Origin of the sequence: Arthrobacter sp. Alg241-R88 (assembly GCF_900537115.1) — a bacterium.
Classification (GTDB): Bacteria; Actinomycetota; Actinomycetes; order Actinomycetales; family Micrococcaceae; genus Arthrobacter.
This window is the reverse complement of the sequence record NZ_UNRG01000005.1, coordinates 57672-288357: the sequence shown is the minus strand read 5'-3', so window position 1 is coordinate 288357 and position 230686 is coordinate 57672. Positions and strand designations below refer to the sequence as shown.

The window sequence follows — 230686 nt, the reverse complement described above, 5'->3', positions numbered from 1 at the left end:
GCCGCTTTTTACCCCGACTTCCGTCTCGCCGCGGCCGGGGTCCTTGCAGTGGGCAGGGCACGGGTGCAGCCCGCCATCATGGAATTGCTCGACGGCGGTACGCTGGCCCAGCTGGATGAGATCCACGGATCGGACCTTACGGCACGCGGCAAGTCCCTGCTCCTGGTCCAGACGGACGGCTTCGGTGCTGCCGCCGAAGCGGAAGTGGTCCGGGAGGTCCTGAAGGCCGGCGGGGCAACTGTCACCACGGAAGCCAGCGCAGAGGCAGAACGCCTGGTGGAGCTCAGGCGGCACAGCAGGGGCGTGGAAGTGGATGATGAGTACCGGGTGGGAGAGGACGTCGCGGTGCCCCGCTCCCGGCTTGTTGATTACGTCGCTGCCCTGGAGGCCATGGCCGCCAGCCACGGCGTGCACCTGAAGGTAGTGGCCCACGCGGGCGACGGCAACCTGCACCCCACCTTCTGGATAGACCGGAAGGACAGCGTGGTGGATACCGCCGCCATGGCGAGGCTCCAGCAGGTCCTTGATGAATCCATCACCGCAGCCCTGCACATGGGTGGAACCATTACCGGCGAACACGGCGTGGGGCAGTACAAACTGCGGTGGCTGGGCCAGGAGCAGCCGGAACCGGTCCGGGAGTTCCAGCGCAGGATCAAGGAATTGTTTGATCCTGCCGGCATCCTGAATCCCGGCAAGGCAATCTAGCCCTAGTCGTCCGAATCCGGGTATTCGTCAATCGACTCGTCTTCGCCGTAACGGGACTCCTCAGTTTCCACCTCGAGGATCTTCAGCAGCCCGGTGTCCGGGTTGAGCATGATCGCGGCCTCGTCCCGGCGGTGCCGGAGGATGGAGTCGATGTAGGACTGGACGGCCTCGGCCAGGGGGATGTGCCGCTCCTGCTTTTCGGACATGTACCAGCGGTGCTCCAGGACCTCGTGCACCACTTCGGCGGGCTCCAGCTTCCCGGAAAGGTCCCGCGGGATGGACCTGACGATCGGCTCGAAGATCTGGCTCACCCAGAGGTGGGCGCTGTATTCCTCGTCCATGTCCGGGTTGTTGTCCGCCCGGAAAGAGTCCATGTCATTAAGGAGCCGCCGGGCCTGGTTCTCCTGCGCGTCGATACCCGTAAGCCGCAGGAGCCGCCGCTGGTGGTGTCCGGCGTCCACCACTTTGGGCTGCAGCTGGATAGTGGACCCGTTCTGGGTGGTCTTGATGGCGTATTCCTCGACGTCGAAGCCGAGTTCATTGAGCCGTCGTATTCTGGCGCTCACGCGCCACCGCTCACCGAGTTCGAAGGACTCCTTCTCCGTGAGCTCTGCCCACAGGCGGCGGTAGCTGTCCATGATCAGTTCGCTGGTGGCCACGGGGTCCACCTTTTCCTCGATCAGCCCACCGTCCAGCAAGTCCATCAGCTCGCCGGCAATGTTCACCCGCGCGATTTCCAGGTCGTACTCGCGCTGGCCGGTGGACAGGTCCGGATACAGCTCACCGGTTTCGGCGTCCACCAGGTAGGCGGCGAAGGCGCCGGCGTCGCGGCGGAACAGGGTGTTGGACAGGGAAACGTCGCCCCAGTAAAAGCCGATCAGGTGCAGCCGCACCATCAGCAGCGCCTGCGCATCGATGAGTCGGGTGAGTGTGTCCTTGCGGAGCATCTGGGAGAACAGGGCGCGGTACGGCATTGAGAACTTCAGGTGCCGGGTGACCAGCACCGGGTTCAGCGGCCTGCCGTCCAAGGTGGTGCGGCCGGTGATAACGGCGACGGGCTCCACGCAGGGCACGTCCAGCCGGGCCAGTTTGCGGAGCATGTGGTATTCATGCCGCGCGACGTGCTCGGAGGTTTCCTTGATGGCGATCACCGAGCCGCCGAGGTGGGCGAAGCGGACGATGTGCCGGGAAATGCCGCGGGGGAGGGCGGCCAGGTTCTCCGCCGGCCAGTCCTCCAGCGCGATGTGCCACGGCAGGTCAAGCAGCTCAGGATCAGCCGCTGCCGCCGTAATGTTCAGTGAACTGGAGACCGAAGCGAGCTTGCCGTCGTCCGCGCTCGCCGCCACGAACCGGGGCAGCTTCCCCACCTGCGCATAGTCGGTGGGTTCGTCGTGCCACTGGGCGCTGTATTCCTCGGTCATGGGTCAATTCTTCCGTACATAGGCGTGGCCAGCTAATTCTTCTGCCGGCACGGTTAAGGCCGACGGCGGCCGTCCAGTAAAGGAGGGCCGCCGTCAGTTTCATGCGGTGCTTACCTTGGGCCCACGCCGGCAGGGTTCCCTGGCCGAAGCGGAGCGAGGCTAGGGTGCCGGTGGATGGGCCCACGCCGGCAGGGTTCCCTGGCCGAAGCGGAGCGAGGCTAGGGTGCCGGTGGGGATTAGTCGCCCAGGCGCAGGCCGGTCTTGGTGTCGAACAGGTGCACGTGGCCCGACTGCGGACGGACGTAGATGGACTCGCCCTTCATCGGGGGGCGGCGGCCGTCGACGCGTGCCACGATGTCGTGGTCCTTGCCGTCAAGGGTGGTGTGGCCGTAGACGTAGGCGTCGGCACCCAGTTCCTCGACGACGTCGACCTCTACCTTCAGGCCTTCGCCGTGCGGAGCGGTCTCAAGGTCCTCCGGGCGGGAGCCCAGCGTCACGGTGGAGCCGTGTGCCTCCTGGAGGACGTCGCGCGGTACCGGGTAAACCGTGCCGCCGAACTGCACGCCGCCGTCGACGACCGGCAGTTCGAGCAGGTTCATGGCGGGGGAGCCGATGAAGCCGGCCACGAAAACGTTCTTGGGCTTGTCGTACAGGTTGCGCGGGGTGTCCACCTGCATCAGCAGGCCGTCCTTCAGCACAGCAACGCGGTCGCCCATGGTCATTGCCTCGACCTGGTCGTGCGTCACGTAGACAGTGGTGACGCCCAGGCGGCGGGTCAGGGATGCGATCTGGGTGCGGGTCTGCACACGGAGCTTGGCGTCCAGGTTGGAAAGCGGCTCATCCATGAGGAAGACCTGCGGGTTACGGACGATGGCGCGGCCCATGGCAACACGCTGGCGCTGGCCGCCGGAGAGTGCCTTGGGCTTGCGGTCCAGGTAGGGCTCGAGGTCAAGGAGCTTGGCGGCTTCACGGACGCGCTCGGCGCGCTCTTCCTTGGAGACGCCGGCGATCTTCAGGGCGAAGCCCATGTTGTCGGCCACAGTCATGTGCGGGTACAGCGCGTAGTTCTGGAAAACCATCGCGATGTCGCGGTCCTTCGGCGGAACGTCGGTGACGTCGCGGTCGCCGATGAGGATACGGCCTGCGTTGACGTCCTCAAGGCCTGCGAGCATACGCAGGGAGGTGGACTTGCCGCAACCGGAGGGTCCAACGAGGACGAGGAATTCGCCATCGGCGATGTCGATGTTGAGCTTATCGACGGCGGGCTTTTCTGTGCCCGGGTACAGACGCGTAGCGTTATCAAAAGTAACTGTAGCCACAGTTATCAATCCCTTCACCGGCAGGTACGTGCCGGACGATCCGTTGTGAATGGTTCATGTTTGTTCAGTTTTGTGCTGCAGACGTTCCTCAACCAAGGTCGGAGAGCGTCGAGTGACGCCGCACGGTGCTTGTGCGCCACATCACAAGCAAGAGTATGTCAGATGTTGTGCTTTTAGTCGCAAATGTTACGGACGTCACATATGACCTTGGTCAACTTCTGCCGTGAAAACCTTGCTGGTCTTCCTCGGCAACAGCAAGGCTCCGCTCCTGAAGCAGCACTTCCAGCATCTCCGCCACGTGCACCGGCGCCTCCACGCGGTACTGGGCCTGGGTGAAGTCCAGGCCCACCTTCACGCCCACGTCCCCGGGCTCCAGCCGGGCCAGCGCATCCTCGTCCGTCGTGTCGTCGCCGGCAAACAGGACGGCCGTGGCCCCGGTGACCTGGCGAAGGAAGGTAACGCCCTCGCCCTTGGAGGCGTTCACCACGGAGGTTTCAAGGACGCGTTTGCCGTCTTTGAGGAAGACCCCCTTGCGGTCCTGCAGCACCGAGCGTGCGGCGGATACCGCGTCCTGCGCCACGTCGTCGTCCGCCAGGCGCGTGTGCAAGACCACCCCGGCGGGCTTGTCCTCCAGCATGGTGCCCGGTGCCTCCTCGACGATTTCCGCAAGGATGCTGCGGACCTCGGCAAGCAGGGCCTTTTGCTCCTCATCGAGCGTCAGTCCTGTCGATCCCGGCCCCAGCCATGCCTCTGCCCCATGGCTGCCAATCAGGAGGGTGTCCACCGGCGGCGACGCGACGCTTCGCAGGCTGGCGAGGGCGCGCCCGGAGATGAGCGCCGTCGTCGTCCTGGGCAGCACGGCGAGGCCGGCAAACGCCGTGGCGGCGCGGGGGAGGGGGCGGGCGTCGTCGGCGTGGCCAACGATGGGAGCCATGGTGCCGTCGAAGTCCATGGCCACCAGCAAGTGATCCGTCGCAGCGACGCGCCGAAGGGCCTCGCGAAGCTCCGGCGTCAGTGCCAACTTGCCGTTGCCGGCGCGGCCGTCAGGAGTCATCACGGACCGCCTTCTCCTCAAGGGCCCGGAGGAACTCGGCGGACCAGTAGTCCACATCGTGCTCAAGGATCTGCTTGCGCATGGCCCGCATCCGCCGGGAGGCGTCCCGGGGCGGCAGTTCCACAGCCCGCATAATCGCGCTCTTCAAGCCATCGATGTCGTGCGGGTTCATCAGCAGCGCCTGCTTGAGCTGGTCGGCCGCGCCGGCAAACTCGCTGAGCACCAGGGCGCCATCATTGTTGGTGCGGGCCGTGACATACTCCTTGGCCACGAGGTTCATGCCGTCCCGCAGGGCGGTTACCAGCATGACGTCCGCGGCCAGGTACAGGGCCACCATCTCCTCCACGGGGTAGCTGTGGTGCAGGTAGCGGACCGCGGTGTTCTCGAGGGTGTCGTAAGTGCCGTTGATGTGGCCTACCGTGCCCTCAACCTCCTCACGCAGGAGCCGGTACTGTTCAACGCGTTCGCGGCTGGGGCTGGCAACCTGGATCAACGTGGCATCACCAACGGACAGCTTGCCGTCCGCCAGGAGTTCCTCGAACGCCTTCAGCCGGTGCCTGATGCCTTTGGTGTAGTCGAGGCGGTCCACGCCAAGCAGGATGGTTTTCGGGTTGCCGAGGTCCTGGCGGATCTGGCGCGCGCGCTCAATGATCTCGGGCTTTTGGGCCAACTCGGTGATTTGCTGGACGTCGATGGAGATGGGGAACGCCTGGGCGCGGGCGATGTGGGTGATTTCCCCGTCCTGGCCCTTAACGTGCACCTGCTGCTGCTTGACGCTGGCGCCCAGGAAGCGCCGGGCGGAGCGCATGAAGTTTCCGGCGTCACTGGGCCGCTGGAAGCCCACCAGGTCCGCGCCGAGGAGGCCGTCGATGATGGCCTGGCGCCAGGGCAGCTGGGCGAAGATCTCCGGCGGGGGGAACGGGATGTGGTTGAAGAAGCCGATCCGGAGGTCCGGCCGCGCCTCCCGGAGCATCCGGGGCACCAGCTGCAGCTGGTAGTCCTGGATCCACACTGTGGCGCCATCGTCAGCATGGCGTACGACGGCGTCGGCGAACCTTCTGTTGACCGTGCGGTAGGCGTCCCACCACGTCCGGTGGAATTCCGGCGGGGCGATGACGTCATGGTAGAGCGGCCACAGCGTCGCGTTGGAGAAACCCTCGTAGTAGAGCTCTACGTCGTCAGCGCTCAGCTGGACCGGAACCAGGTCCATGCCGCCGTGGCTGAACGGTTCCACCGTCTCATCCGGGGCGCCGTGCCAGCCCACCCACGCGCCGTCGGTCTTGGTCATCATCGGCGCCAGTGCGGTCACCAGGCCGCCGGGGGACCGGCGCCACCCGGAGCCGTCGTCACCGCTGTCGCCCGGGGCGCAGCGGTCAACAGGCAGCCTGTTCGAGACCACCATAAAGTCGTACTTCGTTTTCCCGCCGGAGCCGGCGGCGCCGGACCCGGCTGCGGTGGCAGGTTTTTCCTGGACGGGTGTTTGCATTGCGGCCCCCTGGGGTTGCTTGTGCCTCTCAGCCCACCCTAACGGGACGGAATCTTCCATGCTATTCGTCCGTTGGTCAATCCGGCAGAATACTTGAAAAGGCAAGCTCTCAGCTTTCTCCCCTAAAATAATGGGGTTGCCACGAATTGGTCCCCCTCGTCAATCGACCCAAGGAACACATGAGCCCCGCAAACGAAGTACGTAAGTCCAAAGCTGAGCGAACCGCGGAGGCCCGCGAGAAAGCGCGGCTGATCCGTGAAGCCCAGCTGAAAAAGGACAAGCGCAACAAGCTGCTGATCGGGTGGGGAATTGTGGTGGCCGTTGTGGCCATCCTGGCGGTGATCGCGCTGGTGGTGACGACGGGCATCCGGCAGAACACCCCCATCGCAGACCAGGGCCCGGTGCCTGCCAGCGCCAACGTTAACGGTGGTGTGACCCTCCTGGCCAACACCGAGGTCAAGAAGACAGACGCGGCGACCGTGGACATGGCCAACCTGCCGGCGAAGCCTGATGCGCAGCCCAGCCCGGTGGTGGCACCGGGTGCCGAGGCCGAAGCCGGCCAGCCCGTCAAGGTGATTGCCTACATCGACTTCATCTGCCCGGTCTGCCTGCGGTTTGAAAACACCTACAACGAAGCCCTCACCACGCTCCGTAATGAAGGCAAGATCAGCATGGAGTACCGCCCGCTGGGCTTCCTGGACCGCCAGTCCAGCACCAACTACTCCTCACGCGCCGCGAATGCTGCGGCCTGCGTAGCCGACAAGGCACCGGAAAAGTACGCCGAATACGTGGACGTTCTTTTTGCCAACCAGCCTGCCGAAGGCGGAGCGGGACTCTCTGACGACAAGCTGAAGTCCCTTGCCAGCGACATTGGTGCGGACATCAACAGCTGCGTGGACGAGAAGACCTTCCGCCCCTACGTGAAGTACTCCACGGAGCTGGCAGCGAACACAGGCATCACCGGTACGCCTACCGTCTTCATTGACGGCAAGCAGTGGGACGGCGCAACCGACCTGAACGCCGAGATCCAGGCAGCCATCGACGCCAAGGCCTAACGGTCTCTTCCGAACATCAGGGCCCGCCTCCGGAACGTTTCCGGAGGCGGGCTTTTCCTTTGCCTGCTTCTTCCGTGCCCGAACCGAGGCGGCGTTTTTACCACCGGGAGGACTTGGGCTAACCTTATCTAGCGCCGTCCAGGCGCCCGCCCGCAAGGGCGCGCCTCCTTAGCTCAGTTGGCCAGAGCACCGCTCTTGTAAAGCGGGGGTCGTCGGTTCGAATCCGACAGGGGGCTCCGATTGGCTCTCCGTCCCGAGGGACGTTTCACGCCTGCGTCGGCGGGATGTTGTGGTTCAGGCGCAGGAGATTCTGCGGATCATAGCGGTCCTTGAGTGCCACGAGGCGCCGGTACTTATCCTGGCCGTAGGCGCTCCGGGCGGCGTCCGCCTCCTTAATCCCCAACTCCGCCCCGAGGAAGTTGACGTATTCCCCCTGCTCCGCGAAGGGCTGCATCAGGGCGTAGGCCTTGCGGGCGAAGGCGGTGAGCCGTTCGTCCTCGGCGGGGTCACGCCAGAAGCCGTAAACATTCAGCCAATAACGCGCAGACCGGTTCGGAAACGCTGTTGCCTCCTCCGGGACCCGCCCGAACGCGCCCTCCAGGTGATGGATGTCAATACCGGTTCCCTGCCACGCCAGCTCGGAGGCGAAACCCACCACGACGTCGGCCACCTCCTCGTCCAGCCGCGAAAACGAAACGTTCTTCCAGTAGCCGCGTGAGCCCTTGGGGAACACGGCGTCCATGGCGCTCTGCCAGTCCAGCCACGACGCCGGCCCCACTTCCTCCTCGTCAGGCGGCGCATCGGCCCGGAGCTGGTCAACGAGGTTGAGGCCGGCCTGGTGGTCCTCGCCGGCCCAGGCGAATCCAAGAATCATCCAGGGCTCGTCGCCCATGCCGAAATCGGGCGGGAAGACCAGGAAGGAGATGATCGGGTTCATCTCATCAGGCAGGTCCCGGGTCCAGGCATCGAAGGCCAGCAGGGCGTGCTTCCAGTGCTGTTGCCGGTAGAAGAGGTTGCCGCCCAAGGGGGCCGCCGGCAGGGGATGGGCGCGGAAAGTGAAAGAGGATACGACGCCGAAGTTTCCGCCACCGCCGCGCAGCCCCCAGAACAGTTCCGCGTTTTCGTCCGCGCTGGCGTGCAGGTGTTCGCCTGCGGCGGTGACGATGTCCGCGGCTTCGAGGTTGTCCAGGCTCAGGCCTCCGGTTCGGGTCAGCCAGCCCACCCCGCCGCCAAGGGTGAGTCCTGCCACCCCTGTTCCGCTGATGACCCCCAGCGGAACAGCCAGCCCCTGTGAAGCCGTTGCCCGGTCCACATCAGCCAGGGTAGCTCCCGGCTCAACGGTGACGAGCCGCCGTTCAACGTCCACCTGAACAGCCCGGAGTGATCCCAGGTCCAGCACCAGGCCGCCCTCAACGGTTCCGTGGCCGGCAATGTTGTGCCCTCCGCCGCGGACCGCCAGCGCCAGCCCGCTGCGCCGCGCAGTATCCAGAACAACGTCAATGTCCGAGACTGCCCCAGCCTTTGCTATAGCTCGTGGGCGGAGATCGACCATGCCGTTCCATACGGCCCGGGCTTCCTCGTACAGCGGATCCTGTGGCTCGATCAAGGGCCCCTGCAGCCGGCCACGCAACTCCTGCAGTGCCTGCTGGACGTCTCGTTCCGGATCGTGGTGATGAACTGTGGCCATCGCTGATGCTTCCGGGTCAAAGGGCGAAAACTATTCACAGGGGATCCCGATGCCCGGAGTTTAGGAGCAGTTCCGCGGGCCGGTCAATAGCTTCTTCTTTCGGCCGCTGCTGGCCCGAATTCACGGCGGCATCCGCTTTCAACAGGAACGGGATTAATGTCCGCGAGACAGGGACGAAACGCGGCCACAACATTGGCTGCGTACGGTCGGGGGCATGACAGCTCACTTTCCGGCCCGTCTCCGGGCCTGGTTCGCGGACACCTTTTACTGCGACACCCCCGGCCAGGCTGCAGATGCCATGGCAGATGCGACGCGGTGGGGGTGGCTTCCGGCCCTCAGCGGCGTAGCTGTCGGAGCAGACCAGGCGCGGGAAAAGCACCTGGATTCCGCGGCGGAACCAGGCGGAATGTCTGGTTGAACACACTATTGCGCGGGTGAGTGCATAATGACCTAAACTGCTTCACTGAGGTGCCTGAAATGGCGCTGTGCAGCAACGAAAGTGAACATGCAATGGCTACCGATTACGATGCTCCACGCAAGCAAGAAGAAGAGTCACCCGCGGATTCCCTGGAGGCACTGCAGGCCTCGCGTGGCGGCAACGCACAGACCGCAGTGATCGACCTCGACGAAAACGACACGGCCGAGGGTATCGACTTGCCCGGCGCCGACCTTTCCAACGAGGAACTGACAGTCATCGTTGTTCCGGAGCAGTCAGATGAGTTCACCTGCTCCTCCTGCTTCCTGGTCCGCCACCGGTCCCAGGTAGCCCGCGAGAAGAACGGCATGAAGTACTGCCGCGACTGCGAAGGCTGAAACACCGTACGAAAAACAGCGCCGGGCACCCCATTGGGTGTCCGGCGCTGTTTCGTCTTTCCGGCACCGTTATCCGGCATAACGGGCGGGTCCAGAAACGGCACCGGAACGGTTAAGGACGGCGGCAAAAAGGCCCCGGATTTACTGCGGCGTGATGCGCTTCCTGGCTTCCTCACGGTTGCGCGCCGAAGCGGCCACAACCCTCGTTTCGGCGGTGCTGCGCTCCTACGCTTGAGCTATCCAACCGCTCCACCAAACATGGATGGCACCACAATGAAAAAGCTCCTCATCTGGCTCACGGCGCTCTTAATGGCTGTGGGGCTGGGAATTCTGGTTCCGGGGCCCGCCTCGGCAACCACATCGTATTGCGGTCTTCAATGGGGTTCGAAGGCGAAAGCCGTTGAAACCATGAGCGCCGCCGCCGTCACCAACATCAGGACCGGGCAGCACTACTGCTTCGACCGGATGGTGATTGACCTTAAAGGTGATGTTGCCGGCTACAAAGCCCGCTACGTCCACACGGTGGCACAGGACGGTTCCGGAAATCCCGTTCCTCTCCGGGGGCAGGCTTTCCTCCAGGTCACCGTGACCGCCCCGTCCTACGACGACAACGGCAAAGCCACGTACAGCCCGGCCAACCAGGCCGAACTGTCCAACGTCAACGGCTACCAGACCTTCCGTCAACTCGCCTGGGCGGGCAGCTTTGAAGGTTACACAACCATCGGTCTGGGCGTCCGCGCCCGGCTGCCCTACCGTGTGTTCACGCTCGATGGCCCGGGATCCGGCTCACGGCTGATTGTGGACGTGGCGCACTTCTGGTGACACAACCCAAAAGGTGCCGCACCCCCAACGATCGGGGGTGCGGCACCTTTTGTGTGCGCTGCTGTGAGGGGCTACTCCGGGACAACCAGGGCCGGAGTATCCCGCTTGAGGGTTTCGCCGCGGAAGAAGCCTGGGTGCAACCGGGCCATGATGAGCATGAACACCGCACCCAGGGCCAGGATGCCTACCCCAAGGACAAAGACCAGCCCCACGCCGAAGACCTCAGAGCCGCTGCCGAACTCAGGCGCCCAGCTGTCCACAGCCGTCTGCACGAACACCACGAAGAGGCCCACCCCGCCCAGTACCGGGCACAGGAGCCGCAGGACAAAGTTGCGGGCGCTCGTGAACACGCTGTGCCGGAAGTACCAGGCGCAAGCCAGGGCGGTCAGGCCGTAGTAGAAGCAGATCATCAGGCCCAGGGCCAGGATGGTGTCATTGAGGACGTTTTCACTGACCACGTGCATCACGGCGTAGAACCCCGCGGACATAACGCCCGCCGCGACGGTGGCGAAGCCCGGTGTCGCAAACTTCGTGCTGATCCGGCTGAACGGCTTCGGCAGGGCACCGTAGTGGCCCATGGCCAGCAGGCTGCGCGAGGGCGACATAAACGTGGACTGCAGGGAGGCAGCGGAACTTGAGAGCACTGCAAGGGACATCAGGATGGCGAACGGGCCCATGATGGGGGAGGCCAGGGCCGTGAAGATGTTCTCGTGGATTTCCGTGTTGTTCAGCCCGTTGCCGGTGTCTCCGACGCCGGCGAACATCATGGTGGCGATGCTGACCAGCAGGTAGATGGCCAGGACGATGACGGCGGTGAGGGTGCCGGCCAGGCCGGAGGTCTTCTTGCCGTTCGCCGTTTCCTCGTTCACGGTGAGGCAGACGTCCCAGCCCCAGTACACGAAGATGGAGAGCGAGATGCCGGCGGCGATCTGGCCGAAGGTTTCAATTTTGGTGACATCGAACCACTCCCAGCTGAAGGGGATGGCCGTTTCGGAGCTGGACCAGTTGGCGAACGCCATGGCCACGAACAGGCCAAGGACCAGCAGCTGGAACCCCACCAGGCCGTACTGCACCAGCTTGGTGGTGTGCATCCCGCGGTAGCTGACCCAGACCGCCAGGGCCACGAACACAAAGCAGGTCAGCACGTTCAAGGCTTTATTGGCCGCCAGGTCAGCCAGCTCCGGTTGGCCTGTGAGCTGCGAGAGGAACAGGTAGAAGAAGTCGACGGCGACGCCGGCCAGGTTGGACAGCACGATGATATTTGCTGCGAGGAGCCCCCAGCCGCCCATCCAACCGACCCAGGGGCCAAAAGCCTTGGTCACCCACGTGAAGGTGGTGCCGCTGTCCGGGGAGTCGGCGTTGAGCTCCCGGTAGGCGAGCGAGACCAGGATCATGGGGATGAACCCAATGAGGAAGATGACCGGCAGCTGGAGCCCGGCCTCATTGACGGTGGGGCCCAGTGCGCTGGTCAACGTATAGGCCGGTGCGATGGTGGAAATGCCAAGGACGACGACGGCGAGGAGTCCCAGCTGCCCGCCCTTCAGGCCCTTCGGGGTAATCCCGTGGGCAGTACCCGGAGCATGTTGTCCTGCCCCGCCTGCGGCGGTGGTGCCGGTGCGGATGGTTTCTGTCATGACACCACTTTCTGGGAGGCAGCAGGCTGCTGTTGGGTGATGCAGTGGATACCCCCGCCGCGTGCAAACAGCTCGCGTGCGTCAATGGCGACGATACGCCGTCCGGGGTAGGCCTCGGCAAGGATCTGCAGGGCCTTGTCGTCCTGGGGGTCGTTGAAGCTGCAGGCGATCACGCCGCCGTTGACCACCACGTGGTTGATGTAGCTGTAGTCCACGAAGCCTTCCTCGTCCCGGAGCGTTTCGGGGGCGGGGACTTCGATGATGTTCCACTGTCGGCCGGCGGCGTCCGTGGTTCCGCGCAGGAAGTCGATGACTTCCCGGCAGACCTCGAAGTCCGGATGTTCGGGATTCCCCTGGGAGTGGACCAGCAGCGTGCCGGGTGAGGGGATGGCCGCCACGATGTCCACGTGGCCGCGGGTGCCGAAGCGCTCGGAATCCCGGGTCAGGCCGCGGGGAAGCCACACCACATGGGTGGCGCCGATGGTGCGGGCCAGTTCCGCCTCGACGTCGGCCCGGCTGAGGCCGGGATTGCGCCCCGGATCCAGCTGCACTGTTTCCGTAACGAGGACCGTTCCCTGTCCGTCCACCTGGATGCCGCCGCCCTCGTTGACGAGCGACGACACGATGTGGTGTGCGCCCGACCGACCGGCCACCTCGCCGGCGACCAGGGCATCCTTGTCCCACTGCGCCCAGTCCTGTCCGCCCCAGCCGTTGAACACCCAGTCCACGGCGCCAAGGTTCCCCTCCCTGTCCAGGACAAACGTGGGGCCAATGTCGCGCATCCATGCATCGTTCAGCGGGGCTGCAAGTACCTCAACCTCAGGGTGGAGGTAGGCGGCGGCCGTTTCGACGTCGTCGGGATCCACCACCATGGTGACGGGCTGGAATTCGACGGCGGCGTTCGCCACGGCAGCCCAGGTGGACCTGGCTGCGTGGGCAGCTTCAGCGGACTCGCCAAGGGTGTAGCCGCCGGCGGGAAACGCCATCCAGAGCCGTTCCTGCGGGGCTGTTTCGGCGGGCATCCGCCACTCGGCCTGCACCAGGGCAGCCGCGTCCTGCTGCGCGGCGGGGGCGGTCACGAGCACACCTCCGCGAACCCGCGCTCGCCGCCGATGGATTCATTCGGGCGGACGGGCTCGGTGAGGCGGCCGTAGGTGTCCGGACGGCGCGTTGCCAGGAAGGGGAACAGGGTCAGCCAATCCTTCCTCTGGTCCAGGTCCAGGTCGGCCACCAGGACGGCGGATGCGTCGCGGGGCGCCTGGGCGAGGATGCGGCCGTAGGGGTCGGAGATGAAGGACGAACCGTAGAAGTCCAGGGTGCCTTCGCTGCCCCAGCGGTTGGGTGCGATCATAAACAGCCCGTTGGCGATGCCGTTTCCTACAATCACCTGCTGCCAGAGCGGCTGGGTGTCAAAATCGGGGTGGTCCGGTTCGGAGCCGATGGCCGTGGGGTAGACCAGGATTTCGGCACCGCCCAGTGAGTACAGCCGGGCCACTTCGGGAAACCATTCGTCCCAGCAGGTGGGCATGCCCAGCCGGGCGCCGCCGAGTTCGGCAGGGGCATGCACTTCGTAGGCGTCAGCCGCTGCCGGGCCCTGGCGGAAGAACTTGTCCTCGTAGTAGCCGGCGGTGACGGGGATGTGGAGCTTGTGGGTCCGTGCCAGGAGTTCGCCCTCCGGCGAGACCAGGATGGCCGTGTTCAGGCCCAGCCCGTCGTCCTGCCCGTCCGGGTCTTCGGCCCGCTGGTACAGGGACGCGTGGACGGATACCCCGTGACGGCGGGCAGCGTCTGCGGCGAAGCGGAAGGTGGGCCCCGTCATCAGGTCTTCGGCGATGTCCGAGGGCCGGGAACGGGTTGTGCCCTCTGCCGGATCGTTGTGCGGCCGCGTGTCGGCTGGGTAGCGCGACAGGGTCAGCTCCGGCAGGAAAACCACCGAGGCTCCCAATGCGGCGGCCCGGCTGATGCCCTCGTTGAGTTCGGCCTCCACAGCGGCGCTGTCAGCTTGCCATCGGTGCTGGACAACGCCAACGCGCAGGGCCTTCCGGCTGGACGGCGATGTCCGGGCCAGGGAAGCGGGTGCATCGAGGCAGGAAATTTCAATCATGTGTGCTACTCCAGTGAGACGACGGTCACTAAATGAATGACGTTCATTTAGTATGCGGTTCCATCGCCCCGGATGCAAGGGGAAATATGAATCGCGTTCGTTTATGTCGGGAAAAAGGAATTAGTAAGCTCACTGAGAAATTTCCCGGAGGTACCGTCCTCTGCCCGGTGCCGGGCTGGTAGCGTCGGGATTACTGGACCAATCGAGGAGGACGCATGAAAGCTTCACCGACACTGACCAACAACCTGCAGGCCGTGCTGACGGACCTGATCGAGCTGCACCTCCAGGGCAAGCAGGCTCACTGGAACATCGTGGGTACGAACTTCCGCGACCTGCACCTGCAGCTGGACGAAATCATTGACGCCGCCCGCCAGTTTGCCGACGATACCGCCGAGCGGATGCGCGCGCTGCATGCCCTCCCGGACGGACGCAGCTCCACCGTGGCGGAATCCACCAACCTCGCTCCGTTTCCTGAGGGCCTCATCAGCACCAAGGATGCCATCGAGCGGATTGTCGCAGCCCTGGAAGCTGCCGTAGGCACCATGCGGAAGGTCCATGATGAAGTAGACGAGGAAGACCCCACGTCGGCTGACCTGCTCCACGAGTTCATCGCCAAGTTCGAGCAGTTCGCCTGGATGGTGAACGCCGAAACCATGAAGCCGACGGCGAGCGTCACGGCGCCTGACGCTTAGCCGGCAGGGCACCACGCACGGCCTTTCAGCGCCCGGCCCGGACACGAAGTCCGGAGCCGGGCGCTGTTTTTATGCCTGCCTGAGCGAGCCTCTTATGCAGCCTGCGCCCCTACTGCGCCTTGGGCACCTTCCGGAGCACGACGGCGGCCAGGACTGCCGCCGTCGCCATCAGCACCAGCCCGATCGCCGCGGTGACGTGCACGCCGGAGTCGAAAGCAGAGCCGGCGGCATGCCTGACGGCGTCCGCCAAGGGCGCCGGCAACCCGGCTGCAAGTTCCAGGGCTCCGGCCAGGGTTTCACGGGCATGCGCAGTGCCCTGGCCGGCGGCGGCCTCGACCGCCCCGGCGGGAAGCTGCAGGTTCTGCTGGTAAGAGGCGGTGAGGATGGAGCCCAGGACGGCAGTTCCCAGCAGGGCGCCCACCTCATAGCCGGTCTCCGAGATGGCCGAGGCTGCCCCCGATTTTTCCGCCGGGACGCTGCCGAGGATGAGGTCATTGGAGATGGTTTCGGCCGTTCCCACGCCCAGGGCCAGGACCAGCAGGGCAGCGAGCAGCAGTGCCGGCCCGTCGGCATGGCTGCCGAACGTCACCATGCTGTAGCCTGCGGCGCTCATGGCCAGGCCGGTGCCCACCACGAAACCCGGCCGGACCTTCCGCACTACCGGCACCACCGCAAGGCCCGCCACAACGGTTGCCACCAGCGCCGGAATCATTGCCATTCCCGCAGCGGAAGGGGACATGCCCTCAAGGAGCTGTAGGTGCTGGGCCAGGAAGAGGATGAAGCCGTTGAAGGAGAACAGGGCCAGGACGTTTGCCGTGATGGCCATGCTGAACACCCGGTTGCGGAACAGGGACATGTCCAGCAGCGGGCTCTTCAGCCGCTGTTGCCGCCGGACAAAAGCGGCACCCATTGCCAGGCCGAAGGCCAGGCTGCCCAGGGCAAGCGGTCCGGCACCTTCGGTGGCGAATTCCTTGATGCCGTAGACCACCGGAACCATGGTGAGCAGCGAGAGCAGGATGCTCGGCGCATCCACCCGGCCGGGTGTTGGGTCCTTGGACTCCGGAATGAATGCGGGTCCGAAGGCCAGCAGGGGCAGCATGATGGGCACGGCCACCAGGAGTACGGCTCCCCACCAGAACTGCTCAACGAGCCACCCGCCAAAAATCGGGCCCAGGGCGGCGCCGCCGGAAAAGCCTGCTGCCCAAATGGCAATGGCCAGCCGCCGGCGGTTTGGATCAACAAATATGTTGCGGATCAGGGACAGCGTGGAGGGCATCAGCATGGCGCCGAAGAAACCCAGGGCCGCGCGGCCGGCAATCAGCCAGGCGGCGCTGGGAGCGAAGGCTGTTACTGCTGATACGGCTGCAAAGCCAATGCTGCCGATGATCAGGAGCCGGCGGCGTCCAATCCGGTCGCCCAGGCTCCCCATAGCCACCAGCAATCCAGCCAGCACCAGCGGATAGGCATCCACAATCCACAGCAGCTCCACTCCCGAGGTGCCCAACGCGCCCGCGATAGCCGGCAGCGCGAAGGTCAGGGCGGTATTGTCCACGGCCACGAGGAGGACCGGGAACATCAGCAGCCCGAGCGCAAGCCAGTCGCGCCACGTGCCCTTTGCGGGATCCGGGGTGTTCAGGGCAGTGCGGGTGAGGGCTTGCTGGGAGGCGGTGGACGGTGTCATGAAATAACTATACCGTCCAGACGGTGTAGTTAAGAAATCCGCGGCCTGCGATGCATGATGGGAAGCATGCCCCGAAAACCCGTAGCACGAGATGCAGTCCTCGATGCCTTTGAAGAACTCCTGATCGATGTGGGGGAGAGGGCCGCCACGCTGGATGCGGTGGCAAAACGGGCCGGCGTCTCCAAGGGCGGCCTGCTGTACCACTTCCCCAACAAGGAAGCGCTGATCACTGCCACCCTGGAGCGGTTGGACCGTTTGGCAGGAGAAGACCTCGCCGCCATGGCGGCTGCACCGGAGGGGGCCGCGGCTTACTTCATCCGGTCATCCCTCTGGTCCGATACCCCCATGGACCGTTCTTTTGTCGCCGTGACGCGACTCGCCGAGGTGGCCCACGAGGATGCCCGCCGCCGCTTCGCAGTCATCCAGCAGCAATGGCTGGACCTGATCGGCAAGGACGTGGGTGCGGCGATGGCAAAGGCCGTCCTGTACATGGGGGACGGGTTGTACTTCAACGCCATGTGGGAAAGCGGGCCGTCCGGAAACGCCGGCGACAGGCAGGCTGAGGTCGACGAACTCCTGGCCGCCGTCGAGAGGCTCAGGGGCTAGCCGGTATTTGCCCCTGAGCCCGCGGCATAGGAGAATTAGTGCATGTGTGGGCCGTCACCGGCCACCAGGAAAACCCAAATGAATAGCCTTTGATCTGCGGCGGGAGAGTTCTGCCAGAAGGTACAAGCAGGCGCCGTAGGAGCAATACCTCCCCAGGAATCTCACAGGCCCATGTACCGCCGCGGCGAGGCAACTCTGGAAAGTAGCAGGCTGTCCGCCTGGCATCCGGTTCCCCGGATACCTGGACTGTTGTGCTCACCGACGGTGCAAGCGGGGCCAGCGGATGCAGGCAACGCGGAAACTCTCAGGTCCAATACAGAGCGGGGAGGAACCCGATTCGATGCGGCGTACCCTGATGCCGCCTTAGCTATGGAGTTCCCCGTGACTGTATCTCCGGCCCCCGCCTCTCCGGTTGTTGCCGCCCCGGCTGCTGCCACCTTCGTTGACCGGCACATCGGCGCCCGCCGGCAGGCCGACGTCGACACCATGCTCAAGGCCGTGGGGTACGACACCGTGGACGCAATGGTGGATACCGCCGTCCCCAAGGACATCCGCCAGGACTCCGCGCTGGAACTGGCGGGCGCACTGAGCGAGGTGGAGGCGCTCGCCGAACTGCGCAGCCTGGCGGCCAAAAACAAGACCGCCGTGCAGATGATCGGCCAGGGCTACTACGACACCGTCACGCCGCCGGTGATCCGCCGCAACATCCTCGAAGGCCCGGCGTGGTACACCGCGTACACCCCGTACCAGCCGGAGATTTCCCAGGGCCGGCTCGAAGCGCTGCTGAACTTCCAGACCATGGTCCAGGACCTGGTGGGCCTGCCCATCGCCAATGCTTCCCTGCTGGACGAAGCCACGGCAGTGGCCGAGGCCGTGCTGATGATGCGCCGTGCGAATAAAAACAAAGAGGTGCGCGACGGCAAGACTGTGCTGGACGCCGACTGCCTGCCGCAGACCATCGCCATCGTAAAGGGCCGCGCCGAGGCGCTCGGCTTCGAGGTTGAGGTGGCGGACCTCTCCACGGGACTGCCCGACGGCGCCATCAACGGCGTGGTCCTCCAGCAGCCCGGGGCTTCCGGCCGGGTGTTTGACCACACCGCGGTGATCGCCGATGCCAAGGAACGCGGCGCCCTGGTAACCGTTGCGGCCGACCTGCTCGCGCTGACCCTCATTACGCCTCCCGGTGAGCAGGGTGCGGACATCGCCGTCGGCTCGGCACAGCGCTTCGGTGTCCCGCTGTTCTACGGCGGCCCGCACGCCGCCTACATGGCAGTCCAGAAAGGCCTTGAACGCTCCATGCCCGGACGACTGGTGGGCGTCTCGAAGGACTCCGCGGGAACTCCTGCCTACCGCCTGGCCCTGCAGACCCGCGAGCAGCACATCCGCCGCGAGAAGGCCACGTCGAACATCTGCACCGCGCAGGCCCTGTTGGCCATCGTCGCCTCGATGTACGCCGTCTACCACGGACCCGAGGGGCTGAAGGCGATTGCGCAGTCCGCCCACGCCCACGCCAGGACCCTTGCCGCTTCGCTCAAGGCCGCCGGCCTCGAGGTACTGCACACCAGCTTCTTCGACACCGTCACGGTCTCCGTGCCGGGCAAGGCCGCGGACGTCATCGCCGCAGCAGAGGCCAGGGGAATCAACCTGCGCAGCATCGACGCGGACACCGTGGGCGTCTCCACCGATGAAACGACAACCCCGGACATTGTCGACGGCGTCCTGGCCGCCTTTGGTGCCGGGCTGGCTGAGGTGGCGGACGGGTTCGGCCTGAATGCTGCCGTCGAGCGCTCCTCCGACTTCCTGCAGCACCCGGTGTTCAACACCTACCGTTCAGAGACTCAACTGCTGCGCTACATCCGCAAGCTCAGCGACCGGGACCTGGCGCTGGACCGCACCATGATCCCGCTGGGCTCCTGCACCATGAAGCTGAACGCCACGGCCGAGATGGAAGCCATCTCCTGGCCCGAGTTCGCTTCCATCCACCCGTTCGCTCCGGATTCACAGACTGAAGGCTGGCGCGAACTGATCGCGGACCTGGAAGCGCAGCTCACCGAGATCACGGGGTACGACCAGGTGTCCATCCAGCCCAACGCCGGTTCCCAGGGCGAGCTCGCCGGCCTGCTGGCGATCCGCGGCTACCACCACTCGCGCGGCGACCAGCAGCGCAACGTGTGCCTGATCCCGGCGTCGGCGCACGGTACCAACGCCGCTTCGGCCGTTCTTGCGGGCATGAAGGTGGTGGTGGTGGCCACCGCTGCCGACGGCACCATCGACCACGCCGACCTGTACGCCAAGATCGAGGCGAATAAGGACGAGCTGTCCTGCATCATGATCACCTACCCGTCCACGCACGGCGTGTATGACGCCGACGTGCGCGAAGTCTGCGATGCCATCCACGCCGCCGGCGGCCAGGTCTACATTGACGGCGCCAACCTCAACGCCCTCGTCGGTTTGGCACAGCCAGGCCAGTTCGGCGGCGACGTTTCGCACCTGAACCTGCACAAGACCTTCTGCATCCCGCACGGCGGCGGCGGACCGGGCGTCGGGCCTGTTGCTGCCAAGGCGCACCTGGCACCCTTTATGCCCGGCAACGCGGCCACCTGGACTGAAGGCAACGATGTCCCCATCTCCGCTTCCAAGTACGGTTCCGCGGGCGTGCTGCCGATTTCCTGGGCGTACGTGAAGCTCATGGGCGGGCAGGGCCTCACCGAGGCCACCAAGTCCGCCTTGCTCGCTGCGAACTACATCGCGGCCCGCCTGAACGACTTCTTCCCGGTCCTGTACACCGGAGAAGGCGGGCTGGTAGCGCACGAGTGCATCCTTGACCTGCGCGAGCTCACGGCCAAGACCGGAGTCACCGCTGAGGATGTGGCCAAGCGCCTCATCGACTACGGCTTCCACGCCCCCACCCTGGCGTTCCCCGTTGCGGGCACCCTGATGGTGGAGCCCACGGAATCCGAGGACCTCGGCGAGATCGACCGCTTCATCGAGGCCATGATCTCCATCCGCGCCGAAATCGACCAGGTGGCCCAGGGGGACTTCACCGTTACTGACAGCCCGCTCCGCAACGCTCCCCACACCGCCGCGGCTGCCATCAGCAGTGACTGGGACCGCGCCTACCCGCGCGAGCAGGCCGTGTTCCCGGTGAAGTCATTGAAGCAGGACAAGTACTTCCCGCCGGTGGGCCGCATCGACGGCGCAGCCGGCGACCGGAACCTAATCTGCTCCTGCCCGCCGCTTTCCGAGTTTGAGAACTAAGGGGCCGCGCCATGACTGAGAAATACACCGCCCTCTACGACGAGCACAAGAAACTGGGCGCGTCCTTCACCGACTTCGGCGGCTGGCAGATGCCCCTGAAGTACAGCTCCGAGCTGGCCGAGCACCACGCCGTGCGCCAGAGCGCAGGCTTGTTCGACCTTTCCCACATGGGCGAGGTCTGGGTTACCGGCCCGGACGCCGCAGCCTTCCTGGACTACGCCCTGGTGGGAAAGATTTCCGCCATGCCCGTGGGCAAGGCAAAGTACTCGCTGATCTGTGGCGAGGACGGCGGCATCATTGACGACCTCATCACCTACCGCCGCCCTGCACGTGAGGGCGCCTCAGAAGGCGGCAGCGACGCTTTCCTGGTGGTCCCCAACGCAGGCAACGCCTCGGTGGTTGCTGCCGCCCTTGCCGAGCGGGCCGCCGGATTCGACGTCAACGTCGAAGACGCTTCCGCCAGTACCTCGCTGATCGCCGTCCAAGGCCCCAAGGCGCAGGAGCTGCTGCTGCGCCTGGTCCCGGCCGCGCAGCACGACCTGGTGACGGAGCTGAAGTACTACGCCGCCGTGGTGGTACCGATCCTGGTGGGCGGCGCCGGACTGGACCTCCTGCTCGCCCGCACGGGCTACACCGGCGAGGACGGGTTTGAAATCTTTGTGTCCAACGACGACGCCGCTGGCCTTTGGCAAGCATTCGTTGCCATCGCGGACGACGGGGAGCTGACTCCCGCCGGCCTCGCCTCCCGCGATTCGCTCCGCCTTGAAGCAGGCATGCCGCTGTACGGCAACGAGCTGTCCCTGCAGGGCGACCCCTTCGCCGCAGGCCTGGGAGCCGTCGTCGCGCTCTCCAAGGAAGGCGACTTCGTGGGCAAGGCCGCGCTGGCCGCCAAAAAGGAAGCCGGCGCGGGCAGCTCGTCCGGCCGCAGGCTCGTTGGGCTCAAGGGCCTCGGACGCCGCGCCGGCCGCGCCCACTACCCGGTCCTCAAGGACGGCAATATCGTTGGCGAAGTCACCTCCGGGCAGCCCAGCCCCACCCTTGGCTACCCGATCGCCATGGCCTACGTCGACGTCGAATTCATCGAAGTCGGCACTGCCCTGGAGGTTGATTTGCGCGGCAAGGCAGAGCCGTTCGAAGTAGTTGATCTCCCGTTCTACAAGCGCGCCAAGTAGGGCTTTCGTGGTCACCTCTTGCCCGTCGGGTCCGGCTTAAGTCCGGGCGCGCCGGACCGGACTCTTCACGCGTGCCCTGGGCCCACGCCGTCAGGGTTCCCTGGCCGAGCTTCCGAGGTTAGGGAGACGGTGGGGAGCACGCTTTCGAAAAGCCCGGCTCCGCCGGGCCCTTGCGGTCAGCACACCTGCGTGCCCTGGGCCCACGCCGTCAGGGTTCCCTGGCCGAGCTTGCGAGGTTAGGGAGACGGTGGGGAGCACGCTGCCGGAGGCCGCACCCGAAGGGGCCGGACCGGTCACCGACTGCCGGTGCTTGGGCCTGTGGAAGCCGCTCGGCACTTTGGTGAGTGGTTGTGTTTCGCGGAACTGTTGGCCTCCAAACTGAAGGCTGGCGCGGGAGGGGCCGCGGTATCCGGCAGCATGCGTCAGAGCGACGAAGGAGCAGCATGCAGAGGATGCCGGGGTCCCTCCACCCAACCCAGCCAGGGCCTACGTAGCACCACAAATTTCAAGAGCAAGGAAAGACAGATGGAATCGACGAAGTCTGTCCCGGTTGTGTGCTCGCTCGTGACGAGTGAGGTGGTGGAGATCAATACTGGAGTTATGGATGATCCTGCCCTTCTGTCCGCCCGGGAATACGCATCCAAAAACGGCGGGGTCCTGTAGGACTACCACTGCTTCCGGCGGGTCTACCTGCCGGACCAATAAGTTTTAGTGAGGAAACGGCCATGGCTGTTGGTGTCTTTGACCTTTTTTCCATCGGAATCGGGCCTTCGAGTTCGCATACTGTGGGGCCGATGCGGGCTGCCGCCGTGTTCGCGGAGGAGCTGAAATCCTCCGGCGCCCTGGACCGTGTGGCGTCGCTGCGGGTTGACCTGTATGGGTCGCTCGCTGCGACGGGTCACGGCCACGGGACCATGACGGCGATCCTGCTGGGGTTGGAGGGGTTTCATCCGGAGTTGATCCTGCCGGACGAGGTGGAGGAACGCCTGGCCGCCATTGCCGACACCGGGACGCTGCAGCTGGCCGGTGCCGTGCCGCTGCCGTATGGGGTGAAGGACATGGTGCTGCGGCCGCTGACCATCCTGCCCCGGCACACCAACGGCATGACCTTCACCGTCTTTGATGCGGAGGACGAGATCCTGCACACCGCCACGTTCTTCTCCGTCGGCGGCGGGTTCATTGTCCGGGAGGGTGAGGAGGACGCGGCGCAGCAGGAGCTGGAGGAATCCAAGAAGGAACTGCCGCTGCCGTTCCGGACGGCCGCGGAACTGCTGGAGCACTGCCGGGAAACCGGGCTGGGCATCAGCGAGGTGATGCGGGTCAACGAGGAAGAGAGCCGCACGCCGGAGGAAATCCGTAAAGGCCTGCTGCACATTTACTCCGTGATGGAGGGCTGCGTGGCCACGTCCCTGAAGCGTGAAGGCGTGCTGCCGGGCGGGCTGAAGGTCCGGCGCCGTGCCCCTGACTGGTACGAGCGGCTCAAGAAGGAAAGTTCCCGCCCTGACGGTGATGGCCAGGACGGGGACTTCCACGACCCGAAGTATTGGCAGGAGTGGGTTAACTTGATCGCCCTTGCCGTGAACGAGGAGAACGCCTCCGGCGGCCGGGTCGTCACCGCCCCGACCAACGGGGCTGCCGGGATCATCCCGGCGGTGCTGTACTACGCGCTGCATTTCGCGCCGGGGATGGAGAACGCCGGCCAGGAGGACCGGGACGACGTGGTGGTGAAGTTCCTGCTCGCCGCCGCTGCCGTCGGGGTGCTGTACAAGGAGCAGGCGTCGATCTCGGGCGCCGAGGTGGGCTGCCAGGGCGAGGTGGGCTCGGCGTCGTCGATGGCCGCGGCCGGGCTGGCCGAGGTGATGGGCGGAACCCCTGCCCAGGTGGAAAACGCCGCGGAGATCGCGATGGAGCACAACCTGGGCCTGACCTGCGACCCGATCGGCGGGCTGGTGCAGGTGCCCTGCATCGAACGCAACGCGATCGCCGCTGCGAAGGCTATCAACGCGGCGAAGATGGCGCTCTGGGGCGACGGCTCGCACCGGGTCTCCCTGGACGAGGTCATCGTGACCATGCGCGAGACCGGCAAGGACATGAGCTCCAAATACAAGGAAACGGCCATGGGCGGCCTCGCCGTCAACGTCGTCGAATGCTGACGGTGGCTGCCATGCAGGCGTGACGCCTGACGTCAGTTATGGATGGCAGCCCACACGTTCAGTGTGGCTGCGAACACCAGCCAGGTGATGTACGGCAGCAGGAGCAGCCCGGCGGCCCGGCTGATGGGGCCAAAGGACAGGACCGTCACCGAGACGGCGGCGATGAGGGCGAGAATGATCACCAGCGCCAACCACAGGGCAGCCGTCCCGATGGCGGGATAAAGTCCGAAAAATACGGGGGTCCAGGCCAGGTTCAGCGCCAGCTGGACCGCGTAGGTCGTCATGGCGCGCCTGGTACCTGGCGCCTGCTTCCGCCACACCAGCCAGGCCGCAACCGCCATCGCCGTGTAGAGGATGGTCCAGACCGGCCCGAAAACGATGTTGGGCGGCGACCAGGGGGCCTTGTCCGCAGTGGTGTACCACCCGTCCACGTTGCCCGCCGTGGCAAGGGCACCCAGCCCGGCAACGAGGAAGGACGCGGCAAGGAACACAGCCAAGGCCACGACCTGCCTGCCAAGCCCCGGCCGCTCAACACTTTGATCCTGCTGGTGCCTCAAAGGTCCGGGATACGGCTGCATGCTTCAACCCTTGCCAGAGCGCTTTCCCGAGTCAAGGCTGAGGGGCTTTGGCATCTCCGGCGGGGTCGGCAGCATGGCTTCGGCCCGCCACGCTGGAAAGCCCCCGCCCCGCCAGGCTTTAGACTTGAGGCTGCATGTCCGCACGCAGCCACGAGTACAGAACCGCGCACAACCCCTGATTGGACACGGCCCCCTTGCGAGAATTCACCGCACGTTTTGCCACAGCCGAGGAAATTGAAAACTGGGACAAGCACGTCACGGCCAACCCGAACGGCGGCAACATGCTGCAGTCTGCGGCATACGCGTCGGTAAAGAACGGCACTGGCTGGAAGGTCCGGTTCCTGGTGTTGGAAAGCTCCGGCACCGCCAGCTACAACCTGGTACTTGAAAAGAAGTTCCCGGTGCTGGGCCGGCTCTGGTACCTCATCAAGGGCCCTGACCTCGCCGATGCCGGAGACCTGAAGCCAGCACTTCAAGCCTGCGCGGACTTCGCCCGTGCCAGGAAGCTCCACGTCTTCACCATCAAGATTGAACCGGACATCGTGGACTCGGCTGAAGCCCAGGCGCACCTGGCTACAGCCGGTTTGGTCAAGGCCCCCAATATCCAGTCCAACGACTCCACCGCCCTGTTGGACATCTCCGGCCCGGAGGAAGCGGTCTTCAAAGCCATCTCCTCCCGCGCACGCAATGCCATCCGCCGCGCAGAGCGGGAAGGCTGCGAAGTGCTCCGGAAGGAACACGGCCCGGAAACCTACCGGGCACTCTACGACCTGATGGCGGACACCGTCAGCGCCAAGGGTTCCATGCCCCTGCGCAGCTATGAGTACTACGCCGCGTTTTGGGACGAGTTCTGCAACCGCGGCCAGGGCAATTTCTTCTTCGTCTATGAGGACGGCAAACCCAGCGTGGGTGCCTTCGTCATCAACTACGGGGCCAAAGCCACCTACAAGGACGGCGGTTCCACCCAAAACCGCAAGCAGTACGGCGACTCACACCTGGTCCAGTGGGCTGCCATCCGGCGCATGCAGGAACTGGGGTGTACCGAGTACGACTTCTGCGGCACGCCGCCCTCCGCCCGGATCAAGGACAAAACCCACAACCTGTACGGCATGGGCATGTTCAAGACCAGCTTCACCAAAACGGTCACCGATTTCGTAGGGTGCCACGACTACGTCCTTGCTCCCCTGAAGCACCGCTTGTGGGTCAAAGGCGCCGAAAGGGTCTTCCGCCGGATCGAAACCGCCCGGACCGGCCAACAGTTCTACTGACCTGTTACGCCCGGACCAGCCGCCCGCGCCGGTTGGCCGGCCCCCTGCCCGTCATTGCCCTGCGCCTGCCACTGCCAGGCCGCACAACAGCGAATGAGGAACTCCCTTGAATCCAGTCACCACCGGCACCGATCTTGAATTTGCCCTCCTCACCGACGCGGACTTCGAGGCCTATGCCCTGAAGCACCCGCAAAACAGCTTTCTCCAGTCCGTTGACTTCGCAGCATTCCAGCGCGCTCGCGGCCAGCAGGTGGAGCTATTCGGCGTACGCCGCAACGGCGAACTCGTGGCTGCGGGGAAACTGAACTACACCACCACCCGCCTGGGCTACACGGTGTGTGAATGCGCCAAGGGACCCCTGATGGACTACACGGACGCTGACCTGGTGCGCGCCGTCGTCGGACTCCTCCGCCAACGCGCCGCGGAACGCAAAGCGGCCGAGCTGCGGATTTCGCCCAACCTCAAGTACATCGCCCGCGACGCCGACGGCGCCGAACACCCCGAAGTTGAGGACAACCGGGAGCTGGTGGCCCGGCTTTCGGGGCTGGGATTCCAGCACCAGGGACTGGACATGAACTTCGTCAACGTGAACTGGATGTTCATCAAGAGCCTTGCCGGCGTGAGCGATGCCGAAGAGCTCATCATGGGCACCAGCTACAGGACCCGCAAGGCCATCCGCAAAGCGGAGAAAAACGGCGTCTTCCTGGAACAGGCCACGCTGGAAACCCTTGACGATTTCTACGGTGCCCTGAGCAAGGCCGGGGACGAAAAGGGCTTCGTCTACCGCGAACGTGCCTACTACGAGCACCTGCTCCGGACCACCTCGCCAGAGTTCACGAAACTCATGATGGCCAAGATCGACATCCCGGCCTACCGGAAATCCATCACCGAGCGGCTGGAGGCGGAATCCGCGACGGCCGCGGAGCTGCGCCGCGAGGTGGAAGAGACCGGGAGCAAGAAAAAGGCGAACCGGCTCAAGGTGGTCCAGGACCTTGTGGACAGCTATGAACGGAGCCTGAAGGACATAGAGCGGTTCCCCGACTCGGTGGGAGTCGCCACCGTGGCCGCGATCCACTTTGTCTGCTACGGGGACGAGGTGGTCTGCGTCATCGGCGGAACCGTGCAGGACTACATCTACTTCAACGGCGCAACCTCCCTGTACTGGGGCATGATGCTCCACGCACTGGAGAAGGGGTACCCGCGGTACAACTTCTACGGAACTTTCGGCATCTCCGGCCAGGACGAGGAAGGCCACGGCGGGTATGCGTTCAAAAAGGGCTTCGGGGGAGAGGTGGTCCAGCTGGTGGGTGACTTCGTGATGCCGGTCCGCCCCGCCGTCTTCCACGCCAACAGGCTGGCCCGCGCGGCAGCCGCCGCTGCCCGCACCCTGCTCGGCAAGCTGCCCCTGAAGCGTTCCGCCTGAAATACCAACCAGAGCACCGCACCGGGAGGAGGCAACCATGACTGACCGGCCCGAACGTCCCGGGCGCCGGCCGCACACTGACGGCCTGCCCAAAACAGAGCCGCTGACGCCCGCCCAGGTCCGGCAGAACGCCGCAGCCAAAAGAATGCTGCGGCGCCTGGTCCAGGGCGAAAACCCGCCCACCGCGCCGATGAGCATCGTGGACCGTTTGACGGGGAGTCCCTACGCCAACCCCATGATCCAGGTGGGCGGCGTTGACACCTCTGCCCGCAAAACCCTCGACTTCGCCCTGCACCTGGCCGAAACCATGTTCCGGTACGGAGCCGGGGCGCTCGAGGTGGAAACAAGCATCATCGCCGTCACCGCGGCGCTGGGCCTGAAGAACATCGAAGTGGACATCACCAACCAGTCCGTCGGCATCAACTACGCGCCCAAGGACCAGACGCCCATTTCGCTGCTGCGGGTGGTGCGTTCCTGGACCAACAACTACGCCGGCCTGGCAAAGGTTCACCAGCTGGTGACGGACATTGTGGCCGGGGGAGTAGGCCGGGACGAGGCGATCCGCCGGCTTGATGAGGCCATCACCAGCCCCAAGCCCTTTCCGCGCTGGATGGTCACCGTGGCCTTCGGTACGTTCGCGGCCGTCTTCGTGGGAGTCCTGGGCGGCGGACCGGTGTCCTCCGCCATCGCCTTCGTGGCCAACATCGGCATTAGCCTGCTGGCCCGCCAGCTGGGCCGCTGGCGCGTCCCGGACTTCTTCATCACCGCCAGTTGCTCCTTTGTGGTGACACAGCTGGCCCTGGTGCTATGGCAGTTCGGGCTGACAACATCCCCGGCCATTGTGGTGGTGGGCGGCATCCTGCTGCTCCTGCCGACAGGACGCCTCGTCTCGTCGGTGCAGGACGCCATCAACGGCTTCCCCGTGACGGCAGCAGGACGTTTCCTGTCCACTCTGCTGACCTTCGGCGCCATCGTTGCCGGTATCGCCGTCGCCTTCGTCGTGGGTGAGCTGACCGGCATGCAGCGCATCGACGTCACCGAAACCTTCCCGCCGGCCTATGACCTGTGGGTCCTGGTGATCTTTGTGGCGGTGGCCGTGATGGCGATTGGCATCACCGAACAGACCAGCTGGCAGCTCCTCCTGCCCACAGCCGCCGTGGGAGTGGCCGGCTACCTCGTCCTGCTCGCGGCCGGCCAGCTCGGCGTGGGTGACCGCTTTTCCCCGGCGCTGGCCGCCGTGGTCATCGGGCTGCTGGGGCGTGTGGTCGCTCTTCGTATGGGCGCCCCGCAACTGGTGGTTGCCGTGCCCGCAGCCTTGATCCTGCTGCCCGGCCTCACCATCTTCCGGTCCATGTACGTGCTTACCATCGAGGAGGCCGAGATCCTGCTCGGCGCCGGCGGGATGCTCAACGCCGGTGCCATCGTGCTGGGTACAGCGGGCGGAATTGTCCTCGGTGACACCCTTGCCCGGCCGCTGACGCGCAGCCTGGCGAGCAATGAGCGGCGGCGCGCCCGCCGCCGCTGAGACCGAGATAAGGCGCTGGGGTGGACCAACGCCGCCACGTCTGCCCTGGCTGGAGCTGCCCTGGCTGGACCTGCCCTGCCCGGGTCTGTCCTGGCTAGATCTGTCCCACCGGCAGCTTTTTCTCGGCCTGGAACACATCCTCCACGCGGCCCTTGGCCCAGTAGCCCGAGAGGGAGACCTGGCTGCGGTCCAGGCCCCGCTGGTCGAAAAAGACTCCGCGCAGTGCCTTCATGTAGCCCCGCTCGCCGTGGGCGAAAACATCCACCCGGCCCGCGGGCCATTCGGCCTGCGCGACGGCCTGCACCAGGAGGCCGCTCTCGCCGGCCGGGACACCATTGCGGGTGAGCCAGTGGATTTTCACTCCGGCGGGGGCCGCAATGGACTGGATCTCGGCGTCGGAATCCACCTCCACAAAGGCCAACCCTTCCGCTTCCGGCGGCAGGGACTCCAGGCATGCCGCAATCGCAGGCAGCGCAGCCTCGTCGCCGGCGTAGAGGTACCAGTCTGCGTCCGGCGCCGGGTTGTAGGCGCCCCCGGGGCCGGTAAAGGTCAGCACGTCGCCGGGCTGGGCCTTCGCAGCCCAGGGGCCCGCCAGACCTTCGTCACCGTGGACCACAAAATCGATGGCGAGCTCACGGGCCGCAGTGTCCACCCAGCGAAGGGTGTAGGTCCGGGTGAAGGGCCACTGTTCCCGGGGCATGGTCTCCCGGATGCTCCACAGGTCCAGCGGGGAGGGATACTCCACGCCGGGCTGGGGGAAAACGATCTTGACGTAGCGGTCGACGTAACCGTTGTTCACGAAGTCCGCGAAGCCGTCCCCGCCGGCCACAATCCGAACCATGTGCGGGGAAAGTTCTTCCCTGCGCAGCACGGAGAGGTTGATCTGCGGACGGCTTTTCTTGGTGGCGCTGGTAGCGGCGGGAAGGGTGCTCATAAGGCAAGCCTAAGCTAGGGTGCTGCAGGGAGTTCCCAGGTTACGCCCAGGGCACCCTGCCCAATCAGGAGTTCGTTGACCCGGCTGAAGGGCCGGGACCCAAAAAAGCCGCGGGATGCGGACAGCGGGCTGGGGTGGGCGCTGGCCACGGCAGGAGCCCCGTCCAGGAGGGGGCGGACGCTTTCGGCGTCCTTTCCCCACAGCACGGCAACCAGCGGCATCCGGGACCCGCTCCCATCCCGGCGTTGGGCGACCGCCGAGACCGCCGCCGTCGTGATCTTCTCCCAGCCCCTGCCGCGGTGCGAGCCTGCGGAGCCCGCCCGCACCGTCATCACGCGGTTCAGGAGCAGCACGCCCTGGTCAGCCCAGGCGGAAAGGTCGCCATGGACCCTGGCCGGCAACCCGAGATCAGACTCCAGCTCCCGGTAGATGTTCGCCAGGCTCCGGGGGATGGGCCGGGTGCGCGGATCCACGGAAAAGGACAATCCCACCGCGTGCCCCGGCGTCGGGTAGGGATCCTGGCCTACGATCAGGACCTTCACTTGGGCGAGGGGCTGCCGGAAGGCCCGCAGGACGGTCGACGGCGCCGGCAGCACCTGGTGCCCGGCTGCCACCTCGTCGGCAAGGAAGGTGAGCACCTTCCGAAGATCGCTTTCGACGCCCGCCAGGGCAGCGGCCCAGTCGGGAGCCATGAGCTCGTCCAACGGGAGCTGCGCCAACTCGCCGAAGCCGGCACCCTGGGCCGGCTCCCGCTCGAGTTCGAACAAGGCATCTGATTCAAACACGGTCCCATTCTTGCAGGGCAGCCCCTCCGGGCGCAGCCGCGCCTTTCGTAGCCCAAATGACAATGCTGTTATTCGTCCGTAGCATAGGGGTCAGACATTTTTCGTAACCAGCTAAGGAGTACGCCGTGGCGGAACCAGCCCGGGAGCACCTGCCGGAGCAGGAACCCCGGCCGTCCCTCCTGGCCGACTTCAAACTCCGGGAGTCGCCGCTCAGCGAGCGGGACCAGCAGATGCTTGCCCTGGAGCGGCAGTGGTGGAAGTACGCCGGCGCCAAGGAACAGGCCATCCGGGAGCTTTTCGACCTCTCCGCAACCCACTACTACCAGCTGCTCAACGCACTGATCGACACCGAGGATGCGCTGGCCCACGACCCCATGTTGGTCAAGCGGTTGCGTAGACTACGTACGTCGCGTCACCGTGCACGTACCGCACGGCGCCTGGGGTCCGACGCGTAAGACGCTCACGCTGAGCCTTCAGCAGCAATCAACAAGGATGTCGTTCCATCATGACCAAATACGCCCGCGATGAATTCGACAAGGTCCCTGAGGCCGCGTCGCGACAAGGTGTCCACCGCACGGCTTCCGCCCCGTCACGGGTACGGCTTTGGCCCATTCTTGCGGTGGGCGTGGCCGCACTGGCCATTGGACTGGTGTCCTTCCTGATCCTTCCAAAGCTCGGCTTCAGTGCGCCGGGCAGCCAGGCCGCTTCGAGCAGCCAGGAGGCATCCCCGCTGGCCGGCACCGGTTCCACACCTTCCGCCACTCCGGACGTTTCTCCGGAACCCTCTGCAGAGGCGTTGCCTTCTGCATCCGGTGAGCCCGAAACCAGCGCGGAAGCCGAACCGGAACCAAGCGCTTCAGACCCTGCTCCCGTGTTTATCGACAAGACGCAAAGCGTCGCCATCTACAACGCCGCCGGGACGGCAGGGCTGGCCAGCCGGGTTGGCGGGACGGTCCAGGCGGACGGCTGGACGCTGGGGCAGGTGGGTAACTGGGCAGGTTCCCCGCAGCAGGCCTCCGTCATCTTCTACCAGGGGGCAGACCAGTTGCCTAGCGCCCAGGCCCTTGCGGCCCTTCTGGGTATTCCCACCGTCGTCAACAGCACGGATTTCCAGGTACCGCTCGTTGTGGTCTTGGGGCCCGGCTACCGCTAAGCGGTGCGCCGCTTAGCGCTGTCCAACTGCAGCGGTTACGCCTCAATAACTATTGAGGACCGGCCAAAGCCATCCCGGCGCCACCGGCACTGGATTGACTAGAGTGAGTTTTCAGGGTCCGTTCATGCCGGCCGGCACACAGCGGCGGGGGCGTCCGGAAACAACGGAAAGAGTGGTCAGCATGGCACTGGGAACCGTCAAGTGGTTCAACGCTGAAAAGGGCTACGGCTTCATCACCGTCGACGGCTCGGGCGATGACATTTTTGTCCATTGGTCCGCCATCCAGGGTGAAGGTTACCGGGCCCTCGACGAGGGCCAGCGCGTGGAGCTTGAAGTCGGCGAAGGCGAGAAGGGCCCGCAGGCGGAAAGCGTCCGGCCGGCCGAGTGAACCATCTGATCCTCCGTCCCGGTATCCTCCGCCGGACGCTCGTCACGGCGGCCGCCTGCTCAACCCTGGTACTGACCGCCTGTTCCGGCGTCACCGGTAATGCGCGGGTGGAAGCCGCAGAGGCTTCCGGCGACGGTACCCTGCGCGTAGGCCTGATCCTGGACAACACCGGCCAAAACGGCTTCCTCAACGCCCCGCAACTGGCCGCCGCCAAGCTCGCCGTGCAGGAGATCAATGCCGCCGGCGGACACAAAGGCAGGCCGGTGGAGCTCCTGCCCACCGACACAGGGCAGGATGCGGCATTGCAGGCCCAGGCGCTGGTTGCCGCAAAAGCGGACGTCGTCATCGGCCCCACCGATTCGAGCCATACCGCAGCGGCCATCGACGTCCTCTCCCGCGCCCGGACTCCGCTTATCTCACCCGCCAACACGGCCGCCGGGCTGAGCAATATCAGTAGCGGTGGCTATTACTTTCGGACCGCATCGGCCGATGTCGCAGAGGGCCCGGTACTGGTGAAGATGGCGAAGGACGCCGGCGCCACCTCAGTTGCGGTGATGTACCAGGAGGGCTCCTACGGCAAGGACCTTTCCGACGCCGTCGCCGCGTCTGCCGAGCAGGCTGGCGTGGAAGTGCTGTCCACTGCCGCCTTTACGCCGGGCGACGCCGGCAGCGCGGCCGATGCTGCCGCCAACGCGCGCCCGGGCGCCGTCATTGTCATCGCCCGTGATGGAGCGCAGGGCGCGCTGGCAGAACTGGCAAATTCACGTGTTGACGGGAAACTGCTCATCCTCAGTGACGGTGCCTTCGGCCGTTACGGATCAGGAGTGGCAACCGGCTACTTGGAGGGCGCCCGCGCGGTGGTTCCCGGACAGCTTCCCGATGCCGACTTCCAGGCAAGGCTCCTGACAGTGGACCCGGGCCTGAAGGACGTGTCCTTCGCCGCCGAAGCCTATGACGCCGTGACCGTTGCTGCCTTGGCTGCTGCGAGGGCGCAGGACGACGCCGGCCGGTCTATTGCCGCCAACCTGATCGCTGTTTCGGGAGGCATGGCTGAAGGATCAGCGGGCGGCGCTGCCGCCGAGGCGTGCCAGTCCTACAAGGATTGCCTGGCACGTTTGAAGTCCGGGCCGGATGCCAATTACGACGGCGAGTCCGGGCCGGTTGCGTTCGACGCCAACGGGGACGTCACGGCAGCCACCTTCACCGTCTTCACCTATGGGGCCGACAACAACCCCGTCATTAGCGGCCTTGAGAGGGCGGGACGGGCTTCGAACTGAACCCTGCCGCCGCTGGCGGAAGGTACTGTTTTCCGTCCCTTTCGCTTGCACTCTCACGTGGGGAGTGCTAATTATTGAGTTAGCACTCTGACGTACCGACTGCTAAAGCAATGCTGGTTCCGGCCTGCGGCGCGCGGCACCGGTCGAGGAGCGAAGAAACACCTAACTGGAGTGAGATCCGCAGCCGGAGGCATACAGAGGCCAACGGCAAAGGATCGTCCGTCGCGGGCACTGCAGCGAAGGTTCATTCTTAACGACTGTCCCGAAAGGACTATTGCCGTTATGGCCAAGATCATTGCATTTGATGAAGAGGCACGCCGCGGCCTTGAGCGGGGCCTGAACATCCTCGCCGACGCCGTTAAGGTCACCCTCGGCCCGCGTGGACGCAACGTCGTCCTCGAAAAGAAGTGGGGCGCCCCCACGATCACCAACGATGGTGTTTCCATCGCCAAGGAGATCGAGCTGGACGATCCCTACGAGAAGATCGGCGCCGAGCTGGTCAAGGAAGTTGCCAAGAAGACGGACGACGTCGCTGGCGACGGCACCACCACGGCTACCGTGCTGGCACAGGCACTGGTGAAGGAAGGCCTGCGCAACGTTGCGGCCGGCGCCGACCCGCTGTCCCTCAAGCGCGGCATCGAGAAGGCAGTTGAGGCCGTCACGGCCGAACTGCTGAACTCCGCCAAGGAAATCGAAACCAAGGAAGAGATCGCCGCTACGGCGTCCATCTCCGCCGGCGACGAGGAAATCGGCGCCCTCATTGCCGAAGCCCTGGACAAGGTGGGCAAGGAAGGCGTCATCACGGTCGAGGAGTCCAACACCTTCGGCCTGGAGCTTGAGCTCACCGAAGGCATGCGCTTCGACAAGGGCTACATCTCCGCCTACTTCGTCACCGACACGGAGCGCCAGGAAACGGTCCTCGAGGATCCGTACATCCTGATCGTCAACTCCAAGATCTCCAACGTCAAGGAACTGGTTGCTGTCCTCGAAAAGGTCATGCAGTCCAACAAGCCGCTGCTGATCATCGCCGAGGACATCGAGGGCGAGGCGCTTGCCACCCTGATCGTCAACAAGATCCGCGGCACCTTCAAGTCCGTCGCCGTCAAGGCTCCCGGCTTCGGTGACCGCCGCAAGGCGCAGCTTGCCGACATCGCCGTCCTCACCGGTGGCCAGGTCATCGCCGAGGAAGTTGGCCTCAAGCTGGAGAACGCCGGCCTGGAACTCCTGGGCAAGGCACGCAAGGTTGTTGTCACCAAGGACGAAACCACCATCGTCGAGGGTGCAGGCGACGCCGACCAGATCGCCGGCCGCGTATCCCAGATCCGCGCCGAGATCGAGAACTCCGATTCGGACTACGACCGCGAGAAGCTGCAGGAACGCCTGGCCAAGCTGGCCGGCGGCGTGGCAGTCATCAAGGCCGGTGCCGCAACCGAGGTTGAACTCAAGGAGCGCAAGCACCGCATCGAAGACGCAGTGCGCAACGCAAAGGCTGCTGTTGAGGAAGGCATCGTTGCCGGTGGCGGCGTGGCCCTCATCCAGGCCGGTGCCAAGGCATTCGCCAACCTGCAGCTGTCCGGCGACGAAGCAACCGGCGCGAACATCGTCCGCGTTGCCATCGACGCACCGCTGAAGCAGATCGCCTTCAACGCCGGCCTGGAGCCGGGCGTTGTGGTGGACAAGGTCCGCGGCCTGCCCGCCGGCCACGGCCTGAACGCTGCAACCGGCGAATACGTCGACTTGCTGGCCGCCGGTGTGAACGACCCCGTCAAGGTAACCCGCTCTGCCCTGCAGAACGCGGCTTCCATTGCCGGCCTGTTCCTCACCACCGAGGCAGTTGTGGCCGACAAGCCGGAGAAGAATGCTGCTCCGGTTGGCGGCGGCGACGACATGGGCGGCATGGGCGGCTTCTAGCCTTCCCGCCGGGCCTGTCCCGCACGTAAACACGCAAAAGCGGCCCCCTCGTTTGAGGGGGCCGCTTTTGCGTGGGTCGGGGTTTCTGCGGACAGTGCTACTTCCGGGCGCCGGCCAGCATTCCTTCAACTTCCTTCTTGAATGCTTCGGCAGCCGCCTCCGGCGTGAGGCGGTCGTAGAGGACCTCGTCGGTGTACCGCTTGATGACGTTCTGCACGCTGCCGGCGCCTACCGGGGGAACGGGCGGCGCTTCCTCCATGTCGGGGGCGATGTCCTTCAGGAAGCCCACCACTGTGGTGTCGGCAGACTTCAGGGAGGGCGTAATGCCCTCTACGATCTCCGTGTTGGTGGGCACGCCCCGGTCGGTCATCAGGATGGCTCCGGCATCCGGGCTGTTGGCCAGATAGTTGATGAAGGTGGCCGCGGCTTCAGGGTGCTTGGACCGCGAAGAAGCGGACCAGAACATGGTGGGCTTGTAGTACATGCCGTTATCTGCAGCGGAGCCGTCCTTGCTGGGCGCCCGGAGCATCTTGATGCTGCTGCCGGTGGTGGCTTCCAATGAGCCGAGCTGGTTTGTCCACCACCACGCCATGCCCACCCTGTTGGTGCCGAAGAGGCTCTCCTCAAGGCCGGCACCGGAGTCCTCCGTGGCGACTGTCGCCGGCGGGCTCGCCTTGGAATCGCGCTGTTCCTTCAGGCGCTCCCAGAAGGAGGCGGCCGTTTTGGTGTCGAAGTCCAGCTTGCCGTCCTCGGAATAAAGGTTCTCACCGTGCTGGCGCAGCCAGATGATCAGGTCCGCCTCGTTGCTGCCGTAGGCCGCGCCGTAGTTCTTGCCGTCTCCTGCGGCGCTGATCTTGGATGCGGTCTCGATGAATTCATCCCAGGTCCACTTGGTATCATCCGGCAGGGGCACGTTGGCGGCTTCGAAGACCTTGGTATTGGCCATGATGACATAGGCGTTCTGGCCCGTGCTCAGCCCATACTGGGCGTCCTCGTACTGGCCCGAGGCCAGAGCTTCCTTGTCCAGCTTGGAGGTATCGATGCCCTCTTGCTTGGACAGGTCCAGCAGGGCTCCGCGGCCGCCGTACTCAGCAATGTATTTCTGGTCCATCTGGATGACATCAGGGGCATCGTTGGCTGCAGTCTTGGTGGCAAGCTTGTCCCAGTAGCTGGCCCACTCGCCGGGTTCAGACTCGATCTTGATGTTCGGGTGCTCTGCTTCGAAAGCGTCGATGACCTTTTCGGTTTGCGCATTGAGGTACTCGTTGCCCCACCAAGCAAATCTGAGGGTCACTTCCTCGTTGCTGCTGGGGCTGGTGGACGCACCACAGCCGGTTGCGAGGAGGGAGAGCGCCAGGGCTGCCGCGCCGAGCTGGAATTTCCTCCGGCTAACGGTTGGAATCGTCATTGATGTGCCTTCCTTGTTCTGATGAAACGCGCTTCCCCCCGGGCTTCCCGTCCGGCATCTGCCCCTTGGATAGATAATGAGAAAGCGCTTTCTCGTATAACGTCCGATTGTGCCGTTGCTTTGATCCCCGCGTCAAGAGGTTGGGGCAAACGCTTTCCTCCTGCTTTCTCAAACGCCTTTTGGCGCGGCGGCAGCTGTGATGACGCTGCTGCCCTCCGGGGGACGCTCTTACCGGCATCACCGGATTGCCACCGACTTCTGGCAGGATGGACCGGTGACAATTACTGCAGCGGCCGACGGTTCGGCTTTAGGAAACCCCGGCCCGGCCGGTTGGGCCTGGTACGTGAATGACGATTGCTGGCGAGCCGGCGGTTGGCCACACGGCACCAACAACCAGGGCGAGCTGATGGCTGTCCTGGATTTGCTCCGGGCCACGGCGCACCTCCGCCACGAGGACCTGCACATCCTCTGCGACAGCCAGTACGTCATCAACTCGATTACCAAGTGGATGCCGGGGTGGAAGCGCAAAGGCTGGCGGAAGGCGGACGGCAAACCGGTGCTGAACGTCGATCTGTTGAAAGAGTTGGACCGGGAGCTCGCGGGACGGAAGTACAGGTTTGAATGGGTCAAGGGGCACGCCGGCCATGACCTGAACGAAGCCGCCGATGAGCGGGCGCGGGCCGCTGCGACTGCCTACCAGCAAGGGGTGGCGGCCAGATCGGGACCAGGGTTTCCCGGCGCCCACCATGCACCCGCTTCCGTTACGCAGGGAGCCGGCAGAGCCCCTGCCGCCGGTGAACGCCCGGAAGCCGCCTCCGGCGTACCTGACCTCTTCAGCCAGCAGGACCTCACCCAACCGGCGACCGCCCAACCGGAGAGCACACGGCGCAGAGTTACGCGGCAGGACACCACCCGGAAGGAACCCGCCCTGGAGAAATCGGCCGCAGGGGAAGCTGCCCAGTTGGACTTTACCCAGCTGGACTTTGCCCAGCTGGACGGCGCTTTTGACCTGGCGGGGGTTGCAGGCCAGGCGGAAACAGCCCCGCCAGAAGCGCTTGTGGAAGAGCTGGAGCGTGAACTGCTCGGCCCCCTGGTGCGCGGCGACATCGGCAGGACAGCTGTCCTGCTGCACCCGGACTTTCTGGAAATTGGCAGCTCGGGCAGGGTCTGGACGCGGGACGCCATGATGATGGCACTCGAAGAAGACCCGGGCGAGCGGACCGACATCGAGATCCTCGGCGCGGACCGCATTGGCACCAGCGCTGTCCTGCTGACGTACCGGAGCTACGCACGCTCCGGCACCACGCTCAGGAGCTCGCTGTGGGTGCTGGATGGCGGCCGCTGGCGGCTGCGGTTCCATCAAGGCACCCCGGAAGCCTAGGACTGCAAACAGGGCAAGATCAGCTGAATCTTTGAGTGTTTCCCTGCTCCGCCTGCGCATACGTGGCGGCAGCCGAAGCGAGGGCCATGTTGATTGAGGCCAGAGACGCCTCCACCCTTCCCTGGGTAATGGTCCACTCCGTGATGAGTGCTTGGAAGTTGGTGGCAGCGGAGCCCCGCCAGGAGCCCTGAAGCTCGTCAAGCCCGCGCTTCATGGCTTGGACATCGGCGCTGATCCGGTCCACGGTTGCCTGGACGTTGGCGGACTTGAGCTGGAGGAGTTCGGTGTCGACTGAAATGATGCTCATGGCAGGGCCTTTCGCTGGAACGGGCAACTTCTGCTCCCGCGCCCGGGCTGTCCGGGCTACTGCCTCGAGCCTAGGAAAGCGGAGGGGCCGCTGCCATCACCGGGAACCTATATGTGGATAACCCTGCCGTCGCTGCCCCGGGCGCTGCCGGCGGGCCTGGGAAACGAGCCCAGGCTTTCTGCTTCCTCGCCGTCCGCTGCTTCCGTCTCCGGTGCGTCATCGCGGTGCGGGAGGGTGGCCACCAGTGTTGCGCCCCCGCCGTCGGTAGGTTCCACCCGGACCGAACCGCCGTGGGAGCCCACGATCGCGGCGACGATGGCCAGTCCCAGCCCACTGCCTCCCGTCTCCCTTGTACGGGAGGTATCTGCCCGGTAGAAGCGTTCGAAAACCTTGGAGGCGTCCTCCTCCGAGATCCCGGGCCCGTGGTCGCGGACTTCGATGACTGACCTGAGCTGCCCGCCCTCTGTGGCGCGGACGCCTACAGCCAGCTCGATGGAGCTGTCCTCGGGGGTGTAGCGCAGGGCATTTCCTACGAGGTTGCCCACCACCTGGCGAAGTTTGGCTTCGTCGCCCAGCACGGGTGCGGGCGCTGCCGGGCCGCCGTCGAGCCCGGTGAGCGATATCACCCGTGAGCGGGCGCTGGCCTGGGTGTCCACCACCGCGTCGTGGGCGATCAGCTGGAGGTCCACGGGCTTTTGCTGCAACGGCCGTTGCTCATCCAGGCGGGCCAGCAGCAGCAGGTCCTCCACCATGGAGCCCATGCGCTTGGCTTCGCTCTCGATCCTGCCCATGGCAGTGGCCACGTCCTCGTCCGTGGCCAGGGCGCCGTGCCGGTACAGCTCGGAGAAACCACGGATGGTCACCAGCGGAGTCCTCAGTTCATGGGATGCATCGGCTGCGAACCGGCGCATCCTCGCCTCAGACGCCGTGCGTGCGGAAAAGGCCGTCTCGATGTGGGCGAGCATCGCGTTCAGGGAGCTGCTGAGCCGGCCCAGCTCGGTACCGGGATTTTCCACGTCCACGCGGCGGGAAAGGTCGCCGGCAGCAATGGCGGCGGCCGTCTTTTCCACCCGTGCCAGCGGCCGGAAGGAGCGCGAGACAGTCCAGCTTGCGATCATGGACGCCAGCAGGAGCGTCAGCAGGCCCACCCCGGTAACCACCAGGCTGGCATGTTTCAGCACATCATCCACGCTCTGCAGCGGCAGCCCGATGACCACTACTGCTTCGGATTCCTCCGTCTGCACAGGGACCGCTACTACCCGCCAGTTCTGGCCGTCATCGCCGCGGACCTGGTAGGGAACCGCGCCGCGGTCCCGGGCCTGCTGCACGGTGATGGCAGGGATCTCCGGGCCGCCGTCGTCAGGGTCGCCGCCGAACGGATACGGCTTTTGTCCCGGAACAAAGAGAATCAGCGAATAGTCGGTGGGGACCATGGGGTTGCGTGCCTGCAGCGGCGTAAACGACTGTTGCTCCTTCGCGAGGTCCACCGCTGCGTACAGCTTGTCGTCCACCTGGGCCTGAAGGTAGCTGCGGAGCAAGGCAAGCGTGCCTGCACCGGTGACTGTCAGGGCAACAATGAGCAGCGCCATGATCATGGCCACCAGTTGCGTCCTGAGCGAGGACGACTTCCACCGCTGCAGCAAGGTCAGCGCTTTTCTGCCGTCCGGAGCACGTACCCCACGCCCCGCTTGGTCTGGATCAGGGCAGGAGCTGCAGGGTCAATGTCGACTTTCCGGCGCAGGTAGGAGATGTAAGACTCCACGATGGAGGCATCACCGTTGAAGTTGTACTCCCACACATGGTCCAGGATCTGTGACTTGGACAGCACCCGGTTGGGGTTGAGCATGAGGTAGCGGAGCAGCTTGAACTCCGTGGGGGACAGTTCGATGACGGTGCCGCCGCGCCGCACTTCGTGGGCGTCGTCGTCGAGCTCCAGGTCATCGACGCGGATCACGGCGTCGTCGTCGAGCAGGGGCTGCGTTCGGCGCAGGACGGCACGGATCCGGGCAACTACTTCATCGAGGCTGAATGGTTTGGTCACGTAGTCGTCCCCGCCGACAGTGAGGCCTGTCACCTTGTCCTCTGTATCGTCCTTTGCTGTCAGGAACAGAACGGGGAAGTGCTTCCCTGAAGCCCTGAGGCGGCGGGTGACGGTGAACCCGTCCATATCAGGGAGCATAACGTCCAGAACGGCAAGGTCCGGTGCGTGCAGGTCGGCAGCGGCAAGGGCGTCGCGTCCATTTGCTGCGGAGACGACGTCGAACCCGGCGAACCGAAGGGACGTCGAGAGCAACTCCCGGATGTTGGGTTCGTCATCCACTACCAGGAGCTTTGCCTCAGGGCCGTTCTTGTTCATGCTTCCATGATGCTCCCGAAATCTGGGAGTTGTCTGGATGGTTGTTGTGAGCGGGGTGCGCCGGTGTTTCACCACCCCAGCGTTCCGGGTTCACCCTTGAAGGGGCCGACTATCCGCTTGGTGATCCAGCCACCGTAGTAGCCGCCGGCCTGGGGGAGCACACGCTCACCGTCCACCTCGCAGTAGTCCATCCTGCCGGGATAGACCGCAACGCGGTCCAATAGAGCAGCGTAAGCGGCAACGGGCTCCGGGTAGAACCACGCCGCCCCCTCCGCGAGCTTCCCGCCGCCGCGGACATCAAGGTACCGCGCCGAGCCCTTGAACTCACAGAAGCTGCTTCCCGGTGCAGGCTTCAGTGCATTCGGGTGGAAGTCTGACCGGAGCAGGTAGTAGGCCGGAGGGTGGCTCGTCTCCAGAACACGGAGCGAATCTGTGGTTTCCAGGATGAGTTCGCCGCCCAGAAAGATCCGGATCCGTTCCTGGCTCTGCTCTACGCGCGGCGGGCGGGGATAGTCCCACACTGATTCCTGTCCTGGCAGGGGAATGACGGGCCTTCTCTCGGAACGCATGCCTCCAGTGTGCGCCTCGCCCGTACGGTTCGCACTGGACGGGCGCCCAGTGCCCGATGGACGGGCGCCCAGTTCAGATGCACGGGCGACCGGTTCCCACTGGAAGGGACCGGCCCTGCGGGAGGCCCGGCTATTCGGCCGTTTCCACGTCCTTGGCGTCCATGATGCGGTAGGCGTAACCCTGCTCGGCAAGGAACCGCTGGCGCTTGGCGGCGAAGTCCTGGTCCAGGGTGTCCCGGGCCACGAGCGAGTAGAACCGCGCCGCCCGGCCGTCCTTCTTGGGCCGCAGCAGCCTGCCCAACCGTTGTGCTTCTTCCTGCCGCGACCCGAAGGAACCGGAAACCTGGATCGCCACCGAGGCCTCGGGAAGGTCGATGGAAAAGTTGGCAACCTTCGAGACCACGAGCGCCTGGATCTCGCCGGCACGGAAGGCATCAAAAAGCCTTTGGCGTACCTTCACGGACGTGTCGCCCTTGATGACCGGCGCCCCGAGGCGCTCGCCGAGGTCGTCCAGCTGGTCGATGTACTGGCCGATGACCAGCAGTTGCTCCCCGCTGTGCCGGGCCACGAGCTGTTCCACCACCTGCGTTTTGGACTCGGAGGTTGCACAAAGCCGGTACTTGTCAGCGTCGTCCGCCATCGCGTAGGCAACCCGCTCGTCCCGCGGCAGGTCCACCCGGACCTCCACGCAGTCTGCCGGGGCGATGTAGCCCTGGGACTCGATGTCCTTCCATGGCGCGTCGTAGCGCTTGGGTCCAATCAGGCTGAATACCTCGCCCTCGCGGCCGTCTTCCCGCACCAGGGTTGCTGTCAGGCCAAGGCGGCGCCTGGCCTGCAGGTCCGCGGTCATCCGGAAGATCGGCGCAGGCAGCAGATGGACTTCGTCGTAGATGATCAGGCCCCAGTCATGCCCATCCACCAGTTCAAGGTGCGGATACAGGCCGCCGCGCTTGGTGGTGAGGACCTGGTAAGTGGCAATGGTCACCGGCCGTACTTCCTTCACAGCCCCCGAGTACTCGCCAATCTCGTCCTCGGTGAGGGACGTGCGCTTGAGCAACTCGTCCTTCCATTGCCGGGCAGCCACCGTGTTGGTCACCAGGATCAGCGTGGTGGTGGAACCGGTGGCCATGGCTGCGGCACCCACCAGGGTTTTACCCGCCCCGCAGGGCAGCACCACAACCCCGCTGCCTCCTGCCCAGAAGTTGTCACTGGCCATCTGCTGGTACGGCCGCAGTTTCCAGCCGTCCTCATTCAGCGCGATCAGGTGCGGGGTGCCGTCCACGTAGCCGGCCAGGTCCTCTGCCGGCCACCCAATCTTGAGCAGAAGCTGCTTAAGCTGTCCACGCTGGGAGGCGTGCACCACCACGGTTTCACCGTCGATGCGCGGTCCCAGCAGCGGCTGGATCTTTTTGGACCGAATTACTTCCTCAATGACCGGGTAATCGTCAGTCCGCATGACCAGCCCGTGCTGCGGGTCCTTTTCCAGACGCAGCCGGCCGTACCTGGACATGGTTTCCTCGACGTCGATCAGCAGCGAATGCGGCACGGGGAACCGGGAATACTTCAGGAGGGTGTCGAGGACCTTCTCGGCGTCCAGACCGGCCGCACGGGCATTCCACAAGCCCAAGGGAGTCAACCTGTAGCTGTGAACGTGCTCAGGGGCGCGTTCCAGCTCGGCGAACGGTGCGATGGCATGCCGGGCTTCGGTGGCGAGCTCATGATCAACCTCGAGCAGGATGGTCTTATCGCTCTGGACTATCAAGGGGCCGTCGTTCACGCGGGGGAGTCCTTCACTGGCGCAGTTCCTCTGCTGCCTCAATGTCAATGATGCGATGGATGGACAGCACCCGTTCGGTGTCCTTCGCGGGGTCGAAGACCCGCACCCTTCCGCCGCTTACTGACAGGGGAACAACAACTTCCAGGTTGGCATTCCCCAGGCCGTCCACTACGTTCATGCTGATGCGCTGCTTGAGCCGGATGGCCCGCTGCAGCGCCTCCAGGCCAAGCTGCGTGGCTGCCTCACCGGTGTGGTCTGCGTCCGCGCCGTGATGAATCCCGACGGCGGCAGGACGGTGGCGCAGCACATCCAGTTGTGCTTGCACTTCCTCCGCCGGCGGAGCTGTCCGCGGCGCAGTGTAGATGGGGCGGGACGGGGCATGGGGTGCCGGAACGCGCCGGAGCCGGAGCACCGGCGGCTCCGAATCGTCAAAGGACGGGGACAGGCCCAGGCTCCGGAGAACCTGCGCTGTTTCCCGCGGCGGCGCCGAAGAGATAAGCACCGTGGGCGCAATCCGTACCAGCCCCAGCCCCTCCGTCTTAGGTCCGGCCAACAGCTCCAGCAGGGCAGCCTCATCCTCGCTCTGGACGAAACTGGCCGCCGCACCCACCCGCAGCCGGCCATGCCGGGCAGCCGTATCCTCCACGAGGTATTGCAGCGGCTGGGGTACAGCAGTGGCCGAGTGTTCCTTCAGGAACTCCAGCACCGTGGAGGCGTCGTGGCCGGCATCAAGTGCACGCCGGATGGAGTCGGGCGAGAAACGGTAGATGGTGGCCGGCCCTTGGCCTTCGGCATCGGCCATCAGCAGCAGTTTCTCGGTCAGTGCCGGGGCGAGGTAGCCGGGGGCAACGGCGGTGAGGTCCGCCTGGAGCAGCACGTGGTTCAGTTCCGCGGGCAGGTGCTCGCCCAGAATGGAGAGGGCGGCCTCGGGATCGTCGTCCGCGATGGCGCTTCCCAGTTGACTCAAGGCCCCGGAGCCCAGCAGTCCGAGTATTTCGGCTTCGGCCAGGACTCCGCGGATCAGGGAGCTGAACCGCCGGGCCATTCGCGGCTGGGCCCATTCTGCACGCTGGAGTACCGCTGGCGCGTCCAGGACCGGCGCAGTTCCGTCAGGGGCTGCTGCTTCATGGGTGAGTTCGTTCAGGATCTCCAGGATCCGTTTGCGTACCACGGGGGCGTCGGGCCGTTGCGCTTCGGCTGACAACGCGATGATGGTGCTCCCGGAAGCAGCCCGGTGCGCTGCCGCTCCCGGGGTTCCGTTGATCGGCTGCCCCACCATGGACGGTACGCGCTCGCTGCCCAGCCAGGCGTTGACGAGCCACAGCCACTGTTCCTGCCTGGGCAGGATAAGCCACTCCAGCTCCGGCGGCTGGACCCAGGATGATGAGTCGACATCCAGGCGGATCAGCCCTGCAAGCCCGCAGAGCTCCAGGAGCAGCCCGGCCCGGGGCTGGTCGATGCGTAGCATCTCGGCCAGCCGTCTCATCTCACGGACACCCACGCCGCCGCTGCGAAGTGTGGCCAGGGGCTGTTCGCGCACAGCATGGAGTACTTCACCCACCAACCGGAGCGTCTCGCCAATGGCGCCCAGGGCAGCATTGCGCCGCAACGCGGCACTGGTCCGGCCGAGTTCCGGCACCGGCGGTGACAGCCTGAAGTCGTCGATGATGGCGCCGCCCCGCAGCGAGAGCCCTACGCTGTGGGGCAGCTCCACATGGGCGGCGTCCAGCGGCACCAGCAGGCCCCGTGCCAGGAGCCAATCGATGGGCCCGACGTCGGATCCCTCGGTGGTGATGGACGCCTTTCGTTGCGCCTGGGGAACAGCCCCCATGGCCCAGTTCCTGAACCGGGCGAGCAGGGCCGCCGTCCGTTCCGGAGCCGTGGCCAAAAGGTCCTGCAGGGCATCCGGGGAGGACGTCCAGTGCTGCAGGGCCAGCGCCGCCTCCATGGGCGTTGTGGCTCCGTGGATGGCTGCGCCGCTGCGGTGAAGTTCGGAAACGAGCTGGACCGCCCGCTGCGCGAACGCCGGCTGGAGGCGCACCAGCTCCGTATAGCTGCGGCCAAGCCCCGCGGGATAGATTCCCACCACGTCCTTGAGGCTGCCAACGGGAAGGTAGAAGCGCTGCCTGTTGTTGCCGATGGCGGGCGTTCCGTGCGGAGGTTCGGCGCGGTGTACCAGCGCGAGTTCCTGCAGGGACGCCAGGATACGTTCCACAGCGGCAACCGTGGAACCCGAAATGAGTTTGCGCAACCCAGCGGCGGAAGCGCTGTGCTCGGTATCCGTGTTGGTGCACAGGTGAAGGGTTTCCAGGACCTGCATCTGTGGCCGGTTGAGGCGCTCCAGGGCGCGCTGGACGCTCACGCGCCCGCTGGCCCTGGCCGCGAGGGCGGCGAAGTCGGGTACGGCGGGTGAGATAAGGTCTGGCCGCGCGTCGAACAGCGCCCGCAACGAGTCGTCGCTGCGGGCCTCCAGGTCCTTGCTGAGCGCGCGAATAAGGGACATCAGTCCAACGTTACCGCCCGCCCGGTTTTCCTGCCCGGCGGCGCCCGGCCACACTGTCCAGAACAAGGAACAGCATCAGAAGGAACGCCAGCGGCAGGCCGTACAGGGCGGTGTAAGTGACCCAGGCAGGAGCAACTGAACCGGCGAAGGCGAATGCCATAACGGCAGCCACCGCCACCAGCGAAAGCACGGCAATAACTGCGGCGAAGATCGTCAGGGGACGCCGGTAACGCGAGGGTGTCATGGACGTAACGCTAACAGCCCGGTCTGACAGTCCCGGAATGAGTGCAGGGTGGCGCTGGGGAGAGGCATCGAAAGCAGGATTACGGCACCGGGCAGGATAACCTTGAGGGATACAGACCAACACGGTCTTTAGCCGTCATACCCTGGACCCGCACAACAATGTGGATGCGGTGACGGCTGGCCGTGTCTCAAGACGCAGAACGAAGAAGGTTGATTACGTGCCTACCGGCAAGGTCAAGTGGTATGACAAGGAAAAAGGCTTCGGATTCCTCGCGGGCGAAGATGGCCAGGAAGTCTTCCTGCCCAAATCGTCGCTGCCTGAGGGCGTAACCGAGCTGAAGGCCGGCACCCGCGTCGAGTTTGGTGTGGCTGACGGCCGCAAGGGTGCCCAGGCCCTGGGCCTGCGTGTGCTGGACAAGACGCCGTCCATCGCCAAGGCCAAACGGCCCAGTGCGAAGGACCTTGCGCCGCTGGTCCAGGACCTGGTGACTGTTTTGGACAACCTGTCCGGAACCCTTTCCAAAGGCAAGTACCCGGAAGGCAATAAGGGCAAGGCCATCGCCGCCGCCCTGCGTAAGGTTGCCGACGAGCTGGACGTTTAGGCCCTGATGAACCGGGAAGCTGATCAGCAGGACCTGGAGTCACTCCATCCGGAGTCAATGCCCTTGGGGAAGGGTCTGGAGTCACCGGACGAATCGATGGACCCGGTGTCGTTGGAGTCGGCGCAGCCGCAGGCAGGTGCCGCAGCCGGCGGGGCCGCCGGTGGTACCGCGGCCACTGCCGGCCTTGTGCCTGCCGGCCAGGCGCCTGGGGCGGCAAAAGCAGCCAAGCGCCGCGCCGGTGTGCCCGTGTGGCGGACCGGCAAACCGGACGCTTTCCTTGCTGCTGCCGTGGACACGGCACGGACCGCCATTGAGGGCATCACCGCGGCATCGGACGTTGGGCAGCACCTGGCAGCCAAGAGCGAAGGCGACCGCCTGGTAACCCACCTCTTTGAATGCAGGCTGCCCGGCTACGCCGGGTGGCAGTGGTTCGCCGTGCTGACCCGGAATTCGCGGTCCAAGGTGGTCACCGTCAACGAGCTCGGCCTTTTGCCGTCCGAGGAGTCCATCCTGGCACCCGAATGGGTTCCGTGGGCGGAACGGGTGCGCCCTGAGGATGAGCAGGAACAGGAATCGGAGCCCGGCGAAGATCGGGCGCACGCGCCGGAAGCAGGCATGTCCGATGCCGGTGCACAGCAGGCCGGTGTACGCGCGGACGAGGCCGAGGTACCGGAAACTGTCGCTATCGAGCCCACTACCACTGAGCCCGCCACCACGGAGCCCGCCACCGCACGGCCTGCTGACGGGGATGCTGGCGCCCTGGACAATGAAGCCCTGGACGCTCTAGCCCTGGACGTCGTCTCCCGGGATGACCAAGCCCTGCTTATAGAAGCCGCGCACGAGCCGGAAGAACCCTCAGGCCACGACGCCGGGACGGACTAAGGTACGGAATACCGCGCCCAGGCACGGAAACTGAGCTAAGACGGGCAAACGGCGCCGACCGGGCAGAACCCGGGCGGCGCCGTCGTACGTTAAGGCTGGAGCGTTATGTCAGCCGGATGGCCTGCGCGGTTCCGGTCACTTGCGCAGTTCGCCCACCACGTAATCGATGCTGGCCAGCAGGGCGGAAACATCTGCCGGCTCAATGGCCACGAACGTTGCAATGCGCAGCTGGTTGCGGCCGAGCTTGCGGTACGGCTCCGTATCCACGATTCCGTTGGCGCGCAGGACTTTGGCGACCACTGCGGCATCCACGGACTCATCGAAGTCGATGGTTGCAATAACGTTTGAGCGCTCCTCCGGGTTCGTCACGAAGGGGGTCGCGAACTCCGAGGCCTCTGCCCAGCTGTAAATGCGGCCGGCGGAGTCTGCCGTGCGCGAAGAAGCGAAGTCCAGGCCCCCATTGGAGTTCAGCCACTGCACCTGGGCGTCCAGCGTTACCAGCGTGGACAGTGACGGAGTGTTGTAGGTCTGGTTCAGGCGCGAGTTGTCGATGGCCGTCTGCAGGTCCAGGAAATCCGGTATCCAGCGGCCGCCCGCCTTGATCCGCCCTGCACGTTCCAGTGCAGCGGGGGAGAACAATCCCAGCCAGAGGCCGCCGTCGGACGCAAAGTTCTTTTGCGGCGCAAAGTAGTAAACGTCACTTTCCGCTACATCCACGTCCAGCCCGCCCGCGGCAGAGGTGGCATCCACCAGGACCAGGGCCCCTTCGTCTGCTCCGGCAACACGCTTGACCGGGGCAGAAACCCCCGTGCTGGTCTCGTTTTGCGGCCACGCGTAGATGTCCACCCCGGCTTCGGCCTTGGCTGAAGGGCGTGTGCCCGGCTCGGACTTGATGATGGACGAGGAGTCCAGGAAGGGCGCCTTGTTGGTGGCTGCGGCAAATTTGGAGCCGAACTCGCCGAAGGAAAGGTGCTGGGCCTTGTTTTCAACCAGGCCGAAGCTTGCCACGTCCCAGAAAGCCGTGGAGCCGCCCACGCCCAGGACCACTTCGTAGCCCTCAGGGGCGCGGAAGAACTGGCTGAGACCCTCGCGGACGGAGCCAACCAGGTTCTTGACCGGTGCCTGGCGGTGGGAGGTGCCAAGGATGTTCTTCGAGGCGGCGGACAGCGCATCAATCTGCTCCTGCCTGACCTTGGAAGGCCCGGCGCCGAACCGTCCGTCCTTGGGCAGGAGGTCGGCAGGAATAGTGATGCTGGTTTCGCTCACGGGTGCTCCAATTTCGGGCTGGACATGGCTTTAATCCGGACGGGTGTTGGTGGCCGGCAGCCGGTGACGGCTGCAACCAGGGCCTCCCTTATTCTGCCTGAACCGCACTATGGGCGGGAACCGGAACCGTCATAGTCCAGCCAATGAGACGCCCCGCCCGCGTCCCGGTGAACTATTCGGACAAAGTCAAAATAGGCTAAGCTTTTCCACGGACTACGTCGCAGTGAAGGCGATACGGTGGGACAACGCTAGGTACTGTGCTCGAGGAGCTGAGCTGGATGACGGATCTGATCGATACTACGGAGATGTACCTTCGGACCATTCTGGAGCTCGAGGAAGAGAACATCATTGCCCTCCGCGCCCGGATCGCCGAGCGGCTGCGCCACTCCGGGCCTACCGTCTCCCAAACCATCGGGCGCATGGAGCGGGACGGCCTGGTGGTTGTCTCCGGCGACCGCCACCTTGAGCTGACCGAGACGGGCCGGAAGCGTGCCACCGAAGTAATGCGCAAGCACCGCCTGGCTGAACGCCTTCTCGCCGATGTGATCGGTTTGGACTGGGCATACGTCCACGACGAAGCCTGCCGCTGGGAGCACGTTATGAGCGAGCGGGTGGAACGGCGCATTTATGAACTGCTGAACCATCCCACTGAGTCCCCCTACGGGAATCCGATCCCGGGTCTTGCTGCCCTGGGCGGCGTGCCGTCAATAGGTTTTGCGGACGGCGCCATTAGCCTTTTGGAGGCGATGAAGTCGTACGGTCCTGCCTCGGTGGTGACCATCAGCCGGCTCGCCGAGCCCATCCAGGTAGAGCCTGAACTGCTCTCCCAGCTTGATGAAGGCGGCATCCGGCCGGGTGCGGCTGTGTCACTGGAGCGGGTGGGCGACTATATCTCGGTCCGGGTTCCGGGGATCGAGGGTGCGCTGGAGCTGCCCCCGGAGGTTGCCGCGCACGTGTTCGTGGCGATCCGCTAGAAGAGGCAGAGCGGATGCCATACCCCGTGTGAAGTGCGTTACGCAAAGATAACGGAATTGTTACTTTCGGGCTTAAGCATCTATAGTTGAACCAAGCGTTGATATTAAAGCGTTACCTGATCTGGAGCCGAGCTCTGCCAGCGGATCAGGAGCACGAGTCGTAACTGGCAGAGGCGGGGGAACCACAAGCGGCAGCGGGGGACTGCCTTGGGGTGAAGTCCGTCAGCAGCAAGCCTCTTCCAGTGAAGGATTCCTCCGGGGATATCTCTGTGCCGAAGCTTGCTTACGGCGGACCGGGTCTTTGAACTCTCTGACCCGAATCCGACAGCTAACTTCGCAGGCTTTCCAGAGAGGAACCCTTCTTGACCATGCAGAATTCCAGGGGACGCCGCCGCGCGGCGGTCCCTGCTTCGACACCGCGCGTTGTCGAAGTCATCACCTCGGAACGCCCCCGCGATCCGCACCGTGATGCGCGCCGCCGTCGGGGTCCCTTCCGCCAAATCACTGAGTTCGCTGCTGCCAGCGGCATCGGCCAAAAGGCCGGTATCGCCCTGGCCGCCACCGGACTTGTGCTCACCGTGACCGTGCCGGCCACCAGTCCAGTAATGGCCACGGATGCCTCCGGATCCACTCCTGTCGCGGCGTCCGCTGTTGTGCCCCAGCCGCAGGTTTCCGCGGAAGCGGGCGCCCAGATAGACTTCAGCCGCTCTGCTGTGGTTACCCAGGCAGACCCTGACGGCAAGCTGAAACAGCTGCTCAGTGCCCAGTCCGCCGGCGCCATCACCCGCGCCGCCTCCGCCGGAAGCCTTGGTGCGCCGCTCGCCGCTTTGAGCACTGCTTCACCGTTCGGCTACCGGGTCAGCCCGATCACCGGAGGATCCGGTGACTTCCACCGCGGACAGGACTATGTGGCCCAGTGCGGCACTTCCGTTCTGGCCGCGGCCACCGGAACCGTCACCTTCGCTGGGTGGCACCAGTACGGTGGCGGCAACCGCGTCGTAGTGGATCACGGCAACGGCCTGGAAACCACCTACAACCACCTGTCGTCCTTCAGTGTGAAGGAGGGGCAGACAGTGTCCCGCGGGGACGTTGTGGCCCTCAGCGGGACCACAGGGGCCTCCACCGGCTGCCACCTCCACTTTGAGGTCCAGGTCAACGGCGAAGTTGTTGACCCCACTGGCTGGCTGTAGTCAAGTGACGGTGAGCTATCGAATGAACTTGACCTGCCGTGACCTGAATGTGACATTCACGCAAAACTGCTGTACCGTCTAACTCGCGTCAACTTTTCCGAAGTTGACGCTCTTGTGCGGATTGCCTAACTCTGCCACCGCTCAAGGTCCGTTCGCATTTCATCGTCTGGCAGGGGCGGGGGAACCAATTTTGGTCTTCAGCTTTTTGAAGGCCTTGGGGTTAAGTCGCAAAAGCTTCCCAGGAAGCCGCGCGGCCGGGTGACTCCCATCCGAATCCGACAGCTCACCTCGTAGGCATTGGGAGAGGCTACCTTCGTGTCTTCACGCCATAATTCTGCGCGCCACCGTGCGCAACCGGTTCGTACCAACCCCCTGGACTCCATGTCCAAGGCTGTTAGTGCCAATGCCGGGACAGTAGGTCGCCAGGCTGCAGTCATCGCAGCTGCCTCGGGCCTCATCCTGACCATGGGCCTGCCGGCCAATGCAGCGGACACCACCGCTGGCGTCTCCGCTTCCACGGAATCCGGATCGGCACAAAGCGCCCTCGCTGTCACCGCGGCGCCCACGGCTACCGTCTCCTTCGAGCGTCCCGTGGTCAAGACCACTCCGGCACCTGTTGTTGAGCGGGTAGTTGCGCAGTCCACGGACTCAGACGATGAACAGGGCGTGACCACTGCTTCCACCGCATCGGCCGGCTCCGTTGCGGACAAGGCCGTGGAGACAGTTGCCTCGGCGTCCACTTCCGGAATTGCGGGCCTCGCCTACACCGGCATCGGCCGTCCGTACGTTTGGGGCGGCACCACCCCCAACGGCTGGGACTGCTCAGGCTTCACCCAGTGGGTCTACGCCCAGGCCGGCATCAGCATCCCCCGCGTCAACGCGTGGACTGCAATGAAGCCCACCTCCACGCCGCAGCCGGGTGACCTGGTCATGCAGAACGGCGGAGCGCACGTTGGCATCTACGTCGGCAACGGCATGATGATCAGCGCCCTGAACCCCTCCCAGGGAACGCTGCTGCACTCGGTAGCTGCTACCGGCTCCTCAGCCTTCTTCACTATGAACTAGTTCTTCGACCCCACGGTCCAAGGGCTTTTTCTTTGCCCAAACACGCTCTTCGCTAAATCACCACACATCCCCGTTCGGGGCGTGCCGGCGTACCCCCAAGATGCCGGCGCGTCCAAACACCTTTGGCCGCCCACATGCGGCTTTGAAGGAATCGAAAGAGAGAACTGATGACTACTCGTGCAACCGCACGGCACCGCGCCGAGGCCACCAAGACCAACTCGCTCGCCATCATTGCAAAGGCTGTGGGCGACAACGCCGGCGGCGTAGGACGCCAGGCAGCTGTTATCGCAGCCGCTTCCGGCCTGGTCCTGACCAGCGGCCTCGCCGCGAACGCTGCTGACGCCAACGTCCAGCGTGACTCCGCTCCCGCCTCCACATTGGAAGTTGAATCAACGGTTGAGGCTCCGATCTCCGCTGCTTCCACCATTGCCATCTCCTTCGAGAAGCCTGCTGTAACCACCACGCCGGCCCCCGTTGTGGAAGCTCCGGAGCCCGAGGTGGAGGTCCAGGAAGCCGCTCCGGCGCCTGCTCCGGCCGCAAGGACCGCCGCTGTTGCGAAGGTGACCGCTACGGCTGCGGCTGCAGCAGCCCCCGCCGCTCCTGCCTCGGCAAGTGGAAAGGGTGCAGCCATCCTGTCCGCAGCCTACGCCCAGCTTGGTGTTATGCAGGACTGCACCATGCTGGTGACCAACTCCCTGGCTGCCGTGGGCATCAACTTCCACGACTGGCCCGCAGGCTACCTCTCCTTGGGCCGCACCGTGAGCGCTGCTGAAGCCCAGCCGGGCGACCTGATTTACTACGCCGATGGCGGCGCCGGCATGGCCCACGTGGCTGTCTACGCCGGTAACGGCCAGGCAGTGCACGGCGGCTACAACGGCAACCAAACCGTTGTCTTCAGTGCCAACGTTGGCTCCGGCCCGGTGTTCATCCGCGTGAGCTAATGCTCTCCGGCCTCGGATGCGCGTCTGATCCCTGAACAGGACCCCTGCCCTTGTGGCGGGGGTCCTGTCCGTTAACTCCCGGCATGCTTATAACTCCGTACCACTGCAAGCAGCCATCTGGGCGAGCTGCAGGAGTTCACGAATTCCGCCCGGACACGGCACCGCGTGCTCCAGCATTAGCTGATAGTGCACTTCTTTGTTTACTCTTGTGGTGTCGATCCATAGCCCGGACATGCCGAGGGCAGCCGGCCCTCGTGCCCCTGACGGGTGCGGCCGTGAAGAGGTACGTGCATGCGCACTCTCGTTCTGAATGCTGGATATGAACCGCTGGCGGTTATTACTTTCCGCCGGGCGCTGGTGCTTGTGCTCACGGGCAAGGCGAGCGTTGTGGCCGAAGGGGACGATCCCGTAGTGGGCCCCCAGGAGATCCTGGGCCGCCCGTCCGTGATCCTCCTGAACCGCTACATCCGGCCCAGATATAACCAGTCCACCGCTGTCAGCCGGCGGGGGGTACTTCGACGTGACGGGCACAAGTGTGCTTATTGCGGAAAAGCTGCGCACACCATCGATCATGTTCACCCAAAGTCTCGCGGGGGTGCGGACTCCTGGGAAAACCTGGTGGCTGCCTGCCTGAGGTGCAACAACCTCAAAGGCGACCACACCCCGGCCGAAATGGGCTGGAAGCTGCGGTTTGTCCCTGAGCCGCCGCACGGCACCATGTGGCAGATCAAGGAACTCGAGAAGCCAACACCCGCGTGGGATCCGTTCCTGCTGCCCGAGCGCGCTGCCTGATCCAGCGGATAGGGTGCCCCCGCCGTCCCGGGACTAGGCTGGGGGAGTGGAACAAGACCGGTTGGAGTTCAATGCCCTGATCCTGGCCGGTGGCCGGTCATCCAGGCTGGGCGGCGTACCCAAACAAGGGCTGGTCTTTCACGGTGACACCCTCCTGCAACGGTCGCTGGCTGCCGCGTCAGGGGCGATCTGCACAGTAGTGGTTGGTCCGGACCCAGGCGCGCTCCCCGCAGGGGTGCTCTCCTGCCGCGAGCAGCCGGAGTTTGCAGGGCCGGCCGCCGCGGTGGCTGCCGGTCTGGAGGCACTGGCCCAGGCCGGAAGCGAACGGACCTACACGCTGGTGCTGGCGTGCGACATGCCGAAGGTCTCGGCTGCGGTGGAGGCACTAACGGCAGCACTGGCAGGCGACCCGGGGGCCGATGCAATCATCGCATGCGCCGAAGACGGCAGGGCCCAGCAGCTGGCCGGGTTTTACCGCACGGCCGTGTTAAAAAGGGCCGCCAGGGAACTGGCCTCACGGGGTGCCCTAAACAACAGCTCCATGCGGGCGCTCCTTGCTAGTCTTGACGTGCAGCTTGTTACCGTCCCGGCCGGTTCCACGGCCGATGTGGATACCTGGGATGATGCCGCCGCACTTGGAGTTGACGCCGGAAGCCGGGACGAGGGCCAGGACCGGCGCGGCAGCAATTAAATTGGGAGGCAGTTCGTGAAAAGCCAGGATGAAACGCTGGAGGAATGGTGCAGGTCCCTGCTCCAGGCGTACGAGCTTGAGGACGTCCAGGTGGACGTCAACGCCATCCTCGCCCTCGCGGGTGTAGCCGCCCACTCCGTTGTGCGGCCCGCGGCGCCACTCACCACCTTCATCGCCGGCTACGCCGCCGGTTTAGCCTCAGCGTCCGGACGCAGCACAGATGCCGCGTCGATGGAAGGCGCTTTGGATGTGGCACGTTCCCTGGCTGCGGACTACGATGCTGAAGCCGCCGGGACTCCCGGCGAATGACTGGGGAACCCGGGGAAGAACGGAGTTCAACCGACCTGCCGGAGGCGCCGGAGCACCTGGACCATACGTGGGAAGAAGCCCGGCAGGCAGCTTTTGACGCAGCAACGCCGATCCCTGCCGGGCCGGTTCCCCTGAACCTGGCCCTCGGCCGCACGTTGGAGCAGGACATTGTGGCGTTGCAGGACATGCCCCACTACGCGTCCTCGGCCATGGACGGCTGGGCGGTCAACGGGACCGGGCCATGGATCCTGGCGGAACCAGGCACCCGGCTGGCCCCGCACCAGGCCAGTCCGATCGTCACCGGCGGGCTCATTCCTCCCGGGGCAAAAGCGGTGCTGCGCAGTGAGAGCGCGGTGCTTGGCAAGGACGATGACGGCTTGCCTGTCTTGATGACCGGAGGAAGGGCCAGGCCTGGCGAGCCGCGGAACGGCCAGCACATCCGGAAAGCCGGCGAGGAAGCGCTTGCCGGGGACATCCTGGTCAAGGCAGGAGTGGAACTCAACCCTGCCCATCTGGCAGTGGCTGCCCTTGCCGGCTACGACGAGTTGCAGGTCCAGGGAAAACCCCTGGTCCGGCTCCTGCTGACCGGTGGTGAGGTGATAGGCCAGGGTGTTCCAGATCCCGGCCAGGTGCGGGATACCTTCGGTCCACAATTACCGGCCGTCGTGGGCATGCTGGGAGGAATAGCGGGGGGACAGCAGCGGATTGGGGACTCCTATGGCGAGTGGCTCGCCGCCCTGGAAGACGTGGTGCCGGAGGCGCCGGACGCTCCGGACCTGCCGGCCGACGTCGTTATCACCACTGGCGGGACAGGCCGCTCAGGCACGGACCACCTGCGTCAGGCGGTGGCGGAACTGGGCGGGCGGCTCGTCATCGACGGGATCGCGATGCGGCCAGGCCACCCTGCTGTCCTGGCGGAACTGCCGGACGGCCGCTTTGTACTCGGCCTCCCAGGGAATCCCCTCGCCGCAATGATGGCGCTGTGCACCGTGGGGGCACCGTTGCTCGCCGCGCTTGGTCACGGCAGGCTGCCCGAAATCCACGAAGTGCCCTGCGGAAGCGCCATCGAACCCGATCCGGGGCGCACCCGGCTGATGCCGTTCCGACTCCTCTATGGCATGGCATCTCCGGCGCAGCACACCGGCCCGGGCATGATGCGCGGGTTGGCGTCGGCCGCCGGCGTGATGGTGGTGCCGCCGCACGGGGTCCAGTTCGGCGAGCCGGTGCCGGCGTTTGCGCTGCCCTGGGGGCCACCCATCCCAGCGGTTCCGGAGACTGCGGGCAAAGCCAAGCCGAGGAACCCGGCGCGGCCAGGCAGGACGGCCGGCAAAGCGGCGTCCAGCGGCCCCGTGGACTGGAGCGCGCTTCTTGGCTGACTACGCTCGGTGGCCAGACCGCACTCTGCTGGTATCCCGGTCCGGCAGTTGTCATGATGGACCTATGAAAAGGCAGGGGTGGCTATGGGCCGCGTGACCCAGCGCCGCAAGGTGCACAAGTATGTACTCGACGGTTCTCCGAAGGCCCTGGAGTTCCCGGTAAGGCACCGTGAAGATGTCCTCGCTGTGGAGGAGCCGCTGGAGATCCGATTGGGCCAGCTCTCCTTCTCTGTCACCATGCGGACGCCAGGGGACGACTTTGACCTGGTGGCCGGGTTCCTGGTGTCGGAGGGCATCATTTGGACCTCGGAGCAGCTCGTGTCACTGCGTTTCTGCGCCGGCGAGGATGAAAACGGCGTCCAGACGTTCAATGTGGTTGAGGTCCAGTTGCGGCCCGACGTCACAGTTCCGTCCATTGGCCGCCACATCTACACATCGAGCTCCTGCGGCATTTGCGGGACCGATTCAGTGGAGTCCGTCCAGAAGTCCTCGCACTACAGTCCCGCCGCCGATCCGCTGAGCATCGACGCGGAGCTCCTCGCATCCCTGCCGGGCCTGCTGCGGAAGTCCCAGCGCCTTTTCGAGGATACGGGCGGGGTACATGCGGCCGGGCTGTTCAGGATCCAGGACGACGGCGGCGCAGAGCTTTTGTGCCTCCGCGAGGACGTAGGGCGCCATAACGCCGTGGACAAGGTTGTGGGCTGGGCCTTGCGTGAAGGACTGCTCCCGCTGCGCGGCACCGTCCTCCAGGTATCGGGGCGGGCCTCCTTCGAGCTAGTACAGAAAGCGGCCCTGGCGGGAATTCCCGTGCTGGCTGCCGTCAGCGCTCCCTCCAGCCTCGCTGTTGAACTGGCAGAGGCCAGCGGCTTGACCCTCGCCGGGTTCAGCCGGGGAACAAGCCTCAACATCTACGCGGGGGACCACCGTATTGTCCGGCCCGTCGCCCAGGCTCCCGCGGGCGCGCGGAGCTGACCACCGGATTGCGCCACAGGCCCCACTTTTTTCGGAAACCGCTTTTCCAGGGATGTCATCCGCAGCGATTCGCGAGTAAGCTACCAGCGGGTAGTTTTATCCACCGAATGGACACCATGGTCCACGTTTCCAGCGCTGAAGAGGGCCAACATTGCATGACGACCGCCGGATCACGGAAGTCCGCCTCGAAAGGTTCGTCCGCGAACGCATCAGTCCCGCCGTATACAGCCGGAGCCTTCCCCTGACGCTGAGCAGTTGGGACGTGCCGGACGAACCGGTGCCGGCCCTCGAGGCGATGCGGCAAAAGTTCCAGCCGCAGGAACACGGTGCTCCCTGGGGAAAGCCCTGGGGTACCAAGTGGCTCCGCCTCCAGGGCGAAGTCCCCGAGTTCTGGGGCGCGGGGCCGGACACCACTATCGAAGTGGTGGTTGACCTCGGCTTCACCATCGAAGTGCCCGGCTTCCAGTGCGAGGGAATCGCCTGGCGCGCCGACGGCACCATCATCAAGGCCGTATCACCCCGGAACCAGTACATCCCGCTGAAGCTCCTGGGAGGGGGCATGGCGGTGGACTTCTATGTGGAGGCCGCCGCCAACCCCGATGTCGCCCAAGGCTGGACTTTCGCGCCTACGCCCTATGGGGACAAGTCAACGGCCGGAACAGCACCGCAGTACAGGCTGGGAACCATCTCCATCGCGGAGTTGAACCAGACCGTTTGGGAACTCCAGCAGGACATCTGGACCCTGTCCGGGCTGATGGCCGTACTTCCCTGGGAGCTGCCGCGGCGGCACGAGATCCTCCGGGCACTTGAGCGCATGATGGATGTGATGGACCCTGACGACGTTGCCGGGACCGCCGCAGCCGGACGCGAAGCCCTCGCCGAGGTGCTGGCCAGGCCGGCCTATTCTTCCGCCCACCAGCTCGTTGCCACCGGGCATGCCCACATCGACTCCGCGTGGCTTTGGCCCGTCCGCGAAACCATCCGCAAATGCGCCAGGACGTTCTCCAACGTAGTTGCCCTGATGGATGAATACCCCGATTTCGTTTTCTCCTGCTCATCTGCCCAGCAGTTCGCCTGGATCAAGGAGTTCTACCCTGAACTTTTTGGCCGGATCCGGGAAAAGGTGCGTGCAGGGCAATTCGTGCCGGTTGGCGGCATGTGGGTGGAATCTGACACCAACATGCCCGGCGGCGAGGCCATGGCACGGCAGTTTGTGGAGGGGAAGAGCTTCTTCCTGGCCGAATTCGGCGTCGACTGCCGGGAAGCCTGGCTGCCGGACTCCTTCGGATACTCGGCGGCCCTGCCGCAAATCGTCAAGTCCGCCGGCAGCCGGTGGTTCCTCACCCAAAAAATCTCCTGGAACCAGACCAACAGGATGCCGCACCATACTTTCAACTGGGAGGGAATCGACGGCACCAGGCTCTTCACCCACTTCCCGCCGGTGGACACCTACAATTCCCAGCTCAGCGGACGCGAGCTGGCCCACGCCGAGCGGAACTACCGTGACCATGGCCGCGGCTCGGTGTCGCTGGTGCCCTTCGGCTACGGCGACGGCGGCGGCGGCCCCACGCGGGAAATGCTGGCTGCGGCTGCCAGGACAGCGGACCTTGAAGGCTCGCCGAAGGTAAGGATCGGATCCGCGGAGAGCTTCTTCCGGCAGGCTGAGGACGAATATTCCTCCCTGCCCGTGTGGGTGGGCGAGATGTATCTCGAACTGCACCGCGGCACCTACACCAGCCAGGCCAGGACCAAGAAGGGCAACCGGCGCAGTGAACACCTGCTGCGCGAGGCAGAACTGTGGTGCACCACGGCCGCAGTCCGGACAGAAGGCTCGTTTGCCTATCCCGCTGCCGAGCTCAAGAGGCTGTGGCGGCTGGTGCTGCTGCATCAGTTCCATGACATCCTTCCCGGCAGTTCCATCGCCTGGGTCCACCAGGACGCCGAACGCAATTACCAGGCCATCGAATCCGCCCTCGAAGCTTTGATCGCGCAGGCTGCCAGGGCAGTCCTAGGCACAGGGGAGCGGCAGTTCCTGTTGAACGCCGCGCCGCATGCCCGCGACGGCGTGCCGGCACTGGCAGCGGGCGAGCCGGTGGGGTCACCGCTACCGGCCCGTGCCGCAGCCCGGGACGCCGGCTTCGTTTTGGACAACGGCATCATCCGGGCAGTGCTGGACGCGGACGGTTTGCTCACCTCGCTTCGGGACTACGCGAGCGGCCGTGAGGCGATTGCCCCGGGGGAGCGCGGCAACCTGCTGGAACTGCACCGTGACACCCCCAACGAGTGGGACGCCTGGGACATTGACGAGTTCTACCGCCGCAACGTCACAGCGTTGACCTGCGCGGAGTCGGTGCGCCTCGCGGAGCACGACGGTGAAGCTGCTGTTGTGGTGGAGCGGATGGCCGGATCCTCTGCCATTACCCAGCGCATCAGCCTCGCCGCCGGAAGCCCCTCGCTTTCCATCACCACTTCCGTGGACTGGCAGGAGCGGGAAAAGCTGTTGAAGCTTGGCTTCGCCCTGGACGTACGGGCGGACCGGTCGGCGGCGGAGACGCAGTTCGGGCACGTCTTCCGCCCCACCCACATCAACACGTCCTGGGAAGCGGCCAAGTTTGAAATCTGCGCGCACCGCTGGATCCACGTGGCCGAGCCGGGCTACGGCGTCGCAGTTTCGAACTCGTCCACCTATGGTCATGACGTCACCAGGAGCATCAGGGAGGCCGACGGCGGCACCACCACCACCGTGCGTATGTCGCTTTTGCGCGCCCCGAAGTTCCCGGATCCGGACGCAGACCGCGGACACCACGAGCTGACAGTCACTATCCGGCCGGGTGCTGACATCGCCGACGCCGTCCAGGAAGGTTACCGGACGAACCTCGTACCGCGGCTCGTCACTGGCGCCGCGCCGGTGGAGCCGCTGTTTTCCGTGTCAAACCCTGCCCTGGTCATCGAGGCGGTAAAGCTGGCGGAGGACGGCTCCGGGGATGTGGTTGTCCGGTTGTACGAGTCGTTGGGGCAGCGCTCGGCGGGACGGCTCGCAGCGAACTTCCCGGTTCAGCAGGTCGAAGCCGTCGACTTGCTGGAGCGCCCCGTGCAGGCGTCCGGCGTCGAAGCCGGGCCCGAGGGAACGGAGCTGCTCCTGCGGCCGTTCCAGTTGGTCACGCTGCGGTTTGTGCGCACTCGCGCCTAGCATCCCGGCTTAGCCTCGTGCTTTCTGGAAAAGGGCAGAAAGGGCCCTTAAATGGCTGAGTGGGGGCGGTCCCCAACGGCCGCCACCACTCATCCCCCCAAAGCATGCAAAGGCCCCCGGGAGCCACATCGTTCAAGAAAGTATCCCCGTTCGAAAACGCCCCGGGCTCCCACCTTCACACATTCATGATTGTTTCACACTCTAATGAATTTGTGAAAGCCGAAAAGGTTACGTTTCGGTAGATGTCCTTTTCGGCTTGTTGTTCCTGCTGCTTCTAACCCTGGCTACCCAGATCAGCGCCAGGCCGAGGACGAAACAGAGCACTGCTGTGTAGTTGACGATGAATTTGCCTGCAGACCACTCCACCGGCACCAGGGGGAACAGGAGGGTCAGGGCAATAGCAACTCCACCTACGGCCAAAAGCGCGGCGGCTAGCCGGACCAGAACCGGCAGCCTGCTCTGCGCTGCGCGCACCATCGCTGGAAGCAGCACCAGGGAGACATACGAGGGATAGGCCCGTCCGGCTGCACCGTAGTACTCCACCAGGACACCGTGACGGTGGTCCTTCGCGGAGACGGCCCCCAAACCGGCGGAGGAACCTGCAGTGTCCATCAGGAAGAAGACACCGAGCATCAGCAGGGAAACCACCAGCAGGACGGCCAGGCCAATCCTTCCCGTGATGAGCCGATAACCATGCTCGGCTCCGAACCCGCGCGTGACCCGGATGCCAACAAAATAAATGGCCGCGAAAATGATGAAGCGCAACAGCAGATTGGCGAGGTTGACGCCTCCCAAAGCCGTGTCAATGGCGACGTAGGGAGCCTCGATGCTCAGAAGGATGGCCGCGGTCATCAGGGCGAAGATGTAAAAAAGCGACCTGTTCTCTCCCCGGACGGCGCTGGGCACCCGGGCTGCGGCAATTAGGCCGCAGATGGCCAGCGTTGACCACTGAAGGGTTTCGATCATCCCAGGTTCTCCCAAATCTTTTCCGTCTGCGCTTGGTCCTGCTCCTGGCGCCGCAGCACCTTGCCCAGTGCCTGCAGCCTGTCGCCGGCCAGGACCGCGAGGTCGCCATCGGACAGGCTGTCCAGTGCTGCCTGCCGTGCGCCCGGAAGCCACCCTGCCTCTTCCTCCGTAACCAGGCCCGTGGCCACCAGGCCATCGGTTAGGCCAACACCTGCTGCGACAGCCGTGGCAACCGCCAGCCCGGCTGACAGCCGGTTGGCGGACAACTGCGCGGAATAGTTCTGCGGTGCGATGCCGGTGGCGGCGGAAACACGGTGCCGCAGCTCGCCGTCGTCAATGGCATCAACCCAGTTCCTGACGGACGTGGCGTGCGGCGCCGGCGACAGTACGGGCCCTTCACCGCCCGGTGGCCCGGCCGGGTCCATCCCCGGACGCGCCAGCATAGCGCGCAGGAGGTCGGCAGTTGAGATCTGGCTTACCAGCTCGCAGCGCGTAGGCGGCTGCTGGGGACCGGCCAGTTCCCGGTAGGGCTCGAAGTCAGCCAAAGCCGCAACCGGGTTGATGTTGTAGGCGCGGCTGATGCTGACCACTGTGCTTACCGAGACTTTTCCACGGACAAGCTGCTGGGCCAGGGTGGTCCGCTTGATCCCGGAAATCCTGCAGACGTCTGCCGTGCTGGCGTCCGGCGCAATGCCTTGCAGCCAGCGCTGGAACGCCTTGGCGGGGAGGGTCATAGGGGGCTCTCTGGAGAACGGGTGGTTTGTCGATTTTAGCCTGATGTCACCGACGCCGATTTTACCCGCCTGCATGTTTCGACTATGCTTGATGGTCGAGCCCGTTGGTCCGTACACCCCCCAAGTCCGGACCAGCGGGTTCTTTTATGTCCGGGCTCCGGGCGCCGTCCTCCTGCCGGAATGCGAGAGGCTTTGCGGGCCGGGAAGCGCCAGAACTGCTGCGCGCTCCGGCGAAAGGATGGACACCATGACTGCGACCCTTGTGGCAAAGGATGTTTCCGGCGGCCACGACCACCGGCTGCTCTTTTCCCAACTTTCCCTCACCGTTGCCCCCGGCGATGTTGTAGGTGTGGTGGGTGCCAACGGTGCCGGCAAATCCACCCTGCTCCGCCTCCTCGCAGGCGTCGACCAGCCGCAGGACGGCAATGTCAGCCTTGCTCCGGCCGACGCCTTCGTGGGGTGGCTTCCCCAGGAGCACGAGCGGATCCCCGGTGAATCAGTTGCCGCGTACATTGCCCGCAGGACCGGCTGCGCCGAGGCCACGGCGGAGATGGAATCCACAGCAGAGGCGCTTGGCTCCGGCGCGCCCGGTGCCGATGACGCCTACGCGCGGGCTTTCGACCGCTGGATGGCTTCCGGTGCTGCTGACCTTGACGACCGCATCCCCGCCGTACTGGCCGAATTGGGCCTGGAGACCGGGGCAGACGCTGAAATGACAGGTTTGTCCGGCGGCCAGGCAGCGCGGGTGGCGCTTGCAGCCCTGCTGCTCAGCCGGTTCGACGTGGTCCTCCTGGATGAGCCCACCAACGATCTTGACCTTGCCGGACTCGCGAAGCTCGAGGACTTTGTCCGCGGGTTGCGAGGCGGCGTTGTCCTGGTGAGCCACGACAGGGAGTTCCTGGCGCGCTGCGTCACCACGGTAGTGGAACTGGACCTGGCGCAGAACTCCGTCGCCGTTTACGACGGCGGCTATGACGCCTTCCTCGAAGAACGTGCAGTGGCCCGGCGCCACGCACGCGAGAAGTATGAGGAGTTCGCCGCCACCAAGGCGGACCTGGTGTCACGGGCAAGGACGCAGCGGGAATGGAGCTCGCAGGGCGTCCGGAACGCCATGAAGAAGAACCCGGACAACGACAAGATCCGCCGCGCCGCCAGCTCCGAGTCCTCCGAGAAGCAGGCCCAGAAGGTGCGGCAGATGGAATCCCGGATTGCCCGGCTGGAGGTGGTGGACGAGCCCCGGAAGGAATGGCAGCTCCAGTTCTCCATCGGCAAGGCGCCGCGTTCAAGCGCCGTGGTGGCCACCCTCCGCGACGCGGTGGTCCGGCAGGGCACCTTCACCCTCGGCCCGGTCAACCTCCAGCTCAATGCGGGGGAGCGGATCGGGATTACGGGTCCCAACGGCGCAGGCAAGTCCACCCTGCTGCGCCTTCTTTTGGGCGACCTCGCACCGGAGTCCGGCAGCGCTGCCATGGGCGCTTCGGTGGCCGTCGGCGAGATCGACCAGGCCCGCGGGCTGCTTGCAGGCCATCTTGCCCTGGCGGACGCCGTTGAGGCCGTCCTGGTGGACCTGAACCCGGCAGACGTCCGGACCCTGCTTGCGAAGTTCGGCCTCAAGGCGGACCACACTGCCCGTACAGTCGATTCGCTGTCGCCGGGCGAACGGACCAGGGCTGCCCTGGCACTGCTGCAGGCTCGCGGCGTGAACCTGCTTGTCCTGGATGAGCCGACAAACCACCTTGACCTTCCGGCCATCGAACAGCTCGAGGAGGCGCTGGAAAGCTACGACGGCGCCCTCCTGCTGGTGACGCACGACCGGAGGCTGCTGGAGAACGTGCGGCTGGATGTACGTTGGCATGTTGGGAACGGAATGGTAGAGGAGCAGCAGCAATGAGCATGGAAGGGGTGGCCTGGAACTCCCTGTACAAGATCACCCGGGCCAAGAGCGGTTCGAAGCCGTTCTCCAAGGCAACCCTGAAGCGTGTCCTCGGATTTGCCCGGCCGCACCGCGGCAAACTGCTTGCCTTTGTGGCGTTGTCCATTGTGATGGCAGTCCTCGCTGTGGCCACCCCCGTCCTCGCAGGGCAGGTGGTGGACGCGATCGTGGCCAAGGCCGCCGCGGAGGAGGTGGTCCGCCTTGCCGTGCTCATCGCCGTCGTGGCTGTAGCCGAAGCAGGCCTTGGCCTGGTAAGCCGCTGGCTCTCCTCCACCATCGGTGAGGGCGTGATCGTGGATCTGCGCACCCGGGTCTTCGACCACGTGCAGAAGATGCCCATCGCGTTCTTCACCCGCACCCGCACCGGAGCCCTGGTCAGCCGCCTGAACAACGATGTCATCGGCGCCCAGTCCGCGTTCGCCGGCACCCTCTCCGGCGTGGTCAGCAACGTGGTGGCACTGGTCCTCACGCTCATCGTTATGCTCGGCACGTCCTGGCAGGTGACACTCCTGGCCATGCTCCTGCTGCCGGTCTTCCTCATCCCCGCGCGGCGGATGGGCTCCAAACTCGCCGACCTGCGCCGAGAGGCGGCAGAGCACAATGCAGCCATGGGCACCCAGATGACGGAGCGCTTCTCCGCCCCCGGCGCCACCCTGGTCAAGCTCTTCGGCCGCCCGGACGAGGAATCCCGCGAGTTCGCCGTCCGCGCCGGCCGCGTGCGCGACATCGGCGTCCGGACCGCGATGCTGCAGTTCACCTTCGTGACAGCCCTGACGCTGGTCTCCGCGCTCGCCCTCGCCCTGGTGTACGGGCTGGGTGGTTGGTTCGCCATTACCGGCCAGCTGGCGGCAGGCGACGTTGTGGTGCTGGCCCTGCTTCTCACCCGGCTGTATGCCCCGCTGACGGCCCTGTCCAATGCCCGGGTGGAGATCATGAGTGCCCTGGTGAGCTTCGAGCGGGTCTTTGAAATCCTGGACCTCAAACCCCTGATCCAGGAGAAACCCGGCGCTGTAGCTGTTCCGCCCGGGCCAGTCTCGGTGGAGTTCGACGACGTCCGCTTCGCCTATCCTTCCGCTGACAAGGTTTCACTGGCCTCCCTGGAGGAGGTGTCCACGCTGGACACCCGCGGCGGGGAGGAAGTGCTGCACGGCATCAGCTTCCGCGTCGAACCAGGCCAGACGGTGGCACTGGTGGGATCCTCCGGTGCCGGGAAATCGACTATCGCCCAACTGCTGGCCCGGCTCTACGACGTGGACTTTGGCGCCGTGCGCCTGGGCGGAACCACTGCCGGAACCGGGCTGGACCTGCGCGACGCCACCTTTGACTCGCTGCGGGACACCCTGGGCATGGTGACGCAGGACGGCCACCTCTTCCACGAAACCATCGCCTCCAACCTCCGGCTCGCAAAGCCCGATGCCACGGAAGCGGACATGTGGGAGGCCATCCGGCAGGCGCGGCTTGAAGCCATGATCCGCTCCCTGCCCGATGGACTGGACACGGTGGTGGGTGAACGCGGCTACCGGCTCTCCGGTGGCGAAAGGCAACGGCTCACCATCGCCCGGCTGCTCATCGCCCAGCCCCGCGTGGTCATCCTCGATGAGGCGACGGCCGCGCTGGACTCCACCAACGAGGCCGCCGTGCAGGCTGCCTTGGGCGCCGCACTCGAGGGGCGCACCGCCGTCGTCATCGCACACCGCTTGTCCACTGTCCGTGCCGCTGACGCAATCCTCGTGGTGGAGGACGGCCGGATTGTGGAGCGGGGCACCCACACCGAACTCCTGGCCGCTGACGGCCGCTACGCCGAGCTATACCGGACGCAGTTTGCCGAAGCCACGGCAGTGGCCCAGGAAGCAGTTCCCGAGTTTTAGCCTTCCGTCCACACGGTGTGAGCCCTGGCCGCGAGTTCCGGCAGGATGTGCTCGGTCAGCAGCGGTGCGAGGTCCTGCGGCAGTTCGCCGCCGGGTTCCAGCCAGCGGATCTCCGCTATCTCGGCGGATGGATGGGCGTCCCATGTGCCCGGCGCCAGGAACACGGTGGCTTCGATGTCCGTGGCGGCCTCGTTTGCGGCGTCCGCAATCCAGACGCCCATCAGTTGCAGGTCGGCTGGATCAAGGACAATGCCCACCTCTTCGGCCAGTTCCCGCGCTGCAGCCTGCACGGCCGTTTCCCAAACTTCGGGCTTGCCGCCGGGGTGCATAAACATGGAGGTGCCGCGCTTCCGCACGGTCAGGAGGCGGCCGGCGTTGTCGAAGACGCAGACGGCGGAGACCACGATGCGGTTTTTCATGCGTCCTGCTCCTGCCGCACCAGGCGCGAGCTCAGCAGGAGGTCCTTCCGCGGCCCCTGCACGTCCCAGCTGTAGCTGAAGCTGCGGGGGCCCTCGTAGGAGTACGTTACGCGGTACGTGTCGGGAGCGCACCAGTGCTGGTCCAGGTTGGCCTCCGGCGTGAAGCTCATGGTGTGGAAAGGGCGTCCGTCCGGGAAGAGTACGTCCAGGGCATCGGGCCGGTCCGTGGTCTTCAACAGGTATTCCCGGGAGGCGGGGCCGGTGAAGGTGGGCCAGCGCACGGTGCCTTCCTCCCGGAGGGCCAGGCCGCCGTCGTCCGTGGGGACAAAATGCACGACGCCGGAGAAGGTTCCGCGGGTGCCGTTCGTCCGGTCCAGCAGGTCCCGCTGGACGGTCCACTGCCCGGCGTGCCCATTTGCCGTTCGGCCGAGCAGGTAGGAGCGGAGATTGAACTCCGCAGAAGAAGGAAAGTTCAAGTGCCCTCGATTGGAATCGAACCAACGACACCGGCTTTAGGAGAGCCGTGCTCTATCCACTGAGCTACGAGGGCGGGCATCCGATGGATCGGCAAGGCCGGTCCGGCCGGACACGGATACAAGCATACAAGGTGCGGAGCCGTACTACGCTCAAAGCATGAGTTCAGCGCCGTCCGCCGCCCAATCCGTGGCGTTCATCCCGGACACCACCTCCACCCGGCAGTACATCGGTGCCTGGTCCGTGCTCAGCGTGCTGCAGTATTTTGCGGCGGAGGCGGCGGTGATTGGCGCCTGGGCCGGTCCCCGGCCCTATGACCTGCGCACCGGCTACATCAGCGACCTCGGGGCCATCAACTGCGGCGTCTTTGACGGCCGGGAGGTGTGTTCCCCGCTGAACTGGCTGATGAACGCATCGTTCGTGGTCCAGGGGCTGGGGATGCTGCTGGGGGCGCTGCTCCTGAGCTCGGGGCTGCTGTGTGTGGCTGCCCTGGCCGGCGCCCGGGTCCGGCCGGGCCGTCGGGCACCTTGGCTGGCCGCGGTGGCCGTGCGGGTGCTGACAGGAACGGCGGGAGCCGGAACGGTGATTGTGGGACTGGTGCCGGAGGATGTTGGCTCCGGCTGGCACATGGCCGGCGCAGTCATGTACTTCATTGCCGGGGCGGTCGCCCTGTTGGTCCTGGGTTTCCTCTGGCTGCGGAAGACAGCGATGGCCTGGTTCATCCTGGCCTGCGGCACCGTGTCCGCTGCCGCCCTGGTAACGGGCGGCCTGACCGGCATGCATGTGCCGGAACCAGGCACCCTGGAGCGGCTTATGGGCTACCCGGTGACCGTGGGGATGGCCACCGCCGGTTTGGTTATAGCGCAGCGGGTGCATCGGCACCGGAAGCAGGTCAGGGCTGCTGCCGCAGTTGGCCAGCGGCTTTAGGCTTCGTGGTCTCTGGGCTTCCGCGCCCGCAGAAGCACCGCCGCAGCCCCGGCCAGCAGGCTCAGGACCAGCAGGACCCAGCCGGCGACGGTGAGGCCTGAGGCCAGGGCGACCTGGCCGGCGTCAGGCGTTTCCGTTGCCAGCATGCCGTCGATGGCGGCGTTGCCCCAAAGCCGGGCCACCACAAACAGCAGGGGGAGCGCCCACAAAGCCCAGCGCACGGCTTTCCTGGCCACGCTCGTCCCGATCAGCAGCAGCCAGGTGAACCCGAAGATCAGCGGGAACAGGGTGCCGGCCGTCTTGTGGACGTAGTTGAGCTGGCCGCGGGCTTCCTCATTCATGGCCGGGTGCAGCTGGTTGATGTAGGCCGGGTCGAACCCGCCGACCAGCGAATCCGGCATGGCCAGGCCGCCGGAGAGCTGCCGCAGCTGGTCAAGCGTCAGCAGGTGGAGGTACCAGAACAGGAACAGGCTGGCCACCACGCCGGCGATCAGGATGAGGTTGCCGTTGTTTTCGGCCTTCTGCGGCGTGCGTGCCGTGGTGGGATTGACCACGGGCGGGAGGTGGTGCTGCGGGACAGCCGCCTTGGAGCCGTGCTTCTTGATCCGCTGGGCAGGGGTTTTGGCCATGGCACCATTATCCCGCCCCATAAACTGAAGCCATGACCATTGGCCGGCACAGTGCTGTTGAACTCGACCCCTCCTTGGACGACTACCAGCTGGCTGCAGCCCTGGTCCGCGAAGCCGGGCAGCTGGCGCTGCTCATGCGGATGGCAGGCCTGCAGTCGGAGCAGAAGACGTCCATCTCGGATGTGGTGACCGCTGCGGACCACGCCGCCGAGGCCTACGTGCTGGAACAGCTGCAGCGCTGCCGTCCCGCGGACGGGATCCTCGGGGAGGAAGGCGCCTCGGTGCACGGGACCAGCGGACGCACCTGGGTCATCGACCCTGTGGACGGCACCTACAACTTCCTGCATGGATCCACGTACTGGTGCTCGGCCATCGCGCTGAAGGATTCCTCCGACGTGGTGCTCGGTGCCATTTTCCAGCCGGAGGAAGACAAGCTCTGGCTGGGCGGCAGGGCGCATCCTTCCACCCTGAATGGCGAACCCCTGACGGTGTTCCACGAGGACAGAGGGGCGCGCAACGGCACTGCCGTAGCCGAGCTCGGGGCTGCCACCTACATCCACCCCAGTTGGCTCATGGACCCACTCTGCGCCATGCCCTGGCATGCGGCTGCCACCTCTGCCGCCGCCTTGCGGATGCTCGGTTCGGGCTCCTGCGACCTCGGCCGGGTAGCTGACGGGCAGCTCGGATGTTGGTTCCAGCACAGCTGCCCGGAGTGGGACTGGCTGCCGGGAAAGGCAATCGTCCGTGCGGCCGGCGGTGCGGTGGATACTGTCCGGGTGAACGGCCTGGAATGGTTTATGGCAGGCGGCACGACGGCGGTGCGCCAGTTGCGCGCCGCGCTCGAGTCCGGCTCGGTGGCCTAGAAACCGGCGCCAGCTTGAACACGTAATCCACAGGCTGGAAGGAGGTGTCGGTCCCACCGCCTAGACTTGTAGGCACCATGGATATGTTGTTTGACCCGTACTCTGACGGACCTTTCAAGGCCGCTCCCGCGGCCGCTGCCCGCACCAAGGCCCGCCCGGAAGGTGTCGTAACCTCGGCCGGTCCCGGCGGTGGCCTGCCCTGGGAGAGCCAGCCGGGCCCCGGGTTGCCTGGCAGCCGGCAGGAGGAGGGGGAGCAGGGACAGGTGCGCCGCCACAGCAGCCACCGCCCGGATGCGGCGCAGCTGCTGGAGGGTTTGAACCCGCAGCAGGAGGAGGCGGTCAAACACGCCGGTTCCGCACTGCTGATCGTGGCTGGCGCAGGGTCGGGCAAAACCCGGGTGCTCAGTAACCGGATCGCCTACCTGATCGCCACCGGCCGGGCCCACCACGGTGAAATCCTCGCCATCACCTTCACCAACAAGGCCGCGGCTGAAATGCGGGAACGCATTGAAGTGCTGGTGGGCGGCCGCGCCAAGATCATGTGGATCTCCACGTTCCACTCGTCCTGCGTCCGGATCCTCCGGCAGGAAGCCGCCAACGTCGGGCTGAAATCCAACTTCTCCATCTACGATTCCGCAGACTCGCTCCGGCTGGTCACGCAGGTCTCCAAAGCGCTGGACCTGGATCCCAAGAAGTTTGCGCCCAAGGCCATCCAGCACAAGATTTCCGCGCTGAAGAACGAACTGATCGATGCCGATTCGTACTCCTCCGCCGCGAACTACAACGATCCTTTCGAACAGGCCGTAGCCGAGGTCTTCAAGGGCTATACCCAGCGGCTGCGCCAGGCCAACGCCATGGACTTCGACGACCTCATCGCCGAGACCGTCTACATGTTCCGTGCCTTTCCGGCGCTCGCCGAGTCCTACCGCCGCCGGTTCCGGCACGTCCTGGTAGATGAATACCAAGACACCAACCACGCCCAGTACGCGTTGGTCCGGGAAATCGTGGGGGAAGGCCCGGGAGCGTCCGAGCTTACCGTGGTGGGCGATTCGGACCAGTCCATCTACGCTTTCCGCGGCGCGGATATCCGCAACATCGTGGAGTTCGAAAAGGACTACCCCGAGGCACGGACCATCAAGCTGGAGCAGAACTACCGCTCCACCCAGAACATCCTCACCGCGGCCAACTCGGTCATTTCGCGAAACCCCAACCGCCCCGAGAAGCGGCTGTGGACGGCCGAAGGTGATGGCCACAAAATCATCGGCTACGTGGGCGAGAACGAGCACGACGAGGCCCAGTTCATCGCCAAGGAGATTGACCGGCTCCAGGATGAGGACAACCTCCGCCCGGGGGATGTTGCTATCTTCTACCGCACCAACGCCCAGTCGCGCTCCATCGAAGACGTTCTGGTCCGGGTTGGCCTGCCGTACAAGGTGGTGGGCGGCACGCGCTTCTACGAGCGCAAGGAAATCAAGGACGCCCTCGCCTACCTTCGCGTCCTGGTTAACCCGGACGACGACGTCAACCTCCGCCGGGTGCTCAACGAACCTAAGCGCGGCATCGGAGACCGCGCCGAGGGAGCTGTCGCCGCCCTCGCCCAGCGTGAGCGCATTTCGTTCATGGCAGCAGCCCGCCGTGCCGAGCAGGCGCCGGCGATGGCAACCCGTTCCGTCAACGCGGTCCTCGGCTTTGTGAAGCTGCTGGATGACCTCGCTGAAGTGGCCGCGGGCTCAGGCGCCGCAGCGGCCCTTGAAGCAGTCCTGGAGCAGACCGGTTACCTGGCCGCGCTGCGCGCCAGCACTGATCCCCAGGACGAGTCCAGGGTGGAGAACCTCGCGGAACTCGTGGCCGTTGTGCGTGAGTATGAGCAGGAGAACCCGGAAGGGTCTCTGTCTGCTTTCCTGGAGCAGGTCTCACTGGTGGCGGATGCCGACCAGATCCCCGATGCCCCCGGTGGTGACGCCGAGGACACTGCTGCCGCCGTGGCGGAGGCCAAGCGGCTGGGAGTGGTCACGCTGATGACCCTGCACACCGCCAAGGGGCTCGAATTTCCCGTGGTATTCCTTACCGGCATGGAGCATGGACTGTTCCCGCACCAGCGCTCGGCCACGGACCCGAAGGAACTGGCCGAAGAACGCCGGCTCGCCTATGTGGGCCTTACCCGGGCCCGCAAACGGCTTTATGTCACGCGTTCCGAGGTCCGGAGCATGTGGGGTCAGAGCCAGTACAACCCCGCCAGCCAATTCCTGGAGGAAATCCCCGCCGAACTGGTGGAATGGAAGCGTGAAGGAACCAGCAGGCAGGCCGGCGGCTGGGGCGGCGGATCCATCGGTTCGAACCGGTACAGCGGATCCTTCTGGGGCGCCGGAACAGCCCGAGGGGCAGCGGCTGATTCGTCGGCCGGGTTCAACGCAGATGTCCCGGCCGTCATTGCCCGGAACCGGGTGCAGCCGCAGAAGGAGATCGTTGCGGTCAGCGTGGGGGACAAGGTCAACCACGCGAGCTTCGGTAACGGAACCGTCCTGGCGCTCGAGGGAGCGGGGGACAAGACTGTGGCAAAGGTAAAGTTCGACGTCGGTGAAAAGCGGTTGCTGCTGCGGTACGCGCCGCTCACCAAGCTCGACGCCTAGCAGCGAAAGCGGAACCGCGAAGGCCCCATTGCTCCAGGTGAGCCGGCGCCATACAGCATAATGGGGGCCATGCGACGGACTGTTCTGGGGATCTTCGCCGCCTTGATTTTGACGGCGGCCACGGCCTGCACCATCACCATCGAAGATCCGGGTTACGTCCCGCCTGCACCGCTGCCGCCGCTGGAACAGCTGGAACGGGCGGCGCTGGTGAGCCCCGAAGGATTTTCGATCGGTGACGGGATTATCTCCTTCATCACGGAAGACCGCAGCGTGGCTTGTTCCCTCACGTCGGCCCGGGGTGAGCACGTCAACCTCCCTTACGAGCCCAACAACTTCAGCGATACCGCCAACAACAAGCTCGCAACCGTGCCCGTGGCGCATTGTGAACTCGCCCGGTACCCCAAGCCGGAGCAGGGTGACGCCAAGGACGACTGTGCTGGAACCAACCTGGGCTATTTGGGCGGCGTCGCGGTACTGGCCCCGGACAGCGCACGCTACGGAGAATGCCGTTCCGGCGTCACACAAATGGAAGCAACGTATGGCCCCAACGGCAGCAAGGCCGGTCCCCTGGCCCAGTTGCAGGTGCTGGGGGAGGGGCAGAACCTCGAAGGGAACGGACTTCGCTGTTCGGCCTACAACGGTGGCGTGGCATGCGGAAACGTGTCCGCCGGAGTCGGATTCTTTGTTTCACCGGAGCGTTACGAGTTGATTTCCAGGTCCGCCGAAAGTGCCTCCCCGGCACCGCCGGAGGCCTCAAAAACCCCGTAATTCCGCGGTTTTTCTACGCTCCATAGAATAGTGTCCTTACTCACATAAGCGGTAGTCTTGGACGGGCCGGTCCCTTCAAAGGACTAGAGTTCCCAGTGGAGCATCACGCCGCGTGGCTCGTTTCCAACAGGCCGCCGGTGCGTGCAATTCCGCAGCCCGGTCATCGTCTTCGATGGTGTCCGACTGTACAGAAACTACTTCGACGTAGAAGGACACTAAACCGTGGACCTGTTTGAATACCAGGCGCGCGATATGTTCGAGGCGCACGGTGTACCCGTGCTTGCCGGCATCGTGGCGCACACCCCAGAAGAAGCAAAGGCAGCTGCCGATAAGATCGGCGGCGTAACTGTCGTCAAGGCACAGGTCAAGGTTGGCGGCCGCGGCAAGGCCGGCGGCGTAAAGGTGGCAAAGTCCGCGGACGAGGCACTTGAGCACTCCACCAACATCCTGGGCATGGACATCAAGGGCCACACCGTCAACAAGGTGATGATCGCCCAGGGTGCCGACATTGCCGAGGAATACTACTTCTCCGTCCTTCTGGACCGGGCCAACCGCAACTACCTGGCCATGTGCTCGGTTGAAGGCGGCATGGAAATCGAACAGCTCGCCGTCGAACGCCCCGAGGCGCTCGCCAAGATCGCCATCGACCCCGCCGTGGGCATCGACCAGGCCAAGGCCGACGAAATCGTCGCAGCCGCAGGCTTCGCTGAGGAACTCCGCGGCAAGGTGGCCGCCGTGATCCTCAAGCTCTGGGACGTCTTCAAGAAGGAAGACGCCACCCTCGTTGAGGTCAACCCGCTCGTCAAGACCGGCGCCGGCGAGATCGTCGCGCTGGACGGCAAGGTCACCCTCGACGAAAACGCCGAATTCCGCCACGCCAAGCACGCACTCCTCGAGGACAAGGACGCTGCTGACCCGCTTGAGGCCAAGGCCAAGGCGCAGGACCTGAACTACGTCAAGCTGGACGGCGAAGTGGGCATCATCGGCAACGGCGCCGGCCTGGTCATGTCCACCCTGGACGTTGTTGCCTACGCCGGTGAAAACCACGGCAACGTCAAGCCCGCCAACTTCCTGGACATCGGCGGTGGAGCGTCCGCCGAGGTCATGGCCGCAGGCCTTGACGTCATCCTGGGCGATGAGCAGGTCAAGTCCGTGTTCGTGAACGTCTTCGGCGGCATCACCGCGTGTGACGCCGTCGCCAAGGGCATCGTGGGTGCGCTGGCCGAGCTGGGCCACAACGCGAACAAGCCGCTGGTAGTCCGCCTCGACGGCAACAACGTTGAGGAAGGCCGCCGCATCCTGGCCGAGGCGAACCACCCGCTGGTTACCCTGGCCGCAACCATGGACGAGGGCGCCGACAAGGCCGCCGAGCTCGCCAACGCAGCTAAGTAAAGGGACAGCCACATGTCTATCTATCTGAACAAAGACTCCAAGGTCATCGTCCAGGGCATCACCGGCGGCGAAGGCACCAAGCACACCGCCCTGATGCTGAAGGCCGGCACCAACATCGTCGGCGGCGTGAACGCCCGCAAGGCCGGCACCACGGTCCTGCACGGCGACAAAGAAATCACCGTCTTCGGCACCGTCAAGGAAGCCATGGCAGAAACCGGCGCTGACGTCTCCATCGTCTTCGTGCCGCCGGCATTCACCAAAAGCGCGGTCGTAGAAGCCATCGAGGCAGGCATCGGCCTCGTCGTCGTTATCACCGAAGGCGTGCCGGTCCAGGACTCCGCCGAATTCTGGGCCCTCGCCCAGGCCACGGTGGACGCGGAGGGCAACCAGGTCACCCGCATCATCGGCCCGAACTGCCCCGGCATCATCACTCCGGGCGAAGCCCTGGTGGGAATCACCCCGGCGAACATCACGGGCAAGGGCCCCATCGGCCTGGTTTCCAAGTCTGGAACCCTGACCTACCAGATGATGTACGAGCTGCGCGACCTCGGCTTCTCCACCGCCATCGGCATCGGCGGTGACCCGATCATCGGCACCACCCACATCGACGCCCTGGCCGCGTTCGAGGCCGACCCTGAGACCAAGGCGATCGTGATGATCGGCGAAATCGGCGGCGACGCCGAAGAGCGTGCGGCGGACTTCATCAAGGCCAACGTCACCAAGCCGGTTGTTGGCTACGTCGCCGGCTTCACGGCTCCCGAAGGCAAGACCATGGGCCACGCCGGCGCCATCGTCTCCGGCTCTGCCGGAACCGCCCAAGCCAAGAAGGAAGCCCTTGAGGCTGCAGGCGTCAAGGTCGGCAAGACGCCGTCCGAAACCGCCAAGCTGCTGCGCGAGGTTTTCGCAGCCCTCTAACAGCTCAGTTAGAACAAACGCGGGGTCACTTCCCGCCCTTTCCACACGCGTGGATGGGCACGGAGTGACCCCGCGTTGCTGTTTAAAGTACGACGTCGTCCGGTCACCTTCCCCTGGGAGGTGACCGGACGACGTCGTACTCCTGCCTCCTAGACCTTGGCGCCGGTGAGCAGCTCATCCAGGCGCTCGTAGCCTTCACTCATGCCGCCTTCCATTCCGGACTGCGCCATCCCGTCGCGGGCCTCCTGGGAGGGGTAGACGGAGTGGCCCCGCAGCCGCGTCCGGCCGTTCCCGAGGTCCTCAAACGTCATGAATTCCAGGCTGACCACATCCGGGTACCCGCCGAACTCGAAGGTCTGGATGGCGAACTCGTTCTCGCGCACCGTGTGGAAGATGCCCTTGAACTCATAGGGGACACCCTCCGGTCCGGTATGCAGGTAGCTGTAGCTGCCTCCAGTCCGGAAATCGTAGTGGTCAATATCCATCTTGTAACCCCGCGGACCAAGCCACTGGACGATCAGGTCCGGTTCCTTGTGGGCCCGGAAAACATCCGCGACGGGGAAATCGAACTCGCGCTCGTAGTCGATATAGGGAAGGCCTTCGGGAACCGAGAGCTTCAGTGCGTTGGTCATTGTTTTTCCTTTGCCTTGGCGCCGTCATGCCCGGCGCTGGATTGAAGCACGGCGTCGAGACTGCGGAACTGTTCCTCGCGGACCAACCTGTACTGGTCGATCCAGGCGGTGAGTGCCTCCAGCCGTGCGGGGTTCAGGTGAACGGGCCTGCGCTGGGCCTCCCGGGTGCGGGTGACCAGCTGCGCCTGCTCGAGTACCTGGATGTGCTTCGAAACTGCCTGCTTGGAAATTTCGAATGGTTCCGCCAGTTCATTTACCGTGGCCGGTCCCCGGCAGAGCCGGGCGATGATGCTCCGCCGCACGGGGTCGGCCAGGGCCATAAAGGCCGAGTCCAGCGCTATGCTCTCGGTGTCCATCGCGGCCTTCTTATTCAATCTAATTGTTTATCAACCTTTTGATTGTTTAAGACTACGCCTGTTTGCCATCGACTTCAAGACCCTCGACCCTTGTTTCGCAGAGCCTAACTTTGTTAGTATGTCAGTACAAACTCTCGAGGAGGACCGAAAGTGCCACTTGTACGTATTGATGTGAATGAAGGCCGCAGCGCAGAAGAGTTGCAGCGGCTTAGCCGGGGCGTCCATGACGCAATCCTTGCCGAATATGGCATCCCCGAGCGGGACTACTTCCATATCCTTACCGAACACCCGCAGGGGCAGATCTTCGCCCAGGACGCCGGTCTCGGGTTCGAGCGGACCGGGGGAGTGGTAATGATCCAGATATTTACCCAGGCCGGCCGGACGCAGGAGGCGAAGCAGCGGCTGTTCGCGGCTGTGGCAGAGAAGCTGTCCGGGGTGGGGGTTGCCGGCGAGGATGTCTTCATCGGCTACGTGGAAAACACTGCCGGTGACTGGTCCTTCGGGTTCGGCCGGGCCCAGTATGTGACCGGGGAACTGGCCGTACCGCGGAAGTAGGGGCTGCCCGCCATGTGCCAAAAGTAGCGCGCTCTAAAGTTGTTGTAAGTATGTCAGTACAAACTTTTGACAGGACATGTAATCTACGGCAAAGTAGTGCCTGTGGCCTGCACCACGGCCTGCCAGTCCCGGAGTACCTGCAGTTCAGAGGTCCCGAGTTCCACACCAGAAAGGTCCACGATTATCGTGACCCACGAGCTTCTTACGATCGGGCGCATCAGCGTTGATATCTACCCGAACGACATCGGGGTGGACCTGGAGGACGTCACGTCCTTCGGGAAATACCTCGGGGGTTCCCCTTCGAACGTAGCGGTAGCCGCTGCCCGGCACGGCCGCCGGGCAGGCGTCATCACCCGCACCGGCGATGATGCTTTCGGCAAGTACCTGCACCGGGAACTGCACAAGTTCGGCGTCGACGACGCCTTCGTTTCCCCTGTGAAGGAGTACCCCACGGCGGTCACGTTCTGCGCGATCAAGCCGCCGGAAGACTTCCCGCTGTATTTCTACGGCCGCTTTCCCACCGCTCCGGACCTGCAGATCAAGGCCGAAGAACTTGACCTGGACGCCATCCGCGAGGCGGGGATCTTCTGGTCCACCGTAACCGGCCTGTGCCAGGAGCCCAGCCGTGAGGCCCACATCAGGGCTCACGAGGCACGCCCCCGGACCGGTTTGGCCGATGGTCAGTTCACAATCCTCGACCTGGATTACCGCCCTATGTTCTGGGCCTCCGAGGAAGAGGCCCGGGCTGAGGTGGCCAAGGTCCTGCCGCACGTCACCGTCGCCATCGGCAATGACAAGGAATGTGCCGTAGCCGTAGGCGAGGGCACTCCCGATGAGCAGGCGGACCGGCTGCTGGCCGCCGGCGTTGAGATCGCCGTCGTCAAACTTGGCCCCGAAGGCGTGATGGCCAAGACCCGTAGTGAGCGCGTTGTCTCCGCCCCGGTTCCGGTGGAAACCCTCAACGGCCTGGGAGCAGGCGACTCGTTTGGGGGCGCCTTCTGTCACGGACTGCTGTCCGGCTGGCCGTTGGCCCAAGTCCTGGACTACGCCAACGCCGCCGGCGCCATCGTCGCTTCCCGCCTCTCGTGCGCCGATGCCATGCCGACGCCGGAAGAGGTCACCTCGCTGCTCGCTGAACGCGGCCGCCACATTCCCGGCATCGCTCCGCAGCTTGCCACCGAAGGAGCAGCACTGTGAGCATCAACGTTTCCAACACCAGCCAGAGCAGCCCCAAAACTGCCGCCTTCGCCTTCGAGGTGGATGACGATCCCCGCCGGTATGAGCACTTGAGCAGCATCCGGCTCGAAGACCCGGAAGCTGTAGCCCGCGCAGCGGTATCGCGGCGCCGCCACCCCGGCGTCAAGGCCGGGCAGCAAAATTTCATCGTCGCGGCAGACCACCCGGCCCGCGGTGCACTCGCCGTCGGAAATGATCCGGTGGCCATGGCGGACCGCCGCCAACTCCTGGACCGGCTCCAGATAGCACTGGCGAACCCTGCCGTCGACGGTGTCCTGGCCTCGCCGGACATCATGGACGACCTGCTCCTGCTGGGCGCCCTGGACGGCAAGCTGGTGTTCGGCTCAATGAACCGCGGCGGCCTGTCCGGACTGGTCAACGAATTCGATGACCGCTTCACCGGCCACACCGCTGCGGCGCTGGAAGCACTGGGCGCTGATGGCGGGAAGATGCTGACCCGTATCTGCCTGGGTGATCCGGACACTGTGGTGACCCTGGAGGCCACTGCCAAGGCCATCGATTCCCTGGCGGAGCGCAAGCTGATCGCAATGGTGGAGCCGTTCCTGTCGGTCCGGGAAAACGGCAGGGTCCGCAACGACCTGTCCACCAACGCCGTGATCAAGTCCATCGCGATTGCCGAAGGCCTTGGTTCCACCAGCGCCTATACCTGGATGAAGCTGCCCGTGGTGGCGGAGATGGAACGGGTGATGGCCGCCACCACCATGCCCACAGTCCTGTTGGGCGGGGACCCGGCCGGTACCCAGGACGAGGTTTTCGCCAGCTGGCAGGCCGCCCTGGCCCTGCCCGGCGTCCAGGGCCTCACCGTGGGCCGCACCCTGCTCTATCCGGCTGACGGCGATGTCGCGGGCGCCGTCGCCGCGGCCGCTTCCCTTCTTCACCACACCGCAGAAGTATCGGAGTAGCTTTCCATGGGAACAACAACAGGAACACGCAGGATGACGGTGGCGCAGGCCGTCGTCGAGTACCTTTCGAAGCAGTACACGGTCGATTCCATCGGCGGAACTGAGTACCGTGAGCGTCTCATTCCCGGCACGTTCGGCATCTTCGGCCACGGCAATGTGGCCGGTGTTGGCCAGGCCCTGAAGCAGTACCAGCAGCTGGACCCGGCGATCATGCCGTACTACCAGGGCCGGAACGAACAGGCCCAGGTCCACCAGGCGGTGGGGTATGCCCGGCACACCCGCCGCCGCCAGACCTTCGCGGTCAGCACCTCGATCGGCCCGGGTTCCTCGAACCTGCTCACCGGCGCCGCGCTTGCCACCACCAACCGGCTTCCGGTGCTGCTGCTGCCGTCCGACACGTTCGCCACCCGTGCCGCGGACCCGGTGCTGCAGCAGCTGGAGCAGCCCTACGCCTACGACATCACTGTCAACGACGCCTTCCGGCCGCTGTCCAAGTTCTTTGACCGCGTCACCCGGCCCGAGCAGCTGTTCTCCGCCTTCCACCACGGCCTGCGCGTCCTGACCGACCCGGCTGAGACCGGGGCCGTGACCATCTCACTGCCGCAGGACGTCCAGGCCGAGGCCTTCGACGTTCCCGAGGAGTTCCTGGCTGAGCGGGAGTGGCGGATCCGCCGCCCGGACGCGGACGACGACGACATCCGCCGCGCCGCTGACGCCATCCGTGCCGCAAAGAGGCCGCTGATCATCGCAGGCGGCGGTGTCCTGTACGCCTACGCAAACGAAGAACTCGCCAGATTCGTCGAGGTGACCGGCATTCCGGTGGGGAACACTCAGGCCGGCATGGGGGTCCTGCCGTGGGACCACCAGTTCTCCCTCGGCGCCATTGGCTCCACCGGCACGACGGCGGCGAACGCCATCGCCGCGGAGGCGGACCTGATCATCGGGATCGGCACCCGTTATGAGGACTTCACTACGGCGTCGCGGACGGCGTTCCAGAACCCGGACGTAAAGTTCATCAACATCAACGTCGCACCGATCGACGCGTACAAGCACGGCACCACGCTTCCCATCGTGGCCGATGCCCGCAAGGCACTGGTCAAGCTCAACGCAGCCTTGGGCGGTTACCGTGTGGGCGCCGACCTGGAGCAAAAGGTCGTTGCCGAGAAGCAGCGCTGGGACGCCACCGTGGACGAGGCGTTCGATACCCGCTACACCCCGCTGCCGGCGCAGAACGAAATCATCGGGGCCACCTCCCGGGCCATGGACGCCCAGGACGTGGTGATCTGCGCGGCCGGTTCGCTGCCCGGTGACCTGCACAAGATGTGGCGGGTCAGGGACCCGTTCGGCTACCACGTCGAATACGCGTACTCCTGCATGGGCTACGAAATCCCCGGCGGCCTTGGCGTCAAGCGCGCGGCCCTCGCCGAAGCAGCAAGCACGACGGCGGCAGGCGGCACCGGCGGGACGGGCACCTCAGAGGTGCGGGACGTCGTCGTGATGGTAGGGGACGGCTCCTACCTGATGATGCACACCGAACTGGTCACCGCCGTCGCCGAACGCATCAAGCTGATCGTGGTACTGATCCAGAACCACGGCTACGCCTCCATCGGCTCGCTCTCCGAATCCTTGGGCTCCCAGCGCTTCGGCACCCAGTACCGTGCCCTGAACGAGGAACAGCACAGCTTCGACGAGGGCGAAACCCTCCCCGTGGACCTGGCCCTGAACGCCGAGTCCCTGGGCGTGAAGGTCATCCGGATCGAACCGGGGGAGAAGGTCATTGCCGAGCTCGAACAGGCCATCCGCGACGCCAAAGCAGCACCGGAACGCGGCGGACCAATCCTGATCCACGTCGAATCCGACCCGCTCTTGGACGCCCCCAGCTCCGAGTCCTGGTGGGACGTCCCCGTCTCCCAGGTCTCCGAACTGGACTCCACGAAGCAAGCCTTCCAGACCTACACCGACCAAAAGAACCGCCAGCGCAAACTGCTCGGCTGACCCCGCACCTCTTACTCAAGGAAGAGTCCCCATGACTGCCACCACCACCCAGACCACCGATACACAGACCACCGTCATCAACCACTTCATCAATGGCGCCGAAACCGCCGGCGAAGGCGACCGCACCACGTCCGTGTACAACCCGGCCACAGGGCAGGTCAGTGCGGAGCTGCGCCTGGCCAACCGCGCCGACCTGGACGCCACCGTCGCCGCCGCCCGCAAAGCCGCCGACACCTGGGGCGACATCTCCCTGGCCAAGCGCACCGCCGTCCTGTTCAAGTTCCGCGAACTCGTCGCCGCCCATGTGGACGAGCTCGCCGCCCTGATCACGGCCGAGCATGGCAAGGTCCTCTCCGACGCCAAGGGCGAGATCGGCCGCGGCCTGGAAGTCATCGAATACGCCTGCGGCATCCCCACCCTGCTCAAGGGCGATTACTCGGACCAGGTCTCCACCGGCATCGACGTCTTCTCCTTCCGCGAGCCCCTCGGCGTGGTCGCCGGCATCACCCCCTTTAACTTCCCCGTTATGGTGCCGTTGTGGATGGCGCCGATGGCCATCGCCACCGGCAACGCGTTCATCCTCAAGCCCTCCGAACGCGACCCCTCCGCCTCCATGCTGCTGGCCAAGCTGTGGAAGCAGGCCGGCCTGCCGGACGGTGTGTTCCAGGTCCTGCACGGCGACAAAGAAACCGTCGACGGGCTGCTCACCCACCCGGACGTGGACGGCATCTCCTTCGTCGGCTCCACCCCGATCGCCCAGTACGTCCACGAAACCGCCACCAAGCACGGCAAGCGCGTCCAGGCCCTGGGAGGGGCGAAGAACCACGCCATCGTCATGCCCGACGCCGACCTGGACAACGCCGCGGACCACCTCGCCGCCGCCGCCTTCGGCTCCGCCGGGGAACGCTGCATGGCCATCTCCGTCGCCGTTGCCGTCGGGGACGCCGCGGACCTGATCGTGAAAAAGGTCGAAGGACGCGCCCTTGCCGTGAAGGTCAACAACGGCACCGCCCCCGACGCCGAAATGGGCCCGGTCATCACCCCGGCCTCCAAGGAACGCATCGTCAAGATCGTCACCGAAGCCGAAACCGCAGGCGCGGCGATGGTGGTGGACGGCCGCGACCTGGTGGTCCCCGGCCACGAAGACGGCTTCTGGGTGGGTCCCACCGTCATCGACCACGTCAAGACCGGAATGACCGCCTACACCGAGGAAATCTTCGGCCCCGTCCTCGTTGTGGTCCGCGTCGACACCCTCGAGGACGGCATCAACCTCATCAATGCCAACCCCTACGGCAACGGCACCGCCATCTTCACCTCCTCCGGCGCAGCAGCCCGGAAGTTCCAGCGCTCCGTCTCCGTGGGCATGATCGGCATCAACGTGCCGCTGCCGGTACCGGTGGCCCACCACTCCTTCGGTGGCTGGAAAGCCTCGCTCTTCGGCGACAAGCACATCTACGGCCCCGAAGGCGTATCGTTCTACACCCGCGGCAAGGTCATCACTTCCCGCTGGCCCGAAACCCACCACGCCTCCGGCGCCTCCTACGACTTCCCGTCGAACTGATCCCCAACGCCACCCTTGCCTCGCAAGTCCCCATCGGCTCCCAACCTTCGCAAGCTCAAGCAGGGACCCTCGCCGATGTGGCTCCACAGCCAGGCAAGGGGTCGTGGCCCCTGCCAACGAAGAGAAAGACAACGCTGTCATGACTGAGAACAAACTGATCATCGGCACCGCTCCGGACTCCTGGGGTGTGTGGTTTGCGGACGATCCCAAGCAGACGCCATGGGAACGGTTCCTGGATGAGGTGGCCGAATCGGGCTACAACTGGATAGAGCTGGGACCCTACGGCTACCTTCCCACCGACCCCACCCGGCTGGCGGAGGAACTGAAGCAGCGCGACCTCAAGGTCACCGCCGGCACAGTGTTCACCGCGTTCCACCGCGGCCTGGACCAGTGGGAAGCCGCCTGGGAGCCGGCCCGCAAGGTGGCTGAACTGACGGCAGCCTTGGGCGGCGAGCACATCGTGGTCATCCCGGCCATGTGGCGTGACGACGTCACCGGCGAAGCCGTGGAAAGCGGAACGCTCAGCGACAAGGCCTGGAGCGACCTGTTCGCCGGGCACAACCGCCTGGGCAAGACCCTGCTGGAGGACTTCGGCCTGAAGCAGCAGTTCCACTCCCACGCCGACTCCCACGTGGGAGCCCAGGCGGACATCGAGACGTTGCTAGGCGCCACGGATCCGCAGTACCTGAACCTGTGCCTCGACACCGGCCACGCGGAATACTGCGGCGCCTCAAGCCTGGACCTCATCAAGAATTACCCGGACCGGATCGGCTACCTGCACCTGAAGCAGATCAACCCGGAGATCCTCAAGAAGGTCAATGAGGAAAACATGACCTGGGCCGCCGCCAACCTGGCCGGCGTTATGACCGAGCCGCCGAACGGACTGCCGGACCTCCGCGCCGTCATCGAAGCCGTGGAAGCCCTGGACCGCCCCATCTTCGGAATCGTTGAGCAGGACATGTACCCCGTCGCCTTCGACGTTCCCATGCCCATCGCCAAGCGGACCCGCAACTACCTGCTGTCCTGCGGTTCCCGTACCGCCGTCAGCTAACCTCATCAATTCCAGCCATCGAAGGACAAAACAATGACTGAAACCCTCCGCGTAGCCGTCATCGGTGCCGGACGTATGGGCGCCGACCACATCCAGCGTCTCCACACCCGGATCCACGGAGCCGAAGTTGCCGCCGTCGTGGACGTTGACCTCTCGCGTGCACAGGCCGCTATCGAAGGAATCCCGGGTGCCGTCGCCCTCGCCGACGCCGAGGAAGCCCTCAACAACGGCGATGTCAACGCCGTGCTTATCGCCACCCCCGGCTTCCTGCACGAGGACATCCTGCTGAAGGCGATCGCCAAGGACATCCCGATCCTCTGCGAAAAGCCCCTCACACCGGATGCGGAGTCCTCCTGGAAGATCGTCCAGGCCGAGGTTGACCTGGGCCGCAAGCGCATCCAGGTGGGCTTCATGCGCCGCTTCGACGCAGAGTACGCCTCCCTGGGCAAGATCATCCGTGACCATGAACTGGGCGAGCTGCTCATGCTGCACCACCAGCACCGCAACCCCACCACTCCAGCAGGCTTCACGAACGAGATGCTGATCAATGACTCGGTAGTCCACGAGTTTGACGCCATCCGCTTCTTCACCGGCGAGGAGATTACCAGCGTCCAGGTCCGCCTCGGCAAGGCCACCAAAAACGCACCTTCCGGCCAGCACGATCCCCAGCACGTCCTGCTCGAGACCGAGTCCGGCGTCCTGGCCGACGTCGAGATCTACGTCAATGCAAAATTTGGCTACGAAGTGGCCACCCAGGCCTCCTTCGAAGAAGGTATCGTCAGCATCGGCGGGGACAGGGGTCCCTACACCCGCAGCGCGGGCCGTTGGGGCGGCAACGTCACCCCCGGTTTCGAAGAGCGCTTCGGAGCGGCGTACGACGTCGAAATCCAGTCCTGGGTGGACGCGGCGCTCAAGGGCGAAATCGGCGGTCCCACTGCCTGGGACGGTTACGCTACCGCGGCATGCTGTGAGGCCGGCGTCGAGGCACAGAAGAACGGCGAAAAGGTGGCGGTAAAGCTCGCGCCAAAGCCCGACCTTTACCGCTAAAGCCCTTCCGAGGGAGTTTTTGTCCACGTAAGCCGACTTCCAGGCCTCCCAGCCCTGCATATCTGGACAAAAACTCCCTCGGTAGCCTTACTGATCCACAATGGAGTGTTTTTCGTGAAAATCGCACTTGACCCCACCCCGTTCCACCACACGCACAGCCTGCTTGAGTTCCCCAAAGTGGTCGCGGACCTCGGCTACAAGTACATGCAGATGACTCCGCACGCGGACTTCATCCCGTTCTATAACCACCCCAAAGCGGACGATGAACTGGTGGGCCAGCTGAACAAGGCGTGCCGGGATGCGGGAATCGAAATCGCCTCCGTCCTGCCGGTCCTTCGCTGGTCCGGCCCGGACGAGGACGCCCGCGAAGCGGCAGTTCGCTACTGGAAGCGTGCCATCCAGATTACGGTTGACCTCGGCGTCGGCACCATCAACACCGAGTTCAGCGGCCGGCCGGAAAAGGCCGAGGAATCCGAGCGGGCCTTCTACCGGTCCATGGAGGAACTGCTCCCGATCATCGAGCGCGAGGGCATCGACCTGCTGATCGACCCGCACCCGGACGACTTCGTGGAGGAAGGCCTCGCAGCCATCCGCGTCATCCGCGGGCTCAACTCGAAGAACGTGGGCCTGGTGTACGTGGCGTCGCACAGCTTCCACATGAAGAACCAGCCGCTGGAGATTATGCGGGCTGCCGGGGACAGGCTGCGCCTGGTCCACGTGGCCGACACAATGAACCACCATGCCTCGCACGGCCTCCGCTACATCACCAACCCGCCGGGGAATCCGGTGCGCGTCCACCAGCACCTGAAGATCGGCGACGGCGACGTCAACTGGGACGAGTTTTTCGGCGGCCTGAAGGAGATCGGCTTCCTGGACCGGGATAATACCGTTATGGTGTCCAGCGTCTTTGCGGAGGATGAGCACGCCGAGGACGTCTCCCGGTACCAGCTGGAGACGATGAAGCAGTACGTGCAAAAGGTCAGCGTATGAGTGCCCCTGTTCCTGCGAAAACCGGGGCGAAGCCGGGCAACCATCAAAAGGCACTCCGTACCGTCACCATCATCTCCACCTTCGGCGGCCTTCTCTTCGGTTACGACACCGGCGTGATCAACGGTGCCCTGCCCTACATGCAGGAGGACCTGGGGCTAACGCCGCTGACCGAGGGGCTGGTGACGTCCTCCCTGCTGTTCGGCGCAGCGTTCGGCGCCCTTTTTGGCGGCCGCCTCGCGGACCGTAACGGCCGGCGCAGGATGATCATGGTCCTTGCGGTCATCTTCCTCGTGGGCACGCTCGCCTGCACCTTCGCACCGAACACCGAGGTGATGATCGCCGCCAGGTTCGTGCTGGGCCTGGCTGTTGGTGGCGCTTCCGTGACCGTGCCCGTGTACCTCGCCGAGGTCTCGCCCAGCGCACGCCGCGGACGGATCGTCACCCAGAACGAATTGATGATCGTCACCGGGCAGCTGCTGGCGTTCATCTTCAACGCTTACCTCGGCAATACCTTCGGAGAAGCCGGCGGCATCTGGCGCTGGATGCTGGTGATCGCTACGCTTCCGGCCATCGCCCTGTGGATCGGTATGAACTTTATGCCGGAGAGCCCGCGCTGGCTGGCGTCGATGGGCAGCTTCGGCGAAACGCTCAGCGTGCTGCAGCGCATCCGGTCACACGCCGAGGCGCGGACGGAGTTCGAAGAGGTCAAGGCGATGGCCGTGGAGGACTATAAGTCCAAGATGGGCTCGTGGAAGGACCTGAACATCCCGTGGCTCCGCCGGATCTTTATGGTGGGCCTCGGCCTTGCCGTGATCCAGCAGATCACCGGCGTGAACTCCATCATGTACTACGGCACGCAGATCCTCTCGCAGTCAGGTTTCGGCCGGGAAGCAGCGCTGACGGCCAACATCGCCAACGGCGTGATCTCAGTGCTCGCCACGTTTGTGGGCATCTGGCTGCTGGGCAAAGCAGGGCGCCGGCGGATGCTGATCACGGGGCAGGTGGGAACGACGTCGGCCCTGCTGCTGATCGGCCTGTTCTCGCTGATCCTGCCCGAGGGCGCCGCCCGCGGCTTCGTCATCCTGGCGCTGACGGTCACCTTCCTCGCGTTCCAGCAGGGGGCCATCTCACCAGTGACCTGGCTGATGCTGTCAGAAATCTTCCCGCTGAAGATGCGCGGCCTGGGAATGGGCGCTTCCGCCTTCGTGCTGTGGATCGTGAATTTCCTGGTGGGCTTCGGCTTCCCGCAGCTCCTGGCCGCCATCGGGCTGTCCAACACGTTCTTCGTGTTCGCCGTACTGGGAGTGGGCGCTATTGCCTTCGCCGCAAAGTACGTTCCGGAAACCAAGGACAAGAGCCTTGAGGACTTGGAACACTACTTCAAGAATGTGGCGGGAACGAAGGCCGGCGCAGCCACGGGCCCCATTGTTTAGTCAGTCTCCACCGCAGAACACCTTCGAATGATGCCCCTTTGAGCCTGTCTCAAGGGGGCATCATTTCGTGGCTACGTCCGGGCGTGTAGCTTTGGCAGCGCGTTCACGAGTGTGGCCAGTTCGGGGATGCCCTGGGCCTCGTCCAGGGCACGCTCCAGTGTGGCGTCATGAACGGGCCGCGCTTCCTCCAGGAGGCTGATGCCGCTCGGGGTCAGTTCCGTGTAGATGCCGCGCCGGTCGTCGTCGCAAAGAATGCGGGTCAGGAGCCCCCTGTCCTCCAGCCGGTTGACCAGACGCGTGGTGGCGCTGGGGCTGAGGGCGCTGGCCCGGGCCAGCTGCTGCATCCGCATGTGCCAGCCGTCCTGCCGACTGAGGGCGTCCAGGACTGTGTACTCCACAACTGACAGTTTCGAGCCAGCCTGAAGGGCACGCTCCAGCTGGTTCTCGATCAGGCCGTGAAGGGCCGCCAAGGTCCGCCAGCCCTGCGCGCGGACCTCGACAGCGTCGTCCTTAATGCCCATGACATTACTCCTCAGAGGCGGCCCCACAAGGTACACCTGTTGCATCGATTAGTAGTTGCTTGCGCGGGATATTTGCATGTGCAACAATAAATACCGCGCGTCTGCAACTATTCTAGACGCCTTTCCCTACGGAGTACAGCTCAAAGGAGCACCCCCATGCCTATCGGCCTCATTGCCCTCGCCCTCGGCGGGTTTGGAATTGGATTGACGGAGTTCGTCATTATGGGGCTGCTCCCTGAAGTGGCGGCCGATTTCGGTGTCACTGAAGCATCGGCAGGATGGCTCATTTCCGGTTATGCGCTGGCTGTAGTGGTGGGAGCACTGGGGCTGACGGCAGCGGTAACGCGCCTTGACCGTAAACCCGTGCTGGCCGGCCTGCTGGTCCTCTTCATCGTGGGCAACCTGCTGTCCGCCACAGCCGCAGACTACTGGCCCATGATGCTGGGGCGGGTTATCGCGGCACTCGCCCATGGAGCATTTTTTGGCATTGGTGCAGTCGTGGCCGCGGACATGGTTGCCCCGGCAAAGAAGGCGGGCGCCATCGCCCTGATGTTCACCGGGCTGACGGCGGCAAACGTCCTGGGTGTTCCGTTCGGAACCCTGCTGGGCCAGGCTGCGGGGTGGCGCGCCACGTTCTGGGCCATCACGGTAATCGGTGTGGTGGCGCTCGCCGGGATCCTGGCGCTGGTCCCCGGCAATGCCGGGACAAAGGGCGACGCCGGTGGGCTGCGCCGCGAGCTGCAGGCCTTCCGTTCGGGGCAGGTATGGCTCTCCATCGTGGTGACCATCCTTGGGTTCGGCGGCATGTTCGGCGCCTTCACCTACATTGCCTACACCCTCACCGAAGTCTCCGGTTTCGCCTCCACCACCGTTCCGTGGCTGCTGATCATCTTTGGCCTGGGCCTCTTCGCCGGCAACACCCTGGGCGGCAGGGCAGCTGACCGCAACGTGGACCGGACCCTGCTGGTGGTGCTGGCTGCACTTTCTGCAATCCTTGTGGTTTTCGCGCTCACTGCCGCCAATCAGGCAGTGACCGTAGCATCGCTGGTCCTGATGGGCGGCTTCGGCTTCGCCACTGTTCCCGGCCTGCAGATGCGGGTGATGAAGTACGCCAGCAGCGCACCCACCCTGGCCTCGGGTGCCAACATCGGCGCGTTCAACGTGGGCAATGCCCTGGGTGCCTGGCTGGGCGGTGTCACCATCACAGCAGGGCTCGGCTACACCTCACCCATCTGGGCAGGTGCCGGCATCACACTGGTGGGATTGGTGGTCATGGCATTGGCGGCAGCCAAGGCGCGCCGGTCAGCTGTAGTTGCCGGCGGGTCAGGCAATGCTGCAGATTCCCCCGCCGACCCAGCCCAGCCTGCAGTGCGTGAGGTGCGCGCCGGCCTCTAGAGTGCTGCCTTCAAGATTGCCGCGGCGACCTGGAGGCCCTCAATGCGGCCCAGTTCCATATCTTCATGTTCGATGTTCACGGCCATGCCCGGGTCCACGTCGGCAAGGGCGGCCAGGAAGTCCCGCCAGAACTCGACGTCGTGTCCGCGGCCGACAGCGACGAAGTCCCAGCTCGAGTTCCTGGGCCACTCGTTGACGAAGTAGCGGCCGCCGATGTTGAGGCGCTCCTCGTCGGGGGAGAGGCGCCGGAATCGGTCATCCAGAACCCCGTTAATCTTGCAGGCTTCGTTTATCCGGGTGTCCTTCGCGGCCGCATGGAACACGAGCGGGCCCAAGTGCTTGATGGCGGCGACCGGGTCGATTCCCTGCCAAAAAAGGTGGCTCGGGTCCATCTCAGCGCCAACATGCGTCGCTCCGGTCCGCTCTACGAGGCGGATCATCGTGGCCGGATTGAAGACGAGGTTTTGGGGATGCATTTCAATGGCCACCTTGACGTCATGGCCCGCAGCGCGGGCGTTGACGTCCTTCCAGTAGTCCACGGCGATGTCCCACTGGTAGTCCAGGATGTCCAGGTAGGCGCTGTCCCAGGGGTTTACGGCCCAGTTGGGCGCTGTCGCGCCCGGGTGGCCGCCCGGGAGCCCTGACATGGCTACGATGCGCTTCACGCCGAGGCGGGCAGCGAGTTCTATGGAGCGCTGCAGGTCCGCACTGTGCTTTTCGCGGACTTCCGTGTCCGGGTGGAGTGGGTTGCCGTTGACGTTCAGTCCGGTGAGGGCGATGCCAGCTTCAGCGAACGTCCCGAGGTAGTCGTCGACGGCGGCATCGGACGAGAGGATGTCTTCAACCGGCAGGTGCGGGGTGCCGATGAAGCCGCCGGCATTGATCTCCGCGCCGTCAAGCCCAAGATCCTTGATGGTCTTCAGGGCTTCGGGCAACCCGTACTGGTGCAGGATGGCGGTGTAGACGCCTAGCTTGATGTGGTTTTCAGGCATGGGATGGCTCGGCTTTCTGAAGTGCGGAGGATTATCCCTCAGATTAGAGCGCTCTAATTCCCGTGTCAATGAGTTGGCGGGGTTCCACCGGGCAGTTATTGCTTGGTGCTCCCGGCGGTGGAATTGCGGACCATCAAGGCTGGTTCAAGTTTGCGGGTGATAGCGGGGCCGCCTGGCTGCGCAATTCTGTCCAGCATGACTTCTGCTGCGGAGCGGCCGAGCTCACGGGCGTGCTGGTCGATGGACGTGAGCCCAATCAGGGGCGAGGCTGCCACTTCGATGTTGTCGCAGCCGATAATTGCCACGTCGTCCGGAACCGCCAGGCCGTGGGCGTGCAGGGCTTCCATGACGCCCATTGCGGTGAGGTCATTGTGGGTAAAAATCGCTGTGGGCAAGGGGGTGCCGGTAGCCAGGAAATTCTCCATCACCTCCCGTGAGCCGCGCTCGGTCATGTCGCTGTGGACCAGCATTGGTTCCAAACCGAACTGCTCCATCGCGTGAAGGTAGCCCTCCCTGCGGGCGGTGTAGGGAAGCCAGTCGGAGATGTCTACGTGGGCGATGCGTCGGTGTCCCAGTTCATGGAGGTGCTCCACGGCAAGTACCCCGGACTGGAAGTCGTCAGTGAGGACAGAATCAACGCCGTCGGCATCCAACTCCCGTGTGATGACGACGGCGGGAGTCCCTCGGAGGGCCGATGCCAGATCTCCCTCCGAACCGGTGTAACCGGCAAGGAGGACGCCGTCCGCCCGGAGATCCACGAATGAGCGGACCGCCTCCAGTTCTGTCCTGGGATCTGCCGAGCCCACGGCGACCATCATTTGGTTGCCGCTGCCCTCGATGCCTTCAGCGATGCCGTCGTAGATGTCAGCAAAAACCGGGTTGTGAAGGTCGAGGAAGAGGACGCCCAAAGTTTTGGTGCGGTGGCTGGCCAGGCGGCTCGCCAACCGGTTGGGGGAATAGCCCAAGGCGTCGGCCGTTTCGAGGACGGCGGCACGTTTGCCCGGCGAGACCTTTGGCGAGTCACGCATGACCAACGACACCAGTGCCCGGCTTACGCCTGCTTCACGGGCGACATCCTCCATGGTGACGGGCCGGTTGGCGGCGGGAGTCTGCTTCACAAGACTCCATCATGCCAGTGAAAGCGGGGTACCTAGGATCCGAACGGCAACCGCGGATCAATGTCCTGGGCGTCCCAGCTTTGACGCACCCAGCCGTGGTGCGGGTCGTCGCTGATCAGCCATTCACGGACCGGACCCGGGCCGGCCATCACGTTCAGGTAGTAGAGGTCATAGCCTGGCGCCGCCATGGCCGGGCCGTGCCAGCCGTAGGGGACCAGGACCACATCGCCCGTGCGGACCTCGGCAGAGACGTCGATGGGCCGCTCATCGGACGCGTAGACGCGCTGGTAGCCGATGGCGTCGGCGTCGGCAGGCGCAGCAGACCCGTCGGCAACCCTCGTCTCGAAGTAATAGATTTCCTCGAGGTGGGTTTCGCCGTCCTTTTCCTCGTCGTGCTTATGCGGAGGGTAGGAAGACCAGTTGCCGGCCGGGGTGAGGACCTCGCACACAATGAAACGGTCGGCTTCGAGTGCAGCCGGGGTGCCGAAGTTGTGGACCTGGCGGGAGCAATTGCCGGCCCCGCGCAGTTCCACCGGCGTTTCTGCCGCCGTCACCAACCGTGTGGGGTAGGAGGCGCCCGCCGGGGCGGTGGCAACGGCAACCCGGCCGCCGTCGGCAGAGCTGATGGTGACGTCGCGTCCCGTTCCTGAATAGAGGACGTCGCTGGGTCCGTGGAACACGGACGGGCGGCCGTTCAGCTTGCACTCCATCCCAGCCACGGTAACGGTGAAGGAGCCGCTGAGCGGCACAACGATGCGTTCCTCAGCGGCAGCTGGGAGTACGACGTCGGCCCCTGCCGTAAGGGTGGCGACCTTCAGGCCCGTGTGTGCCCACCCGTCCACGGTGAGAGAAGAGTCGGAGGTTCCGATCGAGACATCCCATGTGCCGTCAGTGGCGGTGCCGAGCGGGTAGACCCAGTTGGTCATGGAGGTGGCTCCTTTGTGTTAGCGCTGTACGAGTGTCATTTCAAAGCTGTAGGAATCCGCCCGGTACACGTGGTGCCCGGTTTCCACGCGGCGGCCGGTATCGTCCACGGCCGTGCGTTCCATGGTGACCAGGGCGGACCCGGCAGCTGTGTCGAGCATGGAGGCCTGGTAATCGTTGGCGATCATGGCGCCGATGCGCTGGTTGGCCAGCCGGAAGTTGACTCCGCCCCTGCGGAGGATTGCATAAAGGCCTTCGGCCGCGAGCATTGCCTCGTCCATGGCGGCAATGTCATCCCGCACCCAGTTCTCCATGAGTGCAAGTGGTTTGCCGCCCACTTTCCGCAGCCGGGTGAAATGGTACACCTTGGATCCGGCAGGAAGCTGCAGGGTAGCGAGGATGGCGTCATCGGCTTCCACATGGGAAAAGCTCAGGACCTCGGTAGTGGGCTTTTTGCCGTTGTTGGTGAGGTCGTCGTAGAGGCTGGAGAGCTCCAGCGGACGGCGCACCTGGCTCGACACCACCTGCGTTCCCACACCCCTTTTGCGCACCAGGAGCCCGGACCTGACCAGCTCATCCATGGCCTTGCGCATAGTAGGACGGGAAAGGTTCAGCTGGGCCGCGAGGTCGATCTCATTGTCCAGGCGGCTGCCCGGTTCCAGGACACCGCTGTAGATCGCTGCTTCTATGCCCTGTACCACCTGGTGGTACAGGGGGACGGGAGAGGATCGGTCGATGCTGAGACCCAGGTTGTTCGCCACGTCTTGTTTCCTGTTCCTGGTTGCGGCCCAGCCCGGCCCCCTAAGGCCGAAGCGGCTGCTTTGCCATCATATGTTCTCTTGATAGGACATACTTTCGCCTTTGATCGTAGCAGGCGCGCGGGGCGGGTCAAGAGGTGGGGCGGGCCCAAGGGCACCCCTAACCCGGAGCAAATTGTTCTGACATTAAGACTTTTCCTTGACGAATGTTATTAGAGCGCTCTAAAGTCAGTGGCACGCATCACATTCCGGATCGGGTCAACCGTCCCTAAGAGAATCTGAGAGGCAACAATGCTGTTGCAGAACCAATCCCCTGGCACCAGGAGCCGCGGCTACCTCGCGCGGCTGACAGTGATTTCCACCCTCGGTGGCCTGCTCTTCGGCTACGACACAGGCGTTATCTCCGGCGCGCTCCTGTACATGAACGACTCGCTGAACATGAACTCCGTTGAAGAAGCAACAGTGGTGAGTGCGCTGCTCTTTCCTGGCGCGGCGGTTGGCGCCCTGGCCGGCGGCCGCATGGCCGATAAACTCGGACGCCGCGGCTCCCTGCTGGTTTGCGCGCTCCTGTTCCTCTTCGGCGCCATCGGCTGCGCCATCGCCCCCACTGTTACCTTCATGATCGCAGCCCGCATCCTGCTGGGCCTCGGCGTGGGCGCTGCAGCCGTCACCTGCCCGTTGTACCTGGCAGAGATGGCACCCGCCCACCTCCGCGGCCGGATGGTGACCATCAATGAGCTGATGATTGTGACCGGCCAGATGCTGGCCTTCGCCATCAACGCCCTCCTGGATGCACTGATCCAGGACACGGAAGTCTGGCGCACCATGCTCGGCATTGCTTCGCTGCCCGCCCTCGCACTGCTGGCAGGCATGCTGCTCCTGCCTGAATCTCCCCGCTGGTACGCCATCCGCGGTCGCTTCGAGGACAGCCGGCGCGTTCTGAATTTGAGCCGTACGCCGGAGGAGGCAGCCGCCGAATTCGAAGAAATCGCCCTGACCGCACAAACTGCGAAGAAGGAACGCGGCCACGTCTGGCGGGACCTTCGGGACAACCCGTGGATGCGCCGGCTGCTGTGGATCGGCATTGGCCTTGCCACAGTCCAGCAAGCCACCGGTATCAATACAGTGAATTACTACGCCCCCACCATTCTTGAAAAGAGCGGCCTGGGTGTGAGCGCGTCCCTCGTTGCTACCATCGGCGTTGGCGTGACGTCGGTCCTGATGACCATCCTTGGAATCTGGCTGCTGGGCTTTATCGGCCGCCGGAAGATGCTGATCATTGGCTTCTCCGGGGTGGTGGGTTCGCAGGCCCTGCTGGCAGTGGTCTTCCTGCTTCCCCAGTCTGACCTGGCCAGTTACACCATTCTCGCCGCGATGATGCTGTTCGTTGCCTTCGTCCAGTGCTTCATTGGTACCTGCGTGTGGCTGCTCCTTTCGGAGATGTTCCCGCTGGCCATCCGCGGCTTTGCGATGGGGGTCGCCGTCTTCGCGCTGTGGACGGTCAACGCCGCTATTTCCTTCCTGTTCCCGATCGTCGTCGAAGCGCTGGGATCCACGGGCACGTTCGGACTCTTCGTCCTGGTCAACGTTGCTTCCCTCGCCTTCGTCACCAAGTTCGTCCCCGAAACCAAGGGCCACTCGCTCGAGGATTTGGAAGCGCACTTCCGGGAAGGCGTGGCACCGGTCCGCGTGTAAGCGGCGCTCCACGCCTTCAGGCAACGCGGGGTCAGATCCAGCCCTCTCCGGAGTTCCGGATAGGCAGGGTCTGACCCCGCGTTGCTTTTGGATGGTGCCCTACGCTGGGTAAATGAGCAGCGTGGGAGGAAGGTACGCATGAATCTCTCCGGAAACCTTGGCCCCAGCCCCCGAAGCCTTGACGTGGACGACCTCGTCACCTTCGACAGCCTGGTCAGGGCAGGCAGTGCGGACCTGGAAGGCTGGCACGCGCAGTCGCTGGACCTCCGCGGGCGCTCGGCTGTCCTGGAGCAGGTGAACGTTGCAGGCGCCATCTTCCTTGGCTGCACCTTTGACGATGGGACGGAGGATGCCCTCCGCCGCCGGGGCGCCCTGATCTTCCCGCGCCTCGAGTCCGTTCCGTTCAACCCCTACCGGGGCAGTTTGTATTCGCCCGTAGAGCTATACGCCGGGCTCACCGATGCGCCGTACGAACAACTGCCGGACGCCCGCATCTACCAGTGGAGCATTCAACCGGGGCAACGGCACCGGCTTGACGCCACCCTCGCGTCAGCGCTGCACGACCACGCCATCGGCGATGCCCTCGAGGAGGCACTCCATTCGGGGCCGTTCGCAGCCCGGTCCGTGGTGGGCGTGATGGGCGGACATGCGGCCCAGCGGGGGACCGCTGACTATACCCAGGCCGCACGGCTCGGCTGGCTGCTTGCCCGAAACGGGCATGTGGTGGCGACCGGTGGGGGACCGGGAGCCATGGAGGCAGCCAACCTGGGCGCTTACCTGAGCAACGCGGACGACGGCGGGCTGCAGGCTGCGCTGGCGGGCCTCGCCTCCGTCCCGGGGTTCCGTCCCTCGGTGTCCGCGTGGGCGCGGGCGGCCGCTGCCGTCGTCGAACGTTTTCCGGGCGGAACGCCGTCGCTTGGCATCCCCACCTGGTTCTATGGACACGAGCCGCCCAACTACTTCGCCACCCACATCGCCAAGTACTTCGCCAACGCCATCCGCGAAGCCATCCTGCTCGAGCTCTGCCAAGGCGGCATCATCTTCCTGCCGGGAGCCGCAGGGACGGTCCAGGAGATTTTCCAGGACGCCTGCGAGAACTACTACGGCGCCCGCGAAAAAATTACGCCCATGGTGCTGGTGGGAAGGAACCATTGGGAACACCAGTATCCGGCGTGGCCCATGCTCCGCAGCCTGGCTGAGGGCAGGCCCATGGCCGAACGGATCTTCCTGGTGGACACTGTGGACGAGGCAGTGGCCGTCCTCCGCGGCTAGCCAGGGAAATCGGCGTGGATAAGGCTGCTCAGAGATCCTTTCGGCACTGGGCCTTGCTGAGTTCGAACAAGCCGTTGAGGTCCCCTGCGGACAGCCCCTCAGGAGTACCGATCTCCGGGTACATCAGCTGGGTGGGGTCTGCCACATGGTCAAGGCCCATCACATGGCTGAGTTCGTGCAGGATCACTGCCGTGGCGTAGAGGTGGCCATCGGGGTTCAGAAGTTCGTCCGCAATCTGCGGTGCGTCCAGGTCCAGGCCGCCGGTAACAAAGGTCTTGGGGCCGTCGCCGTAGCTGTAGTGGGTGCTGCCGCCGGTGCCAATCACTTTGCCCTTCAGCTGCGGTGCCACCTCCGGTGTGGTCCACGCGATGAGCAGCGGTGCCCAGCGCTCGCCGTAGGCATCAGGCTGGTACGGGGGCCGTTGGGGCGACGGCTGTTCGGTGGTGGTGCCATCGTCAACGAAGGCGATGCCGGTGGCGGCGGAAATAGCAGTGATGGCGTCCGCGACCAGCTGCTGCGCCCCCGCCGGGGCGAGGGCGTCGTTAACCACATAGTGCAGTGGCCGGCACGGGGAGTAACCCACTGGGCTGCCGTCGCCGTTGACTGCCAGGAACCGGTACGCGTCACTGCCCACTGCAGGTGGCGTGGGCTGGCCGAGGGGAGCATCCTTTTCCCCAACTCCCACCGGCGGCGCTCCCGTCCGTGCCTCTGCAGGGGGTTGCCCTCCGGCCTCCCCGGCAGTCCCGGCTTGGGGTCCGCCGCCTCCTTGCACGCCGGTGACCTGCCCGCCGGGACCCGGGCCAAGGCGGACATCGAGGAGCTCCTTGAACCGCGGATCGTCAAGCACCAGCGCTGCCCCTACCAATGCTGCGGAGAACAGGGCGCCTGTCAGCACGAACCGAAGGGCCTTGCCGGTACTTCCAGTGCGTGCCCGCCTTCCGGCGTGACGCGGCGGCTGCCCCTCCACTACTGCATGCCCATATTTCTGTCCCCCGCTTATTCACTGCTGCCAGTGAAACCCTACTGCTAGTGGACGACAGTGCCGAAGACCAGCCCCAACAGGTACGTGACGGCGGCGGCGCCCAGGCCAATGGCGAGTTGCCGCAGGCCGCGGGTCAGCGGCGAAGTGCCGGAGAGCAGGCCCACGATGCCGCCGGTCACCAGCAGGGCGAGGCCCACGAGTACGCCGGCCACCACCAGGGCAGCCACTCCGGTCAGTCCGAACAGGAACGGGAGGATGGGGACGATGGCGCCCGAGGCAAAGAAGCAGAAGCTGGACAGCGCTGCGCCCCACGCGGTGCCCACGGCCTCGTGCTGGTCCTCGGCCTCGGGAAGCTCCGGCTGCAGGGACAGGCTGGGATCGCAGTCGCAGGACAGGAGGCCCATGCGCTCGGCAACACGGTGCTGCGCCGCTTCCTGGGACATTCCCCTGGCCAGGTAGACGAGCAGCAGTTCATTGTGCTCAAGGTCCAGCTTTGGCGCCGCGGCCAGGGTAACCTGGGTGGGGCGGGTTGCCGCCAGGAGCTCGCGCTGGGACCGGACCGAGATGAATTCGCCGGCTCCCATGGACATCGCGCCGGCGAGCAGCCCGGCAATGCCGCTGAGCAGCACCACAGTGCTGGCCACGCCAGACGCTGCCATGCCCATCACCAGGGACAGATTGCTGACCAGGCCGTCGTTTGCGCCGAAGACGGCGGCGCGGAAGGTGCCCGCCAGCCGGTTGCGGCCGCGGGTGGCCAGCCCCCGTACTACTTCCTCGTGGATCTGCTCATCGGCAGCCATCGCGTCGGTGGCGTTGGGGTCCTTGGCGTAGGGGGAGCGGCCTTCTGCGCGCTGGGCCAGCGCCAGGACAAAGACGGAGCCGAAGTGGCGCGCCAGGAAACCGAGCAACTGGCTCCGGATTGACGCCGGGCGGGCCTTGCCGGCGTGGTCGCCGAGGAGGCCCAACCAGTGGGCTTCGTGCCGTCCCTCCGCTTCGGCCAGGGCCAGCAGGATGTCGCGTTCTTCGCCCTGCCGGTTCTGCGCCAGGTCCCGGTAGACGGCCGCTTCGGCGCGCTCGTCCGCCAGGTATTGGCGCCAGCGCCGGATGTCCGCGGACGTGGGCGGCGCTGCGGGCCGGCCTGCCGCCTCAGGCTGGGACGGAGCGGGAACCGACGGGACAGGATCTGAGGGGAGGGACCCCGCAGGGGAGTCGCGGTGGTGGTCTGGATTGGCGTGCTGGGACACGGAAACTCCTGGGCTGGATGGGGCATGGTTCGGCCCCATTGCACCGCCAGCTTACAGAGGAAATCCGCGGTTTTTCGGCTGGCTTCCCTCACTCCGGAGTTTCGGTGACCCTTAAATTCAGGGGGCTTCCGGAGGCATTTGGTGCAGGCAGCACACCCTTGACCACGGCTCCCGGCGGTGCTGTGATGAAACTGTGGCGTATGCCAGCGCCCTGTAAGAGCACGTCAGGCGAACAAACGGAGGTTGGATCATGGGCACCACCGGACCGCACGCGGACATGCCGCACCTGGAAGCCGTCGAAGCGGACCCTGCTTACGACTACGCAGAGGATGCACCCGTCAATGAGGACGACTGGGACACCGAGGATGATCTCCTGGACGAAGAGGAGCCGGTGGTACAGCCGGCACCGATAGTCATCGACGCCGAGGACCGCCCGGTCCCGCTGGACCCGGACGAGGTCCGCGAGACGGAATAGGACGAACGACGGCGGCACCTCCCCTTCCATGGAATGCGAAGGGGAGGTGCCGCCGTCGTGAAGGCAGTAGCTGCTGCTACGGGGCGGACACCGGTTCCGCCGGAGCCTCAGGGGCTTCCTGCCCGGCGACCCGGCGCTGCCAGTTGCGCATCACCTGGGGATCGGTGGGCTTGGTCAGCAGGGAGACCGCGACATACACCACGGCGGAGGCGAGCAGGCCGTAGTAAATGGGCTCATTCGCGTAGATGCCGTCCAGCGGCGCTTTGGCGTTGATCTCAAGGATGATCATGGTGCCCAGCGTCACTACCGAGCCCACAGCCATGGAGGCGGCTGCGGCCACACCGGTGCCGCGCTTCCAGACCAGGCCGCCGAGGATGGCCACGAGGAGGCCGCCCACCAGGATGTCGTACGCGATGGTCAGGGCTGCGACCACGTCCTTGGTGATGATCGCGATCAGGATGGCGATGATGCCCAGGGACAGGACCCAAATGCGGTTGGCTTTGACGTCGTGCTCGGGGTTGTCGGTGTCCTCCGTGTTGATGGTCTTGCCGAACCAGCTGGCCACAAACGGCAGGACGTCGGCGCGGGCAACGGTTGCGGCGGCGATGAGGGCGCCTGAAGCGGTGGACATCATGGCAGCAACAGCTGCTGCCAGGACGAGTCCGCCGATGCCGACGGGCAGCAGGGTCTGGGCCACTTCGGCATAGACGTCGTCCTTGGCTGCAATCTCCATGTTTGACAGGGCCACACTGGCGCCCATGCCGATCAGCGCGCCGGCAACGCCGTAAAGGATGCAGTAGATGCCGGCGGTGGCGCCGCCCCACCGGGCCACTTTGGCCGTCTTGGCCGTGAAAACGCGCTGCCAAATGTCCTGGCCGATCAGCAGGCCGAGGGTGTACACCACGAAGTAGGTGATGATGGTCTGCAGGCCGATGCCGTCGATCTGGAAGAAGCTCTCGTCAACCCGACTGCGGATGCCGTCGATGCCGCCCGCGGCGTTGAGGGTGAAGGGGAGCATCAGGAAGAAGATGCCAACAGTCTTGATGATGAACTGCACCTGGTCCGCCAGGGTGATGGACCACATGCCGCCCACCGTGGAGTAGACCAGCACAATGGCGCCGCCGACGGCGATGGCCAGTGCGCGGTCCCAGTCGAAGAGCACCACGAAGATGGTGGCGTAGGCGCCGGTGGACGTGGCGCAGAGCATCAGCGTGTAGGCGAGCATCACGATGCCCGATGCCTCGGTGGCCCTGCTGCCGTAGCGCAGGGTGAGCATCTGGGAGACGGTGTAGATCTTCAGCTTCTGGATGGTCCCCGCGAACAGCAGGCTGAGGAGCAGGACGCCGGCGCCGATGGCGACGACCAGCCACATGCCTGAGATGCCGAACTTGTAGCCGAGTCCTACGCCGCCCACTGTGGAGGCGCCGCCCAGGACGACGGCGGCCATGGTGCCGGTGTAGAGGAAGGGGCCAAGGCGACGGCCGGCGACAAGGAAGTCGCTGTTGTTCTTGGTGCGGGACTTGCCCCACCAGCCGAATGCCAGCATGGCGAGAAGGTACACCACCACGATGGCGATGTTGATGACATTTGCGTCCACGTTGGACTCCTTGGAGCTGTTGGCAGCCGGGGTGGTCTCCGGGAAGTGGTGGGGAAGCCGGAAGCCGCTGCGCGAGGGGTGGGATGAGAGTAAGTTCTCAGATATTGCCTTATAGGCAACAAGTGTTTTCCAAAGAGTAGGCTGTGACCGTGGTAACAGTCAAGGGGGTGCTGCTGCCGGCAGCCACGCGCGCCACGCAGGCGTCATAGACGCGGCTGGCCATTAGTATTGCTCCAGAGTGGGGCCGGGCGGCCGGCCATGAAAGGTACGCAGATGAAGGCACTGCCAGTTGAGCCGAGCAACGTACCTGTTGCCATCGGCTCCAGGATCCGGGCCGCGCGGCAGTCCCAGCGGCTCACTATTGAACAGGTAGCTGACGCCACCGGGTTGACCAAGGGATTCCTTAGCCGCGTGGAGCGCGACCTGACGTCCCCCTCCGTGGCTTCCCTCGTGACGCTTTGCCAGGTTCTCTCGATCTCCATCGGGGAGCTCTTTGCTGCTCCAGAGACCCACCTGACCAAACGCAATGACGGGCCGCGGATCTCGCTGGGCGGCCAGGGCATCGTGGAGCGCCTGCTCACCGCCCGTTCTGAGCGGCGCATCCAGATCATCCAGGCCTGCATCGAACCGCACGGCCGCGGCGAGACCGAGCTCTACGCCGTGGACTGCGACGTGGACGTCCTCCATGTCATTAAGGGCAATATCAGGCTGATCCTCACCAATGAGGAGTACGACCTCAGTGCCGGGGATACCGTGACCTTCCCTGGCCGGGAGCCGCACACCTGGATCAACCCCACCGACAAGCCGGTGGAAGTCCTCTGGGTCCTGGTCCCGGCTGCCAGTCGCTGACCCCAAGCCGACCTTGCCCTAATCCGGCTCCTGCCCGGCTGGCCCGCGCCCTCGAACCGACCTGAAAGTAAACAGCTGGTGCACACAGGGAAACAAGCTGTATGATGGCAGTCACATCAGTCCCTCAACTCCTCGAAGGAGAGGCCTCCATTGGAAGAGCTGCGCATCGAAGCCAACGGCAACCTTGGCCCCATCGATTCATCCCGAATTCCCCGTTACGCCGGGGCTGCCACCTATGCCCGCCTTCCCCGCCTGGACCAGGTGGAAAAGGCTGACGTCACGGTGGTGGGTGTTCCCTTCGACTCCGGCGTCTCCTACCGCCCCGGTGCCCGCTTCGGAGCCAACCACGTCCGGGAAGCCAGCCGGCTGCTGCGCCCGTACAACCCTGCCTGGGACGTCAGCCCCTTCGAAAACATCCAGGTGGCCGACGCCGGCGATATGGCCGTCAACCCCTTCAATATCAACGAGGCCATCGAGACCGTTCAGCAGAACGCGCTCGACCTCACCGCCGGCGGCAGCAAGCTGGTGACGCTGGGCGGTGACCACACCATCGCGCTGCCCCTGCTCCGCGCCGCCGCCGAGCGTGCCGGCGAACCCATCGCGATGCTGCACTTCGACGCGCACCTGGACACCTGGGACACCTACTTCGGCGCCGAGTACACCCACGGCACGCCGTTCCGCCGCGCCGTCGAGGAAGGAATCCTGGACACGGAGGCCATCAGCCACATCGGCACCCGCGGCCCCCTTTACGGCAAAAAGGATCTCGACGACGACCATCGCTTTGGATTCGGCATCGTCACCTCCGCGGACGTTTACTACCAGGGCGTCCTGGAGACCGTGGCCAAGGTCAGGGACCGGATCGGAAACCGCCCGCTGTATATCTCGGTGGACATCGACGTCCTGGATCCGGCCCACGCCCCGGGCACCGGCACACCCGAAGCCGGCGGCATCACCAGCCGCGAGCTGCTGGAAATCATCCGCGGCTTCCGCGGCATGAACCTGGTGGGCGCCGACGTCGTGGAGGTTGCCCCCGCCTACGACCACGCCGAAATCACCGGCGTGGCCGCAAGCCACGTGGCCTTCGAACTCGTCACCCTGATGGCAGACAATGCCGTGGCGGGGGACCGCTTCGGAGCAGCCACGGGCTACGCAGCACAGGCCCTCGGCCAGGAAGTCCGCCGCCCGGCAGGCTTCGCCGCGGCCGGCAAGGAGTAGCAGGATGATCGATTTCGACCCGGGAACGACCGCCGCGCCCGCAGGGGACGGTGCAGGCACGGGTGCCCGCAATGGCGGGGACCTCGTCGTCGAAACGCTGGAAGCCCTGGGCGCGAAAACCGTCTTTGGCATCCCGGGCCAGCATGCCCTGGGGCTCTTTGACGCGATGGGGCGCGGCAACCTGCAGTTCGTGTCATCGCGGGTGGAGAACAATTCCGCGTTCGCTGCTGACGGGTATTCACGGGCAACCGGTGAGGTGGGTGTCCTTTTCCTGTCCACCGGCCCCGGCGCCCTGACGTCCCTGGCCGGGCTGCAGGAAGCGTATGCCACCGGCGTTCCCATGGTGGTGGTGGCGAGCCAGATCCCGCTTGAGGGGCTGGGCGCCCGGCGCAAGGGCATGCTGCACCAGCTGGACGACCAGAAGGCATCGGCCGCCAACGTCACCAAGAGCCAGCGGCTGATCCAGCACGCATCGGGCATTCCGTCAGCCATCCAGGACGCCTGGACCGAAGCCATCTCGTCTCCCCAGGGGCCGGTGTGGATCGAGATCCCGCAAAACGTCCTGCTGGACCCGATCATGGTGCCTCCCGTTGAGGACGCGCTGGCAGAAGCGGCGGACAACCCCCCGCGGGTGGAGCTGGTCCGCGAAGCGGTCAAATGGCTGCAGGCCGCGGAACGTCCGGCCATCATTGCCGGCGGCGGCACCCGCCGGGGCCGGGCAGAGAAGTCCCTGCTCTCCATCGCAGAAAAGCTTCGCGCCCCCGTGATCTGCACCCCGGGAGGCAACGGTGCGTTCCCCTGGAACCATGAGCTGTCGCTGCAGTCCTGGATCGAGGACCGCCACATGACCGATGTACTGGAGGACGCGGACGTCCTGGTGGTGATTGGTTCATCCCTGGGTGAGGTCACCTCCAACTACTTCACCTTTGAGCCGCGCGGCAGGATCATCCAGATCGACGCCGAACCGCGGGTCCTGGAATCCAACCGGCCCGGGCTGGGCATCCGTGCCGACGCCGGCCAGGCGCTGGCCGCCCTGGACGAAGCACTGGTGGTTGAGCATGCCGAAAGCAGGCCGAACTGGCACGGCACGTCGCCGGAGGACCTGGTGAAGGAATCGCTGGCGAAGGTCCGGGAACGCCTGGAATCCCAGGACCTTGGCAAGGAACTGAAGTTCATGGCCGACATCCGCGAAGCCGTCCCCGCGGACATGCAGACCTTCTGGGACATGACGATTTCCGCATATTGGGGCTGGAGCTGCTGGGATGCCCGGGAGGGCCAGTTCCATTCCGCGCAAGGTGCCGGCGGGCTGGGTTACGGCTTCCCGGCAGCAATTGGCGCCGCAGTGGGACTGGAAACGGTGGGCAGGCCCGGCCGGGTACTTGCCGTATCCGGCGACGGCTCATCGATGTACTCCATCTCCGAACTCGCCACCGCCAAGCAGCACAACGTCCCGGTCACCTGGCTGATTGTGGACGACGGCGGCTACGGCATCCTGCGCGAATACATGGTGGGGGCGTTCGGCAAGGCCACCGCCACCGAACTCGCCCGGCCGGATTTCGTCAAGCTCGCCGAAGCGTTCGGCGTGCCTGCCACAAAAGTGGCCCCAGAGGATGTGGGGGAGGCGCTGAAGGCGGGCTTCGCAACCGACGGGCCCAACGTCGTCGTGGTGGAAACGCTCCTGAAGATGTTCGCGCCCACCCACTTGCCCGCATAACTGCTCCGGTCTTGCGCCGGAACAGAAAGCTAAAGGCCCCGCAGCACGAGTCCGTGTTGCGGGGCCTTTTTGGCAACCGCTCCGCCTGATGGGGGACAAGCGGAGTAGCTGAAACCAGAGTAATAGAAAGCATGCTTACGTTTCAAGCTGCGGCCGCGACCGGTTCTGTTCGCGGGGAGTTGCGCCCGATTTCTGCGAGCCTTGGCCAACCCGCACCTGCACTTAGTTTCCCAAAGCAACCAACTTCGGATATAGTTGCTTCAGGCAAACAATTAAGGAGTGCCTGGAGCCATGGCAGTAGCACCGGATACGGCAGCGGATCTCGTGTACCAGATCTTCGATCTCCAGCGCGCAGTGCGGTGCATCGCCACTGCCAGCGTTCGTGGGCAGGACACCGGAGTAGCGCTCCAAGGTGTCCTGCGCTTCGTGGGGGAGGGGGAGTCCCGGGCCACCAGGCTCGCCGAGCGGCTGGGCGTCAGCGCCCCGGTCCTCAGCCGGCACATCGCGGACCTGGAAGAGCATGGCTTGGTGATCCGCAGGCAGGATCCCGACGACGGCCGGGCCCAGTTGGTTGCCCTCACACCCTTGGGAGCGGAGAAACTTCGCTCCATCGAGGAGCAGCGTGCGGCGGCCCTGCAGGACTACCTGCGCGACTGGAGCGAGGAAGACGCCGGCAATACGGCAAGAATCCTGCACAAGCTCACCGACTCACTTAAGCAATCAGCCCGGGCAAAGGCGGCCGGCACCATCACAACCCACACCTCCTAGGAGCTGAACCCAATGGCAACCCACATTGCGGCAAGCCAACCCGCCGCCCCGGCCAAAATATCCACCGCACCGGCGGGGGCACGGCCCGAGATGTCCCACCGCCAGATCATGGAAGCCCTCACCGGACTCCTCGCCGCCTTCTTTACGGCGATCCTCAGCAGCACCATCGTGGCCAACGCGCTGCCCACCATCATGTCCGACCTGCACGGCACCCAGACAGATTTTGCCTGGGTCATCACCGCTGCGCTGCTGGCCAACGCCGCCACCACGCCGATCTGGGGCAAGCTCGCGGACCTCTTCAACAAAAAGGTCCTGGTCCAGCTGAGCATCGTCATCTTCGTGGCCGGCTCCGTGATGGCCGGCCTGTCCGAAACCATCCCCCTGCTCCTTGGGGCCCGGGTGATCCAGGGCGTCGCCATGGGCGGCCTCACCGCCCTTGCCCAAGCCATCATCGGCACCATGATTCCGCCGCGCGACCGCGGAAAATACTCCGGCTACATGGGCGCAGTGATGGCCGTCGGCACCGCCGGCGGCCCCCTGCTGGGCGGCTTCATCGTCGACAGCCCGCTGGGCTGGCGCTGGACCTTCTTCGTCTGCGTGCCGCTCGCCGTCGTCGCACTCATCCTGCTGCAGGTCACGCTCAAAATTAGCCATGTCCGCCGGCCCGCCAGGATCGACTGGCTCGGTTCGATCCTGCTCACGTCCGGCGTGAGCCTGCTCCTGATCTGGGTCTCGTTCGCGGGCAACCCCGCCTACTACGACTGGGTTTCCTGGCAGTCGGCTTTGATGGTGGGTGGCGGTATCGTCCTGCTGGCGCTGCTGGTCCTGGTGGAATCCAAGGTTGAGCAGCCCATCATCCCGCTGAAAATCATCTCTGAGCGCACCACGGCACTGGCCATCATTGCTTCGGTGGCGGTGGGCATCGCAATGTTCGGCTCGTCCACGTTCCTGGGCCAGTACTTCCAAGTGGCCCGCGGCGCGACCCCCACCGAGGCAGGGCTCCTCACGCTGCCAATGATCGCCGGAAACCTGACCGGCTCGGTGGCATCCGGCCTGCTGATCAGCCGGACGGGCAAATGGAAGGGCTACCTGATTGCCGGCTCCATCCTGCTGATCGGCGGACTGGGACTGGCCGGAACCATGGACCACACCACCGAACTGTGGCACGCCGGCGTCTTCACAGCGGTGCTCGGCCTGGGACTGGGCATGCTGATGCAGAACCTCGTCCTGGCCGTGCAGAACACGGTCCGTGCCGCGGACATTGGAACGGCCAGCGCCTCGGTAGCGTTCTTCCGGTCCGTGGGCGGCGCCATCGGCGTCGCCGTGCTGGGCGCCATCCTGGCCAACAGGGTCAGCGAGCTTGCCACCAAGGGCCTCGCAGCGGCCGGCATCCCGGTGCAGGGCGGCGCAGCCGGCTCCAGCATGGACCTGGCCCACATGCCGGAACCGGTGCGGGACATCATGCGCGCCGCCTACGGAGATGCCACCGCGGAAGTCTTCCTGATCTCCGCGGCGGTAACCGTCGTCGCGCTGGTATCGGTGCTGTTCATCAAGGAAAAGCCGTTGCGGCGCACCGTTGACATCCAGCCTGCGCAGGAGCCGGCCCCGCAGAAGGAAAGCGCCGCGGCGGAGCCCGCCTCCGCTGCCCGCTAAGCCATGGGCACTACTCCTCCCGGATGATCTTTCGCCGGGCTGTTTCACCCCCGGAAGGAGTTTCGTAGAGTGGGAAGGCTAAGGATGTCAGCCCCGGCTGGTACTACTTAACCCTCACCACTTCGCGAACTCTTCCTAAGGACCCGTGGGCATGCTCCTCACCCTCATACGGCGGTTTTCCAGGCCGTACATGCCATACATCGTGGCCGTCATCGTCTTCCAGCTGGCGTCAACCATCGCTGCGCTGTACCTCCCCAGCCTGAACGCCCAGATCATCGACGAAGGGGTATCCCGCGGGGACACCGACTTCATCTGGCGCACAGGCGGGGTGATGCTCCTCGTCGCCTTCATCCAGGTGGGAACGGCGATCGCCGGCGTCTACTACGGCTCCAAGACCGCCATGGCGGTGGGGCGCGACCTTCGGCGCGGGGTTTTCCGCAAAGTCACCAGCTTTTCCGCCAAGGACGTCAACACCTTCGGTGCGCCCACCCTGATCACGCGCGGTACCAATGACGTCCAGCAGGTCCAGATGCTGGTGCTGATGGGGCTGAACTTCATGGTGGCCACTCCCATTATGTGCATCGGCGGCATCATCATGGCGCTGCGGGAGGACATCAACCTGTCCTGGCTGGTCTGGGTCTCCGTGCCCGTCCTGGTGGTGGTGGTGGGTTACCTGGTGGTCCGCCTGATGCCGCTCTTCCGCGCCATGCAGAAGAAGATCGACCGCATCAACGGCGTCCTGCGCGAACAGATCATCGGCATCAGGGTGGTGCGGGCCTTTGTCCGCGAACCCTTTGAAACTGAGCGGTTCGGCGAAGCCAACAAGGACCTCACGGACGTATCCCTGAAGATCGGCGCCCTGTTTGTGCTGATGTTCCCGGCCATCGGCATGATCCTGCACCTGTCCACCGCCGCCGTGCTGTGGTTCGGCGGGCAGCGCGTGGATTCGGGCGAGATGCAGGTGGGGGCGCTGACGGCGTTCCTCCAATACCTGCTGCAGATCCTGGTGGCCGTGATGATGGGCACCTTTATGGCCATGATGATTCCGCGCGCTTCGGTATGTGCGGACCGCATCGGCGAGGTGCTCGACGTCGAACCATCCATCCACGATCCCGAACGTCCGGAGACCCCTGCTGCACTGGCCGGCGTGGTGGAGTACCGGAACGTCACGTTCGCCTACCCGGGCGCCGAGTCGCCGGTGCTAAGCAACATCAGCTTCACAGCCAAGCCGGGCCAGACCATCGCGATCATCGGTTCCACGGGTGCAGGGAAGACGTCCTTGTTGTCCCTGCTGCCGCGCCTCTACGACATCGCCGAGGGCGAAGTGCTCCTGGACGGCGTATCCGTCAACAACCTGGACCGCGCGGAGATCACCAGGCGCGTGGCACTGGTCCCGCAGCGGCCTTACCTCTTCTCCGGCACCATCGAACACAACCTGCGGTTTGGAAAGACCGAAGCCACGGACCAGGAGCTCTGGGACGCACTCGAGGTGGCACAGGGCGCCGACTTTGTCCGGGACAAGAAGAACGGGCTGAACTCCCGGATTTCACAGGGCGGGACCAACGTCTCCGGCGGCCAGCGGCAGCGCCTCTGCATCGCCCGCGCACTGGTCACCAAGCCCCGGGTCTACCTCTTTGATGACTCCTTCTCCGCCCTTGACGTCGCCACTGACGCCCGCCTCCGTGCGGCGCTTAAGCGCACCACTGCCGACACCACGGTCATCATCGTGGCCCAGCGCATTTCCACCATCACCGAAGCGGACCAGATCCTGGTCCTGGACAACGGCCGCATCGTGGACCGCGGAACGCATGAGGAACTCCTGGAAACCTCACCCACGTACCAGGAAATTGTTGAATCCCAGCTGAGCGTGGAGGAAATGGCATGAGCCCCCGCAAGAGAGACTCCACCGACATAAAAAAGACAACAGGCGCCCAGGACCAGGCTGACTCGGGCCTGGTGGAGGACGGCGCGGTTGAGGACGAGGAATTCTTCGAAGAGGAATACAAGCCTTCCGAAGCCGACGGCGACATGTTCGGCGGCATGCCGGCGAAGAAGGCCGAACACTTCTGGCCGTCCGCCAAGCGGCTGATGGGACTGCTGAAGCCGGAGGCTGCGGGCATCTACGCCGTGGTTGCGATGGTGGTGGTCGCGGTGGTCCTGAACGTTATTGCCCCCAAGATCCTGGGCCAGGCGATGGACGTGATTTTCGGCGGCGTGGTTGGCAAGCAACTCCCGGCAGGCGCCAGCAAGGAAGAGTTCGTGGCGGGACTGCGCCAGCAGGGGCAGGACAACTTCGCAGACATGATCTCCAAGATGGAACTGGTGCCCGGAAGCGGCATCGACTTCCAGAAGCTGTCCTTCCTTATTGCCGTGGTTCTCCTGATGTACTTCGTTGCCAACATCTTCCTGTGGCTGCAGGGCTACGTCCTGAACCGCATCGTGATGAAGGTTATCCGCAGGCTTCGCGATGACACCGAAAAGAAGCTCAACAGGCTTCCGCTGAACTACTTCGACACCCGGCAGCGCGGCGACGTCCTCTCCCGGGTGACAAACGACGTCGACAACATCCAGCAGGCGCTGCAGCAGGCGTTCGCCCAGCTGATCAACTCGCTGCTGACGGTCATCGGCATTGTGATCATGATGTTCATCGTCTCCTGGCAGCTGGCCCTCATTGCCCTGGTGGCGCTTCCGCTGTCCGGCGTCGCTGCCGGGATCATCGGCTCGCGCAGCCAGAAGCTCTTTGCGGCGCAGTGGAAAAACACCGGTGCTTTGAACGGCCAGATTGAGGAATCGTTCTCCGGCCATGACCTGGTGCGGGTCTTCGGGCGGGACGCAGACATGCTGGAACGGTTCGAGGAACGCAACGAGGCCCTGTACAAGGCCAGCTTCGGGGCACAGTTTGTTTCGGGCATCATCTTCCCGGTGATGCAGTTCGTCTCCTACCTCAGCTACGTGGGCATTGCCGTGGTGGGTGGACTCCGGGTGGCCTCGGGTTCCATGTCCCTGGGCGATGCCACAGCCTTCATCCAGTACTCCCGCGAGTTCACTCAGCCACTGGGCCAGATGGCGGGCATGGCCAACATGCTCCAGTCCGGCGTAGCGTCCTCCGAGCGGGTGTTCGAATTCTTGGATGCCGAAGAACAGGACGTTGAGACGGCCACGGAACACCTTCCGGCCAAGACGGACGGGCACGTCGAGTTCAAGAATGTCACGTTCAGCTACACGGAGGACAAGAAGCTGATCGAAGACCTGTCCTTCACTGCGGAACCGGGAAATACCGTGGCCATTGTTGGGCCCACCGGAGCCGGGAAGACCACCCTGGTCAACCTGGTGATGCGCTTCTACGAACTCAACTCCGGATCCATCACGCTGGACGGAGTGGACATCACCCACCTCAGCCGGTCCGAGCTCCGCTCCAAGGTGGGCATGGTGCTCCAGGACGCCTGGCTGTTCGGCGGCTCCATCTACGACAACATCCGCTACGGCAATCTGGACGCCACCGAGGAGCAGGTCATGGCAGCCGCCAAAGCCACCTTCGTGGACCGCTTTGTCCGCGCCCTGCCAGAGGGATACGACACCGTGATTGATGAGGAAGGCAACAACGTCAGCGCCGGTGAAAAACAGCTCATCACCATCGCCCGCGCCTTCGTGGCAAATCCGTCGCTGCTGATCCTCGATGAAGCCACCAGCTCCGTTGACACCCGTACTGAGCTGCTGGTGCAGAAGGCCATGGCAGCGCTCCGCACGGACCGCACCAGCTTTGTGATCGCCCACCGGCTCTCCACCATCCGCGATGCCGACACCATCCTGGTGATGGAGAACGGCAGGATCGTGGAGCAGGGGAACCACAAGGTCCTCCTTGCTGCGGAAGGCGCCTACTACCGGCTGTACATGTCCCAGTTCGCGGGTGCGGACGCCGGGGAACTGCCGGTGGATGATTCGACGGCGGTGCACAGCTGAGCGCGCAGGAGGCTCCGGTGCAGGAGAACGCCTCATTGCCGGAAGACGGCGGGGCGCAGGAGGACGACACTGCGCAGCAGGACGGCGGGGCGCAGGAAGACGGTACAGCGCAGCAGGACGCGCAGTTGAAGCAGGACGCGCAGTTGAAGCCGCTGAGCGAGGGCGGCCGGCGGATCGAGGTCCTGGTTCCCATGCGGTGGGGCGACATGGACGCGTACGGGCACATCAACAACGTGCAGATCGTCCGGATGCTCGAGGAAGCGCGAATTGCCGCTTTCGGACCGCCGCGGGGAGCAGGGCTGCCCGGCGTCGAGCCGCACGTCTCCCTTTTCAATGACGTCCCGGAGGGAACCATGGCGTTGGTGGTGGACCACAAGATCCGGTACGTCAGGACACTTGAGTACCGGAACGTCCCTGCCGTGGTCCAGGTGTGGATCGGCGCCGTCAAGGGAGCGAGCTTCGATATCCACTACCTGGTCCAGGACCCGGTCACCCGGGAGGACTGCGTCAAGGCCAGCAGTCATTTGGCGTTCGTGCACGAAGCCACGGGGCGGGTGCAGCGCCTCACGCCTGAACAAAAGGAACGGCTGGCACCATTCACTGTTTGAACGGAAGGTGCAGGCGCTCCGGCCGGTGCAGCCCGTTGCGCAGGAGCGGCCTGCACCGGAAACTAGGAACCCCAACCAAGGAGGAATAGGCATGGCCCAGAAAAAGACCTGGAAGGAAATGTCCCCGTCCGCAAAGGCCGGCACCATACTGGTGGCCATCGCACAGGTGTCCCTGTTGGTGGCGGCGCAGCGGGACATTTCAAAGCGCCCGGCAGCGATGATCAACGGTCCCAAGGCTGCCTGGCGGGCGGCATCGTTCATCAACTTCATCGGACCGGTGGGCTACTTTACGTTCGGCCGGAAGAGGCCGGGAGCGGGGACGTAGCGCGCCAGGAGTCACCGGGTGCCCACCAGCTCTGAGCGCCCATCCAGCTTCACCCTGTAAATTTGAATCCATGACCCCCGCCTCCACTGCTGCCATGCCCCGTGCCCTCGGTGTCTCCCGTGCCCTCGGTGTCTCCCGGGAAATTGAGGAGGCGGCGTGGTTCGTGCTTGGCCCTGGGCTCCTCGGGAAGCCGTCTGCGCTGGACGGACGCACCATGACGTGGACGTCGGAGGCGGCGGCGGAGCTCCTGGACAGGCTGGAACGGGGTACCCCGGATCCGAAGGCACCTATGATGACCAACCTTCGGCAGAACCTCGACGGTGCGTCCCGGGAAGCGAAGCAGCTGGCCGTGGAACTGCTGTTCCTGCAGTCGCTGCCCCTGGCCCACGAGGTGAAGTCGCTGAAGGTCAAGCGCGCCCGTGTGGCCGAGGCTGCTTCCTGGCTCGAGCCTCCGCTGGAGCTGCCCGAGGAGCTGTACCAGGGCCTCACGGACCACGGCGTCATCCGCGACCGGACGGCCGAGTTCAACTGGACCATCTGGGACCACCTGGGGTGGCTCTGCCGTTTTGTGCAGCAGGTGGACCAGCAGACCACGGCGGACATTGCCGAAGCCCTGCAGGACCCGCTGAAGTTCCACCGCCTCGCCGCTGCCACTCCAGGGGACCAGCCCGCCATCCGCCGCAGCGTCGAATTCCTCACCTGGCCCAGCTATTTCGAGCCCGTAGTGGCGGACGTGGAGCGCCAGGAAATCCGCGATGCCTTCGCCTCGCTGGTGGGCGGCGCAAAAGGCGACGCGGAAGAGGACATCACCGCAGACATCCACCGCATCCGCCTGCACCTTGATGAGCAGGCCGGGCAACGCATCGACTGGTATGCCCGCCAGCTGGTCAGCCAATGGCGCAAGGTAGGAGACCCCGGCCGCCGGGCTTGGCTGCTGCGCACGCACAGCGACAACACCGAGCTGCTCACCGCCTGGCAGGGCGAGGAAAAGGTGACGCTCGACGTCGAACATCTCCGCCTGCTGGGCCCCGGCGTCACGGCGGGGGTGGTCCAGCATGCCGTGGACGAGGACTACAAGCACCTCGGCTATGTGGAGCGCGAGGACACCAAGACCGCTGTTTTTGCGTTCCTGACCGTGATGAAGCCCGGGGACCTGGCGCTTTACCAGCACGCCGGAAAGGTGCGGCTCGGCGTCGTACTGGGGGAGCCCGAACACAACGAGGACAACCGGCGGCTGCGCCGGAAGGTCCGCTGGTTCGACGAAGGCCACGCCACCACCAGCCTTCCCCGCCACGTGCAGCGGCAGCTGGCCACACCCGGGATCGTTGTTGACCTGACCAGAGTGGTGCAGGCGCTGCAGGGCCTGCTGCCCGCAGAAGCGGAAACAGAGCCCGACGGCGATGCTGAAGCGGCCGCCGTCGTCCCTCTCGTCCAGGAGGGCTTCCGTCCGCTGACGCGCGAGTTCGCGGATTCCCTGCACATGGAGCTGGAGCCGCTCCAGGAGATCGCCGAACTGCTGGAGGAGAACCGGCAGCTGGTGCTGTACGGTCCGCCGGGCACCGGCAAGACCTACCTGGCGAAGCACCTCGCGGCGGAGTTGGCGGACGACACCACGGACGAGCGGGTCAAACTGGTTCAGTTCCACCCTTCGTATGCCTACGAGGACTTTTTCGAAGGCTACCGGCCGGACAAGACAGACGAAGGGCAGGTGTCCTTCAAACTCGTGGCCGGTCCGCTCCGCCGCCTCGCCGAAGAAGCGGCCAAGCCCGGCAACGAGAAGAAGCCGTACTTCCTCATCATCGACGAGATGAACCGCGCCAACCTCGCCAAGGTGTTCGGCGAGCTGTACTTCCTGCTGGAGTACCGCGATGACCGGATCTATCTGCAGTACAGCCCCAATGAGCCGTTCACGCTGCCGGACAACCTCTACATCATCGGCACCATGAACACCGCCGACCGGTCCATCGCCATGATGGATGCCGCCATCCGCCGTCGTTTTGCCTTCATCGAGCTGCACCCGCAGACCGAACCGGTGAAGGGCTCGTTGCTCCGGTTCCTCGAGGCCCGGCAGCTGGACACCACCCCGGCACTGCTGCTGGACGCCCTCAACGCCGCCATCGACGAGTGGGACCGGGACCTCATGATCGGCCCGTCGTACTTTATGAAGCCGGCAGCCCAAACCCCTGCCGGGCTGCGGCGGATCTGGAAGTACGAGCTGATGCCCCTGCTCGAGGAGCACTACCACGGCCAGCTGACCCGGGCCCAGCTCGAGGAACGCTTCGGACTGGACCGGCTGCTGGAACGCCTTGCAGGCCGTTGACCCCGGCGCATCTGTCCGGCACCTGGTGCTGGACGAAATGTCCCGCGGGATGGTGGAACGGCTGGATCCGGCCAGCGCCTCGTTCCTGAACGCCAGTGGCCTCGCCAAGGCGTCGCCCATGGGCCTCGGCCTGTACCGGATCGAGCCCGTGGGCAAGGTGGGCTCGGTGCGGACTCCCACGGTGCAACTGGACGTCCGGCCCAAGGACCGGCTGGGACTCAGCCGGCTCCTGTTCCTGCTCAGCTATGCGGGCGACCAGGGGTTCCGCCCCGACTCCGTCGCTGCCATGGAGGACCGGGAGCTCTGGAGCGCGCTGGCTGAGTCGCTGGCGCAGCTCGCCGAACGGGCTCTGGGACGCGGTGTGCTGCAGGGGTACCGCACCGTGGACGAGGCGCTCCGCACCGTCAAGGGACGCATCCGCATCTCGGACCAGATTTCCCGGCGGCCCGGCATGCTGGTGCCCCTCGAGGTGTCCTACGACGAGTTCAGCGAGGACATCGCCGAAAACCGTATCCTGCGTGCCGCGCTGGAGCGGATGAGCCAGGTGCCGCGGGTCCGTCCCGAGGTGCTGAGCCGGCTGCGCCAGCTTAAGGGAAAGCTCGACGCCGTCACCCGCCTTCCCGCCGGCGCGCCGCTGCCGCCGTGGACGGCCAGCCGGATGAACCTCCGCTACCACTCCGTCCTCCGCCTGGCGGAACTCATTCTCCGGAACGCCTCGGCTGAAGCGGGCCAGGGCAAGCAGCAGACGGCTGCGTTCGTAGTGGACATGGCCCAGGTGTTTGAGGATTTTGTCGGCACGGCATTGCGGGAGGCGATGGCTGCCTACCCGGGAGAGCTCCGGCTTCAGTACAACGCGCTCCTCAGCGAGGCGGTGCGGGACGCGGACCGGTTGTCCGTGCGGCCGGATGCCGTGCACCTGCTGGGCGGACGGCCCGTGGTGGTCTACAACGCCAAGTACAAGGCCGCGTCCGACCTCGGCGCCTCGCTCACAGCCGACCATTACCAAATGCTCGCCCACTGCACCGCTTTGGCGGTGCCCACGGCCTGGCTGGTCTACGCTGGATCCGGTGAGGTCAAGCTGCGCCGCATCCTGAACACAGACATCGACATTGTGGAGTTCCCGCTGGACCTGTCCAGGCCGCCGTCGGAAATCCTCGCCTCGATTGCGGAACTCGCCCGCCAGTCCTGGGGCGAAGTCCCCACCCGCCCCCTAACCTCCCCGGCCGCTCCCTGACCTCGCAAGCTCGGCCGGGGAACCCTGCGGTCGTGGGCCCGGCTCGGCCAGGGAACCCGGCGGGCGTGGGCCCAGGGCAGGCCCGGAACGCGGGCTAACGCTGGGGCTGCCCTGCCGCCGTCGTACGTTGGCCCACGTTAGGCCCGCACCGGCGCCTAACGCTCGGACTGCCTGCCGCCGTCGTACGCGCTGGCCTTGTTACACCGGGACCCGGAACGTGAACGTGGTTCCCTGGCCCAGCGAGCTTGCCACTTCAATGTTCCCGCCATGGGCCTCAACGATGGCCTTGCTGATGGGCAGGCCCAAACCAACGCCAGGGATGGCTGTCCTGCGGACGTTGCTGGTGCGGAAGAACTTGGCAAACACTTCCGAGGCGTCTTCGGCGCTCATGCCCATGCCGGTATCGCTGACCCGGCACGTAAGGTGGCCGTCCTCCTGCGCCAGGGTGACCAGCACGTTGCCGCCGTCGGGGGAGTACTTGATGGCGTTGGACACGAGGTTGTCCAGCACTTGGGAAATGCGCGGGCCGTCCACGTGGGCCTCCAGCCGCTCCGGGGTATCCGCGGCCAGTACCACTCCTGACGCGGCCGCCTTGGGCATGGCCGAGGAAACGCTGCTGCGCACCAGGTCGGCCACGTCGACGGAGTGGGGCGTGACAATCAGCTGTCCGTGGCGGCTGGCAAGCAGGTCGCTGACCAACGTCAATAGCCGCTCCGAGTTCCTGCGGATGATCTCGAGCATGGCCCGCTGCGACTCGGCCGGCTCATCTTCGAGCAGGATTTCCACGTACCCAAGAATTGACGTCAGGGGTGTCCGGAATTCATGCGAGACGCTGGAGACGAAGTCATCCTTTGCCGCCAGGGCGTTGACGAGGTCCGTAACGTCGCTGAAGGCAATCACGGAGCCGGAGAACTTCCCCTCAGCGTCCTTCATGGCCCGGGCGGTGGTCACGAAAGCCCGCTGCTCCTTGCCCGAGCCCAGCCACACAAGGTAATCCGTGAAGGTTTCCCCGAGGACGGCACGGCGGACCGGGCGTTCCTGCACTGGAACCAACGTCTTCCGGTCCGGCCCGAACACGAGCAGTTGGGACTCGTTAGGGTCAGCTATCTCCTTGGGCCGCGCCAGTTCGTGGTTGGTCCGCTGCTTCCGGTTCATCAGCACGTCATGCCCATCCGCGTCCACGGCGAGGACGCCCAGATGGACAGTGTCCAGGACGGTGTTCAACAGCGCTTCCTGGCGCTGGCTGGTGCGCAGGTTGGCCTGCAATTGCGCGTCCTTATCCTCCAGTTCCCGCTGCTGCCGCATCATGCTGAGCGTCAGGACACTTACGGAAACACCGATGCCGAGCATCATGACGGGCAGGAGCAACGACCGCGCAAAATCCTGCGCCGTAAAGCTTCCTTTGATCAGCAGCGGAACCCAGATGATTGCCAGCGGCGCCAGGAAAGACAGCCACAAAGCAGCCCTCGGGTAGTAGCCGGAGGCGCAGAGCCAGATCACCGGGAACACGGCAAGAAGGCTGATACCCGTCAGGCTTTCCTGCCCGCCTTCCCTGCCGAGGGCAATGGAGACGAAATCCAGCAGCGGAAGAATCAGGAAGCTCGTGTAGGGCAACCGCTCCCAGGGAACCAGGTAGCAGAGGGCCATGATTGCGGCCTGCGACACCAGGAACGCGACAAAAAGCGGATTGTTCATGGTGGCCGGGAAGAACGCCCAGATCAGGAAGGCTGTCAGGATCGTCGTCACAAACAGGGGCATCTGGCTGAGCGCCACCCGGTCCGTCAGCCGGTACTCATGGAAAGGACGCCGAAAGAACCTTACCCGGCCAGAGGACCACGCATCAGGGTTAGTCATGGCGCAGAAACTTACGGGACAAGGTGTGCGAGGCCATATCAGCAGGATATCCGCAGCCAGCTATACTTCTGACGTTGGCTGCTGAGGGGGCACTATGAGTGATGCACGTGTCGGACTGGTCATCGAGGATGACCACGACATTCGGGAACTGGTTCGGACTGTGCTGACCCAGGCAGGCTTTGACGTGACCGTGGCAAGCAGCGGCGCCGAAGGTGTCCTTACTGCGAAGACCCTCAATCCGGATGTCATCACCCTGGACCTTGGCTTGCCGGACATCGACGGTTTTGAGGTCTCCCGGCAGATCCGCGAGTTTTCTGACGCCTATATCGTGATGCTGACGGCCCGGACTGAAGAGCTGGATACCCTCATAGGCCTCGAGTCCGGAGCGGACGATTACCTTACAAAGCCGTTCCGCCCGAGGGAGCTGCGCGCCCGCATCGCTGCGATGATGCGCCGCCCCCGTACCGTTCCCGACGCCGCGGAAGCTGCCGGAGTCGAGGCGTCCGCGGATGGCCAGGCGCATCCCGAGCGGGGAAATTACAGCCATAACGGCCTGGAGCTGAGCTATGCCTCCCGCACGGTAACCGTGGACGGCGCCGAGATGAACCTGACCCGCACCGAGTTCGAACTCCTGCACGCCCTGCTGGAGGCAGGCAGGACTGTCCGTACCAAATCGGACCTGGTGCGCCGGCTACGGGACGAGGATTACGACGTCGGGGGTTACATCAGCGAAGCTGACGAGCGGTCAGTCGAGGTCCACATGGGAAACCTGCGCAAGAAACTTGGTGATTCTCCGCAGAAGCCGCGCTGGCTCCAGACGGTTCGCGGCGTAGGTTACAGGCTCGCCCCCGGCGAACAGTGATCCTGCAGCCTGCTCATCGTTTGCCGGCTGCACTGGCTGATCCGCCTCAGGAACGAGGCCGCGAGCCTGGGAAGGACGACGGCGGCGTCAGCGTCCGGCCCTCCGGTCCGGATTTCGCCTTCCAGGGCCATTGCCAGGCTGGCGAGCCGCTGGGCGCCCACCATCTGGCTGGATGTCTTCAGGCTCAGGACGGCGTCCACCGACCCGTCCAGGTCTCCGCTGGTCAGGGCCAACCGCAGGCGCCCGATGCGATGCGGGAGGTAGTCAATGAAGTTCCCCACGAAGACCCTGCAATACCCCTCGTCCTCCTCGAGTTCCTCACGCAGCCGGTCCAGGACGGCCTGGTCCACCAGTGGGCGACCGGCATCATTGGACGGGGTCATCATTGTCCTTTCGGCTGTGGTCTTCCACTCCGGAAACCGGGGGGTAGGCGGGGCATCAACGCCCCTTCAGGTTAGGGCTGCTGCGCATACTCGGGAGTGGTTTCCGAACAGAATTGTGTGTTTCTTGATGAGACTGCAGGTTTTTACGTCCAATACTTGAGCCAGTGCATTTCGTATAAAAAGATCAGCGGCAGCGGGCCGCATGGAGACGCGGAGAATAGTTGTTGTGTTGAGGTCGCTGAGAACTTTTGTTATAGCCTTTGTGGTGGCAGCCGGAATGGCTGTGGCCTTTATCCAACCTGCACATGCTGCCCCGGCTGGCCAGATCGCCTTGAGTCCTTCATCCGGGCCTGCGGGCTCTGCTGTTACCGTTTCCGGCACGGGATTTAAGGCATCAACAACAGGGACGGTAATTGTGGGTTCCACGACCTTTCCTTTCAAAACCACAGCTACGGGCGCATTCAGTACCGGCATCACCATCCCTGCTGAATCCAGCGGCCCCGTCATAGTCACAGCCAAGACGTCGTCCATCAAAGCCTCCGCTCCGTTCGTTGTGGAGGCCGCCCCGGCGCCCCAGCCGCCTACCGTCAGCACGGACTCCTTGCGTTTTGGAGTGGCCACTCCTGGCGGAGCACTGGCTGCCGCGGAACTCGACGAAGTATCTGTATTGGCGGGGGAGAGCCCCTCCATGGTCCTCATTTACAAAGACTTTCTTCAGTCGCCTCCACTGACGGAGCTGAACGCGGTGCGCGCCCGCGGAGCCGTCCCGCTTGTGACGTGGGAGCCGTGGGCTTGGGGCGGTGGCGTTGAGCAGCCTGCGTATGCCCTTGACCGGATCACCGCCGGCGACTTTGATGGCCGCCTTCGGGAGTGGGGCCAGTCCCTTGCTGCCTGGGGCCAGCCGGTGATGCTCCGCTTTGCCCATGAGATGAATGGCAACTGGTATCCGTGGGCGGAATCGGCGAATGGCAATCAGCCGGGCGACTACGTCCAGGCCTGGCAGCACGTCCACGACGTCGTTGCCTCTACCGGAGCCAGCAACGTCCAATGGGTGTGGTCTCCGAATGTTCCCTACTGGGGCTCTACGGATCTGGCGGGGCTTTATCCGGGCGCGGGCTACGTGGATGTTGTGGCCCTCGACGGGTACAACTGGGGCACGTCCACAGCATGGAGCAGCTGGGTTTCGCCCCAGGATCTCTTTGCTCCGGGCATTGCGGCGCTCCGAACCCTCGCGCCGGGTAAACCAATCCTGATTGCCGAGACGGCGTCCAGCGAGGCCGGCGGTTCGAAAGCCGAATGGAACACCAGCCTGGTGTCCTACCTTGCCGCCCAGCCCGATGTTATGGGGTTCGTCTGGTTCCACTTGCAGAAGGAGGCCGACTGGCGCATCAACAGCAGTCCTTCCTCGGCGTCTGCCTTGAATGCGGCGCTCTTGGCGCGGCGCAGTTAGCTGGCGAAAGGGGATGCTGGTGCTCCGGACTCTTTGTGCTGCAGTCCTCCAAACGGGACAATGCAGTCATCCTTCCGGACCCACATCAAGGGTTGCTGTGGGAGAGGCTAAAGATTGCCTCAAGAATGCTGTCTGTTTGGGGCCCCACTGGAAGCGTGGGGTTCTTTTTCCAGAAACTGCACCAGGTGCGCCTCTAGTGCAGATCCATCCTTGAGCTCGCATTCCCACACGGTGAGCACCTCCCAGCCGGCTTCCTCCAGCAAGCGGCGCTGGCCGGCGTCGCGTTCCTTGGTACGTGAGCGCTTTGCCTCCCAAAACTCAGCGTTCGCTTTGGGGGCGTGCTGGCCCACCCGGCAGTCATGGAAATGCCAGAAGCATCCGTTGACGAAAATGACCTTGCGGCGGCCGGCGAAGACGAGATCCGGATTGCCCGGAAGCCGCGTGCCCCCGGTTCTCCCGTGCAGACGGTAGCGGTACCCCTTGGCGTGGAGGAGCCTGCGCACCAGCAGCTCGGGCTTGGTGTCCTTCCCCCGGATCCGTGACATGTTCCAGCTGCGCTGCTCCGGGCTCAGCTTATCCGCCATGCTTTCAGTCTAGATTCCTAGAAACCGCGCTCCGGCTGGTCCCCAAGCTGGAAATGGCGCCCGGTAATGGCAACGGGCTCGATCTCGACGTAGAAGTCCTTGAGCGTTGGTACCCACGACTTCAGGCCCAGTTCCTCCACCTCTGCCAGTTCGGCCGAGTTGCTCAGCACCCGGGCTCTTCCCCGAAGGACCACGGACCACGCCTCGTCCGAGAGGATGCCGTCAGCCTCGAAGAGCACCGCCGAATTGATGGTCAGCTGGGCGAGCTTGTTGCCTGGGGCAGTCCTCAGATACAGCTTGCCGCTCGAGCTGACGTAGTTGACGGGAAAGATATCCGGTTCCCCGGCAACCGAGACCACCAGCCGTCCGTGCTTGGTCCCCTCCAACAGGCGCCAGGACTGCTCGTCACTGAGTTCCAGGACCGGATTTCCATCTGTGTGCTCAAACATCATGCTGCCATTCTTCTACGTTACGTAGAAATGCGCTAGGGGCAGTTTGTTGGTGCGCCCTGCATTCTTGCTTATGCGCGATGCGGGCCGCGCGCTCTTAGTTGCCGGCCTGCTTTATTACTTTCCAATTTTCCGCCTCGGTGATAAGACCAAGGACGGGTTGCCTGTGGATAAGTTTGATCGCTGAAATGTGACCTGGGCTACCCTTAAGTCACTGTCCGGAACATGCCGTCTTGAAACTACTGGGGGATTAGCGGCCCATGACATCGCACAACGTATTCACGTCTCGCCTCATCCGCTCCGGCGGTGTAGCCATCCTCCTTGCTGCTGTGGTGATGTTGGCTGGCTGCGCAGGTGGAGCACCTGCAGATCCAGGAACGGCATCCCCGACAGCTACAGAGTCGACCTCCCCCAGTCCTTCGGCCACCCCTACGCCGACGAACAGCGCGGCCTACAAACCGGCCGACGCATCCGGCCCCGCCCGCAATGTTCCCGTCCCCGTGCTGCCCGACGTGGCGAAGACGGAGACGAAGGAAGGATTGGAAGCTTTCGTGCGGTATTGGTACGCCACGCTAAATTACGCATTTGAGACCGGTAAAACCGAGAAGCTTGTAGAAATAAGCGGACCTAGTTGTGTTTTCTGCCACGGACTACAAGATGGAGTGGCAGAAGCATGGAGCGACGGCCGCTGGGTGTCGGGAGGAAAAATCGAAACTCCCGCCATCTCAGTTAAATTCGAACCAGGAGTAGAACCACACGCCGTCGTTCAGGTGCTACAGGAAACGATTGAAATTAGAAAACCTGATGGGAGTCTTTTCCAGGCTCCTACAGCCGCCACTAATACCGGAAGTCGTGCCGCGGCTACTTTTGGCTCAACGGGTTGGACGATGACTGACCTTGGCCTGATTAGGTAAAGAGGATGAAGTCAAGCCCGCTAAAAGTCATGTGTGTGACCTGGGCGCTGCTGGTTGTCACTCCCACGCTCGCGTTCGCTGACATCTCCTTGGGCTATGAGGAGAAAGGGCTCGGAATCGGTGCAGATCAATGGGTGGTTGACGAAACCACAGGCGACCTAATCCGTGCTCAACCGGGTTCCGTGAATGCCGACCCCAACGAGTACAAGTACGAGCTTCAGTGCCACCTTGGCGGGGGCGACTTCGACACTCCCTGCCTTGCCCGGCAAATCGAATGCAAGGACGGCCCTGACGGTGAAGAGGGCATCCCTGTCACCTGGCTATCAAGGCCCCGGGGAGTTCCCGGTGCGGTCTGGGCCCACCATTCGGGCCCGACCTGCCTCTACGACGCCCGGCCCGAGGACTTGCTGCCCCGCATCGCCGCCGACATTCAGCGGCAGTTCCAAAGCTTGCCGGTGAACGCGGGAACAGTCGTGGCCCAGCCCAGCCCCCACACGCTCCGGGGCGCTGAAACCAACTTCTACGCGGAGGCCGTGGAACAGCAGTTCGATGTCACCATGTTCGGCCAGCAGGTGCACATTGTCGCGACGCCGGTTCAATACACCTGGAACTACGGCGATGGAACTGTTTTCGGTCCCCAGCCGTCGATGGGAGGCCCGCTGCCGCAGGACCGCTGGGGTGAAAAGACGAGGACAAGTCACGCCTACGGAACCACGGGTGACTTCCAGGTCGTGTTGACCACATCCTTCCAAGGAACGTACTCCGTCAATGCCGGGCCACCTCTGCCCATCCCTGGCCAGGGCCAATTCAACGCTCCGCCACAAACCATAAGTGTCTGGCGGTCGCTCACCCGCAACTATGCCGACGACTGCAATGCAAACCCCCAGGGACAGGGCTGCCCGGGAGCTGGGGCAACGCGCTAAGCAGTCGTGATGACAGCACAGGAGAGCACCCGCCGTGCAAGCGTGATGTGATTCGCGCCGCATTCGGAATAGTTGCACGCGCCTCCCAGTTGGGCCAGACAGAACGTTGAAAACTTCGAAAGGACGCGCATGCTGTTTTCCCCTCTGGCCCTTGGCGAACTCGAGCTCCCCAACCGGCTGGTGATGGCACCCCTGACCCGGCTCCGCGCCGGCGAGGAAGGCATCCCCGGCCCGCTCCTTGCTGAGCATTACCGGCAGCGTGCTTCCCTCGGCCTTATCGTCAGCGAAGGAACCTACCCCAGCCCTGCTGGTCGTTCCTACCCCGGCCAGCCCGGCATCGTCACGGAAGAGCAGGTGGCCGGATGGAAGAAGGTCACCGACGCAGTGCACGCCGAAGGCGGCCGCATGTTCGCCCAGATCATGCATGGCGGCAGGGTCTCACACCCGGACATCACGGGCGGCAACACCATCGTCGCACCCAGCGCGGTAGCCATCGAGGGCGAAGTCCGCACCCCGTCCGGCAAGCAGCCGTACCCCGTGCCGCACGCACTGACCACTGACGAACTGCCGCTGGTGATCCAGGAATTCGTCGCCGCCTCGCTGAATGCCATCGAAGCCGGTTTCGACGGCGTCGAACTTCACTCTGCTAACGGCTACCTTCTCCACGAGTTCCTGGCGCCAAACTCCAACGTCCGCACGGACAGCTACGGCGGTTCCCCGGAGAACCGGGCACGTTTCGTGATCGAGACGGTCAACGCGGTAGTGGCAGCGGTCGGAGCCAACCGGGTGGGCATCCGCATCTCCCCGGAGCACAACGTCCAGGGCATTGCCGAGACTGACGCAGCTGATGTTCGGGCCACGTACGAGGTTCTGGTGGACAGCATCGCCCCGCTGAACCTTGCTTACCTCAGCATGCTGCACCACGAACCCGGTGGAGAACTGGTCCAGGATCTTCGCACCCGCTTTGGCGGCACTTTCCTGGTCAATACCGGATTCAGCGTGGTCACCACCCGCGAGGAAGCTGTTGCCCTGGTGGCCGACGGCCATGCTGACGCCGTAGTGGTGGGCCGTCCCGCCATCGCCAATCCGGACCTGGCTCGGCGCTGGAACGAGAGCCTGCCGCTGAACGAAGCGGACCCCTCCACCTTCTACGCCGACGGGGCCGAGGGCTACACGGACTACCCGGCCTACGCCGGCTAAAAGCCCCTTCCAAACAGCAACCACGAAATAGCGACGACGGCGGCACCCGGCTTTGGGTGCCGCCGTCGTCGTTTGCTGCTCGGTGTGCTGTCCCGGCAGCGGGCGCCTCAGGTCATCCGACGGCCTTCGGCTGGTGAAGTTGGCCCACCGGGCTCCTCTGGGGTCCGGCGGTGATCAGATGCTACTCCATCAAATGGAGATTTACTAGAGTCCGTTTCGGCACCTGCCGGGCGGGCTAGAGCAGTGCCTCCCGGCCGGTTCCTTCCGTCATGACCAGCTTGCCGTCCTCGATGGATACGAGCACGCTTTTGGGCTTTCCGCTGACCTTCTTGATCGCTTTCAGGCCCCGGTTGGTAACCTCGACACCCACTTGCGCGCCCTTCGCCGGCAGCTCTACGGATACCTCGGATGCGATGCCGAGGATTGGGTTGGTGGAAACGTCCAGGTCCCGCCGCGCTTGCTTGCCGTTCACCGTCACGGTGATGTTTGCTTCCTCGAACCCCTCCTGAAACACAATAAGCAGTTCCCGCATGATGCCCTCTTCCTCGAGCGTTCGGTGCCTGTGACGGCATTTCAACTACAGCACTTTGCGGGCGGCAGCGGAATACCCTTGCCCAACGTCCTTGACTGCCACGGCAGTGGAGCCGGGCAACCGCTTAGGGCAAGATGTTCTGGTGACTCAACTGCCGCACGCCCCTTCCCCTGCTCCGTCCGCGCCCACGAAAAGGGAGGACGGAATCTACAGCCAGATCGCCACCGAACTGGGCGTCAAAGCCTGGCAGGTGAAGGCAGCAGTGGAGCTGCTCGACGGTGGGTCTACCGTCCCGTTCATCGCCCGGTACCGCAAGGAAGCCACTGGAACGCTGGACGACACTCAGCTCCGCGAGCTCGACGAACGCCTGCGCTACCTCCGTGAACTGGAGGACCGCCGTCGTACGGTTCTCGACGCTGTTGCGGCGCAGGGCCAGCTAACGCCCGAGTTGCAAAAAGCGATCCTCGCTGCTGACACAAAGTCGCGGCTTGAGGATATCTACCTGCCGTTCAAGTCAAAGCGGCGTACCAAAGCGCAGATAGCGCGCGAAGCCGGCCTGGAGCCGCTGGCTGACGCTTTGCTGAAGCGCCCCGAGCTCAGCCCGGAGCGCGAGGCTACGAAGTACCTCAACCCTGAACATGCCGTTGGTGACGCCGCCGCCGCGCTCGCGGGTGCCCGCGCCATTCTCGTTGAGCGCGTCGCCCAGGACCCCGATCTCGCTGCGACCCTGCGCGAGCGCCTCTGGACGCAGGGCCGCATGGTGTCGCGCGTCAAGAAGGGGAAGGAGGCAGAAGGCCAGAAGTTCGCTGACTACTTCGAGTTTGCCCAGGCGCCGGCCGGCATGCCGTCGCACCGCGTGCTCGCTTTGCTGCGGGGGGAGAAGGACGGCGTCCTTGAGCTCGACCTCGCCGAAGCAGACCCCACGGACGACGGCGCCCTTGCGGCCGCGCGCTCACGCTATGAGTCGGCGGTGGCCAGGTGCCTCGGGGTTGCGGACCGTGGGCGTCCCGCCGATGACTGGCTAATGGAAACGGCACAGTTGGCGTGGCGGTCCCGCGTGCTGGCCCGGCTGACGGCCGACCTCCGCGGCAAGATGTTCGCAGCCGCCGAGGATGAGGCGGTCCGTGTTTTCGCTGCGAATCTTCGCGACGTGCTGCTGGCCGCCCCTGCCGGGAACAAGGCCACGCTGGGCCTGGACCCCGGACTTCGAACCGGCGTGAAGGTAGCTGTAGTGGATGGCACCGGCAAGGTGGTGGCCACGGACACGGTGTACCCGCATGCCCCGGCCCGCAAGTGGGACGAAGCGCTGGCCACCCTGGTACGGCTGGCGCGGCAGCACTCCGTCGAGCTCGTGGCCATTGGCAACGGAACAGCATCCCGCGAAACTGACAAGCTCGCCGCCGAGCTGATCAAACGGCTGCCGGACGTGGAACGGAAACCGCAAAAGCTGGTGGTGTCAGAAGCCGGGGCATCCGTCTACTCTGCTTCCGCTCTGGCTGCAGCCGAACTGCCCGGTATGGATGTGTCCCTCCGCGGGGCTGTTTCCATCGCCCGCAGGCTGCAGGACCCGCTTGCGGAGCTAGTGAAGATCGATCCGAAGTCCATCGGTGTGGGCCAGTATCAGCACGATGTGACGGCGTCGAAACTCGACCGCAGCCTGGACGCCGTGGTGGAGGACTGCGTTAACGCCGTGGGTGTGGACGTCAACACTGCTTCGCCCGCGCTGCTCAGCCGGGTGGCCGGCGTCGGGCCTCTGCTCAGCGAAAACATTGTGGCGTACCGCAACGAGCACGGGCCCTTTGCCAAGCGCGCGGACCTCAAGAAGGTGCCGCGGCTCGGTGCCAAGGCGTTCGAACAGTGCGCGGGCTTCCTCCGCATCACCGGGGGAGCGGAACCCCTGGACGCCTCGAGCGTGCACCCGGAATCCTACGCCGTGGCACGCAAGATCCTCGTTGCCGCTGGTTCTGCGCCTGCTTCCTCGCTTGACCCCCGTGACTTTGTGGATGACACCTTCGGGCTGCCCACGGTGCAGGACATCCTGGTGGAGCTGGACAAACCGGGCCGGGACCCACGCCCCGCCTTCGCTGCTGCCACCTTCTCGGAGGGCATCGAGAAGATTTCCGACCTCAAGCCGGGGATGGTCCTCGAGGGGACCGTGACCAACGTCGCGGCGTTCGGCGCATTCGTGGATGTAGGCGTACACCAGGACGGACTGGTCCATGTCTCTGCCCTGGCCAACCGCTTTGTTTCCGATCCGCGCGAGGTGGTGAAGTCAGGGCAGGTAGTCCGGGTGAAGGTCCTGGAGGCGGACCCCGAGCGGAAGCGGATCTCGTTGACGCTGCGGCTCGACGACGAGCCCTCCTCCGGCGGTGCAGGTTCAGGTGCCGCATCGGCAGGGAAATCCGGCGGTCGGCCACAGAACCAAGAGCGGGGCAGGAACCAAGGTGGCGGGCGCGGCGGAAGCCCCAGTACCGGACGAGGTGGCCCCCAAGTTCCGGAGCGTGGCGGGAAGCAGGAACAGGGGCGATCGGGTGGAAAGCCGACGCGCAACGCGCCAACGCCGGGCCGCACCTCTGCTCCTCAGGCCGCCCCGGTGAACACAGCCATGGCGGAGGCGCTGCGGAAGGCGGGCCTGGGTAAGTAGCCCAGTCGGCTGGCTCGATGTCGTAGGTGCGGCTGCGGCGGCGGTATGGCCCACGCCAACGACAGCACAACGCTGGCTGCTACGACGCCGAACCATAGCCACATGGTCATGGCGCAAGTATAGGAGGGGGCCCTTGACGTGGGGATACGTCATGCCCAGACCTTTGGCCACACTTTCGATGGCGATGGGTTTCTGCAAAAGTGGATTCATGACCTATTTCCTGGAGTACACCATCCCTGCCGCCGCCAACGATGCCGAGTTTGAGTTTCCGCATGACGAGATCCATTCCGGTACTACCATCCCGCTGACCCAGACAGATGCCGATGTGGTGCATACCCCCGAACTCCCGGCGCGCACGGGCATCATTGGCGCTACCGTTCCCGAGGCAAAACTGGAAGCGGAGCAGCTGATCACCCACAGCCGTGCCTCTGAAGCGTCCCTGTACTTCGACCCGTCCAACTCCCTCAACGCTGGAGTCGGAACCCTCGTTGCCACTTTCAACGAGGGCAGCGGCTGGCAGGACGCTTAGGACATCGCTTCAGGTCCAGTTAGTGCCCGAGGAAACGGGGCCGGCCAAATTGGGTCCGGACACCGGGGGAGTACAACACGGACTCAGGCGGGCCATCCACTGTGATCCCCGCGGCTCCCACCAATTCATCGTCCAGCGTGAGCAGGTCTGCAGCGTAAAGGGGCCAGGGTTGGTGTGTGTTGGGGATGTAGATTGTTTGGCCCCTGAAGACGCTGTGCAGCCCGAATCGGGCAGTCAGATGCGTTGACAGGGGATCCTCAACCGGCGTGCCATGATCCGCAGCAGCACGAAAGGTGCTGTGGGCGCCCCGCCGGAACCTGCGGACGGAGTAGCTGGTGACCGGGGTCCGGACTGAGGGCGGCTCGTAACCCGTCCGCGACCATACGTAAGGGATGCCAGCCGCCCGGGCGGCCAGGACCACGGGCAGCCGGTTTGAATCCAGGCTCAGAAATACGACACCACGGATTCCGTCAGGTTCCCTGGAGTAAAGGCGGACGTTGACCTCATTGAAGCTGCCCAGGTACGGAATGCCTGGTCCGCGTCCAATCCCTGCCTCCTTCATGCGGAAGCCGATGAGGCCAACCCATGAGCTTCCGTCGAAGGTGTCTGGCAGCACGCCCCGGGGCATAAAGCGGACAGCAACAGATTCCGGAATGCGCCAATGGAGAAAAACGGCGTCCATCCAGCGCTGATCCATGATGACAGGAAGAGGCAGTTCCTCTGGCAGTGGCCACCGTGCCGCCATGTCCTGGTGCTGATTCACCGCCCGCTCCTGCTAATTCAGGGCGCGGGTACCGGCGGGAAGCTCCCCGCCGCCTAGAAGGGTGGCCGCGGCGTCCGCCAGTGCTGTCAGCGCAATCCTTTGCGTCCATGGGCCATAAGAAATTCGTGCGACTCCCAGTTCCTGCAGTCTGGCCGGAGGCAGGGAGCCCGGGACGTTGATGACGGAAACCTTGTTCCAGCCGATTCCGTCCACCAGCGCAACCACCGAGGGTTCATCGAGCAGGCCGGGCACAAAGACGGTGGTGGCACCAACATCCAGGAATGCCCTGCCGCGTTCGATGGCGTCGACCAGAACGTGGGCGGGATCGCGGTCTTTGCCTTTAAGGAAGGCATCCGTCCGGGCGTTCAGCACGAAGTCGATTCCTTCGGACGCTCCAGCCTTAATTACAGCTGACATCTGTTCCACCGCATCTTTCAGCGGGCGCATCTGGTCTTCGACGTTCCCACCGACAATGCCAACGCCGATAGCCTTGCGCGTTGTTTCGCCCGGGTCCCCGTAGCCGGATTCCAGGTCGGCGCTCACCGGTAAGTGTGTAGCCGCGGCGATGCGGCCCACCGCTTCTATCATTTCGTTCACTGGGATGTTCTCGCCGTCCGGGTAGCCCAGCGAGGCTGCAATGGAATGGCTTGCCGTAGCCAGAGCCACGGTGCCCGGGACGTCGGTGATAACTCTCGCTGTGATGGCATCCCAGACATTGATCACCTGGAGGATCTCATCTGATTGGTGAAGTCGGAGAAGCTCAGCGGCCTTGGCATTGATGGTTTCCGTCATGCTGTGAAGCCTAATGGAGCCCGGCGGTAACAGCAGGCCACTGCGCCGAAGGACGGTTGTTGAGGGCAAGTGTTGACCAGCGCCTCTCTAGTGTCCGCCCTTTCTCGTGTTACCCCCATTTCGCCTTAACCCATTTCGCGTTAACCCATTTCGCGTTAACCCATTTCGCGCTTTCATTCCCAGGGTGTTGGTGGGGGTGGTGGTTTGAAGTAGGTGTTTTGTTGGGGTTTTTGGTGTGGGTCGAGGTGTTTTGGGGGTGTGTACCAGGGGGTGTTGTTGATGATGGTGATGGTCCATTGTTCTTTGTGGATCAGGTGGTGGTGGCCKGAGCAGAGGAGCGCGCCGTTGTCSGTGYTGGTGGGGCCGCCGCGGGACCAGTAGGTGATGTGGTGGGCTTCGCACCAGGGGGCGGGGACGGTGCAGTTGGGGAAGGTGCAGCCTTGGTCGCGGGYGTTGAGGGCTTGGCGTTGGGCGGGGGTRAAGAGCCGGGTTTTGCGGCCGAGGTCCAGGATTTCGCCGTGGGTGCCGAGGAGGGCGGGGATGATGTCGGCGTCGCAGGCGATTTTGCGGATTGTGGCGGCGGCGACGGGGCCGGTGAAGGCGAAGTTCCCGGTGCCGGTGGCCGTACCACTGGGGCGTGTGTGGTGGGGGAGGAGGTCCTGGTAGTTGATGGTGGCGATGATCTGGGGGCGGTTGCCACCGGTGGCGGGCAGGGTGTTGGTAGCCAGGGCGGTTTTGACGGCGCCGACGATTCCCTCGAGCTGTTTCTGCGGCCGGGTGCGCCGGTCCAGGTCCACGTCGCCGTCCCGCCAGGGATCAGTACCAGTACCAGCACCAGCGGCACCGGTGCCGGCACCCGTACCAGCGCCAGGGGCGGTGGTGCCTGCACTGGCGGTGCGGGGGTTGGTGGCGGTGTTCATGACGGTGAGGATGTGTTCGTACTGGTCGGTGGTGGCGAAGATTTCGATGTGGTGCAGGCCGTGGCGGGGTTTGCGGATGAAGGCGCCTTGGGTGTGGCGGAGGGCTTCTTCGCTGGGTTCGGTGCCGTCGGCGTCGATGGTGTCGGCCCAGCGGCGGGCGACGCGGGCGAGGAAGTCCGGGTCGGCGGTGGCGGCTGTGGTGGTGAGGTTTTCCTCGATCAGTTCCAGCCGTTCGGGTGTGACGAGGTGGCCGAGCCTGTTCAGGGTCAGGGCGATGATGGTCCCGGCCCGTGAGGAGACCACCGGGCTGGCGGCGCTGCAGGCAGCTGGTGTTTCCTCGCCCCCGTCCCTGGCGGTGTTCTCAGTGTCGGTTGTGTCCTGGAGGTTGCCGGCGGCTGGGGCTGCGGGTGTGGGTGTGAGGGCGGCGGCGAGGTGTTCGCGGGTGGCTGGGATGGTGTCGCCGGTGAGGGTAGTTGCGGGCAGGATGTCCGCTGCGAGGGCGAGCCGGCGGTGGGCTTCGCTCTTGCCGATCCGCAGCCGCTGCCGCAGGAACTCTGCGGTGTTCGCGCACCCGTCATCGGCCGGCGAGGTGACTACCCGGCTGGAACCTGCTGTTTCGTTCAGGGTTTCCACGCCGTTGTCCCAGCCGGTGACCCAGCCCTTGCCTGTCCGGGAGCGGCTGGCCCTGGCGGCGTCCGCCGCGGAAATGGCTTGCGTGCGGGTGCGGTCCACCGTCCCGGCGGCCAGGACCTGCAGGTACTCCACGGACCGGGAGAGGTCCTCGACCTTCCCGGCATAATGGGCGGCCTCGACGTAGTCAGCGGCCGCGAGAATCCTGGGGGCAGCAGCCGCGGCAGCAGCCAGGAGTCTGCCGATCTCGCTCAGGCTCAGGGGCTGATCAGCACTGGACGGGTTGTCCGGCGGGAGGGGTGCCGCAGCAAAGGGCTGAGCAGCACTGGACGGGTTGCCAGGCGGGAGGGGCGCCGTAACAAGCGGCTGATCTGAACTGGAAGGGCTGTCCGACGGGAGGGGCGCCCCAGCAAGCGGCTGATCCGGACTGGAAGGGCTGTCCGGCGGGAGGATCTCCGATGCATGCCCCGCCGCAGGAAGGGGCTCAGCCGCGTCGGCCTCGACCGGGCCGGGAACGGCACGCAGCGGGCCGGCAAAACCCAAGTCCGGGTCGCCGTCGAACGCCTTAGAACCACGGGAGGAGACGCTGCCAGCCCGCGTCAGTACGGCGGTAGAACCACCGTACTCCGCAAGCTGATCCCCACTGGCTTCCATAGGACAACTCTGCCAAAGACCACTGACAGAAGCGCCTCCAGGAGCGGCTATGTGGAAAACCTACATTGAGGCCGCGGTGAAGAAATCAGCGCCCCGGGGCTTCCGCGGAATCCGAGGCGCGTGGCTCCTTTTGCCACGGCCACCGGCCCGTAATTTCCAGCTCCAACGAGAAGCTGAGGAAGGTCCGGATCAGCACGATGATGGCCAGAACCCCGACGCTTTCGAACGTCGGAGTGACAGCCACGGTGCGAATGATGTCGGCGGCGACCAGGAGTTCGAGGCCCAGCAGGATGGACCTGCCTAGCAGCTGTCGGTAGAGGCGGTAAACGCTGAGGTTTTCAGCCCCAGCGGGCAGGTTACGAGGCTGGTGCCCGCGGAGTGCCAGAGGAATGGAAACCAGGGCACCGATGACCATAACAGCCACCCCGGCAAAGTCGACGAACTCTCCGACTGTCTCAATGATGTGCCGAAGATCCAAAGCTGCCTTCCTCACGCGCGTCGGGTCAAAGTTGCTGCCGTCCAGGGGACAGCCTAAGCGCTGGCAGGCCGGGGGAGGGGCTTTGAGCTATGGGTGCCGGACCCCGTTGCCGGCGAGAATGTCCCGATAGCCCTCGCGGAACGACGGAAAGACGAACTCGAAACCAGTGCTGTGAAGGAGAGCGTTGCGGCAGCGCTTGTTGCCCCCGCGGGCCGGGCCCGCAATCCCAACGGGAGGCTCAACCAAACCCATCTCTGCGGCAAGAAAGCGGAGTACGGCGCCGAGATCGGCGGGGTCGTCGTCCACGCCGATGTAAACGGGTTCCGGCGCTGTAGGCAGAGTGGCCAGATGGACGATGGCAGCAGCAGCGTCGTCGCGATGGATGCGGTTTGTGTAGCGGAGGTCTTCCGGGATGATTGCTGAACCGCTGCGGACCTGGTCGATCAACCGAGTCCTGCCGGGGCCGTAGATGCCACCCAGGCGGAGCGCGACCGCCTCGGTTCCTGTCCCAGCAAACCTGGCCTGCAGGAGTTCCTCGGCCTCCAGAAGGACCCGCCCGGAGAAGCCGCCGGGAACCGCCGTCGTGCCCTCATCAACCCAGCCACCGCCCGCGTCGCCATAAACAGCGGTAGAGGAGACGAAGAGCACCCGCTCCGGCGTCACGCCGTCGCGCTCCAACGCATCAAGGACGTTGGCGACGCCCTGCACGTACGCGGACCGGTAGGCCTCCTGCGTTGGTGAGTCGGCAGCTACGGCTATCACGACGGCGGTGGTGTCGGCCGGGACCGGCGGCAGGTCGGCTGCGCTCAGGTCAGCCGCCGCACCTTCGATCGCCGCCGGCAGTTTCTGGGGCGAGCGGCGCCAGCCAACCACACGGTGTCCTTGGGCCGCGAACCGCAGTCCTGCTTCCGTTCCGAGATCGCCGCAGCCGGCCAGGAGGATTGTCATGCTTTACGGTGCCTCCACCGGGAAGAACACGCGCGGGTCCTGCAGGAGTGCCGGATAGGCGAAAGCGGACCGGTCAATGATCTCCGTGACAGTGAAGTTCCGCCCGAACCTACCGTCGTCGAGCGTGATGGGCCGGCCCACCACCTGTCCCACGGCAAACTTGGCACCGTGTTCGAAGGGGACGGCCACGGGCGTCTTCCCGGGCAGCGTGGAGAAGGCCTCCTCCTGCGCCAGGCGCTTGCGGGTGGGCTTCTTCACCAGTTGCTTCGGCGGGGCCTTCCGGGGCTGCTTCGACGGGCGGCGGGATCCGTCCTCGATGTACACCGGGGTGTAATCGTCATCGGAGTCAGCAGCCACGGCAGCGGTAAACCCATGCACGGGCGGCAGGGCCACGGTGTTCAACGTGTGGGGATCGACGTCGGCATGCGGCGAACGGAGGATCCAGAGAATGTCACCCTCGGGTTCATGAGGCAGGAACTCGTGCTTGGGTTCAGGCCAGAGGTAGTCCATGTCCGGTACCGCATCGGTAAAGACGGAGCTGTAGAACTTGGGTTCCTTGCGCACCAGCTTGGAGCGGTGGCTGAGGTGGAAGTCCGGATCTCCAAGCCACGGCGGCATAGGAATCTTCGAGGCGTAGTCCGGGTGGGCGGCCTGCGGGGCGAACTCGATAATGTTCTCGCGGGTCTTGTCGGGGTGCCCGCGCTTGGTCCACTCGTCCACCATCGCCAGCCCGTACATGGTCAGTGCGGGCACGTAGCCCATCCACATCCGGATCGCCGGGTGGGTCTGCCAGCCGTATCCGGGAATCACCAGGGACCGGAGCGTCTGCAGCGCCTCGACGCGCTGCTTGCCGAGCCGGGCAGTGTCCAAGGCGGCGGCGCTCTGCTGGAAATCGGGGTACGGGAGGAAAGTTTGCATCCCTTCAGTCTGACGGCAGCGGGCCAATGTGCCAATTGCAGTGCCCGGCGCCACAGACCCGGCACTAAAGTGTTCACATCGTGGACCTATACATACACCGGATGCACGGAACCACTAAGATCACCGCAACCACCCCAGCCTTTTGGAAGCCTTCTCATGACATCTTCAGTTGAAAAAACCACCGGAAACGCCCACTCCTTCGTGCCCCGCTACGGGCAGATGCTGAGTCCGGAACTAAAGGGCATCCTGGTCCTCGATGAATTTACCCTTGACCCTGAGGCCGCGCGCAAGGAGCAGCACGGCTTCCGCGCCGGCATGGCCGCCGTCGCCACCACCATGCGCCGCATCGCAGCCGCGCGCGTTGTCATCGCGATCGTTGCCATTGCCAATCTGCCGATCTTCCTGCTCTCCAGCGGATGGTGGATTTATGCCGTCTCGCTCACCCTCGTCGTCGGCGTTCACGCCGCAGTCACCTGGCTGAACCGCCACGAGCCCCGGCTCAAGCAGCAGTCGGCGCTGGAGCTGCACCTGCACCGCGAACGCAGCGCAAACTACCGCAAGGTCCGCGACGCCGTGAAGTACATGATCGACACCCCCAGCCGCATGAATGAGCACCTCTACCTGGAGCTCCTGGCCGCCAAGCGCGTCGCCCTCAATCTGGCCCACGGCACCGTTGCCCTCCTGGACACCACCGACGACTCTGCCTGGAAGGTCCGGATCGTCCGCGAACTGCCCGTGGTCAGTTAAGGCTTCCGGCTACACCACTCAAAAAGTACGACGCCGGCCCGCCCCTTGTGGGGGCGTGCCGGCGTCGTTCTTTGGTCAACGGAATTTGTCTATCGCCGACCGATTAGGGAGCCCGGTGCGGGACCCGGGCACTAACGTGCCGTCGCTTACGCGGGAAGCTGGATGACCTGTCCCTCGAAGACGAGGTTCGGGTCAGAGATGGTGTCCAGGTTCGCGTCGGCAAGGTGCTGCCAGCCGCCCTGAATGCCCAGCTTCTGGGCCACAATGCTCAGGGTGTCGCCGGCCTGCAGCGTGTAAGTCTCGCCGCTCAGGGCAACAGCCGTGACGTGCTTGGCAGCGGGTGCCTGGACAGCCGGCGCCGAGGTGACGGGCGCGGCCTGGACGGGAGCTTGGACCGGCGCGCTCTGGACGGGAACGCTCTGCGGCGCAACGCCGGTGGCGCCTCCGCTCAGGCCGAGCTGCGCAGCGCAGGACGGCCAGGCGCCCCAACCCTGCGACGCCTGGACCTGCTCGGCCACGGCGATCTGCTGTTCGCGGCTGGCGTCAGCGGCTGATCCCGTGCCGCCGTATGCTGCCCAGGTACTCGGGCTGAACTGCAGGCCACCGCTGTAGCCGTTGCCTGTGTTGATGGCCCAGTTGCCGCCGCTCTCGCACTGGGCGAGGGCATCCCAGGTTGACGTGCTGGTGGCGGCGTTGGCCCCGGTAGCGGAAAGCGCAATACCTGCAGCCGAAATGGCAGCCACGGTTGCTCCGCGGCGCGCGGCAGTACGGAAAGTGGTGTTTTTCATGATGGTGATGCTCCTGAAGGCCACCTGCGCTGGTTCCGTCCCCGGAGATCATCGCGCCACTGCCCACCCCTGACAAATAGAGGTCAAGTTCGGTGGCTGCCAGCTGGGCAGTTCTGGTGGAGGCAGCACCGGGCATTCATGCGCCCACACTCGTGGGCTTGCACTTCACGCTAGGACATCAACCGGCCGTTATCAAATCGAGATTTTTCTGGACGTTGGCTGGTGCTTTCCTGACCGAGGGCCGCGGCCAGATACGGGGCTGTGCGGCTTTTTTGAGACTGCGCGACGACGGCGGGTGTTCCGGTTGCCATGACCTGCCCGCCTTTGTCCCCGCCCGAAGGCCCCAGATCGATTACCCAGTCCGCACCGGCCACCACTGCCATTTCGTGCTCAACAACCACCACCGAGTTTCCGGCGTCTACGAGTCCGTGGAGCTGAACCATCAGCAATTCCACGTCGGCGGGGTGCAGGCCGGTGGTGGGCTCATCCAGGAGGTACAGGGTGTGCCCCCGCTGCGCCCGCTGAAGTTCAGTGGCCAGTTTGATGCGCTGCGCCTCTCCGCCGGAGAGCTCCGTCGCCGGCTGCCCGAGCCGGAGATAGCCGAGCCCCACGTCCTGCAGGCTCTTCAAACTCCGCGCGGCCGCAGGGACGTGGGCCAGGAACTCCGCGGCGAGGTCCACCGTCATGGCCAGCACGTCCGCCACGTTCTTGCCCCGGTACTCCACCTCGAGCGTTTCCGGGTTGTAGCGGGAACCGGCACATTCGGGGCATGGGCCGTAACTGCCTGGAAGGAAGAGCAGCTCCACTGCGACGAAGCCCTCGCCCTGGCAGGTCTCACAGCGCCCGCCGGCCACGTTGAATGAAAACCTGCCCGCGCTGAAACCGCGGAGCTTAGCCTGTTCGGTGGCAGCAAATTCTTTGCGGACAGCGTCAAAAAGTCCCGTGTAGGTAGCCAGGTTGGAGCGCGGCGTCCGCCCGATGGGTTTCTGGTCCACGGTCACCAGGCGGTCGATGTGGTCGCTTCCCATGACGCCACCCAGCGCCAGGGGCTCCGGGGACTCCTCGAGCTCAACAGACGATTTGACGCCGGCACCAACCACCTCGCCAAGCACCCGGCTGACAAGGGTGGACTTTCCCGAGCCTGAAACTCCGGTCACGGCAGTCAGGACACCGAGGGGAAAACGGGCATTCAGTCCCCGCAGGTTGTGCCGGCTGACGTCCGTCAGCTGAAGCCATCCAGCCGGTTCCCGTGTCTGGTCCTTGCGAACAGTGCCGGGCACTTGCGGCATGGCTTCGCCAAACAAGAATGGCCTGGTGACGGAGGCCTCGATGCTGGCCAGCCCGTCCACAGGCCCGCTGTAGAGCACCTCGCCGCCGCCTTCACCGGCCCGCGGGCCCACGTCCACCAGCCAGTCGGCCCGGCGGACCACGTCCATGTTGTGCTCCACCACGAACACCGAGTTGCCGGATGCCTTCAGTTGCTCCAGGACGTCCAGGAGGGGTTCGGCGTCGGCCGGATGGAGTCCAGCGGATGGTTCATCCAGCACGTAGATGACACCGAAGAGGCCGGAGCGCAATTGGGTGGCGATGCGCAGCCGCTGCATCTCACCCGGTGACAGGGTGGGCGTGGGCCGGCCCAGAGCGAGGTAGCCGAGCCCGAGGTCCAGCAGGACGGTGATGCGCTGGAGCAGGTCCCGGGTAATCGCTACCGCGACCTCGTTCGACTCACCGGAAACGTGCGTGCGTGAGGCCGTGCCGGCGTCGTGCAACTCCGACGTGGGGCGGACGATCTCCGCAAGGTCCGCCATGGGGAGGCGGTTGAGTTCCGCAATTGTCCTGCCGGCAAACGTCACAGCCAAGGCCTCCGGTGTCAGCCCCGTGCCTGAACAGAGCGGGCACGGCCCGGACTCCATAAACGCCAGCACCCGCTCCCGCATGGCGGCGCTCTGCGAATCGGCCAGCGTATGGAGGACGTAGCTCCTGGCACTCCAGAAGCGCCCCTTGTACGGTTTGGCCACGCGGTCGCGCTGGGGAGTCACCTCCACCACGGGCTGTTCCTCGGTGAAAAGGATCCAGTCGCGGTGTTTCTTCGGCAGCTTGCGCCACGGGACGTCGACGTCGTAACCCAGGTGCGCCAGGATGTCCCGCAGGTTCTTTCCCTGCCACGCGCCAGGCCAGGCAGCGATGGCGCCATCACGGATGCTCAATGACGGGTCCGGGACCAGCGAGGATTCAGTGACGGTGTGGGCTATCCCCAGGCCGTGGCATTCCCGGCACGCCCCGGCGGCTGTGTTGGGAGAGAAAGCGTCCGAGTCCAGCTGCGTGCTGCCGGCCGGGTACGTGCCCGCGCGGGAAAAGAGCATCCGCAGGGAGTTGGAGAGCGTCGTGACCGTACCCACCGTGGACCGGCTGCTGGGTGCGCCGCGGCGCTGTTGAAGCGCGACGGCGGGCGGCAGTCCGCTGATCAGCTCCACTTTGGGATTGTGCCCCTGCTGGATGAGGCGGCGGGCGTACGGCGCAACGGACTCGAAGTAGCGGCGCTGGGCCTCTGCGTAAATCGTGCCGAAAGCAAGCGATGACTTCCCGGAGCCGGATACCCCGGTGAACGCCACGATTGCATCGCGGGGAACATCAACGTCCACGTTGCGGAGATTGTTCTCGCGGGCTCCGCGCACCCGGACAAAGCCGTCGGTTGCGTGGGCGGGAGGCGGATACTGCAGGTCATCAGCGTGCTGGGTGTTCTGCATTGATTCGACTCTAGTGGCGAATCCGGTGCAGGGCATTATCCTGACCGGATGGAAAACTTTGCGGCCGGTACAGCCGCGCCTGAAACCGAACCCGTTGCAATTGAGCCTGAGGTCCCTGGCAGGCTCCTTCCGGTGGCGGAACTGCACCTCCACATTGAGGGGACGCTCCAGCCGGAGTTGATCTTCGCGTTGGCGGAGCGGAATGGCATCGTGTTGCCCTACAGCGGGCTGGACGAACTTCGCGAAAAGTACGAGTTCACGGACCTGCAGTCGTTCCTTGACCTGTATTACGCCAACATGGCGGTACTGCAGACGGAGGAAGACTTCGCGGACATGACCTACGCCTACCTTGAGCGGGCCGCTGCTGCCGGCGTGCGGCATGCCGAAATAATGATGGACCCCCAGGCCCACCTCTCCCGCGGTATCCCGTTGAAAACCTGCGTCAACGGCGTCGCATCGGTGCTGGCGACGTCCGAGGAGGACTTCGGAATCTCCACCCTGCTGATCGCCGCCTTCCTGCGGGACCTCCCGGAGGAGTCAGCGCTGGAAGTCTTGGGCGAACTGTTGGCCATGAATGCCCCCATTGGTGCGATCGGGCTGGACTCGGCGGAGGTGGGCAATCCGCCGTCGAAGTTTGAGCGGCTTTACGACAAGGCGCGCGAAGCGGGCCTGCGGCTGACCGCCCACGCGGGCGAGGAGGGACCGGCGTCGTACATTATTGAAGCCCTGGACATCCTCGGAGTGGAGCGGATTGACCACGGCATTCGCTGCATGGACGATCCGGACCTCGTGGAGCGCCTCGTTGACGCCCGGATCCCGCTGACGGTGTGCCCGCTCTCGAACGTGCGGCTGCGCGCCGTGGACACCCTTGCCGACCACCCGCTGCCCGCAATGCTCGCGGCGGGGCTCAATGTGTCGGTCAACTCGGATGATCCCGCCTACTTCGGCGGCTACGTGGACGACAACTTCGCCCAGCTGGAAACGGTGTTCGAGCTCTCTGATTTCGACAAAGCCCGGCTTGCCGCAAACTCCATCCATTCGTCCTTCGCTTCGGAGGAGCGGAAGGCGGAGCTGCTGGAGGAATTGAACGGCGGCGAAGTAATGCACTGACGCCTGCTGTGTCTCACGCAACGTCCCTGCCCTGATACCGCTAAACTTGGTGCCGCAGGCGTATCTGGGACGGTGCGGAGTGGCACTCATGCCAGCGCTCAGGGGTTGTGCAGTCAGCCCTATACCCGATACTCCAGACTCACTTGTTGGAATGTCCGCTTCATAGTCGGTCACGACACGCAGAGTTAACCATTTCAAGTCGCGCGATTTAACGGGCAGTTGGCATGATGCCTAAGACCGATCGCTTTATAAAAGGGGAATCATGGCCAAGTCCACCGCAGAGAACACCTTCCTTCGACTCAAGACCGTGCTGGATGTCCTGACCGAAGGCGTGTGGTCCGGTGAGGCACTGAACGCGGGCCAGGTCCTCGCCGAGGCTACCGCCCGGGTGCCGTTCAACGACCACGAGCGCGAGCTGCTCAGCGGCGGCATTCCCCGCGGCCACAAGACGCTGACGTCAGCCACCGCCAAGCTGGTCAAGGCCGGCTGGCTGGTCAAGGGCCGCTCCGGTTGGACCATCACCGAAGACGGCATGCGCGCCACGGTGGCGTTCCCGGATCCGGTGTCCTTCGCCTCCGCGCTCGACGCCGGCACCCCCGTTCCTGCCGAGACCCCGGTTCCCACGGCTCCCGCAGGATTCGTCCGCCCGACCTTCGCAACCGCCGAAACCACGGCGCCGGTGGCGACCGCCGCCGCGACGGAGCCCAAGAAAACAGCGAAGAAGACTCCTGCCAAGAAGGCCGCTGCAGCCGTGGGCAAGGCAGCCAAGGTGCTCGAGGACGCCGTCGAGCCCGTTGTAAAGGCTGTGCGCAAGGGCAAGGCTCCGGCCAAGACCACTGAGGACGCAGCACCTGCTGCTGTCGGTTCCTTCGAGGACCCGGACGTCGAGACGCACCCGCAGCCCGAAGCGGTAGCCGTCGCCGGCGATTTCAATACCATCCTTGGTGCACCCGAGAACTGGGCTCCGCAGTACGACGAAGCGCAGATGGAGTTCGACTTCCTGGACCAGCTCTGGAAGAAGAGCGCCGAACTGCCGGCCGGCCACTACACCTTCAAGATCGCCCTGAACCGGTCCTGGGACGAGAACTACGGCGCGTTCGGCACGTTCGACGGTCCCAACCACGAGCTGCACCACGACGGCGGCACGGTCACCATCCGTTACGACCACCGCACCCGCGACATCACCATCAACTAAGCGCCGCCGCCCGCCCAACTGGGTAGCGCGATGTGTCGTTATGGAGCGTCAAACCGACACTTAGCGCTACTTGGTTGGGATCGGACGGCGCCAAACAGTTGGTGGGCTAGCTGAGGGAGGCACCATGGCCAGGCACGAAGGTTCCTCTTCCGATCCGTCGGATGCTGAGGCCGTGCGGCTCACTGCCCGCGTTTTCGGCGTCGTTCAGGGGGTTGGCTTCCGCTTCTGGACCATGGGCAAGGCGGAGGAGCTGGGCCTCACCGGTGAGGTGAAGAACCTCGCCGACGGTTCGGTGGCCCTGGTGGCCGAGGGGCCCCAATGGAACATCCACGAGCTCCGTGCGTGGCTGAACTCCGATGCCACGCCCGGCCGGGTGGAGCGCGTAGAGGACTCGCTGTCACCGGCTGAAGGCAGCTTCCGCAGTTTCAGGGCCCGCTGAGCGGCCACCTGCAGGCTTGGCAGTCGCTCGCGGCATTTGCCTCAAACCGCGGCCCCCCTCAACCCGAGGCCCCCTCACTCCCGCGGGCTGAGACCGATGAAGGCACCGAGCTCCTCCAACGCGGCGGGCCGGTGCGGCATGTAGCTGGTGAGTCCGGGGGAGCGGATGATGACAGCCCGCCACTGCCCGCGCGATGCCGCCACGTTGATCCGGTTCCTGTTCAGCAGGAACTCCGCCCCGCGGGGCGCCTCGCTGACGGCCGAACACGCCATCGAAACCAGCACCACCGGTGCCTCCTGGCCCTGGAACTTGTCCACTGTCCCCACCCGGACCCCGGTCAGGCCTTCCTCTTCGAGGAATTTCCGGATCAGGTGGACCTGCGCGTTGTACGCGGCCACCACCAAGAGGTCTTCCTGTCCAAGCGGCCGTGACTCTGCATCCGCACCGGGAGTCCACTTCAGCCCAAGATGCCGCCGCGCCTGGCGCACCACCTCGGCGGCTTCCTCCTTCGACGCGGTGGTGTTGCCAGTGTGGTTGACGAAGACAGTCTCAACCCCTGCAGGCAGTCCCTCAAGTTGGCGCTGCGAAGCCGCAGGGGCGGCGTGGAGTTTCCCGTCGTAGCTCAACCGGGAGACTGCACGGCACAAATCCGGGTGCATCCGCCAGCTGTCGGCCAGGAAATAACCAAGGTTGGCAGGTAGGGTGGCGTGCCCTGCGGCGAGCCAGCCCAAAGCCGATTCGTCCACCGGCTCCGGGTGCGCGCCCTGCGAGACCTGCGGCAGCTGCTGCGGATCGCCGAGCAGGAGGAGCCGTTTGGCCGCGCGGGAGACAGCCAGCGTGTTGGCAAGTGAGAACTGCCCCGCCTCGTCAATGACCAGCAGATCCAGGGAGCCGGCAGGAACTTCCTTGCCCGTCATGGTCCAGGCGGTGCCGCCTACGAGGCAGCCGCCGGGAGAAGCCAACAGCCTGGCGACGTCACCATCTGCGGACGACTTCCATGGAACGTCGTGCGGCGACGCAAGCTTCTTGGCCACCAGAGCCGGATCCACGCCGCCGGTTTTGATGGCGCAGCAGAGCAGGTTTTCGACCACGTTATGCGACTGGCCTACAACCCCGATCTTCCAGCCTTCACTAATGAGCCGGCCGATGACGTGGGCACCGACGTACGTCTTTCCCGTCCCGGGCGGTCCCTGGACGGCAAGGTAGGAACGGTCGAGGTCCCGGACGGAATCGGTGATCGCGGCGGCGTAATCGGCGGAACAGTCCGGCCCGTGCGTGACCTCGACTGGCCGCTGGAGGGTGCGGAAACGAGGGGGCTGTTTCCGCAGGATGTCCAGTCCCGGCTGGGCAGGCAGGTGCGGCACGGAAGCGCCGACGCAGCCGGCGATTTCCGCGATGGCAGCTTCGATGCTGGCGGTGGCCAGGGGTTGGTCCTCCGTGAGGGCAACGGGAAGGTGCGGGTAGGCGGCAACCTTGCCGGACTCACGCTCGGCGATGGTGATGATTGTGTGCTCAGGGTTGTCCGGTGCCGGCCCAACCTCGCTGATCCTGGTCCCGAAGGTGAACGCCCGGGTGCCGGGAGCGGCGTCGGGATCGGCCATGCCGTCCGGCGGCGGTGCATCATAGAGCCGGCACCAGCTGGAGTCCGCTCGAAAATCCGATCCCTCCGTCATGGTGCCATGAAGCCGCAGTATCCGGGTACGCATCCGTTCCCGGGGCTTGGCAAGGGCCCAGTCGGACGTCACTTCCGCCGAAGACACCACAAACACGTTCCGCTGGTCGGACCAGTTCTCGATCGGCGCTTCCACCCGGTCGAAGTGCTGCCACCAGAACTGCTTGCGTTCGCGGCGGTGATATCCAGTAGCGGCGGCCACCATGGCGATGGCGCGTTCGTCGTCCGTCCAGGGGCGGTTGTCCGGCAGCCCGGCGAGATATTCGCGCAGCCTGGACTCCTCGGCAATTTCTTCCGCGGCCGCCGGGCGTTCCGCCGGTGCGGCCTCGGGGCGTCGTCCCACTTCTTCTGCTTCCGGGGCTGCACCCGGAGCCGGCTGCCCGGCAACCTCCAGGAGCCAATCCCGCAGCCGGAGTGTGGAAAGGCAGTCGTACTGGTTGTAGTCCGAGATCGAGGTGAGGATCTTTTCCGCCTCTGCGTCGTTCCCCGCATCCCGGGTTGCACAGTAAGCGGCGTAGGCGACGACGGAGGCCCCGGCGTCCTTGACGTCCCCGGAGCGCAGATTGCTCCCCATGTACAGCGGTTCGAGTTTTTTGATGGAGTACGACGCTTCGGAAATGCGCAGGGACTGCCGGACCGTGGCGTAAAGGTCCACGAGCAGGCCTTCCCGGAGCCAGGCGTCCACAGTGTCCTCGCCGGCCTGGTGGGCAAGGGAGAGGTTCCGGAGCGCCGTCTTTTCGTAGGCGGCGTAGTGGTAGACGTGCATGTCCGGGTAGCGTGCCCGCCGTTCCTCCACGTATTCCAGGAAGTCCAGGAAGGCGCGCCGCTCCTCAGAGCGGGAGTGGGCCCAGAAGGGGCGGAAAACAGGGCTGCCGGGATTGCCCGGAACCGGAGCCTCAATGACTCCGAACAGGTATTCAATGCCCCAAGCTCCGGTGGCAGGGTCCTGCCAGAGGGGGTCGCCCTCGAAGTCGAAAAAGATATCGCCAGGGCTGGGATCGGGAAGGGGCCCGATGGTGTTCTCGGGCAGCACCGTGAACGAGACCGTATGCGGCTGGCCGTCCTTCGTGAAGGTCCGGGATCCGGTCGGGGCGTCCAGGCCCAGCTGCATCCGGGCCTGTGCCCGCAGCCGGACCACCGAATTTCTGGCTTCCTCGGCGGGCATGGCCGCCAATTGGTCGATGGTATGGATGCCTACAGCATTCAGCTTCCTGCGCTGCACCACGGACATCCCGGCCACCATCAGCAGGTCCCGGTGGACCTGCACCTGCTCGGCGCAGTAGTCGCACCGGCCGCAGTGGACGATTCCCCGCTGCTGCCACTGCACGGCGGCATCGGTGGCCCGGTGCCTGCCCGTCAACTCGCGGAACCGGCGTCGCCGTTCCCGGAAAACAGGCAGCAAGTCCGGAAGGGAGTGGCTGCTGCGGAGCCAGTCGTCGCCCACGCGGGTGCCGAGCACCAGGGTGACTGTTGGGGAGGGCTCGAGTCCCATCCCAAGAAGCTGGTCCCCGTACGCCGCCAGCTGCAGCAGGGCGCCCACTTTGGCGTGCCGGGCCAGCTTGGTGTCCCAGACTTCATAACGCCCCGGGCTGCCGGTGCCGGCGGCTTCGTTGACGAGGAAGTCCGCGTACCCGAGGAATTCGCCGTCGAAGAAGGTGGCCTGGAAAACGACGTCGGCCCCGGAGCGGAGGGCGAGCTCCGTTTCGGCGTGCTTTGCCTGCAGGTCCCCGCGTAGGTTCTGCCCTCGCTCCAGGGAGTAAACGCCCGCAGCCCGGCTGGCATCCCATTCTCCGTACTTGGCGATCAGGCTGGCCAGGACGGTTTGCTCGTGCCTGTCACCAAGCTCGCCGGCACGGACCTGCATCTCGTCAGCCGCAAATTCCGCCTTAGGCGTGCGGCCCAGCTTTTCGTCCAGGATCCGGAGCGTGCGGTACTCACATTCGCTGGCCGACACCAGGTCGCTGGCGGAAAACACCAGGTCCGGCGGCGCGCCGGCCTCTGCAGCTTCGAGCAAAAACACGGGGCCTCCCCATCGACAGCCGGGCTGTGATCATAAGCCTAAGGAAGGTTCCCCGGGCTATGACTCCAACCTAGCAAGGGGCCCTGACAATACGGCCGGGTCAGCCCTTTGCGTCCGCGCGCACCTGGGCTTTGTCGTGCTCGATGTGGGCCTTCCGCAGCAGGTCCAGGAACTCGGTCTCATTGCGGATGAGCTTCTTGTACTTCTCGGGAAGGCTGCGGATCTGGTCCTCTTCCCGGCACATCTTTGCGAAGATCTTGTCCCGCTCCACCATGTCCGTCTCGTAGTTGAGGTCCAGGTACTCGTTGGCGTGGCGCTTCGCGCCGGACACAGCGTTCTTGGCCTTGCCCTTGGGGCTGAAGATGGAGGCCAGGACCGTGACCACCAGGACGCCGAGGATCACGCTCAGGGAGACCTGGGTGCTGACTTCCACCACGTTGACGTGTTGGCCGTCGTTGATGAACGGAAGCGTGTTCTCGTGGAGGGCGTGCAGGATGAGCTTCACGCCGATGAAGCCAAGGATTGCTGCCAGGCCATAGGAGAGGAAGATCAGCCGGTCCAGCAGGCCGTCGATCAGGAAGAACAGCTGCCGCAGGCCCATCAGGGAGAAAGCGGTGGCCGTGAAGACGATAAACACGTTCTGGGTCAGGCCGAAGATCGCGGGAATGGAATCAAGGGCAAAAAGAATGTCGGTGCCACCGATGGCCACCATTACCAGCAGCATTGGCGTGAGGACGCGCTTGCCGTTCTCCATGGTGAACAGCTTGTCGCCGTCGTAGTGTTCCGAGGCCGGAAGGAACTTCTTGGCGAGTCGGACCACCAGGCCTTCGGACTCGTCGTCGTGGGCGTTGGGACGGAGCAGGTTGCCGGCGGTGACGAGCAGGATGAGCCCGAAGATGTAGAACACCCAGGCGAAGCTGTTGATCAGCGCGGCGCCCAAAAAGATGAACGCGGTGCGGGCGATCAGCGAGAAGACGATGCCGAACAGCAGTACCTTCTGCTGGTCCGCACGCGGCACCTTGAAGCTGGCCATGATGATGAGGAACACAAACAGGTTGTCGATGGACAGTGCCTTCTCCGTCACGTATCCGGCGAAGTACTCCGTGCCCATGGTGGGCCCGCCGAAAACCAGCACACCCAGCCCGAACAGCAGCGCGATACCCACATAGATGGCGGACCAGGTGGCGGATTCCTTGAGCGACGGCGTGTGGGCCTTCCGCACGTGGAAAAAGAAGTCGAAGGCCAGCAGGCCAACAATTCCGGCAATGGTCAGGGTCCAGACATAAGAAGGTACTTCCACGCGGCGGGCCTTTCGTCGGGGTGTCCTTCCAGCGTACCTAAGCCGGCAGCACCTAAGCGGGCTTCAGGAGTTCGTGCTCCACGACGGCGGTACGGGACAGGGTCTTGTATCCCTCCTGCTCGAAAAGGACGGTGATGACGTCGTCCTCATGCCGCATCACCAGCCCCGGACCCCACTCCTTGTGGACTACAGAGGACTGGAGCGGGAACGGGTCCCCCGCACCTGGTGCCGCCTGTTCCGCGGACTCCGGGCCGCCGTCGTCGTGACTCCCTGTTCCCGAGGCAGGAGCATGGGCAGGAGCATCCGCACGGCTGGCAGCATCCGCGCAGGCGTCGCAGTTGCCGCACGGTTCCGGCAGGTCCTCGCCGAAGTAGCCCAGCAGGAACTGCCGCCGGCAGCTGTCCGTCTCCGCGTAGGCGCGCATCATGGTGAGCCGCGACTGGTCCACCCGCTGTCTGGCCTCGGCAAGCTCGACGGCGCGGTCCACCAGGGAGGGCAGTTTGGCCTTGGAGGTGAGGCGGATGCCGCGCTTGCCGGTGGTGACCGCGCCGGTCTCCTCCAGTTGGTTAACCAGTCCGGTGATGCGCCGGACGGGGAAGCCGGTGAGCTCCGCCAGGGAGGTTTTCGGCGCGGGTCCGCCTGCAGACTTGAGGACTTTCAACACCGCCAGCAGCGAGTCCGGATCGGGGGAGTGGGTGCCGAAGAACTTGCGCAGTCCAAGGTCCTCGGCACGGTAGTGCAGCACCGCGGAAGCGGGGTCACCGTCACGGCCCGCCCTGCCGATCTCCTGGTAGTACGCGTCCAAGGACTCAGGGATGTCCGCGTGGACCACGAACCGCACGTTGGGTTTATCAATGCCCATACCGAAGGCGGTTGTGGCGACCACGACGTCCAGCTGGTCGTCCAGGAACTGCTCATGGATGCGTTCGCGGTCTCCTGCGGATCGGCCCGCGTGGTACGCCTCCGCACGCAGCCCTTCCTTGTCGAGCTTCGCGGCGTACTTCTCTGTGTCCTTGCGGGTGGCGGCGTACAGCAGCCCCTGTCCGTCGCCCCGGGCCAGCGCCGCAACCTGCTCCAGCACGGCCTTGCGCTTGCCCTTGTCCTCCTGGTGGCGGACCACATCGAGGGAGATATTTGGCCGGTCGAAGCCGTGGACCAGGACCAGCGGGTCCTTCATGCCCAGCCGCTCCGCGATCTCGTCCCGCACAGGAGGCGAGGCAGTGGCGGTCAGGGCAGCCACGGGCGGGTTGCCCAGCCGTTCACGGACGTTGCCGAGGTTGAGGTAGTCGGGCCGGAAGTCGTGGCCCCATGAGGAAACACAGTGGGCTTCGTCCACCACGAACATGGAGATGCCCAGTTTGGCGATGCGGTCCACCGTTTCCTGTTTGGCCAGCTGCTCGGGCGCGAGGAACAGGAAAGTGGCTTCGCCCGCCTCAGCCGCCTGCCAGGCGGCCTCCACCTCGCCATCGCTGCGGGCGGAATTGACGGCGACGGCGGCCCCGTCGCCCAGCTCGTCGGCCAGCCCGTCCAGCTGGTCCTCCTGCAGGGCAATGAGCGGGGAAACCACGACGGCGGGGTGTCCCGTTGTGTTGTGAAGGTGCCGGGCGGCCACTTGGTAGATGGCGGATTTCCCGTAGCCGGTGGGCATCACGGCCAGGACATCGCGGCCTTCAACGAGGGCGCGGATTCCGTCCAGCTGGCCGTCGCGCAGGTGGGGCAGGGAAAAGGAGGACGCCGCAAGGGCGCTGAGGGCAAGATCGTCGGACATTTGGGAGCGGCTCCGCACAGTGGGTCCTGCGGCCGCTTGCTTCAGCCGAGGTATCAAGCCTAGCGCGGGCCGGGACCGGCGTCGTCCTGGTCCATCTGCCACGTGGACAAGCCCGCACTCCGGTTCTTTCCCGTTGTCCACATACGGGGCGCCCCATCCTTGACTTCCCAGCCACCCTGAACAACTGTGGAAGGAACTGGTCCGCCGGCAGAAGCTGTGAAGTTTTGGGCCAGGACAAGCAAGGAGTGTGCAGCGTGACGCGCGAAAACCCGAAGGTCGAAGAAGCCGACGAGTCCGAGCTTGAGGTGACCGGACACCCCAAGTCCTGGGCCGCCGGAGTGCCCGGCGTCTACTACTCGATGCAGCCTGCGCTGAAGCACATGGGCGTGGACAGGACGCGGAAAACCCTGCTGGCGCTGAACCAGAAGGACGGCTTCGACTGCATGAGCTGTGCGTGGCCGGACCCGGGCCACCGCAAGACGTTCGAATTCTGTGAGAACGGTGCCAAGGCAGTCACCTGGGAAGCCACCCCGGTGGTGGTCAGCTCGGAGTTCTGGGCGGAGCATCCGGTCAGCGAGCTCAGGGAGCGGTCCGAGTACTGGCTGGGCATGCAGGGCCGGCTCACCGAACCCGTGTACAAAGCCGCGGGCGAGGACCATTACAAGCCCGTCAGCTGGAATGAAGCGTTAAGCATCATTGCGGACAAACTGAAGTCTTTGCCGAGCCCTGACCAGGCAGCGTTTTACACGAGCGGCCGGACCTCCAACGAGGCTGCCTTCCTGTACCAGCTGTTCATCCGCGGGTACGGCACCAACAACCTGCCGGACTGCTCCAATATGTGCCACGAGTCCTCCGGCTGGGCCATGGGCCAGACCATTGGCGTGGGCAAGGCAACGGTTTCCTATAACGACTACGCCAAAGCCGACCTGATCATCATCATGGGCCAGAACCCCGGCACCAACCATCCACGGATGCTCACCGCGCTGGAAGAAGCCAAAGAAGCGGGGGCCAGCATCGTGGCCGTCAATCCGCTGCCCGAGGCGGGGCTGATGCGCTACAAGAACCCGCAGCGGGTGAAGGGAATCATCGGCCGCGGTACCGACCTGGCTGACCAGTTCCTCCAGATCCGGATTGGCGGGGACATGGCGCTGCTGCAGGCCGTATCCAAACGGGTCCTGGATGCCGAGGCCGCTGCGCCGGGGACGGTGCTGGACCACGCCTTCCTCGAGGAACACTGCCTCGGGCTCGAGGAACTTCGGGCGCACCTTGCCACGCTGGATGAAGCAGCCGTCCTTGAGGCCACCGGGCTGCGCTCCGAGGAGATCGACGAACTGGCTGACCGCTACCTGCGGGCGGAAAAGGTGATCATCACCTGGGCCATGGGCATTACCCAGCACAAAAAAGCTGTGGCCACCATCAAAGAGATGATCAACCTGCTGCTGCTCCGCGGGAACATCGGCAAACCCGGTGCCGGCGCCTCACCCATCCGCGGCCACAGCAACGTCCAGGGGGACCGCACCATGGGCATCTGGGAGCAGATGCCGCCGGCGTTCCTGGACGCGCTGGGCAAGGAATTCAGCTTCGAACCGCCGCGGGAACACGGCGCGGACGCGGTGGAAACCATCCGCCAGATGCGCGACGGCGGCATCAAGGTGTTCATCGCCCTGGGCGGTAACTTCGTGGGCGCCATGTCGGACACCCATGCGGCGGAAGCGGCGATGGAAAACACCGAGCTTTCAGTCCAGATCTCCACCAAGCTCAACCACTCCCACGCCGTTACCGGCGCCGCGGCCTTGATCCTGCCAACCCTCGGGCGCACTGAGATCGACCGGCAGGAGTCCGGTCCGCAGTTCGTCTCGGTGGAGGACACAGTGTGCGCCGTTCACGCCTCCCACGGCACGGTGGAGCCGGTGGCGCCGGGGCTGCTCTCCGAGGTGGCCATCGTCTGCCGGCTGGCACAGCGGGTGCTCGGGGACCGGGTTGCGGCCGACTGGGCCGGCTTCGAGAAGAACTACGACCTGATCCGGGAGCACATCTCCCACGTGGTGGTGGGCTGCGAGGACTACAACCGGAAGATCCGGCAGGAGGGCGGCTTCGTCCTGCCCAACGGGCCCCGCGACTCACGCACGTTCAACACCCCCACCGGCAAGGCCATGCTCACGGTGAACGAACTTGAGCACGTGGAACGGCCCGCGGGCACGCTGATCCTGCAGAGCATGCGCTCGCACGACCAGTTCAACACCACCATCTACGGCCACAACGACCGCTACCGGGGCATCAAGAAGGGCCGCGAGGTGGTGTTTGTGAACCCTGCGGACCTGGTGGAGCTGGGGCTTGAGGACGGGCAGCACGTAGACGTCCGCGGTGTATACCCGGACAACGTGGAGCGGGTCCTTCGCAACTACCGGGTGGTGTCCTACCCGTCCGCGCGCGGCTGCGCGGCTGCCTACTACCCTGAGGCGAATGTCCTGGTGCCGCTGGAGAGCGTGGCCGAGGGCAGCCAAACGCCGGTATCCAAGGCCGTGATCGTCCGGCTGGAACCCGTTCCGGTACTTGAAGAGGAGCCGACGGCGGCGGGATAGCTACTGCTCTGTGCCTAGCTACTTCGCGGTGTCTGTCTACTGGGCTGTGTCCGCCTACTGCGCCGTGTCGGCCCAGCCCTTGCTGGCGGGGCCGCCGTCGTGCCCGTCGTCGCAGAGCCCGAAAGCGACGCTGGCAGCCCTGGCCACCGCCGCGCTGGAGGCCTCCCGGGTCCCTGCGCTGCCGGTACCGGCTTCCAGCCCGGCGGCATAGCCCACCAGGAAGGTGGTGACCGGGGCGGCGGGGTGGATTATCGAGTCCGCTGACCGGCGGGCCAGGTCAAGGAGTAACTCGTTGTCCACGTCCAGATCCAGAATTTGCAGCGCCTGGGCAAGCCGGTTGCTCCACTGGTCCAGTACCCGTGCTTCTTCGTCACTGACTGCCATGGTTCGCTCCTGTCGTGAGTATCGGGCCAGCTGCTGAGTGGCTGCTTTCCGGTGCCGACACTACAAGGCTTCGCAACGGAAGTCATGGGGTCCCTAAAACCCCTAATCCCAAACAGGGTAGATCTCCCTCCCGGCTGGCTCTGGAACTGCCATCAAGCCCCGCCTAGACTGGCCGAACCTCAGGCCAGGAGCGTCAGCAGCGATCACTTGGCACCAAAGAAGGCGCCAGATTGATCAGGCCGGGCCCTGCCTGCAGGGGTACTACACCTACCCAAAACTACGGCCGCCCCACCGGGCCGGCCTGACTTCAGGAGAAACAGATGACAGGGAACAGAGCCGTTGCCTACAAAGCGCCAGGCAAGGTTGAACTTATTGACATCGACTATCCCAGCTTTGAATTGAAAGACGGGCCGGGCGTGAATCCGGCGAACGTGGGGCGGGCCGTCAACCATGGCGTGATCCTCAAGACCGTGGCCACAAACATCTGCGGATCCGACCAGCACATGGTGCGCGGACGCACCACCGCACCGCCCAATCTGGTGCTGGGCCACGAGATCACCGGCGAGGTGGTGGAAGTGGGCCGCGACGTCGAGTTCATCAAAGTCGGAGACCTTTGTTCGGTGCCGTTCAACATTGCCTGCGGCAGATGCCGGAACTGCAAGGAACGCAAGACCGGCATCTGCCTGAACGTGAACCCTGACCGCCCGGGCAGCGCCTACGGATACGTGGACATGGGCGGCTGGGTGGGCGGCCAGGCCAACTATGTGTTGGTGCCGTACGCCGACTGGAACCTGCTGAAGTTCCCGGACAAGGACCGGGCGATGGAGAAAATCCTGGACCTCGCCATGCTTTCGGACATTTTTCCCACCGGGTACCACGGCGCGGTCAGCGCCGGGGTGGGTGTCGGTTCCACCGTGTACGTGGCAGGAGCGGGCCCGGTTGGCCTCGCAGCGGCCACCAGCGCGCAGTTGCTGGGCGCCGCCGTCGTGATTGTTGGTGACCTCAACGAGGACCGGCTGGCGCAGGCCCGGAGCTTCGGTTGCGAAACGGTGGACCTCACCAAGGGTGGCCCGGCGGAGCAGATCGAGCAGATCCTCGGCGTACCGGAAGTGGACTGCGGTGTGGACGCCGTCGGCTTCGAGGCCAGGGGACACGGCCACGGAAAGGACGCAGAGGAGGCGCCGGCCACGGTACTGAACTCGCTGATGGACATCACCGCGGCGGGCGGCGCCCTGGGCATCCCAGGCCTCTACGTCACCGGTGACCCGGGCGGGATTGACGAGGCCGCCAAGAAGGGCGCGCTGAGCCTCAGCCTGGGCACCGGCTGGGCCAAGTCGTTGAGCTTCACCACGGGCCAATGCCCGGTGATGAAGTACAACCGGCAACTGATGATGGCCATCCTGCATGACAGGGTGAGCATCGCCAAGAACGTTAACGCCAAGCCCATCACCCTGGATGAGGCGCCCAAGGGCTACGCGGAATTCGACGCCGGCGCAGCCACGAAGTACGTCCTCAACCCGAACGGTTACCTGAGCTAAGGCGTCACGGCGGGCGGTGGTCCAGCCGGGAAAATCAATGCGGAAATAAGGGCTGCCCTGCCCGGGTTAGGCTTTGCAAGGGCAGCAACGTAACCGCATTGAAGGAGTTCCCTTGAGCCAGATCACCGTCCGCCACAACCCCGACCGCCAGCGCTTCGAAATCCTCGACGCCGGCAACGTGATCGGCAAGGCAGCCTACAAGGATTACGACGGCGGCGCCTCACCCCAGCGGATTTTCTACCACACCGTGATCAACGAGGAATACGGCGGCCAGGGCCTCGCAGGCCAGCTCGCCACGGCGGCCCTGGATGAAACCGTGGGCGCCGGGCGGGGCATCGTTCCCGTGTGCCCCTACATCAAAAAGTTCCTGACAAAACACCCGGAGTATGACGGCAATACGGTGCGCACCGCTCCAGCCCACCTCGAGTTCCTGGACACGGCACTCTCGGCACGCGCCCGCTGACGGGTCTCGGACGTTCAGGCAACTCCCAAGCTCGTGTGATTTAATCAGCAGCCTTAGCATCGGTGTGCGCTGGGCACCCGATGTGATTTTATGATCATCCGAGTTGCAGGAGTTCTATGTCGGCGGACCCAGCGCTGCGCCCGGCGGGGCGTCACTTCAGAGCGTCCCGGAAAGGGCGAAGAGTTCTGCTGCTGGCGCTGTTGTTCTCTGCCGTCGCGCTGGTCATTGGGGCCAGTCTTGTCTTCGCAGCCGTCCGGTCCGGGCCGTTGGCGGGCGCAGCCGGTCCAGTCCCCGCCGCTGTTCCGGAAGCCCCCGTGGCTGTGGCCCCCGATGCCCTCGAGGACCGCATCAATTCCGTCCTGGAGGAGAACGACGACTACAGGATCGGGCTGGCTTTGGCGGACGTGTCCGGAGATGCGGCGCTGACCTTCGGCGACCAGGAAGCTTTTACGGCCGCCAGCACCGCGAAGATCATCACGGCGGCGGCGTACTACCACCAGGTTGAAAACGGCGAGGCCGCGTTGGATGAGCCGTTAGGGGACTACGACGCGGCGTTCCAACTCGAAGCCATGGTGAACGAAAGCAACAACGATTCGTGGCTGCTGCTGATGGACGCAGTGGGCTACCCGCAGCTCACTGAATATGCCGCCTCCATCGGCGTCGCCTACGATCCCGAGGAGAATCTGCTGACTCCTGCGGAAATGGCACTGGTCCTCAAGCGGCTCTACGCCGGGGACCTGCTGAACGCGGAGAACACCGCCCAGTTGCTCGGCTACATGCAGGACACCAATAACGAGGAACTGATTCCAGCCGGGTCGCAGGCCGGCGTCGAGGTGTTTCATAAGTACGGGGAATTTGGCGGCGAACTTCACGACGCGGCGGTCCTGACGTACCGCGGCTCCTCGTTTGTGCTGGTGGTCTACACCGAGAATCCCGGGGGCAGTCGAGAGCCGGGGCAGGCTGACGTCATCCGCGAGCTCACGGGCCTGGTTGAAGAGTCGCTGTTCCCGCCCGTGCAGCCCGGCGGCCAGGCGCGTTAGGTCATCAAAGTCGCGCATGCCGGTTCGGGTGCACCAGACTGTTTCCGTGAGCAACAAACCCCGGACTGCCCTGGCCGTCGCCGGCCTCAGCCTGGGCACGGCACTGAACCCCCTCAACTCCTCGATGATCGCTGTGGCCCTGGTGGTGCTCCGCGCAGACTTCGGGCTCGACGTCGCCGCCGTCACCTGGGTGGTCACCTCGTTCTACCTCGCCTCGGCGGCCGGGCAGCCGGTAATGGGCCGGCTGGCCGACAGGTTCGGACCGCGCCGGATGTTCATGCTGGGTATGGCACTGGTTGCCGTCACCTGCGCGCTGGCGCCGCTCGCACCGAACTTCGCCCTGCTCTGCGTGGCGCGGGCCGTGATGGCTCTGGGCACGGCCACCGCTTATCCCAGCGCGGTGGTGATGGTGGGAGCCGTTGCGCACCGGGCAAAGGTGGATTCCGCGCGCCCGCTGGGCCGGCTCCAGATGGCCAACACTTCGGCGGCGGCCGTGGGCCCGGTGGTGGGCGGCCTGCTGGTCAGCTTTGTGGGTTGGGAAGCGCTGTTCCTGATCAACGTGCCTCTGGCGCTGGCCGCGTTGCTGATCGTCAGGCAGGCGGCGCCGCACGATGAGACGCGGGAACGAGGCAGCGTCGCCGAACTTGTCAGGGACTCGGACATCCCGGGAATCCTGGGGTTCGTGTCCGCCCTGCTCCTGGTGATGATGGCTGCGCTGAACGTGGCGCCCGGCTACCGCTGGTGGATGCTGGCCGCCGGAACTGTGATCGGTGCGCTGTTCGCCTGGCGCGAGCTGCGGTTCAACCGGCCCTTCCTGGACCTGCGGCTGCTGGGCCGCAACCGGCCGCTGATGCTGGTCTACTTGGGCTTCGCAGTGTTCAGCAGCGTCTACTACTTTGTGTTCTTCGGCCTGCCCCAGCTGCTGCAGGAAGCGGGCGGCTACGATCCCGGCGTCGTTGGCCTGCTGATGCTGCCGCTGGCCACGATGTCGGTGGTCGCCACGCCGTGGGCAGTCAGGGCGATGGGAAGGTTCGGCGTGCGGCGGGTGCTGATTGCCGGCGTCGTGCTCCTGGCCGCGGCGGCCGCGCTTATGTGGCTGCTGACCGGCACGCTCGTGATCCCGCTGGTGGCGGTGCTGACTGCCCTGATGGGCGTCCCCTACGGAACTGTAAGTATTGCCACGAACCAGGGCATGTTTGTCTCCACCCGGCCTCAGGAACGCGGTGTCGCGGCAGGCATCTACCAAACTTGCCGGTATGTTGGCGCCATCACCGCCACCGTGATGATCGGCGTTTTCGCGGCCGGTGGCGTGGACCAGGAAAGCTGGGCACGCATGGTGCTGGCCATGCTGGTCCTGTGCCTGGTGACGTTCGGTGTGTTCCTGCTGTGGCGGCAGCGCGCGGAATAAGGCCGGGCCTGGAGGGTCCGGGACGGGCTGCCGGCGCGGGGTTTATCGTGGAGCTATGGACAATCCAAAGGTGCAGCTGTACTTGGATATCACGGCGAAAGGCCTGTGCATTCTCGGTGCCGCGCTGATGATCTTCGGCCGGGGCGGCTGGTTCTACGTGGGCGTTGCCACCGTGGTCCTGGGTGTGCTGTTCATCGGCGGGTCGCTGGTGGCCACACGCAACCTGCGGCGCAGGGGATGGGACGGCACCAACCGGCCGCCGGCCGGATAGTGCGCCCACCCCCTTCAGCAAGGTCCCAGCCTGCTAGTCCCGCCGGATCCACACGGCGTTGTCGGGCTGCAGCCAGCCGTCTTCCGCCAGCGGAAACGCGCTGAAAAGTACGACGCCGGCGGGCAGCTTCACGCGTTCGGCCCCCATCGCGAGGGCCACCAGGAAGCCGGGGCTGCGCTCGCAGAGCAGCAGGGTCCCCTCCTCCACCCGCCAGGTCCCGCCGTCGTCCGCGGTGAACACTCCTTCATCCCAGAGCCGGCGGCGGAGGGCGATGGCCTGCGTTGCCAGATGAAGCACGGAATGCGGGTCCTGCTGTTGGCGCTCGACGGCGTAATCGCCCCAGCCTTCAGGGACCGGCAGCCATGGGCCGGCAGCCTCCCGCTCCGAGAACCCGTGTGTGAGGCTTGGATTTTCCGCCCAGGGAAGCGGGACACGCGCGCCGTCGCGGGTGACGCCGCCGCGAGCCCACATCGGGTCCACGCGGGAGTCCACCGGGACGTCTACCTCGGGAAGCCCGAGCTCTTGGCCTTGGTAGATGTAGGCGGAGCCGGGGAGGCCCAGGAGTGCCACAAGCGCCGCGCGTGCGCGCCGCGCCCCCAGTCGGCCGCCGCCGAAGCGGGTGGCGGAGCGGACGATGTCATGGTTCTCCAAAGCCCAGGTGGGGGCCGCGCCGTGAAGCGTGCGGGCGGCCTCAAGCTCGGTGCCCACTGCCGCCCACGCCACCGCGTCCCAGCCAAGCCGGACAAAGGCGAACGCAAAGGCCTGGTGCATTTCGTCGCCGCGGGTGTAGCGGGCGGCACGGGAAGGCTCAAGGTTCACTTCGCCCACCAGCAGGCGCTGCGGCTGGTACTGCTCCGCGAGCCGGCGCCAGCGGCGGTACACCTCGTGCACCTCCTCCTGGTCCGAGACCAGCGGGTTGGACCGCAGCCCGTCCACCACAGGGCTGGCAGAGGGGGCATCTGGCAGCCCCTCGGCCTTGAAAAGTGCATGGGCGACGTCGATCCGGAGGCCGTCCACGCCCTTGTCGAACCAGAAGCGAAGGACGTCTTCGAAGTAGTCACCCACCTCCGGGTTTCGCCAGTTCCAGTCCGGCTGGCCGGCGGAGAACAGGTGGAGGTACCACTCCGTGTCCGTGTCCGAATCTGGAGTTGCACGGGACCAGGCCTGGCCGCCAAAGACGCTTTGCCAGTTATTGGGCGGCAGGTCGCTGGGAGATTCCGGCCCGGAACTGCGGCCCTCCACAAAGTGGAACAACTCCCGCTCCCGGGAACCGGGTCCTGCCGCGAGGGCCTGCTGGAACAGCGGATGCTCGGACGAGCAATGGTTGGGCACCACGTCCAGCAGGATGCGCAGCCCCAGCGAGTGCGCCAGTTCCAGGAGGCGGTCGAAATCCTCCATGGTGCCGAAGAGCGGGTCCACGCCGCAGTAATCGCTGACGTCGTAGCCCTGGTCCACCTGCGGCGAGGGCTGGAAGGGCGTCATCCAGATCCCGTCCACACCCAGGGACGCGATGTACGGCAGCCGGGCAATCAGCCCGGGCAGGTCGCCCACGCCGTCGCCGTTCCCGTCCGCGAAGGAGCGCGGATACACCTGGTAGATCACGGCTGACTGCCACCACTCGGCGGTGGCCGGGCCCGGGAGGGGAGCGCCGCCGTCGTGCGTTGCAGGCGCCGGAGCACTCATTTGCCCGCCCCCGCAGTGAGGCCTTCAACGATCCGCCGCTGGAAGACCAGCACCATGATCACCAGCGGGACCGTCACGATGACACCGGCGGCCATCTGCTCACCGAACGGTGCCTGGAATTCGGTGGCGCCGGTGAACTTGGAGATGGCCACGGTGGCGGTCTGGACCGCGGGGTCGTTGATCATGGACAGCGCGATGATGAACTCGTTCCAGCTGTGGATGAACGTCAGGATCGCGGTGGTGAACACCCCCGGCGCGGCGAGCGGGAGCAGCACCTTCCGGAACGCCTGCCACTTGGTGCAGCCGTCGATCATGGCAGCCTCTTCGAGATCGAACGGGAGCTGCTTCATGAACGTGGTCAGGTTCCAGACGGCCAGCGGGATGGCGAAGGACAGGTTGGGGATGATCATGGCCTGGTAGGTGTTGATCCAGCCCAGGTCCGTAAAGAACCGCAGCAGGGGCACCACCACCGAGATGCCGGGGAACATCGACGTCGCAATGATAACGCCGAGGATCACCGACTTGAACCGGAAGTTCAGCCTGGAGATCGCGTATGCGGCGAAGATCCCGAGCACCAGCGCGGCCACGGTGGTCACGCCGGCCACGATCAGGCTGTTCAGCAATGCCTGGCCGAACATGGTGGAGCCGTCGAATACCTTGGCGTAGTTCTCGAGGGAGAACGGGGCCGGCAACAGGGTGTTGTCGAAAATGTCGGCGGTGCGGCGCAGGCTGGAGACGATCATCCAGTAGAAAGGAGCCAGGCAGTAAACGAAGATCAGTGCCAGGCCCGCGTAGACCGAATAGGAGCGCCAGGTGCGCTTCTGCTTGGTGTGCAGCAGGGCGTCGGAATCCCCGGAGCCCGAACCCCGCTTGGACGGATCGGAAGCGGCGAGGCCGCGCAGGTCGGTGATGGTCATCGGGTGGCCTCAGCCTTCTGGGTGCGGTTTGCCTTGCGTTCCCGGCGTTTGGCGCCGAGCTGCCGGGCGCCGGTCACATCCGCACCCAGCACCTTCACAAACACAATGGCGACGGCGGCGACATACAGGAACAGGACGACGGCGAAGGCCGACGCCGAGCCGTAGCGGAGCTGGTTGGACTCGTCCCAGGCGAGCATGGACAGGGTCTCCACCGATTCCTTGCCCGGGCCGATCAGGACAAACGGCAGGTCGAACATCCGCAGGGCGTCGAGCATGCGGAACAGGACGGCCACCAGCAGGGTGGGCTTGACCAGCGGCAGGGTGATGGAGCCAAGCTGGCGCCACCAGCCCGCGCCGTCGATCTTCGCTGCCTCGTAGACCTCCTCCGGGATGATCTGCATGCCGGCCAGGACCAGCAGGCCGATGAACGGCGCAGTCTTCCAGACCTCGGCCACGATCACCGCCACCTTGGACGCGGTGCCCTCGGCGGTCCAGAGGATTTCGCTGCCCAGCAGGCTGTTGGCGATGCCGTCCGACTGGAAAATCCACCGCCACAGCAGGCCCGAGACGGCGGTGGGCACGGCCCAGGGGACCAGGATGCTGGCGCGGAGGAAGGACCGGCCCTTGAAGGCACGGTTCATGGCCAGCGCCAGGGCCAGGCCGAGGATGGTCTCCAGCAGCACGGTGGTGACGGTGAAAAACGTGGTGTTGCCGAAGGCGTTCAGGAACCGCTGCCCGGATTCGCCCACGAAGAGGTCCGAATAGTTGGCCAGGCCTACAAAAGCCTCGCCTTCGGTGACGAAGCCGTCCGCGTCCAGGCCGGATTGGGCCCGGTAGAGGGACTGGTGGATGGCCGAGATGAGCGGGTAGGCGATCACCAGGGCCAGGACCAGGAGGGTGGGGGAGAGCAGCAGGGCAGCCATCCGGCCTTCACCGGGTGTCCGTCCGGCGTTCTTGGTGGCGGTCTTGGGTGCGGAGCCGTGCTTGCCCGAGGAACGGCCGGGCGGGCTGCCGGCTTTATGGTCCAGGTTTGCGGCGGTGGTCATTTGGCGGAGAGCTCCTCGAGCTTGGCCTGCATGTCCTTCAGTGCGCTGTCCGTGTCCTTCTCGCCGGTGAGTGCGGCGTAGGCCTCTTCCTGGATGGCCTTGGTGGTGGCGCCGTACTGGACCACCTTGGGGCGGGGCTGGGCGTTTTCGAGGGACTCAAGCAGGGTGGGGAAGAACGGCCGCTTGGCTACCACGGCGGGGTCCTCGTAGAGGGCGGCGTAGGCCGGGGCACGGGAGCTGAGCTCAAGGCGCTTGCGGGCCTGTTCTTCGCTGGTGAAGAACTTGATGAACTCCAGGGCAGTGGCCTTGTTGGGCGTGAACGGGGAGACGGCCAGGTTGCGGCCGCCCAGCGTGGAGACCCCGGTGCTGTCGGTTCCCGGGATGGAGGTGATGCCGAACTTGCCGGCCACCTTGCTGGAACCGTCGGTGGCGCTCAGCGAGGAGTAGAGGAACGGCCAGTTGCGCAGGAACACCACTTTGCCGTCCTGGAACGCCCGGCGGCCCTGCTCTTCGAGGTAGGTGATGGCGTCGGAGGGGAAGAGCCCTTCCTTGAAGCCGTCCACCAGCAGGTTCAGGCCTTCCTTGGCTTCGGGAGTGTCCACGGTGGGTTTGCCCTCGGCGTCCACCACGGTGCCTCCGGCTGAGGCGACGGCCTCGGAGAAGTTCACGGTGAGGGCCTCGTTTTTGTCGAACTGGCCGGCGTAGCAGGACATGCCGGCGGCGTCGGGGAGGGCCAGGACCTTTTCGCAGGCAGCCTTCATTTCGTCCCAGGTCTTGGGCGGGGCGGCAATGCCGGCCGCTGTGAGCAGGTCCTGGCGGAAGTAGAAGAGCGCGCCGTCGGTGTAGTACGGTGCGCCGTACAGGGTGTCGCGGTACTTCGCGGCGTCCACGGTGGCCGGGATCATCTTGTCCGTGGAGATGGCGTCCTCCGGCAACGGCAGGACCCACTTGTTGGCGGCGAACTCGGAGTTCCACACCACGTCCAGGTTCAGGACGCTGAAGGTGTCCGACTTGATCTGTGCGTTCTGGATGAGCTGCTGGCGCTGCTGGTCGGCGGAGTCGGGCAGTTCGATGAACGTGACTTTCTCCTCTGGGTGCGCCGCGTTCCACTCCTCGATGCTCTTGTTCGCGGCACCGGAAGCGTCGCGGGAGGAGACGTAGTTGATGGGGCCCTTGCCTTCGAAGGCCGGGGCGCTCTGCGCGGCCTTTGGTTCCGCACTGGATCCTCCGCAGGCGGTCAGGCCGACGGCGGCGGCCGTCACCAGTGCGGTGGTGGTGATGAGTGTCTGCCAGGTGTGGCGACGCTGCCTCATGTGTTGCTCCTTTGGGTGGGTTCTGGCCTGTTTTCGGGCGCAGGGAATCACGACGACGGCGGCACGGGGAGGTGCCGGCGCTCGCCTTGGGTTGGGGGATGGGTCGGGGTTAGGGCTGGTGGGACGCTGGAGGGGGCGGGGCCGTGGAGCCACGTTCGATGAGTTTGTGCGGCATGATCCGCGGCCCGAGGTCCCGGGAGCGGAGGAGTTTCTTGACCGCCATCCGGCCCATCTCCTCCAGCGGCTGTGCCATGGTGCTCAGCGGCGGATGGACGTGCAGGGCGGTGGAGGTGTTGTCGAAGCCGAGGACGGACACGTCTTCCGGGACGCGGCGGCCCCGTTTCTGGAGTTCGTTCACCACGGCGGCGGCCATTTCGTCACTGACGGCGAAGATGGCTGTGAGGCCGGGGTCCTGTTCCAGCAAGTGGTTAAGGCCGGGCGCGCCGCTCTCATAGAAGAAGCTTCCCGAGGCAGTGACCGGTTCGCACTTGGCCTCGGTCATCGCGCGCAGGTAGCCGCGCTGCCGGGGTTGGGCAACAAAGACCGAGTCCGGATTGCCGGCCAGCAGTCCAATACGGCGGTGGCCCAGTTTCAGCAGGTGACGGGTTGCGTCATATGCTGCCTTTTCGTCGTCGATGGCCACGCTGGGTGAGCCGGACTTGTCGCTGATGGCAACGGAGATCACCGGGATGGCGGGTCCCAGCAGTTGCCGGATTTCGGGCTTGATGACTGCTGATACCAGGATGACGCCGGCAGCCCGGTACGTGCGCAGGGTCCGCAGGTAGCTTGCGATGTAGGCGGACTTGGCGCCGGTGCGGCCCAGCATAACCGCGTAGCCGCGCTCCTGGGCCTCCTCTTCCACGCCCTGCATCACCTGGGAGGCCAGTGCGTCGGACACCATTGGTGCGAGCAGCCCGATGACCGAGGTCTGCCGGGTCTTCAGGCCGCGGGCGAGGGAGTCGGTTTCGTAGCTGAGTTTGCGCACCGCCTCCTCCACGCGCTCGCGGGTCTCTTCCGAGTAGCCCACGAGGCCGTTAACCACCCGGGAGACGGTGGCGGGAGATACGCCGGCGTGCATGGCGACGTCCCTGATGGTGACCACTGGTTCTCCTTGGCTTTACTGCTGTTTATTGGCAGGTACGCAAACGGTTTACGTAAACGGTTACGTGATCTGCCTCAACAACACTAAAGGGGGAGACGCCGGAGGCGTGCCTGTTTCGGAAACGACGGTGGGGGGGGCACCCGGCCGCCTCCCGCCGTCGTCCGTTTCTCAGCTCTGCAGCGAGGGACTTAGGTGTACATCAGCGAGCCGGGTGTGGTGAGTTTCTCGCCGGTTTCCAGCCAGGTTTTCAGGCCGGAGAGGATCATTGGCCAGCCGCCGTAGAGCTGTTCGTTCGCGCCTTCCCGGAGGTCACTGTGGGTAACGGTGAGCCGGCAGGAGTCACCCACGGGTTCGATGTCCCAGGTGACCTTCGAGGTCCCCTCAGCCTTGACGTCCTCGCCCCAGAGGGCGCGCATGGTTTGGACGAGCCGGCGCGGCGGGTCCACTTCCAGGTTCTCGCCTTCACCCAGGGGCGCGCCTGCTTTGACGTTGTTCATGGTGAAGCTGCTGCCTGGGGTCCAGTCCGTTTCGATGGTGTTCCCGAACTGGTACTTGCTGCGGATTTCGCTGTCCGTGATGGCTTCCCAGAGCCGTTCCGGCGTGGTCTTGATGTAGATCTCGAAGATTTTTTCCATGGGACTTTCCAATCTGGATTTGAGGTCGCTGAGGCCAGCGGCCCATGGTTCTGCGTATTTGCTCACCCAGCGGTCGTGGACGAGCCGGATGGGGACCGGATTCAGGAAGTGCAGCTTTTCGCGCCCCCGGCGCCGGGTTACCACCAGCCCGGCTTCCTCCAGGATCCTGAGGTGCTTGGCGATCCCGAACCGGGTCATGTCGAAGCGTCCTTCGAGGGTGCCCAGGGTTTGGCCGTCCTCGCGGAAGAGCTCGTCGAGCAGCTCCCGCCGGGTGGGGTCGGAAAGCGCCTTGAACACGGCATCCATAGGACCAATGATAGGTGACCATATGGTCACCTATCAAGGTCTTTCAGTTTCTGGACGCCAGCGTCTGGTCCCGGTCCTGGAACACATCCTCGCCCGGACCGGTGAAGGCCCGGGAGCGCTGGACGGCTTCGATCGAACCTGTGAAAAGCTGGGACTCCTGCGGCTCAGCGGGAGGCCGCGAGCCCTCGCGGGCAGAGGTTCCCAGCCCGCGCAGTGGCTGGGGACGGTGGGAGGAGGCACCGCCGTCGGACGCTGCCTCGGTCCAGCGCTGCTGGGGAAGGGCCTCGGGATGGCCCCGCTGCAGGAAGCTGACCATGGCCTCGCGGATGAGGCAGCGCAGGTCGAACAGCGCAGCGCTGTCCGCGGCGCTGACGAGGATGCGGACCCGGACGAATCCGCCGGTAGCGTCCGTGATCTGCAGGATGCCCACGCGCTCGTCCCACAGCTCCGTGCCGGCCAGAACGGTGCGCAGTTCGGCGCGCATGTCTTCCACGGGGGCGCGCCAGTCGAGGTCGAACTCCACGGTGCCCATCACCTCGGACTGGCGGCGGGTCCAGTTCTCGAACGGCGTGGTGGTGAAGTAGGTGGAGGGCAGGATGAGGCGGCGGTCGTCCCAGATGTGGACCACCACGTAGGTGAGTGTGATTTCCTCGATCCGGCCCCATTCCTTCTGGACCACTACTACGTCGTCCACGCGGATGGCGTCCGTGAAGGCCAGTTGCATGCCGGCGAAGACGTTCACCAGCGAGGTCTGGGCGGCCAGGCCGGCCACGATCGAGATCACGCCGGCGGAGGCCAGGAGCCCGGCGCCGAGGGCCTGGATGGCCGGGAAGGTCAGCATCACCGAGCCGGCGGCGAGCACCACCACCAGCGCCACCCCGATCCGGCGGGCCAGGATCATCTGGGTCCGCAGCCGCCGTGCACGCCGGTTGTCCGCGACGTCAACGCTGTACCGGCCCAAGACCACCGCTTCGATGATCAGCAGTATTGCCACGGCGAGCCAGGCAAGGGAACCGATGAGGGCAATCAGGAGCAAATGGTCGACGGCGGGAAGCCAGCTTTCGTCCGCGGCTGTCAGTCCCAGCGCGGTACGGACGCCGATCAGGCACAGTGCCAAACGCAACGGCTGCCGGGCCACCCGCGAGGTGGCCTGGAGCTCCGGACGCTTGCGGTTGAGGCGCAGGACGAGCTTGCGCAGCAGCCAGGACAGGACCAGGCCTGCGGCCACTGCCAGCGTGACGGCAATGAGGGGCATGGCGGGATTCAGTAGGTCGTGCATTTATTAACCTGTACCAAGTTCGTGGGGAGGGGTCGAAATTGACTCGGACTTGGGCGTGGTGCGTGTCAGGATGGCCCCATGCTGCCTTTAACTCAGATCGCCGCGTTGCGAACCACCGTTAACGACGAGTGGCGGTCTCAGGTGGCAGACGCGGTCGGCCGGGCTTGGGACATTCCCGCCGGTGGCCTGCGGTACTGGCGTTCCTCGGCGGCGCACGTGTTCGTTGTGCCGCCTGGCGGGGATGCCCGTGGAGTGCTCTACGCGCGCTTCGCTCCGGCCGGGTCCACGGCAGGAGCGCGCCTGCAGCGCGGAGCGCAGCTGCATGACCGGCTCCACGACGCCGGAGCACCCGTGGCGGACCTGGTGGGGTCACGCGTGGGCCGGGCGGTGGAGCTAATCCACACGCCTCTCGGCGAGATGGCGGCGTGCGTGGTGCGAAGGGTGGACGGCGAGGAGCTGGACGTGGACGGGCTCGACGCCGGCGCTGCCGCCGCCTGGGGTGCAGCGCTTGCGGAGTTCCACCAGGCAGCTGGGCGGGTGGAACCCGTAGGCCGCCAGGAGCAAGCGGACGTGTTTTCCCGCCTGGGTACCCACGCCAACCAGGACCTTGCGGACGCTGCCCACGCCCTGAACAGGCTGCAAGAAAGCCTGGAGCCGGGGCTGCTCGTCATGGGGCATGGGGACTTTGAGCTCGACAACCTGAGATGGTCGGAAGGTAAAGCAACCTACTTCGACCTCGACGAATCCGGCGTGATGCCCGCCGCCGCCGATGTCGCCTCGGCGGTCCGGGACCTGATCGGCACCTGCCCGGCCAGCCCGGAGCACCCTGAACTCCTCGAAGCGTTCCTGATGGGCTACGGGCAAAAATCCGGGCATGGGGTGGGTATGGCGGAGTTGCTGCTGCACCGCGCAGCCCTTGCAGCACAGCACATCCTTGAGGCACCCGCAGTCCAGGACCTGGACGCCACTATCCTGGACTCGGCCGGAAACGGCTGGCTCAAGGAGCTGAACGGCTCCCTGGCCGGCCACTACGCAGATCAGCGGGACATCGTCCTGGCAACGGCCCGGGTGCTCGCATAAAGCGGGCTGGCGGAGGAGTCATCTAACTGCTCTTCCGCCGGACAGCGCACTAGGATCACCTTTATGAATTCCTCACTCAAGCTCGTGGTGGCGGCATGAGCCCGCGGCTGCGGGTGTGCCTGCCCGACCAAAAGCTGCTGGATGCGCTGGAGCCGATCGACGGCGTCGACTTCGTTCTCTGGGACCTGACGGGACCTGCTCCGGAAGGCCGCCTGGACCTGTTGGTACCGGCCTATATGGGGAAGCCGGCGGCGTTGGCTGCCTTGGAGGGCGTCGACGTTGGGCTGGTGCAGAGCCAGTCGATTGGGTACGACGGCGTCGCGGATGTCCTGCCCAAGGGTTGCGTTTTCGCCAACGCGGCTGGGGTCCACGAGACCTCGACGGCTGAACTGGCGCTGGGGATGATGATCGCCAGCCAGCGCGGCATGGCCGACTTCGTGCGGAACCAGGCAAGCGGGACGTGGGACAACAGCCAGCGGCCCAGCCTGGCGGACCGGCGCGTGCTGCTGGTGGGCTACGGGGGAGTGGGCAAGGCGATTGAGGCGCGGCTCCTGCCGTTCGAGGCGCACGTGACCCGGATGGCCAGCCGCGAGCGTGAGGACCAAGCCGGGAAGATTTTCGGGATCGACTCGCTGTACGAACAGCTGCCGCTGCACGAGATTGTGGTGGTGAGCGTGCCCCTCAGCGAGCAGACGCAGCAGCTGGTGGACGCGAAATTCCTGGCCGCGATGCCCGATGGTGCCCTGCTGGTAAACGTGGCCCGCGGCCCCGTGGCGGACACCGACGCTTTGCTGGCGGAGACGTCGTCCGGCCGTTTGCGTGCCGCTTTGGACGTTACGGACCCTGAGCCACTGCCGGCCGGCCATCCGCTGTGGAGCACTCCCGGCGTGCTGATTACCCCGCACGTTGGCGGGGCCAGCTCGGCGATGTTCCCACGGATGGTCCGGCTGATCAGGCAGCAGATCGGCCTGCTGCTCGAAGGCAAGGACCCGGTGAACGTGGTGCTGGGCGGTTCGTCCCGGGGCTAACATCCGCGGCTTACTGCAACGCGGGGTCACTCCTTGCCCAATAATTGAGCATATTGGGCCAAAAGAGACCCCGTGTTGCCTGCTCGGGCACGGCCCCGGCTCCTAAGCTGGGCCTATGTCCACTTATGAGGTCCGCCGCAGCGCGGTCATTCCTGCCCCCGCCGAAGACATCTTTCCGCTGGTCAACAGCTTCCATGAGTGGACCAAGTGGTCTCCATGGGAGTCGGTGGATCCGGGCATGGACCGCCGCTACTTTGGCAGCGACGCCGGCGTGGGTGCCGGCTACGAGTGGAGCGGCAACCGCAAAGCCGGCAGCGGAACGATGGAAATCGTTGAGTCGGTGCCCTCAAGCGAAATCAAGGTCCGCCTGCAATTCACCAAACCCTTCAAGGCGCTGAACCCCACCTCGTTCACGTTCACCCCAGTGCCGGGCGGTACCGAGGTGACGTGGAGGATGACCGGCGAGAACAAGGGTGCCGCCAAGGTATTCGCCCTCTTCATGAACATGGACAAGCTGGTGGGATCGGACTTTGAGCGCGGGCTGAAATCTCTCACCGAGGCTGTGGCGGCAAGAAAGAGCTGACGACGGGGCTGCCTCCTGGTACGTGCGACGCGCCAACGTGAACACAACGGTTCGTGCTTACACCGCGGGCTCGCGCCGCCTGCGGAACACGGTTCGCAGGTTGTCGCGGAACGTTAGCTGATTCCGCCTGCTGACCACGATCACGGCAACCAGGGCGGCCACCAAAACCACCGCACCCCCGGCAGCCACGGACCAGCGCGCGCCGAACTCTGAGCCGATCCACCCCATCAGTGGTGCCCCAACTGCAGTTCCGCCCTGCAGGACCGCCAGGTACAGGGCCAGCACGCGCCCCCGGAACTGGGGTTCCACCGAGAGTTGGATGCTGGTGTTGCAGCTGTTCAGGAAGGTGATGGATGCCAGGCCGACAGGTATCAACACCGCGGCGTACAGCCAGAACGACGGCGACACGCTGCCAAGGAGCGTGAAGAACCCGAGCCCGAGCGCACCGCCCAGCAGGTACCGCAGCCTAGGCCCGGCCCGCCGCGCCGCCAGCAGGGCGCCAGCCAGTGTTCCCACGGCCATGATGGAGCCGAGGAGCCCGAATTCGCTGGGACCCACACCGAACTCGGTGGTGGTCATCAGCGCGTTGATGATGGGAAAGTTCATGCCAAAGGCGCCCAGGATGCCCACCAGGACCATAATCAGCACGAGGTCAGGCCTTTGCCGGACATAGCGGACGCCTTCAGCCACCTGGTGCTTCCCGCGCCCCGCCCGGGCGGCCGGGGCCAGCTCCGAGGTGCGGATCAGGAACAGCGAGATGATGACGGCGGCGTAGCTGGCAGCGTTGAGCAGGAAGACGGGCCCGGTGCCCACCCAGGCGATCAGCACACCGGCGACGGCGGGGCCGGTAAGCCGGGCGGTGTTGAAGGACGCGGAGTTCAACGCCACCGCGTTCGAGATGTTGTCCTGCCCCACGAGCTCGGAGACGAAGGACTGGCGCGCGGGGGCGTCGATGGCGCTGGCGATGCCCAGGCAAAGGGCGGCCAGGTAGGCGTGCCACAGTTGGGCGCTGCCGGTAACCACCAGCAATCCAAGCACCAGTCCGGTCAAGCCCATGGCCACCTGCGTCCACAGCAGGATCACCCGCTTGCGGTAGCGGTCCGCCAGCACGCCGCCGTACGGGCCAAGCAGCAGCATGGGAAGGAACTGCAGGGCGGTCGTAATGCCGACGGCGGCGCCGGAATGGTTGGTAAGGACGGTCAGGACCAGCCAGTCCTGGGCCACCCGCTGCATCCAGGTGCCGACGTTGGACACCAGCGCACCGCCAGCCCAGATCCGGTAGTTGCGGTTTTCCAGGGCCCTGAACATCGCACTCATTTGCCGCTCATCTCCTGCATGATGTGCGCCGCGCGGCTCAGCACCAGCCGGTCCTCTTCGCTCAACCCAGCCACACGCTGTGCCAGCCAGGCAGTCCGCTGGTTCCTGGCCTCCGCCAAAACGGCCCGGCCGGCGTCGGTGATGTCCACGTGGACCTGCCGCCCGTCGTCGGGATTGGCAGCCCTGGACACGAAACCCTGCTCGGCCAGGGCATTGACGATCCGGGTCATGGACGGAGCCTGCACATGCTCCCGGTCGGCGAGGGTTCGGAGGGTCTGCGCTCCGTACCCATTGAGCTGGGCCAGGACGGTGTACTGGCCGGGAGTGATAACGTCGCCCGTTGCCTCGACACGGAGCCGGCGGGATGTGCGCATCACTGCCGTGCGAAGATCTATGGCCAGGCTGTCGGGGCTGACGGACTCTGCCGTTTCAGTGTTCTCGGGCTTGGTGGTGGTCACGCTTGCGTTGCGCCTCCTGAAGATGCTTAGCATTGCTAATTAGTCCTGCTAATAAGTATGCTGCGGTCCCCAGGGAAGGGCAAGGCTTAGGAGGTTGATATGCATCACCCGGGCGGCACGAAGGGCTCTTTTCTTCCGGGACGGAGACGTTGCGTGCCGCTTCGTTAGGCTGAAGCATGGACTATCAGTTGCGCCGGGCTACGCCGGAAGATGCCGAGGCGGTGGTGCTGATGCACACGCTGTCCCACGAGGAGTGCTACCCCCACCTCCTGTCCCCGCAGTTTTTCGCCGCCCGCCGCGATGCGATTCCGGAACGGGTGGAACGCCGTCGGAAGCACCTGGACGGGCCTGACCCGCGGATCCTAGCCGTGGATTCCAACAATGAAGTGGTGGGATTTGCCGACGCCGGTCCAGGCCGCGACGAGGATGGTCCCGTTCCATTGGAGCTGTACTCGATCTACATCCTCGGCCGTGCCCAGGGCATGGGGTTGGGAGCAGCATTGCTGGGTGCCGCGATCGGGGACTCACCGGCGTACCTTTGGGTGCTGGCGGACAACCCAAAGGCCCAGGCCTTCTACCGCCGGCACGGCTTCCGCCCCGACGGCAAGCGGGGCCTGCTGCCGCCTGAGTGGGAAAGCGTGCCCGAGTTGCGGATGGTCCGGGTTGGGCGCGACCACTGAAGGGGCCTGTTATGGCTGCTACCGCTGAGGCTGTTCTTCATGACGGCACCGTCATTCCTGTTTCCGTTCATGGCGACGGTCCTGCGCTGCTGCTGCCGGTCCGGCTCGCCCCGCATCCGCCGGAGGAGGCGGAGACCATGCGTAAGTGGGGCGGCGATCCTGACTTGGGGCGTGCTTTGGTGGCAGGGCTGTCCCGCTCGAACCGGCTCATCGTTGCCGACTATGAAGGCCACCGGATGGCCCAGCCCGCGGCGAAGACCCTCACTCCTGAGAACCTCTCTGCCGACTTATTGGCCATTGCCGATGCGGGCGGCGCCGGCGCCTTTGGCTACTACGGCTACTCCTGGCTGGCCCTTGCCGGTCTTCAGTTGGCCCTGCGCACTGACCGGCTCCGGGCGCTGGCCATGGGTGGTTTCCCGCCCCGGGACGGGCCGTACCGGAGCATGCTGGCGGTTAGCCGGGCGGCCCACGCCGCGTCCACGCAACCACCTGACCCGTCCGCCGTCGCAGTCGAAGAGGCCGAACCGGGGGACTGGGACTCGGTGTCCGTGCAGGCCACCGAGGCGCAGACACGGCAGTTCGTCACCCTGTACGAGGGGCTTGAGGATTTCGACGACGGCGCCGCCACACTGCCGCCCGGCCTGTTCCGGCTGGCTTTTGCTGGATCCGAGGACCAGATCGACTACAGCCCGCAGTGGGGCGGCGTCCGGGTGAGCATCGGGGAGCCGCTGGCCAGGCACCGCGACGCGCTCACCGCCGCCGGCTGGGACGTGCAGGTCCTTCCCGGGCTGGACCATCTTGGCGCGATGCACAGTTCGGTGGTGCTCCCCATCCTGACCGGTTGGCTCAGGAAAATCGGCTGGGTGCGGGACTAGGATCAGGCGACATGGGCTCGATGTCATACCTCTATGCAGGTGTCCCGGTGACAAACCAGGCGAGGGCACTTGAGTGGTTCGCGGCGTTTTTCGGGCGCCCGGCCGACGAAATCATCGGCGACGAGGCGCTCTGGGAGGTCAACGAAACCGCCTGGCTCTTCGTTGCAGAGCAGCCGGACCGGGCAGGCGGCGCGCTGCTGACGCTCGGTGTGGAAGGCCTTGATGACATTCTTTCCCGCCTCGCCGCCCGCGGCGTTAACCATGATCCGGTGGAAACCTACGGCAACGGGGTGCGCCACGTCGTCGTCCTTGATCCGGACGGCAACAGCCTGTCCTTGGCCGAGGCGCCGCCGGACTAGCTATCCGCCACTGCGAATCCGGACGGGAGCCGGCCGACGGAAAATGTCAGACCCCCTTGTCATGATTGGTTTATGGGGAAAGCGGCGGTCTGTTACTGCCCAGCCTTGATCCGCCGCCAGCCCCCGGCCCGGTTGTTGGCGATGATCGCACGGAACATCTCCACCAGGGCTTCCTCGTTGATCGGCTCGCCCTCGTAATACGAAATCATCCGGCCGGTCTTGTTGCCGTGGCCCCCGGTGATGATGCTGTGCGGGTCAGGGGTGATGCCGCCGTCGTACAGGAACACGTTGACGTGGTCCTTCGCCGCGAGCAGCGCGCAGATGTTGCCCTGCAGGACGAAGTACGGCTGGACGGTGCGTTTGATGGTTTCCTCGACGGCGGGATCAGCGGCGTGCACCAAGTCCCGGACCTGCCGGCAGATGTCCTGCTGCCAGGGCGGGAGCGCGTCGATATAGTGATCAACGCGAGGGTCCTTTTTATAGCTCACCGGTGAACTCCTTCTCCCAAACCTATGGTTCCCCGATCCGCCTGGAAGCGGAAGGGGCGGTCCCCGCGGGCAAGACCCCGCGCCCAAAGGGAGGCCTGCGCTGGAAGCCGGGTCCCGCCGCCGTACTTTCTAAAAGTGTGGGGATAGCCGCTAGAGCTGCGCCGGGCCCAGGGGCAGGGGCGTGATCGGCTGGTCATTCGCTGTCAGGTCGATGCCCACATCCTTGGCGAAAACGAGCCGGGTCTCTTTGTAGATTCGCGCGTGGTTCTCGTCCAGTTCGAAGACGCGCGCGCCGCGGAGCCGGTTCCGGTCGGCGCCCGGCAGCCCGTAAGCGCCGAACCCTGTCCCGGGACCGTAGCCAAGCTCCACGCCGTAGTAGTTGCCCACGTAGGTGTTGACGTGGTCGTGGCCCACGAAGTAGCCGCGCACATCGCCGCGCTCGAGGAAAGCGTTAAACAGGCCGGAGTTGAAGGGGCCTGGGCACTCGTCCTCGTTCCGCTCGCCCGTGATGCTGTGCTTCTTCACGGCGCGCTGGTGGTCCGCGTCCGTCCGCGAATCGATGCTGGCGAACCACATGTTGCGGTGCTCGTGAAGGGCGATGTGCCCCCACATGAGTGACGGGATCTTCCTCCCGTATTTCTGCTCGGTGGCGATCGAGAGGTTGCGGTACCAGGTGACCTGGTCCATCCGTACCCAGTCCCAGTCCGGGTAGCCCTCGAAGTCCTGGCCGTTGATGCTGTCCGGGGCGTAGCGGCCGGTGTCGATGAGCCACAGGCCGAAGGCAGGGTCCTTGGACTTGGAGGACTGGACCAGCAGCAGCGAGTTGGACGTTCCGGTGACGCCGTCGGTGGTGTCGCCATTAACGTTGTATTCGTAGGTTTGCAGGAACTGGAGCATCCTGGCTTCGGTCATCCCGGTCCTGGCCACGGAGTCCTCATCGTGGTTGCCGAACGTGATGGCCCACGGGATCTTCCGGCTTTCCATCGGCTGGACCACGTGGTTCAGCGCCTGCTTGACCTCCAGCTCCGTATCGCAGCCGCCGTTGATGACGTCGCCGTTAATCACCACAAAGTCCGGCTTCTCCGCGTCCAGCGTGCGGTCCATCAGTTCGATGGTGCGGCGGTCCGTCTGCTCGTCGTCCTGGGTGTCGTTGAACTGGACCACCTTGAACCGGCCGTCAGGGCGGAACGCGAGGGTTGGCTTGGGGGCCTTCGCGCCCGGCGTCGCCGTGGCCCCGGTTCCCGCGGCCACTGTGGCTCCCAGCGCGCCCAGGGTTCCGGCGGCTGCCAAAGCGGCCCGCCGGCTGAAGCTGGGCTGGTGGATTTTGATGGTCATGGCTGCCTTCCTGCATGGTTCGCGGCCACGCTTCAGGCCGCCGTTCCTGCGACAGTAGAAAGCCCCGGCGTCCGGGTTCCAAACGCGCGGTGAACAACCGATGAGGAGAAGGCATTGATGGGATTCCCAACGACTGCCCAGACCGCCATCACGTGTCCCGCAGGAGGGCCTGGGCCTGTTGCCCCACCCCCTGGTGTGAGACCATCCGGTATGGGTGAAAACAACAAACCGGACGAGGCCGCTGTGCCTGTAACGGGGGTAAACGACCATGCGTGGGAGCGGGAGCACCGCCATCCCACGGCTGAGCAGGTCCGCTCCATCGGCTACCGCAGAAGGGATGCAGAGTCCAAGTTGGAGCAGCGCCTGCGGGCGGCCCGCGACAAGCCAGACGACGAAAACGGCGGCCAGGAGAACTAATCAGCGGGTCTTCCCCAGGCCTGCAGCGACGAGGGGGCACCAATGAAGTCCAACGAACTGCTGCTGGACTCCTTCAGCAGAATCAGGGAAACGGTGGAAGCCACACTAAAAGGGCTCGACGACGGGTCCCTGGCCCGGCGGCCCGGTGGCACTGGGAACTCAATCGCCTGGCTGATTTGGCACCTTGCCCGGGTGGAGGATGTGCAGGTGGCCGACGCCGGGGGACTGGACCAAGTGTGGACCGCGCAGGACTTCGTGGGCCGCTTTGGCCTCCCACTGTCCCGGAACGACACCGGCTACGGCCATTCAAGCGACCAGGTGGCCGCGGTACAGGCGCCGCCGGAACTGCTGCTCGGTTACTACGACGCTGTCCACCGGCAAACGGTGGAGTTTGTGCGCACGCTCGGCGATGAGGATTTGGACCGCATAGTGGACACCCGGTGGGACCCGCCGGTCACCCTCGGCGTCCGGCTGGTAAGCACCCTTGCGGACTGCCTGCAGCACGTGGGGCAAGCCGCGTACGCCAAGGGCTTGAAGCAAGCATAGGGACAATGAATTGCCTATTTCCGTAGAGGGAATTCGGTTCGATAATGGCCACGTAGGCGTCGGGGACTCTGCGGCGATCATCGCTGGGGGGCGCAGCAGGGTCCCAGGTGGCTGGCCGGTTATGGCGGAACGGGTGGCCACGCGGCCTCGGAATAGGGAATACTCCGGGGACGTAAGAGGGGAGAGCATCCCCGCCAACGCGAATAATGCACAAAGGAATTCATCATGCTCAAGGACTCAGCAATCATGGCTGTCCTGCCCGCGAAGGACATCAACCGGGCCAAGGAGTTTTATCGGGACAAGCTGGGTTTGGAAAGTTCCGAAGCCATGGAGGAGTACAGCCTGCTGTACCGCTGCGGCAATGGAACGAGCTTCCTCATCTATCAGACGGACAACGCAGGGACAGCAAAGAACACCCAGATGGGCTGGGAATCAAACAACATCGAACGCGACATGGAGGAACTGCGGAGCCGAGGCGTTGTTTTTGAGGATTACGATCAGCCCGGCTTGAAGACGGAGAACGGCCTTGTCACTGACGACTGGGGAAAGTCCGCCTGGTTCCTGGACAGCGAGAGGAACATTCTCAATATCACCCAGCGCACGTAGCATCTGAGCGGACACGTCAGGGCGCCTGACCGAAGGAACGTACGACGTCGGCGCTCGCCAACGTCCGCCCGCGTCACTTTCCGTACGGCTACCCGCGGGAACTGCCTGCAAATAGGCGTGCGTGACTAAGCCGTGGGTACCTTTCCTTCAAGGTATCCACGGCTTATTAGTTAAGACGGCAGGCCGGGCGTCCTTCAGTGCGAAGACAACTCGCGCATCAGTCCGAGCTGTGCCAGGAACTCCACTTGATCGAAGTAGAAGTGGTGGGAGGCGATCTCCCCGCCCTCCACCCTGGCGATGTCACAGCTCCTGATCCTGACCTGCTTGCCGGTGGGCTGGAGGGCTTCGCCGGAGGGCATGCGCAGCGGTCCGGTGTTCGTACCGACCACAAACCCCTCGTCAATCGCCACGTTCCCGGCTTCGTGCCTCTCCGCGTACTCGTAGTGCACGTCGGGCAGGGCTTCCCAGAAGTGGAAGAGGTAGTTGGTGATGGCGTCCCGGCCGTTCAGTTCCCCTTCGTCAGGGGTGTAGGCAACGGCGTCTGCGGCGTAGCAACTTGCCAGCGTATCTTTGTCTTTGTCATTCATGGCGGTGGTGAGGCGATCCATGACTTCGCGTGCCTGTCCCATTGGGGACCTCCAATTTTTGGGCGGCCTCACGGAAGCGGAGGCCGCTTCGTGGACTGGCTCCGGCCGACTGCTGGAGCCAATTCAATTGCATCTCCGCTTCGGATCACTGTCAATGAAGAAGTGGAGGGAGGCAGCGCCACGGGCTTCCCGGTCTACTTCCCGGTCAACGGCGGTTCCTTCCCGTCCGCCGGCGTCACCCGGATCCGAGCGATACGCAGCCGGTCCATTGCCGTTACGGTCAGCACATGGCCGTCCGCTTCCACACTGTCACCCGTCCGCGGCAGCCGCCCCAGCCGGTCAATGACGAACCCCGCGACTGTCTCGTAGTGCCCCTCCGGCAGTTCTATGCCGGACGCCGAGGCGAACTCCTGAAGGATGAGCCCGCCGTCCACGTCAAGCGATCCGTTGGCCCTGGTGACCCGGTCCTCGGCGTCCACACCGGCGTCGTACTCATCGTAGATTTCGCCCACCAGCTCCTCGACCAGGTCCTCAAGAGTGACGATGCCGTCCGTGCCGCCGTATTCGTCCACAACCAGCGCGATGTGCTGGCCCAGCCTGCGCATCCGCTGCAGGGAGGGCAGCACTTTGTTGGTCCCCGGCAGCGGAAGGATCTCCCGCACGATGTCCCGCACGTGCCCGTCGTCGTGCTTCCCGTCCCGGGGCACGAGGTCACGGACGTGGATGAAGCCAAGGACGTCGTCGGGCGTTTTGTCCATCACGGGATAGCGCGAGTAGGGGGCGTCCCTGACCATGCTGAACGCCTCGGCGATGCTGAGGTTGCCATTGATGAAGGTCACCTCGGTGCGGGGGCGCATTACCTCCTGCAGCGAGCGGTTTCCCGCGCCGAAGACGTCCGAGAGGATGCTGCGGCTGTGCTCTTCCAGTACCTCGCTCTCGGCCACCATGTCCCACAGTTCCTCGGAGCTGACGCTCTCCTGCTTGGCATTCGGGTCACCTCCGAACAGCCTCACGACCGCGTCCGTGGACGCGGACAGCAGCCAGACGGCGGGCCGCATGATTTCGGAGAGGACGCCCAGGGGAGGGGCAAGGACTTTCGTGAATCCGACGGCGCTCTGCATGGCCAGTCTCTTGGGCACCAGTTCGCCGAGGACCAGGGAGAGGTAAGCGACCAGCAGCGTCATGCCGATGAAAGCGATCGGTTCCGCAGAGGCACCGAAACCGATGCCTTCCAGAAGGGGTTCGACATCGGGCGCGATGGTGGAGGCGCCGTAGGCAGCCGAGAAGAAGCCGGACAGCGTCACGCCGATCTGGACCGTTGAGAGGAACCGGTTGGGATTCCCGGCCAGCGCCGCGATTCGGGCGCCGCGCTTTCCGGACTTCTCCATCCGGCGTACCTGGCTCTCGCGGAGGGAAACCAGCGCCATCTCCGTGCCGGCGAACACCCCGCCCAGCAGCACAAAAAAGAGGACCAACAGGAAATCGAGCAGGGTGTCGCTGTCCATGAACAGACACTACCGAATGGAAAAGCCCGGCAGCAGCTTTGAGTAAGCTGCCGCCGGGCCAGACACGCAGGGAAAGTTAGCCCTTGACTGCGTAAGCCTTCGGCAGCTTCAGGCCCCGCTCCTCCATGAGGGTACGCAGGCGGGTGGGGTAGTCGGTGATGATGCCGTCCACGCCCAGGTCCATCAGGTGGACCATGTCGGCGGTGGTGTTCACCGTCCACGGGATGACGGGCAGGCCCAGGCGGTGGGCTTCGGCGATCATCTCCGGGGTGACCGAGCGGAACGTGGGGGAGACGACGTCGTACCCCTGGGCAGCCGCCGCCTTGGGAAGGGAACCGTCGTAGTCGTCGATGTCGATGCCGCCCAGGTTGCGGCTGGCGCCCGGCTGGCCCACGCCCATCCAGGCGTCACCGCTGGAGAGCGCCACCAGCGGCAGCTCGGGCGCGATCTCCTTGGTGAGGTTCAGCGAGGACCAGTCGAAGGACTGCAGGGTGGTCCGGTCCGCCATGCCGGAAGCCTGGATCTCTGCCACCACGGCCCGGGTGAGTGACTCCATGCCGGCGCCGCCAACCTCGCTGCTCTCCACCTTGGTCTCCACGTTGAAGCGGACCTTGCCGGCGTTGGCGTCGCGGACCAGCTGGTAAACGTCCTTGAGCTCGGCGATCCGGTTGCCTTCGATGACGTCCTGTTCGGGGTAGCCGGGCAGCTGCACGAAGCCGCAGTTGAGCGTCTTGATCTGCGCCAGGGAAAGCTCGGCTACGCGGTCGCCCACATACGGGAACTCGGGGTCGCCGGCAGTGGCGGGTGCGGTGTCCGCGCACTTGGCGGCCTGGATGGTGTCGTCGTGCCAGACAATCACCTTGCCATCCTCGGTCAGGTGGGTGTCCAGCTCCAGGGTGGTCACGCCCAGCGCCAGGGAGTTCGCGAACGCGGCCAGGGACTCCTCGGTCCACTCGCCGCGGCCGCCGCGGTGGCTCTGCAGGTCGAAGGAGCCGTTGCGCTCGTTTACCTTCAGGGCGGACGTGGCGGCTCCGGCAGCGTTCGACGACGGCGTGCCGGCTTCGTTCTCCGGGGCGGCTACGGCGGGGCTCGCCATGGCGGCGATCAGGGCGGCGGCTGCAGCGGCAGTCAGGACTTGGCGCATGGGTGGTTCCTCCTGGGATGACGGGGACCGGCTGTTGGCCGGTGACCCGTCAACGCTAGGGAGGGCAGGTTGCGTCTTTGAAGCGGGGAGTTGGAGGGCGGGTTAACGGCGCTGTTCCGGGCGTTCACCTTGGGCTTCGCGCCGGCCTTGACACCCTTTCACGGGCTGAGGAACATCGGAGGTGTCGGTGCAACTGGCGGTCTCCCAGGGGTCCAGCTGTGGTACGGCGTCTCGAAGGGATTTGAGATGCAGTCAGGACGTTTCACCCCGCTCCACGGTGCGGCCGCAGCCGCCGCAGCGCTCGTCTTGTTTGGAGTTGCAGGCTGCACCAGGGCGCCCACCGCGCCGGACCAACAAACGTCGACGCCGACATCGGCGTCCGCCAGTGCCACCGCTACTGCCTCTGCAACCGCAACTGCGCCGGCCTTCGCAGCCGTGCTCAAGAAGTACAGCAAGGACATCCGCGCCGGGGGAGCTACCGCCGTCGTTATCCAGGTGAAGTCGCGGCTGGGTGAGTGGTCCTCGGCGGAGGGAGTCCGGAACCTGGAAACCAATGAGCCCGTCCAGCTGACCGATCAAACGCACGTAGGCGACATCACCATGACCATGGTGGCGGTGTCCGTGATGAAGCTCGTGGAGGAAGGGAAAATCCAGCTGCATGATCCTGTCCAGAAGCACGTTCCGGACTTCGAGAGCATCATCAAGCCGCCGGGACCCATCACCGTCCGCAGTCTGCTCAGCCACCGGTCCGGCATCCCCCGCTACTGGGAAAGCCTCCTCAGGGCCGGCGATCCGGCGGATGGCAAGCGCAGCCACAAGGAACGTTTGGCCGCCGCCGCTGAACCTTGGACGGGAGGATCGGGCAGCCTTTTCAGCTACTCAGGCAGCAACTACTCGGCCTTGGCCCTGCTCGTCGAGAAGCTGCGCGGCCAGGACATCGGTGCGGTCATCGGCACGGACACCGTAGAGCCGTTGGGGCTTCAGGGCACCCACATGACGGGTAACGAGCCTGGTTCGCAGAACCTGATTCACGGGTACACGAAGGCGGAAAGCGGTGAGCTGGTGGACAACGCCCTGGCTCCATTCCACAGCGGTTCCCCGGACACCGGAATGATCTCAACTGTCCCCGAGCTCAATACGTTTTTCGCCGCGCTGCAGAAGGGGACACTGCTGACTCCCCAAAGCGTGGCGGAAATGCACCATCCCAAGTACCAGCAGTACGGGCTCGGTGTTGTCCGCCGCTATGACCCCTGCTCCAATAACGACTACTTCGGCCACCTGGGAGTGGTGCAGGGATACGCTGCCCTGGCGCTGATCAGCGCCGATGGATCGCGGCAGATTGCCATGGCCGTGGCGGGCGCACGGAAGCCCGAGCTGGTTGGTTTTGAGGATCCGGAATCGCTGAAGATGTCAGAAGTGGCGGTGAGCGCGCTCAGCCAGGCGTGCTGAAAGCGGCTGGCTGAAAAGGAAGCGGATCGCCGATTAGTGGCTGCTCTCGCGCTCGCCGACCGGCCGGGGCCGCTTCCACGTGGACTCGCGCGGACCGGGCGGGTAGGCGGCCTTCCGGCCGGCGTACGTGATGACCAGGGCCGCGATCACCGGCAGGGCTGCGGCGGCCGGGACCAGGAGAGGTCCGGCCACTACCAGGGCAGCGGAGCCGTAGAGGGCGCCGATGGTGATGCCCAGCTGGATAGTCAGCACCGTGAGCCCGTTGGCAGCGTCCTTGTTCTCCCGGCCGGCCCGGAGGATGGCCGACTGGTTGTAGATGCCGATGGCTCCCAGCCCCGCGCCCCACACGGTCATCAAAGCCAGGGCGATGGGCAGGTTTCCACCCACGAAGGGCAGCGCGAGCATCGAAGTGGCGATTGCCGCCGTCGTTATCAGCAGCGAACGGCGCGGGTGCGAGTCCACGGTGAGCCCAGCGATCCAGATGCCAAGCAGGCCGGACACGCCGAGGACGGTGAGGGAGAGGCTGATGGCGTAGTCGGGCAGGCCGGCCTCGCGGATGTATGGGGCGATGTAGGTGAAGAGCGCGAAGTGGGCCAGGACCAGCAGCGGCCAGGCGATGGCTACGGGCTTCACGCCAGGCTGGGCGATGGCTGCGCGCATCGACGGGCGGACCTCGCCGGCGCTGCGCCGCACGGACGGGAGGAACAAAAAGCCCAGAACCGCGAGGAGCACGCCGAATCCGGCGAGGGCAAGGAAAGCCGCACGCCAGCCGAGGACCGTGCCCAAGGCCGTCCCGATTGGGGCACCAATAGCCAGGCCCAGGCTGTTGCCGCTGAAGACGATGGCCAGGGCCTTGCCCACCTTGTCGGCCGGGACCACGCGGGCCACGTAGGGAGCCATCGTGGTCCAGAGCAGTCCGTGCGCCAGGCCGCCCACCAGCCGTGCCACCATCGCGAACGTGAAATCGGGCGCGAGGCCCACCAAGGCGTTGCTGAGCGCGAAGGTGAGGACAAGGGCCACCAGCAAGGGCCGCTTCGGTACATTGGCCAGCAGCCGGGCCGCGGGCACCACGGTGACCACAATGACGGCGGCATAAGCGGCGGCAAGGTACCCCGCCACCGGCTCGGACACGTTCAGGCCGGTGCTGATCTGCGGGAGCAGGCCGGACGGCAGCAGTTCGGTGGTAATGGCGGTGAAGGCGATGGTGGCCAGGACCATCATGGCGGCCAGCGGGAAACGCTGGGGAGCCGGCGCGGAAATCGCGGAGGACATGAGGGATGTTCCATTCAAGGGGGAGGGGAGCGGAACCTGGCGCTGCTGGCCCAACAATTCCTCCACCAAGTTTACCCGGTGAACTAAGTGCGTACGTGCAGGGCGGCGTGTTTTCAAAGCGGCGGAGCCGGTATCTGTGCCGCGCAATCTGCGCCACACTTGGAGTTTGGCCCCTAACGAAAGCAGATTCCCTTGATTACCCTCCAGCAGGACGCAGAAGGCTTCATCCGGATGAACCGGCACTACCCGGCCAGCGTCCGCATTAAGATCACTTTCACCGACGGCAGCACCGGTGAGTTCTCAGGGAAAACCCTCAACGACGCCTACGATGCAGCCCTCGCGGAATTCCGTGCGAAGAACGGCCTTGATGCGAAGGGTTACTCCAGGATGACTGCGGGCCGAACAAATTCCGGCAACACGATTGATTTCGTCCCGGTTCATCCCGCTATGGGGGAGTAAGCCGCGCGCTCGCTGACGGTGGTCAAGGCGTTGACCGCATGGTGACGAGCAGCCACACCGTCCGCGGGATGGACCACACGACAGCCAGCCCAAGCACGGGCACCAGCGAGACGCCGACGTCAGGGAACTGCCGGATGATCACCAGGAGATCGGTGTCGAACCGGGCGGGTGCGTAGCTGAGGCACAGCCACAGGGCGAACGCGTCGAGCGCCAAAGTGCCACCGGCCCACACCAGGTGAGTCCAGCGTTTGCCGGCACCGAACCGTCGGTGGAGCAGGACCGAGAGCGCCAGCCAGAGGCTCAGCAGTTCCGCCAGCAGCAAGGCCAGCGAGACCGCCCAGCTGAATTGCTGCAGCCAGTCCTCATACACGACGGCGGGCGCCGGGGGCTGTCCGTGGAGGATCCGCAGGATGTTCGTGTCGATGGCCTTGAGCCGGGAGGGGGCGGCGGTGTCGTTGCCGTTGATGACCAGGGCGACGCCGAGGCCTGAGTCCGGAACCATGGCCAGGTAAGTGTGGCTGTTGCCCCATTCCCCCTGGTGCTCGAGCAGCAGCGGCAAGTCCTCCGAAGCTGGCTGGGCTGCGGGATCGACTGACTCCACGAGCGGCCGCGTGTACCAGCCCATAGCGTAGCCCTTTGCCTCGTCCACCCGGGTCCGGGGCTCGAACACCGCCGCTACACTCTCAGGCTTTAGGATCCGGGCACCCCCGTAACGGCCGCCGTTGAGCAGGGCAATCAGCTCGTGGCCCAGGTCCTCGGCCGAGGAGTGCATGGTGCTGGAGGGCATTCCGGCGGTGGGTGCCGGGACGTCGGTCTGAAGCCAGAACGAGCTGAACCAGCGGGACTGCCCGGCGGCCGCGTTGTCCGACCGTGCTGCGGCGCGGGTGGGATGGCTGTGGACCATGTTCAGGGGCCCAAAGACGTGCTGCTTCAGATAGTCCCCGAAGGGCTGGCCTGAGACGGTCTCCACCAGGACGCCCAGGATGTTGTAGTTGGCGCTGGCATAGTGGAAACGCCGCCCCGGTTCGCCCGCCAGCGGAGAGTCGGCGAGCGCGCGGACTGCTTCTTCGAGGGCTCCCGGGTCCTGTGCAAGGGACGCTTCGAAGGCGGTGTCCCTGGCCGACATGCCGCTGGTCTGGTGGAGCAGCTGCCGGACGGTGATCGCCGACGAACGGGGGTCATCCATGGTGAACCAGGGCAGGTAGGTCTGCACCGGTTCATCCAGCCGCAGGCGCCCGGCCTCCACCTGCTGCATCACCGCGATGGCTGTCAGAGACTTGCTGGTGGAAGCGAGCAGAACGGGCGTCTGGGCGGTCATCGGCCGCCCGTAGGGGTCCGCGCGGCCGAAAGCGGCGGAGTGCACCTGGGTTCCATCCCGGACGACGGCGACGGCGGCACCGGGAATCCCCAGGACTTCGATCTGCTCCCGCAGGAAGGAGTCCACAGCCGCGTAGGTTTGCTCAGTACCCGCGGCATCAGCGCGCGTTGCATCAGCGGCCGCGCGGGCTGCCGGGGATGCCATCGCGGGAGGGGCAGCGCCGAGAGTTCCTGCCAGGAGGAAGCACACCAGCAGGCAGCGCGTTGACCACGAGATAGTCCGCATGGCTGCACCTGCTTCGGCTGACCGTCCCTTCACGGTATGGCCTGGCCCAACGGAAAACAAACACTTGTGACTGTCGTGCGAAGGACGGACGAAGTCCCGTGAGATCGCCCACCTTATTCTGAGTTACTCACATTAATTCCGTAGACTTGTTACCAGGCCGCCGAAGCCCTTCAGTGCTGCCGCAGGGTTAACGTCCCCGCGTGCCGGCAGTCGGCCGCCGCGTCTGACCGCCCATGCTTGAGCCCGCGCCCCCTTCTTCAGTGGCGTGCAGGTGGTACTGCACCAGCATCGGCGACGCCGCCAGGCCCCCCACAACCACAGGAGATCACATGACTCTGCAGCCCGAACTGGCCGTAGCCCAGGAAACCCAAACGACCACCAAAAACAGCACACCGCGTGGCGGCAGCTACGTCAGCCTCCCTGCAGACCGGGAAGTTCCGCTCCGCCGCGTCGAGGGAAACTACGTTTCGCTGCCCGGCGTCCTTTCCGGCAATGCGAACAAAGCCCAGGGCACGTACGTGACCCTTCACTCGGTTCCTGCCGATAAGACGGAAATCAGTTACACGCGCGTCGGCTAACTCACGCAAAACAACAAAGCGCCTGCCGCCCCTTCCGGAAGAAGGGGCGGCAGGCGCTTTTGGTGTGGGCGGTTAATCCGGGTTTCGGCTGGAACTACGCTTACTCCGTGATTGCCGCGGGAACCGGTTCGCCGTCGCGTACAGCAGGAGTGCTGCGGCGTCGCCAATAAGCGGCCAGGACAGCACCGGAAACGTTGTGCCACACGGAGAAAATAGCGCCAGGCAGGGCTGCTTCCGGAGTCAGGTACTGGCGTGCCAGCCCTGCTGCAAGCCCCGAGTTCTGCATACCAACCTCGATCGCAGTGGTGCGCCGGGCGGGAATCGGCAGCCGGAACAGGCGGGCCGCAGCGTAACCGAGGGCGTAGCCCAGGCCATTGTGCAGGATGACCGCTGCGAGAACCAGCAGCCCGGCAGCGAAGATGGCCTTCGCGCTTCCGGCTACCACCGCAATCACCACAGCCGTAATGGCGAGTACCGAAATCCAGGGAAGGGCAGGCAATGCCTTGTCCACGAGGCGCGGCAGGAAGAGGCGGACCACCAATCCCAGCAACACGGGGAACAGCACAATCTGGACGATGGACCACGCCATGGAACCAGCGTCCACCGGCATGTACTGGCCGGCCAGCCACAGTGCCAGCACCGGGGTCAACAGCGGAGCGATCAACGTTGAAACGGAGGTCATCGCCACAGACAAGGCCACATCACCCTTAGCTAGGTATGAGACCACGTTGGAGGCAGTTCCACCGGGGCAGCAGCCCACCAGGATGACGCCCGCGGCCAGTGCCGGAGGCAGCCCCAGCGCCGCCGCGACCAGCCAGCCGAGGAACGGCATGATGGCGTACTGCGCCACGACGCCGATCACCACCGGAACAGGACGCTTGGCAATGACGGCGAAGTCAGGGGGCGTAAGTGTCAGCCCCATGCCAAACATGATGACGCCCAAAAGTGGGTTGATCCACGGGCCCAGCCCGGTGAAGGCTGCCGGCGCGGCAAGCGCTACGGCTCCTCCGGCCAGGATCAGCACGGGAAAGAGAGTGACGGCGATGCGGGCGCTGCGTTCTTCGGCGGCGACTGCCGACGTGGACGGTTGGGATAAAGAAGACATACCTATCGGATTATCACAGCGAGGCTCAGCTCCCCGAATCAGCGTGGCTTGATGACGCACGTGCAGGCCCGGCCGGGGCTGCCGAACATGGTCAGGGCTGAACGGCGGCCCTGACCTGGATGAGGGTGAGGTCCAACAGGGGCGTCGGGACGTTGAGGTTCCGGGCTCTGCGGGCGAGGTCACCGAGGATGTGCTCGGCTTCCGACGGGAGCCCTGCGCTGAGGTCGCGGTACAGGGAGGACGTGAAGGCCGATCCCGGCTCAGTGAGGATTCCGATCGCTTGTGCATGAGCGGCGTCGGAAACGGAATGTCCTGCTGCCGCCGCCACCGCTTCAGTTTCATCGATGGCCGCCAGAATTTTGGACCGCCCGCCGGCAGCGATGATCCGGCCAACCGGCGCCCGGAACAGGCAATTGATGATCCCTGCGGCAGCGATGAACGCCCATTTATCCCACAGTGCGCCTACTACGTCGTCCACTACCGAGAAGTCGACGCCGGGCACGTCCAGAGCTTCGGAAACATCCGCGGGGACAGGGTTTCCGTTCAGCCCGCCCACCATGAGGGAGGTGAGGGGCACCTGCTGGCGGACCACGTCGCCGTCGAGCGTGGCGACAATCCGCGCCAGCCCGCCCAGCACCTGCCCCGGGTACTGCTGCTCAAGCCGGTCCACGTGGGCCATGCCGTTGAGGATGGGAACGATGGTGGTTCCCGGCCCGATGAAAGCCCCGATCTCGCCGAGGACGCCCTCGAACGCGGTGGCTTTGACCGTGACGAGGATCAGATCGAATGGCCCTGACCCGTCCGCGGCAGTGATGGTCTTCACTGCGTGCGTCCGGTCAGCGGTGGGGGAGATGAAGCGAAGCCCGTCGCGGCGAAGGGCCTCCTGCTTGCGCGGCCGCACCAGATACGTGACATCCCGTCCCGCTTCCTGCAGGAGGGTACCGAACGCCCCTCCGGTGGCTCCGGCTCCGACGACGAGTATCCGCATAGGTGCGCACCTTTCCGTGCTGGTTCTCAAGAATGTTGACCGGCACAGGGAGCCATCGAACAGCTGAGCTTTGCAACCGATGTTCCAAGGCTAGGTGCTTTCACCAGGACCTCCCACCCGCCGCCACGTAACGTCCGGCTCAGAAGAGGGAGGCCGTAGACTCGGAGCCATGTCAGCTCTTGGGGGGATGCCGGCGCGGCGCGGAGTAGTTCTGTTCGCTGCAGCCGCCATGGTGATTTCAGTTGCCGGGTGCGAGTACAGCGGCCCGTCCGAACAACCGGCTCAAACATCCCCGCCGGCGGCAACACCGCAGCCCCGGTCCTTTGAGGAAAACGTCGGTGAAGTGGCGCGTTTGCTCGAGGCTTCCCCCGCCGACCCCGGCATGCCGTCAGAGGCGGAACCCGCCGGGAAGCTGTCCGTTGTCCTGGCGCCCGGAGACTACATGGTCACAGGCGCCTGTGCCGGGGTTTACGGCGCCAAGCTCACCATTGTGAAGGCGGACGGCGTTCCGGAGGCGTCTAATTTTGAGTGCACCTCCACGCTGGACCGCTTTGTCAGGCACGACGGCGGGCCCATCACCATCAGCGCGGTTCCACCGTCGGGCAAACCGTCCGCCACGGGCGTCAAAGTGCAGACCAACCCGGACCGCAGGGCTTCGGAGCTGGAGGACGTGTCAGAGTGGGCAGCACAGCAGCTCCAGCCGCACCTACCGGGTGAACTACGTGGCACCAGCAGCGCGGAAACCACCACCACGGCCAGCCTGACGGCCGAACCCGGCCAGTACGAGCTGCACTTCGTCTGCGCCGGACTGCCGGTGGCTGAGCTGTCCGTCTCCTCCTGGGGTGGTGCTCAAGTTCTCGCCCCCGTGCAGGTCCCTTGCAGCGGGCAGGTGTTCCAGGCGCCCGTGCTGCTGCCCACCGAAGGAGTAGACCTCAGGATGGGCCCCGGCGGCCTGGACAGTCGCTTCGCCTACCGGCTCGTTCCACGCGATCAACCTAAGCAGGCTGGATAGCGGGGCGGGGCTTCCGTGCTGAAGCATGTGCCCGGCGGTAGATAAAGTATTCGGCCACCGCCAGGCTCAGAACCCATGACGCCCCGATCAGCAGGGCACGGGTCAGCTCGTCCACCGGACCCACCAGGACAATCCAGGGGATGGTCACCACAACGATGGTTCCCTGGGCGATGCCGATGGCATACGCCCGGGACATCCACTCGCCGTGCCGGACGTAGTTCCGGCGCCGCACGGCGATGAATCCCAGGACGATGAACGCCACCATCGCAGACCCAAACACCAGCCGGAGGATGAGCAGCAGCGGCCCGTCCAAGGGTGGGAGGTCGTAGAAAACGGCCATCCATAAACCGGACAGGGCAGCCAGCAGGCCGGTGGGCGCAAGGATGCGCCCGGCGATTTTGTGCCAGCTTGCCCTGCCCCGCTTACCGCGGCGGAGCGAGGGAACGAACTGAAAAGCGCCCAGCACCAAGTACACGGTGACCGTTGGGATATGGATCAGCATGGGGACAGGCGAATCGAAGAACCGCGCATTATCCGGCGTTATCTGGCCTCCCGTGAGGTCCGTCAGGCGGACAGCCCCGGCGATGATCGGCACGAGGCTGAGGAAGATCAGGGAGGCGGGCACGAGCCACCGGGTTTTGGCGTTTGGGCGGGGGCGGGGAATGGTTGCAGCTGTCATGGGTTTGCCTCTTTGAAGTGGCTGAGCTTTTGCCCTGGCACGGACATCGTTGTTCAAGCCGGGCTGGCGGTGGGAGTCCAGGCGGTGGTGGCCGGAATGACAGTGCCCAGCAGCACCTACTCGTACGGCGTAGGCTCAACGTACTCCACTTGGTCCTGGCAAGCGATAGGCAAGAGGTCCCACGGAACGCCTGGCCTTTGGAAAGCTGACCGCGGCCGCCGGCCTCGCTGAACCCTCAGACGCCGACGACGTCCCCTCCTGGCGTGGCATCCGCACCAACCGGCCGCTCAATGGTGACCGTGCCGGCGTCGCCATCCACGAGGATCTGCTGGCCCGTGGCAAGCCGCTGCGTGGCCACTCCGGTGCCGAGGACGGCAGGGATGCCGTACTCGCGGGCCACGATGGAGCTGTGGCTGAGCGGGCCGCCCACGTCAGTCACCACGGCCGAGGCCATCGCGAACAGCGACGTCCAGGCGGGAGTGGTGATGCGGGCCACCAGGACGTCTCCGGGTTCCATCTGGCCGAAGTCCTGCGGCCCGGCCAGGACGCGGGCGGGAGCGCTGACCCGGCCCGAGCTGGCCCCCACGCCTTTGATGACATCCCCGCGCTGGTGCTGCGAGCCGGCCGGCATCATCGACCCAAACGCCCGTTCCATCCACCGGCTCTCGGGAAGCATTTGCGGGGCGGCGGCCTTCACCTGGCCCCGCCACAGCATCCTCCGCTCCTCGACGGCGGCCGCGCGGACAGGCCGGGCAGCACCGGAAATAACGACGGCGGCCCGCACCCCAGGCGCGGCGAGGCCAAAATCGACGGCGCTGCGCAGCTCCTGGTAGCGCAGCCAGAACACGTCATCCGGCGAAGCGATGACGCCGGAATCCACCAGCCGCTGACCGAGTTCGAGCAGCATCCGCCGCAGCAGCGGCCAGGCAAGGCCGACATCGGCCAGCGCGTCCTCACGGATTGGCGCCACCTCCTGGGCCCACCGGAGCAGACGGAGGAAGGCTGCCCGCCGGCGCGGCCCGAGCCGGCCGGCCATCTGTTCAGTGAGCGACTCCCGGCGTTCGGTCAGCAGCCGCTGCCGCTCATGCGGGTCGGTGCCCTGCCCGCGGAGGTAGAACTTCACCGTCTCCAAGAGCGCGGACGGGTCGTCGGTGGCCACGGGGCTGGCGAAATCAAGGTTGTAGACCGCGTGGCCGTAGAGGTCCAGATGCTCCTGGAAGGCGAAACGCCATTCCTGCCACAGCGCATTGTCCACACCGGCGGGCGCGGAACCCGTGCGCTGGCACTCGGCGAGCGCCGCCGTCGGGCGTTCCAGCAAAGCCGACGTCAGCCCGGGGTCGCTGCGGGCCCAGCCGGCCAGGTCATGCAGTGACTTCTCCGCCCGGATCGGTTCACTGTCGTAGCCGAGGAGGAACGTCTGGGCCGGGGGATCGCCGTCGCGCCGGACCAGCTTGTCGTAGAACGCACGGAAGGAGAGCTCGCTGGTGGCGGCCAGCGGAATGATCGACTGCACGGCGGTGTAGTACACGGTCCCGGCGTCCAGCAATGCCTGGGCGCCCTCCAGCAGTTCCCCGCCGGTGAGCTCCGCCGGGGGCTTCGAATGCCAATCCTTGATCACCCGTTGGTACCGGGGATGCGAAAACTCGCGCCAGCCGGCCACCCCCATGTGCGCCTTGCCGCGGGCCAGCGCGCCCACGGCGGCAGGAGCCTTGCCCATCATCCGCCACATGCCGGAAGTGCGGTAATAGTAGTAGGCGTAGCCGTTGATGGTGGGCATTCTGACGTCGCCGTCGCGGATGACGTTCTTGCCCAGGGCCTCGGCCAGCAAGGCTGTCAGCGACCTCGCCACGGAACCGTCAATCATGTCGGCGAACAGTGGTGACAGCGGGTCGGGGAGTTGTTCCACGATGCTCGCCCGGAAGTAGAGCCCCTTCGGATAGGGCAGGGGCCAGGTGTCCGGGGTGTCAGCCGCCGGTTCGGGCAGCGCCGTGATGGGGCGGGACTGCAGGATAAAGAACCTGCCGGCAGCCCGTGCCCACTCGATGTCCTGTGGTGCGCCAAAATGATCCGTTGCCCGCCGTCCATGACGGACCAGTTCCGCCGCCGCCCGGTCATCGAGCACGGGTTCACGACGGCGGGCTGCCGCCACCGGCTGCTCCCGGGTGCCCTTCTCCGCGTAGGCCGTCATCACGTCCTTGTCGGCTGTCCGCCGCGACACCACGGTGCCGGTCCCGGCGTCGACCACCAGGTCATCGGTGGTGACTATGCCGCTGACGACTGACTCGCCGAGGCCCCATGCAGCACTGATCACCGTCTGGTCGCGCCGGCCGTTGGAGGGGTTGGCGGTGAACATCACCCCGGCTGCCTCGGCCTCCACCATCTGCTGGATGACGACGGCGAGGCGCACCTCCTGCGGTCCCACACCTTCCCGGGCACGGTAGGCCATGGCCCGCGCCGTCCAAAGGGAAGCCCAGCAGTCGATCACCGCCGTGGACAGCTCCACCATGCCGCGCACGTTCAGGTAGGTTTCCTGCTGGCCGGCGAAGCTGGCGGAGTCGAGGTCCTCGGCTGTGGCAGAGGAGCGCACGGCCACCGCCGCCTCTCTGCTGCCGAGATGCCCGTAGGCGGCGCCGAGTTCGGCTGCGATTTCGGCGGGCATGGTGCCGGTCCTGAACAGTGCGGTGATTCGCTGGGAGGCATCCTCGTAGGCCTGCGGCTCCGCCTGCGGTGGCAGCGTGGCGATGTCCTGGATGTCCGCTGCGAGGTGGTTGGCATCCACAAAGTGCGAATAAGCATCGGTGGTGAGGACGAACCCCGGCGGGACCGGCAGCCCGGCGCGGATCAGGCCACCGAGACCCACGGCCTTGCCGCCAGCCACGGCGACGTCGTCTGGCCCCACATCGCTTAAGTCGTTGATATAGGTCATGACCGCGTCCTTGCTGCCCGGGAGGGGCGCCGGGGTGAACTTGGTTCTCCACATACTGGCACTGCCGCGGCCAGGAGGCCACAGCTTTGGGTGTCCTCCACCAGAAGCAGTTCCGCTGTGTTGCCCTACAGCGGAAGTTGGGAGTCTACGCCGTCATTGCTCCGCAGGGCTTAGCCGAAGAGCCGGGTCCGAATCACCGAACGAGGGACGCCGGCCAGACCGGTAAGCGGAGTCGATGACGGGTTCGAGTTCGTCCAGCACTGTGCGGTTCCCTGGAAGGACCACATGGGCCAGGAATTCGGATTCAAGGGTGGCGATGCCTGCCGCAGCCGCCCGGAGTTTGGCGTCTATGGACTGCGACAGGGCGTGCCAAAACCTGCGGGTGGCACGTTCCAGTTCTTTTGCCTTCGCTTCGCGGATGGGGCCCTCCGCTGTGTCCCCGGAACCTGTCAAGGCACCATCAGGATGCGGCAAGGGAACGACGATACGGAATTGCCTTCCGCTGGCCCTGAAGGCGATGGCACTCCGGTTCCCGCGCTGGCTGAACAGAACGTCCGTCGCCCCGGAGTCCACGAGCGCTTGTTGGATGTGTTCCCGGGAAGCCCCGCAACTGAAGGAGTCGCCCCGGGTGTAAGGACCTGTCATCGTCCAACTATGCGCCTTCGGGCCACTCCTTGATACGCATTCACGTCGCGGCGCGCTCCGCGGGCATCATAAAAAGCCATGCCCAGGCGCGCCGCCCCATTCCGTTTTGCTTCCTCTTCCGGTTGGCGGCCCGGGGTTGCACCTGTAACATATCCTAAGCATGCTTACCATCGCGTCTCCGGTCAGTCGGCTAACGTACTGTCAGCGCATGGCTGCAGGACGGACACGAACAGGGGCTCGAATTGGCAGGAAATGCAACCTTCCGGCATAGCAACACCGCGCTGCTTTCGGTGAGCAGTGTGGAGGCTCCGAGGATCGTGAGCTCCACGGATTTCGACCGCAGGCTGGCGTCCACCCTGCAGCGGCTGAAGTTCCCGCCCCGGCTGCTTGAGCGCGTTGCCGGCGTCACGCACCGCCGCTGGTGGGCGGCCGGGACGTCCTTTGATGACGCTGCCGCCGAAGCGGGTGCAAAGGCCCTGGCAGAGGCCGGCGTTGAAGCCTCCGACGTCGGACTGCTGATCAACACCTCCGTCACGCGCCGGAACCTGGAACCGTCCGTCGCGGTGAAGATCCACCACGGACTCGGCCTGCCGTCGTCGGCCATGAACTTCGACCTGGCCAACGCCTGCCTGGGATTCGTGAACGGCCTGACCCTGGCCGCCAACATGATCGACTCCGGCCAGATCAAGTACGCCATGATCGTCAACGCCGAGGATGCCGAGGCCACCCAGGAAGCCACGCTTGCCCGTCTGCAGCGGCCCGAGACCACGCGCGAGGACTTCAACCGGGAGTTCGCCACCCTCACCCTGGGCTCCGGCGCCGCCGCCGCAGTCCTGGGCCCGGCAGACCAGCACCCGGGTGCGCACCGGATCGTTGGCGGTGTGATGCGTGCCGGCACCGAACACCACGAGTTGTGCGTGGGCGGCATTGACGGCATGGCCACCGACACAAAAGGCCTGCTCGACGGCGGCCTCCAGCTCGTCGTCGACGCCTGGCATGAAGCCCGGCCGGAGTGGGACTGGGCCGACATGGACCGGTACGTGACGCACCAGGTGAGCAATGCCTACACGCAGGCCATCATCGACGCCATCGACCTGGACCCTGCCAAGGTGCCCATCACCTTCCCGCACTGGGGCAACGTAGGCCCGGCGTCCCTGCCCATGACCCTCGCGGCCGAAGCGCAATCCCTTGAAACCGGGGACCGGGTCCTCTGCATGGGCGTCGGATCCGGGCTGAACACCGCCATGATGGAAATCGTTTGGTAGGCGCAGACTGGCCCGGCGTGGACCCGGAATGGTCCCGCGAAGTCGAGGTTGTGTCCACGTCTGGAGCCGATGCGCCCGGCACAGTGCGCCGCTGGCACCTGCTGGACAACGGCGCCCAGCTCTCCCGCCTGGGCCTGACTCCCGCCGGTACCCTGCTGTGCGTGCACGGCAATCCCACCTGGTCATACCTGTGGCGGACGCTGCTGGCTGCCGGATCGGATCCGGCCCACCCGTGGCGCGTTGTGGCGGTGGACCAGCTGGACATGGGCTACTCGGAGCGCACCGGCACCTTCCGGCGGCTGGCTGACCGGATCAACGACCTAGGTGACCTGACGGACGCATTTGGCCTGGACGGGAACGTGGTGACGGTGGGCCACGACTGGGGCGGGGTGATCAGCCTGGGCTGGGCCCTGGCGCACCCGCAGCAGCTCATTGGTGTGGTGCTGACCAACACGGCCGTCCACCAGCCTGCCGGTTCAGGTATCCCGCCTGCGCTGCGGCTGGCCCTGCACCCCGCCCTGCACACGTGGGGAACAACGACGTCGGACGCGTTTCTGCGGGTAACTCACTCCCTGGCCCACCCGCCGCTGCCCGCCGATGTCCGGAACGCCTATATGGCGCCGTACCGCGGTGCCGACCACCGGGCCGGGGTGGGGAACTTTGTGGCGGACATTCCGGTGGACGCCTCCCACCCCAGCTTTTCGACGCTCACCTCGGTGGCGGAAGGGCTGCGCGGGCTGAAGGTTCCGGCGCTGATGCTCTGGGGCCCGCGGGATCCCATCTTTTCCGACCGGTACCTCAAGGACCTCATCGGCCGGCTTCCGCACGCGGACGTGCACCGCTTCGAAGGCGCCGGCCATCTTGTGGCGGAGGACCGGAACATCACGGCACCGGTCTTTCAGTGGCTCGCCGCAGACGTCGGTGGCAGCCAAAGTGATTCCCCGGGAGCGGAGCACCTAACGCCCGGCAGCCAAGCGCTGGCCGATGCGGCAGAACCGGAGCCGGCAACCTTCCGGCCCCTGTGGGACCAGCTCGGCGAGCAGGCTTCAGGGCCGGCAGGAGGAGAGACCGCCGTCGCGGAAATGGCGCCGGACGGTACGCTTGCCCGCTCGCTCAGCTGGCAGCAGCTGGACCGGAACATCCTGGACCTCACCGCGGGGCTGAAGGAAGCCGGCGTGCGAAGCGGCAGCCGGGTGAGCCTGATGGTTCCGCCCGGGGTGGACCTGACCGTCGCCCTCTACGCCTGCCTGCGCCTGGGCGCCGTGGTGGTGGTGGCCGACGCCGGACTGGGAACCAAGGGCCTCAGCCGTGCCGTCAAAGGCGCCACCCCCGACTTCCTCATCGGCATCGACAAGGCGCTCGCGGCTGCCTCCGTGCTGGGCTGGCCCGGGCGGCGAATCAGTGTGTGCGATCTTCCGGCCGCCCGCAGTCGGATGCTGGGCGTCGAGGCCTCCCTCGAGGCCCTGGCCCGTTCCGGCACTGGACATGGTTCAGGACAGGTGGCGGACACGGTGGATCCGGATGCGGCTGCCGCCGTCCTCTTCACCTCGGGTTCCACCGGCCCCGCGAAGGGCGTGCTCTATACGCACCGGCAGCTGGCCGCGATGCGGGACACGGTGGCCGCCACCTTCGGGATCCGCCCGGGCTCACGGCTGGTGGCAGGATTTGCACCCTTCGCTTTGCTGGGACCGGCGCTCGGAGCGGTATCGGTAACGCCGGCCATGGACGTCACCGCGCCGCGCACCTTGACGGCCGGTGCGCTCGCCGATGCCGCCGCGGCGATAGACGCCACGGTGGTTTTCGCCTCACCGGCCGCGTTGCGCAACGTCCTGGCCACCCGGGACGGTTTGAGTGCCGCAGGGCGTAAGGCGTTGGAAGGCGTGGAGCTGCTGCTGTCTGCCGGCGCCCCCGTTCCGGAACCGCTGCTGGCCGAGGTGCAGCGGCTGCTGCCCCGGGCCTCGCTGCACACCCCGTACGGGATGACGGAGGCGCTGCCGGTCACCGACATTAGCCTCGAACAAATCCAGGCCGCCGACGCCGACGCTGCCGCCGGCGCTGAGAATCCCGCCGGCGCTGTTGCGGGAGCTGGCAACGGCGTGTGTGTGGGGTTGCCGGTGCATGGCGCCCGAGTGGCCATCGTCCCACTGGCCGCGGACGGCACCGCACCCGGGTCCCATCCCGTGACCGAGCCCGGCGTGACGGGGGAGATTTTGGTCAGCGCGCCGCACGTCAAGGAAGCGTACGACAGGCTGTGGCTGACGCAGCAGGAAAGCGCCGGCCTGCCTGGATGGCACCGCACCGGCGATGTGGGGCACTTCGATGCCGCCGGCCGGCTGTGGGTGGAGGGGCGCCTCGCCCATGTTGTGACGGCGCCCGGTGCCGTCGTGACGCCGGTGGGTGCCGAACAGGCGATCGAACGGCTGGACTCCGTCCGGCTGGCGGCGATTACCGGCGTCGGACCGGCGGGCACCCAGGCGGTGGTCGCCGTCGTCGAGACCCTCCCTCCTGCCCGGAAAGCCGGCCCTGCTGCGCCGCAGCTCGCCGGTGATGTCCGCAGGGCGGCCCGCGAGGCCGGCGTCCAGGTCTCCGCTGTGCTCGAAGTCCCCGCACAGCCCACGGACATCCGGCACAACGCCAAGATCGACAGGACCCGCCTGTCCCGCTGGGCTTCACGGGTGCTGGCCGGCGGCCGGCCGGGAAAGCCATGAGGGTCCTCGTCACGGGCGCCAGCGGGCTGCTCGGGGGAGAAGTGGCCCGGCTGCTGGTCCGCCAGGGCCATGATGTGGCCACCTTCCAGCGCCGTCCATCGGGGGTCGACGGCGCCACGGACTTCTGCGGGTCCGTCACCGACGAGGAAGCGCTCCGGGGAGCAGTGGAAGGCGCAGAAGGAATCATCCACCTGGCCGCGAAGGTTTCCTTCACGGGCCGTGCCGCGGAGTTCGATGAGGTGAACGTCGAAGGGACCCGCCGCCTGCTTCAAGCCGCGCGGGCGGCCGGGGTGCAGGACGTGGTGTTTGTGTCCTCCCCGTCCGTGGCCAATTCCGGTGCCGCCATCGCCGGGCTGGGCGCGGAGCCGGCGGACCCTAAGCGCGCACACGGGGACTACTCCCGCACAAAGGCCGAGGCGGAGCTCCTGGCGCTGGCGGCGGACGCTCCGGGCTTCCAGGTCGCAGTGGTGCGCCCGCACATCGTCTGGGGTCCGGGGGACACGCAGCTGGTGGAACGGGTCCTGGCCCGCGCCAGCCGCCGTCGTCTGCCGCTGCTCGACGCCGGCGCGGCCTTGATCGACACCACCTACGTGGACAACGCCGCCGCGGCTATCGTCGCAGCCCTGCACCGCATGGAACACGTCCATGGCAGGGCGGTGGTGGTGAGCAACGGCGAGCCGCGCCCGGTGGGTGAGCTGCTGGCGGGCATCTGCGCTGCGGGCGGCGTCCCGGCGCCGTCGTGGTCTGTGCCGGGTGCCGTGGCACGGGCTGCAGGAGCCGTGGTGGAAAAGCTCTGGACCCGGGCAGGGCGGCAAGAGGAGCCGCCGATGACCAGGTTCCTCGCCGAGCAGCTCTCCAACGCCCACTGGTTCGACCAGCGCGAGACCCGGGAACTCCTCAACTGGACGCCCGCCGTCTCGATTGATGAGGGGCTGGCAAGGCTGGCCGATCACTATCGGTCCCATTCAGGAGCAGGAGCGAGGGTTTACAATCGTTTACCGATGTCGTCCAATGGGGCGAGCAATATCTGAATAATTTCCATCGGGGAGCGATGACTGGGACATCAGCGGTAAATCCGAATGCAGCTGGGAAAGCCGGGCCTGTGGAATTGGGTCGCGGCCCTGCGCGGGGAGCTGCGTCCAATCTCATCGAGCAACCAGGGAAACTGGATCACCTGGTGTGTTGCCGGGACGCGGAGTGGCGCCGGGCCCTTTGCGGCCACATTGAAAACGAGCCGGCACTGCTGCATGACTCGGATATCGTGTGCACGGGGTGCATCGAGGCTGCTGAACGAATGGGTGTGCTTCCCGGGGACCGGCAGTGCCCTGTCGACAAGCATCCGTGTCCGGATGAGGCGGAATTGCAGCGCATGATTGATGAGCGAACCTCTGGCACCTGACCTGTGGTCGGGCGGGCGCTCGAGCGGGCGCAGTGATTCCGTAACTTACGGGCGCCGTGGTGTTCGACTCGGAATTTTCCCAAAAAATGAGCGCCAACGGCTGGCTGCCCGCCAGGAGGAGCCCCCGTGGCACTACCTAGGTTTTTCCAACCTTCGGCATGGATCATGATCCGGGATCTCACCAGCGCAAACGGCTTCCGGGCAGCTCACTTTCCCCGATTCTTCGCTGCGTGTCCGCTCAACAATTTCTGCGTAGCTGTGCCCTGAAGCAAGTACTCGACGGAAAGCCGGCACAAAAAAGCGAGTACTGAGCACTGTGGTTTGTGCGTATACCCGCCACTTCAATGGGAACCACGCAGCACAGGACTACTTGGGGGATACCACCGTGATTACCTTGGAACTGCCGAACAAAACCGGCCAGGCGAGCCTCGTTCCCGAAATGCCGACAACGACGCCGGCGCTTTCGATTTCGGTTTTCGGCCCGTTGACCATCCGCCGGGGCGACATCGAGCTGAGTGCCAACGACCTTGGCGGGCCCAAGCCCCGCCAGGTCCTCGAAATTCTCCTGATGAATTTTGGCACGGCAGTGTCGAAGTCCCGGCTGATGGATCTGCTGTGGGGCGGGAACCACCCGGCCGCTGCACTGGCCACCCTTGAAAGCTATGTCAGCGTCCTCCGGCGCAACCTGCAGCCCGGTACCGGGCGGACAGGTCCCCTGCGGACGGTCACCGGCGGCTACGCCATCGACCGGTCATTGGTGGAACTGGACCTGGACCGCTTCGAAACGCTGACCAAAAAGGCGTCCAAGGCCGAGCCCCGCCTAGCGCTTGCACTGCTGACCGAAGCACTGGACCTGGCTTCCGCTCCACTGCTGGGAGACGAGCTGCTGCCGGCGTGGGCCGAGGAGGAGCGCGCCGCGCACGCAGCGCGCGTCGGCCTGGCACGCGTTGCGGCTGCGGACATCGCGCTCTCCGTGGGAGAAACGGGCAAGGCCATTGCCTGGGCCGGGGCGGCGGCCAAGGAGGATCCCCTCAACGAGCGGGCATGGACGGCGTTAATCCTTGGCCTTGAGCAGAATGGCGAGAGCACGGAAGCCTTGCGGGCTTACGACCGCTGCCGCAGGGTCATGGATGAGGAACTGGGCTGCGCCCCCGCTCCCACGCTAAGGGAGGCACAGGCAAGACTCCTGAGGAGCACCGCATCGTCAGGTCCTGCATCGTTCGGGGGCCCTCGTCCCGCGGTCACGGAAAATCGTCCCGTGGCCGCGACGGCCACAAAGCCAACGGACTGCCTGCGCATCCTGATCGTTGATGACCACACCACGTTTTCCGAGCTGTTGGCCGGGGCGCTGGACCGTGAGCCGGACCTGCAAAGCGTAGGGGCGGCGAAGTCCGTGGAATCTTCGGTGACGATGTTCCGGGACCTTGCGCCCGACGTCGTCATCATGGATCTGCACCTCCCCGACGGAACCGGGCTCGACGCTGCCGGGCGCATCCTCTCGGAGGCGCCGGAGACCAGGATCATCATGCTGACGGGAAACCCGTCCCAGGAAGCCCTCAGTGAGGCCGCCCGCACGGGCATCTGCGGATTCCTTCCGAAAGACGGCGCCCTGGGCGCCATGCTGGACACCCTGAGGCACGCCCACACTGGCAGCATGATTGTGCCTCCGGCGCTGCTGGCCGGATGGGGCAGCGCCGCAGATTCCGTGCCGATACCTTCAGCGGCGTGACCCGGCAGTTCACCATCCACGACGCGGAGGGCCCGGCTTAGGCTGCGCGTAGGGTGGGACGTGGACGAAAGGAGCACTTCATGAAGAAAATCCTCATGGTACTGACCAGCGTTTCCGAGATCGGCGATACGGGAGAGAAGACCGGCTACAACGTGGCCGAGGCTGCACACCCGTGGAAGGTGTTCAAGGATTCCGGGCATTTCGTCGACTTTGCGTCCATCCAGGGCGGCCAGCCGCCGCGCGACGAGGTGGACTCGAAAGACCCCATCCAGGTCGCCTTCACCGAGGACGAGACCACGCGTGCCGGCCTGTACAACACTGCCCGGGTGGACGTGGTGGATCCGGACCAGTACGACGGCGTCTACCTCGTGGGCGGCCACGGCACCATGTGGGACTTCCCGGACAGCGAAGGCCTGCAGAACCTGGTGGCCAGCGTCTACAACGCCGGGGGACTGGTGGGCGCGGTCTGCCACGGACCGGCCGGACTGCTGAACGTTGAATTGGAGAACGGGCTACGCCTCGTCGAGGGCCGGAGGGTGGCCGCCTTCACCAACGACGAGGAGGTTGCCGCAGGGAAGGACAAGGTCATCCCGTTCTTCCTGGCAGACCGGCTCGAGGAACAGGGCGCCACCCACGTCTCCGCCGGTGTCTTCGAGGAAAAGGTGGTGGTTGACCACCGGCTGGTGACCGGTCAAAACCCGGCGTCGGCTGCCGGCGTGGCCAAGGAGATGGAGAAGCTTTTCGCAGAGGTCATCCACCAGGAAAAGGCCGAGGAACAGCATGTCGCCGAGGCCCTGCGCGCCGAGAAGGACGCTGTGAAGGCTGCCGCCGCCGGGGAAGAGGAGCGGTAACCCTAAGGGTCTCCGTCTGGACGGGCGGCGGAGTTACCTGAACCGGCGTGCCCGTCACTGGTCCCGCGGTGCCGTCTTGGTCGGAATGCTGCGGCGGTGAGGACCAGGATCCCGGCAGCACTCGCCCAGGCGAACGTGTCACCAACCACCGGGTACCAAGTGCTGGTGCCTTCGGTGGGCACGGATGCCACCAGGGTTTGCTCCTCCGCTACGAAGTAGTCGGACTTGTGGCCCAGGAGGCGGCCCTGGGAGTCCGTGGCGAGGGAGATGCCCTGGCGGGTGGGGCGGACTACGGCCGTACCGTTCTCGATGGCACGGAACGGTGCCTGTTGCGCGTGCCAGGCGGCGATGCTGTCCCAGTCGCTGGAGGGCAGCAGGAGGATGTCCACCCGTGCGGCTCCCGCCTGGCGGACAAGGTCCGGGAAGAAGTCGTCCTGGCAGATGATTGTCGCGAGGCGACCGTAAGGCGTGTCGACGCTCGGGATGATGCCCGGGCCAGGGCCCTGTCCGTCGCCGGGCGTGGGTTTGGCCTTTTGGTAGTCCCAGACCACCGCACCGGTTGGGTCGAGCATGACGGCGTGGTTCTCGTTGACCGGTCCGCCGTCATTCGAGCCACCGGCCAACTGCACGATCATCGAGACCTGCAGGTAGACGCCGTGCTCGCGGGCCAGGTCCGCAGCCCGGGCGACGACGTTGGCCTGGTCTTCCTCCAGCGTCCGGGCCGCGGCCTCAGACCAGGCAACAATCCTAGCGCCGGCGGTGGCCTCCAGCTCGGACCGGTCGAACAGCTCATCAAGCACTGGTGTGAAGTGCTCGTCCCGCACCGAGGCCCGTTCGGCAGGACTTGCTGCACGGAGGTTGGGGGCGCTGTAAGCCAGCTCGGACAGTTCCCGGTCGGGTGCAAGGGCAGCGACGCGGACGGTTTCCGCGCCGGGCGCGGTGAAGGCCAGCCGGCCTCCACCGAATAACAGCGCGGCGACGGTGGCGGCCGTGAACAGCCCGACCGGGGACATCACGCCAGAGCCGGACCATCCTCGCTCCCACACCTCGTTGACCACCGGCGGGAACCAGCTGACCAGGAAGGTCAGGCCCCAAATGCCCGTGGCGGACACCAGTTGCAGGAGCGGCAGCCCGGCATACTGCGAGTACGCCGTGCTGCCGGCGGTCCCAAACGCGTTGCCGATCGTGCCCAGGAACTCAATGGTTGTCACCGCCGCAGGAAACACCAAGGTGCGGGGAATGCCGGCCAGACGTGGTGCCAGGACACGGTCCACGGCGAACGGCAGCGCGCCGCCCAGTCCGAGGGCGGCGATGAACAGGTAGTATCCGGGGCCGTCGTCGACAGGGAAGAAGCCACCCCGCAGCCCGATGGACAGCGCGCCCGACATCGCCAGCACCAGGACCGGATACCCCACCAGCAGCCGTTGGCTGCGGGTGAAACGCAGCAGGAAGACGGGCGCCAGCCAGGCCGCCATCGGAATGAGCGTCTGGAGGTTGGCGAAAGGCAGCAGTGCGGTTCCGACGACAAGCCAGATCCATGGCCACCATTCGCGGCGGACGGACCCGGGTGAGCTCTGCTTGCGGCGGTTCGCGCCAACGTCTGGTGGGACTGCGCCTGTAGCCAGCCTCTTCATGGTGATTCCTCGGGATGGAGTTTCCGGGAACGCGTACACCGGATACGCGGCACATGCGAGTCCGTCAACAACGGCGCCACGACGACGACGGCCATGCTGCCCGTAGGTGGCGGCACACACATGATGCCACCCCTCCCGGCATTGCGGAAGGTCCTGCCGAAAGGCAGTCAGGGGCAGCCTAGGTGTCCGTGGTCAATACACCTAGGCTGGGCCTATGTCTACCGATGATGAGAAGGACCCTCCAGTGCCCGCTGACGTTGAGGGTAAGATCCCGAAAAAGGTTCACGACAAGCCACACGCAGATGATGGTGAGGCACAGGCCGATGAACCTGCTGACTGACTAGGCCGGTCGGTCCAGGGCGCCGCGCTAAAGCCCGGCGGGCGGAAGCCATGGCCTGTTCCTAGCCGCGGCCCGCACCGTTTCCGGTGTCCTCCCAGATCACATCCAGGTTGCGGAAGATGACAGGTCCGTCGCAGAGCGCCGCCATTTTTGCGGCGAACTCGGACGTTTCCGGCCGGCCCGAATTCTCCATTGCCGAGTCATAGGATTCGAACTCGGCGATCGTGAAGTAGGTCCCGGGGTGGTCCCTGTCCGCCGTGGCCACAATGCGGCGGAAAGTGGGCTGATTGCTTCCCTCGGTTCGTGAGGGACGGCCCAGCTCTTCGATTTCCTTGATGCGTGAGGTCCTGAATTCGATTATCTGAAAAAACCCAGCCATGATGGCTCCTCGACGGCGGTGGACGGTGGTGCGGATCAGGCTACTCCCTGCGTCGGGAGGTGCACAGGGGAGAAGCGCCCACTTGTCCCGTGCGGGAGGGTTTCCCCGGCCTATTGACTGCCTCTAGCCGGAGGAATAGTTTCTGCGGTAGCGGGGTCACATACCCGCTTCCACGGAATGAGGGGCCGGATCTGGGCCGCTCCTGCACCGCGCGATGGAGCCAGGTGAGGAAAGGAAAGGCCATGCCGAAGTATTTGTTTGAAGCGACTTACGTGGGCAAAGGAATCCAGGGGCTCATGCAGGAGGGCGGCACTAAGCGCCGTGACGCCCTGACCGAGGCACTGAAATCCGTCGGAGGAACGCTGGAGAGTTTCTACTACGCTTTTGGCTACTACGACGTCCTTGGCGTATTCGAGGCGCCGGACGATGCAAGTGCTGCAGCACTGTCGCTGCTGATCAATTCGTCGGGGAACGTCAACGTCCGCCTGAAGCCGCTCCTCACAGTCGAAGACCTCGACGAAGCCGCCAAGAAGACGCCATCCTACCGGGCGCCAGGACAGTAAATCGCCGGGACAGTAGGGGAGTTTGGCACCGTGGTGAGCGGCCGCCGTCGTGAATTTCGACGGCGCCCGCTGGCTGCTGGGCGTGCCTTTCCAACCGCTTCTTGACCTTGAAAACGGGCAGGCGTACCTTACGGTTAGTCGGTTGGCCCAAGGGTGTCCAAAGCTTCGCCCGGCAGCGTCGCCGGCAGGTGCATACTCGAGAATCACGCCGGTGCTACATGCCATACACATGCAGCACCGGCGCATCCGGTCTCCGCCGCTGGAACAGGCCGTCCGGCCACTTGCCGGGTTCTTCCCGGGCCCGCAGCGGCTGCATCATGAAGGTCCCGCACGGCCGGGGGGAAGGCTGCGCGTAGTCCCCGATCGGTCATGTTCGGGGCGAATGGAAGTCACCATGGACAACAATGGATTTCAGGCCCTGCAGGAGAATGTCCGGGGCCTAATCATTACCCCCGGCCACCCCAACTACGACGCGTCGCGGTCCGTCTATAACGGCATGATCGACAAACGTCCCGCAGCCGTACTGCGGGTTTCGCAGGTAGCGGACGTCATCGCAGGAGTAAATTTTGCCCGCGACAACGGTATGGACCTCGCGCTTCGGGGTGGGGGTCACAGTGCCCCGGGGTTTGGGACCTGCGACGGTGGGCTCGTGCTGGACTTCGCCGACCGCACGGGCGTCCGCGTCGATCCGGCTGCCCAGACCGCCCGAGCTGAGGCAGGCACCACCTGGGCCGACTTCAACCACGCAACAAACGCGTTCGGGCTGGCAACAACCGGCGGCATTATCGGATCCACGGGTGTGGCCGGACTGACGCTCGGCGGCGGCATTGGCTACCTCGCCCGTAAGCACGGCCTGTCCTGCGACAACCTCATATCCGCGGATGTGGTGACCGCGGACGGGAAGTTCCTCACGGCCAGTGCCACCGAGAATGACGATCTCTTTTGGGCGTTACGCGGCGGCACAGGAAACTTCGGCGCGGTAACTTCCCTGGAATTCACCCTGCATCCGGTGGACGTGGTCTACGGCGGTGTGGTGATCTACCTGCTCGAGCAGGTTGAGGCTGTTGGGCAGCTGTACCGGGACTACATCGCCACAGCTCCCGAAGACATGGGAATCTTCCTCGGATTCCACCAGGGCCCACCGGTACCCTTCCTGCCGCAGGAGCACCACGGTAAACCCGTGGTGGTTGTGGTGGGCTGCTGGACCGGTCCCCACGATGAAGGCGAGCGGCAATGGCAGCAGTTCCTGGATGTCGCCCCAGTTGCGGGGTCGTTTGTCGGCCCGATCCCGTACCCGATGCTCAACACGTTGTTCGACCCGATGCTCCCGAAGGGCCTTCAAGCATATTGGAAGGCGGAGTTCCTGCCGGAGCTGAGCGACGACGTGATCGGTGTTGCCCGGAAATTCGGAGCCCGGGTGCCCAGTCCCCAAACCGCCAATCATTACTACCCCATCAATGGTGCGGCCCAACGCGTGGGACAGGAGGAGACTGCCTTTCCGTACCGGGATGCCAACTTCTCCGTAGCCATCGCCGGAATGTGGGAGTCCCCGGAGGACAACGCGGCCAACACGAGGTGGGTCAGGGACTACCACCAGGCCCTGCGTCCTTACGGAGCCGGCGGGGGCTACGTTAACTTCCTTGATGCCGACGACCAGTCCAGCATCCAGGACAACTACGGCGGCAACTACGCCAGGTTGGCCAGGATCAAGGCGAAGTACGATCCGGGCAACCTGTTCCATGTCAACCAGAACATCAAACCTGCGGCCTGAAACAAGGTAGATCCTCCCCTCACCTAGAGCCGGCTGCTGCCGGTCAAGGGGATAAGAAGAACGACGACGTGTGCCCGGCTTGGTAAGCGAGGCACGGTGAGCGGGCCATGACACAACACAGCGGGCAGAAGCGGCGGTTACAGGTATCCGACGTCAACGTCGTAAACCGCCGCACCCTGCGGAAGGCACTGGGCGGAACCATCGTGGGTAACACGATGGAGTGGTACGACGTGGGCGTCTTCGGCTACCTCATCACCACCATGGGGCCGGTGTTCCTGCCTGAGGCGGACAGAGCGGTGCAGAACCTGTTCCTGTTGGGGACCTTCGGCGCCACGTTCATCGCCCGGCCGCTGGGCGGGGTCTTCTTCGGCTGGCTGGGCGACAAGATCGGCCGCCAGAAGGTGCTGGCCATGACGCTGATGCTCATGGCCGTGGCGACGTTCGCCGTCGGCCTGCTTCCTGGGTACGCGGTGCTGGGCATCTGGGCGGCGGTGCTGCTGGTTGTCCTCAAGCTGGTGCAGGGCTTTTCAACCGGCGGCGAGTACTCGGGCGCCACCACGTTCGTGTGCGAGCATTCACCGGACCGCCGCCGGGGCTTCTACGTCAGCTTCCTGGACATGGGCAGCTACCTCGGTTTCGCAGCGGGCGGGCTGGTGGTGTCCGCGCTGCAGCTGACGCTGGGCCAGGAGCAGATGGAGGCGTGGGGCTGGCGGATCCCGTTCCTGGTGGCCGGTCCGCTGGGCGCCGTGGCTGTCTACTTCCGGATGAAAATCGAGGAGTCCGCCGCCTTCAAGGCCACGATGGAGGCTGAAGCCGTGGCGGCCCAGCATCCCGAGACCGGGGAGGAGCTCCGCCCCGTGGGCCCGATCGGGATACTGAAGGCACACTGGCGGCCCATCGTGCTGGCCATGATCCTGGCGGCAGCCGCCAACACCGTGGCTTACGCCCTCACGTCCTACATGCCCACATACCTGACCAGCAACAAGGGCTACAGCGAGGTGGAGGGGACGCTGCTGACCATCCCGGTGCTGGTGGCCATGGCGCTGTGCATCCCGTTTACCGGGCTGCTTTCGGATCGGATCGGCCGCCGCCGGGTGCTGTGGATCGGGGCCTTCAGCACGGTGGTGTTCGCGGTTCCGGCGTTCCTGGCGATAGCGGTGGGCAGCGTCCCCATGACTTTGCTGGGCCTGGCCCTGATCGCCTTCCCGGTGGCGTTTTCGGTGCCGAACCTGGCGTCGGCGCTGCCGGCGCTGTTTCCCACCGAGCACCGGTATTCCGCCATGGGCATCGCGTACAACCTGGCGGTGGCCATCTTCGGCGGGACGGCACCGTTTATCATCGCGGCCCTGATCGAGCTGACCGGCGACGACATGGCGATTGGGTACTATCTCATTACTGTGGCCGCCATTGCCGCCGTGGCCATCCGGTTCCTGCCCGAATCGGCCGGGCGCCACCTGCCCGGGTCCATGCCCAGCGTGGAGTCTGTTGAGGCTGCGCAGAAGCTGGTGGCGACGCAGGACAACAACCCGTTGCTGGATGTGGAGACGCTTCCGTTCGAGAGCAGTTTCGAGATCGCACGAGCGGAGCACAAGGGCCGGCCGGGGAAGCCGACGGTGATGTAAAGCGGGAAGGTACTTCGTCAACCAGCTGCCTGTTAGGAGTTCTGGTCTACGGCTACAACGATCTTGCCGCGGGTATGGCCCTCCATGTTGCTGCGGAAGGCATCCGCGGCCTTCTCCAGTGGGAAGACTCCGGCAACTTCAACGCGGATCTTCCGGCTGTCCACCAGGTCGGCGAGTTTTTGCAGGTCAGCGCCCACCGGGTTGACCCACATCCAGTCCCCACCGTGCTGTTCGACGTCACTGTCGGCGATGGATGCATGCCGGCCTCCTTCGGCCAGCACGGCCAGCGTTGCCTCGAGGTTTCCTCCCACGAAGTCGGCAACCACGTCCACGCCGTCAGGGCGCAGTTCACGGACGCGTCCTGCGAGCCCGTCTCCGTAGGCAACCGGCTCCGCACCCACGGAACCGAGGAACTCGTGGTTCTTCTCGGAGGCGGTGGCAATGACGGTGGCGCCCATGGCCACGGCGATCTGGACGCCAATCGAGCCCACGCCTCCGGCGCCACCGTGGATCAGCACAGTTTCGCCAGCTGCAAGGCCCAGCCGGTTGAGGACCTGGTAGGCGGTCAGGCCGGCGAGCGGCAGGCCCGCTGACTCGTTCCACCCGAGCGAGGCAGGCTTCCGCGCCAGGAGCCGCTCCGGCAGCGCGATGTACTCCGCGAAGCTGCCACCGTGGACGTAGTCCTTGCGGGCATAGGAAATGACCTCGTCTCCCGGTTTGAACTGTCGGGAATCGATCCCCACCGACTCCACAACCCCGGCTACGTCCCAGCCAGGGATGGCGGGAAACTGCAGGTCCATGACGGCGTCCAGGCCACCGGCCATGATCTTCCAGTCCACCGGATTCACTGCTGCTGCCTTGACCTTTACCAGGACCATGCCTGGCCCGACCTTTGGCATCGGCTGATCGCCGTATTCGAGGACGTCCGGGTTCCCGTATGAGTTGTAAGTGATTGCCTTCATGCCTTCCACAACGGCATGGCCGAGCATCGCTATTCCGGATCCGGACGGGAAGTGGCGCATCGCACGGGCAGGTGCGCCGGCTATCAAGCCGGTTTCGGCTGCGGCTCGCGAAGAGCCTAAGCGTTTGCGGAAGGTCTTTTTCCCAAACCGGCGACCCAAATGTTGTGTTCAGAGGTCGTGTGGACAGATTTCGTTGCCCGTCAGCTCAGGCCTTCCCTGCCCGTATGAAGGCTGGTCGTCGCTTCCCGCCCAGGTGACACCGCCTCCGGGGCAGGGCATCACGTCGAACGCCCGGCCATCAAGATGCGCCCTCAGGTGGCGCCCGTCATCCTCCACCACTTCCCAGCCCGCCGCTGGCAGTGCCGCCCGATAGTGCTGCAATACATCGCCGCCTCCAGAAAGCTTGAACCAGCGGGTGCAACCGCCGACGCCACTCATGCCGCCGCCGCTGAAATGGCCGATATGGCTGATGGAATCGAACGCCTGCTGGGCCTCACGGTCTGCGCTGGCCATGGGCTCCGCCGTGCTCTCGGCCACGCATTGGGGAGCGGAAACATATTGGTTCTCCAACTTCTGCCCCAGCGCTGCGGGTGTGACAGTGAACATCCCGATCAGCATGAGGACCGGGATGGCCACGGCTGTCAGCCGCATCCACCGTCGTGTCGAGATCATGAAGCCGATCATGGCAACCACCGCGACCAGGCCGAGCCCCAATCCGGCGGGTCCTGCGGTGAGCCCCCACGTGAGACCCTCCAACGCGGTACCGCTCACATCGCCGTAAATTCTCATGAATTCGTAGTGGACCATCACCGCCAACACCGCCAGTCCTGCCCCAACGACGAGCAGCACCGCGGCAGAAACGACTCGGCCGGTCACAGGCATGGCTCATTATAAGGACAGTAAAGCCCCAGGATAGTAGGGGAGTTTGGCACCCGGCCAGCGGGCCGCCGTCGCAAATTTACGACGGCGGCCCGCCGGTTAAGACCAGCCGCAGCGCGATTTAGGTGTTCAGCTCGGCAGCGGCGAAGGACACAGTGAAGCGGGCGCACCAAATGCTGACCGAGGTGTAGTCTCCCAGCACTGTGGCGGCCGGGATGTCATAGTTCTGATCACCTTTGTTGGCTTTGAGCGCGCCCAGGTCGAGGTAGGCGCCGTCATCGAACACCTGCCAGCCCGCCAATCCCTCAATAACCGGAGCATCGGTCAGCCAAACGCGGAGGTCAGGACCATCGGACGTGTCAAGGCCTTCGAACCGGAGGATCCGGCTCCCGTCGGGGAGCTCGAGGATCTTCACCGCTCCCGAGCTGGTATGTTCATGGCTGATGAGCTGGCCTGTTGCCAGCTCACGCGGAACGGCGACGGCGGGAGGCGCTGCCGAGGGCTCCAGCGACCCGATGGCAGGCGTGGCTGCAGGCGTGGCAACGGCTGGAATATCCTCCACCACGGTTGAGCTGGTGAAGATGCGCCACGGCTGGAACAGGTACAGTCCCACAGCGAATGCGATGACAGCCACGAGCAGCACGGCCGGGACCACAACGCGCTTCCTCATACCCAAGTCAACGTCCAGGTCGATGGTCCCGTTCCGTGCCTGGGCACCGCTAAAGCCCAATCCTTCAGCATCGGTTTTCCTGCATGCTGCCCGCATCGCATATGCCAAGCGAAAACGCGCTTTCCCGTAAAGAGCCTGAAGATAGGATCAAGAAATGCACAGTTTCTTCCTATATTATTCCCCCAATAATCTGGCCGGCTAAACGGACGGTTTGAACACATTCCCGGTTATCCGGGAGATTTCCGGGCAAAAGCACATAATTGAGGATGCTGCAACAATAAAAATGGGAATTTTCCATCTGTCATAGTTTTACCCATGACAACACCAGAGCTTCCTGGGGCGAGCTCACAGCAGACTGCGCCCCATCAGCCAAATCAATCACCTCTCACGCAGCCTGCCTATGGAGCGCCGACACAGACGCTACTGCCCCAGCCCACGAAGTCGAAAAAACCGCGCAATGTCCTAGGGCTCATCGCGCTCATAACTGCGGTGCTCGGGTTCATCTTCGCCTGTGTTCCGGGAGCTTTGATCGTTGGTTGGATACTCCTGCCGATCGCATTTATCCTGGCTCTCGTTTCCCTGTTCCTCAAGGACAAGCCCAAAGGAATGGGCATCACCGCCCTGATCCTCTCGGTTGTGGGAACAATCGTAGGAGTCCTCGTGTTCCTTTCTGTCGTCTCGACGTCGTTCGACAACGCCTTTGGCAGCGGCGACACCACGGTTGCCCAGCCGTCCAACAACTCACCTGCGGCAGCGGAGAATAACTCCGCGGCCGCAGCGGCGGGAACCCGCGAAAGTCCCCACCCAATTGGCTCGGTTATCGAATCTGACGACTGGCGCGTTGTGATCAACTCGGTGACCCTCGCTGCCACGGATGCGGTTGTGGCGGTAAATCAATTCAACGATCCGCCCGGTGATGGTTCGGAGTATATTCTCGTGAACTACTCCACTACCTACATTGGCGATGACCCCAACGGGCAAACGCCAGGCTTCGTGTCTGTCGAATACGTAACAGCAGAGGGCACAACGGTGAATACATTCGACAGGATTGCTGTTGCACCCGAGGCTTTCGACTCCACGGGGACGCTGTACACAAACGGCACCACAACCGGCAACATTGCCTTCGCAGTTCCGACCGCCACAGCTGGCCAGGGCGTTCTCGCCGTCAGGCCGGGCATGCTCGGCGACAAGGTATTCGTCGCCGTTCAGTAATACCCACCGCGAAAGTACGAAGCCCCCGGCTTACGCCGGGGGCTTTGTTGTTGTGAAGAGTCCACTTGTGCAGCAGGGAATTGTGGCGGCCGGTTGCGACGGCCCGCGGCCTGGGTCCGATTGGGTGGAGGTCAGCCGGCCACCGCCACCTTCGCCGCCTCCTTGGCGTTCATCCACTCGCTGAGCCACGGCGCACGGACACTCGACGTGATCCGGCAGTCGGCCACGAAGGTTCCCTTCGCGCCGGCGTCGATCCACTCCGTAAGCGCGGACAGGTCCGCCAGCGATCGGATGACTGCCGACTCAGCTCCCAGTGCCCGGGCGACGCCGCTGAAGTCCACCTCGGGGATCAGCATGGGCTTTTCGGTCAGGCCCTGGGAACCGTACTGATGGATCTCCGCCCCGTAGGCGGCGTCGTTGTAGATCACCACGACGGCGCTCTTCGCCGTGCCGATCAGCGATTCGAGGTCGGCCAGGCCCATCAGGAAACCGCCGTCGCCGGACGCCAGCACCAGGGTGCGGCCGTCCTCCAATGCACGGGCTGCCCCGACGGCGCTCGCAAGTCCCAGCCCAATGGACTGGAAGGCGGTCCCCACCATCACCAGGTCCTGCGGCCGCGGGATGTTCCAGTACATGGGTGCCCAGCCGATGAAGTGCCCGCCGTCCTGAACCACCGTGCGGCGCTCCGGCAGCACGGCATTCAGTGCGGTGGCGAGGGAGCGCGGATCCAGCCGGCCGTCCGGGGTCTCGTCCGAGCCCGGGTGGTGGGCCGATCCTTCGGCCAGGCGCTTCCGGGCTTCCGCCCGCCAGCCTTCCGCCGCAGCCCTGTCTTCCAGAAGACAAAGGAGACGTTCCGCAGCGCACTTCACGTCCGCGCTGACGAACAGGTCCACCCGCGGGTTGGTCGGCTGCAGGGCGGTGTCGATCTGGATGACCGTGCTGTCCGGGCCGAGCAGGTGCCCGAACCGCATGGTGAAGGGGCTCAGGCTCGCCCCGGCCACCAGGACCACGTCGGCCTCGCCCATGAGGCCCGCCGCGGTGTCGGTGCCGAAACCGCCGGCCACGCCCAGGTACCCCTCGCCATTGAGAAGGTTGAGCGCCAGGGCGGTTCCGGCGGTCAGTGCGCCGAGCCGGTCGGCGAGCTTCCGGAGCTCCGGCTCGGCGCCGGCGAGGTGCGCACCGCGGCCGGCCAGGATCAGCGGCCGCTTCGCCCCGGCCAGCAGGCGGGCTGCCTGCCCAAGCCCGCCGTCGACGTCGTCCGTCACCTTTGCTGCCGGCAGCTCGGGGAGCTCCTCGTCCGCAGCTTCGAGAGCCGCGAGGTCGTAGGGAATGGCAATAACGACGGCGGTGCGCTTGGTGAGTGCGTACTCCACCGCCTGCTGTGTGATGGAGCCTGCGGCGTCGCGGGTGACGGTGAAGGTGGCTGCACCGAGGCCGGCGGCGATGGCCGCCTGGTCCACGTCCTGCGGCCGGGCGCCGCTGCTTGGCGCGTCCCCGGTGACGAGCACGACGGGGATCTGCGCCTGGACTGCCTCGGCGAGGGCGGTGAGGGCGTTGGTGTAGCCGGGGCCGTAGGTGGTGGTGCCCGCTGCGAGCCGTCCGGATGTCCGGTAGTAGGCGTCGGCGGCGGCGATGGCTGCGCCTTCATGGCGGACGGGGGAGAAGCGGAGGCCCAACTTCTCGGCGGCGTCCAGGAAGTAGACGTTGCCGTTGCCCATAACGCCGAAGACATCGCTGAGGTAGCTGCTGAGAACCTGCGCCACGCGGCCGGAGACAGTGAGAGTGGTCATGCAGGAAGCTTGCGAGCCGCGGCTCAGATAAGCAATAGAGCTGTCCTGGAGTGGGATTTTTGGCAGTGAGAGCAGGAGGAACTGAAAATGTGCCTACTTGTGGCGTGCGTCACCCGCTGTTTCATCTGCAGCCTGGGATTCCTGCTGGGACAGCCGGGCCAGGAGGCCGTCGTAGCGGGGCGGCATGAGTTCCACCACCGAAATGGCGGTGCTGGTCCGCTGGATCCCGTCGATGGCTAGGATCTGGTTGGTGATGCGGTAAAGGTCGGCCGTGCTCCGGGCCACCACCTTGGCCATCAGGTCCGCGTCGCCGGTGGTGGCGTGCACCTCGATCACCTCCGGGATGGCCGCGAGTCCGTCTTCCACCGCACCCGCCCGCGTCTGGCTGATGGCCAGCGAGAGGAAGGCCATCAGGTCATAACCGAGGGCGGCGGGGTCCAGCCTTCGGCTGAAGGAGCGAAGCGCGCCGCTGCGCTCGAGCCGTGCCAGCCGGGCGTGGACAGTGTTCCGTGCGACGCCGAGCGTCCGGGAGAGTGCCAGGGCGCTGGCTTCCGGATCCTTGTCGAGGGCCAGGATGATCCGGCCGTCGAGGGAATCCAGGGTACGAGAGTTCACGATGGTCATATTTTCACCACAAGCAGTAGAAGTTGAGCAGAAGTCCCAATGGCATGAGCGTATCTTGCAATGTGCGCCGGATCACAATCATGATCGGTCCTCATGATCATCACTCAGTTCCGGACTTCACCGGACACCGCGCGCCCCACCCTTCGTGACGCGGTGACCGGCCTTCCGTCCTACGTCCCGGGCAGGCGCAGCGCCGGCACGGACATCGCAGCCCTCGCCAGCAACGAAAGCCATTACGAGCCGCTGCCCGCTGCCGCCGCCGCGGTGGCCGCAGCAGCCGGTAGCATGAACCGCTACCCTGACGCGGCCGCCGTCGAACTCCGCGAACGGCTTGCCAGCCACCTCGGCGTCACTGCAGGGGAGGTGGCGGTGGGACCGGGCAGCGTGGGCGTCCTCCAGCAGATCATCACCGGACTGTGCGACGCCGGGGATGAGGTGATCTTCGCGTGGCGCTCCTTCGAGGCCTACCCCATCCTGGTGGAGTTGGCAGGGGCCCGGCCGGTCCGCATCCCGCTGGACGACGCCGAGGGCCACGACCTCGACGCCATGGCCGCGGCCGTCACCGAGCGCACCAAAGTCATCCTGCTCTGCACCCCCAACAATCCCACCGGCGTGCCGATCAGCCACGACCGCGTCGAGGCTTTCCTGCACGCCGTCCGCTCCGACATCCTCGTGGTGATCGACGAGGCCTACGTGGAGTACGCCGAAGCGGGCAGCGGGCCCGACTCCTTGGAGCTCTACCGCGAGTACCCGAACGTCTGCATCCTGCGGACCTTCTCGAAGGCCTACGGGCTCGCCGGGCTGCGCGTGGGGTACGCCGTGGCGGCGCCGGCCATTGCTGAGGGGCTGCGCCGGACCGCCCTGCCCTTCTCGGTGAGCGCGCTGGCCCAGAAGGCTGCGGTCGCTTCGCTGGACGCGGGGGAGGAGATGGAGGCGCGGGTCGCCGTCGTGAAGCAGGAGCGCGAACGGATGGCCTCGCAGCTGGCAGCCCAGGGCTGGAAACTGCAGCCCAGCCAAGGCAATTTTCTATGGATCCGTGCCGATGACGAGCTCCGGGCAAGGCTTGTCGACGCGTTCGACGGCGCGGGCATCCTGGTGCGGGCGTACCAGGACGACGGCGTGCGGATCACCGTTGCCGACGCCGCCTCAAACGACCGCGTGCTCCGGCTCCTGGAAGCCCACGCATCCCTGACCATTCTCTGATCCCTTACTACTCCGTTCCACCTACTAACTAGAGGAATCCCCATGGAACAACAGACAAAGACGTCTGCCCGCGCACTCGGCGCGGCCCTCAAACCCCGCCAGCTCACGATGATGGGCCTCGGAAGCGCCATCGGCGCGGGCCTTTTCATCGGCTCCGGGGCCGGCATCCAGGCGGCCGGCCCGGCCGTGCTGATCTCCTACCTCGTGGCCGGCACGCTCATCATCCTGGTGATGTGGGCCCTCGGCGAGATGGCCGCCGCCAACCCGGACAGTGGTGCCTTCTCCGTTTACACCGCCAAGGCCTACGGGCCGGTGGCCGGCGCCACGGTGGGCTGGCTGTGGTGGATTCAGCTCGTGGTGGTCATCGCGGCCGAAGCGCTCGGTGCGGCAGGCCTGCTGGCCACCATCTTCCCGGCGTTGCCGGTGTGGCTGATGGCCTTCGTGTTCATTGTGGTGCTCACCGCCGTGAACCTGACCAGTGTGAAAAATTTCGGGGAGTTCGAGTTCTGGTTCGCCCTGCTCAAGGTGGCGGCAATCGTCGCGTTCCTGGCTGTGGGCGCTGCCCTGCTCTTCGGCTGGCTGCCGGGCGTCCAGTCGCCGGGCCTGTCCAACTTTATGGGCGACGGCTTCGCGCCGAGCGGATTTGCGGGGATTGCCACGGCACTCTTCGTGGTGGCCTTCGCGTTCGGCGGCACCGAAATTGTGTCCGTGGCGGCAGCCGAGACCGCTGAGCCGGCCCGGAGTGTGAAGAAGGCAGTCCGGACGGTGCTGTGGCGCATCCTGGTGTTCTACATCGGTGCCATCTTCATCATCGCGGCCGTGGTTCCGGTGGGTTCGGAGGGGCTGAAGAGCCCGTTCGCCGCCGTGCTGGAGGCCGCCGGAATGCCCGGCGCAGCCACCGCCATCACCCTGGTGGCTGTCGCAGCATTGCTCTCCGCGCTCAATGCCAACCTCTACGGTGCCTCCCGGATGGCGTACTCCCTCGCGGAGCGGGGCGAAGCACCACGGCTGCTTGCTTCGGTGTCCAAGGCGCGGGTGCCGGTGGTCGCAGTCCTGGCCAGTGTCGCATTTGGCGTGGTCACGGTGGTGCTGGAACTGGCTTTCCCCGAGATGGTCCTTGGCGTCCTGCTGAACATCGTGGGCTCCACCTGCCTGCTGGTGTGGACGTCAGCGCTCCTGGCCCAGCTCGCGCTGCGCCTCCGCGCCGACCGGGAGGGAACAGAGCTTCCCCTGCGGATGCCCGGTTTCCCGTGGCTCACGTGCTTTGGCCTGCTCATCCTCGCGGCGATCTTCACGGTGGGCTTCATCGGCGAGGACTCCCGTCCCCAGCTCCTGAGCACTTTCGGACTCGTGGCGGTTCTTGCTGTGGGGTGTTGGCTGAACCACCGGAAGCGGGACGCCCGGCCGGGCGTCGAATCTTCGGACGGTGACAAGCAGCCGGTGCTCATCGACTGAATGAGGATTGCGGGGCCGCTTTTACGGGTTCCGCACGTGCTGAGGGCGTGTCCGGCTTTGGCCGGGCGCGCCCCTCGCTGCATGCCGGCATGGACTCCGGTGCAAACGGTGGTGGCATTGCTGGAACCCTGGGAAAGATAAGTGGGATTTCGGGCGCTTGCCGAGCTGTCGGAGACGGGGCTCCCCTTGTTACAAGACCTCTCCAAGTGGTGACATTTTCGATCTAAACTTCAACTATCGAGGCTAAATCGCTGAGAGTGACAAGGTAGTCAAAGTTCGTGTGAAAGGGGAGCACGATGAGCACCGCTAGTACACCTCAACCCGCGCCCGGTAACCCACCGGTAGGCGAAGGACAGAAAAAGCCGCTCTGGAAAAAGAAGCGATTCATCATCCCGGCTGCAATCGTTGCGTTTTTTCTTATTGTTGCTTCGTGCACCAGTGGAAGCCGGCAGCAATCCGGCTCCTCCATTGATCCGGCACCTACGTCTACGGCAGCGCCAACTCCTGCCCCCGCTAGCGAACCAGCTGCAGCTCCTCCCGCGCCGGCTCCGCCTGCACCCGCTCCTCCTGCACCAAACGAGCCAGGCGGGACAGCTGCGCAATTGCAGGCCCTGGCAGCGGCGAAAGGTTATCTGACAACTGGGATTGGCTTTTCTCAGGCTTCACTGATCGCGCAGCTGACGTCGAGCTACGGTAATCAGTTCACGCAAGCTGACGCCCAGTGGGCCGTCGATAATTCCGGTGCAGACTGGAACGAGCAGGCCCTTAAAGCCGCGAAGGGATATCTCACCACGGGCCTCGGCTTCTCGCAGGCTTCGCTCACGGCGCAGCTCACATCCAGCTCCGGCAACCAATTCACGCAGGAGCAGGCCGAGTACGCTGTCACCAACTCCGGTGCAGACTGGAACGAGCAGGCCGTCAAGGCGGCGAAGGGCTATATGGACTCAGGTATGGGCTTCTCCCGCCAGAGCCTGATTGACCAGCTAACCAGTTCGTTCGGCAACCAGTTCACACAGGAGCAAGCCTCGTACGCCGCGGACCAGGTGGGGCTGTAGTAACCGCTCGCCCTCTCACTCGGGACAGTGGCAGATTGGCGGCAAGGGAGGGTAGACCTGACCTAAGCAGTGGATCTCCAGGTGTTGCTCAGGGGTGAATACGACACCTGGAGACTCCCATAACTACGGCCGAATTGCCTCACCCACCCCTGGCCTGCCCGCCTACGCCTAACTGTGCAATCAAGCCAGCGCCCGAACGCCTACAACATCGAGCGGAGGAGTGCGGCCAGAGCAGGAACCTGGACCGCATGTGGGGCATCGCCCTGCACCAAGAAGGCATGGACCTCCGAGACAAGTTCAAGTGGAGTGACCAGCCGGACGGGCGCCCTACCGGGAAGCGGGAACATGCCAGCACGCTCTACTGACGGCATGGTGAGGCTGCCCGATGACGAATGCAGCACTACCCACCCTTCAACGACGAAGCCGGGATAGGCTGTACGAATTGCCTCAACACCGGCTCCCAACCTGAAGGCTTTGAGCTCCCGGCCGTTGCGGAAAAGCTGCTTGTTGTCCCACCAATAGGCGCCATCCGCCCACATCTTGGAATCGATCAGCGCGATTCTGTTTCCGGCTATAACTGCGTGATCGAGGTCTGCGTGTTCGGAACCGGGCCACCGGAGACCGTTGATGAGCCGCGCGGAGGGGATCGCAGGTAGGACCGAGTCGGTGATGAGTCGTGCGGTTCGACGTTCGCCTTCTGCTCCAATCTCCGCTTTCTCGCCGAAGCGCCCCACGGATAAACCCCGACCGGGTTCACCATGGACTGGGCGGCCAATAATCTCCTCAACCAGATACGCGCTAGCGAGGACGGTGGGCGGTGCGGGGCGCTTCCTGGTTGTCCACCACTTTGGGAGCATGGCGAGCACAAACCAGAACCCGGCAGTTAGACCGGTGGCCAGTAGGCAGGTTAACCCCATGACCAACCAGTTGGGGTTGGACTGCGTAGTGCTGAAGTACCAGATGGTACTGAATAGGGGTGGAACAGTGCAGACGCTGCCCAAGACAAACAAGACGGTGCGCCAAGTCTTTGTCCAAAGAGGTGCGGGTCGGCGGATCTTCTGGGGTTTGCCCGACGGCGGGACAAGCGGTGGCCGGTATTCTACGGCAGGTCCGGTCCACGGAATTGGAGTGGGCGGCTGTTCCATTTCAGCGAAGGCTCGTTCCGGCTTCTGTTGAGATGGGTCCGACTGGGACTGCGACCGTTCCTGTTGCGGCCCCTGGTTACTGCTACCTCCAGCGTGCCCGGAGTTTCTGTCTTTGGGAGCGCGGTCGTAGGCGGCTCTGCGGGCTGGATCAGAAAGCACCTCGTAGGCTTCCTGGACGAGTCGGAATAACCCTGTGCTGCCGCCCATGTCCGGGTGTGACGTCCTGAGCCTACGTTGGTATGCCCTTTTGATTTCGGCTGTGTCGGCCGTCGTTGGTACTCCAAGCAGCTCATAATGTGTGACCGTTGCTTGTTCCATTCGGACTATTCCTCTCGAGTTCCCCTACGGCAGCCTACCCGGGGACCCGCTTCTGTCGCGGAGCCTGAGTGACGCGGCTCTTTACTCACAGGCAGCGACTAGTCTGCGGTCCAGTGACCTCTGCATCCTTCGTATGTTTCGGGCCCTGTTGTCTTTGTCAAAACAAGATGTCACTGTTTCTTGCCAAGCACATGAGAGGTCGCGGTAAGGCGACAAAAATCATTTCGTTACGTGAACGACCACTGCCTTGTCTACGGCTTGTTCCGCTCCGGCGTTGTCGATTCCAGTAACTGTCCAGTTGCTGAGCAGAAGCACGGTCTTGCCAGTGTCAGCGTTATAAACGATCTTTTTAAATCCCAAAGCGGATAGCTCGTCATCAAGTGCCTCCGCATTCATTCCCGCAGCGTTGGCCGGGATCACGGCGATCGCTGGAGCAGCAGGAGCCGCCGGCACTGGCGCCGCGACAACGGCAGGAGCAACGGGCTCAGCGGTCACCGTGGCGGTCGCTGTAACGGTCACTGTTGCCGTGGCCGTCTCAGTCACGGTATGCGTGACAGTGGGAACTGCTTGCGGGGACCCCGCGCAGCTCGAGAGGGCGAAGCACAGGAGCGCACCGCTGGCCAAAGATGCGATGAATTTCAAACTAATTTCCCTTCGTAAGTGTTTCGACAATTGGATGTCAAGTTGCGGCTCGATTATGAGTCGACGCACTCCTGGCATCCTTTGGGCCACCCCGCGAAAAGTCGGAAGTCAAAGATCGGAACTACCTGTCCGCTAGGGTCCTCCCGGACAGCGTCCAAGAGGACCCCGAGCACAAGTACAGTGGATGTTTCGGTTGCCCAATTTGCGATGGCGGGATCGGCTTCCAGCCTGAGCTAGAAACCTTGCCCGGCCCTTAGAGGCCTGTCGTGCTGGCTCCATACTCAGCCTGCTCTGGCGTATAGCCCTCAAAGAGCAGCTGATCGACCAGCCCGGGACGCGAGAAGGAGCTGAACTTCAAATAATCCTTGGCTTTCTTGGCTGCCTGCTCGTTGTAGTCGATAGTCATGTGGTCCACGGCCCAAGTTGAGTCCTCCACAGAGAACTTCTCGAACACCAGCTGATCGATCAGGCCAGATCGCGAGAAAGCGGTGAACTTGAGGTAGTCACCGGCCTTTCGCTGGGCGCTCTGCTGGCTGATGGTCCCCTTTTTGGCGGCGGCTTCGGCCTCAGCCTGAGCCTTAGCGGCGGCGTCGGCTTCTGCTTTTGCCTTTGCTGCAGCATCCGCCTCAGCCTTAGCAGCCGCGTCGGCTTCTGCTTTTGCCTTAGCCGCAGCATCCTTCTCAGCCTTCGCCTTTGCAGAGGCTTCAGCCTCTGCAACCACAACGGCCGGGTCCTTGGTGGGTGCGGCAGAGGCGGTCTGAGCTGCAGTTGCGACCTTGGGAGTTGATGCAGCGGGCGCCGACGAAGGGGCAGAGCCCGCCCGGGCCGAGTTGACGACGATGCTCAGGAGAATAACGACGCCGGTGACAATCAGAGCGACCTTCCGGTGCCTGTCGTAACCTTCCAGCGGAAGACCCTGCTTGTCCCGCATTTTGTTCGTGAGAATCAGAATGAGATCAACTACTGCCCAGATACCGAAGCCGCCGAGTGTGACCAGCTTCAGGATGCCGGTTCCCACCTTGCCAAGGTAAAAACGATCAACGCCGAGGACGCCAAGGAGCAGCGAGAGCAGCCAGGCCGCCAGGAATGATTTGTTGCTTACCGGCGGTTGACCATAGCCGTAGTTCGAAGGATAAGGGGCGGTGTAGGGTTGCTGGCTCATGAGAGTCCTTCCATAGGACACCTGACCGACGTGCGAAGCGAAGCGTGCGGGGTGGGTGCGGTGATGGACGCGCATGGAGGAAATCCAGCATGGAGCGCGGGCCGCAAAAGCGGTAAACCGGTCCAGCCGACAGACACAACATCTTCGCTTCCCCCAACAGCGTCAAAGTCATTTCATTACATCTGAGAAAACGCCCGCATTCTGGTTTTCTGGGATAAAACTGCGCGAATCCTGATTATCGATCACTAATCTTGATCCTTTGTTGATGCTTTCTGGGTTCTTCACTCCGAGTTTCTGGTGATATTCGCGTTGGGTATTTTGTGGAGAGATGACGGTAGTCGCGGCGGGCTATCAGTCCAAACGTCGCGGCTTGGATTCCGCCTCGACGAGCCCCTCAAACGTCGTCCGGTGCAGGATGCCCACGTGCCTCCGGGAGACCTCCAAGGCCTCCTCAGCATTGCGGACGCGGAGGGCCGCCACGACCTGCGGTTCCCGGAGCTGGCCAGGTCGCTGGCCGACGCCGGCGCGCAGGTCCTGCTGGTCAGCTCGTCCTGGGTGCCGGGCACCCATAAGACGGAGCAGTGGTTGGCGCTAAATGCGGCCCGGGCTATCGAGAACAGCGTCTACGTCGCAGGGGTGCCAGGCACCGCCCGTCCGTGGGCCGGAGCGTGCTGGTGGATCCGATGGGCGTGGTTGAGGCTGATCTTGGGTTGGAGCCGGGCGTGCGGGCGGTGGAACTCTCGCTGGAGACGGTGGACCGGGTGCGGGAATCGTTCCCGATTTTCCGGCAGCGGCGGCTGTAGCGACAGTGATGGTCGAGAGCAGCCGGACAGATGACGCAGACACGGAAGGTTGCAGGGTGCCCGGTCGGTGGTCGAGCCCTGGCGGGGACGTCTGCGCTTTTCTGAATTACCCGATGGCAGCGCTAACCTGAAACAGCCCAGTGTATTGCGGCTACTTCTTGGGCACCCGCAGCCGTATGCGCCAACTTGACACAATATGGCTCGGCGGCCTTCATCTGCGTGTCGGCCCCTGTCGCTAACCCTCACCATCGCTAACCTTGTGCCGACTGCTGACTTTAGCTTGGGGGTAGTACGTGCGTGAACACTTGGCGACACTTGGCGTCCTAGTGCGCAGATTTTTGGAGCGAGAGCTCCCCGCTCTGGGGCCGGACTGGTGGAATCAGGGCGTCCTAACCAGACTGACGTATCAGCAACGAGCATTGGTGGATGAGAACGGCTGGTCGAGCCTGGCGGAGCTCGATGTCGCAGCCGTGCTCCGGGTTGTGGATCAAAACTGGGACCTGTTTAAAGGGAAGAACCTAGTCAAATGGGACGACCGTAATTGGTTGAAGGAAGCCTCCAGCGTCAGAAATCGCTGGGCCCACGATGCACCGGGTCGCGAGCCCAGCTTGGATCGCGCCTACAGAGACCTGGACACACTCGCGCTCCTAGCTAATGCTCTTGACCCAGGAAGCTCAGAGGCCGAGCGACTCGCGAGCGCCAGGACTACAGCCCTGACGCGACTCGCTCCTGCACCGCTTGTAGCGTCCGACTCCGCACCTGCCGCCGAGCCACCCTTGCTGTTGGGATTCGCGCCGGGAGCCATCGTCCGGGTCAAGGCGCGGCCGGAACTGACAGGTGTGGTGACCCATGTCGACAACACAGGCCCACAACTCCGACTGACCGTTTTCCACGGACAGATAATGCAGACCTACTTCGAATCACAGGTGGAAGTCGTTGTAACGAAATCGGGCGAGCATATCGGGGCCGAGGAGCTCACGGCACGGCTTACAGCAGCTCATGTTCTACATCCCTCAGTAAACAGGCTCTACTCGCTCAACACTGGCCGCATTGAGTACGAGCCCTATCAATACCGACCCGTCATGAAGCTGATCAACGCCGACCGCCCGCGCCTCCTCATTGCGGACGACGTCGGCGTCGGCAAGACGATCGAGGCGGGCTTAATTATCAAGGAGCTGCAGGCCCGCCAGCGGCTCGACTCGATTTTGGTGATCTGCCCCAAGCCGCTGGTCGTGGAGAACAAGTGGCGGACCGAGCTGAAGCGGTTTGACGAGGACTTCGCGCACCTAGACACGGAGATGCTGCGCCATTGCATCGATGAAACCAGAGCTGAGGGCCGTTGGCCCGCGCGATATAGGAAAGCAATCCTCCCGTACTCGTTGCTTGACGAGAAACTCCTCCTCGGCGATGAAACGCGGCGAAGGCCTCGACCAGGGCTGGTTTCACTCCTCCCTCCGGTCAAGTTCGACCTAGTGATCGTTGACGAGGCGCACCACGTTCGGAACAGTGACACCTGGAGTCACAGGGTCGTAAGACATCTTCTTGATTCCGCAGAAGCGGCCGTTCTCATCTCCGCGACACCGATCCAGACAGGCAGCGAGGATCTGCGGACCCTTCTACGATTGCTCCGGCCAGACACGTTTGTCGACAACCAGACGTTTGACCTGATGCGCGAGCCCAATGCCCACCTCGCTAAGGTTGAGAGCGTTGTAAGGATCGCGGGGGACGACTGGCAGAACGATGCGCTGGATGCCTTGGCGGGGGCGCTTGAGACACCGTGGGGAAGCCGAGTCCTGCGCACGAACCCTCGGACACAGGAAATCCGCGACCTCTTGGACCAAGAGCACGTCGGGGACCACGAGCGCGTCAAAGCTCTGCGACTCGCGCAGTCACTCAACACGTTCTCCGGTCTCATCAACCGAACGCGTCGCCGGGATATTGGTTCCTTCACAACGCGCAAGTCGGAAACGTTTGAAGTTGATTTTACGCCCGATCAAGCAGGAGTTCACGGGGATCTGCTGGACCTTGCCGGACGCATCTCGACACGCAAGGGTCATGGTCAGTCACTTGACTTCGTGCTTTCGACCCTGCAACGGCAGGCGGCCAGTTGTCTAAACGGGCTGGCGCCTTTCGTCGAGGACCTCCTCCAGCGCAAGCTTTCCGCGGAGGAGCTGAGCGAGGCCGATGTCGAAGTAGATGAGTTGGACTCGTCCATGTTGGAGTCGTTCGTAGCTGAGATCAGGGGGATCGCTGCGCGCGCTGCGGCCTTGAAGGACGACCCAAAGCGCGAACGACTCTTGAGCTACGTCGAAGAAAAGAAACGGCTGCCCAACAATAAGCTTCTGGTCTTCAGCACCTTCCGGCACACTCTCCGTTACCTACTCGCTCACTTAGAATCTACGGGCGCCCGGGTAGGGCTCGTTCATGGCGGAGTCCCCGACGATGAGCGACGCGATCTCCGTGCTCGCTTCGCAAGGGACAAAGGCGAACCCGATGCCCTCGATGTTCTGCTGTCGTCCGAGGTTGGCACTGAAGGTTTGGACTACCAATTCTGTGATGCCCTCGTGAACTACGACCTCCCGTGGAATCCGATGCGAATTGAGCAGCGCATCGGCCGTATTGATCGCCGTGGGCAGCGGAGCGAATCGATCGCGATCAAGAACTTGATTGTTAGCGGCACCGTCGATGCACTCATTTTCGAGCGGTGCCTAGCAAGGATCGGCGTATTCCAGCGGGCCCTCGGCGGCAGCGAAGCGATCCTCGGCGAGCTCACGCGGGAGATACGGAAGATCGGCGAAGATCTGAAGCTGTCTGAGCCTGAGCGCGAGGCCCGCTTGCAACAGCTCGCGGACAACAGAATCGGCCGAATTCAGGAGCAAGAGGAGCTGGAGGAGCGCGAAAGTGCCCTCTTCGGTCTCCCGTTGAGGAAGCTCGATGCCGAGGGCGTTGAGCAGGCTGCCAGCCCATGGCTCGCGTCTGGTCAGCTGGCCCGCCTGGTGCAGCGGTACCTACATGACCTCGGTTACGACCGAGCGGACTCGCTGTTTGAGCGTCCGGTGGCACTGCTACGCCCAAACAGGGATGTCCGCTCCATCCTGTTGGAGGATGCCCGGGCGATCGCATCCGAGAGTGGCTCGCAGTGGCAACGATGGCTGAGCCTGGGAACAGATCAGTCGAGGAGACTCACCTTCGACCCGAGTCTGGCTGACAGCGACCAGGTTGAACTCTTGTCGCCAGTGCACGAGCTGGTACGTGCGGCGGCAGCTCAGCAGGAGGGCTTTGCCCCTGAGACGACCGTGGCTCTGCGTGTGCAGTCGACGGTTGTCCCCTCCGGGTTCTACCCGCTTGCTATTCATGCCTGGACATACCTAGGGGCGCGCGATGACTTCGAAGTGGTTGTGACCACCGCCGATCAGACACTCTCCGAGGAGCTAACTCGTCTCCTGGTAGAGGCCGTGGACTCATCTTCGTCCGCAGCCTCGCATGCTGCTGCTGACCTCGATGAACGGCACTACCAGGCGTGGACTGATTCACGAGCGATGCACTTGGATCGAACACGCGGGCATATCGAGAACCAGCTGGCATCGCTGACTACGACTCACCTTGCCCGAGTCCAACTCCTTGAGGACCAGATCGGAAAGGCGTCTCACGACAACATTCGCCGGATGCGGGAGTCGGAACTACGCTCGCTCGAAGATGACTTTCAAACCCGCAGTAAGAAGCTCGAAATAGGCATCCAACGGAGCGATGTCACCACTTCACTCCTCTGCTCTGGGATCGTCGAGGTCGTTAGTGGTGCCTGATCCCACGTTTGAGAGTATTGCGGCCGCTGGGCGCGCCATAGTTGAGGCTCACAAGAAGAAGAAGGGCTTTGAGGCGGGCATTCGCCGGCTGCTCTCGGAGCTGTACCCTGACAACGCCCACTTCATATACGAGCTGCTTCAAAACGCCGAGGATGCGAATGCAACCGTCGTCGAATTCGAGTTGCATGACTGGGGTCTTGAAGTGCGCCACAACGGCTCACGAGCCTTCTCACTGAACGACATCGACTCGATCACGAATATCGGTGACTCCACGAAGAAGGATGACCCCACCCAGATCGGCAAGTTCGGAGTCGGCTTCAAAGCGGTCTATTCGTACACTAGTCGGCCCGAAATCAGATCTGGTACGTACTCGTTTGCCATCGAGGACCTCTTTGTAAACGAGCGGATTGACGGCCACGCCCCGCTAGGTTGGACCAGCTTCCAATTTCCATTCAATCGCCAAGAGAAGCCAGCCAATGTTGCCGTTGAAGAGGTGACGCGGGGGCTTGAAGAACTTGACGAGAAGACGTTGCTCTTCCTCAACCACATTACGACGGTGACCTACACCCTTCCCGACGGATCTCCCGGAATCATCCAACGCCAGGATCTCGATGACCATGTCATCAAAATTCTGAAGTCCGAAGGTGACAATTTCGCCGAATCCCAATGGTTGCGCCTCGTCGGCGTGGCGAGCGTTGAACACAACCACTCCAACGCACTTTCCGTAGCAGCGGCGTTCCGACTTGAACCCGCCGCAGCGGTGAAGCCGAAGCGCGGGAATCCGAAGGATGGAAAGGACGCGAAAAGCACGCCGACTCGCCGAATAGTACCCCTCGACCAAGGCGACGTATCGATCTATTTCCCGGCCGTGAAGGAATCGTCCGGCCTGAGGTTCCACATTCATGCGCCATTCGCCTCCACAGTGGCCCGCGACAGCGTTCGCGATGAGCCCGAGAACATCCAGCTTGTTAAGGACATTGCGGCGCTGGTCGTCGACGCGTTGCCGTGGTTGTGTAGTCAGGGCCTGATCGAGGACAGCTTTCTTGCAACACTACCCAACAATGACGACCCAGTCGGTTACCCCTATGACCTCATCCGGGACGCAGTCGTGCAAGCGTTTAACGAACTCGAGATCACCCCTGCGCGCGGTAGTGGGTATGCGCCCGCTAGGTCACTCGTCGCCAGTCCCGGCGAGTTCAGAAACTGGCTGGCCGAGGATGATCTGTCATTTCTGTGCTGGATGGCCGGAATCGCGACTAACAAAGTACTGCGTTGGATACGTGACCGCGACGGTCGTGCCGGAAAGTTCCTTGCAGGGCTTGACTCTATCGAGTTCAACTGGTCCGAGCTGGATGACGCGCTGAGCCTCATCGATGACGTCGGCCCAGACGATTCCTTGGTAGAGGAATGGCTCCAGTGGCTGGAAGCCAAAAGCGACGGTGCGGTGGCGAACCTCTACCAACTACTGGGGCGAGGACATTCTCTGTGTCAACTGAGCGGGCTAGAAACGATCCCGCTTGTCCGGTTAGTGCGCCGCGGTCAGACCGAGCATGTAAAGGGTCCCGACACATATCTCCCTTCTAGCCGCAACGACAACGTCCAGGCTCGCGTTCCAACTGAACTCGCGTACTTCGACGACGACGAAGACCAAGCACGCTCTACTAACTTGAAGGCGTTCTACAACGCCGCCGGCGTTCGCAGGTGGGACGAAACCGCGAGGATCGAGGCTCGACTGAACGCATACAAAACACCAAACCGCCCCACGCCGGACGGAGATAGGATTACTAAGCACCTCGACGATGTCAGGGCTTTCGCACGTCACGCCCTTTCAAACCGGGACTCTGCTCGACGCTTATTCGCAAACGTGCCTTTTCTCGCCTCACCTCAGCCCGACGATTCAGTACGGTGGGTCTCTCCTCGTGAGACCTACCTTGACGTTCCCTTTCGGACAACTGGGCTCTCGTCACTGTACCCGCGGGTCAAGCTGTTCTACCCGTCCACTGGTGAATTTACCTACTTCCGCAAACCGTACCCAGTCGCCGGCTTTTACCTCGAAATCGAAGGGTTCGAGGACTTCCTAAACCTCGCGGGTTCCATCGTTGGCATCAGCATCACGTCTTGTGATGTGTTCAAGAACCCGCAGCTGAAACGGCAGTGGTGGATCAACAACCGCCACAGTGCCTATACCGAAAAGGTGGACTGGGACATCGAAAGCCTCGACAAGATAGTCGAGTCAGGTGACCACGACTTGATCCGTACACTTTGGCACACGGTCGTAAATGCCAAAGGGGAAAAGGCTGGAGCAGTCTACCGAGCGAACAACAGCACGCGTCGCTATACCTTCGAATCCCAATTGGCGCAGGGACTAAAGTCCAAAGCCTGGGTGCTCGATAAGAACGGCGACTTGCGATTCCCCAGAGAGGTGGCGATTGATGACCTTCCTGGCGATTGGGAACGGCCAAGCACAAGTTCTCTTGTGCATAAACTCGACTTTGGTGCCGATGCCGTCCAGCAGCGCCAGAAGGCCGATGGCGTCAGTGATTTCCTCCGGGAAGAAGGCCTCGCAGACGACGGCATCGACGTCCTGCGTGAGGCCAAAGAGGCAGGACTGACTAGCTCCGAACTCAGGGACCTCATCAGGGAGCGGGCGGCGTCCCGACGCTTTCCTGAATCGGCTTCCAACGACCCGAGGCGGCGGTCAACAGTGGCTGCGCAAGACGCCATCGGTGCCCCCGATCACCAGACCCAATTGCGGTTGCGAAGCGTTGTTGATGGGCAGAGTCAGGCCGCTGTCGAATCTAAGGGATACCTGCGCGGGCAGTACACGACAGACCAAGGCGAAATGTTTTGCCAGACGTGCCACAAGCCGCTCCCATTCAAAGTAAGCGGTCAGTGGTACTTCGAAGCTATCCGCTTTGTAAACGCCCGCAAGCAGGTCCACATGGCCAATGCAGTGGCGCTGTGCCCGCTGTGTGCAGCGCTTTACAAGTACGCACGCGAAACGAGGAATGAGGTACTTCTCGATGCTTTGGCCAACACTGAGATAGAGGAGGGCCAGGGAGGCGTCGAGATTCCGCTGATTTTGAACGGCAAGCGCGTCAAAGTCCGCTTCACGGGTAGGCACGCGATCGATCTTCAGGCGGCGCTCGGTGCGGCAGGCGACGAGCGCATGTGAGACAGTTCGCCTCCGGCCTCGCCGCGCAGGCCAGCGCCTCCCGCCTGCTCTACGCGATGGGCCGCGACTCCGTTCTGCCCAAGGCCGTTTTCGGCCGGCTGAGCGAGAAGTTCCACACACCGGTGGCGAACCTGGTGGTCACCGGCATCGTGGGCCTGATCGCGATCTTCCTGGACGTTGCCACCTCGACGTCGTTCATCAACTTCGGTGCCTTCACCGCCTTCACGCTGGTGAAAGCCTCGGTGGTGTTCCACTACGTGCGCCGGCGCCGGGCCGGCCAGCAGCTGAACCCGGTGTCCTACGTGGTGGTCCCGGTGATCGGCGCCGTCATCTGCGCCTACCTGCTCTCCCGGCTGGACAGCAACGCCATTACGCTGGGGGTGTCCTGGCTGGTGCTGGGCGTGGTGGTCCTGGCCCTGATCACCCGCGGGTTCAAGGCCTCGCCACCGGAGATGACGGCCACGGAGAAGGCGACGGCCGAGGCAGCCGCCCGACACTTGCCAGCTTGTAGTCTGGCCGCCGGGCCGAGGGAGGGAATAGTTGTGCGGATAGCGATGGGGCAGCTGGAGTCGGGTGCCAACATCCGGGCCAACCTGGCTGCGATCGACCGGTTCGCCGCCCAGGCAGTGCGTGATGGCGCCGCGCTGGTCGCCTTCCCGGAGTACTCCACCTACGAGAAGAAGAAGGTGGACGCGACGTTTCCGGCGGCGGCCGAGCCGCTGGACGGGCCAGTCTGCCGTCAACTCGGTGATCGCCCAACGCCACCGCATCGCGCTGGTGGCGGGCGTGGTGGAAACATCGGACGAGCCGGGCAGGGCGTACAACACTTTGGTGGCCTTCGGGCCCGACGGCGGCCGGCTGGCTTTCTACCGGAAGATCCACCTTTTCGACGCGCAGGGCTTCGGGGAGTCGGAGTTCATCAAGCCGGGCGAGTCCACCGCCCCGGTGGTTTTCGAGCATGGGGGAGTGCGGTTCGGGCTGATGACCTGCTACGACCTGCGCTTCCCCGAGCTCGCCAGGTCACTGGCCGACGCCCAGGTGCTGCTGGTGTGCTCGTCCTGGGTGCCGGGCGAGCACAAGACGGAGCAGTGGCTGGCGCTGAACTCCGCGCGTGCGATCGAGAAAAGCGTGTACGTGGCGGGGGTGTGCCAGGCACCGCCGGCGTCGGTGGGCCGGAGCGTGCTGGTGGATCCCATGGGGGTTATTGAGGCTGACCTCGGGCTGGCCGCTGGTGTGCGGACGGTAGAGGTCTCGCTGGAAACCATAGAGCGGGTGCGGGAGTCGTTCCCGATGTTCCGGCAAAGAAGGTTGTAGGGGCGAAGTAGTGGCCTGAAAACGGCTTTGGGTAGAGGGGTGCCTCGCCCACGTGGTCACCGCTCCTGGTGCTGCTGTAACGCCGGTCGGCGCCGAGCGGGCCATCGAGCGCACGGTCGGCGTCGGGCTGGCCGCGGCCACCGGTTTCGGACCGGCAGGCACCCAGGCAGTGGTCGCCGTCGTCGAGACCGTTCCTCCTGTCCGGAAGGCCGGCCCTGCCGCGCCGCAGCTTGCCGGGAAGGTACGGCAGCCGGCCCTAAGCGCAGGAGTTCATGTCTCCGCTGTCCTCGTAGTCCCCGCCCGACCCCACGGACATCCGGCACAACGCGAAGATTTACAGGTCCCGACTGTCCCGCTGGGCTTCGCGGGTGCTGGCCGGCGGTCGGCCGGGTAAGCCGTGAGGGTCCTGGTCACCGGCGCCAGCGGCCTGCTTTGGGCAGAAATCGCCCGGCTGCTGGTGCGCCAGGGCCATGATGTCACCACCTTCCAGCGTCGTCCCTCAGGGGTCGACGGCGCCACGGACGCCGGTGGTCCGTCACCGACGAGGAAGCGCCCGGGCAACAGTCAACGGCGCCGACGGGGTCATCCATCTGGCAGCCAAGGTTTCCTTCGCGGGCCGCGCTTCGCAGCTTAGCGAGGTGAACGCCGAGGTGACCCGCTGCCTGCTTCTTTGCGCCCGCGCGGCCGGGGTGCGGGACGTGGTGTTCGTGTCTTTGCCGTCCGTGGCCAATTCCGGCGCCGCCATCGCCGGACTGGGCGTCGAACCCGCGGACCCCGAGCGCGCGCACGGCTCCTATTCCCGCTCCGTGGCTGAGAGTGAACTGCTGGCACTGGCGGCGGACGGTCCGGAGTTCAGGGTGGCAGCGGTGCGCCCCCACATCGTCTGGGGCCCGGGCGGCACGCAGTTGGTGGAGCAAGTCCTGGCCCGCGCCAACCGCGGCCGGTTGCCGCTGCTCGACGCCGGTGCGGCCCTGATTGACACCACCTATGTGGACAACGCCGCCGCGGCCATCGTCGTCGCACTGCACCGCATGGACCACGTCCACGGCAGAGCCCTGGTAGTGAGTAACGGTGAGCCGCGCCCGGTGGGCGAACTGCTGGCAGGCATCTCCGCGGCGGGTGGGATCCCGGCACCGTGGTGGCCCTTGCCCGGCGTGGCGGCACGGACGGCGGGAGCGGTAGTGGAGAAGCTGTGGAGCTGGGTTGGACGCGAAGAGGAGCCGCCGATGACCTGGTTCCTCGCCGAGCAGTTCTCCAGTGCGCATTGGTTTGATCAGCGCGAAACACGGGAACTTTTGGACTGGACGCCTGCTGTCTCTATTGATGAGGGACTGGCTAGGATGGCTGGCCACCTATGGAGCACAGGCTGCGGCTCATGTTCGTCGGGCCGGCCGGGAGCCGACGTAGTCGACGCCGCAAACCCCCTAACAGTTTGTACCGCCTTCTGACCTAAGTGCTACCGAAAACGCTTCGGTGGTCTCAACCTCTACCGTCCGCCATATAACCGCTTACTGAATCAAGTCCGGCAGTTTTTGGTCACTGATTTCCGGTCGCAAGCTGCCCGTGCGTCCCGTCTCGAGTTCTTGGACTAAGCGGGTCAGCTTCGCTTCGAGTTCGCTCAATCGCTGACTTTTCATGACTTTTTCCGATTTGAGGTCTTCTGAAAATGTTGAAAGCCATCTCGCGAAGTCAACCTGGGACTCCCTCTCCTCGTCTTCCTTGTAACGCCGAGCAAAGGAGGCGAATTCAGTTACCTCGGGGATAGAGTTATCTGTCTGTGTATTGACCATTAGTTCTGCCACAGCTCGCTGTTCTTCTCGCCAGAAAATAAGGTAGAGGCCGTCAGAATACCTGTCGGTCGCGAAGCTGCTTGCTATGGATCCGACGAGTTTCCCCACGTTTTTTGTGTCCTGGTCAGTTTCGAACTGAAGGAGATGCACGCGGCTATAAAGAAGCTGTTGCCACGCCCAATACCTAGCAAAACGGTGCATCGTCCCCAAGAGGGCAAGTTCTCTTCGATGCGCGTCGGCGCCATGAAGATAAGTCAGGAAGTTATCTTCGCGGATATTCCAAATCCGCTGGCGAAGATCCTCTGCTGCCCTCAGTAAGGGCTCCCGAAGTTTGTCCAGTTCGGCTTTCCCCGATAACTGCCGCTCACGATCTCTGCTGTCCGTGTCTAGGCGGTTCTTCAGAAGTATCAACTCTTCGTTATTTTTGGCTTGGCCTCGTTGCGTCTTTAGGCTTGCCACAGCGGCTATCAATGACGCCAAAAGAGAACCGGCTAGAGCAAAAGAAGCCGTAATGGCTGCGGTAAGAAGACCAGAATCCATGCTCCGATGGTAACCCTGGAGTTCACTAGCCTTGCTCGGGTCACTTCGCTGCAGCTGGGATGTGGGTGCGCGTAACGCCGTCGATGCTAACGGCCCATAGCCGGTAATCAAGCTACTGGTCGGCGGGAGAGTACTTCGTAGACGCGACTGCTGTCCTTGATCCACAAGGCTAGCTCGAGGTCGATATAGCCTGCGAGCTTCAGGATCTCGCGCTGCTTTGCTCCGATGTCAACGGACCAGATCCGGTGGTGATGCCCTATCCGGTTTCGGGACAAACGCAGTGATCCCACGAGGTCGCTGTTTGGGGTTTGATGCCGTCCTGGCATTTGGGGGAACGCCCCCACAAGGTCGGGCCACAAAAACTTTTGCTTTTTGGATACAAGTTGATGCCAGAAGCCAAATGAAACCTCGGATATGTTCCGCCCTTCATCCATAGCCCGCCTGATTTGCTTGACTTGGCGCTGAGCCTTATCTAAATCCTTGTATGGATGCGCAATCTAGATCGGCGGGCGGAGACTGTGACGCGTCGCTGCCTGCGATCTGGAGCAATTCGTCGCCGAGACCTACCGCCTCACTAGCCTCGATATCGCAGCTGGTCGAGACAATGATGAGTATCGCAACACGACAAGCCCGCGCCAGCACGAAGAGTAACTGGCGGGGTCGCATCTCAGTGGCCCGACTCATGCTGTGCGGCCGGTTCTCGTAGTTCGGCTCCAGCCTCCAGAGCGACGGGCTTGCCTAGCTGGCTCTCACCTATCCAAGGCCTTGTCGCGTCAGAATCATCCCGAGTCGGGCTTCAATGTGACGCCGCAGTATCCCCAGCAGCAGCCTTACCGCGTCCACGTTATGCCTCACCACGCGCTGAAGCGTAACCGTTAGTTAAGACATCGAACCGCTAGTCTGGGGATTCAGAACGCTGTAATCGGGGGACGCGTGACTTCCGCATTAGAAGGGACTGTAAGAAAAACGGTGTGTGGGGTCGGATCAGGCCGGACCCTCACACACCGTTTTTCTTACAGTCCCCATTAGAAATTCTGCAACCGGAAAGATCATGAGGGGCGCATGCGGACTTGGTTGAATAAGGGCCGAGAGTTGTGGAGAGATCATCTTCCGCGCGTATACGGTTGGTTAAAAGCGCTAAGGATGCGGAACATAAATCTGTCTTTGGCCACGGTGTTCTCTCTTGCTGGAGCCATTGGTATCGCTGTTCTCGCAGCAAAGGTCTTAGCACCTCTGCTGAACGTGAGCAATGAAGCAACGCCGCCAGTAGATCTGACAAAGATCGCACTGACAATTGCTGCCGGTGTTGGAGGCGTTGTCGCCCTTGTTGTGGCGTACCGGCGGCAACGCGATCTTGAGCAGGGCAGATTCGTTGAACGTTTCGGTGCAGCAGCCGCCCAGCTCGGGAATGCCGACGTGGCAGTGAGAATGGCCGGCGTCTACGCGATGGCAGGTGTTGCCGACCAAACATCCAAGCTCCAGCGGCAGCAGTGCATAGATGTGCTGTGCGGTTATCTCCGGTTGCCTTATTCTCCGGAGCTTGGAAACAACCATCAGTCTGGCCGCACACTAAAAATGCCGGTGATTCGAGTTGGAGGCCTGGAGGAGGAACTACGGTTCCAGTACCGCCAGAACGACAAGGAAGTACGCAAGACCGTCGTGCGCGTCATTACGGCACACCTGCAAAAGAGGGCAACCATCTCCTGGTCCTCTAACGACTTCGACTTCACCGGGTCACATTTTGAAGAGCCTGATTTCGGCGGGGCGGTCTTCAGCGGGAAGGACACTTGGTTCAACGGGGCGGTCTTCAGCGGGGAGGACACTTCGTTCAATGAGGCGGTCTTCAACGGGAAGAACACCCGGTTCGACGGGGCGGTTTTCAGCGGGAAGGACACTTCGTTCAATGAGGCGGCCTTCAGCGGGGAGAACACCTGGTTCGACAAGGCGGTTTTCAGTGGGGAGCACACCCTGTTCGACAGGGTGGTTTTCAGCGGGGAGAACATCCAGTTCGACCAGGCAATCTTCAGAGGGGACACCTGGTTCAAGGAGGCGGTCTTCAGCGGAGAGCACACCTGGTTCGACGGAGCGGTCTTCAGCGGGGAGAACACCCTGTTCGACAAGGCGGTCTTCAGCGGGAAGAACACCCTGTTCCGCAAGGCAATCTTTAGAGGGGAGAACACCCGTTTCGACGAGGCGGTTTTCAGCGGGGAGAACACCGGGTTCAGCGAGGCGGTCTTCAGCGGGGAGAACACCCTGTTCGACAAGGCGGTTTTCAGCGGGAAGAACACCCTGTTCGGCGAGGCAATCTTCAGCGGGGAAAACACCGGATTCAGCGAGGCGAGCTTCAGCGGGGAGCACACCCGATTCGACAAGGCGGTTTTCAGGGGGAAGAACACCCGGTTCGACGAGGCGGTTTTCAGCGGGGAGAACACCGGGTTCAGCGAGGCGGTTTTCAGCGGGGAGAACACCCGATTCGATAAGGCGGTTTTCAGCGGGGAGCACACCTGGTTCGACAAGGCGGTTTTCAGCGGGGAGAAGACCCGATTCGATAAGGCGGTTTTCAGCGGGGAGCACACCGTGTTCAACGAGGCGAGCTTCAGCGGGGAGAACACCCGATTCGACAAGGCGGTTTTAAGCGGGGAAAACACCTGGTTCAACAAGGCAATCTTCAGCGGGAAGGACACTTGGTTCAATGAGGCGGTCTTCAGCGGGAAGAAGACCCGGTTCGACAAGGCAATCTTCAGCGGGGAGAACACCGGGTTCAGCGAGGCGGTTTTCAGCGGGAAGAACACTTGGTTCAACAGGGCGGTTTTCAGCGGGGAGAACACTTGGTTCAACTGGGCGGTTTTCAGCGGGGAGAACACTGGCTTCAACGAGGCGAGCTTCACCGGGAAGAACACCGGGTTCAACAGAGCGAGCTTCACCGGAGAGAACACTCTGTTTGTAAAAGTGGATTTTGGCGGTGGCAAGGTCGATTTTAAGAAACCGAAGACGTGGGATCCAGCTCCTACCTTTGACTGGAACAAGGATCTGACGTTGAAGCCGGCAAATGTTGAGCCGCAGGATTGGCCCCCCGTCCCGGATCCTTAAAAGACCTCACTCGGCGCTTGTCGGGGAAAGTCATGCCGCTTGCCGATGAAGGTCCATGGTTTTCCGGGAGACGTTCAGGGACCCCAATCCTGACCGCCAAACGCTCCTCTAGTCTCCTCAGGCAGGGTCGCAGAAATCCCAGGCGTGGAAATAGGAACGCGGGGGGATATTTATCGCTATGCCAAAGGTGCGAGGGGAATATGCAGCCCGATGGGGCTGGCTCAAGTCCAACCCCACCGGGGTCTAGCCGTTAGTGCGTGTAGACCTTGGAGCCCAAGCTGACTTGTTCCCGATCAAACGCATTGAGTGCTGCTTTGCGTCGTTCGCTCATCTCTACTGGCGGGGCGAGTGAGAGATTGAACCCTTCGTACTTGCCGCGAGCAATGTTGGGACTGCTGAAGGTTTGGCCTGTTGCCTCATTGCAATACCTCCGGGAAAAGTGCTTCGTTGCCTCATGCGAAAACCTCCGGATGGCTGCTTCGTTGCCTCATTGAAAAGCCTCCGGGAAGGTCAGTTGTTCCAGGCCCTGTTGACGGTTTTGACGGCGGCGGGCTGTTTTGCCCGGGAGAGGGTTTCGAGCTGGGCTGTTAGTGCGAGGATCTGCCGTGAGAGGGCTGCGGGTTTGATGCGTTTGAAGGCGGCGTTCATGCCGATGGTCGGGCGTTTACGCGTGGCTGGATGGCGGATCGCCCGCAGGTGCGGGGTCGCGGGTGCGTCGTGTTTCTTGGTGATTTTGCACCGTGCCGACGTTTCTCCAGGAGCTTCTGCCGGGGTAGAAGGTAGTTGGTGAAGACGCGGTCCAGTTCCCAGATCTCGTTCAGTTTCTCCAGTTCCGCGGCGGTGTCGTAGCGGAGGTAGCCGACGAGTTCCCTCACTCGTGCCCGGTTCTTCTGCTCGATGTGGGCGCCGTCGTTTCTGTTGCCCCGCCGTGAGCGGGTGAAGGTGATCTGGTGCGCGTGGCAGTAGGCGAGAAGGTGGTCGTTGATGAACTCGGAGCCGTTGTCCGAGTCGATCCCGATGATGGGGAAGGGGAACACCGCGGTGACGTGTTCGAGGGCTTCGAAGACCCATTTGGCGGCCTTGTTCCGCACGGACCGAGAAGCGCATCAAGGGAACAGGAAGCCGAAGTCATGCGCCGGGCAGTTGCGTATCTGTCCAGGGTCATCAACCCAAAATGATGTTCCCGCTGGTCCTTGACTATGCCGCTGACGGTGTTCCCGTCGCGGTGACCTGCCGGGTACTGAACTTCTCCGAACAGGCCTTCTACAAGTGGAA

The 230686-nt window shown here is 64.7% G+C and carries 200 protein-coding genes, 2 tRNA genes, 7 pseudogenes and 3 riboswitches (2 of these 212 only partly in view); of the genes and pseudogenes, 118 read left to right on the top strand and 91 right to left on the bottom strand.

The annotated features are described in order from the left end of the window. Positions 1-705 carry the 3' portion of an FAD-linked oxidase C-terminal domain-containing protein gene (locus G6R19_RS13540; protein WP_163165742.1) on the top strand. 666 nt of this gene lie to the left of the window's left edge, so the window shows 705 of its 1371 coding nt (coding positions 667-1371); its start codon lies beyond the left edge, outside the window; its stop codon occupies positions 703-705. Positions 706-707: 2 nt separating this feature from the next. Here the strand turns inward: G6R19_RS13540 and G6R19_RS13535 are convergent, their stop codons facing one another. The 4 genes from G6R19_RS13535 to G6R19_RS13520 all read right to left on the bottom strand — a co-directional run bounded on the left by G6R19_RS13535 (position 708) and on the right by G6R19_RS13520 (position 5985). Beyond that, a complete protein-coding gene (locus G6R19_RS13535; RefSeq protein ID WP_163165739.1) occupies positions 708-2126 on the bottom strand; it encodes a DUF4032 domain-containing protein in 1419 nt (472 codons plus the stop codon). Positions 2127-2362: 236 nt separating this feature from the next. Continuing rightward, the gene (gene ugpC / locus G6R19_RS13530) at positions 2363-3445 is read right to left on the bottom strand and encodes a sn-glycerol-3-phosphate ABC transporter ATP-binding protein UgpC (RefSeq protein ID WP_050056295.1); all 1083 of its coding nucleotides are present in this window, start codon (positions 3443-3445) and stop codon (positions 2363-2365) included. 211 nt (positions 3446-3656) lie between these two features. Beyond that, positions 3657-4499 carry a trehalose-phosphatase gene (gene otsB / locus G6R19_RS13525; protein WP_163165737.1) on the bottom strand — a complete coding sequence of 281 codons (843 nt, stop codon included), beginning with the start codon at positions 4497-4499 and terminating at the stop codon, positions 3657-3659. Continuing rightward, positions 4489-5985, bottom strand: a complete 1497-nt coding sequence (locus tag G6R19_RS13520; RefSeq protein ID WP_163165730.1) for a trehalose-6-phosphate synthase — start codon at positions 5983-5985, stop codon at positions 4489-4491. The genes otsB and G6R19_RS13520 overlap by 11 nt, the downstream gene beginning before the upstream one ends. 179 nt (positions 5986-6164) lie before the next feature. Here G6R19_RS13520 and G6R19_RS13515 point away from each other — a divergent pair, with 179 nt between their 5' ends. Together G6R19_RS13515 and G6R19_RS13510 are read left to right on the top strand one after the other, a co-directional pair. After that, positions 6165-7040, top strand: a complete 876-nt coding sequence (locus G6R19_RS13515; protein WP_163165728.1) for a thioredoxin domain-containing protein — start codon at positions 6165-6167, stop codon at positions 7038-7040. Positions 7041-7202: 162 nt separating this feature from the next. Beyond that, positions 7203-7276, top strand: a tRNA-Thr gene (locus tag G6R19_RS13510). Between the two features lie 29 nt (positions 7277-7305). Here G6R19_RS13510 and G6R19_RS13505 read toward each other — a convergent pair. After that, positions 7306-8727 (bottom strand): FAD-binding oxidoreductase, encoded by a 1422-nt coding sequence (locus G6R19_RS13505; protein WP_163165726.1) that lies wholly within the window; start codon positions 8725-8727, stop codon positions 7306-7308. 214 nt (positions 8728-8941) lie between these two features. Between G6R19_RS13505 and G6R19_RS13500 the strand changes: the two genes are divergently transcribed. From G6R19_RS13500 to G6R19_RS13490, 3 genes are all read left to right on the top strand, one after another. Beyond that, complete coding sequence (locus G6R19_RS13500) at positions 8942-9145, top strand: hypothetical protein (RefSeq protein WP_163165724.1); 204 nt, start codon at positions 8942-8944, stop codon at positions 9143-9145. 92 nt (positions 9146-9237) lie between these two features. Next, complete coding sequence (locus tag G6R19_RS13495; protein ID WP_163165722.1) at positions 9238-9540, top strand: DUF4193 domain-containing protein; 303 nt, start codon at positions 9238-9240, stop codon at positions 9538-9540. A gap of 273 nt (positions 9541-9813) precedes the next feature. After that, positions 9814-10362, top strand: coding sequence for a hypothetical protein (locus tag G6R19_RS13490; RefSeq protein WP_163165720.1), 549 nt, complete (start codon positions 9814-9816; stop codon positions 10360-10362). A 71-nt stretch (positions 10363-10433) separates the two neighbouring features. Here G6R19_RS13490 and G6R19_RS13485 read toward each other — a convergent pair whose 3' ends face one another. From G6R19_RS13485 to G6R19_RS13475, 3 genes are read right to left on the bottom strand one after another with little or no spacing between them, the layout of a single operon-like run. After that, the gene (locus G6R19_RS13485; RefSeq protein ID WP_163165718.1) at positions 10434-11996 is read right to left on the bottom strand and encodes an APC family permease; all 1563 of its coding nucleotides are present in this window, start codon (positions 11994-11996) and stop codon (positions 10434-10436) included. Next, positions 11993-13018, bottom strand: coding sequence for an agmatine deiminase family protein (locus G6R19_RS13480; protein ID WP_163165807.1), 1026 nt, complete (start codon positions 13016-13018; stop codon positions 11993-11995). Before G6R19_RS13480 ends, G6R19_RS13485 begins: the two co-directional genes overlap by 4 nt. A gap of 53 nt (positions 13019-13071) precedes the next feature. Beyond that, positions 13072-14100: a nitrilase-related carbon-nitrogen hydrolase gene (locus G6R19_RS13475; RefSeq protein WP_163165716.1), complete on the bottom strand. Its 1029-nt coding sequence runs from the start codon at positions 14098-14100 to the stop codon at positions 13072-13074. Between the two features lie 215 nt (positions 14101-14315). On the opposite strand from G6R19_RS13475, the gene G6R19_RS13470 reads away from it, so the two are divergent. After that, positions 14316-14792: a DNA starvation/stationary phase protection protein gene (locus G6R19_RS13470; RefSeq protein ID WP_163165714.1), complete on the top strand. Its 477-nt coding sequence runs from the start codon at positions 14316-14318 to the stop codon at positions 14790-14792. Positions 14793-14901: 109 nt separating this feature from the next. Here the strand turns inward: G6R19_RS13470 and G6R19_RS13465 are convergent, their stop codons facing one another. Beyond that, on the bottom strand, positions 14902-16473 hold the full coding sequence (locus G6R19_RS13465) for an MFS transporter (RefSeq protein ID WP_163165712.1): 1572 nt from the start codon (positions 16471-16473) through the stop codon (positions 14902-14904). A gap of 66 nt (positions 16474-16539) precedes the next feature. Between G6R19_RS13465 and G6R19_RS13460 the strand changes: the two genes are divergently transcribed. From G6R19_RS13460 to G6R19_RS13440, 5 genes and pseudogenes are all read left to right on the top strand, one after another. Further along, on the top strand, positions 16540-17079 hold the full coding sequence (locus G6R19_RS13460) for a TetR family transcriptional regulator (RefSeq protein ID WP_163165710.1): 540 nt from the start codon (positions 16540-16542) through the stop codon (positions 17077-17079). 90 nt (positions 17080-17169) lie between these two features. Next, a riboswitch (glycine riboswitch) is annotated at positions 17170-17268 on the top strand. Between the two features lie 180 nt (positions 17269-17448). After that, positions 17449-20337: an aminomethyl-transferring glycine dehydrogenase gene (gene gcvP / locus G6R19_RS13455; RefSeq protein ID WP_163165708.1), complete on the top strand. Its 2889-nt coding sequence runs from the start codon at positions 17449-17451 to the stop codon at positions 20335-20337. A gap of 11 nt (positions 20338-20348) precedes the next feature. Continuing rightward, positions 20349-21509 carry a glycine cleavage system aminomethyltransferase GcvT gene (gene gcvT, locus G6R19_RS13450; RefSeq protein ID WP_163165706.1) on the top strand — a complete coding sequence of 387 codons (1161 nt, stop codon included), beginning with the start codon at positions 20349-20351 and terminating at the stop codon, positions 21507-21509. Positions 21510-22031: 522 nt separating this feature from the next. After that, positions 22032-22172, top strand: a pseudogene (locus G6R19_RS13445) (glycine cleavage system protein H); the annotation flags it as partial. Positions 22173-22234: 62 nt separating this feature from the next. Then, positions 22235-23662 (top strand): L-serine ammonia-lyase, encoded by a 1428-nt coding sequence (locus G6R19_RS13440; RefSeq protein WP_163165702.1) that lies wholly within the window; start codon positions 22235-22237, stop codon positions 23660-23662. A 32-nt stretch (positions 23663-23694) separates the two neighbouring features. Here the strand turns inward: G6R19_RS13440 and G6R19_RS13435 are convergent, their stop codons facing one another. Further along, positions 23695-24240, bottom strand: a complete 546-nt coding sequence (locus tag G6R19_RS13435) for a TspO/MBR family protein (protein WP_163165700.1) — start codon at positions 24238-24240, stop codon at positions 23695-23697. 194 nt (positions 24241-24434) lie between these two features. Between G6R19_RS13435 and G6R19_RS13430 the strand changes: the two genes are divergently transcribed. The 3 genes from G6R19_RS13430 to G6R19_RS13420 all read left to right on the top strand — a co-directional run bounded on the left by G6R19_RS13430 (position 24435) and on the right by G6R19_RS13420 (position 28456). After that, positions 24435-25508 (top strand): peptidoglycan bridge formation glycyltransferase FemA/FemB family protein, encoded by a 1074-nt coding sequence (locus G6R19_RS13430; RefSeq protein WP_163165698.1) that lies wholly within the window; start codon positions 24435-24437, stop codon positions 25506-25508. A 106-nt stretch (positions 25509-25614) separates the two neighbouring features. Next, a complete protein-coding gene (locus tag G6R19_RS13425; RefSeq protein ID WP_163165697.1) occupies positions 25615-26931 on the top strand; it encodes a peptidoglycan bridge formation glycyltransferase FemA/FemB family protein in 1317 nt (438 codons plus the stop codon). A 37-nt stretch (positions 26932-26968) separates the two neighbouring features. Then, positions 26969-28456, top strand: coding sequence for a threonine/serine exporter family protein (locus G6R19_RS13420; protein WP_163165695.1), 1488 nt, complete (start codon positions 26969-26971; stop codon positions 28454-28456). 94 nt (positions 28457-28550) lie between these two features. Here the strand turns inward: G6R19_RS13420 and G6R19_RS13415 are convergent, their stop codons facing one another. Both G6R19_RS13415 and G6R19_RS13410 read right to left on the bottom strand, forming a co-directional pair. Continuing rightward, positions 28551-29390, bottom strand: coding sequence for a siderophore-interacting protein (locus G6R19_RS13415; protein WP_163165693.1), 840 nt, complete (start codon positions 29388-29390; stop codon positions 28551-28553). Between the two features lie 14 nt (positions 29391-29404). Then, positions 29405-30175 (bottom strand): uracil-DNA glycosylase, encoded by a 771-nt coding sequence (locus G6R19_RS13410; protein WP_163165691.1) that lies wholly within the window; start codon positions 30173-30175, stop codon positions 29405-29407. A gap of 125 nt (positions 30176-30300) precedes the next feature. Between G6R19_RS13410 and G6R19_RS13405 the strand changes: the two genes are divergently transcribed. The 5 genes from G6R19_RS13405 (at position 30301) to groL (ending at position 34904) form a co-directional block, all read left to right on the top strand. Beyond that, positions 30301-30630, top strand: a complete 330-nt coding sequence (locus G6R19_RS13405) for a DUF3263 domain-containing protein (RefSeq protein WP_163165689.1) — start codon at positions 30301-30303, stop codon at positions 30628-30630. A gap of 50 nt (positions 30631-30680) precedes the next feature. Beyond that, positions 30681-31328 carry a LytR C-terminal domain-containing protein gene (locus tag G6R19_RS13400; protein WP_163165687.1) on the top strand — a complete coding sequence of 216 codons (648 nt, stop codon included), beginning with the start codon at positions 30681-30683 and terminating at the stop codon, positions 31326-31328. 181 nt (positions 31329-31509) lie between these two features. Further along, complete coding sequence (locus tag G6R19_RS13395; RefSeq protein ID WP_015936110.1) at positions 31510-31716, top strand: cold-shock protein; 207 nt, start codon at positions 31510-31512, stop codon at positions 31714-31716. 5 nt (positions 31717-31721) lie between these two features. After that, positions 31722-32993, top strand: a complete 1272-nt coding sequence (locus G6R19_RS13390) for an ABC transporter substrate-binding protein (protein WP_163165805.1) — start codon at positions 31722-31724, stop codon at positions 32991-32993. Positions 32994-33275: 282 nt separating this feature from the next. Beyond that, positions 33276-34904 carry a chaperonin GroEL gene (groL, locus tag G6R19_RS13385; protein ID WP_163165685.1) on the top strand — a complete coding sequence of 543 codons (1629 nt, stop codon included), beginning with the start codon at positions 33276-33278 and terminating at the stop codon, positions 34902-34904. 97 nt (positions 34905-35001) lie between these two features. Here the strand turns inward: groL and G6R19_RS13380 are convergent, their stop codons facing one another. Continuing rightward, positions 35002-36312, bottom strand: a complete 1311-nt coding sequence (locus tag G6R19_RS13380) for a sugar ABC transporter substrate-binding protein (protein ID WP_163165684.1) — start codon at positions 36310-36312, stop codon at positions 35002-35004. Between the two features lie 274 nt (positions 36313-36586). Here G6R19_RS13380 and G6R19_RS13375 point away from each other — a divergent pair, with 274 nt between their 5' ends. Continuing rightward, positions 36587-37693 carry a ribonuclease HI family protein gene (locus tag G6R19_RS13375; RefSeq protein WP_163165682.1) on the top strand — a complete coding sequence of 369 codons (1107 nt, stop codon included), beginning with the start codon at positions 36587-36589 and terminating at the stop codon, positions 37691-37693. Positions 37694-37712: 19 nt separating this feature from the next. Here the strand turns inward: G6R19_RS13375 and G6R19_RS13370 are convergent, their stop codons facing one another. The 7 genes from G6R19_RS13370 to G6R19_RS13340 all read right to left on the bottom strand — a co-directional run bounded on the left by G6R19_RS13370 (position 37713) and on the right by G6R19_RS13340 (position 45449). Further along, positions 37713-38000 (bottom strand): WXG100 family type VII secretion target, encoded by a 288-nt coding sequence (locus tag G6R19_RS13370; RefSeq protein WP_163165680.1) that lies wholly within the window; start codon positions 37998-38000, stop codon positions 37713-37715. Between the two features lie 107 nt (positions 38001-38107). Further along, positions 38108-39643: a HAMP domain-containing sensor histidine kinase gene (locus G6R19_RS13365; RefSeq protein WP_205484413.1), complete on the bottom strand. Its 1536-nt coding sequence runs from the start codon at positions 39641-39643 to the stop codon at positions 38108-38110. Between the two features lie 2 nt (positions 39644-39645). After that, complete coding sequence (locus G6R19_RS13360; protein WP_163165678.1) at positions 39646-40356, bottom strand: response regulator transcription factor; 711 nt, start codon at positions 40354-40356, stop codon at positions 39646-39648. Positions 40357-40424: 68 nt separating this feature from the next. Then, positions 40425-40925, bottom strand: coding sequence for a DUF427 domain-containing protein (locus G6R19_RS13355; RefSeq protein ID WP_163165676.1), 501 nt, complete (start codon positions 40923-40925; stop codon positions 40425-40427). A gap of 130 nt (positions 40926-41055) precedes the next feature. Beyond that, positions 41056-42702 (bottom strand): DNA repair helicase XPB, encoded by a 1647-nt coding sequence (locus G6R19_RS13350; protein ID WP_163165674.1) that lies wholly within the window; start codon positions 42700-42702, stop codon positions 41056-41058. Between the two features lie 13 nt (positions 42703-42715). Continuing rightward, complete coding sequence (locus G6R19_RS13345) at positions 42716-45205, bottom strand: helicase-associated domain-containing protein (RefSeq protein ID WP_163165672.1); 2490 nt, start codon at positions 45203-45205, stop codon at positions 42716-42718. A gap of 10 nt (positions 45206-45215) precedes the next feature. After that, complete coding sequence (locus G6R19_RS13340; protein WP_163165670.1) at positions 45216-45449, bottom strand: hypothetical protein; 234 nt, start codon at positions 45447-45449, stop codon at positions 45216-45218. Between the two features lie 217 nt (positions 45450-45666). On the opposite strand from G6R19_RS13340, the gene G6R19_RS13335 reads away from it, so the two are divergent. Both G6R19_RS13335 and G6R19_RS13330 read left to right on the top strand, forming a co-directional pair. Continuing rightward, entirely contained in the window at positions 45667-46050 is a 384-nt protein-coding gene (locus tag G6R19_RS13335) for a cold shock domain-containing protein (RefSeq protein WP_013599963.1), read from the top strand. A gap of 96 nt (positions 46051-46146) precedes the next feature. Continuing rightward, positions 46147-46932, top strand: a complete 786-nt coding sequence (locus G6R19_RS13330; RefSeq protein WP_163165801.1) for a DUF3027 domain-containing protein — start codon at positions 46147-46149, stop codon at positions 46930-46932. A gap of 135 nt (positions 46933-47067) precedes the next feature. Here G6R19_RS13330 and serC read toward each other — a convergent pair whose 3' ends face one another. Further along, a complete protein-coding gene (gene serC / locus G6R19_RS13325) occupies positions 47068-48198 on the bottom strand; it encodes a phosphoserine transaminase (RefSeq protein ID WP_163165668.1) in 1131 nt (376 codons plus the stop codon). A 278-nt stretch (positions 48199-48476) separates the two neighbouring features. Here serC and G6R19_RS13320 point away from each other — a divergent pair, with 278 nt between their 5' ends. The 10 genes from G6R19_RS13320 (at position 48477) to G6R19_RS13280 (ending at position 59698) form a co-directional block, all read left to right on the top strand. Continuing rightward, positions 48477-49172, top strand: coding sequence for a metal-dependent transcriptional regulator (locus tag G6R19_RS13320; RefSeq protein ID WP_163165666.1), 696 nt, complete (start codon positions 48477-48479; stop codon positions 49170-49172). Positions 49173-49287: 115 nt separating this feature from the next. Then, positions 49288-49530: riboswitch (cyclic di-AMP (ydaO/yuaA leader) on the top strand. Positions 49531-49540: 10 nt separating this feature from the next. Then, a complete protein-coding gene (locus G6R19_RS13315; protein WP_163165799.1) occupies positions 49541-50362 on the top strand; it encodes a M23 family metallopeptidase in 822 nt (273 codons plus the stop codon). A gap of 112 nt (positions 50363-50474) precedes the next feature. Then, a riboswitch (cyclic di-AMP (ydaO/yuaA leader) is annotated at positions 50475-50673 on the top strand. Positions 50674-50743: 70 nt separating this feature from the next. Then, a complete protein-coding gene (locus G6R19_RS13310; RefSeq protein WP_163165664.1) occupies positions 50744-51427 on the top strand; it encodes a C40 family peptidase in 684 nt (227 codons plus the stop codon). Positions 51428-51594: 167 nt separating this feature from the next. Next, positions 51595-52368, top strand: a complete 774-nt coding sequence (locus G6R19_RS13305) for an NlpC/P60 family protein (RefSeq protein WP_163165662.1) — start codon at positions 51595-51597, stop codon at positions 52366-52368. A gap of 291 nt (positions 52369-52659) precedes the next feature. After that, positions 52660-53160: an HNH endonuclease gene (locus G6R19_RS13300; RefSeq protein WP_163165660.1), complete on the top strand. Its 501-nt coding sequence runs from the start codon at positions 52660-52662 to the stop codon at positions 53158-53160. A gap of 46 nt (positions 53161-53206) precedes the next feature. Next, positions 53207-53851: an NTP transferase domain-containing protein gene (locus G6R19_RS13295; protein ID WP_240341877.1), complete on the top strand. Its 645-nt coding sequence runs from the start codon at positions 53207-53209 to the stop codon at positions 53849-53851. A gap of 15 nt (positions 53852-53866) precedes the next feature. Beyond that, a complete protein-coding gene (locus G6R19_RS20250) occupies positions 53867-54160 on the top strand; it encodes a DUF6457 domain-containing protein (protein ID WP_205484411.1) in 294 nt (97 codons plus the stop codon). Continuing rightward, the gene (locus tag G6R19_RS13290) at positions 54157-55536 is read left to right on the top strand and encodes a molybdopterin molybdotransferase MoeA (protein ID WP_163165658.1); all 1380 of its coding nucleotides are present in this window, start codon (positions 54157-54159) and stop codon (positions 55534-55536) included. Before G6R19_RS20250 ends, G6R19_RS13290 begins: the two co-directional genes overlap by 4 nt. 84 nt (positions 55537-55620) lie before the next feature. Continuing rightward, entirely contained in the window at positions 55621-56508 is an 888-nt protein-coding gene (gene fdhD / locus G6R19_RS13285) for a formate dehydrogenase accessory sulfurtransferase FdhD (protein WP_163165656.1), read from the top strand. 151 nt (positions 56509-56659) lie between these two features. Beyond that, positions 56660-59698, top strand: coding sequence for a glycoside hydrolase family 38 C-terminal domain-containing protein (locus G6R19_RS13280; protein WP_163165654.1), 3039 nt, complete (start codon positions 56660-56662; stop codon positions 59696-59698). Between the two features lie 228 nt (positions 59699-59926). Here G6R19_RS13280 and G6R19_RS13275 read toward each other — a convergent pair whose 3' ends face one another. Beyond that, the gene (locus G6R19_RS13275; protein WP_163165652.1) at positions 59927-60664 is read right to left on the bottom strand and encodes a hypothetical protein; all 738 of its coding nucleotides are present in this window, start codon (positions 60662-60664) and stop codon (positions 59927-59929) included. Next, a complete protein-coding gene (locus G6R19_RS13270) occupies positions 60661-61398 on the bottom strand; it encodes a hypothetical protein (RefSeq protein WP_163165650.1) in 738 nt (245 codons plus the stop codon). The genes G6R19_RS13275 and G6R19_RS13270 overlap by 4 nt, the downstream gene beginning before the upstream one ends. Before the next feature lie 247 nt (positions 61399-61645). On the opposite strand from G6R19_RS13270, the gene G6R19_RS13265 reads away from it, so the two are divergent. After that, complete coding sequence (locus tag G6R19_RS13265) at positions 61646-63289, top strand: ABC-F family ATP-binding cassette domain-containing protein (RefSeq protein ID WP_163165648.1); 1644 nt, start codon at positions 61646-61648, stop codon at positions 63287-63289. Continuing rightward, complete coding sequence (locus tag G6R19_RS13260) at positions 63286-65199, top strand: ABC transporter ATP-binding protein (protein ID WP_163165646.1); 1914 nt, start codon at positions 63286-63288, stop codon at positions 65197-65199. The genes G6R19_RS13265 and G6R19_RS13260 overlap by 4 nt, the downstream gene beginning before the upstream one ends. On the opposite strand, the gene G6R19_RS13255 is transcribed toward G6R19_RS13260, so the two are convergent. From G6R19_RS13255 to G6R19_RS13245, 3 genes are all read right to left on the bottom strand, one after another. Next, complete coding sequence (locus G6R19_RS13255) at positions 65196-65618, bottom strand: NUDIX domain-containing protein (RefSeq protein ID WP_163165644.1); 423 nt, start codon at positions 65616-65618, stop codon at positions 65196-65198. The genes G6R19_RS13260 and G6R19_RS13255 overlap by 4 nt on opposite strands. Then, complete coding sequence (locus tag G6R19_RS13250) at positions 65615-66094, bottom strand: DUF6314 family protein (RefSeq protein WP_240341876.1); 480 nt, start codon at positions 66092-66094, stop codon at positions 65615-65617. The genes G6R19_RS13255 and G6R19_RS13250 overlap by 4 nt, the downstream gene beginning before the upstream one ends. Before the next feature lies 1 nt (position 66095). Continuing rightward, positions 66096-66168: transfer RNA gene (locus tag G6R19_RS13245), tRNA-Arg, on the bottom strand. Between the two features lie 83 nt (positions 66169-66251). Between G6R19_RS13245 and G6R19_RS13240 the strand changes: the two genes are divergently transcribed. Beyond that, on the top strand, positions 66252-67019 hold the full coding sequence (locus G6R19_RS13240) for a DUF998 domain-containing protein (RefSeq protein WP_163165642.1): 768 nt from the start codon (positions 66252-66254) through the stop codon (positions 67017-67019). On the opposite strand, the gene G6R19_RS13235 is transcribed toward G6R19_RS13240, so the two are convergent. Next, positions 67016-67648, bottom strand: coding sequence for a hypothetical protein (locus G6R19_RS13235; RefSeq protein WP_163165640.1), 633 nt, complete (start codon positions 67646-67648; stop codon positions 67016-67018). The genes G6R19_RS13240 and G6R19_RS13235 overlap by 4 nt on opposite strands. Positions 67649-67680: 32 nt before the next feature. Here G6R19_RS13235 and G6R19_RS13230 point away from each other — a divergent pair, with 32 nt between their 5' ends. The 5 genes from G6R19_RS13230 to sucD all read left to right on the top strand — a co-directional run bounded on the left by G6R19_RS13230 (position 67681) and on the right by sucD (position 74216). Beyond that, positions 67681-68511, top strand: a complete 831-nt coding sequence (locus G6R19_RS13230; RefSeq protein WP_163165638.1) for an inositol monophosphatase family protein — start codon at positions 67681-67683, stop codon at positions 68509-68511. A gap of 77 nt (positions 68512-68588) precedes the next feature. After that, positions 68589-71141 (top strand): DNA helicase PcrA, encoded by a 2553-nt coding sequence (gene pcrA / locus G6R19_RS13225; protein ID WP_163165636.1) that lies wholly within the window; start codon positions 68589-68591, stop codon positions 71139-71141. Between the two features lie 60 nt (positions 71142-71201). Beyond that, the gene (locus G6R19_RS13220; protein WP_163165634.1) at positions 71202-71909 is read left to right on the top strand and encodes a hypothetical protein; all 708 of its coding nucleotides are present in this window, start codon (positions 71202-71204) and stop codon (positions 71907-71909) included. Between the two features lie 222 nt (positions 71910-72131). After that, positions 72132-73301, top strand: coding sequence for an ADP-forming succinate--CoA ligase subunit beta (gene sucC / locus G6R19_RS13215; RefSeq protein WP_163165632.1), 1170 nt, complete (start codon positions 72132-72134; stop codon positions 73299-73301). Positions 73302-73313: 12 nt separating this feature from the next. After that, positions 73314-74216: a succinate--CoA ligase subunit alpha gene (sucD, locus tag G6R19_RS13210; protein ID WP_163165630.1), complete on the top strand. Its 903-nt coding sequence runs from the start codon at positions 73314-73316 to the stop codon at positions 74214-74216. Positions 74217-74365: 149 nt separating this feature from the next. Here the strand turns inward: sucD and G6R19_RS13205 are convergent, their stop codons facing one another. Continuing rightward, the gene (locus G6R19_RS13205) at positions 74366-74848 is read right to left on the bottom strand and encodes an SRPBCC family protein (protein ID WP_163165628.1); all 483 of its coding nucleotides are present in this window, start codon (positions 74846-74848) and stop codon (positions 74366-74368) included. Further along, positions 74845-75204 (bottom strand): metalloregulator ArsR/SmtB family transcription factor, encoded by a 360-nt coding sequence (locus G6R19_RS13200; protein WP_163165626.1) that lies wholly within the window; start codon positions 75202-75204, stop codon positions 74845-74847. The genes G6R19_RS13205 and G6R19_RS13200 overlap by 4 nt, the downstream gene beginning before the upstream one ends. Positions 75205-75354: 150 nt before the next feature. Between G6R19_RS13200 and G6R19_RS13195 the strand changes: the two genes are divergently transcribed. The 9 genes from G6R19_RS13195 to G6R19_RS13155 all read left to right on the top strand — a co-directional run bounded on the left by G6R19_RS13195 (position 75355) and on the right by G6R19_RS13155 (position 85995). Further along, positions 75355-75759, top strand: coding sequence for a tautomerase family protein (locus tag G6R19_RS13195; RefSeq protein ID WP_163165624.1), 405 nt, complete (start codon positions 75355-75357; stop codon positions 75757-75759). A 186-nt stretch (positions 75760-75945) separates the two neighbouring features. Beyond that, positions 75946-76956, top strand: a complete 1011-nt coding sequence (gene iolC / locus G6R19_RS13190; RefSeq protein ID WP_163165622.1) for a 5-dehydro-2-deoxygluconokinase — start codon at positions 75946-75948, stop codon at positions 76954-76956. Positions 76957-76958: 2 nt separating this feature from the next. Beyond that, positions 76959-77918 carry a deoxyribose-phosphate aldolase gene (locus G6R19_RS13185; RefSeq protein WP_240341880.1) on the top strand — a complete coding sequence of 320 codons (960 nt, stop codon included), beginning with the start codon at positions 76959-76961 and terminating at the stop codon, positions 77916-77918. A gap of 6 nt (positions 77919-77924) precedes the next feature. Further along, on the top strand, positions 77925-79913 hold the full coding sequence (gene iolD, locus G6R19_RS13180) for a 3D-(3,5/4)-trihydroxycyclohexane-1,2-dione acylhydrolase (decyclizing) (protein WP_205484409.1): 1989 nt from the start codon (positions 77925-77927) through the stop codon (positions 79911-79913). A gap of 31 nt (positions 79914-79944) precedes the next feature. Continuing rightward, positions 79945-81474 carry a CoA-acylating methylmalonate-semialdehyde dehydrogenase gene (locus tag G6R19_RS13175; RefSeq protein ID WP_163165620.1) on the top strand — a complete coding sequence of 510 codons (1530 nt, stop codon included), beginning with the start codon at positions 79945-79947 and terminating at the stop codon, positions 81472-81474. A 139-nt stretch (positions 81475-81613) separates the two neighbouring features. Next, the gene (locus tag G6R19_RS13170) at positions 81614-82525 is read left to right on the top strand and encodes a sugar phosphate isomerase/epimerase (RefSeq protein WP_163165618.1); all 912 of its coding nucleotides are present in this window, start codon (positions 81614-81616) and stop codon (positions 82523-82525) included. Positions 82526-82558: 33 nt separating this feature from the next. After that, positions 82559-83572, top strand: coding sequence for a Gfo/Idh/MocA family oxidoreductase (locus G6R19_RS13165; protein WP_163165616.1), 1014 nt, complete (start codon positions 82559-82561; stop codon positions 83570-83572). A gap of 114 nt (positions 83573-83686) precedes the next feature. Further along, positions 83687-84562 (top strand): sugar phosphate isomerase/epimerase, encoded by an 876-nt coding sequence (locus G6R19_RS13160; RefSeq protein ID WP_163165614.1) that lies wholly within the window; start codon positions 83687-83689, stop codon positions 84560-84562. Then, positions 84559-85995 (top strand): sugar porter family MFS transporter, encoded by a 1437-nt coding sequence (locus G6R19_RS13155; protein ID WP_163165612.1) that lies wholly within the window; start codon positions 84559-84561, stop codon positions 85993-85995. The genes G6R19_RS13160 and G6R19_RS13155 overlap by 4 nt, the downstream gene beginning before the upstream one ends. A 71-nt stretch (positions 85996-86066) precedes the next feature. Here G6R19_RS13155 and G6R19_RS13150 read toward each other — a convergent pair whose 3' ends face one another. Further along, positions 86067-86516 (bottom strand): MarR family transcriptional regulator, encoded by a 450-nt coding sequence (locus G6R19_RS13150; protein ID WP_163165610.1) that lies wholly within the window; start codon positions 86514-86516, stop codon positions 86067-86069. Positions 86517-86672: 156 nt separating this feature from the next. Between G6R19_RS13150 and G6R19_RS13145 the strand changes: the two genes are divergently transcribed. Beyond that, complete coding sequence (locus tag G6R19_RS13145; protein ID WP_163165608.1) at positions 86673-87911, top strand: MFS transporter; 1239 nt, start codon at positions 86673-86675, stop codon at positions 87909-87911. Here the strand turns inward: G6R19_RS13145 and G6R19_RS13140 are convergent. The 4 genes from G6R19_RS13140 to G6R19_RS13125 all read right to left on the bottom strand — a co-directional run bounded on the left by G6R19_RS13140 (position 87908) and on the right by G6R19_RS13125 (position 91706). Further along, positions 87908-88888 (bottom strand): sugar phosphate isomerase/epimerase, encoded by a 981-nt coding sequence (locus G6R19_RS13140; RefSeq protein WP_163165790.1) that lies wholly within the window; start codon positions 88886-88888, stop codon positions 87908-87910. The two genes, G6R19_RS13145 and G6R19_RS13140, sit on opposite strands and share 4 nt — an antisense overlap. A 110-nt stretch (positions 88889-88998) precedes the next feature. Further along, on the bottom strand, positions 88999-90021 hold the full coding sequence (locus tag G6R19_RS13135) for a LacI family DNA-binding transcriptional regulator (RefSeq protein WP_163165606.1): 1023 nt from the start codon (positions 90019-90021) through the stop codon (positions 88999-89001). 32 nt (positions 90022-90053) lie between these two features. Beyond that, positions 90054-90947: a 5-deoxy-glucuronate isomerase gene (iolB, locus tag G6R19_RS13130; protein ID WP_163165604.1), complete on the bottom strand. Its 894-nt coding sequence runs from the start codon at positions 90945-90947 to the stop codon at positions 90054-90056. Between the two features lie 18 nt (positions 90948-90965). Next, positions 90966-91706 carry a GntR family transcriptional regulator gene (locus tag G6R19_RS13125; RefSeq protein WP_163165602.1) on the bottom strand — a complete coding sequence of 247 codons (741 nt, stop codon included), beginning with the start codon at positions 91704-91706 and terminating at the stop codon, positions 90966-90968. 288 nt (positions 91707-91994) lie between these two features. Here G6R19_RS13125 and G6R19_RS13120 point away from each other — a divergent pair, with 288 nt between their 5' ends. Both G6R19_RS13120 and G6R19_RS13115 read left to right on the top strand, forming a co-directional pair. Next, on the top strand, positions 91995-93398 hold the full coding sequence (locus G6R19_RS13120; RefSeq protein WP_163165600.1) for a sugar porter family MFS transporter: 1404 nt from the start codon (positions 91995-91997) through the stop codon (positions 93396-93398). Positions 93399-93536: 138 nt separating this feature from the next. Then, complete coding sequence (locus G6R19_RS13115; RefSeq protein ID WP_163165598.1) at positions 93537-94670, top strand: LOG family protein; 1134 nt, start codon at positions 93537-93539, stop codon at positions 94668-94670. Positions 94671-94698: 28 nt separating this feature from the next. On the opposite strand, the gene G6R19_RS13110 is transcribed toward G6R19_RS13115, so the two are convergent. Together G6R19_RS13110 and G6R19_RS13105 are read right to left on the bottom strand one after the other, a co-directional pair. Beyond that, complete coding sequence (locus G6R19_RS13110) at positions 94699-95637, bottom strand: matrixin family metalloprotease (protein ID WP_205484407.1); 939 nt, start codon at positions 95635-95637, stop codon at positions 94699-94701. A 59-nt stretch (positions 95638-95696) separates the two neighbouring features. Beyond that, positions 95697-96896 carry a VIT1/CCC1 transporter family protein gene (locus G6R19_RS13105; RefSeq protein ID WP_163165596.1) on the bottom strand — a complete coding sequence of 400 codons (1200 nt, stop codon included), beginning with the start codon at positions 96894-96896 and terminating at the stop codon, positions 95697-95699. Positions 96897-97146: 250 nt separating this feature from the next. Here G6R19_RS13105 and G6R19_RS13100 point away from each other — a divergent pair, with 250 nt between their 5' ends. After that, positions 97147-97371: a hypothetical protein gene (locus tag G6R19_RS13100; protein ID WP_163165594.1), complete on the top strand. Its 225-nt coding sequence runs from the start codon at positions 97147-97149 to the stop codon at positions 97369-97371. Between the two features lie 76 nt (positions 97372-97447). On the opposite strand, the gene G6R19_RS13095 is transcribed toward G6R19_RS13100, so the two are convergent. Next, a complete protein-coding gene (locus G6R19_RS13095; protein WP_163165592.1) occupies positions 97448-98968 on the bottom strand; it encodes a sodium:solute symporter in 1521 nt (506 codons plus the stop codon). Between the two features lie 273 nt (positions 98969-99241). Between G6R19_RS13095 and G6R19_RS13090 the strand changes: the two genes are divergently transcribed. The 11 genes and pseudogenes from G6R19_RS13090 to G6R19_RS13040 all read left to right on the top strand — a co-directional run bounded on the left by G6R19_RS13090 (position 99242) and on the right by G6R19_RS13040 (position 113614). After that, positions 99242-99817 carry a cupin domain-containing protein gene (locus G6R19_RS13090; RefSeq protein WP_163165590.1) on the top strand — a complete coding sequence of 192 codons (576 nt, stop codon included), beginning with the start codon at positions 99242-99244 and terminating at the stop codon, positions 99815-99817. 150 nt (positions 99818-99967) lie between these two features. Continuing rightward, a complete protein-coding gene (gene speB / locus G6R19_RS13085; RefSeq protein ID WP_163165588.1) occupies positions 99968-101032 on the top strand; it encodes an agmatinase in 1065 nt (354 codons plus the stop codon). Positions 101033-101036: 4 nt separating this feature from the next. After that, positions 101037-102746 carry a thiamine pyrophosphate-binding protein gene (locus G6R19_RS13080; protein WP_163165586.1) on the top strand — a complete coding sequence of 570 codons (1710 nt, stop codon included), beginning with the start codon at positions 101037-101039 and terminating at the stop codon, positions 102744-102746. A gap of 291 nt (positions 102747-103037) precedes the next feature. Further along, entirely contained in the window at positions 103038-103514 is a 477-nt protein-coding gene (locus G6R19_RS13075; RefSeq protein ID WP_163165584.1) for a MarR family transcriptional regulator, read from the top strand. Positions 103515-103604: 90 nt separating this feature from the next. Beyond that, a pseudogene (locus G6R19_RS13070) lies at positions 103605-105098 on the top strand (MFS transporter); the annotation flags it as partial. A gap of 220 nt (positions 105099-105318) precedes the next feature. Further along, positions 105319-107052 carry an ABC transporter ATP-binding protein gene (locus tag G6R19_RS13065; RefSeq protein WP_163165580.1) on the top strand — a complete coding sequence of 578 codons (1734 nt, stop codon included), beginning with the start codon at positions 105319-105321 and terminating at the stop codon, positions 107050-107052. Beyond that, entirely contained in the window at positions 107049-109127 is a 2079-nt protein-coding gene (locus G6R19_RS13060; protein WP_163165578.1) for an ABC transporter ATP-binding protein, read from the top strand. The genes G6R19_RS13065 and G6R19_RS13060 overlap by 4 nt, the downstream gene beginning before the upstream one ends. A gap of 191 nt (positions 109128-109318) precedes the next feature. Continuing rightward, the gene (locus G6R19_RS13055) at positions 109319-109735 is read left to right on the top strand and encodes a thioesterase family protein (RefSeq protein WP_163165780.1); all 417 of its coding nucleotides are present in this window, start codon (positions 109319-109321) and stop codon (positions 109733-109735) included. Positions 109736-109826: 91 nt separating this feature from the next. Further along, the gene (locus G6R19_RS13050; protein ID WP_163165576.1) at positions 109827-110060 is read left to right on the top strand and encodes a PLDc N-terminal domain-containing protein; all 234 of its coding nucleotides are present in this window, start codon (positions 109827-109829) and stop codon (positions 110058-110060) included. A gap of 70 nt (positions 110061-110130) precedes the next feature. Further along, positions 110131-112380 carry an AAA family ATPase gene (locus G6R19_RS13045; RefSeq protein WP_163165574.1) on the top strand — a complete coding sequence of 750 codons (2250 nt, stop codon included), beginning with the start codon at positions 110131-110133 and terminating at the stop codon, positions 112378-112380. 37 nt (positions 112381-112417) lie between these two features. Next, entirely contained in the window at positions 112418-113614 is a 1197-nt protein-coding gene (locus G6R19_RS13040) for a restriction endonuclease (protein ID WP_205484415.1), read from the top strand. A gap of 198 nt (positions 113615-113812) precedes the next feature. On the opposite strand, the gene G6R19_RS13035 is transcribed toward G6R19_RS13040, so the two are convergent. Further along, the gene (locus G6R19_RS13035) at positions 113813-115468 is read right to left on the bottom strand and encodes a PAS domain-containing sensor histidine kinase (RefSeq protein ID WP_163165572.1); all 1656 of its coding nucleotides are present in this window, start codon (positions 115466-115468) and stop codon (positions 113813-113815) included. 94 nt (positions 115469-115562) lie between these two features. On the opposite strand from G6R19_RS13035, the gene G6R19_RS13030 reads away from it, so the two are divergent. Next, the gene (locus tag G6R19_RS13030) at positions 115563-116330 is read left to right on the top strand and encodes a response regulator transcription factor (RefSeq protein ID WP_163165570.1); all 768 of its coding nucleotides are present in this window, start codon (positions 115563-115565) and stop codon (positions 116328-116330) included. Here G6R19_RS13030 and G6R19_RS13025 read toward each other — a convergent pair. Together G6R19_RS13025 and G6R19_RS20455 are read right to left on the bottom strand one after the other, a co-directional pair. Then, positions 116303-116713, bottom strand: coding sequence for an Hpt domain-containing protein (locus G6R19_RS13025; protein ID WP_163165568.1), 411 nt, complete (start codon positions 116711-116713; stop codon positions 116303-116305). The two genes, G6R19_RS13030 and G6R19_RS13025, sit on opposite strands and share 28 nt — an antisense overlap. 66 nt (positions 116714-116779) lie before the next feature. Next, on the bottom strand, positions 116780-117139 hold the full coding sequence (locus G6R19_RS20455; protein WP_240341874.1) for a hypothetical protein: 360 nt from the start codon (positions 117137-117139) through the stop codon (positions 116780-116782). Between G6R19_RS20455 and G6R19_RS13020 the strand changes: the two genes are divergently transcribed. Further along, entirely contained in the window at positions 117129-118163 is a 1035-nt protein-coding gene (locus tag G6R19_RS13020) for a glycosyl hydrolase (protein ID WP_240341873.1), read from the top strand. The genes G6R19_RS20455 and G6R19_RS13020 overlap by 11 nt on opposite strands. 119 nt (positions 118164-118282) lie before the next feature. Here the strand turns inward: G6R19_RS13020 and G6R19_RS13015 are convergent, their stop codons facing one another. Further along, the gene (locus G6R19_RS13015) at positions 118283-118747 is read right to left on the bottom strand and encodes a very short patch repair endonuclease (RefSeq protein ID WP_163165564.1); all 465 of its coding nucleotides are present in this window, start codon (positions 118745-118747) and stop codon (positions 118283-118285) included. A 17-nt stretch (positions 118748-118764) separates the two neighbouring features. Beyond that, entirely contained in the window at positions 118765-119199 is a 435-nt protein-coding gene (locus G6R19_RS13010; protein WP_163165562.1) for a pyridoxamine 5'-phosphate oxidase family protein, read from the bottom strand. Positions 119200-119456: 257 nt separating this feature from the next. On the opposite strand from G6R19_RS13010, the gene G6R19_RS20450 reads away from it, so the two are divergent. The 3 genes from G6R19_RS20450 to G6R19_RS12995 all read left to right on the top strand — a co-directional run bounded on the left by G6R19_RS20450 (position 119457) and on the right by G6R19_RS12995 (position 122233). After that, positions 119457-120110, top strand: coding sequence for a DUF6318 family protein (locus tag G6R19_RS20450; protein WP_346010082.1), 654 nt, complete (start codon positions 119457-119459; stop codon positions 120108-120110). 5 nt (positions 120111-120115) lie between these two features. Further along, positions 120116-121033 (top strand): hypothetical protein, encoded by a 918-nt coding sequence (locus G6R19_RS13005; RefSeq protein ID WP_240341872.1) that lies wholly within the window; start codon positions 120116-120118, stop codon positions 121031-121033. 129 nt (positions 121034-121162) lie between these two features. Then, entirely contained in the window at positions 121163-122233 is a 1071-nt protein-coding gene (locus G6R19_RS12995) for an alkene reductase (protein WP_163165560.1), read from the top strand. Between the two features lie 235 nt (positions 122234-122468). On the opposite strand, the gene G6R19_RS12990 is transcribed toward G6R19_RS12995, so the two are convergent. Next, positions 122469-122765 carry a hypothetical protein gene (locus tag G6R19_RS12990; RefSeq protein WP_163165558.1) on the bottom strand — a complete coding sequence of 99 codons (297 nt, stop codon included), beginning with the start codon at positions 122763-122765 and terminating at the stop codon, positions 122469-122471. Positions 122766-122907: 142 nt separating this feature from the next. On the opposite strand from G6R19_RS12990, the gene G6R19_RS12985 reads away from it, so the two are divergent. Further along, the gene (locus G6R19_RS12985; protein ID WP_163165556.1) at positions 122908-125409 is read left to right on the top strand and encodes a Tex family protein; all 2502 of its coding nucleotides are present in this window, start codon (positions 122908-122910) and stop codon (positions 125407-125409) included. Between the two features lie 208 nt (positions 125410-125617). Further along, positions 125618-125938 (top strand): hypothetical protein, encoded by a 321-nt coding sequence (locus G6R19_RS12980; protein ID WP_163165554.1) that lies wholly within the window; start codon positions 125618-125620, stop codon positions 125936-125938. A gap of 19 nt (positions 125939-125957) precedes the next feature. On the opposite strand, the gene G6R19_RS12975 is transcribed toward G6R19_RS12980, so the two are convergent. The 6 genes from G6R19_RS12975 to G6R19_RS12950 form a co-directional block, all read right to left on the bottom strand. Continuing rightward, entirely contained in the window at positions 125958-126683 is a 726-nt protein-coding gene (locus G6R19_RS12975; RefSeq protein ID WP_163165772.1) for a DUF2071 domain-containing protein, read from the bottom strand. A 30-nt stretch (positions 126684-126713) separates the two neighbouring features. Then, positions 126714-127493, bottom strand: a complete 780-nt coding sequence (locus tag G6R19_RS12970; protein WP_163165553.1) for an isocitrate lyase/phosphoenolpyruvate mutase family protein — start codon at positions 127491-127493, stop codon at positions 126714-126716. A 173-nt stretch (positions 127494-127666) separates the two neighbouring features. Beyond that, complete coding sequence (locus G6R19_RS12965; RefSeq protein WP_163165551.1) at positions 127667-129697, bottom strand: HNH endonuclease signature motif containing protein; 2031 nt, start codon at positions 129695-129697, stop codon at positions 127667-127669. Between the two features lie 85 nt (positions 129698-129782). Further along, positions 129783-130175, bottom strand: coding sequence for a DUF1622 domain-containing protein (locus tag G6R19_RS12960; protein WP_163165549.1), 393 nt, complete (start codon positions 130173-130175; stop codon positions 129783-129785). 87 nt (positions 130176-130262) lie between these two features. Next, positions 130263-131123, bottom strand: coding sequence for an SDR family oxidoreductase (locus G6R19_RS12955; protein ID WP_163165547.1), 861 nt, complete (start codon positions 131121-131123; stop codon positions 130263-130265). Between the two features lie 3 nt (positions 131124-131126). Then, positions 131127-132041: an MSMEG_6728 family protein gene (locus tag G6R19_RS12950; protein WP_163165545.1), complete on the bottom strand. Its 915-nt coding sequence runs from the start codon at positions 132039-132041 to the stop codon at positions 131127-131129. Between the two features lie 156 nt (positions 132042-132197). Here G6R19_RS12950 and G6R19_RS12945 point away from each other — a divergent pair, with 156 nt between their 5' ends. Beyond that, on the top strand, positions 132198-132788 hold the full coding sequence (locus G6R19_RS12945) for a hypothetical protein (protein WP_163165543.1): 591 nt from the start codon (positions 132198-132200) through the stop codon (positions 132786-132788). Between the two features lie 146 nt (positions 132789-132934). Here the strand turns inward: G6R19_RS12945 and G6R19_RS12940 are convergent, their stop codons facing one another. Continuing rightward, positions 132935-133576 carry a transglycosylase family protein gene (locus tag G6R19_RS12940; RefSeq protein WP_163165541.1) on the bottom strand — a complete coding sequence of 214 codons (642 nt, stop codon included), beginning with the start codon at positions 133574-133576 and terminating at the stop codon, positions 132935-132937. Between the two features lie 170 nt (positions 133577-133746). Continuing rightward, complete coding sequence (uvrA, locus tag G6R19_RS12935) at positions 133747-136323, bottom strand: excinuclease ABC subunit UvrA (RefSeq protein WP_163165539.1); 2577 nt, start codon at positions 136321-136323, stop codon at positions 133747-133749. 48 nt (positions 136324-136371) lie between these two features. On the opposite strand from uvrA, the gene G6R19_RS12930 reads away from it, so the two are divergent. From G6R19_RS12930 to G6R19_RS12920, 3 genes are all read left to right on the top strand, one after another. Beyond that, on the top strand, positions 136372-137433 hold the full coding sequence (locus tag G6R19_RS12930; RefSeq protein WP_205484405.1) for an adenosine deaminase: 1062 nt from the start codon (positions 136372-136374) through the stop codon (positions 137431-137433). 262 nt (positions 137434-137695) lie between these two features. After that, entirely contained in the window at positions 137696-138628 is a 933-nt protein-coding gene (locus G6R19_RS12925) for a glycosidase (RefSeq protein WP_163165537.1), read from the top strand. A gap of 124 nt (positions 138629-138752) precedes the next feature. Next, entirely contained in the window at positions 138753-139067 is a 315-nt protein-coding gene (locus tag G6R19_RS12920) for an acylphosphatase (protein WP_163165535.1), read from the top strand. Between the two features lie 74 nt (positions 139068-139141). Here G6R19_RS12920 and G6R19_RS12915 read toward each other — a convergent pair whose 3' ends face one another. The 3 genes from G6R19_RS12915 to G6R19_RS12905 all read right to left on the bottom strand — a co-directional run bounded on the left by G6R19_RS12915 (position 139142) and on the right by G6R19_RS12905 (position 145827). After that, the gene (locus G6R19_RS12915) at positions 139142-142759 is read right to left on the bottom strand and encodes a TM0106 family RecB-like putative nuclease (RefSeq protein ID WP_163165533.1); all 3618 of its coding nucleotides are present in this window, start codon (positions 142757-142759) and stop codon (positions 139142-139144) included. 100 nt (positions 142760-142859) lie between these two features. Next, entirely contained in the window at positions 142860-144059 is a 1200-nt protein-coding gene (locus tag G6R19_RS12910; protein ID WP_163165531.1) for a TerC family protein, read from the bottom strand. A 52-nt stretch (positions 144060-144111) separates the two neighbouring features. After that, on the bottom strand, positions 144112-145827 hold the full coding sequence (locus tag G6R19_RS12905) for an ATP-dependent DNA helicase RecQ (RefSeq protein WP_163165529.1): 1716 nt from the start codon (positions 145825-145827) through the stop codon (positions 144112-144114). A 254-nt stretch (positions 145828-146081) separates the two neighbouring features. On the opposite strand from G6R19_RS12905, the gene G6R19_RS12900 reads away from it, so the two are divergent. Beyond that, positions 146082-148409: an FdhF/YdeP family oxidoreductase gene (locus G6R19_RS12900; protein ID WP_163165527.1), complete on the top strand. Its 2328-nt coding sequence runs from the start codon at positions 146082-146084 to the stop codon at positions 148407-148409. Between the two features lie 54 nt (positions 148410-148463). On the opposite strand, the gene G6R19_RS12895 is transcribed toward G6R19_RS12900, so the two are convergent. Beyond that, entirely contained in the window at positions 148464-148793 is a 330-nt protein-coding gene (locus tag G6R19_RS12895) for a DUF6457 domain-containing protein (RefSeq protein ID WP_163165525.1), read from the bottom strand. 320 nt (positions 148794-149113) lie between these two features. On the opposite strand from G6R19_RS12895, the gene fdhA reads away from it, so the two are divergent. From fdhA to G6R19_RS12870, 5 genes are all read left to right on the top strand, one after another. Then, the gene (gene fdhA, locus G6R19_RS12890) at positions 149114-150331 is read left to right on the top strand and encodes a formaldehyde dehydrogenase, glutathione-independent (protein WP_163165523.1); all 1218 of its coding nucleotides are present in this window, start codon (positions 149114-149116) and stop codon (positions 150329-150331) included. A gap of 112 nt (positions 150332-150443) precedes the next feature. Continuing rightward, positions 150444-150794: a GNAT family N-acetyltransferase gene (locus G6R19_RS12885; protein ID WP_163165521.1), complete on the top strand. Its 351-nt coding sequence runs from the start codon at positions 150444-150446 to the stop codon at positions 150792-150794. A gap of 116 nt (positions 150795-150910) precedes the next feature. Beyond that, the gene (locus G6R19_RS12880) at positions 150911-151834 is read left to right on the top strand and encodes a serine hydrolase (RefSeq protein ID WP_163165520.1); all 924 of its coding nucleotides are present in this window, start codon (positions 150911-150913) and stop codon (positions 151832-151834) included. Positions 151835-151880: 46 nt separating this feature from the next. Then, on the top strand, positions 151881-153242 hold the full coding sequence (locus G6R19_RS12875) for an MFS transporter (RefSeq protein WP_240341871.1): 1362 nt from the start codon (positions 151881-151883) through the stop codon (positions 153240-153242). 55 nt (positions 153243-153297) lie between these two features. After that, positions 153298-153513 (top strand): hypothetical protein, encoded by a 216-nt coding sequence (locus G6R19_RS12870; protein WP_163165516.1) that lies wholly within the window; start codon positions 153298-153300, stop codon positions 153511-153513. A 33-nt stretch (positions 153514-153546) separates the two neighbouring features. Here the strand turns inward: G6R19_RS12870 and G6R19_RS12865 are convergent, their stop codons facing one another. The 7 genes from G6R19_RS12865 to G6R19_RS12835 all read right to left on the bottom strand — a co-directional run bounded on the left by G6R19_RS12865 (position 153547) and on the right by G6R19_RS12835 (position 161794). Then, a complete protein-coding gene (locus G6R19_RS12865; protein WP_163165514.1) occupies positions 153547-155196 on the bottom strand; it encodes an alpha-amylase family glycosyl hydrolase in 1650 nt (549 codons plus the stop codon). Continuing rightward, positions 155193-156113: a carbohydrate ABC transporter permease gene (locus tag G6R19_RS12860; RefSeq protein WP_240341870.1), complete on the bottom strand. Its 921-nt coding sequence runs from the start codon at positions 156111-156113 to the stop codon at positions 155193-155195. The genes G6R19_RS12865 and G6R19_RS12860 overlap by 4 nt, the downstream gene beginning before the upstream one ends. Beyond that, entirely contained in the window at positions 156110-157159 is a 1050-nt protein-coding gene (locus tag G6R19_RS12855) for a sugar ABC transporter permease (RefSeq protein WP_240341869.1), read from the bottom strand. Before G6R19_RS12855 ends, G6R19_RS12860 begins: the two co-directional genes overlap by 4 nt. After that, entirely contained in the window at positions 157156-158472 is a 1317-nt protein-coding gene (locus G6R19_RS12850; RefSeq protein ID WP_163165512.1) for an ABC transporter substrate-binding protein, read from the bottom strand. The genes G6R19_RS12855 and G6R19_RS12850 overlap by 4 nt, the downstream gene beginning before the upstream one ends. A 109-nt stretch (positions 158473-158581) precedes the next feature. Then, positions 158582-159574, bottom strand: a complete 993-nt coding sequence (locus G6R19_RS12845) for a substrate-binding domain-containing protein (RefSeq protein ID WP_163165510.1) — start codon at positions 159572-159574, stop codon at positions 158582-158584. A 188-nt stretch (positions 159575-159762) separates the two neighbouring features. Beyond that, complete coding sequence (locus G6R19_RS12840) at positions 159763-160515, bottom strand: metalloregulator ArsR/SmtB family transcription factor (protein ID WP_163165508.1); 753 nt, start codon at positions 160513-160515, stop codon at positions 159763-159765. 43 nt (positions 160516-160558) lie between these two features. After that, positions 160559-161794 (bottom strand): mechanosensitive ion channel domain-containing protein, encoded by a 1236-nt coding sequence (locus G6R19_RS12835; protein ID WP_240341868.1) that lies wholly within the window; start codon positions 161792-161794, stop codon positions 160559-160561. A gap of 78 nt (positions 161795-161872) precedes the next feature. Here G6R19_RS12835 and G6R19_RS12830 point away from each other — a divergent pair, with 78 nt between their 5' ends. The 3 genes from G6R19_RS12830 (at position 161873) to G6R19_RS12820 (ending at position 164485) form a co-directional block, all read left to right on the top strand. Further along, positions 161873-162874: a phosphotransferase gene (locus tag G6R19_RS12830; RefSeq protein WP_163165506.1), complete on the top strand. Its 1002-nt coding sequence runs from the start codon at positions 161873-161875 to the stop codon at positions 162872-162874. A gap of 95 nt (positions 162875-162969) precedes the next feature. Beyond that, positions 162970-163902: a 2-hydroxyacid dehydrogenase gene (locus G6R19_RS12825; protein WP_163165505.1), complete on the top strand. Its 933-nt coding sequence runs from the start codon at positions 162970-162972 to the stop codon at positions 163900-163902. A 115-nt stretch (positions 163903-164017) separates the two neighbouring features. Continuing rightward, the gene (locus G6R19_RS12820) at positions 164018-164485 is read left to right on the top strand and encodes an SRPBCC family protein (protein ID WP_163165503.1); all 468 of its coding nucleotides are present in this window, start codon (positions 164018-164020) and stop codon (positions 164483-164485) included. A gap of 57 nt (positions 164486-164542) precedes the next feature. Here the strand turns inward: G6R19_RS12820 and G6R19_RS12815 are convergent, their stop codons facing one another. Together G6R19_RS12815 and G6R19_RS12810 are read right to left on the bottom strand one after the other, a co-directional pair. Next, the gene (locus tag G6R19_RS12815) at positions 164543-165802 is read right to left on the bottom strand and encodes an MFS transporter (RefSeq protein WP_163165501.1); all 1260 of its coding nucleotides are present in this window, start codon (positions 165800-165802) and stop codon (positions 164543-164545) included. After that, positions 165799-166260 (bottom strand): MarR family transcriptional regulator, encoded by a 462-nt coding sequence (locus G6R19_RS12810; RefSeq protein WP_163165499.1) that lies wholly within the window; start codon positions 166258-166260, stop codon positions 165799-165801. The genes G6R19_RS12815 and G6R19_RS12810 overlap by 4 nt, the downstream gene beginning before the upstream one ends. Positions 166261-166436: 176 nt before the next feature. On the opposite strand from G6R19_RS12810, the gene G6R19_RS12805 reads away from it, so the two are divergent. The 3 genes from G6R19_RS12805 to G6R19_RS12795 are packed head-to-tail and all read left to right on the top strand — an operon-like array spanning position 166437 to position 168174. After that, entirely contained in the window at positions 166437-166940 is a 504-nt protein-coding gene (locus G6R19_RS12805; protein ID WP_163165497.1) for a GNAT family N-acetyltransferase, read from the top strand. Positions 166941-166951: 11 nt separating this feature from the next. Further along, entirely contained in the window at positions 166952-167815 is an 864-nt protein-coding gene (locus G6R19_RS12800; protein ID WP_163165495.1) for an alpha/beta hydrolase, read from the top strand. An 11-nt stretch (positions 167816-167826) separates the two neighbouring features. Continuing rightward, positions 167827-168174, top strand: a complete 348-nt coding sequence (locus G6R19_RS12795; RefSeq protein WP_163165493.1) for a VOC family protein — start codon at positions 167827-167829, stop codon at positions 168172-168174. A gap of 92 nt (positions 168175-168266) precedes the next feature. Here the strand turns inward: G6R19_RS12795 and G6R19_RS12790 are convergent, their stop codons facing one another. Both G6R19_RS12790 and G6R19_RS12785 read right to left on the bottom strand, forming a co-directional pair. Further along, positions 168267-168662: a DUF1801 domain-containing protein gene (locus tag G6R19_RS12790; RefSeq protein ID WP_163165491.1), complete on the bottom strand. Its 396-nt coding sequence runs from the start codon at positions 168660-168662 to the stop codon at positions 168267-168269. 150 nt (positions 168663-168812) lie between these two features. Beyond that, positions 168813-169997, bottom strand: a complete 1185-nt coding sequence (locus G6R19_RS12785; RefSeq protein ID WP_163165489.1) for a metallophosphoesterase family protein — start codon at positions 169995-169997, stop codon at positions 168813-168815. A 210-nt stretch (positions 169998-170207) separates the two neighbouring features. On the opposite strand from G6R19_RS12785, the gene G6R19_RS12780 reads away from it, so the two are divergent. The 3 genes from G6R19_RS12780 (at position 170208) to G6R19_RS12770 (ending at position 171566) form a co-directional block, all read left to right on the top strand. Next, the gene (locus G6R19_RS12780) at positions 170208-170414 is read left to right on the top strand and encodes a hypothetical protein (protein WP_163165487.1); all 207 of its coding nucleotides are present in this window, start codon (positions 170208-170210) and stop codon (positions 170412-170414) included. 42 nt (positions 170415-170456) lie between these two features. Next, entirely contained in the window at positions 170457-170960 is a 504-nt protein-coding gene (locus G6R19_RS12775; protein ID WP_163165485.1) for a DUF664 domain-containing protein, read from the top strand. 225 nt (positions 170961-171185) lie between these two features. Further along, positions 171186-171566, top strand: a complete 381-nt coding sequence (locus G6R19_RS12770) for a VOC family protein (RefSeq protein ID WP_163165483.1) — start codon at positions 171186-171188, stop codon at positions 171564-171566. Between the two features lie 194 nt (positions 171567-171760). On the opposite strand, the gene G6R19_RS12765 is transcribed toward G6R19_RS12770, so the two are convergent. The 3 genes from G6R19_RS12765 to G6R19_RS12755 all read right to left on the bottom strand — a co-directional run bounded on the left by G6R19_RS12765 (position 171761) and on the right by G6R19_RS12755 (position 174802). Continuing rightward, on the bottom strand, positions 171761-172195 hold the full coding sequence (locus G6R19_RS12765) for a nuclear transport factor 2 family protein (protein WP_163165482.1): 435 nt from the start codon (positions 172193-172195) through the stop codon (positions 171761-171763). A gap of 152 nt (positions 172196-172347) precedes the next feature. Further along, a complete protein-coding gene (locus G6R19_RS12760) occupies positions 172348-173658 on the bottom strand; it encodes a hemolysin family protein (protein WP_163165480.1) in 1311 nt (436 codons plus the stop codon). Positions 173659-173734: 76 nt separating this feature from the next. After that, the gene (locus G6R19_RS12755; RefSeq protein WP_163165478.1) at positions 173735-174802 is read right to left on the bottom strand and encodes a glycerophosphodiester phosphodiesterase family protein; all 1068 of its coding nucleotides are present in this window, start codon (positions 174800-174802) and stop codon (positions 173735-173737) included. A gap of 246 nt (positions 174803-175048) precedes the next feature. Here G6R19_RS12755 and G6R19_RS12750 point away from each other — a divergent pair, with 246 nt between their 5' ends. Further along, complete coding sequence (locus G6R19_RS12750; protein ID WP_163165477.1) at positions 175049-176251, top strand: serine hydrolase domain-containing protein; 1203 nt, start codon at positions 175049-175051, stop codon at positions 176249-176251. Between the two features lie 33 nt (positions 176252-176284). Here G6R19_RS12750 and G6R19_RS12745 read toward each other — a convergent pair whose 3' ends face one another. Continuing rightward, a complete protein-coding gene (locus tag G6R19_RS12745) occupies positions 176285-177523 on the bottom strand; it encodes an MFS transporter (RefSeq protein WP_163165475.1) in 1239 nt (412 codons plus the stop codon). Positions 177524-177715: 192 nt separating this feature from the next. Here G6R19_RS12745 and G6R19_RS12740 point away from each other — a divergent pair, with 192 nt between their 5' ends. Further along, entirely contained in the window at positions 177716-177982 is a 267-nt protein-coding gene (locus G6R19_RS12740) for a hypothetical protein (protein WP_163165473.1), read from the top strand. Between the two features lie 22 nt (positions 177983-178004). On the opposite strand, the gene G6R19_RS12735 is transcribed toward G6R19_RS12740, so the two are convergent. Further along, positions 178005-179585 (bottom strand): serine hydrolase domain-containing protein, encoded by a 1581-nt coding sequence (locus G6R19_RS12735; RefSeq protein ID WP_163165471.1) that lies wholly within the window; start codon positions 179583-179585, stop codon positions 178005-178007. Between the two features lie 329 nt (positions 179586-179914). Between G6R19_RS12735 and G6R19_RS12730 the strand changes: the two genes are divergently transcribed. Further along, the gene (locus G6R19_RS12730) at positions 179915-180163 is read left to right on the top strand and encodes a hypothetical protein (protein ID WP_240341867.1); all 249 of its coding nucleotides are present in this window, start codon (positions 179915-179917) and stop codon (positions 180161-180163) included. A 100-nt stretch (positions 180164-180263) separates the two neighbouring features. Here the strand turns inward: G6R19_RS12730 and G6R19_RS12725 are convergent, their stop codons facing one another. Both G6R19_RS12725 and G6R19_RS12720 read right to left on the bottom strand, forming a co-directional pair. After that, positions 180264-181268, bottom strand: coding sequence for a bile acid:sodium symporter family protein (locus G6R19_RS12725; protein WP_163165469.1), 1005 nt, complete (start codon positions 181266-181268; stop codon positions 180264-180266). Positions 181269-181359: 91 nt separating this feature from the next. Next, complete coding sequence (locus G6R19_RS12720; RefSeq protein ID WP_163165467.1) at positions 181360-182256, bottom strand: 2-dehydropantoate 2-reductase; 897 nt, start codon at positions 182254-182256, stop codon at positions 181360-181362. Positions 182257-182425: 169 nt separating this feature from the next. Here G6R19_RS12720 and G6R19_RS12715 point away from each other — a divergent pair, with 169 nt between their 5' ends. Further along, positions 182426-183268 carry a hypothetical protein gene (locus G6R19_RS12715; protein WP_163165465.1) on the top strand — a complete coding sequence of 281 codons (843 nt, stop codon included), beginning with the start codon at positions 182426-182428 and terminating at the stop codon, positions 183266-183268. On the opposite strand, the gene G6R19_RS12710 is transcribed toward G6R19_RS12715, so the two are convergent. From G6R19_RS12710 to G6R19_RS12700, 3 genes are all read right to left on the bottom strand, one after another. Next, positions 183252-183947 carry a DUF2306 domain-containing protein gene (locus tag G6R19_RS12710; protein ID WP_163165463.1) on the bottom strand — a complete coding sequence of 232 codons (696 nt, stop codon included), beginning with the start codon at positions 183945-183947 and terminating at the stop codon, positions 183252-183254. The two genes, G6R19_RS12715 and G6R19_RS12710, sit on opposite strands and share 17 nt — an antisense overlap. A 235-nt stretch (positions 183948-184182) precedes the next feature. Next, positions 184183-186873, bottom strand: a complete 2691-nt coding sequence (locus G6R19_RS12705; protein WP_163165461.1) for a PEP/pyruvate-binding domain-containing protein — start codon at positions 186871-186873, stop codon at positions 184183-184185. 153 nt (positions 186874-187026) lie between these two features. After that, positions 187027-187518, bottom strand: a complete 492-nt coding sequence (locus G6R19_RS12700; RefSeq protein ID WP_163165459.1) for a hypothetical protein — start codon at positions 187516-187518, stop codon at positions 187027-187029. Positions 187519-187760: 242 nt separating this feature from the next. Between G6R19_RS12700 and G6R19_RS12695 the strand changes: the two genes are divergently transcribed. The 5 genes from G6R19_RS12695 to G6R19_RS12675 all read left to right on the top strand — a co-directional run bounded on the left by G6R19_RS12695 (position 187761) and on the right by G6R19_RS12675 (position 195470). Beyond that, complete coding sequence (locus G6R19_RS12695) at positions 187761-188783, top strand: 3-oxoacyl-ACP synthase III (RefSeq protein ID WP_205484401.1); 1023 nt, start codon at positions 187761-187763, stop codon at positions 188781-188783. Beyond that, on the top strand, positions 188777-191491 hold the full coding sequence (locus G6R19_RS12690; RefSeq protein ID WP_163165457.1) for an alpha/beta fold hydrolase: 2715 nt from the start codon (positions 188777-188779) through the stop codon (positions 191489-191491). The genes G6R19_RS12695 and G6R19_RS12690 overlap by 7 nt, the downstream gene beginning before the upstream one ends. Beyond that, a complete protein-coding gene (locus G6R19_RS12685; RefSeq protein ID WP_163165455.1) occupies positions 191488-192522 on the top strand; it encodes an NAD(P)-dependent oxidoreductase in 1035 nt (344 codons plus the stop codon). Before G6R19_RS12690 ends, G6R19_RS12685 begins: the two co-directional genes overlap by 4 nt. Before the next feature lie 753 nt (positions 192523-193275). Beyond that, positions 193276-194619 carry a BTAD domain-containing putative transcriptional regulator gene (locus G6R19_RS12680; protein WP_240341866.1) on the top strand — a complete coding sequence of 448 codons (1344 nt, stop codon included), beginning with the start codon at positions 193276-193278 and terminating at the stop codon, positions 194617-194619. 80 nt (positions 194620-194699) lie between these two features. Beyond that, positions 194700-195470: a type 1 glutamine amidotransferase domain-containing protein gene (locus tag G6R19_RS12675; protein WP_163165453.1), complete on the top strand. Its 771-nt coding sequence runs from the start codon at positions 194700-194702 to the stop codon at positions 195468-195470. Between the two features lie 2 nt (positions 195471-195472). On the opposite strand, the gene G6R19_RS12670 is transcribed toward G6R19_RS12675, so the two are convergent. Then, positions 195473-197104 (bottom strand): nitrilase-related carbon-nitrogen hydrolase, encoded by a 1632-nt coding sequence (locus G6R19_RS12670; RefSeq protein WP_163165451.1) that lies wholly within the window; start codon positions 197102-197104, stop codon positions 195473-195475. A gap of 214 nt (positions 197105-197318) precedes the next feature. Between G6R19_RS12670 and G6R19_RS20555 the strand changes: the two genes are divergently transcribed. Continuing rightward, positions 197319-197444, top strand: coding sequence for a hypothetical protein (locus G6R19_RS20555; RefSeq protein ID WP_275898067.1), 126 nt, complete (start codon positions 197319-197321; stop codon positions 197442-197444). 61 nt (positions 197445-197505) lie between these two features. Here the strand turns inward: G6R19_RS20555 and G6R19_RS12665 are convergent, their stop codons facing one another. Further along, on the bottom strand, positions 197506-197823 hold the full coding sequence (locus G6R19_RS12665) for a hypothetical protein (RefSeq protein WP_163165449.1): 318 nt from the start codon (positions 197821-197823) through the stop codon (positions 197506-197508). A gap of 242 nt (positions 197824-198065) precedes the next feature. On the opposite strand from G6R19_RS12665, the gene G6R19_RS12660 reads away from it, so the two are divergent. From G6R19_RS12660 to G6R19_RS12650, 3 genes are all read left to right on the top strand, one after another. Further along, positions 198066-198386, top strand: coding sequence for a GYD domain-containing protein (locus G6R19_RS12660; RefSeq protein WP_163165447.1), 321 nt, complete (start codon positions 198066-198068; stop codon positions 198384-198386). A 394-nt stretch (positions 198387-198780) separates the two neighbouring features. Further along, on the top strand, positions 198781-200157 hold the full coding sequence (locus tag G6R19_RS12655) for an FAD-binding oxidoreductase (protein WP_205484399.1): 1377 nt from the start codon (positions 198781-198783) through the stop codon (positions 200155-200157). Positions 200158-200264: 107 nt separating this feature from the next. Beyond that, complete coding sequence (locus G6R19_RS12650; RefSeq protein ID WP_163165443.1) at positions 200265-201779, top strand: MFS transporter; 1515 nt, start codon at positions 200265-200267, stop codon at positions 201777-201779. A gap of 32 nt (positions 201780-201811) precedes the next feature. On the opposite strand, the gene G6R19_RS12645 is transcribed toward G6R19_RS12650, so the two are convergent. From G6R19_RS12645 to G6R19_RS12635, 3 genes are all read right to left on the bottom strand, one after another. Then, positions 201812-202741 carry an NADP-dependent oxidoreductase gene (locus G6R19_RS12645; RefSeq protein ID WP_205484397.1) on the bottom strand — a complete coding sequence of 310 codons (930 nt, stop codon included), beginning with the start codon at positions 202739-202741 and terminating at the stop codon, positions 201812-201814. A gap of 168 nt (positions 202742-202909) precedes the next feature. Next, the gene (locus G6R19_RS12640; RefSeq protein ID WP_163165441.1) at positions 202910-203617 is read right to left on the bottom strand and encodes a hypothetical protein; all 708 of its coding nucleotides are present in this window, start codon (positions 203615-203617) and stop codon (positions 202910-202912) included. A gap of 124 nt (positions 203618-203741) precedes the next feature. Continuing rightward, complete coding sequence (locus tag G6R19_RS12635; RefSeq protein ID WP_240341865.1) at positions 203742-204350, bottom strand: DM13 domain-containing protein; 609 nt, start codon at positions 204348-204350, stop codon at positions 203742-203744. Between the two features lie 255 nt (positions 204351-204605). Between G6R19_RS12635 and G6R19_RS12630 the strand changes: the two genes are divergently transcribed. After that, complete coding sequence (locus G6R19_RS12630) at positions 204606-205502, top strand: DUF308 domain-containing protein (RefSeq protein ID WP_240341864.1); 897 nt, start codon at positions 204606-204608, stop codon at positions 205500-205502. A 131-nt stretch (positions 205503-205633) separates the two neighbouring features. On the opposite strand, the gene G6R19_RS12625 is transcribed toward G6R19_RS12630, so the two are convergent. Continuing rightward, positions 205634-207292, bottom strand: coding sequence for a thiamine pyrophosphate-binding protein (locus G6R19_RS12625; protein WP_163165440.1), 1659 nt, complete (start codon positions 207290-207292; stop codon positions 205634-205636). 93 nt (positions 207293-207385) lie between these two features. Next, complete coding sequence (locus G6R19_RS12620) at positions 207386-207916, bottom strand: Lrp/AsnC family transcriptional regulator (RefSeq protein WP_163165438.1); 531 nt, start codon at positions 207914-207916, stop codon at positions 207386-207388. A 93-nt stretch (positions 207917-208009) separates the two neighbouring features. On the opposite strand from G6R19_RS12620, the gene hisC reads away from it, so the two are divergent. From hisC to G6R19_RS20445, 3 genes are all read left to right on the top strand, one after another. Further along, positions 208010-209119, top strand: coding sequence for a histidinol-phosphate transaminase (gene hisC, locus G6R19_RS12615; RefSeq protein WP_163165436.1), 1110 nt, complete (start codon positions 208010-208012; stop codon positions 209117-209119). Positions 209120-209161: 42 nt separating this feature from the next. Continuing rightward, complete coding sequence (locus tag G6R19_RS12610; RefSeq protein ID WP_163165434.1) at positions 209162-210574, top strand: amino acid permease; 1413 nt, start codon at positions 209162-209164, stop codon at positions 210572-210574. Positions 210575-211176: 602 nt separating this feature from the next. Then, on the top strand, positions 211177-211629 hold the full coding sequence (locus tag G6R19_RS20445; protein ID WP_163165432.1) for an Ltp family lipoprotein: 453 nt from the start codon (positions 211177-211179) through the stop codon (positions 211627-211629). 200 nt (positions 211630-211829) lie between these two features. On the opposite strand, the gene G6R19_RS20440 is transcribed toward G6R19_RS20445, so the two are convergent. From G6R19_RS20440 to G6R19_RS12585, 4 genes are all read right to left on the bottom strand, one after another. Continuing rightward, the gene (locus tag G6R19_RS20440) at positions 211830-212363 is read right to left on the bottom strand and encodes a nuclease-related domain-containing protein (protein WP_240341863.1); all 534 of its coding nucleotides are present in this window, start codon (positions 212361-212363) and stop codon (positions 211830-211832) included. Positions 212364-213311: 948 nt separating this feature from the next. Further along, positions 213312-213635: a hypothetical protein gene (locus tag G6R19_RS12595; RefSeq protein WP_163165334.1), complete on the bottom strand. Its 324-nt coding sequence runs from the start codon at positions 213633-213635 to the stop codon at positions 213312-213314. A gap of 352 nt (positions 213636-213987) precedes the next feature. Then, on the bottom strand, positions 213988-214971 hold the full coding sequence (locus G6R19_RS12590) for an Ltp family lipoprotein (RefSeq protein WP_240341862.1): 984 nt from the start codon (positions 214969-214971) through the stop codon (positions 213988-213990). A gap of 276 nt (positions 214972-215247) precedes the next feature. Further along, positions 215248-215466, bottom strand: coding sequence for a hypothetical protein (locus G6R19_RS12585; protein WP_163165332.1), 219 nt, complete (start codon positions 215464-215466; stop codon positions 215248-215250). On the opposite strand from G6R19_RS12585, the gene G6R19_RS12580 reads away from it, so the two are divergent. The 4 genes and pseudogenes from G6R19_RS12580 to G6R19_RS20435 all read left to right on the top strand — a co-directional run. Beyond that, complete coding sequence (locus G6R19_RS12580) at positions 215380-215733, top strand: nitrilase-related carbon-nitrogen hydrolase (protein ID WP_240341878.1); 354 nt, start codon at positions 215380-215382, stop codon at positions 215731-215733. The genes G6R19_RS12585 and G6R19_RS12580 overlap by 87 nt on opposite strands. A 259-nt stretch (positions 215734-215992) precedes the next feature. Continuing rightward, complete coding sequence (locus G6R19_RS12575) at positions 215993-219502, top strand: SNF2-related protein (RefSeq protein WP_163165426.1); 3510 nt, start codon at positions 215993-215995, stop codon at positions 219500-219502. Next, positions 219495-222677 carry a hypothetical protein gene (locus tag G6R19_RS12570; RefSeq protein WP_240341861.1) on the top strand — a complete coding sequence of 1061 codons (3183 nt, stop codon included), beginning with the start codon at positions 219495-219497 and terminating at the stop codon, positions 222675-222677. Before G6R19_RS12575 ends, G6R19_RS12570 begins: the two co-directional genes overlap by 8 nt. 56 nt (positions 222678-222733) lie before the next feature. Then, positions 222734-222964: pseudogene (locus G6R19_RS20435) on the top strand (Putrescine importer PuuP); the annotation flags it as partial. Positions 222965-223014: 50 nt separating this feature from the next. On the opposite strand, the gene G6R19_RS20430 reads toward G6R19_RS20435, so the two are convergent. Beyond that, a complete protein-coding gene (locus G6R19_RS20430; RefSeq protein ID WP_240341882.1) occupies positions 223015-223260 on the bottom strand; it encodes a hypothetical protein in 246 nt (81 codons plus the stop codon). Here G6R19_RS20430 and G6R19_RS20550 point away from each other — a divergent pair. The 4 genes and pseudogenes from G6R19_RS20550 to G6R19_RS12550 form a co-directional block, all read left to right on the top strand. After that, a pseudogene (locus G6R19_RS20550) lies at positions 223232-223366 on the top strand (amidohydrolase); the annotation flags it as partial. The gene G6R19_RS20430 and the pseudogene G6R19_RS20550 overlap by 29 nt on opposite strands. A 58-nt stretch (positions 223367-223424) precedes the next feature. Further along, positions 223425-223991 carry a nitrilase-related carbon-nitrogen hydrolase gene (locus G6R19_RS12560; RefSeq protein WP_275898066.1) on the top strand — a complete coding sequence of 189 codons (567 nt, stop codon included), beginning with the start codon at positions 223425-223427 and terminating at the stop codon, positions 223989-223991. Positions 223992-224013: 22 nt separating this feature from the next. Further along, positions 224014-224392: pseudogene (locus G6R19_RS12555) on the top strand (hydrolase); the annotation flags it as partial. Next, positions 224389-225439 (top strand): annotated as a pseudogene (locus G6R19_RS12550) (NAD-dependent epimerase/dehydratase family protein). The pseudogenes G6R19_RS12555 and G6R19_RS12550, both read left to right, overlap by 4 nt. A 60-nt stretch (positions 225440-225499) precedes the next feature. On the opposite strand, the gene G6R19_RS12545 reads toward G6R19_RS12550, so the two are convergent. Next, on the bottom strand, positions 225500-226321 hold the full coding sequence (locus G6R19_RS12545; protein WP_163165422.1) for a hypothetical protein: 822 nt from the start codon (positions 226319-226321) through the stop codon (positions 225500-225502). Between the two features lie 1143 nt (positions 226322-227464). Here G6R19_RS12545 and G6R19_RS12540 point away from each other — a divergent pair. Beyond that, a complete protein-coding gene (locus tag G6R19_RS12540; protein WP_163165420.1) occupies positions 227465-229411 on the top strand; it encodes a pentapeptide repeat-containing protein in 1947 nt (648 codons plus the stop codon). Positions 229412-229921: 510 nt separating this feature from the next. Here G6R19_RS12540 and G6R19_RS20240 read toward each other — a convergent pair. After that, positions 229922-230059, bottom strand: a complete 138-nt coding sequence (locus G6R19_RS20240) for a hypothetical protein (protein WP_205484393.1) — start codon at positions 230057-230059, stop codon at positions 229922-229924. Then, entirely contained in the window at positions 230056-230502 is a 447-nt protein-coding gene (locus tag G6R19_RS12535; RefSeq protein ID WP_205484392.1) for a hypothetical protein, read from the bottom strand. Before G6R19_RS12535 ends, G6R19_RS20240 begins: the two co-directional genes overlap by 4 nt. Before the next feature lie 21 nt (positions 230503-230523). Between G6R19_RS12535 and G6R19_RS20425 the strand changes: the two are divergent. Further along, positions 230524-230686, top strand: a pseudogene (locus tag G6R19_RS20425) (IS3 family transposase); its annotated part runs 386 nt beyond the window's last position; the annotation flags it as partial.

Excerpts from the sequence above, each read along its gene's own strand:
- G6R19_RS13035 (WP_163165572.1), bottom strand. The coding sequence starts at position 115,468 with ATGACTAACCCTGATGCGTGGTCCTCTGGCCGGGTAAGGTTCTTTCGG.
- G6R19_RS12590 (WP_240341862.1), bottom strand. The coding sequence starts at position 214,971 with ATGCGCGTCCATCACCGCACCCACCCCGCACGCTTCGCTTCGCACGTC.
- G6R19_RS12670 (WP_163165451.1), bottom strand. The coding sequence starts at position 197,104 with ATGAAGAGGCTGGCTACAGGCGCAGTCCCACCAGACGTTGGCGCGAAC.
- G6R19_RS13380 (WP_163165684.1), bottom strand. The coding sequence starts at position 36,312 with ATGACGATTCCAACCGTTAGCCGGAGGAAATTCCAGCTCGGCGCGGCA.
- G6R19_RS12775 (WP_163165485.1), top strand. The coding sequence starts at position 170,457 with ATGAAGTCCAACGAACTGCTGCTGGACTCCTTCAGCAGAATCAGGGAA.
- G6R19_RS12990 (WP_163165558.1), bottom strand. The coding sequence starts at position 122,765 with ATGCGGGAACTGCTTATTGTGTTTCAGGAGGGGTTCGAGGAAGCAAAC.
- G6R19_RS13090 (WP_163165590.1), top strand. The coding sequence starts at position 99,242 with ATGAAGGCACTGCCAGTTGAGCCGAGCAACGTACCTGTTGCCATCGGC.
- fdhA (WP_163165523.1), top strand. The coding sequence starts at position 149,114 with ATGACAGGGAACAGAGCCGTTGCCTACAAAGCGCCAGGCAAGGTTGAA.
- G6R19_RS13355 (WP_163165676.1), bottom strand. The coding sequence starts at position 40,925 with ATGCGTTCCGAGAGAAGGCCCGTCATTCCCCTGCCAGGACAGGAATCA.
- G6R19_RS13155 (WP_163165612.1), top strand. The coding sequence starts at position 84,559 with ATGAGTGCCCCTGTTCCTGCGAAAACCGGGGCGAAGCCGGGCAACCAT.
- G6R19_RS13025 (WP_163165568.1), bottom strand. The coding sequence starts at position 116,713 with ATGACCCCGTCCAATGATGCCGGTCGCCCACTGGTGGACCAGGCCGTC.
- G6R19_RS13470 (WP_163165714.1), top strand. The coding sequence starts at position 14,316 with ATGAAAGCTTCACCGACACTGACCAACAACCTGCAGGCCGTGCTGACG.
- G6R19_RS12880 (WP_163165520.1), top strand. The coding sequence starts at position 150,911 with ATGTCGGCGGACCCAGCGCTGCGCCCGGCGGGGCGTCACTTCAGAGCG.
- groL (WP_163165685.1), top strand. The coding sequence starts at position 33,276 with ATGGCCAAGATCATTGCATTTGATGAAGAGGCACGCCGCGGCCTTGAG.
- G6R19_RS12625 (WP_163165440.1), bottom strand. The coding sequence starts at position 207,292 with ATGACCACTCTCACTGTCTCCGGCCGCGTGGCGCAGGTTCTCAGCAGC.
- G6R19_RS12920 (WP_163165535.1), top strand. The coding sequence starts at position 138,753 with ATGGCCAGGCACGAAGGTTCCTCTTCCGATCCGTCGGATGCTGAGGCC.
- G6R19_RS12665 (WP_163165449.1), bottom strand. The coding sequence starts at position 197,823 with ATGGCTGGGTTTTTTCAGATAATCGAATTCAGGACCTCACGCATCAAG.
- G6R19_RS13265 (WP_163165648.1), top strand. The coding sequence starts at position 61,646 with ATGACTGCGACCCTTGTGGCAAAGGATGTTTCCGGCGGCCACGACCAC.
- G6R19_RS13320 (WP_163165666.1), top strand. The coding sequence starts at position 48,477 with ATGACGGATCTGATCGATACTACGGAGATGTACCTTCGGACCATTCTG.
- G6R19_RS13520 (WP_163165730.1), bottom strand. The coding sequence starts at position 5,985 with ATGCAAACACCCGTCCAGGAAAAACCTGCCACCGCAGCCGGGTCCGGC.
- G6R19_RS13030 (WP_163165570.1), top strand. The coding sequence starts at position 115,563 with ATGAGTGATGCACGTGTCGGACTGGTCATCGAGGATGACCACGACATT.
- uvrA (WP_163165539.1), bottom strand. The coding sequence starts at position 136,323 with ATGCAGAACACCCAGCACGCTGATGACCTGCAGTATCCGCCTCCCGCC.
- G6R19_RS12705 (WP_163165461.1), bottom strand. The coding sequence starts at position 186,873 with ATGACCTATATCAACGACTTAAGCGATGTGGGGCCAGACGACGTCGCC.
- G6R19_RS12725 (WP_163165469.1), bottom strand. The coding sequence starts at position 181,268 with ATGTCTTCTTTATCCCAACCGTCCACGTCGGCAGTCGCCGCCGAAGAA.
- G6R19_RS12630 (WP_240341864.1), top strand. The coding sequence starts at position 204,606 with ATGACAACACCAGAGCTTCCTGGGGCGAGCTCACAGCAGACTGCGCCC.
- G6R19_RS12905 (WP_163165529.1), bottom strand. The coding sequence starts at position 145,827 with ATGTCCGACGATCTTGCCCTCAGCGCCCTTGCGGCGTCCTCCTTTTCC.
- G6R19_RS13395 (WP_015936110.1), top strand. The coding sequence starts at position 31,510 with ATGGCACTGGGAACCGTCAAGTGGTTCAACGCTGAAAAGGGCTACGGC.
- G6R19_RS12765 (WP_163165482.1), bottom strand. The coding sequence starts at position 172,195 with ATGGGACAGGCACGCGAAGTCATGGATCGCCTCACCACCGCCATGAAT.
- G6R19_RS12940 (WP_163165541.1), bottom strand. The coding sequence starts at position 133,576 with ATGAAAAACACCACTTTCCGTACTGCCGCGCGCCGCGGAGCAACCGTG.
- G6R19_RS12820 (WP_163165503.1), top strand. The coding sequence starts at position 164,018 with ATGTCCACTTATGAGGTCCGCCGCAGCGCGGTCATTCCTGCCCCCGCC.
- G6R19_RS12815 (WP_163165501.1), bottom strand. The coding sequence starts at position 165,802 with ATGAGTGCGATGTTCAGGGCCCTGGAAAACCGCAACTACCGGATCTGG.
- gcvP (WP_163165708.1), top strand. The coding sequence starts at position 17,449 with ATGGAGTTCCCCGTGACTGTATCTCCGGCCCCCGCCTCTCCGGTTGTT.
- G6R19_RS13010 (WP_163165562.1), bottom strand. The coding sequence starts at position 119,199 with ATGATGTTTGAGCACACAGATGGAAATCCGGTCCTGGAACTCAGTGAC.
- G6R19_RS13005 (WP_240341872.1), top strand. The coding sequence starts at position 120,116 with ATGAAGTCAAGCCCGCTAAAAGTCATGTGTGTGACCTGGGCGCTGCTG.
- G6R19_RS13220 (WP_163165634.1), top strand. The coding sequence starts at position 71,202 with ATGGGGGCCATGCGACGGACTGTTCTGGGGATCTTCGCCGCCTTGATT.
- G6R19_RS12870 (WP_163165516.1), top strand. The coding sequence starts at position 153,298 with ATGGACAATCCAAAGGTGCAGCTGTACTTGGATATCACGGCGAAAGGC.
- G6R19_RS12645 (WP_205484397.1), bottom strand. The coding sequence starts at position 202,741 with ATGAAGGCAATCACTTACAACTCATACGGGAACCCGGACGTCCTCGAA.
- G6R19_RS12655 (WP_205484399.1), top strand. The coding sequence starts at position 198,781 with ATGGACAACAATGGATTTCAGGCCCTGCAGGAGAATGTCCGGGGCCTA.
- G6R19_RS12835 (WP_240341868.1), bottom strand. The coding sequence starts at position 161,794 with ATGCACGACCTACTGAATCCCGCCATGCCCCTCATTGCCGTCACGCTG.
- G6R19_RS13060 (WP_163165578.1), top strand. The coding sequence starts at position 107,049 with ATGAGCCCCCGCAAGAGAGACTCCACCGACATAAAAAAGACAACAGGC.
- G6R19_RS13200 (WP_163165626.1), bottom strand. The coding sequence starts at position 75,204 with ATGGACACCGAGAGCATAGCGCTGGACTCGGCCTTTATGGCCCTGGCC.
- G6R19_RS12850 (WP_163165512.1), bottom strand. The coding sequence starts at position 158,472 with ATGAGGCAGCGTCGCCACACCTGGCAGACACTCATCACCACCACCGCA.
- G6R19_RS12970 (WP_163165553.1), bottom strand. The coding sequence starts at position 127,493 with ATGACGGAAACCATCAATGCCAAGGCCGCTGAGCTTCTCCGACTTCAC.
- G6R19_RS20430 (WP_240341882.1), bottom strand. The coding sequence starts at position 223,260 with ATGTTGGCACCCGACTCCAGCTGCCCCATCGCTATCCGCACAACTATT.
- G6R19_RS13165 (WP_163165616.1), top strand. The coding sequence starts at position 82,559 with ATGACTGAAACCCTCCGCGTAGCCGTCATCGGTGCCGGACGTATGGGC.
- G6R19_RS13475 (WP_163165716.1), bottom strand. The coding sequence starts at position 14,100 with ATGATTGAAATTTCCTGCCTCGATGCACCCGCTTCCCTGGCCCGGACA.
- G6R19_RS12795 (WP_163165493.1), top strand. The coding sequence starts at position 167,827 with ATGGGCTCGATGTCATACCTCTATGCAGGTGTCCCGGTGACAAACCAG.
- G6R19_RS12750 (WP_163165477.1), top strand. The coding sequence starts at position 175,049 with ATGCAGTCAGGACGTTTCACCCCGCTCCACGGTGCGGCCGCAGCCGCC.
- G6R19_RS13460 (WP_163165710.1), top strand. The coding sequence starts at position 16,540 with ATGCCCCGAAAACCCGTAGCACGAGATGCAGTCCTCGATGCCTTTGAA.
- sucD (WP_163165630.1), top strand. The coding sequence starts at position 73,314 with ATGTCTATCTATCTGAACAAAGACTCCAAGGTCATCGTCCAGGGCATC.
- G6R19_RS13015 (WP_163165564.1), bottom strand. The coding sequence starts at position 118,747 with ATGGCGGATAAGCTGAGCCCGGAGCAGCGCAGCTGGAACATGTCACGG.
- G6R19_RS12780 (WP_163165487.1), top strand. The coding sequence starts at position 170,208 with ATGGGTGAAAACAACAAACCGGACGAGGCCGCTGTGCCTGTAACGGGG.
- G6R19_RS13235 (WP_163165640.1), bottom strand. The coding sequence starts at position 67,648 with ATGGCCAAAACCCCTGCCCAGCGGATCAAGAAGCACGGCTCCAAGGCG.
- G6R19_RS12745 (WP_163165475.1), bottom strand. The coding sequence starts at position 177,523 with ATGTCCTCCGCGATTTCCGCGCCGGCTCCCCAGCGTTTCCCGCTGGCC.
- G6R19_RS13535 (WP_163165739.1), bottom strand. The coding sequence starts at position 2,126 with ATGACCGAGGAATACAGCGCCCAGTGGCACGACGAACCCACCGACTAT.
- G6R19_RS13255 (WP_163165644.1), bottom strand. The coding sequence starts at position 65,618 with ATGAAAAACCGCATCGTGGTCTCCGCCGTCTGCGTCTTCGACAACGCC.
- G6R19_RS12685 (WP_163165455.1), top strand. The coding sequence starts at position 191,488 with ATGAGGGTCCTCGTCACGGGCGCCAGCGGGCTGCTCGGGGGAGAAGTG.
- G6R19_RS12540 (WP_163165420.1), top strand. The coding sequence starts at position 227,465 with ATGCGGAACATAAATCTGTCTTTGGCCACGGTGTTCTCTCTTGCTGGA.
- G6R19_RS12830 (WP_163165506.1), top strand. The coding sequence starts at position 161,873 with ATGCTGCCTTTAACTCAGATCGCCGCGTTGCGAACCACCGTTAACGAC.
- G6R19_RS12860 (WP_240341870.1), bottom strand. The coding sequence starts at position 156,113 with ATGACCATCACCGACCTGCGCGGCCTCGCCGCTTCCGATCCGTCCAAG.
- G6R19_RS13115 (WP_163165598.1), top strand. The coding sequence starts at position 93,537 with ATGAATCTCTCCGGAAACCTTGGCCCCAGCCCCCGAAGCCTTGACGTG.
- G6R19_RS13480 (WP_163165807.1), bottom strand. The coding sequence starts at position 13,018 with ATGCCCGCCGAAACAGCCCCGCAGGAACGGCTCTGGATGGCGTTTCCC.
- pcrA (WP_163165636.1), top strand. The coding sequence starts at position 68,589 with ATGGATATGTTGTTTGACCCGTACTCTGACGGACCTTTCAAGGCCGCT.
- G6R19_RS12975 (WP_163165772.1), bottom strand. The coding sequence starts at position 126,683 with ATGGCGGCACGGTGGCCACTGCCAGAGGAACTGCCTCTTCCTGTCATC.
- G6R19_RS20240 (WP_205484393.1), bottom strand. The coding sequence starts at position 230,059 with ATGAACGCCGCCTTCAAACGCATCAAACCCGCAGCCCTCTCACGGCAG.
- G6R19_RS12710 (WP_163165463.1), bottom strand. The coding sequence starts at position 183,947 with ATGACAGCTGCAACCATTCCCCGCCCCCGCCCAAACGCCAAAACCCGG.
- G6R19_RS13340 (WP_163165670.1), bottom strand. The coding sequence starts at position 45,449 with ATGACACCCTCGCGTTACCGGCGTCCCCTGACGATCTTCGCCGCAGTT.
- G6R19_RS13440 (WP_163165702.1), top strand. The coding sequence starts at position 22,235 with ATGGCTGTTGGTGTCTTTGACCTTTTTTCCATCGGAATCGGGCCTTCG.
- G6R19_RS13050 (WP_163165576.1), top strand. The coding sequence starts at position 109,827 with ATGGCCCAGAAAAAGACCTGGAAGGAAATGTCCCCGTCCGCAAAGGCC.
- G6R19_RS12980 (WP_163165554.1), top strand. The coding sequence starts at position 125,618 with ATGACCTATTTCCTGGAGTACACCATCCCTGCCGCCGCCAACGATGCC.
- G6R19_RS13040 (WP_205484415.1), top strand. The coding sequence starts at position 112,418 with ATGTCCCGCGGGATGGTGGAACGGCTGGATCCGGCCAGCGCCTCGTTC.
- G6R19_RS13260 (WP_163165646.1), top strand. The coding sequence starts at position 63,286 with ATGAGCATGGAAGGGGTGGCCTGGAACTCCCTGTACAAGATCACCCGG.
- G6R19_RS13045 (WP_163165574.1), top strand. The coding sequence starts at position 110,131 with ATGACCCCCGCCTCCACTGCTGCCATGCCCCGTGCCCTCGGTGTCTCC.
- G6R19_RS13120 (WP_163165600.1), top strand. The coding sequence starts at position 91,995 with ATGCTGTTGCAGAACCAATCCCCTGGCACCAGGAGCCGCGGCTACCTC.
- G6R19_RS12760 (WP_163165480.1), bottom strand. The coding sequence starts at position 173,658 with ATGGACAGCGACACCCTGCTCGATTTCCTGTTGGTCCTCTTTTTTGTG.
- G6R19_RS12865 (WP_163165514.1), bottom strand. The coding sequence starts at position 155,196 with ATGAGTGCTCCGGCGCCTGCAACGCACGACGGCGGCGCTCCCCTCCCG.
- G6R19_RS13415 (WP_163165693.1), bottom strand. The coding sequence starts at position 29,390 with ATGAGCACCCTTCCCGCCGCTACCAGCGCCACCAAGAAAAGCCGTCCG.
- G6R19_RS13310 (WP_163165664.1), top strand. The coding sequence starts at position 50,744 with ATGTCCAAGGCTGTTAGTGCCAATGCCGGGACAGTAGGTCGCCAGGCT.
- G6R19_RS13420 (WP_163165695.1), top strand. The coding sequence starts at position 26,969 with ATGACTGACCGGCCCGAACGTCCCGGGCGCCGGCCGCACACTGACGGC.
- G6R19_RS13435 (WP_163165700.1), bottom strand. The coding sequence starts at position 24,240 with ATGCAGCCGTATCCCGGACCTTTGAGGCACCAGCAGGATCAAAGTGTT.
- G6R19_RS12945 (WP_163165543.1), top strand. The coding sequence starts at position 132,198 with ATGACATCTTCAGTTGAAAAAACCACCGGAAACGCCCACTCCTTCGTG.
- G6R19_RS12720 (WP_163165467.1), bottom strand. The coding sequence starts at position 182,256 with ATGCGGATACTCGTCGTCGGAGCCGGAGCCACCGGAGGGGCGTTCGGT.
- G6R19_RS12735 (WP_163165471.1), bottom strand. The coding sequence starts at position 179,585 with ATGCGGACTATCTCGTGGTCAACGCGCTGCCTGCTGGTGTGCTTCCTC.
- G6R19_RS13205 (WP_163165628.1), bottom strand. The coding sequence starts at position 74,848 with ATGACCAACGCACTGAAGCTCTCGGTTCCCGAAGGCCTTCCCTATATC.
- G6R19_RS13370 (WP_163165680.1), bottom strand. The coding sequence starts at position 38,000 with ATGAGCATCATTTCAGTCGACACCGAACTCCTCCAGCTCAAGTCCGCC.
- G6R19_RS13170 (WP_163165618.1), top strand. The coding sequence starts at position 81,614 with ATGACTGAGAACAAACTGATCATCGGCACCGCTCCGGACTCCTGGGGT.
- G6R19_RS12715 (WP_163165465.1), top strand. The coding sequence starts at position 182,426 with ATGTCAGCTCTTGGGGGGATGCCGGCGCGGCGCGGAGTAGTTCTGTTC.
- G6R19_RS12805 (WP_163165497.1), top strand. The coding sequence starts at position 166,437 with ATGGACTATCAGTTGCGCCGGGCTACGCCGGAAGATGCCGAGGCGGTG.
- G6R19_RS13240 (WP_163165642.1), top strand. The coding sequence starts at position 66,252 with ATGAGTTCAGCGCCGTCCGCCGCCCAATCCGTGGCGTTCATCCCGGAC.
- G6R19_RS13065 (WP_163165580.1), top strand. The coding sequence starts at position 105,319 with ATGCTCCTCACCCTCATACGGCGGTTTTCCAGGCCGTACATGCCATAC.
- G6R19_RS13490 (WP_163165720.1), top strand. The coding sequence starts at position 9,814 with ATGAAAAAGCTCCTCATCTGGCTCACGGCGCTCTTAATGGCTGTGGGG.
- G6R19_RS13495 (WP_163165722.1), top strand. The coding sequence starts at position 9,238 with ATGGCTACCGATTACGATGCTCCACGCAAGCAAGAAGAAGAGTCACCC.
- G6R19_RS12895 (WP_163165525.1), bottom strand. The coding sequence starts at position 148,793 with ATGGCAGTCAGTGACGAAGAAGCACGGGTACTGGACCAGTGGAGCAAC.
- G6R19_RS13485 (WP_163165718.1), bottom strand. The coding sequence starts at position 11,996 with ATGACAGAAACCATCCGCACCGGCACCACCGCCGCAGGCGGGGCAGGA.
- G6R19_RS12995 (WP_163165560.1), top strand. The coding sequence starts at position 121,163 with ATGCTGTTTTCCCCTCTGGCCCTTGGCGAACTCGAGCTCCCCAACCGG.
- G6R19_RS13290 (WP_163165658.1), top strand. The coding sequence starts at position 54,157 with ATGACTGGGGAACCCGGGGAAGAACGGAGTTCAACCGACCTGCCGGAG.
- G6R19_RS13270 (WP_163165650.1), bottom strand. The coding sequence starts at position 61,398 with ATGACCCTCCCCGCCAAGGCGTTCCAGCGCTGGCTGCAAGGCATTGCG.
- G6R19_RS13175 (WP_163165620.1), top strand. The coding sequence starts at position 79,945 with ATGACTGCCACCACCACCCAGACCACCGATACACAGACCACCGTCATC.
- otsB (WP_163165737.1), bottom strand. The coding sequence starts at position 4,499 with ATGACTCCTGACGGCCGCGCCGGCAACGGCAAGTTGGCACTGACGCCG.
- G6R19_RS13080 (WP_163165586.1), top strand. The coding sequence starts at position 101,037 with ATGATCGATTTCGACCCGGGAACGACCGCCGCGCCCGCAGGGGACGGT.
- G6R19_RS13305 (WP_163165662.1), top strand. The coding sequence starts at position 51,595 with ATGACTACTCGTGCAACCGCACGGCACCGCGCCGAGGCCACCAAGACC.
- G6R19_RS12755 (WP_163165478.1), bottom strand. The coding sequence starts at position 174,802 with ATGCGCCAAGTCCTGACTGCCGCTGCAGCCGCCGCCCTGATCGCCGCC.
- G6R19_RS12955 (WP_163165547.1), bottom strand. The coding sequence starts at position 131,123 with ATGACAATCCTCCTGGCCGGCTGCGGCGATCTCGGAACGGAAGCAGGA.
- G6R19_RS12950 (WP_163165545.1), bottom strand. The coding sequence starts at position 132,041 with ATGCAAACTTTCCTCCCGTACCCCGATTTCCAGCAGAGCGCCGCCGCC.
- G6R19_RS13345 (WP_163165672.1), bottom strand. The coding sequence starts at position 45,205 with ATGTCCCTTATTCGCGCGCTCAGCAAGGACCTGGAGGCCCGCAGCGAC.
- G6R19_RS12825 (WP_163165505.1), top strand. The coding sequence starts at position 162,970 with ATGAGCCCGCGGCTGCGGGTGTGCCTGCCCGACCAAAAGCTGCTGGAT.
- G6R19_RS12700 (WP_163165459.1), bottom strand. The coding sequence starts at position 187,518 with ATGACAGGTCCTTACACCCGGGGCGACTCCTTCAGTTGCGGGGCTTCC.
- gcvT (WP_163165706.1), top strand. The coding sequence starts at position 20,349 with ATGACTGAGAAATACACCGCCCTCTACGACGAGCACAAGAAACTGGGC.
- G6R19_RS12610 (WP_163165434.1), top strand. The coding sequence starts at position 209,162 with ATGGAACAACAGACAAAGACGTCTGCCCGCGCACTCGGCGCGGCCCTC.
- fdhD (WP_163165656.1), top strand. The coding sequence starts at position 55,621 with ATGGGCCGCGTGACCCAGCGCCGCAAGGTGCACAAGTATGTACTCGAC.
- G6R19_RS12925 (WP_163165537.1), top strand. The coding sequence starts at position 137,696 with ATGGCCAAGTCCACCGCAGAGAACACCTTCCTTCGACTCAAGACCGTG.
- G6R19_RS13465 (WP_163165712.1), bottom strand. The coding sequence starts at position 16,473 with ATGACACCGTCCACCGCCTCCCAGCAAGCCCTCACCCGCACTGCCCTG.
- G6R19_RS12675 (WP_163165453.1), top strand. The coding sequence starts at position 194,700 with ATGAAGAAAATCCTCATGGTACTGACCAGCGTTTCCGAGATCGGCGAT.
- G6R19_RS12785 (WP_163165489.1), bottom strand. The coding sequence starts at position 169,997 with ATGACCATCAAAATCCACCAGCCCAGCTTCAGCCGGCGGGCCGCTTTG.
- G6R19_RS12585 (WP_163165332.1), bottom strand. The coding sequence starts at position 215,466 with ATGGGTGCCCGGCACCCAGGACGAGCTGACCAGCAGGACCTGCGCGCC.
- G6R19_RS13150 (WP_163165610.1), bottom strand. The coding sequence starts at position 86,516 with ATGGGCATTAAGGACGACGCTGTCGAGGTCCGCGCGCAGGGCTGGCGG.
- G6R19_RS13360 (WP_163165678.1), bottom strand. The coding sequence starts at position 40,356 with ATGAACAAGAACGGCCCTGAGGCAAAGCTCCTGGTAGTGGATGACGAA.
- G6R19_RS12930 (WP_205484405.1), top strand. The coding sequence starts at position 136,372 with ATGGAAAACTTTGCGGCCGGTACAGCCGCGCCTGAAACCGAACCCGTT.
- G6R19_RS13145 (WP_163165608.1), top strand. The coding sequence starts at position 86,673 with ATGCCTATCGGCCTCATTGCCCTCGCCCTCGGCGGGTTTGGAATTGGA.
- hisC (WP_163165436.1), top strand. The coding sequence starts at position 208,010 with ATGATCATCACTCAGTTCCGGACTTCACCGGACACCGCGCGCCCCACC.
- G6R19_RS13100 (WP_163165594.1), top strand. The coding sequence starts at position 97,147 with ATGGGCACCACCGGACCGCACGCGGACATGCCGCACCTGGAAGCCGTC.
- iolB (WP_163165604.1), bottom strand. The coding sequence starts at position 90,947 with ATGACCAACTGGGTCTACCCGCTCGGCACCGCCACTGACGGCACATGG.
- G6R19_RS12650 (WP_163165443.1), top strand. The coding sequence starts at position 200,265 with ATGACACAACACAGCGGGCAGAAGCGGCGGTTACAGGTATCCGACGTC.
- G6R19_RS13300 (WP_163165660.1), top strand. The coding sequence starts at position 52,660 with ATGCGCACTCTCGTTCTGAATGCTGGATATGAACCGCTGGCGGTTATT.
- G6R19_RS13500 (WP_163165724.1), top strand. The coding sequence starts at position 8,942 with ATGACAGCTCACTTTCCGGCCCGTCTCCGGGCCTGGTTCGCGGACACC.
- G6R19_RS13330 (WP_163165801.1), top strand. The coding sequence starts at position 46,147 with ATGGACCCGGTGTCGTTGGAGTCGGCGCAGCCGCAGGCAGGTGCCGCA.
- G6R19_RS12840 (WP_163165508.1), bottom strand. The coding sequence starts at position 160,515 with ATGGATGCCGTGTTCAAGGCGCTTTCCGACCCCACCCGGCGGGAGCTG.
- G6R19_RS12800 (WP_163165495.1), top strand. The coding sequence starts at position 166,952 with ATGGCTGCTACCGCTGAGGCTGTTCTTCATGACGGCACCGTCATTCCT.
- G6R19_RS13505 (WP_163165726.1), bottom strand. The coding sequence starts at position 8,727 with ATGGCCACAGTTCATCACCACGATCCGGAACGAGACGTCCAGCAGGCA.
- G6R19_RS20555 (WP_275898067.1), top strand. The coding sequence starts at position 197,319 with ATGTCTACCGATGATGAGAAGGACCCTCCAGTGCCCGCTGACGTTGAG.
- iolD (WP_205484409.1), top strand. The coding sequence starts at position 77,925 with ATGGGAACAACAACAGGAACACGCAGGATGACGGTGGCGCAGGCCGTC.
- G6R19_RS13400 (WP_163165687.1), top strand. The coding sequence starts at position 30,681 with ATGACCAAATACGCCCGCGATGAATTCGACAAGGTCCCTGAGGCCGCG.
- G6R19_RS12730 (WP_240341867.1), top strand. The coding sequence starts at position 179,915 with ATGACTCTGCAGCCCGAACTGGCCGTAGCCCAGGAAACCCAAACGACC.
- G6R19_RS13055 (WP_163165780.1), top strand. The coding sequence starts at position 109,319 with ATGCGGTGGGGCGACATGGACGCGTACGGGCACATCAACAACGTGCAG.
- G6R19_RS13275 (WP_163165652.1), bottom strand. The coding sequence starts at position 60,664 with ATGATCGAAACCCTTCAGTGGTCAACGCTGGCCATCTGCGGCCTAATT.
- G6R19_RS12770 (WP_163165483.1), top strand. The coding sequence starts at position 171,186 with ATGCTCAAGGACTCAGCAATCATGGCTGTCCTGCCCGCGAAGGACATC.
- G6R19_RS12855 (WP_240341869.1), bottom strand. The coding sequence starts at position 157,159 with ATGACCACCGCCGCAAACCTGGACCATAAAGCCGGCAGCCCGCCCGGC.
- G6R19_RS13515 (WP_163165728.1), top strand. The coding sequence starts at position 6,165 with ATGAGCCCCGCAAACGAAGTACGTAAGTCCAAAGCTGAGCGAACCGCG.
- G6R19_RS12620 (WP_163165438.1), bottom strand. The coding sequence starts at position 207,916 with ATGACCATCGTGAACTCTCGTACCCTGGATTCCCTCGACGGCCGGATC.
- G6R19_RS13075 (WP_163165584.1), top strand. The coding sequence starts at position 103,038 with ATGGCAGTAGCACCGGATACGGCAGCGGATCTCGTGTACCAGATCTTC.
- G6R19_RS13315 (WP_163165799.1), top strand. The coding sequence starts at position 49,541 with ATGCAGAATTCCAGGGGACGCCGCCGCGCGGCGGTCCCTGCTTCGACA.
- G6R19_RS13230 (WP_163165638.1), top strand. The coding sequence starts at position 67,681 with ATGACCATTGGCCGGCACAGTGCTGTTGAACTCGACCCCTCCTTGGAC.
- G6R19_RS20450 (WP_346010082.1), top strand. The coding sequence starts at position 119,457 with ATGACATCGCACAACGTATTCACGTCTCGCCTCATCCGCTCCGGCGGT.
- G6R19_RS12660 (WP_163165447.1), top strand. The coding sequence starts at position 198,066 with ATGCCGAAGTATTTGTTTGAAGCGACTTACGTGGGCAAAGGAATCCAG.
- G6R19_RS12545 (WP_163165422.1), bottom strand. The coding sequence starts at position 226,321 with ATGGATTCTGGTCTTCTTACCGCAGCCATTACGGCTTCTTTTGCTCTA.